The sequence below is a fragment of the Corynebacterium sp. HMSC06G04 genome (genome assembly GCF_001807365.1).
Lineage (GTDB): Bacteria > Actinomycetota > Actinomycetes > Mycobacteriales > Mycobacteriaceae > Corynebacterium > Corynebacterium simulans.
Map to the genome: position 1 here is coordinate 57,075 of NZ_KV788589.1, position 173,770 is coordinate 230,844.

General features: G+C 58.2%; 164 protein-coding genes and 3 tRNA genes (1 of these 167 running past the window's edge). 85 read left to right on the plus strand and 82 right to left on the minus strand.

Annotated features, from left to right (window positions below; genetic code table 11):
• A protein-coding gene (fdnG, locus tag HMPREF3158_RS00265; protein ID WP_246816150.1) for a formate dehydrogenase-N subunit alpha crosses the window boundary here: on the minus strand, window positions 1-1,176 show its 5' portion. It extends 2,112 nt beyond the left edge of the window; the window shows 1,176 of its 3,288 coding nt (coding positions 1-1,176); its start codon is at window positions 1,174-1,176; its stop codon lies off the left edge, out of view.
• Window positions 1,177-1,280: 104 nt separating this feature from the next.
• On the opposite strand from fdnG, the gene HMPREF3158_RS00275 reads away from it, so the two are divergent.
• On the plus strand, window positions 1,281-2,354 hold the full coding sequence (locus tag HMPREF3158_RS00275) for a lipoate-protein ligase small subunit (protein ID WP_070496819.1): 1,074 nt from the start codon (window positions 1,281-1,283) through the stop codon (window positions 2,352-2,354).
• 17 nt (window positions 2,355-2,371) lie between these two features.
• Here the strand turns inward: HMPREF3158_RS00275 and HMPREF3158_RS00280 are convergent, their stop codons facing one another.
• Both HMPREF3158_RS00280 and HMPREF3158_RS00285 read right to left on the minus strand, forming a co-directional pair.
• Window positions 2,372-3,553, minus strand: a complete 1,182-nt coding sequence (locus HMPREF3158_RS00280; protein WP_070496820.1) for a type II toxin-antitoxin system HipA family toxin — start codon at window positions 3,551-3,553, stop codon at window positions 2,372-2,374.
• Window positions 3,550-3,765, minus strand: coding sequence for a helix-turn-helix domain-containing protein (locus HMPREF3158_RS00285; RefSeq protein ID WP_062035493.1), 216 nt, complete (start codon window positions 3,763-3,765; stop codon window positions 3,550-3,552). The genes HMPREF3158_RS00280 and HMPREF3158_RS00285 overlap by 4 nt, the downstream gene beginning before the upstream one ends.
• Window positions 3,766-4,141: 376 nt before the next feature.
• Here HMPREF3158_RS00285 and HMPREF3158_RS00290 point away from each other — a divergent pair, with 376 nt between their 5' ends.
• Complete coding sequence (locus HMPREF3158_RS00290; RefSeq protein ID WP_070496823.1) at window positions 4,142-5,509, plus strand: dicarboxylate/amino acid:cation symporter; 1,368 nt, start codon at window positions 4,142-4,144, stop codon at window positions 5,507-5,509.
• Between the two features lie 119 nt (window positions 5,510-5,628).
• Here HMPREF3158_RS00290 and HMPREF3158_RS00295 read toward each other — a convergent pair whose 3' ends face one another.
• From HMPREF3158_RS00295 to HMPREF3158_RS12630, 7 genes are all read right to left on the minus strand, one after another.
• Window positions 5,629-6,270: a pentapeptide repeat-containing protein gene (locus HMPREF3158_RS00295; RefSeq protein ID WP_070496826.1), complete on the minus strand. Its 642-nt coding sequence runs from the start codon at window positions 6,268-6,270 to the stop codon at window positions 5,629-5,631.
• 173 nt (window positions 6,271-6,443) lie between these two features.
• A complete protein-coding gene (locus tag HMPREF3158_RS00300; protein WP_070496827.1) occupies window positions 6,444-6,911 on the minus strand; it encodes a hypothetical protein in 468 nt (155 codons plus the stop codon).
• Window positions 6,911-7,585 (minus strand): hypothetical protein, encoded by a 675-nt coding sequence (locus tag HMPREF3158_RS00305; protein ID WP_070433441.1) that lies wholly within the window; start codon window positions 7,583-7,585, stop codon window positions 6,911-6,913. The genes HMPREF3158_RS00300 and HMPREF3158_RS00305 overlap by 1 nt, the downstream gene beginning before the upstream one ends.
• Before the next feature lie 158 nt (window positions 7,586-7,743).
• Window positions 7,744-8,940 (minus strand): MFS transporter, encoded by a 1,197-nt coding sequence (locus HMPREF3158_RS00310; protein WP_082787611.1) that lies wholly within the window; start codon window positions 8,938-8,940, stop codon window positions 7,744-7,746.
• 67 nt (window positions 8,941-9,007) lie between these two features.
• On the minus strand, window positions 9,008-10,081 hold the full coding sequence (locus tag HMPREF3158_RS00315; protein WP_062035499.1) for a GTP-binding protein: 1,074 nt from the start codon (window positions 10,079-10,081) through the stop codon (window positions 9,008-9,010).
• Window positions 10,082-10,124: 43 nt separating this feature from the next.
• The gene (locus HMPREF3158_RS12305) at window positions 10,125-10,475 is read right to left on the minus strand and encodes a D-arabinono-1,4-lactone oxidase (RefSeq protein WP_070496830.1); all 351 of its coding nucleotides are present in this window, start codon (window positions 10,473-10,475) and stop codon (window positions 10,125-10,127) included.
• Window positions 10,476-10,479: 4 nt separating this feature from the next.
• The gene (locus HMPREF3158_RS12630) at window positions 10,480-11,007 is read right to left on the minus strand and encodes a type III PLP-dependent enzyme domain-containing protein (protein WP_246816151.1); all 528 of its coding nucleotides are present in this window, start codon (window positions 11,005-11,007) and stop codon (window positions 10,480-10,482) included.
• Between the two features lie 72 nt (window positions 11,008-11,079).
• Between HMPREF3158_RS12630 and HMPREF3158_RS00330 the strand changes: the two genes are divergently transcribed.
• Together HMPREF3158_RS00330 and HMPREF3158_RS00335 are read left to right on the plus strand one after the other, a co-directional pair.
• On the plus strand, window positions 11,080-12,627 hold the full coding sequence (locus tag HMPREF3158_RS00330; RefSeq protein WP_070496833.1) for a succinic semialdehyde dehydrogenase: 1,548 nt from the start codon (window positions 11,080-11,082) through the stop codon (window positions 12,625-12,627).
• Window positions 12,628-12,660: 33 nt separating this feature from the next.
• Window positions 12,661-13,653 carry a winged helix DNA-binding domain-containing protein gene (locus HMPREF3158_RS00335; RefSeq protein WP_070496836.1) on the plus strand — a complete coding sequence of 331 codons (993 nt, stop codon included), beginning with the start codon at window positions 12,661-12,663 and terminating at the stop codon, window positions 13,651-13,653.
• On the opposite strand, the gene HMPREF3158_RS00340 is transcribed toward HMPREF3158_RS00335, so the two are convergent.
• Window positions 13,650-14,558, minus strand: a complete 909-nt coding sequence (locus tag HMPREF3158_RS00340; protein WP_070496839.1) for a cation diffusion facilitator family transporter — start codon at window positions 14,556-14,558, stop codon at window positions 13,650-13,652. The genes HMPREF3158_RS00335 and HMPREF3158_RS00340 overlap by 4 nt on opposite strands.
• A gap of 279 nt (window positions 14,559-14,837) precedes the next feature.
• A complete protein-coding gene (gene ychF, locus HMPREF3158_RS00345; RefSeq protein ID WP_070496842.1) occupies window positions 14,838-15,923 on the minus strand; it encodes a redox-regulated ATPase YchF in 1,086 nt (361 codons plus the stop codon).
• Between the two features lie 47 nt (window positions 15,924-15,970).
• Between ychF and HMPREF3158_RS00350 the strand changes: the two genes are divergently transcribed.
• From HMPREF3158_RS00350 to HMPREF3158_RS00360, 3 genes are all read left to right on the plus strand, one after another.
• Window positions 15,971-17,500, plus strand: coding sequence for an AI-2E family transporter (locus tag HMPREF3158_RS00350; RefSeq protein WP_061921648.1), 1,530 nt, complete (start codon window positions 15,971-15,973; stop codon window positions 17,498-17,500).
• Window positions 17,501-17,546: 46 nt separating this feature from the next.
• Window positions 17,547-18,620 (plus strand): DNA recombination protein RmuC, encoded by a 1,074-nt coding sequence (locus HMPREF3158_RS00355; RefSeq protein WP_070496844.1) that lies wholly within the window; start codon window positions 17,547-17,549, stop codon window positions 18,618-18,620.
• Between the two features lie 90 nt (window positions 18,621-18,710).
• A complete protein-coding gene (locus HMPREF3158_RS00360) occupies window positions 18,711-19,673 on the plus strand; it encodes a DUF6542 domain-containing protein (RefSeq protein ID WP_070496848.1) in 963 nt (320 codons plus the stop codon).
• A 104-nt stretch (window positions 19,674-19,777) separates the two neighbouring features.
• Here the strand turns inward: HMPREF3158_RS00360 and HMPREF3158_RS00365 are convergent, their stop codons facing one another.
• Entirely contained in the window at window positions 19,778-20,749 is a 972-nt protein-coding gene (locus HMPREF3158_RS00365) for a 4-hydroxy-3-methylbut-2-enyl diphosphate reductase (protein WP_062035508.1), read from the minus strand.
• A gap of 223 nt (window positions 20,750-20,972) precedes the next feature.
• On the opposite strand from HMPREF3158_RS00365, the gene xseA reads away from it, so the two are divergent.
• The 3 genes from xseA to HMPREF3158_RS00380 all read left to right on the plus strand — a co-directional run bounded on the left by xseA (window position 20,973) and on the right by HMPREF3158_RS00380 (window position 22,953).
• A complete protein-coding gene (gene xseA, locus HMPREF3158_RS00370; RefSeq protein ID WP_070496851.1) occupies window positions 20,973-22,214 on the plus strand; it encodes an exodeoxyribonuclease VII large subunit in 1,242 nt (413 codons plus the stop codon).
• 80 nt (window positions 22,215-22,294) lie between these two features.
• Window positions 22,295-22,591: an exodeoxyribonuclease VII small subunit gene (locus HMPREF3158_RS00375; RefSeq protein ID WP_062035510.1), complete on the plus strand. Its 297-nt coding sequence runs from the start codon at window positions 22,295-22,297 to the stop codon at window positions 22,589-22,591.
• Window positions 22,591-22,953, plus strand: coding sequence for a hypothetical protein (locus HMPREF3158_RS00380; protein WP_061921631.1), 363 nt, complete (start codon window positions 22,591-22,593; stop codon window positions 22,951-22,953). Before HMPREF3158_RS00375 ends, HMPREF3158_RS00380 begins: the two co-directional genes overlap by 1 nt.
• Here HMPREF3158_RS00380 and HMPREF3158_RS00385 read toward each other — a convergent pair.
• Window positions 22,950-23,585: a DUF4245 domain-containing protein gene (locus tag HMPREF3158_RS00385; RefSeq protein ID WP_062035511.1), complete on the minus strand. Its 636-nt coding sequence runs from the start codon at window positions 23,583-23,585 to the stop codon at window positions 22,950-22,952. The genes HMPREF3158_RS00380 and HMPREF3158_RS00385 overlap by 4 nt on opposite strands.
• Before the next feature lie 222 nt (window positions 23,586-23,807).
• On the opposite strand from HMPREF3158_RS00385, the gene glpX reads away from it, so the two are divergent.
• The 4 genes from glpX to HMPREF3158_RS00405 all read left to right on the plus strand — a co-directional run bounded on the left by glpX (window position 23,808) and on the right by HMPREF3158_RS00405 (window position 28,898).
• The gene (glpX, locus tag HMPREF3158_RS00390; RefSeq protein ID WP_062041384.1) at window positions 23,808-24,821 is read left to right on the plus strand and encodes a class II fructose-bisphosphatase; all 1,014 of its coding nucleotides are present in this window, start codon (window positions 23,808-23,810) and stop codon (window positions 24,819-24,821) included.
• 250 nt (window positions 24,822-25,071) lie between these two features.
• Window positions 25,072-26,472, plus strand: coding sequence for a class II fumarate hydratase (locus HMPREF3158_RS00395; protein ID WP_062035513.1), 1,401 nt, complete (start codon window positions 25,072-25,074; stop codon window positions 26,470-26,472).
• Window positions 26,473-26,679: 207 nt separating this feature from the next.
• Entirely contained in the window at window positions 26,680-27,303 is a 624-nt protein-coding gene (locus HMPREF3158_RS00400) for a TetR family transcriptional regulator (RefSeq protein ID WP_062039043.1), read from the plus strand.
• Complete coding sequence (locus tag HMPREF3158_RS00405) at window positions 27,297-28,898, plus strand: MDR family MFS transporter (protein ID WP_070496854.1); 1,602 nt, start codon at window positions 27,297-27,299, stop codon at window positions 28,896-28,898. The genes HMPREF3158_RS00400 and HMPREF3158_RS00405 overlap by 7 nt, the downstream gene beginning before the upstream one ends.
• Window positions 28,899-29,359: 461 nt before the next feature.
• Here the strand turns inward: HMPREF3158_RS00405 and HMPREF3158_RS00410 are convergent, their stop codons facing one another.
• From HMPREF3158_RS00410 to HMPREF3158_RS00425, 4 genes are all read right to left on the minus strand, one after another.
• Window positions 29,360-29,920 carry a GNAT family N-acetyltransferase gene (locus tag HMPREF3158_RS00410; RefSeq protein ID WP_201057400.1) on the minus strand — a complete coding sequence of 187 codons (561 nt, stop codon included), beginning with the start codon at window positions 29,918-29,920 and terminating at the stop codon, window positions 29,360-29,362.
• A gap of 87 nt (window positions 29,921-30,007) precedes the next feature.
• Window positions 30,008-31,366, minus strand: a complete 1,359-nt coding sequence (locus tag HMPREF3158_RS00415; RefSeq protein ID WP_070496857.1) for a PhoH family protein — start codon at window positions 31,364-31,366, stop codon at window positions 30,008-30,010.
• 215 nt (window positions 31,367-31,581) lie between these two features.
• Window positions 31,582-32,244, minus strand: coding sequence for an LGFP repeat-containing protein (locus HMPREF3158_RS00420; RefSeq protein ID WP_070496860.1), 663 nt, complete (start codon window positions 32,242-32,244; stop codon window positions 31,582-31,584).
• Window positions 32,245-32,373: 129 nt separating this feature from the next.
• Complete coding sequence (locus tag HMPREF3158_RS00425) at window positions 32,374-33,168, minus strand: LysR family transcriptional regulator substrate-binding protein (protein WP_070496863.1); 795 nt, start codon at window positions 33,166-33,168, stop codon at window positions 32,374-32,376.
• Window positions 33,169-33,269: 101 nt separating this feature from the next.
• Here HMPREF3158_RS00425 and HMPREF3158_RS00430 point away from each other — a divergent pair, with 101 nt between their 5' ends.
• Window positions 33,270-33,656: a DUF5997 family protein gene (locus HMPREF3158_RS00430; RefSeq protein ID WP_235591292.1), complete on the plus strand. Its 387-nt coding sequence runs from the start codon at window positions 33,270-33,272 to the stop codon at window positions 33,654-33,656.
• A 46-nt stretch (window positions 33,657-33,702) separates the two neighbouring features.
• On the opposite strand, the gene HMPREF3158_RS00435 is transcribed toward HMPREF3158_RS00430, so the two are convergent.
• From HMPREF3158_RS00435 to glyA, 3 genes are read right to left on the minus strand one after another with little or no spacing between them, the layout of a single operon-like run.
• On the minus strand, window positions 33,703-34,386 hold the full coding sequence (locus HMPREF3158_RS00435) for an aminotransferase class IV (protein ID WP_062035520.1): 684 nt from the start codon (window positions 34,384-34,386) through the stop codon (window positions 33,703-33,705).
• Entirely contained in the window at window positions 34,373-36,325 is a 1,953-nt protein-coding gene (locus HMPREF3158_RS00440) for a chorismate-binding protein (RefSeq protein WP_062035521.1), read from the minus strand. Before HMPREF3158_RS00440 ends, HMPREF3158_RS00435 begins: the two co-directional genes overlap by 14 nt.
• A gap of 48 nt (window positions 36,326-36,373) precedes the next feature.
• Window positions 36,374-37,675, minus strand: a complete 1,302-nt coding sequence (gene glyA / locus HMPREF3158_RS00445; RefSeq protein WP_061921596.1) for a serine hydroxymethyltransferase — start codon at window positions 37,673-37,675, stop codon at window positions 36,374-36,376.
• 148 nt (window positions 37,676-37,823) lie between these two features.
• Between glyA and coaA the strand changes: the two genes are divergently transcribed.
• Window positions 37,824-38,750 carry a type I pantothenate kinase gene (gene coaA / locus HMPREF3158_RS00450; protein ID WP_062035522.1) on the plus strand — a complete coding sequence of 309 codons (927 nt, stop codon included), beginning with the start codon at window positions 37,824-37,826 and terminating at the stop codon, window positions 38,748-38,750.
• A gap of 32 nt (window positions 38,751-38,782) precedes the next feature.
• Here the strand turns inward: coaA and HMPREF3158_RS00455 are convergent, their stop codons facing one another.
• Genes HMPREF3158_RS00455 through mca form a run of 3 tightly spaced genes read right to left on the minus strand, consistent with a single transcriptional unit; the run spans window position 38,783 to window position 40,815 of the window.
• Window positions 38,783-39,553, minus strand: a complete 771-nt coding sequence (locus HMPREF3158_RS00455; protein ID WP_062035523.1) for an isoprenyl transferase — start codon at window positions 39,551-39,553, stop codon at window positions 38,783-38,785.
• Between the two features lie 49 nt (window positions 39,554-39,602).
• The gene (locus HMPREF3158_RS00460) at window positions 39,603-39,917 is read right to left on the minus strand and encodes a hypothetical protein (protein ID WP_061921590.1); all 315 of its coding nucleotides are present in this window, start codon (window positions 39,915-39,917) and stop codon (window positions 39,603-39,605) included.
• Window positions 39,918-39,921: 4 nt separating this feature from the next.
• Window positions 39,922-40,815 carry a mycothiol conjugate amidase Mca gene (gene mca / locus HMPREF3158_RS00465; RefSeq protein ID WP_062035525.1) on the minus strand — a complete coding sequence of 298 codons (894 nt, stop codon included), beginning with the start codon at window positions 40,813-40,815 and terminating at the stop codon, window positions 39,922-39,924.
• Between the two features lie 94 nt (window positions 40,816-40,909).
• Here mca and HMPREF3158_RS00470 point away from each other — a divergent pair, with 94 nt between their 5' ends.
• From HMPREF3158_RS00470 to HMPREF3158_RS00480, 3 genes are all read left to right on the plus strand, one after another.
• Window positions 40,910-41,395, plus strand: a complete 486-nt coding sequence (locus HMPREF3158_RS00470; protein WP_062035526.1) for a DUF4307 domain-containing protein — start codon at window positions 40,910-40,912, stop codon at window positions 41,393-41,395.
• Window positions 41,396-41,659: 264 nt separating this feature from the next.
• Window positions 41,660-42,181, plus strand: coding sequence for a transcription elongation factor GreA (greA, locus tag HMPREF3158_RS00475; protein WP_061921580.1), 522 nt, complete (start codon window positions 41,660-41,662; stop codon window positions 42,179-42,181).
• 44 nt (window positions 42,182-42,225) lie between these two features.
• The gene (locus HMPREF3158_RS00480; protein WP_062035527.1) at window positions 42,226-42,516 is read left to right on the plus strand and encodes a hypothetical protein; all 291 of its coding nucleotides are present in this window, start codon (window positions 42,226-42,228) and stop codon (window positions 42,514-42,516) included.
• A gap of 103 nt (window positions 42,517-42,619) precedes the next feature.
• On the opposite strand, the gene HMPREF3158_RS00485 is transcribed toward HMPREF3158_RS00480, so the two are convergent.
• The 4 genes from HMPREF3158_RS00485 to HMPREF3158_RS00500 form a co-directional block, all read right to left on the minus strand.
• Window positions 42,620-44,368, minus strand: coding sequence for a hypothetical protein (locus HMPREF3158_RS00485; protein WP_235591293.1), 1,749 nt, complete (start codon window positions 44,366-44,368; stop codon window positions 42,620-42,622).
• Between the two features lie 135 nt (window positions 44,369-44,503).
• Window positions 44,504-45,226: a DUF3558 family protein gene (locus HMPREF3158_RS00490; RefSeq protein ID WP_062035528.1), complete on the minus strand. Its 723-nt coding sequence runs from the start codon at window positions 45,224-45,226 to the stop codon at window positions 44,504-44,506.
• A gap of 399 nt (window positions 45,227-45,625) precedes the next feature.
• Window positions 45,626-46,453: a Bax inhibitor-1/YccA family protein gene (locus tag HMPREF3158_RS00495; protein ID WP_062035529.1), complete on the minus strand. Its 828-nt coding sequence runs from the start codon at window positions 46,451-46,453 to the stop codon at window positions 45,626-45,628.
• 232 nt (window positions 46,454-46,685) lie between these two features.
• Window positions 46,686-47,060, minus strand: coding sequence for a PH domain-containing protein (locus HMPREF3158_RS00500; protein WP_062035530.1), 375 nt, complete (start codon window positions 47,058-47,060; stop codon window positions 46,686-46,688).
• A 569-nt stretch (window positions 47,061-47,629) separates the two neighbouring features.
• On the opposite strand from HMPREF3158_RS00500, the gene HMPREF3158_RS13255 reads away from it, so the two are divergent.
• Window positions 47,630-47,752, plus strand: coding sequence for a hypothetical protein (locus tag HMPREF3158_RS13255; RefSeq protein WP_256366452.1), 123 nt, complete (start codon window positions 47,630-47,632; stop codon window positions 47,750-47,752).
• A 263-nt stretch (window positions 47,753-48,015) separates the two neighbouring features.
• Here HMPREF3158_RS13255 and HMPREF3158_RS00505 read toward each other — a convergent pair.
• The 6 genes from HMPREF3158_RS00505 to HMPREF3158_RS00530 all read right to left on the minus strand — a co-directional run bounded on the left by HMPREF3158_RS00505 (window position 48,016) and on the right by HMPREF3158_RS00530 (window position 52,781).
• Window positions 48,016-48,089 (minus strand) — tRNA-Leu (locus HMPREF3158_RS00505).
• A gap of 69 nt (window positions 48,090-48,158) precedes the next feature.
• Window positions 48,159-49,115 carry a Ppx/GppA phosphatase family protein gene (locus HMPREF3158_RS00510; RefSeq protein ID WP_062035531.1) on the minus strand — a complete coding sequence of 319 codons (957 nt, stop codon included), beginning with the start codon at window positions 49,113-49,115 and terminating at the stop codon, window positions 48,159-48,161.
• 40 nt (window positions 49,116-49,155) lie between these two features.
• Window positions 49,156-49,704, minus strand: a complete 549-nt coding sequence (locus tag HMPREF3158_RS00515; RefSeq protein WP_062035532.1) for a DUF501 domain-containing protein — start codon at window positions 49,702-49,704, stop codon at window positions 49,156-49,158.
• A 93-nt stretch (window positions 49,705-49,797) separates the two neighbouring features.
• On the minus strand, window positions 49,798-50,391 hold the full coding sequence (locus tag HMPREF3158_RS00520; RefSeq protein WP_070496865.1) for a septum formation initiator family protein: 594 nt from the start codon (window positions 50,389-50,391) through the stop codon (window positions 49,798-49,800).
• A gap of 178 nt (window positions 50,392-50,569) precedes the next feature.
• Window positions 50,570-51,847 carry a phosphopyruvate hydratase gene (gene eno / locus HMPREF3158_RS00525; RefSeq protein WP_070496868.1) on the minus strand — a complete coding sequence of 426 codons (1,278 nt, stop codon included), beginning with the start codon at window positions 51,845-51,847 and terminating at the stop codon, window positions 50,570-50,572.
• Window positions 51,848-51,989: 142 nt separating this feature from the next.
• Window positions 51,990-52,781 (minus strand): lysozyme family protein, encoded by a 792-nt coding sequence (locus tag HMPREF3158_RS00530; protein WP_062035534.1) that lies wholly within the window; start codon window positions 52,779-52,781, stop codon window positions 51,990-51,992.
• A 203-nt stretch (window positions 52,782-52,984) separates the two neighbouring features.
• Between HMPREF3158_RS00530 and HMPREF3158_RS00535 the strand changes: the two genes are divergently transcribed.
• Window positions 52,985-53,428 carry a hypothetical protein gene (locus HMPREF3158_RS00535; RefSeq protein ID WP_070496870.1) on the plus strand — a complete coding sequence of 148 codons (444 nt, stop codon included), beginning with the start codon at window positions 52,985-52,987 and terminating at the stop codon, window positions 53,426-53,428.
• A gap of 22 nt (window positions 53,429-53,450) precedes the next feature.
• Here the strand turns inward: HMPREF3158_RS00535 and HMPREF3158_RS00540 are convergent, their stop codons facing one another.
• Complete coding sequence (locus HMPREF3158_RS00540; protein ID WP_062035536.1) at window positions 53,451-54,077, minus strand: MazG nucleotide pyrophosphohydrolase domain-containing protein; 627 nt, start codon at window positions 54,075-54,077, stop codon at window positions 53,451-53,453.
• A gap of 82 nt (window positions 54,078-54,159) precedes the next feature.
• Here HMPREF3158_RS00540 and HMPREF3158_RS00545 point away from each other — a divergent pair, with 82 nt between their 5' ends.
• Window positions 54,160-55,659 carry an amino acid permease gene (locus tag HMPREF3158_RS00545; protein WP_062035537.1) on the plus strand — a complete coding sequence of 500 codons (1,500 nt, stop codon included), beginning with the start codon at window positions 54,160-54,162 and terminating at the stop codon, window positions 55,657-55,659.
• Between the two features lie 104 nt (window positions 55,660-55,763).
• Here the strand turns inward: HMPREF3158_RS00545 and mfd are convergent, their stop codons facing one another.
• Window positions 55,764-59,408: a transcription-repair coupling factor gene (mfd, locus tag HMPREF3158_RS00550; protein ID WP_070496960.1), complete on the minus strand. Its 3,645-nt coding sequence runs from the start codon at window positions 59,406-59,408 to the stop codon at window positions 55,764-55,766.
• Between the two features lie 12 nt (window positions 59,409-59,420).
• Window positions 59,421-60,029 (minus strand): TetR/AcrR family transcriptional regulator, encoded by a 609-nt coding sequence (locus tag HMPREF3158_RS00555; protein WP_061921571.1) that lies wholly within the window; start codon window positions 60,027-60,029, stop codon window positions 59,421-59,423.
• An 84-nt stretch (window positions 60,030-60,113) separates the two neighbouring features.
• On the opposite strand from HMPREF3158_RS00555, the gene HMPREF3158_RS00560 reads away from it, so the two are divergent.
• Window positions 60,114-60,188 (plus strand) — tRNA-Gln (locus HMPREF3158_RS00560).
• Window positions 60,189-60,255: 67 nt separating this feature from the next.
• On the opposite strand, the gene HMPREF3158_RS00565 is transcribed toward HMPREF3158_RS00560, so the two are convergent.
• Window positions 60,256-61,887 (minus strand): multicopper oxidase family protein, encoded by a 1,632-nt coding sequence (locus tag HMPREF3158_RS00565; protein WP_062035538.1) that lies wholly within the window; start codon window positions 61,885-61,887, stop codon window positions 60,256-60,258.
• Between the two features lie 79 nt (window positions 61,888-61,966).
• On the opposite strand from HMPREF3158_RS00565, the gene HMPREF3158_RS00570 reads away from it, so the two are divergent.
• The 10 genes from HMPREF3158_RS00570 (at window position 61,967) to ppk2 (ending at window position 71,039) form a co-directional block, all read left to right on the plus strand.
• On the plus strand, window positions 61,967-63,211 hold the full coding sequence (locus tag HMPREF3158_RS00570; RefSeq protein WP_070496872.1) for an MFS transporter: 1,245 nt from the start codon (window positions 61,967-61,969) through the stop codon (window positions 63,209-63,211).
• 120 nt (window positions 63,212-63,331) lie between these two features.
• Window positions 63,332-64,777 carry a bifunctional UDP-N-acetylglucosamine diphosphorylase/glucosamine-1-phosphate N-acetyltransferase GlmU gene (gene glmU / locus HMPREF3158_RS00575; RefSeq protein WP_062035540.1) on the plus strand — a complete coding sequence of 482 codons (1,446 nt, stop codon included), beginning with the start codon at window positions 63,332-63,334 and terminating at the stop codon, window positions 64,775-64,777.
• Window positions 64,778-64,792: 15 nt separating this feature from the next.
• Window positions 64,793-65,767 carry a ribose-phosphate diphosphokinase gene (locus tag HMPREF3158_RS00580; RefSeq protein ID WP_062035541.1) on the plus strand — a complete coding sequence of 325 codons (975 nt, stop codon included), beginning with the start codon at window positions 64,793-64,795 and terminating at the stop codon, window positions 65,765-65,767.
• 143 nt (window positions 65,768-65,910) lie between these two features.
• A complete protein-coding gene (locus tag HMPREF3158_RS00585; protein WP_061921517.1) occupies window positions 65,911-66,153 on the plus strand; it encodes a TM2 domain-containing protein in 243 nt (80 codons plus the stop codon).
• Window positions 66,154-66,250: 97 nt separating this feature from the next.
• Window positions 66,251-66,424 carry a hypothetical protein gene (locus tag HMPREF3158_RS12835; protein ID WP_168161735.1) on the plus strand — a complete coding sequence of 58 codons (174 nt, stop codon included), beginning with the start codon at window positions 66,251-66,253 and terminating at the stop codon, window positions 66,422-66,424.
• Between the two features lie 209 nt (window positions 66,425-66,633).
• Window positions 66,634-67,272 (plus strand): 50S ribosomal protein L25/general stress protein Ctc, encoded by a 639-nt coding sequence (locus HMPREF3158_RS00595; protein WP_070496877.1) that lies wholly within the window; start codon window positions 66,634-66,636, stop codon window positions 67,270-67,272.
• A 120-nt stretch (window positions 67,273-67,392) separates the two neighbouring features.
• The gene (pth, locus tag HMPREF3158_RS00600; protein WP_070496880.1) at window positions 67,393-67,932 is read left to right on the plus strand and encodes an aminoacyl-tRNA hydrolase; all 540 of its coding nucleotides are present in this window, start codon (window positions 67,393-67,395) and stop codon (window positions 67,930-67,932) included.
• Between the two features lie 102 nt (window positions 67,933-68,034).
• The gene (locus HMPREF3158_RS00605; protein WP_070496883.1) at window positions 68,035-69,105 is read left to right on the plus strand and encodes an HNH endonuclease signature motif containing protein; all 1,071 of its coding nucleotides are present in this window, start codon (window positions 68,035-68,037) and stop codon (window positions 69,103-69,105) included.
• 108 nt (window positions 69,106-69,213) lie between these two features.
• Complete coding sequence (locus HMPREF3158_RS00610) at window positions 69,214-70,080, plus strand: fumarylacetoacetate hydrolase family protein (RefSeq protein WP_070432747.1); 867 nt, start codon at window positions 69,214-69,216, stop codon at window positions 70,078-70,080.
• A 71-nt stretch (window positions 70,081-70,151) separates the two neighbouring features.
• On the plus strand, window positions 70,152-71,039 hold the full coding sequence (ppk2, locus tag HMPREF3158_RS00615; protein WP_070496886.1) for a polyphosphate kinase 2: 888 nt from the start codon (window positions 70,152-70,154) through the stop codon (window positions 71,037-71,039).
• Between the two features lie 28 nt (window positions 71,040-71,067).
• On the opposite strand, the gene HMPREF3158_RS00620 is transcribed toward ppk2, so the two are convergent.
• From HMPREF3158_RS00620 to HMPREF3158_RS00630, 3 genes are all read right to left on the minus strand, one after another.
• Window positions 71,068-72,084: a glycosyltransferase 87 family protein gene (locus HMPREF3158_RS00620; RefSeq protein WP_083291014.1), complete on the minus strand. Its 1,017-nt coding sequence runs from the start codon at window positions 72,082-72,084 to the stop codon at window positions 71,068-71,070.
• Window positions 72,085-72,502: 418 nt separating this feature from the next.
• On the minus strand, window positions 72,503-73,981 hold the full coding sequence (locus tag HMPREF3158_RS00625) for a glyceraldehyde-3-phosphate dehydrogenase (protein WP_210386613.1): 1,479 nt from the start codon (window positions 73,979-73,981) through the stop codon (window positions 72,503-72,505).
• A gap of 37 nt (window positions 73,982-74,018) precedes the next feature.
• The gene (locus tag HMPREF3158_RS00630) at window positions 74,019-75,011 is read right to left on the minus strand and encodes a nitronate monooxygenase (RefSeq protein WP_070432762.1); all 993 of its coding nucleotides are present in this window, start codon (window positions 75,009-75,011) and stop codon (window positions 74,019-74,021) included.
• Window positions 75,012-75,076: 65 nt separating this feature from the next.
• Here HMPREF3158_RS00630 and pth (HMPREF3158_RS00635) point away from each other — a divergent pair, with 65 nt between their 5' ends.
• The 9 genes from pth (HMPREF3158_RS00635) (at window position 75,077) to HMPREF3158_RS00675 (ending at window position 86,652) form a co-directional block, all read left to right on the plus strand.
• Complete coding sequence (gene pth / locus HMPREF3158_RS00635) at window positions 75,077-75,790, plus strand: aminoacyl-tRNA hydrolase (protein WP_082787612.1); 714 nt, start codon at window positions 75,077-75,079, stop codon at window positions 75,788-75,790.
• Between the two features lie 38 nt (window positions 75,791-75,828).
• Entirely contained in the window at window positions 75,829-76,659 is an 831-nt protein-coding gene (locus HMPREF3158_RS00640; RefSeq protein ID WP_061921412.1) for an SDR family NAD(P)-dependent oxidoreductase, read from the plus strand.
• A 52-nt stretch (window positions 76,660-76,711) separates the two neighbouring features.
• Window positions 76,712-78,352, plus strand: coding sequence for a peptide chain release factor 3 (locus HMPREF3158_RS00645; RefSeq protein WP_061921410.1), 1,641 nt, complete (start codon window positions 76,712-76,714; stop codon window positions 78,350-78,352).
• A gap of 159 nt (window positions 78,353-78,511) precedes the next feature.
• A complete protein-coding gene (locus HMPREF3158_RS13325) occupies window positions 78,512-78,604 on the plus strand; it encodes a potassium-transporting ATPase subunit F (RefSeq protein ID WP_061921406.1) in 93 nt (30 codons plus the stop codon).
• Complete coding sequence (kdpA, locus tag HMPREF3158_RS00655; RefSeq protein ID WP_061921404.1) at window positions 78,601-80,253, plus strand: potassium-transporting ATPase subunit KdpA; 1,653 nt, start codon at window positions 78,601-78,603, stop codon at window positions 80,251-80,253. Before HMPREF3158_RS13325 ends, kdpA begins: the two co-directional genes overlap by 4 nt.
• On the plus strand, window positions 80,250-82,382 hold the full coding sequence (gene kdpB / locus HMPREF3158_RS00660; RefSeq protein ID WP_061921401.1) for a potassium-transporting ATPase subunit KdpB: 2,133 nt from the start codon (window positions 80,250-80,252) through the stop codon (window positions 82,380-82,382). Before kdpA ends, kdpB begins: the two co-directional genes overlap by 4 nt.
• 3 nt (window positions 82,383-82,385) lie before the next feature.
• Window positions 82,386-83,123 carry a potassium-transporting ATPase subunit C gene (locus tag HMPREF3158_RS00665; protein WP_082778573.1) on the plus strand — a complete coding sequence of 246 codons (738 nt, stop codon included), beginning with the start codon at window positions 82,386-82,388 and terminating at the stop codon, window positions 83,121-83,123.
• A 104-nt stretch (window positions 83,124-83,227) separates the two neighbouring features.
• The gene (locus HMPREF3158_RS00670) at window positions 83,228-85,903 is read left to right on the plus strand and encodes a DUF4118 domain-containing protein (protein ID WP_070496891.1); all 2,676 of its coding nucleotides are present in this window, start codon (window positions 83,228-83,230) and stop codon (window positions 85,901-85,903) included.
• Window positions 85,903-86,652 (plus strand): response regulator, encoded by a 750-nt coding sequence (locus HMPREF3158_RS00675; RefSeq protein WP_062035551.1) that lies wholly within the window; start codon window positions 85,903-85,905, stop codon window positions 86,650-86,652. The genes HMPREF3158_RS00670 and HMPREF3158_RS00675 overlap by 1 nt, the downstream gene beginning before the upstream one ends.
• On the opposite strand, the gene HMPREF3158_RS13000 is transcribed toward HMPREF3158_RS00675, so the two are convergent.
• Window positions 86,630-86,800 (minus strand): hypothetical protein, encoded by a 171-nt coding sequence (locus tag HMPREF3158_RS13000; RefSeq protein ID WP_201057402.1) that lies wholly within the window; start codon window positions 86,798-86,800, stop codon window positions 86,630-86,632. The two genes, HMPREF3158_RS00675 and HMPREF3158_RS13000, sit on opposite strands and share 23 nt — an antisense overlap.
• Window positions 86,797-87,063 carry a patatin-like phospholipase domain-containing protein gene (locus HMPREF3158_RS13005; protein WP_062035552.1) on the minus strand — a complete coding sequence of 89 codons (267 nt, stop codon included), beginning with the start codon at window positions 87,061-87,063 and terminating at the stop codon, window positions 86,797-86,799. The genes HMPREF3158_RS13000 and HMPREF3158_RS13005 overlap by 4 nt, the downstream gene beginning before the upstream one ends.
• Before the next feature lie 85 nt (window positions 87,064-87,148).
• Between HMPREF3158_RS13005 and HMPREF3158_RS00685 the strand changes: the two genes are divergently transcribed.
• Window positions 87,149-87,529, plus strand: coding sequence for a hypothetical protein (locus HMPREF3158_RS00685; protein WP_062035553.1), 381 nt, complete (start codon window positions 87,149-87,151; stop codon window positions 87,527-87,529).
• A gap of 2 nt (window positions 87,530-87,531) precedes the next feature.
• On the plus strand, window positions 87,532-88,074 hold the full coding sequence (locus HMPREF3158_RS00690) for a gamma carbonic anhydrase family protein (protein ID WP_062035554.1): 543 nt from the start codon (window positions 87,532-87,534) through the stop codon (window positions 88,072-88,074).
• On the opposite strand, the gene HMPREF3158_RS00695 is transcribed toward HMPREF3158_RS00690, so the two are convergent.
• Window positions 88,071-88,724, minus strand: coding sequence for a hypothetical protein (locus HMPREF3158_RS00695; RefSeq protein ID WP_062035555.1), 654 nt, complete (start codon window positions 88,722-88,724; stop codon window positions 88,071-88,073). The genes HMPREF3158_RS00690 and HMPREF3158_RS00695 overlap by 4 nt on opposite strands.
• Before the next feature lie 136 nt (window positions 88,725-88,860).
• Here HMPREF3158_RS00695 and HMPREF3158_RS00700 point away from each other — a divergent pair, with 136 nt between their 5' ends.
• The 5 genes from HMPREF3158_RS00700 to HMPREF3158_RS00720 all read left to right on the plus strand — a co-directional run bounded on the left by HMPREF3158_RS00700 (window position 88,861) and on the right by HMPREF3158_RS00720 (window position 95,656).
• Complete coding sequence (locus HMPREF3158_RS00700; RefSeq protein ID WP_062035556.1) at window positions 88,861-91,248, plus strand: MMPL family transporter; 2,388 nt, start codon at window positions 88,861-88,863, stop codon at window positions 91,246-91,248.
• A 2-nt stretch (window positions 91,249-91,250) separates the two neighbouring features.
• Entirely contained in the window at window positions 91,251-91,850 is a 600-nt protein-coding gene (locus HMPREF3158_RS00705; RefSeq protein WP_061921380.1) for a TetR/AcrR family transcriptional regulator, read from the plus strand.
• Window positions 91,851-92,046: 196 nt separating this feature from the next.
• Complete coding sequence (locus HMPREF3158_RS00710) at window positions 92,047-93,258, plus strand: NAD-dependent epimerase/dehydratase family protein (protein ID WP_061921377.1); 1,212 nt, start codon at window positions 92,047-92,049, stop codon at window positions 93,256-93,258.
• A 15-nt stretch (window positions 93,259-93,273) separates the two neighbouring features.
• A complete protein-coding gene (locus HMPREF3158_RS00715; protein ID WP_062035557.1) occupies window positions 93,274-94,413 on the plus strand; it encodes a glycosyltransferase family 4 protein in 1,140 nt (379 codons plus the stop codon).
• Between the two features lie 16 nt (window positions 94,414-94,429).
• Entirely contained in the window at window positions 94,430-95,656 is a 1,227-nt protein-coding gene (locus tag HMPREF3158_RS00720; RefSeq protein ID WP_070496894.1) for a DUF6882 domain-containing protein, read from the plus strand.
• A gap of 17 nt (window positions 95,657-95,673) precedes the next feature.
• On the opposite strand, the gene HMPREF3158_RS00725 is transcribed toward HMPREF3158_RS00720, so the two are convergent.
• Entirely contained in the window at window positions 95,674-96,726 is a 1,053-nt protein-coding gene (locus HMPREF3158_RS00725; RefSeq protein ID WP_070496897.1) for a 3-hydroxyisobutyryl-CoA hydrolase, read from the minus strand.
• A 56-nt stretch (window positions 96,727-96,782) separates the two neighbouring features.
• Here HMPREF3158_RS00725 and HMPREF3158_RS00730 point away from each other — a divergent pair, with 56 nt between their 5' ends.
• The 3 genes from HMPREF3158_RS00730 to HMPREF3158_RS00740 all read left to right on the plus strand — a co-directional run bounded on the left by HMPREF3158_RS00730 (window position 96,783) and on the right by HMPREF3158_RS00740 (window position 102,300).
• The gene (locus HMPREF3158_RS00730) at window positions 96,783-97,607 is read left to right on the plus strand and encodes an HAD family hydrolase (protein WP_246816152.1); all 825 of its coding nucleotides are present in this window, start codon (window positions 96,783-96,785) and stop codon (window positions 97,605-97,607) included.
• Between the two features lie 185 nt (window positions 97,608-97,792).
• The gene (locus HMPREF3158_RS12315) at window positions 97,793-101,446 is read left to right on the plus strand and encodes an acyltransferase family protein (RefSeq protein ID WP_246816153.1); all 3,654 of its coding nucleotides are present in this window, start codon (window positions 97,793-97,795) and stop codon (window positions 101,444-101,446) included.
• A gap of 152 nt (window positions 101,447-101,598) precedes the next feature.
• Window positions 101,599-102,300 carry a DUF1648 domain-containing protein gene (locus HMPREF3158_RS00740; RefSeq protein WP_168161736.1) on the plus strand — a complete coding sequence of 234 codons (702 nt, stop codon included), beginning with the start codon at window positions 101,599-101,601 and terminating at the stop codon, window positions 102,298-102,300.
• Window positions 102,301-102,385: 85 nt separating this feature from the next.
• On the opposite strand, the gene HMPREF3158_RS00745 is transcribed toward HMPREF3158_RS00740, so the two are convergent.
• Window positions 102,386-102,712, minus strand: a complete 327-nt coding sequence (locus tag HMPREF3158_RS00745; RefSeq protein ID WP_061921364.1) for a putative quinol monooxygenase — start codon at window positions 102,710-102,712, stop codon at window positions 102,386-102,388.
• A gap of 167 nt (window positions 102,713-102,879) precedes the next feature.
• Between HMPREF3158_RS00745 and HMPREF3158_RS00750 the strand changes: the two genes are divergently transcribed.
• Complete coding sequence (locus tag HMPREF3158_RS00750; protein WP_070496900.1) at window positions 102,880-103,314, plus strand: hypothetical protein; 435 nt, start codon at window positions 102,880-102,882, stop codon at window positions 103,312-103,314.
• A 158-nt stretch (window positions 103,315-103,472) separates the two neighbouring features.
• On the opposite strand, the gene HMPREF3158_RS00755 is transcribed toward HMPREF3158_RS00750, so the two are convergent.
• Window positions 103,473-104,054: a hypothetical protein gene (locus HMPREF3158_RS00755; protein ID WP_201054694.1), complete on the minus strand. Its 582-nt coding sequence runs from the start codon at window positions 104,052-104,054 to the stop codon at window positions 103,473-103,475.
• Between the two features lie 90 nt (window positions 104,055-104,144).
• Entirely contained in the window at window positions 104,145-105,995 is a 1,851-nt protein-coding gene (locus HMPREF3158_RS00760) for an ABC-F family ATP-binding cassette domain-containing protein (protein ID WP_070496902.1), read from the minus strand.
• Between the two features lie 86 nt (window positions 105,996-106,081).
• On the opposite strand from HMPREF3158_RS00760, the gene HMPREF3158_RS00765 reads away from it, so the two are divergent.
• Entirely contained in the window at window positions 106,082-107,416 is a 1,335-nt protein-coding gene (locus HMPREF3158_RS00765) for an NHL repeat-containing protein (protein ID WP_246816154.1), read from the plus strand.
• A gap of 62 nt (window positions 107,417-107,478) precedes the next feature.
• On the opposite strand, the gene HMPREF3158_RS00770 is transcribed toward HMPREF3158_RS00765, so the two are convergent.
• The 4 genes from HMPREF3158_RS00770 to HMPREF3158_RS00785 all read right to left on the minus strand — a co-directional run bounded on the left by HMPREF3158_RS00770 (window position 107,479) and on the right by HMPREF3158_RS00785 (window position 111,553).
• A complete protein-coding gene (locus tag HMPREF3158_RS00770) occupies window positions 107,479-108,432 on the minus strand; it encodes a 4-(cytidine 5'-diphospho)-2-C-methyl-D-erythritol kinase (protein ID WP_083291015.1) in 954 nt (317 codons plus the stop codon).
• Window positions 108,426-109,283 carry a 16S rRNA (adenine(1518)-N(6)/adenine(1519)-N(6))-dimethyltransferase RsmA gene (gene rsmA, locus HMPREF3158_RS00775; protein WP_061921344.1) on the minus strand — a complete coding sequence of 286 codons (858 nt, stop codon included), beginning with the start codon at window positions 109,281-109,283 and terminating at the stop codon, window positions 108,426-108,428. The genes HMPREF3158_RS00770 and rsmA overlap by 7 nt, the downstream gene beginning before the upstream one ends.
• Window positions 109,284-109,378: 95 nt before the next feature.
• Window positions 109,379-110,530 carry a resuscitation-promoting factor gene (locus tag HMPREF3158_RS00780; protein ID WP_062035567.1) on the minus strand — a complete coding sequence of 384 codons (1,152 nt, stop codon included), beginning with the start codon at window positions 110,528-110,530 and terminating at the stop codon, window positions 109,379-109,381.
• A 204-nt stretch (window positions 110,531-110,734) separates the two neighbouring features.
• The gene (locus tag HMPREF3158_RS00785; RefSeq protein WP_070496970.1) at window positions 110,735-111,553 is read right to left on the minus strand and encodes a TatD family hydrolase; all 819 of its coding nucleotides are present in this window, start codon (window positions 111,551-111,553) and stop codon (window positions 110,735-110,737) included.
• Between the two features lie 69 nt (window positions 111,554-111,622).
• On the opposite strand from HMPREF3158_RS00785, the gene HMPREF3158_RS12320 reads away from it, so the two are divergent.
• Together HMPREF3158_RS12320 and HMPREF3158_RS00790 are read left to right on the plus strand one after the other, a co-directional pair.
• Entirely contained in the window at window positions 111,623-111,751 is a 129-nt protein-coding gene (locus tag HMPREF3158_RS12320; protein WP_246816155.1) for a GNAT family N-acetyltransferase, read from the plus strand.
• A 42-nt stretch (window positions 111,752-111,793) separates the two neighbouring features.
• Window positions 111,794-112,309, plus strand: a complete 516-nt coding sequence (locus HMPREF3158_RS00790) for a GNAT family N-acetyltransferase (protein WP_070496911.1) — start codon at window positions 111,794-111,796, stop codon at window positions 112,307-112,309.
• Here HMPREF3158_RS00790 and HMPREF3158_RS00795 read toward each other — a convergent pair.
• The 4 genes from HMPREF3158_RS00795 to rsmI all read right to left on the minus strand — a co-directional run bounded on the left by HMPREF3158_RS00795 (window position 112,279) and on the right by rsmI (window position 118,354).
• The gene (locus tag HMPREF3158_RS00795) at window positions 112,279-113,457 is read right to left on the minus strand and encodes an MFS transporter (protein ID WP_070496914.1); all 1,179 of its coding nucleotides are present in this window, start codon (window positions 113,455-113,457) and stop codon (window positions 112,279-112,281) included. The two genes, HMPREF3158_RS00790 and HMPREF3158_RS00795, sit on opposite strands and share 31 nt — an antisense overlap.
• Before the next feature lies 1 nt (window position 113,458).
• Window positions 113,459-115,291, minus strand: a complete 1,833-nt coding sequence (gene metG / locus HMPREF3158_RS00800; RefSeq protein WP_070496973.1) for a methionine--tRNA ligase — start codon at window positions 115,289-115,291, stop codon at window positions 113,459-113,461.
• Window positions 115,292-115,479: 188 nt separating this feature from the next.
• Window positions 115,480-117,294 carry a BCCT family transporter gene (locus HMPREF3158_RS00805; protein ID WP_070496916.1) on the minus strand — a complete coding sequence of 605 codons (1,815 nt, stop codon included), beginning with the start codon at window positions 117,292-117,294 and terminating at the stop codon, window positions 115,480-115,482.
• Window positions 117,295-117,490: 196 nt separating this feature from the next.
• On the minus strand, window positions 117,491-118,354 hold the full coding sequence (gene rsmI, locus HMPREF3158_RS00810) for a 16S rRNA (cytidine(1402)-2'-O)-methyltransferase (protein ID WP_061921326.1): 864 nt from the start codon (window positions 118,352-118,354) through the stop codon (window positions 117,491-117,493).
• A gap of 78 nt (window positions 118,355-118,432) precedes the next feature.
• On the opposite strand from rsmI, the gene HMPREF3158_RS00815 reads away from it, so the two are divergent.
• The gene (locus tag HMPREF3158_RS00815) at window positions 118,433-120,043 is read left to right on the plus strand and encodes a dolichyl-phosphate-mannose--protein mannosyltransferase (RefSeq protein ID WP_210386616.1); all 1,611 of its coding nucleotides are present in this window, start codon (window positions 118,433-118,435) and stop codon (window positions 120,041-120,043) included.
• Window positions 120,044-120,075: 32 nt separating this feature from the next.
• Here the strand turns inward: HMPREF3158_RS00815 and HMPREF3158_RS00820 are convergent, their stop codons facing one another.
• Window positions 120,076-120,771, minus strand: coding sequence for a zf-HC2 domain-containing protein (locus tag HMPREF3158_RS00820; protein ID WP_061921319.1), 696 nt, complete (start codon window positions 120,769-120,771; stop codon window positions 120,076-120,078).
• On the minus strand, window positions 120,758-121,171 hold the full coding sequence (locus HMPREF3158_RS00825; RefSeq protein WP_061921314.1) for a DoxX family protein: 414 nt from the start codon (window positions 121,169-121,171) through the stop codon (window positions 120,758-120,760). The genes HMPREF3158_RS00820 and HMPREF3158_RS00825 overlap by 14 nt, the downstream gene beginning before the upstream one ends.
• A gap of 158 nt (window positions 121,172-121,329) precedes the next feature.
• On the opposite strand from HMPREF3158_RS00825, the gene HMPREF3158_RS00830 reads away from it, so the two are divergent.
• A complete protein-coding gene (locus tag HMPREF3158_RS00830) occupies window positions 121,330-122,082 on the plus strand; it encodes a DNA-3-methyladenine glycosylase I (RefSeq protein WP_235591019.1) in 753 nt (250 codons plus the stop codon).
• A gap of 13 nt (window positions 122,083-122,095) precedes the next feature.
• Here HMPREF3158_RS00830 and glpR read toward each other — a convergent pair whose 3' ends face one another.
• The 4 genes from glpR to HMPREF3158_RS00850 all read right to left on the minus strand — a co-directional run bounded on the left by glpR (window position 122,096) and on the right by HMPREF3158_RS00850 (window position 126,519).
• Complete coding sequence (gene glpR / locus HMPREF3158_RS00835; RefSeq protein WP_061921311.1) at window positions 122,096-123,406, minus strand: divisome protein SepX/GlpR; 1,311 nt, start codon at window positions 123,404-123,406, stop codon at window positions 122,096-122,098.
• Between the two features lie 147 nt (window positions 123,407-123,553).
• A complete protein-coding gene (locus HMPREF3158_RS00840; protein ID WP_061921308.1) occupies window positions 123,554-124,264 on the minus strand; it encodes a GNAT family N-acetyltransferase in 711 nt (236 codons plus the stop codon).
• Between the two features lie 2 nt (window positions 124,265-124,266).
• Entirely contained in the window at window positions 124,267-125,556 is a 1,290-nt protein-coding gene (glp, locus tag HMPREF3158_RS00845) for a molybdotransferase-like divisome protein Glp (RefSeq protein WP_070496922.1), read from the minus strand.
• A gap of 36 nt (window positions 125,557-125,592) precedes the next feature.
• Complete coding sequence (locus HMPREF3158_RS00850; RefSeq protein ID WP_062035577.1) at window positions 125,593-126,519, minus strand: UTP--glucose-1-phosphate uridylyltransferase; 927 nt, start codon at window positions 126,517-126,519, stop codon at window positions 125,593-125,595.
• Between the two features lie 67 nt (window positions 126,520-126,586).
• Here HMPREF3158_RS00850 and HMPREF3158_RS00855 point away from each other — a divergent pair, with 67 nt between their 5' ends.
• The 3 genes from HMPREF3158_RS00855 (at window position 126,587) to mscL (ending at window position 128,572) form a co-directional block, all read left to right on the plus strand.
• On the plus strand, window positions 126,587-127,171 hold the full coding sequence (locus tag HMPREF3158_RS00855) for a 5-formyltetrahydrofolate cyclo-ligase (protein WP_062035578.1): 585 nt from the start codon (window positions 126,587-126,589) through the stop codon (window positions 127,169-127,171).
• Between the two features lie 68 nt (window positions 127,172-127,239).
• Window positions 127,240-127,926 carry an SAF domain-containing protein gene (locus HMPREF3158_RS00860; protein ID WP_070432757.1) on the plus strand — a complete coding sequence of 229 codons (687 nt, stop codon included), beginning with the start codon at window positions 127,240-127,242 and terminating at the stop codon, window positions 127,924-127,926.
• 184 nt (window positions 127,927-128,110) lie between these two features.
• Window positions 128,111-128,572, plus strand: coding sequence for a large-conductance mechanosensitive channel protein MscL (gene mscL / locus HMPREF3158_RS00865; RefSeq protein ID WP_062035580.1), 462 nt, complete (start codon window positions 128,111-128,113; stop codon window positions 128,570-128,572).
• A gap of 108 nt (window positions 128,573-128,680) precedes the next feature.
• On the opposite strand, the gene HMPREF3158_RS12325 is transcribed toward mscL, so the two are convergent.
• The 7 genes from HMPREF3158_RS12325 to HMPREF3158_RS00895 all read right to left on the minus strand — a co-directional run bounded on the left by HMPREF3158_RS12325 (window position 128,681) and on the right by HMPREF3158_RS00895 (window position 134,088).
• A complete protein-coding gene (locus HMPREF3158_RS12325) occupies window positions 128,681-128,902 on the minus strand; it encodes a hypothetical protein (protein ID WP_082787616.1) in 222 nt (73 codons plus the stop codon).
• Between the two features lie 30 nt (window positions 128,903-128,932).
• A complete protein-coding gene (locus HMPREF3158_RS00870) occupies window positions 128,933-129,505 on the minus strand; it encodes a MogA/MoaB family molybdenum cofactor biosynthesis protein (protein WP_061921496.1) in 573 nt (190 codons plus the stop codon).
• A 102-nt stretch (window positions 129,506-129,607) separates the two neighbouring features.
• Window positions 129,608-131,008 (minus strand): S1C family serine protease, encoded by a 1,401-nt coding sequence (locus HMPREF3158_RS00875; protein ID WP_235591298.1) that lies wholly within the window; start codon window positions 131,006-131,008, stop codon window positions 129,608-129,610.
• A 156-nt stretch (window positions 131,009-131,164) separates the two neighbouring features.
• Window positions 131,165-132,718 carry a HAMP domain-containing sensor histidine kinase gene (locus HMPREF3158_RS00880; protein ID WP_062035582.1) on the minus strand — a complete coding sequence of 518 codons (1,554 nt, stop codon included), beginning with the start codon at window positions 132,716-132,718 and terminating at the stop codon, window positions 131,165-131,167.
• Complete coding sequence (locus tag HMPREF3158_RS00885) at window positions 132,715-133,413, minus strand: response regulator transcription factor (protein ID WP_062039076.1); 699 nt, start codon at window positions 133,411-133,413, stop codon at window positions 132,715-132,717. The genes HMPREF3158_RS00880 and HMPREF3158_RS00885 overlap by 4 nt, the downstream gene beginning before the upstream one ends.
• 216 nt (window positions 133,414-133,629) lie before the next feature.
• Complete coding sequence (rpmF, locus tag HMPREF3158_RS00890) at window positions 133,630-133,803, minus strand: 50S ribosomal protein L32 (protein WP_062035583.1); 174 nt, start codon at window positions 133,801-133,803, stop codon at window positions 133,630-133,632.
• 15 nt (window positions 133,804-133,818) lie between these two features.
• Window positions 133,819-134,088 carry a type B 50S ribosomal protein L31 gene (locus HMPREF3158_RS00895; protein WP_061921281.1) on the minus strand — a complete coding sequence of 90 codons (270 nt, stop codon included), beginning with the start codon at window positions 134,086-134,088 and terminating at the stop codon, window positions 133,819-133,821.
• 578 nt (window positions 134,089-134,666) lie between these two features.
• On the opposite strand from HMPREF3158_RS00895, the gene rpmB reads away from it, so the two are divergent.
• The 6 genes from rpmB to HMPREF3158_RS00925 all read left to right on the plus strand — a co-directional run bounded on the left by rpmB (window position 134,667) and on the right by HMPREF3158_RS00925 (window position 137,487).
• Window positions 134,667-134,903, plus strand: coding sequence for a 50S ribosomal protein L28 (gene rpmB, locus HMPREF3158_RS00900; protein ID WP_005279911.1), 237 nt, complete (start codon window positions 134,667-134,669; stop codon window positions 134,901-134,903).
• A 2-nt stretch (window positions 134,904-134,905) separates the two neighbouring features.
• Window positions 134,906-135,070: a 50S ribosomal protein L33 gene (rpmG, locus tag HMPREF3158_RS00905; RefSeq protein ID WP_042530058.1), complete on the plus strand. Its 165-nt coding sequence runs from the start codon at window positions 134,906-134,908 to the stop codon at window positions 135,068-135,070.
• A gap of 3 nt (window positions 135,071-135,073) precedes the next feature.
• Window positions 135,074-135,379, plus strand: a complete 306-nt coding sequence (rpsN, locus tag HMPREF3158_RS00910) for a 30S ribosomal protein S14 (protein WP_061921278.1) — start codon at window positions 135,074-135,076, stop codon at window positions 135,377-135,379.
• A 21-nt stretch (window positions 135,380-135,400) separates the two neighbouring features.
• Window positions 135,401-135,649 carry a 30S ribosomal protein S18 gene (rpsR, locus tag HMPREF3158_RS00915; protein WP_034657238.1) on the plus strand — a complete coding sequence of 83 codons (249 nt, stop codon included), beginning with the start codon at window positions 135,401-135,403 and terminating at the stop codon, window positions 135,647-135,649.
• A 244-nt stretch (window positions 135,650-135,893) separates the two neighbouring features.
• On the plus strand, window positions 135,894-136,685 hold the full coding sequence (locus tag HMPREF3158_RS00920) for a hypothetical protein (protein ID WP_062035584.1): 792 nt from the start codon (window positions 135,894-135,896) through the stop codon (window positions 136,683-136,685).
• Between the two features lie 82 nt (window positions 136,686-136,767).
• Window positions 136,768-137,487, plus strand: coding sequence for a TetR/AcrR family transcriptional regulator (locus HMPREF3158_RS00925; RefSeq protein WP_062035585.1), 720 nt, complete (start codon window positions 136,768-136,770; stop codon window positions 137,485-137,487).
• A gap of 35 nt (window positions 137,488-137,522) precedes the next feature.
• Here HMPREF3158_RS00925 and HMPREF3158_RS00930 read toward each other — a convergent pair whose 3' ends face one another.
• The 3 genes from HMPREF3158_RS00930 to HMPREF3158_RS00940 form a co-directional block, all read right to left on the minus strand.
• Window positions 137,523-138,134 carry a hypothetical protein gene (locus HMPREF3158_RS00930; RefSeq protein ID WP_062035586.1) on the minus strand — a complete coding sequence of 204 codons (612 nt, stop codon included), beginning with the start codon at window positions 138,132-138,134 and terminating at the stop codon, window positions 137,523-137,525.
• Between the two features lie 72 nt (window positions 138,135-138,206).
• Window positions 138,207-138,878, minus strand: coding sequence for a hypothetical protein (locus HMPREF3158_RS00935; protein WP_062035587.1), 672 nt, complete (start codon window positions 138,876-138,878; stop codon window positions 138,207-138,209).
• A 79-nt stretch (window positions 138,879-138,957) separates the two neighbouring features.
• Window positions 138,958-140,238: a serine/threonine-protein kinase gene (locus HMPREF3158_RS00940; RefSeq protein ID WP_062035588.1), complete on the minus strand. Its 1,281-nt coding sequence runs from the start codon at window positions 140,236-140,238 to the stop codon at window positions 138,958-138,960.
• 176 nt (window positions 140,239-140,414) lie between these two features.
• On the opposite strand from HMPREF3158_RS00940, the gene HMPREF3158_RS00945 reads away from it, so the two are divergent.
• Complete coding sequence (locus HMPREF3158_RS00945; RefSeq protein ID WP_070496927.1) at window positions 140,415-141,206, plus strand: hypothetical protein; 792 nt, start codon at window positions 140,415-140,417, stop codon at window positions 141,204-141,206.
• On the opposite strand, the gene HMPREF3158_RS00950 is transcribed toward HMPREF3158_RS00945, so the two are convergent.
• Window positions 141,203-142,033, minus strand: a complete 831-nt coding sequence (locus HMPREF3158_RS00950; protein WP_246816156.1) for a serine hydrolase — start codon at window positions 142,031-142,033, stop codon at window positions 141,203-141,205. The genes HMPREF3158_RS00945 and HMPREF3158_RS00950 overlap by 4 nt on opposite strands.
• 131 nt (window positions 142,034-142,164) lie before the next feature.
• A complete protein-coding gene (locus HMPREF3158_RS13060; protein WP_246816157.1) occupies window positions 142,165-142,944 on the minus strand; it encodes a hypothetical protein in 780 nt (259 codons plus the stop codon).
• Between the two features lie 420 nt (window positions 142,945-143,364).
• On the opposite strand from HMPREF3158_RS13060, the gene HMPREF3158_RS12635 reads away from it, so the two are divergent.
• Window positions 143,365-143,580, plus strand: coding sequence for a hypothetical protein (locus tag HMPREF3158_RS12635; RefSeq protein ID WP_062041578.1), 216 nt, complete (start codon window positions 143,365-143,367; stop codon window positions 143,578-143,580).
• A 90-nt stretch (window positions 143,581-143,670) separates the two neighbouring features.
• On the opposite strand, the gene purH is transcribed toward HMPREF3158_RS12635, so the two are convergent.
• The 3 genes from purH to HMPREF3158_RS00975 are packed head-to-tail and all read right to left on the minus strand — an operon-like array spanning window position 143,671 to window position 147,566.
• The gene (purH, locus tag HMPREF3158_RS00965) at window positions 143,671-145,206 is read right to left on the minus strand and encodes a bifunctional phosphoribosylaminoimidazolecarboxamide formyltransferase/IMP cyclohydrolase (RefSeq protein WP_062035593.1); all 1,536 of its coding nucleotides are present in this window, start codon (window positions 145,204-145,206) and stop codon (window positions 143,671-143,673) included.
• Window positions 145,207-145,233: 27 nt separating this feature from the next.
• Window positions 145,234-145,863: a phosphoribosylglycinamide formyltransferase gene (gene purN, locus HMPREF3158_RS00970; protein WP_061921242.1), complete on the minus strand. Its 630-nt coding sequence runs from the start codon at window positions 145,861-145,863 to the stop codon at window positions 145,234-145,236.
• 11 nt (window positions 145,864-145,874) lie between these two features.
• Complete coding sequence (locus tag HMPREF3158_RS00975; protein WP_210386614.1) at window positions 145,875-147,566, minus strand: cell division protein PerM; 1,692 nt, start codon at window positions 147,564-147,566, stop codon at window positions 145,875-145,877.
• Window positions 147,567-148,023: 457 nt separating this feature from the next.
• Between HMPREF3158_RS00975 and HMPREF3158_RS00980 the strand changes: the two genes are divergently transcribed.
• The 5 genes from HMPREF3158_RS00980 (at window position 148,024) to HMPREF3158_RS01000 (ending at window position 154,139) form a co-directional block, all read left to right on the plus strand.
• Window positions 148,024-148,794, plus strand: coding sequence for a M23 family metallopeptidase (locus HMPREF3158_RS00980; protein WP_070496982.1), 771 nt, complete (start codon window positions 148,024-148,026; stop codon window positions 148,792-148,794).
• A gap of 244 nt (window positions 148,795-149,038) precedes the next feature.
• Window positions 149,039-149,569, plus strand: coding sequence for a PadR family transcriptional regulator (locus tag HMPREF3158_RS00985; RefSeq protein WP_371326190.1), 531 nt, complete (start codon window positions 149,039-149,041; stop codon window positions 149,567-149,569).
• A gap of 3 nt (window positions 149,570-149,572) precedes the next feature.
• Window positions 149,573-150,277 carry an ABC transporter ATP-binding protein gene (locus HMPREF3158_RS00990; RefSeq protein ID WP_070432576.1) on the plus strand — a complete coding sequence of 235 codons (705 nt, stop codon included), beginning with the start codon at window positions 149,573-149,575 and terminating at the stop codon, window positions 150,275-150,277.
• 3 nt (window positions 150,278-150,280) lie between these two features.
• Window positions 150,281-152,959 (plus strand): ABC transporter permease, encoded by a 2,679-nt coding sequence (locus HMPREF3158_RS00995; RefSeq protein WP_070455962.1) that lies wholly within the window; start codon window positions 150,281-150,283, stop codon window positions 152,957-152,959.
• 415 nt (window positions 152,960-153,374) lie between these two features.
• A complete protein-coding gene (locus tag HMPREF3158_RS01000) occupies window positions 153,375-154,139 on the plus strand; it encodes a M23 family metallopeptidase (protein WP_070432578.1) in 765 nt (254 codons plus the stop codon).
• Window positions 154,140-154,158: 19 nt separating this feature from the next.
• On the opposite strand, the gene pcrA is transcribed toward HMPREF3158_RS01000, so the two are convergent.
• On the minus strand, window positions 154,159-156,774 hold the full coding sequence (gene pcrA / locus HMPREF3158_RS01005; protein WP_083291016.1) for a DNA helicase PcrA: 2,616 nt from the start codon (window positions 156,772-156,774) through the stop codon (window positions 154,159-154,161).
• Window positions 156,775-156,893: 119 nt separating this feature from the next.
• Here pcrA and HMPREF3158_RS01010 point away from each other — a divergent pair, with 119 nt between their 5' ends.
• The 3 genes from HMPREF3158_RS01010 (at window position 156,894) to pgi (ending at window position 160,364) form a co-directional block, all read left to right on the plus strand.
• Complete coding sequence (locus tag HMPREF3158_RS01010; protein WP_070496937.1) at window positions 156,894-157,253, plus strand: chorismate mutase; 360 nt, start codon at window positions 156,894-156,896, stop codon at window positions 157,251-157,253.
• A 51-nt stretch (window positions 157,254-157,304) separates the two neighbouring features.
• A complete protein-coding gene (locus HMPREF3158_RS01015) occupies window positions 157,305-158,651 on the plus strand; it encodes a Na+/H+ antiporter family protein (RefSeq protein WP_070496939.1) in 1,347 nt (448 codons plus the stop codon).
• A gap of 81 nt (window positions 158,652-158,732) precedes the next feature.
• The gene (pgi, locus tag HMPREF3158_RS01020) at window positions 158,733-160,364 is read left to right on the plus strand and encodes a glucose-6-phosphate isomerase (RefSeq protein ID WP_062035597.1); all 1,632 of its coding nucleotides are present in this window, start codon (window positions 158,733-158,735) and stop codon (window positions 160,362-160,364) included.
• A 33-nt stretch (window positions 160,365-160,397) separates the two neighbouring features.
• On the opposite strand, the gene HMPREF3158_RS01025 is transcribed toward pgi, so the two are convergent.
• Together HMPREF3158_RS01025 and HMPREF3158_RS01030 are read right to left on the minus strand one after the other, a co-directional pair.
• Window positions 160,398-161,243, minus strand: coding sequence for a DNA-formamidopyrimidine glycosylase family protein (locus tag HMPREF3158_RS01025; protein WP_070496942.1), 846 nt, complete (start codon window positions 161,241-161,243; stop codon window positions 160,398-160,400).
• 129 nt (window positions 161,244-161,372) lie between these two features.
• Window positions 161,373-166,265 (minus strand): ATP-dependent helicase, encoded by a 4,893-nt coding sequence (locus HMPREF3158_RS01030; protein WP_070496945.1) that lies wholly within the window; start codon window positions 166,263-166,265, stop codon window positions 161,373-161,375.
• A 34-nt stretch (window positions 166,266-166,299) separates the two neighbouring features.
• Here HMPREF3158_RS01030 and HMPREF3158_RS01035 point away from each other — a divergent pair, with 34 nt between their 5' ends.
• The 5 genes from HMPREF3158_RS01035 (at window position 166,300) to HMPREF3158_RS01055 (ending at window position 168,930) form a co-directional block, all read left to right on the plus strand.
• Window positions 166,300-167,058 carry a 3'(2'),5'-bisphosphate nucleotidase CysQ gene (locus HMPREF3158_RS01035; RefSeq protein ID WP_070432605.1) on the plus strand — a complete coding sequence of 253 codons (759 nt, stop codon included), beginning with the start codon at window positions 166,300-166,302 and terminating at the stop codon, window positions 167,056-167,058.
• A gap of 45 nt (window positions 167,059-167,103) precedes the next feature.
• Window positions 167,104-167,910: a thymidylate synthase gene (locus tag HMPREF3158_RS01040; RefSeq protein WP_179294266.1), complete on the plus strand. Its 807-nt coding sequence runs from the start codon at window positions 167,104-167,106 to the stop codon at window positions 167,908-167,910.
• Window positions 167,910-168,452, plus strand: coding sequence for a dihydrofolate reductase (locus HMPREF3158_RS01045; RefSeq protein ID WP_061921204.1), 543 nt, complete (start codon window positions 167,910-167,912; stop codon window positions 168,450-168,452). The genes HMPREF3158_RS01040 and HMPREF3158_RS01045 overlap by 1 nt, the downstream gene beginning before the upstream one ends.
• Window positions 168,453-168,740 (plus strand): glutaredoxin domain-containing protein, encoded by a 288-nt coding sequence (locus HMPREF3158_RS01050; RefSeq protein ID WP_062035601.1) that lies wholly within the window; start codon window positions 168,453-168,455, stop codon window positions 168,738-168,740.
• A 117-nt stretch (window positions 168,741-168,857) separates the two neighbouring features.
• Window positions 168,858-168,930: transfer RNA gene (locus HMPREF3158_RS01055), tRNA-Arg, on the plus strand.
• 83 nt (window positions 168,931-169,013) lie between these two features.
• On the opposite strand, the gene HMPREF3158_RS01060 is transcribed toward HMPREF3158_RS01055, so the two are convergent.
• Both HMPREF3158_RS01060 and HMPREF3158_RS13330 read right to left on the minus strand, forming a co-directional pair.
• Window positions 169,014-169,247, minus strand: coding sequence for a hypothetical protein (locus HMPREF3158_RS01060; RefSeq protein ID WP_061921174.1), 234 nt, complete (start codon window positions 169,245-169,247; stop codon window positions 169,014-169,016).
• Window positions 169,235-169,420 (minus strand): helix-turn-helix domain-containing protein, encoded by a 186-nt coding sequence (locus HMPREF3158_RS13330; RefSeq protein WP_201040668.1) that lies wholly within the window; start codon window positions 169,418-169,420, stop codon window positions 169,235-169,237. The genes HMPREF3158_RS01060 and HMPREF3158_RS13330 overlap by 13 nt, the downstream gene beginning before the upstream one ends.
• A gap of 347 nt (window positions 169,421-169,767) precedes the next feature.
• Between HMPREF3158_RS13330 and HMPREF3158_RS01065 the strand changes: the two genes are divergently transcribed.
• The 3 genes from HMPREF3158_RS01065 to HMPREF3158_RS01075 are packed head-to-tail and all read left to right on the plus strand — an operon-like array spanning window position 169,768 to window position 173,453.
• The gene (locus HMPREF3158_RS01065) at window positions 169,768-170,799 is read left to right on the plus strand and encodes an ABC transporter substrate-binding protein (RefSeq protein WP_061921171.1); all 1,032 of its coding nucleotides are present in this window, start codon (window positions 169,768-169,770) and stop codon (window positions 170,797-170,799) included.
• A gap of 6 nt (window positions 170,800-170,805) precedes the next feature.
• Window positions 170,806-172,422 carry an ABC transporter permease gene (locus HMPREF3158_RS01070; protein ID WP_371326191.1) on the plus strand — a complete coding sequence of 539 codons (1,617 nt, stop codon included), beginning with the start codon at window positions 170,806-170,808 and terminating at the stop codon, window positions 172,420-172,422.
• Between the two features lie 2 nt (window positions 172,423-172,424).
• A complete protein-coding gene (locus tag HMPREF3158_RS01075; RefSeq protein ID WP_061921169.1) occupies window positions 172,425-173,453 on the plus strand; it encodes an ABC transporter ATP-binding protein in 1,029 nt (342 codons plus the stop codon).
• The last annotated feature ends 317 nt before the right edge of the window (window positions 173,454-173,770 follow it).

Consider the following 173,770-nt stretch of genomic DNA (forward strand, 5'->3'; position numbering starts at 1 on the left):
GATGGAATTAGCCAAGTAGTAGAAGTCTTCCTGCGAAATACCACAGGTCTCTTCCACCAGCTCCGGGGTGTAACGGGAGTAGTGCCGCTTGAGAATCTGGAACACCGAATTCGGGTGCTGCAGAGTCTCGTCCTTCTCCACGTTCCACGAGGAGCCTTCCGGCTTACGGACGTACTGCCACGAGTCGGTAACGTACTTGCCGGTCTCTGGGTCATAGCCAGAGAACAGGCCATCCAAGTCCTCGGTGTCCTGGTAATCAGGCGAAATGATCGAGGAAGCGTTGGTGTACGAGACCACGTAGTCGTGGAAATAAAGCTCGTTGTCGAGCATGTACTTGATGATGGCGCCAAGCAGCACCACGTCAGTACCACCGCGAATGCCGATGTGGCGGTTCGCGAAAGCCGAAGTACGGGTATAGCGCGGATCCACGTGGATGATGCGCGCGCCGCGCTTCTTGGCCTCAACTACCCACTGGAAGCCCACTGGGTGGCATTCAGCCATGTTAGAACCCTCAATGACAATGCAGTCCGCATTTGCCATATCCTGCAGCGGTTGGGTTGCGCCGCCACGGCCAAACGAAGTTCCCAAACTGGGAACGGTGGCAGAGTGTCAAATACGAGCCTGATTTTCGACCTGTATCGCGCCGGTGGCGGTAAACAGCTTCTTAATCAGGTAGTTCTCTTCGTTGTCCAAGGTCGCACCGCCCAGACCGGCGATACCCATGGTGCGGTTGAGGGTTCGGCCCTCTTCGTCGGTGTCCTGCCAGTGCGCCTTGCGGGATGCCACAAAGCGATCGGCAATCATGTCCATGGCGGTCTCGGTATCGAGGTACTCCCACTCGGTGGAGTAAGGCGCACGGTACTTGATCTTAGTCAGACGCGTAGCAGAATTAATAAGCTGCTCGGAGGCAGAGCCCTTCGGGCAAAGGCGGCCGCGCGAGATCGGAGAATCTGGATCGCCTTCAACCTGAATGACTTTGTTGTCCTTGACATAAACGCGCTGGGCACAGCCCACCGCACAATAAGGACAGACAGACTGCACTACGCGGTCCGCTTCAACGGTCCTGCCGTGGAGCTCTTTGCTCTTCTTCGACTGGGTGCTGAGATCCCTGCCGAAGGCGTCCTTGGAACGCACCTGGCGCACTACTGGCCAGTTGAGAGGACTAAATTTAGACATACAGTCAAAAGTAGTGTGCCCCATTGCCTAAATCTAGAAAGGCGTGCCTAACTTAGGACCTTCAGTTCTGGAACAATCAGCCGCCCTACAACGTTGACCAAGATATGGCTAACCCAACACATTTCGAACTCAAAGTCCCAGGCGGCAAGCTCCTTGTCGTAGACATCGAGGTCACCGACGGCACTATCTCCTCCGTGCAGGTCTCGGGTGATTTCTTCCTTGAGCCGGAAGAGGCCTTCGAGGCTCTCGGCCCCACGCTGGAGGGCTCCAAGGTTTCTGATTCCACGCAAGAGATCACCGCGCGGCTCGATGCAGCACTCGCCAAGATTGAGGCGGAGCATCCTGTAGCCCTCCACGGCTTTTCCACCCACGATCTGGCCGTGGCCGTCAAACGCGCAACGTCGGGCGGCACCGACTTTACGGACCACCAATGGGAGATCCTCCAGCCCGGCGTGCTGCCTACCCCGGTGAACGTGGCGCTCGACGAGGTCATCCTCAACGAGGTAGCTGAGGGCAAACGTGGTCCGACGCTGCGTTTCTGGGAGTGGGACGACAAAGCGGTCGTGTTCGGCTCCTACCAGTCCTATGCCAACGAGCTGGACCAGGAGGGCGTCGACAAGCATGGCATCACCCCGGTCCGCCGCATGTCCGGTGGTGGCGCGATGTTCATGGAAGGCGGCAACTGCATTACCTATTCCATCTATGCGCCTGAGTCCCTGGTAGCCGGTTACTCCTACGAGGCTTCTTATGCCTACCTCGACCAGTGGGTGCTTGCTGCACTGGCCAAGCATGGTGTGAACGCCTGGTACGTGCCGATCAACGACATCACCTCCGATGGAGGAAAGATCGGCGGTGCCGCACAGAAGCGTCGCGCGGGCGCGGTGCTCCACCACACCACGATGAGCTACAACATCGACGCGGACAAGATGATGAAAGTCCTTCGCATCGGCAAGGTGAAGGTCTCCTCGAAGGGGCTTTCCTCCGCCAAAAAGCGCGTGGACCCGCTGCGCCGCCAGACCGGCGTGGCGCGCGAGGAGATCATCGAGACCATGGCCCGCGAGTTCGCCACTCGCTACGGCGCCAAGGACGCCGCGCTTTCCGACGCCACCCTTGCCGAGGCCGAGCGTCTCGTTTCCGAAAAGTACTCCACCGAGGAGTGGACGAAGCGAATTCCGTAATTCTTTCGCTACTCAACTCAGAGCTCTAGAGCAGCCCGGCGAAATCGCAGTTCCCGCTCAGCAGCATAGAGCGGGGAACCTGCGACCCCTAGAGCTGATAGATCGACCCGCTGGGCAGCCTCCAGCACTTTTCCATTGAGCCTATCTATCACCACAGAGTTAAGCCCCAGAAAAGCGGCAAAACTATCCCAATGCGTACGCTTAAGTCCCTTGGACTTCCCGTCCACGGCCAGCGCCATTGTCTTGTCGCCATAGAGTATCGTGCACGGCACGTCGTAAGCGGGGGCTACCACCCACTGACCAGAAGGCCGTTGCAATAGGGAAATATTTTTGGCGTGCAGATCTCCGTTTCCTGTAAGCCACGCATACAGAAACTGGATATAGATGGCGCGCGCTGCAGCAAGCGGCGACGACACTTTTTCGATGAGCGCTTCAGCCACCTCTTCTGCCGAGATTCGATATTTATCTGCTGGAGGTATGCCAACGATCTGCGCTGCATCTTCCAGCGCTAAGCGCCGAACCTCCCCGGCACTATCCACGTAACGATCGAACCTTGTCACCCATAACCCCTGGGTACCTTTGCAATCGTAAACAATTGATGCTTGGGCAACCGGAATTTTCAGATTCCTCATGGCATCTAAATGCGCCCATTCGTTTTTTACGAGCCCTGGGTAAGCATCCGGATTCAGCTTCAAAAGCCCGCCACCTGTGGCGCTATTTAGTGGATTAGTAATCATTGCGTCAGATGCTTTGATTTGAACACCCGGAAGTGAATGCGGGTCTACGCGGTCAATAAGTTCATCGAAGTCCATCTCGTCAAAGTTCCGCACTTCGGCTTTTGTCGACGGCTCTAGTTTCTTTCCATGCGCTACTATCTGCACATCTCCCGGAGTATCAATACCTACAGCCAGTAAAAGTGTTAGTTCGTCATCGAGGGAGGTCTTTGCTGCTCTTTGCAACACGATCAATCGATGCCCCTCAGGTAACAAACCGGAAAAGAATGGCGGAAGCGCTCCGCTCCCTTCGCCCCTGACTTCCCCGCGATCCGGCAGCCCTAGCGAGACAGAAGGCCCAGCGTATTCATCGCGGTAGCGAAATTCGACGCCTCCGCCGGTACGTGAAAGCTGTCCTACAAGCACTCCGGACTTATAGACGTCAGCGCTAACAACATTCTTAAAGTCCTCCGCATTAGTCGTCATGCGTTCACAACCTCAACACGCAGCCCCACCGCGCTGAGCAGTTCTAACACGGTGGAAAAGCTTGCTTTTCCGGTCCCCAGCTCCACATCTCGGACCGTTCTGTCGCTCACTCCCACCAACTCGCCCAATTCTTCCTGAGTCAATTGATACGACTTTCGGTTTTCCCGCAGTGCGGTCCCGAGCTCAGTCAACCAGCCATCGATGCGATTCATATCGGAAATATCCTTCCCTTTTACGCTTTTCAAACTCTAGAATAGCCTCGAAATCACAAAACAGGAAGCATTTTTCCGATTTATCCATTTCCCCCGACACCCTCTTCATCCCGGCAAGTTTTCGGAAGGATATTTCCCTTTCAAATAGCCCAAACCACCACGCGGCCCGAAGGCCGACGGAACGCCCTTGCGTACCCCGGGCGCCCCAACTATGAGTCCGGGCCCACAATAGTTGCACGGGAATTTATAAACGTCGTACAGTGTTGATGTCATTAGTGAACCGATCAGTCCATAGTCGATGGACTAGACAGTTCAAATACATACAAAGTTGTCTACAACGCCGAACTCTCACGAGTTCGAAGTAAAAGGAATTTTCGTGTCTCAACCACAAACGCAATCACGGAAACTGCCCAGCTGGGTAACCGGCTTCGGCGCGCAGGTTATCGCGGGCCTTATCATCGGCCTGATCCTGGGATTTATCGCTTCCAAAATGGACGCTAGCCTGCCGGCCGACGATGAGAAGGGCTCCTGGCTCACCCAGACCCTCACCGGCGTGGGCAGCGCTTATGTCCAGCTGCTCAAGGTGATGGTCCCGCCGCTGATCTTCGCGGCCGTTGTTACCTCCGTGGCTAACCTGCGCAAGGTGGCCAACGCCGCCTCGCTCGCGATTTCCACCTTGGTGTGGTTCGCAATTACCGCCTTCTTCTCCGTCATCAGCGGCATCGTCGTTGCCCTCGTGCTGCGCCCTGGCGTTGGCACCACTGTCGATGCAGCGAGCGCAGCGGAGCCGTCCCACGTCGGTTCGTGGACGGCCTTCCTGCAGCAGCTCATCCCCTCGAACTTCATTGGTATGAAGGCTTCCTTCGACGAGGGCGAGGTTTCCCTGGGCTTCGGAGCCCTTCAGCTGCTGGTTATCTCCCTGGCGCTGGGCATTGCCGCCGTGAAGGCCGGCAAGGCAGCCGACCCATTCCTGCGCTTTACCGAGTCCTTCCTCAAGGTCATCCAGGTTGTCCTGTGGTGGATCATCCGCTTGGCGCCGGTTGGCACCGCAGCCCTCATCGGTAAGGCAGTGGCCACCTACGGCTGGGACGCACTGGGTTCCCTGGGCAAGTTCGTGCTCGCGATGTACGTAGGCCTGGCAATCGTCATCGGCGTGGTTTACCCGGCAGTTCTTGCCTTCAACAAGATTCCGGTCATGGGCTTTTACAAGCGCGTCTGGCCAGTGTTCTCCTTGGGTTTTGTCACTCGTTCCTCCATGGGCGTGATGCCGGTGACCGAGCGCTACACTGAGCAGGCAATGGGCGTTCCGCGCGAATACGCTTCCTTCGCCATCCCGCTGGGCGCTACCACCAAGATGGACGGCTGCGCTTCGGTCTACCCTGCTATCGCCGCCATCTTCATCGCTCAGTTCTACAACATTGACTTGACGTTGACGCAGTACCTACTCATCATCTTCGTGTCCGTCATCGGCTCTGCTGCTACCGCGGGCACCACGGGCGCAACCGTCATGTTGACCCTGACCCTATCCACCCTGGGCCTGCCTTTGGCCGGCGTTGGTCTGCTGCTGGCAATCGAGCCAATCATCGATATGGGTCGCACCGCCGTGAACGTTACCGGCCAGGCACTGTGCGCCACCATCGTCGCCAAGCGCGCCGGCATCCAGAACCAAGAGGTGTGGGACGCAGCCGAGCACGGCGTATCCGGCTTGATGGAGTCCGAAGAGCGCGAATCCGTCAACGCCTAAGAAACTTAAGTATTAACGCAGGAAGGCACCTCACTGAGTGGGGTGCCTTCTTCGTTTTGCTTCGGTTACTCTCGATGCCGGTCAGACTCGGTCAGTGCCGGTCGGCGGTGGGTTGTGTGCTAGTCGACGATCGCCCCAAGAAAGGCCGCCATGGCAGGTGCCAGGTGGACGGCCTGTTCGTTAGTGAGTACCGCGCCTTTGAGGGAACCCACACCAGAGATAGCGTCGAAGTCGAGGCCGCGGAAGTCCACGTCTTTCATCTGCGCCGCATCCACCCGCAGGGTCCGAGCACGGCAGCCCCGGAAGGCCACGCGTTGGGCCTGCACCTGGGACAAATCGACTTCGTCGAATACGCAGTCTTCAAAGAGGACATCCCGCAATGTTCCACCAGAATGGTTAGTCCAGGCGAACTTGCACCCGCTGAACTTCACCGAAAAGAAGTCCGCTTCACCGAAGTCTGCAGCGCCAAAGCGGGAATCAGCCACCTCGACGTCGCGAAGCACGGTGCGCGCCATCCTCCATCCTGGCGCATCGAGGCCGGTCAGCTCGCACTCGGTGAAAGTGGATGAGGAAAGGTCGATTCCATCGAGTGAGGAATCAGCAACCATGCACCCAGTCAGTGACATCCCTTGAAGGTTGCGCTCAAACTCGCCGGAGAACCACTCGTTTTCAAACACTCCCCTCGCGTCCAGCCCCAGGCCTTCCCGCACTTCCAGGTGCAATGAAGATAGTTGGGGCGCTTGGACGATCCGGCGAGTCACTGCTTACTTCCTTGTTGGTCGTGTTTTATTCATTTACGCGTTGCGTTCTATAGGTGCAAGCTTACGCAGCACCAACTCCGGCATCCACAAACGTGTCCCGATTGTGCGGGCAAGCATCCAGACAAGAACAAGAAGGGCTGCAACTGCCGCGAAGACAGCAGCAACGCGGAGGCTCACAAAGTCGCGGGATCGACTGGGACGCTGATCGATTGTGCAGGAAGATAAGGGCGCAACAAGGCTAGGAGGCCAAAGTGGCGCTTGTTGAGCAGTGGATTGAACAGGCTTCGTGCGCTGATCTGAAGGTCCGGCTCAGCAGTCAGCAACGCTTGGTACACCGGCCACTGCTCCTCATCCGACGCTACGGAGTGAACCAAATGAACCCATACGGTTTCGCCAAAGCGATTGACAGCGTTGGGATCGGCGCCTGCAGCGATGAGCTTTTCGATGACTGGGGCGTCCTGCGCGCAGAGCTCTGGGTTGTCCGCCAGCTCCGGCAGCAGCTTGGTTGGCGGTGCCCAACCGAACTCAAGCATCGCCGTGAGAGCCTCAACTCTTTCGGCAGTATCACGGACACGCGATGCATCGAAAAATACGGCTTCCGGGTCATGGCTCGCCCAGTCGATAGTGTCAACGAAAGTCATTACTGTGCCTCCTGGAGTTGAATCACGAGCCAATCGGGAATCCATTCCGCGGTGCGCGGGAAAGTCTCTATGTCGGCCGCCCACTGCTGCGGGCTAGGTTGTACCGACCATGCCGGGCGGTAAGCAAAGTTAGGTCTGAGGACAAAACCGTTAGGTCCTGGCTTACCGTGCAGCGAGAGCCACGCTCCACGGGGATCGTCTTTGCAATAGCGGGCATCCAAGAATTCGGCACGCTTGCCTGCTGGCAGTTCCCCACTGACCTCGTAGATTTCGCCGCATGCACGAAGTACGAACTCTGGCAGGTCGGCGTCGATGGTGCCGTAGTAAGGCTCCTCTTGGCTGTTAACAGGCGTGGCAGGAGCAACGCCGTATTTTTCTTCGGCCCACTGACGCGCGGATTCGAGTTGAGTGCGGGCCTGGAGACGCAGCTCATCCACCTCTTGCGCGGAAAGGCTCTTGCCATCGATGATGATGCCATGTTCGGCAGGAGCGAAGTCGATGAGCTCTCTCATCGTCATCTGCAACTGTGCTCCCCTGAAAGGCGCGATGTCTAGGGTATGCGCCTCCAGATGCGGTAGCTTTTTGCGGCTGCGAATCTTGAGCTGGAGCGGACGCGGCTTTGCTAGCGCCACTCCGACCAACGGGGCAAAATTGAAAGTATCGGGCTTTTTCATGGCAGTCTCCTGTCGCGTATAACTACAAAGCCGTTGACCATGTGCCGCCTAGTGTAAATAACTACTGTGACGTCCGCCTCAGGAGTTTCCGCACTGAAGTTTCACGCTGCGCAAAGCGCTAAGAAACGGCTGTGTTGCATCAGCCGCAGACCGAGGAGCTAAGCAGTGGCAGCCGTAACGTGCACTGTTTCGCCGTATGCGCGCCGACCATGCACGAAGTAGTACAGCACCGTCGCCAAGGCCACGGTTGCGGCGAGCACCCAATACATAGCGGAGTAGCCCAGCGCAGAAATCAGCATGCCCAAGACCACGGGGCCAAAGCCGATTCCGATGTCGAGGAGTAAGAAGAGCGTCGAAATACCCGCGCCCATCTCGTGCGGAGCCACGAGGCGCACGGCCACCGCTTGCGCCGCCGGCATGATGGAGCCATAGCCCAAGCCAACCAAAGCACCCGCGATGACGACCTCCCAGTCAGCTACTGCGATAGCAAGCACCACGAGACCAATCATGAACGAAGCGAGCGCACCGTAGAAGATGACGTTATCGCCGTGGCGGTCCTGGACACGGCCCAAGACAAAGCGCATCGCGAGGCTGACAATCGCATAAGCAATGAAGAAGAAGCTGGCGCCCGTCGCCAGGTCGGACGCGTCAGCATAAGCGTTGAGGTACGTGATGATGCCTGCATAAGCAACGCCGATGAGAAGCATGAAGAAGCCAAAGGGTGCGACCGCCGGGTGGACGATGTTGGCCAGGCTAAAGGTCACGCTGGGGCGCTCCTGCGTAGGAATCTTGAGTGCCAGTGCCAAAGCCACGGCACATACCGTGAGGCTGAGCACCACAACGAAGATGGTGTTGTAGCCACTCGCACCGACGATAGCCAGTCCTGCCGCCGGGCCAAAAGCGGTGGCAAGGGTAGTTCCCAAGGCAAAGTAGCCCGTACCCTCAGCACGGCGATGTTCAGGAATGACGGACTGCGCCACGGCCATGACGGCAGTCGACGCCACCGCATACCCCAGGCCATGAATGATGCGCACGACGATAAGCAGTGCCAACGAGTGCGCAACAAAATACGCGGCACATGCCACGGTCACGAGAACCAACGAGACCAAGAGGGACTTTTTACGTCCTGCCGCATCAACCAGATATCCCGAGAACAGTCGCGCAATGGTCGCACCGACCACGAAGGAGCTGGAGGCAAAGCCGCCCGCCGTGTCTGATGCACCAAACTGTTGCACCGCATACAAAGCCATGATCGTCACCAACAGGTAAAAGACCATGAATTGGGCAAAATTAACCAGCCATGCAAAGACGAATGTTGGGGTGATGAGTTTCTGCTCAGCGGACGTAGGAAACACCTTCTTGAAGCATATGGAGTTAAAATCAACCCTAAAACGGTATCAGACCCTTAATCGGCACATGGCACTAGCTGGGCAGCAGAGCGGCTACCTCGGCGTCGGAAAGCACTGCGTCCTCGAAGTTGCGCAGCGTCTCCTCCGCATTGAACTCCACACCGATGAGCACGACCTCAGAGCCCGGCGTCACTCCGTTGGAGGCCCACAGTGAGGCCGGCTGGATCTGGAGGTTGGGGCCTGCCTGCTGCCAAGCGTGGGCAACGCGCAGATCCGTGTCGATCCAGCAATACCCCTTGGAGCGAACCAGCCCGGTACTCGCGCGCAGCGCCTTGAGCAGTCGCTCACGATTGAACGGCCTATCGGAGCGAAAGACCACGGAAGAAATCCCGTACTCCTCAGTCTCCGGTGTGTGCGGATTGGCCAGTTCCTCGGCATAGCCGTGATAGGTCGCGGCGGTAGCGGGGTTATAAAGGGCGGCATCGAGGATGAGCTCGGTGGCGATGACGCCGTTGGTCACCGGCACCACCTTGGCGCGGCGGTTCATAGCCTTGACGGTAGCGATGACCCGCTCGGTCTCCTCCGCGTCGACGAGATCGGTCTTGGTAATCAAGATAAGGTCGGCGAACTCAACCTGGTCCACTAAAAGGTCCGCGATGGTCCGGTCATCTTCCGGAGTCGCTTCGATTCCCTGTGAGACAAGGCTGCGGCCCCGCCGGAGCTGGTCCATGAACGTGGAAGCATCGACCAAAGAAACCATGGTATCAATGTTCGCGTAGTCCTGCAGCTTGAAGCCGTCTTCAAATTCCCACTCAAAAGTGGCGGCAACCGGCATCGGCTCGGAGATGCCGGTCGACTCAATGATGATCTGGTCATATTTGCCTGACCTTGCAAGGCGCGCAACCGAGTCGATGAGGTCCTCACGCAGGGTGCAACAGATGCAGCCGTTGGACAGCTCCACGAAACGGTCTTCGCCGCGTTCGAGGTGGCCCTCCCCTGCAACGAGCGCCGCGTCGATATTGACCTCGGAGAAGTCGTTGACGATGACGGCGAGCTTGCGGCCTTCACGGTTAGCCAGCAGGTGATTGAGCACGGTGGTCTTGCCGCTGCCCAGGAATCCAGAAAGAACAGTCACGGGTGTAGTCATTCCGCAAATGATAATGGTTTTCAATTACGGAGACAACTACGCCCTAACCGAAGACCCTCCGCGTGTAATCAGAACCAAAGCGCCACTGCGGGTCCAGTTCCTCACGCAGGGCACAGAACTCGTCGAAGCGTGGATACAGCGCGGAGAAGTCTGCCCGCGTCAAGGTGTTCATCTTGCCCCAGTGCGGGCGGCCGCCGGCAGCCTTCAGAATGGGCTCCACCTTTGGCAAGTATTCATATGGGTTTTTGAAACGCGGGACATGGAACGCGATGTACATCGACTCGCGGCCGTTGGCGGTAGACAGCGCGACGTCGTCAGGTGCCGTGGTGCGTAGCTCCAGCGGGAAAGCAATCTGCCAGCCCTGTGCATCAATAAAACGTCGGATTTCTCGCACCGCTTCAGGCCCGTCCGCCAGTGGTCGACTTCGCAGGAGTGCGGATGGGTGAGCGCCGCGGACCGATGACCACGCCGGGAAGGTGCAAGGTGCAGTCAATGTCGATGGCCACTCGCATGCCCGGCGCGAGGAGGTCGAGCAGCTCCACGGAGTCCACCATGACCGTAATCGCTTCCCGTGCACCAGCGTCGGCACCTAACCACGCCAAGGCCGGACGGTGAACGCTGGGATAAGCCACGACGATATCGCGAAACCCTTCCTCGTAGAGGTGCAATGCCTCGGGAACGCTAAACCCCAGGATCCCTTGGTAGCCGTCGTGCTCGAAAGCCCGGCGCAACGCGGCGACGCTGCGCAACGACTTTGACGCCACGCGGATGGGAAGCCCACCCGCACGCGTCACCATTTGTTCCGCGTTGAAGTCGAAAGCGGCAATGTCAATGACACCAAGAGGGGCAGCCGCCTCGCCGGCCCTGACGAGTGGCGCGATAGTTTCCCGGAGCTGCGGGCTCGGAATTTTTGAAAGCGTTGCCATAAAGTAATGCTACTCACACTCGCACCATGATTGCGATACATATCACAATCAATTTCTGGCACTATAGACTCCATGAAAACCTTCACTAGTGCTCATCTCCCGCCGCGCGTCTCTGATTTCCTGGCCACCAACCCGGTAGGCGACGTGCGCGGTTCCGGCGCTCAACACACAGCACTCATGCCGTTTACAGGCGAAGAGCTTTTCTCCTTCCCCACGGCCACGCCCAAGGACGTCGCCGCTGCCGTTACCACCGCACGGGCCGGGGTAGGCCAGGGCAATCGCGGGCGCATACTGCTCAAGCTCCACGACCTAATCCGGAAACATGAAGAGCTCATCCTCGACCTCATTCAGGCTGAGAACGGCAAGTCCCGCTCGCACGCCTACGACGAGGTGATGGATCTCTATAACTGCGCGCGCTTTTATGGCGTGAACATACGCAAGGCCTTTGGTCCGGAGCGACATCCCGGCGCGTTGCCGGTGCTCACCAAGACGCGCACCCAGCACTACCCACTGGGCGTCGTGGGGCTCATCTCCCCGTGGAACTATCCGCTTTCCTTGGGCGTGGGCGACGTTCTGGCGGCGCTTTCTGCTGGCAACTCTGTGGTTCACAAGCCTGATTCCCAGACCACGCTGACGGCAATCTTGGTCCGCCGGCTGGCGATTGAAGCCGGCCTTCCGGAGGCTGCCTGGCAGCTAGTACCAGGCAACGGCGCGGAGGTGGGCGACGCCTTGATCCCCCTCGTCGACGGTCTTTCCTTTACCGGTTCCACCAAGGTGGGCAAGTCCATTGCTGCCCAGGCGGCCGGACGTCTCATCCCCACAATGTTGGAGCTCGGAGGTAAGAATCCAATGCTGGTGCTTGACGACGCCCCCCTTGAGCCCACCGCTCGCGGCGCCGTGCGCACGGCCTTCTCGTCCTCGGGCCAACTGTGCATGTCCGCCGAACGCGCCTACGTGCACACGGACATTTATGAGGATTTCCTCGTTGCGCTTGAAAAGGCCCTCGATGAACAGACTCTGGGCGCAGCGTTCTCCGATGCCGCAACTATCGGCTCCCTGACTTCGCAAAAGCAACTCGACGCCGTCCAAGCTCATGTGCGCGACGCTGTGGACAAGGGCGCAACGATTGTCTACGGCGGAAAGCATCGCCCGGAACTCGGTCCGTTTTTCTTTGAGCCCACGGTGCTCACTGGGGTAACGCAGGAAATGGAGCTCTTCGCTAACGAGACCTTCGGCCCAGTGTTGGCTGTGTACGAGGTCGATTCTGATGCTGCTGCCATCCACGCAGCAAATGACACGAACTACGGCCTATGCGCCTCAGTGCGGTCGGGCAGCTCCCGCCACGGCTGGAAGGTTGCTTCCCAGCTGGAAGCCGGCATGGTCAATATCAACGAGGGCTTTGCCGCAGCATATGGTTCTATTGCCGCCCCGGGTGGCGGCGTAAAGGAGTCCGGCCTCAATCACCGCCACGGTATTACCGGCATGCGCTTGTGGGCAAATGAGCGCACCGTAGCCGAGCAAAAGCTGCACCCGCTGGCGCCCTCGGAGCTACTGCCGCCGCAGCGCTTCCAGAAGCTCATCACCACGGGCATGGCGGCCATGAAGACGCTGCGCTTGTAGCAGCATCAAGAAAGTCCGAATAAAGTTTAAGCAATGCTCCATCTAACGCTGCCTGAACTTCGCGCCCGCCGCCTCATCGCCCAGGGCCTGGCCCCTTCGGCGGCGCGCCCAGCCACCACTTCACCGCTGGCTGCGGCCGAACACCTCATGGCAGTCCAAGGGCAGAACTATGCCGCGGGCGTGCGCGCGCTGGCCCTGCGCAGCACCCAAGGATCCGCAGCGCCAGACGATGCCGCAGTGCTCAACGCCATCGATGAGTTCCAGGTCGTGCGCTGTTGGCCGCAGCGCGGCACGGTCCACTTCATGCCTGCTGCCGACGTGCGTTGGATGTCCCGCCTGCTCTATCCCCGTGTCGCGCGCAGCCAGCAAGCCCGACGCCCAGGGTTGGGCCTCGACGAAGACCTGTTTAACCGCGCACACGCCGCACTTCACGACGCCGCCCTAAAAAGCACGACGCCGACTCTGACCCGCGCCGAGGCCTACGAGATCTTCCGGTCAGTTGGCATCGCTCCGGATGGCGGCCGTGGATCGCACCTGCTGCGCGCATTCGGTGGCGCGGGCGACCTCGTCCAAGGACCGAAGCACGGCAAGCAGGAAACGTTCATGCACGTCGATGTCCTCCCCGTCGAGCAACGTCAACCGGAGGAGCCGCTCCGCGAGCTAGCACTGCGCTACGTCAATGGACATGGTCCGGTGAGTGCCGCCGACCTAGCTTGGTGGACCATGCTCGCCAAAGGCCAAGCAGCCAAGGCCCTCGAAAACTCCGGATTGGTGCGGGCTGAGCACGAGGGCGAAACCTTCTGGCTCAGCCCATGGCAGCAGGACGTGACCGCAGAGGAAATCTCGGTCGCATTGGCGCTGCGGCTCGAGCTTCCCGCCTTCGACGAATACTTGTTGGGCTACGCCAACAAGGAGTGGATTCTGCCCGATGAATTACGCCCAGATATTCTCACCAAGAACGGGCTTAGCTGGCCGTGGGTGATGGAAAACGGTATGGCCGTGGCTAGCCTGCGTGAACCCGCTTAAGGCATGCGCAAGATGCGGCGATGCACCGTGCCGGCGGGCTCGACGTGGATGAACACTTCGGCGCCTGAGAAAAGCTCGTCGATGTTGTCCTCGATGCGATCCGCGATGTCGTGGGCCGCAAGAACTGTCCACTCGCCAGGCACGTCCATGGTGAGATAGACCAAGCGCTGGCGGCCCGATGCGATGGTACGACGGGACGTGAACAACACGTCGAATTCATCCTCAAGCTCAGCAAGTCGCACATCAAGCTCAGCGTGCTCTTCCTTGGGCAAGGACTCGGAAAGCAGGCTGCTCAAGGATTCTTTGAGCAGCTTGTAACCGGTCCACAGGATGTTGATGCCCACTGCAAAAGCGACCATCGGATCGAGCCACAGCCAGTCCGTCAGGGCAACCAGCGCGATGCCCACGAGGACGCCAACAGAAGTCCACACGTCAGTCAGCAAGTGATGGCCGTCAGCTTGAAGCGTTGCCGAACGATATTTCTTGCCCGCTTTCAGCAACGCCAGACCGACAGCCAGATTAAGGACCGAAGCTAGCGTCGAAAGCGCCAAACCAATGCCTGGCTGTTCCAAAGGCTGGGGGTTGAGCAAGCGCAATGCAGAGGTATAAATGATGAGTGCTGCGGCGACGAAGATCATCGCGCCCTCTACCAACGCGGAAACATATTCGGCCTTGCCGTGGCCGAATTGGTGGTTCGCGTCAGCCGGCTTCGCAGCAATGCGAAGGGCGATGAAGCCCACTACTGCAGCAACGAGGTTGACTCCGGATTCCAAAGCGTCAGACAGGAAGCCGACGGAGCCAGTAAGCATGGCCGCAAGGACCTTTAAGACAATGGTGAGAACAGCCGTCGCGATGGACAGCTTCATGAAACGCTCAAGCAGGAGCTGCTCGGAAGGAAGTGCCATACAGATACCTTCGGTTAGTTTGGCGCCAACCGAGCATCCAACAACGGGGACAATCGGTCGACGTAGGAACTACGGACCGAAGGTCTCGCTCACTCACGAATTTCGCAAGCTGGGTGGCCGGGCGCAAAGGCACCAGTATGTCGACCATCCATCCGCAGCCATGGGGGCCGCGGAGGAGCTACTCCCCTTCAGGAGGTTTTAGGTTAGCAAGCCGCCAAGTTGCCAACAACTCGGCGGCTCAAGCAATGCTGAGACTACAGCTTTAATCTCAGGCGAGCGCTAGCCGCCAATCTTGAAGTCGCAGACGTCGCCGTCCTGCATGATGTATTCCTTGCCTTCTTGACGGACCTTGCCCTCAGCACGGGCAGTGGCCATATCGCCGACGGCATCCAGGTCATCGAAGGAGACGATCTCAGCCTTAATGAACTTCTTTTCGAAGTCGGTGTGGATGACGCCTGCTGCGGCAGGAGCTGCCGCGCCCTGCTTGATGGTCCAGGCACGCGCTTCCTTCGGGCCTGCGGTCAGGTAGGTCTGCAGGCCGAGGGTGGCAAAACCTGCTTTAGCCAGAGTTGCCAGGCCAGGCTCGGTCTGGCCGACGGACTCGAGCAGTTCCATTGCCTCTTCCTCGTCGAGCTCAAGCAGCTCGGTCTCAGTCTGTGCATCGAGGAAGACGCACTCTGCCGGGGCGACGAGCTCGGCGAGCTCGGCCTTCTTCGCGTCGTCGGTAAGCACTGCTTCATCGGAGTTGAACACGTACAGGAACGGCTTCGCCGTCATCAAGTGCAGCTCGCGAACCAGTGCGAGGTCGATCTCGCCATTCTTGGAAGCGGCGAAGAGCGTGCGGTCATCCTCCAGGATTTCCTGTGCCTTCTTGGTGGCCTCGACGGTCTCAGCCAGCTCCTTGTTCTTGCGCGCTTCCTTCTCCAGTCGCGGCAGGGCTTTTTCAATGGTCTGCAGATCCGCCAGGATGAGCTCGGTGTTAATTACGGAAATATCGTGGGCAGGATCGACCTTGCCATCGACGTGGATGACGTTGTCATCGGCAAAGGCGCGCACGACCTGGCAGATAGCATCTGCCTCACGGATGTTGGCAAGGAAGGCGTTACCCATGCCCTCACCTTTGGATGCGCCTTCGACGATTCCGGCGATGTCCACGAAGGACACGGTCGCCGGCAAGATACGCTCGGAGCTAAAGATCTCCGCCAAGCGGTTAAGACGGTGATCTGGTAACTCAACGAGGCCGACGTTCGGCTCGATGGTGGCGAACGGGTAGTTCGCTGCCAGAATGTCAGAACGGGTCAGGGCATTAAACAGCGTGGACTTGCCAACGTTAGGCAGGCCGACGATTCCAAGTGTAAGACTCACAGGGGCAATCCTAACGCACCCAAGGTTTTTTAAGGCAAGATGGTGGGGTGAGTTCTCATTCGCCTTCCTCATCATCCACGCCGCCATCCGGTCACCACTCGGATCCGGACCACGCTGGGCTCGGCGATCGTTTTGACGAGTCTGTTGATGCCGCAGCGCTTGACGACGTCTCCCCTCACCCACCCGGAGACCAAGTCGACCGTTCCGTTGTAGTCGGCGAGGTAATTAAGTCTGCTTCCCTATGGGCACTGCGCCTGTTCGTCATGTGCCTTTTCCTTTATGCACTCTTCCGCATCGCAGGCAACCTCTGGCGCGGCATCCTGCCTATCCTGTTGGCTCTCATCATCTGCACAGTTTTGGCTCCGATCACGCGATGGCTGCGCCGCCACCATGTGCCAAGTTCGCTAGCAGCGGCGTTGACGATCTTGGTTTCCTTCAGCGCACTGGGCGCGCTGTTTCTTTTCATCGCGCCGAATTTCGTGCGGCAATCCCAAACGCTTTATTTGCAAACAGCCAACGGCATTCAGGCACTGCGCCTATGGGTCCAGCAGCCGCCGCTGAATCTCAATGAGGATCAGATCGGCACCTACATCGATGAGATCGCCGCCTGGGCACAAAAGCAGGCCGGCACCATTGCAGGATCCGTGTTCAACGGTATTGGGCAGGCAACCAACATCATCGTGACCTTGATGGTGGTTTTGGTCTTGACCTTCTTCTTCCTGAAGGACGGTCACCGCTTCCTGCCATGGCTGCGCGAAGCCACGGGCCGGCGCACCGGTTGGCATTTGACGGAACTGCTCACCCGAGGCTGGAACACACTGGGCGGTTTCGTGCGTGCCCAGGCGCTCGTATCGCTAGTCGACGCCATCTTCATCGGCATTGGCCTGGCCATCATCGGGGTCCCGCTGGCACTAACGCTGGCCATCATCACCTTCGTTGCGGGCTTTATCCCCTTTGTTGGCGCTATCGTCGCCGGCGCGCTTTCGGTGACCATCGCCTTGGTCTCCTTGGGAATCACCAAAGCACTGTTGGTCTTGGCGCTCGTGCTCTTGGTCCAGCAGCTTGAGGGCAACGTGCTCTCCCCCTGGCTGCAATCCAAGGCGATGAACCTGCACCCCGTCGTTGTGCTGACTTCCGTCACTGTGGGCTCTGCTCTCTTTAACCTCGTGGGTGCGTTCTTGGCTGTGCCAGCGGCCGCAATGTTCGCTGTGGCGTATCGCTACTTCCAGGACATGATGATGCTGCAGTCTGGCGAGAAAACCGCAGAGGATATGCATTTTGCCACGGTGGCAGGCTTCCTCATTGGCCGGTATACCCAAGAGCAGGGCGATCATAAGCGGGAGGCCTGGTTGGCGATGCCGGACCACGCCGCCCCGGAGGCCGTACCTGCCGATGTTGCTAATCACGGCAATAGTCCGCACCTCGACGCCGCGGTCGATATGGATGCCCGCCCTACTGGTAAGGGCGAGGGAGAAGCACCTGCTTCCCGCGGCACGCAGATGCGCGTTGTTCGAGGTGGCGTGCAAAAGGCTATGTCGCGCGTCGAACATCTGTTGCATCCACGCCGCGAAGATTAGGCCAAGACAAACGGCAATGTCCGGAGCACGTGCTTAGGTGGTGGCTATGTCTACCACCTTGCCCGTGCTTTTGTTATTTCTAGGTCTTTTCATCGGCGCCATTTTGGGCTGGCTGCTGCGCGAATACCGCAGTAATTCCGCGCGCCCCAGCGATGAGCATCGCGCGCTACAGGAATCGCAACGCCGGCAAGCGGAGCTTGCGCCTTTAGAGAAAGCTATGGACCGCTTGGGATTCAAACTGCAGGAATTAGAGGAAGACCGCGCCACTGCCATAGCAGCATTATCAAGTCAAGTCCAGGCTGTTACCCGGACTTCATCCAGGCTGACAGATCGCACTGACAAGCTCGTGGGCGCTCTGCGTTCCCCAAACGTCCGCGGCCGCTGGGGCGAGATGCAACTAGAACGCGTCGTGGAAATCGGCGGCATGACCAAACACGTGGATTTCGATTCCCAGGTAACAGCAACACTCAACGGAAAATCCGTACGCCCCGACCTCGTAGTGCATCTAGCAGGTGGGCGCAACATCGCTGTCGATGCCAAAGTGCCGTTTTCTTCTTATTTGGACGCAATGGACACCGAAGATCCAGAGGAGCACGCAGGTTACCTCCGCCGGCACGCACACCTGTTACGCAACCATGTTCAAGCGCTCTCCCATCGCGATTACATTGAGGCCTTCTCTCCCACTCCTGAGTTCGTAGTGCTCTTCGTCCCGGCGGATCCGTTCCTAGACGCCGCATTGAGCATCGATCCTGAGCTGCTCGAGTTCGCCTTCGGGCGCAACATCGTCATCGCCACGCCAAGCACACTTTTTGCGCTCCTGCGCACTGTGGCGCTGGGATGGCGGCACGAAGACATTTCAGAGAAGGCACGCGAGGTGCAACGTCTTGGCCGCGAGCTCTATGCGCGGCTAGGCACTCTCAACGAGCACTATGAGAAAGTCGGCCGCAGCCTTGAAAAAGCAGTCGAAGCATTCAACTCCAGTCTCGGCTCCTTGGATTTACGAGTGGGGGTTACTGCACGCAGGCTCTACGAGCTAGAGATCCCAGCACGCACCGATAAAAAGCCAGTCTCCCCGCGCCCCATCGAGGCAGAACCGCGGCACCTACGCTTTGGGGAATAGCTGCATTTACCTCCTTCACGGAAATAAATTTCGCCACATTCGGGCGAAGATAAAACGATAACCCCAGCCAACGCTGTAGAATCTTCCGGCGTGTCACTTGCCAAAAATCGAAACCACCGAGCCGCGCGTGAAACCTCCGCCGCTGCGCATGAGCTGCCGCTAGCCAAGGGTCTCCTTGGCCTAGTAGCCACGTTCGTCGTAGCCGCACTGATCACGATTGCCGTGGGTTCGATTGGTTGGCCATTCTTCATCATCTCCGCGGCCGGTGCGCTGGCAGTCACCTACTTCGCCCGCCTGCGCAGCTTGTACCTCCTGGTTGTCAGCATTCCAGTTGTGTTTACGGTCGCTATTGTGTTGACCTCCTGGGCGCTGACTATTCAAGCCGCGCCAAAAGGCGCATCGCCGTTTTCGACCACGTCCCTGCTATCCGCAGCGTTCCCTTTCATCGAGCGTTTCCCCTGGTTGCTCATCATATTTTTATTGTGCGCTACCCTTGCCGTGGTCCGTCTATGGCGACACAAGAACGTGGCTCGAACCCGCGACGCCAAGGCACAGGTTGCCCGTCGCGCGGAGCAAGAAACCAATGAGCGCACTACCAACGAGCGTCTTTCCGTTGCCGAGCTTATAGCTCGTGACCGCCGTGATACAGAAGGCTCGGGTGAAGCACTTCCCCAGAGTTCGCAGCGCCGCCGTACCCGTGCCCGCGAGTTGGACCGCGAGGTTCGTCGCCGCCGCCAGGCAGAAGAACGCGAGCAGCAAGCCCGAGAGCGCGTGGAAAAGAGCCGCTCAAGCAGTGAGGAGCTCAAGCGCGCACACGAAGAGCGCGTGGCTCAAGCACGCTCCTACCGCGAGGCACGTGAGGCCCGCGAGCGGGGTACCACAGCTAGCTCCGCGGAGTACGACGATTCCGACTTCGCACCGCGCCGCCCCGACCCCGCACGCCGTGCTGGCGATGCAGGTGAATCCCGCGAAACCGAAACCACCAAGCCTAAGGCGTCCAAGGCAAAGCCAAAGTCCTCGTTCTTGGAAGACAATCTCTACGGCGAAGACTAGTTCACCGCGCAAACCAGCTCGAGTATTAGCTATCAATAAAACACCCAGGGCAGCCATTTCCTGCTCTGAGTGCTTTTCTTTTGCTGTGGCTTAGGAGGGCACCCTTAAGCCTTTGGGGCCTGCGACGTGCGCGCCGGACGCAGCTCTCGTGGCAGGGAGAACTGGATAGTCTCGGTGGAAGTGGTAACTTGCTCAACGTTGCTGTAACCACGCTCGTCGAGGAATTCGAGCACCTCGCGCACGAGCAGCTCAGGTACAGAAGCGCCACAGGTAACGCCGACGGTCTCGACGCCTTCGAGCCACGCCTCATCGATCTCACGGGCGAAGTCGACGAGGTGGGAAGCCTTGGCCCCTGCCTCTAGCGCCACCTCAACTAGGCGCACGGAGTTCGAGGAATTCTTCGAGCCCACCACAATCATCAAATCGCATTTCGGAGCAATATTCTTCACCGACTCCTGGCGGTTCTGGGTGGCGTAGCAGATGTCGTCTGAAGGCGGATTCTCGAGGTGCGGGAAGCGCTCGCGCAGCTTATTCACAATAGTGATGGTCTCATCCACCGAGAGGGTGGTCTGGGATAGCCAGATGAGCTTTTCATCTTGCAGGGACTCAGGCAGCTTGTCGACGCCCTCGATGCCATCCACCAAGTGCGTGACCTCAGGAGCCTCGCCGGCGGTGCCTTCGACCTCTTCGTGACCTTCGTGGCCCACCAACAAGATGTGGTAGCCATCTCGCTGGAAACGGCGCGCCTCGTTATGCACCTTGGTCACCAGCGGGCAAGTTGCATCAAGGGTCAGCTGCTTGCGGCCTTCAGCCTCCTCACGCACCGCCGGGGCGATACCGTGTGCGGAGAAGACAAGGTGCGCGCCCTCGGGCGCTTCGGATGCTTCCTCGACGAAGATGACGCCGCGCTCAGCTAGCGATTCCACGACGTAGCGGTTGTGGACAATCTGCTTGCGCACATAAATCGGTGCGCCGTACTTTTCAAGTGCCTTCTCCACGGTCTCAACTGCGCGATCGACACCGGCACAATAACCGCGCGGTGCTGCCAGGAGAACATTCTTGCCAGTCTCAGTCATGCGTTCCAGCGTATCTAAAACTGCTTTGAAACAGTAGATTGGGTCGCTTTGCAAAGGCAATAGGTGGCCTATTTCTGACGTGGACAGCAATGTGACTTCGCTCGAACTTTCCCTGGCCCGCTGACCTTTAAATTTGCCCAAGCTGGCTGCCCCCGAAGACCACATGTCCGGGCTGGACAATAGACTTAAGTGGCAATCCACTGCTGCATAGAAAGGCTGCTTTGTGAATCAACCAGCAAACTCTGCGGAGACGCCCTGGCCCGTAGGCCGGGTCAATGACCAGGTCAAGGGTTGGATCGAGCGTCTCGGGTTCTTGTGGGTCGAAGGCCAATTAACCCAGATCAACGTCAAGCGCTCATGGAGACTTTCCTACCTCACTTTGCGCGACGTCGAGCAGGAAAAGTCCGTGCAGCTAACGTGCCCAACTGACATGGTCTTGAAAATGCCCACGCCATTAAAAGACGGCGATCGCGTGGTGGTCTACGGCAAGCCCGCCTTTTATGCCGGCCGCGGTTCCTTTTCATTGTGGACCACTGAGATTCGCCACGTCGGCGTCGGTGATTTGCTAGCACGCATTGAGATGCTGCGCCAACAGCTTGCTGCTGAAGGGCTCTTCGATCCTTCGCGCAAGTTGGCGCTGCCCTACCTACCTAACAAGGTAGGGCTTATCACCGGCCGCGGCTCTGCTGCTGAACGTGACGTGTTAGCCGTGGCAAAGGACCGCTGGCCGGCAGTGCAATTCCGCGTCATTAATACCGCGGTGCAGGGAGCGAACACCGTTCCAGAGGTTATCAACGCGTTGGAAACCCTCGATGAGGATCCAGAAGTAGACGTCATCATCATCGCCCGTGGCGGCGGTTCTGTCGAAGACCTTCTTCCTTTCTCCGAAGAGGCTCTACAGCGCGCAGTTGCCAGCGCACGCACTCCGGTGGTCTCTGCTATTGGCCATGAGCCAGACAATCCAGTGCTCGACAATATTGCAGACCTCCGCGCCGCCACTCCTACTGACGCCGCCAAACGAGTAGTGCCATCGGTTGCTGAGGAATACGCATTGGTGGATGAAGCGCGTTCCCGCATGGCAGCAGCACTGCGTGGTTGGGTCGAAAGGGAAAGGCGCGGGCTGGAAAATATTCGTTCACGCCCCGTGCTTGCGGATCCAATGACGCCGATCAACGCACGCCGTGATGAGCTTGAGCGCTCCCGCGCGTTGATGAAGCGCGAGGTCACTTACTTGCTCGAGCGAGAAAAGAACAAGGTCACTGCCCTGCGCGCACAGGTCTCGGCTCTCGGCCCGTCGGCCACCTTGGAACGCGGCTATGCCATCGTCCAAGTCGTGCCGCGTGATGGTTCGGGCCCAGAGGTTGTGACTTCCTACAAGCAATCACCACCCGGCTCGCAGTTGCGTATCCGCGTCGGTGATGGCTCGATTACCGCAGCGGCAATGGCTGCCAAACCGGCTGACTAACAAACTTCAGTAATCATTCAGCGCTAAAGCGCTTAAGAAGATATAGACCCGAAGCCAAAGACTTAACTAAAGGAGCAGACATGAACGAGACAATCGGTACCGGTACTCCCGGCCAGGACGCATTCCCGCCAGTAGAGGAACTTACCTACGAGCAGGCTCGCGATGAGCTCATTGAAACCGTCAAAATTCTTGAGCTCGGCCAGATGGGCCTCGACGAGTCTCTGAAGTACTGGGAGCGCGGTGAAGCGCTGGCAAAGGCCTGTGAGGCCCACCTTGACGGCGCTGCGCGTCGTGTCGAAAAGGCACTAGATAGTGCCGATAACTCTGAAGATGCCACAGACGCAGAAAGCGCATCATCCAACGAAGGAGAGTACTAATGCAGATTTACGGCTACCCAGGTGAGCGCGTGGACTTCGTATCAAAGTCCGGTTCTGCCGGTTCCCTGCTCTTTGGAGATCCACGCCATCTTGCAGAGGAGTTTTTCGGCACGCCGCATACGGCAAGCACGGATGAAATCTCCTATTACTCTGGCTCCATCGTGCTGTGCTTTAAAGAAGGCCGTCTCCGCGAGGTAAAAATCTACCCGCAGAACTCCAAGCGCGAACGAGTCGACGTCTACGTTGCTAAGCAGCGCCTGAGCGGCCTAGACGAAGAAACCCTCGCCCAAACGGTAGAAACCGCGGGCGAGGGTGTCCAGGTCGAGTTTGCAGACGGCCTTTACTCAGCCACCTTCAGCTAAGGCTGCTGCGAGGTCGGTGCTGAAGCACCGTCCTCCTGCGCACCAGCTTCGGCTGCCCCGTCCTCATTCACGTGCAGAACCGGTGCCTTGGCGAATGCCTCGATGGTGGTCTCGTAATCCGCTTCAGAGGCGGAGCCGGACAATACCAGGCGGGAGTCGCCTAAATCCGTGATCCATAGTGGACGAACATTAGCGTCGTCGCTTTCTAGGATCTTGACCTTCTTGCCAGCAACCTCACGCTCGGATTCGTTGGCACGGTAGTTGGAGTCATAGCCTTTCTCCGCCTCTTCAATAGAGACTTGGGTCTGCGTAGACTCCACATAGCCTTCATCAGCAGTCAGCCAGCTCACCACGGAGGCGTTCTCCCCCGCCACAGCGGAGCGACGCGCGGCAGTAGGCGCCCAGCCTTCGGGCATCTGTGGGTTACGGATTACTGCCTCCGTAGCGCGTGCTTCCATCTCTAGGAACGTCGTGGCATCGACATCCTGGACAGGCCCCTTCTTTGTCTCCGGGTTCACGCTACACAAGCCGGTAGCTCCTACAACAAGGAGCATGGCGATGACGGTCACGCCGAGAGACAAAATAATGTCCCGGGCGCCCTCAAAAATCTTGGGTTTCTCTTCTGCTGCCACGCGACCAGTATTCCACGTACCCAAGCGCACAACGAAAAGCCGGGGCGAACTCAAATTCTTGTGCTGCGAATTTTCTACTTCACTGCCCCCGGGATCGGGCAAAGCCCTCAATCGGGGGCACCAACCTGCCTAAAAATCCATTCAAAAGTGCAAGAATAGGAAACAGTGCCCTGGAAGGTTCCAGCGGCGAGACAGAAAGAGAATGGAAGGCAGCCTAAACACATGTCCGAAAACACTTCTTACATGCCAGATCGCAACCTCGCTATGGAGCTGGTTCGCGTCACTGAGGCCGCAGCTTTGGCCTCCGGCCGCTGGGTAGGCCGTGGCAAGAAGAATGAGGGCGATGGCGCAGCTGTGGATGCAATGCGCAAGCTCATCAACTCCGTCGCAATGAACGGCGTTGTGGTCATCGGCGAGGGCGAAAAGGACGAAGCCCCGATGCTGTTCAATGGCGAAGAAGTGGGCACCGGCGAGGGCGCTGCAATGGACATCGCAGTTGACCCGGTCGACGGAACCCGCCTGATGGCAGAGGGCCGTCCGAACGCTATTTCCGTCATCGCTGCCGCAGAGCGTGGCACCATGTATGACCCGTCCGCCGTCTTCTACATGAACAAGATTGCTGTCGGCCCAGCTGGCGTCGGCGCAATCGACATCAACCAGTCCGTTGAGTGGAACATCAACTCCGTCGCTAAGAAGCTCGGCATCAAGGCTGCCGACCTCACCGTCGTTGTACTGGACCGCCCGCGCCACCAGGACCTTATCGATCAGATCCGCGCTGCCGGCGCAAAGGTTCGCCTCATCATGGACGGCGACGTCGCAGGCGCAATCGCTACCTGCCAAGATTCCAACTCCATCGACATGATGATGGGCATCGGCGGCACCCCTGAGGGCATCATCACCGCTTGCGCTATGAAGTGCATGGGCGGCGAAATCCAAGGCAAGCTATGGCCGAAGGATGAGGAAGAAGCCGAAAAGGCTCGTCAGGCTGGCCACGACTTGGACCGCGTTCTGAGCACTGACGATCTGGTTTCCTCCGATAACTGCTACTTCGCTGCTACCGGCGTTACCAACGGTGACATGCTGCGCGGTGTTTCCTACCGTGCAAACGGCGCCACTACCCGTTCCCTGGTTATGCGCTCCAAGTCCGGCACCATCCGCTACATCGATTCCGTACACAAGCTGGCCAAGCTGCAGGAGTACTCCGTTATTGATTACTCCAACGCAGCGGATGCCTAAAGGTTTTTAAAGCCCCGCTTTTGCATTTGGTGCACGCCCTTTTCAGCATGGACGTGCACCTTGCACATTCGCACGCCATTTAGTCCATACTGGTTTTAGTGAGGCGTGACTTCCAGCACCATTATGGTGCCGGTTGATACAAATCTTATTATTGCGTTTACTGCCGGAAGGGACACGTTAGTCCGACTCCCTCCCGACACAATCGCTAAATGAACATCTTTATTCAACACATAATTTTGAGGTGGATTTCATGACTGAGTACCGCATTGAACACGACACCATGGGTGAAGTGAAGGTTCCTGTTGATGCTCTGTGGCGCGCACAGACCCAGCGTGCTGTAGAAAACTTCCCGATTTCCGGCCGCGGGCTTGAGGCCGCTCAGATTCGCGCTTTGGGCCTGCTGAAGGCAGCTTGCGCACAGGTCAACAAGGATTCCGGCACACTCGATGCGGACAAGGCTGACGCAATCATCGCTGCAGCGAAGGAAATCGCTGAGGGCAAGCACGACGCTGCTTTCCCAATCGATGTCTTCCAGACCGGCTCCGGCACCTCCTCCAACATGAACACCAACGAGGTCATTGCCTCCATCGCCCACAACAACGGCGTAGAGATTCACCCCAATGACCACGTAAACATGGGCCAGTCCTCCAACGACACCTTCCCTACCGCAACCCACGTTGCGGCTACCGAGGCAGCTGTCAACGACCTCATCCCAGGGCTGAAGGTGCTACACGAGTCCCTGAGCGCCAAGGCCAAGGAATTCGCGGACGTCGTTAAGCCCGGCCGCACCCACCTGATGGACGCAACCCCGATCACCCTGGGCCAGGAGTTCGGTGGCTACGCACGCCAGATCGAGCTCGGTATCGAGCGCATCGAAGCCACCCTGCCACGCCTGGGCGAGCTGGCTATCGGCGGCACCGCAACCGGCACCGGCCTGAACACCTCCGCTGACTTCGGCGCAAAGGTCACCGAAGAGCTCAAGCAGCTCACCGGCGTTGAGCAGCTCAAGGAAGCAGAGAACCACTTCGAAGCTCAGGCGGCGCGCGACGGACTCGTTGAGTTCTCCGGCGCAATGCGCACCGTTGCGGTATCTCTGAACAAGATTGCCAACGATATCCGCATGATGGGCTCCGGCCCACTGACCGGCCTGGCAGAAATCCACCTGAAGGATCTGCAGCCAGGTTCCTCCATCATGCCGGGCAAGGTTAACCCGGTTCTGTGCGAGGCAGCCACCATGGTTTCCGCCCAGGTCATCGGCAACGACGCTGCCGTTGCATTCGGCGGCGCCAACGGCCACTTCGAGCTGAACGTGTTCATCCCGGTCATGGCACGCAATGTCCTTGAGTCCGCTCGCCTGCTGGCTAACGTCTCCCGCGTCTTCGCTGAGAAGTGCGTCGACGGCATCGAGGCTAACGAGGAGCGTATGAAGAAGTTCGCTGAGTCCTCTACCTCCATCGTTACCCCGCTGAACTCCAAGATCGGCTACGAGAATGCAGCGAAGGCTGCTAAGCACGCACTGCACGAGAAGATCACCGTCCGCGAGGCCGTCATTGACCTGGGCTTCGTCGACGGCGAGAACCTCACCGAGGAAGAGCTGGACGAGCGCCTCGACGTCTTGTCCATGACCAACCGCGAGCGTGATAGCTTCTAAGTTTTCCACCTAACGGTACTTTCAAGCAGTACTTTTTAGCCTCCCACTGCCTTGCCGCTCGGGTACCCACCCAAGTGCATGACAGCGGGAGGCTTTTTGCTACCCCAAAAGCATTTGTGACCAAGCGCACTGAAAGCGCGCCAGGGACTCAAAAATCACGAAGTTTGCACTTGGTGCAAACTTGCACCGGGTGTAATGTTACACAGCGTGCAAGAAGAAATGTCACTACGCGAGCAGAAGCGACTCAAGACGCGACTGCGTATCGAAGACGCCGCCACTTCCCTGGTGGACAAGCGAGGCTTCGCCGCAGTCACCATTGAGGAGATCTGCGAAAAAGCGGGGATTTCAAGGCGCACATTCTTTAACTACTTCGATTCCAAAGACTCCGCAGTCTTGGGCGCCCCTAGCGCACTATTTTCCCAAGACCAACGAGCATATTTCCTTGATACTCCAACGGAAAACCTGCTGCGTTTGACCGTGGAACTTGTCATTTCTCATTTGGACGGGCACCACGCTGACAAGGCAATTGCAGCAAGGCGGCGCCGCATAGCAAGCGACCCAGATGCTGCCGCGGCGTCGTTTAGCCGCAAACGCGCCAAGTCAACCGAGATTGCAGAACTCATCACGCTTCGCCTCAAGCAAGAACCGCAGCTACAGCTCATGCCAGAAGTTGCGCCAGAGACAGAAGCATTACTCATCGGAGCCACCGTTAGAGAAGCGCTTTGGATTGCCACCGCTTCCCCCGAAATCAGCTGCGAACAACCATTTGAGCAAAAGTTCAATGATGCACTCGCACTCCTTATCACTTTCACGAAAGGACTGAAATGGTAGATACCGCCAAGTTGCCGACTAACAACGTCGGCGAGGCGCAGCCAGCACAAGCTGGCGGAAACGAAAAGAAAGAAAACAACGTAGCTCTCGTTTTCTCCGCCCTCGTTCTCACCATGTTGATGAGCTCCTTGGGCCAAATGATTTTCTCTTCGGCCCTGCCTACTATTGTGGGCGAGCTCGGCGGCGTCGACCACATGAGCTGGGTTATCTCCGCTTTCTTGGTCACCATGACCATCGCTATGCCAATCTCTGGCAAGCTGGGCGACATGATGGGCCGCAAGTGGCTCTATATCGGCGGCATCGCAGTCTTCGTCGTCGGCTCTGCCATCGGTGGCTTCGCAAATGACATGAACTGGCTCATTTTGGGCCGCGCTGTCCAGGGCTTCGGCGCTGGCTTCATGATGATTTCCTCCCAGTCCATCATCGCGGAGGTCACCACTGCTCGTGAGCGCGGCAAGTTCATGGGCATCATGGGCGGCGTCTTTGGCCTTTCTTCCGTTCTGGGCCCAGTCCTCGGCGGCTGGTTCACCGACGGCCCGGGCTGGCGCTGGGGTCTGTGGATTAATATTCCACTTGGTCTGCTCGCCATTACCGTGTGCACCATCGTGCTGCACCTGCGCGTTGGCGATACTGACCTGCGTAAGTTCGACGCTCTTGGCGCTACTTTCATCGCTATCACCACCGCTTCCCTCATCCTCATGACTACTTGGGGCGGCACGCAATACGAGTGGTCTGACCCAATCATCATTGGCTTGGGCATCGCCGTTGTCGTCGGCGCGATTATCACCGTGATCGTCGAGGCAAAGGCCAAGGAGCCGCTGATTCCGGTCCACCTTTTTAAGAACCGCAACATGGTTCTGACCACCGCAGCCGGTACTGTCCTCGGTCTGGCAATGTTCGGTGTGCTTGGATACATGCCAACCTACCTGCAGATGGTTCATACGTTGACCCCAACCAAGGCGGGCCTCATGATGATTCCGATGATGGTAGGCCTCATCGGCACCTCGACTGCCGTTGGCTTCATCATCGCCCGCACGGGCCACTACAAGATTTACCCAATCATCGGCCTTATCATCACCGCCGGTGCTTTGTTCTGGATGTCCAAGCTGACCGTGGATACGCCCCTGGTTCAGCTCGGTGCTGAGTTCTTCGTCTTCGGCGTGGGCCTGGGTTTTGTGCAGCAGGTTCTGGTTCTCATCGTGCAAAACTCCTTCCCTATCGCGCTGGTCGGTACCGCAACGGCTGCCAACAACTTCTTCCGCCAGATTGGTTCCGCAGTTGGTGCTTCCCTCGTTGGATCCCTGTTCATCCACAACATGAAGGATGAGATGGCAGCCAACATGCCAGCTGCAATCAAGGCCATGGGCCCTGAGGGCGCGCAGTACGCTGAGCAGTTCGCTTCCGCAACGGGCGGTTCTTCCCGCCTGACCCCGAACATGGTTGCGCACCTTCCGGATGCAATTCAGTCCGTCATCCTCAACGCCTACAACGATGGCCTGACTCCGGTCATCTTGCTCATGGTTCCTATGGCCATCGTTGCCCTTCTTTTGGTTCTTCCCATCACGGAAGAGCACCTTAAGGAAGAGATCTCTTAAATATCACTCACCAGACAAAGAATCGAAGGCTACTAGCGAGGAGCGCTGTGAGCTCCAGTCCCGCATTGCGCTAAACGACGCCACCCTAGAAAACAACCTTGGCTATCCCCCCGGGCTTGCTCAAGGAAGTCTTGGCTCTAAATGCTAGCCTGGTCGACGTATGGCACACTCGCGACTATCTGGTCGCACTCGCTGAGAAAGAAGGAATTGAAATTCCAGCTTTTATCTGCCCTTTTTACTCTATCCCTCAGGGGTTCCATCATCAATGATACCGGTGGCAACACCCTGCATAGAAAATTCCCGGTCTGAAATAGGAAGCGATTTCAGACCGGGAGTTCTCTTATATCTTCAGCAATTGCGCCAACCTCAACGCCGCGACATTGACGAGGTCATGAGGACAATAATGCGCGGTACATTCCCCGCCGCCGAGTTTTTCTAGCTCTATTGCCTAGCTAAAAGTCCTAATTATTGTTGCCTCGCTCCCGCTCATCTGGCTTCGGAAGCAGCAGCTCGTAGACGTCGGTGTCGCGCCACTGACCGGCCATCTCGCCGTAGGTCATCTTCGCCATGTGGGAGTAGGTACCGACCTTGACGAAGCCGCGAGACTTATGTAGGCCTGCGGAACCCTGGTTTTCTGGGAAGATCCACGCGTGGATTGCCCACTTGTGGAGGTCCTTGCAGGTTTCGATGAGCTTATCGAGCAGGGCACCGGCGATGCCACGGCCTTGAGCCTCCGCGCTGATGTAGATGGAATCTTCCACCACACCATGGAAGACTGAGCGGGAGGAAATCTGCGCTGCAGAAACCCAGCCCAATACCTTGGAATCATCGTCTTCCTCAACCGCAACGAAGACCGAGGACATGATCTTTGCACGGGTAAACTGCTCCAGTGTCAAAGAACGCGTTTCATACGTAGCGTGACCGGTGTTTAGGCCCTCTTCATAAATTGCCCGCATCTGGGGATAGTCGGCCGTAACAAAAGGTCGAATCTTAAAGTTCTTCGCGGGTTTGTTTTCTGCCATGTGATTCATTATTACAAGACAACTACCTGTACGGCTATATAAACCGGAAAAAGTTAGCTAGCCGCGATCAAGGAAGACGGTTTAACCTTAAGCCTCGCTTTCGAGTAAGTCCGTGACAAGCTCGGCGATTGCAGAACGCTCTGAGCGCTGGAGGGTCACGTGTGCAAATAGCTCATGCCCTTTGAGTTTTTCAATGACAGCCTGCACACCGTCATGGCGGCCCACGCGCAGATTGTCACGCTGGGCGACGTCGTGCGTCAACACCACGCGCGAGCCCTTGCCCAAGCGAGACAGGACGGTGAGCAAGACGTTGCGCTCAAGTGACTGCGCTTCATCGACGATGACGAAAGAATCATGCAAGCTCCGACCACGGATGTGGGTCAGCGGCAGAACCTCAAGGAGGCCGCGGTCATGGACTTCCTCCATGACGTTGTCAGAGACAAGCCCTTCGAGGGTATCGAAGACGGCCTGGGCCCACGGATTCATCTTCTCGGACTCGCTACCTGGAAGGTAGCCCAGCGTCTGCCCGCCCACTGCATACATGGGGCGGAAAACCACGATGCGGCGGTGCTCACCGCGCTCTAGGACTGCTTCAAGGCCGGCGCACAGCGCCAGCGCAGACTTACCAGTGCCGGCACGGCCGCCCAGGGACATGATGCCCACGGAGGGATCTGACAAAAGGTCAAGTGCCACGCGCTGCTCCGCGGAGCGGCCCTGCAGTCCAAACGCATTGACATCACCGCGTACGAGCTGGATGGTGCCCTCTGCCGTCATGCGGCCAAGCGCGGACTGCCCTGCCGCGTCCAGCTTGATGCCGCAGTGAACTGGAAGCTCTTCGATAGCAGTGCCATCTTCAGTCAGTACGCCGTCTACCATGACTTCCCCATCACGGTAGAGAGCATCGATGACTTCAGCAGAAGTATGAACCACAGCCATGCCGGTATAGCCGGTAAGAACTACGTCCTGCGCGTGGTACTCGTCGGCTTGCAAGCCAACTGCACCAGCCTTGACACGCAGTGGGACATCCTTAGTCACAAGCACGGTGTCTTTGCCCTCGTGCGCCAGGTTGAGTGCGCAAGCGAGAATGCGGTGGTCACCTTCGGGACCCCGGAAGGAGGATGGCAGCAAAGACTGATCCTGATGATTTAGCTCAACGCGTAAGGTTCCGCCCTCAACGTTGACCGGAACCGCTTGGTCTAGACCGTCGTATGCACCACGCAGGTCCTCCAAAAAGCGAAGAGCTTGGCGGGCGAACCAGCCAAGCTCAGGGTGATGACGTTTTCCTTCCAATTCGGAGATGACGACGATGGGAAGGATGACCTCGTGCTCTGCGAACTTGCGCAGGGCCCATGGGTCAGAAAGGAGGACTGAGGTATCAATAACGTAGGTCTTAGTGGCCACTGCACTGGGGCTCATAGGCTCGGTCAGAACAGAAGGATTGGACATGATTGCGGGGTTCTCCCTTTAGATCGTGTTGCTTGATCTCTTCCCAAGCTAAGCGCCAAAGGTTGAAATTACATGGGTGAAAGATGAACATTGCGAAAACGCAAGGTTCATGCCAGCCAAAAGCTCGTGAATTGGTACTGCAACCATGAGGACCACCAGTGATCACAAAAGCCGGCTAGGTAGAAACCTAGCCGGCTTTATTAAATTAGCGAGATTTACTCAACGGTAGCCTCGTACTTACCGGACTCACCCTTCATCCACTTGATGGTGCCGTTGGTGAACTCCTGAACCCAGCCGTTACCTTCAGCCTGCTCTGGAGCGGTAGGCAGGCCAACCTTGTTTGCCAGGCCGCCCTCGCCCTTCCAGGTCTCAGCGATCTTGCCGATGATTGGTTGTGCGCCGGACTCCTCGTTGAAGGCAATCAGCTTGTCCTCAGCGAAGGTAGCCAGGGAACCATTCTCGGAGTTTTCTACATCCTGAACGTCGCCCCACTCAGCGGACTTCTCATCGATTGCGGAAGCCAGAGCGGCCGGAACCTCAACCTCGCCAGCCGGGGTGTTGATCTTCTTCATCTCACCGGAAGCTGCGCCTTCCTTGGAATCATCGGAGCTCATCTTGTCGGAAGCATCAGCGGAAGTATCGCCGGCCTTGTCCTTGGCATCGTTGGCAGCGTCGCCAGCTTTGTCGGTAGCCTCGCCGGCCTTATCCTTGGCGTCCTTAGCAGCGTCACCGGCCTTGTCGGTTGCCTGGCTTGCTGCGTCCTTTGCGGCATCGCCAGCGTTGTTTGCTGCATCCTCAGCGTCGGAGCAAGCAACAACTGCCAGGGACAGGGAAGCTGCGGTCAGGCCAGCGGCGAAACGACGGGAAATCTTGTTCATGATTAGTAATCCTTTTCTAAAAATGTCAATTGCTTCTGCTGCTTCTGCCTTGCGGCAACTCAATCAACGCTATACACGGATCACTCACAGCAGCCACCCAGTTTTCAACAATTTAGGCGGAAAATATCCTTATTTGCGTCGTTTTCGCCGCTGAGAGGATTTCTTACTTTTTGGTAACGGATTGGTTTTTCGGCCTTGAACAGCCCGCTTGTTACCGGACCGTGACCTAGAACTTGTCGTTTTCTGGCCACTTTGCTGACCTTTTCCTTGGCCACCTTGGCCCTTGGCCGCGGCTTCCCGGCGCGCTTGCTTCGCTTTAGATTTCTCGCGGGCGCTAAGCTTCACGGCAGTACCGCGGGAGGAGTTTTTGGTTCGTCCTTTAGCTACCCCGACAAATGCTTGGATGTCCTCGCCATCGCGGTCCTTACGCCAGACCAAAGCAATGGCAGTGCGCGCCACTGTCGGATCGTTGAACGCCAAAGGCACTACTTGCTTTTTACTGAGCACCTTCAGCAATGGGCGCGGGGCAATGACAATACCCACGTTGGCGCCCACCACCTGAAGACCTGTACGCACTGCTTCGACGTCGACCTGGGCGTCGTCGCCAATGCGGTAGTTCAGATGCTCCTCAGAAACATCGGAGGGCTCAATCTCTTCGCCTACTTCTGCATAAACAGAATCCTTGGGAACGGCAATTCCCGGGGCTTCTTCATATAGACGCACTAGATGGAAGGAATCGTCGATGCGCGGATCCGCGCCCTCTGCGGGGATTCGGGCCAAGGCAAGGTCGGCTTCGCCTTCTAGCAAAGTTGCAAGAGCATCATCAGCGTCTAAAGTGACTAGCTCCCCATAATCCGGGTTGGAGCGGTATCGTTCAAACCATTTTCCTGGTTCGGTGCCCGTGGCAAAAACTAGTCGCAGCATGCAGCCAATAGTACTGTCTTGCTTGCTCAGTACTAGTTCCTGCACTTTATAGGCAGTGACACCTACCCTGCCGTGCTGCTACCGTAGGGAGAGTGAATGAGATGAATAAACAGCCTTCTGGCACCGCGATGCGTGCGCAAACCGCAGCGAAGAAGCTCGGCATCTACTTGCCCGCTACCCCGGAGGAATTCCAGAACTCCGCTGTCAGCCATACAGAGCTACGCGAGCTGCAAGACAACCCACCACAGTGGTTGGTCGACCTGCGCCTGAACGGCCCACACCCACGCCCCGTCGTGGCACAGAAGCTCGGTATCTCCGTTACTTCTCTAAAGAAGAACGAATTTGACCGCCCGATGACCACTCCAGAGATCAAGGAACTCTTGGTAGAAATGCCGGAGTGGCTGGCTGCTGCGCGCAAGGCACATGCCGAAAACCGTGACGGCAATGGGCAGCCTGCCTCTGAAGACTCTCCTGCTAACGAGTCTTAAATCTTAAAGGCCCTAGCGTCAACGCAGAACCAAGGGCTGAGAAAATCTAGGAATAGTCTTCTGCCAGTGGCACGGCGGACTGCCACAACTGTTCGTTGAGCTCCGCAGCGCTTTGACATTGTTTGCCCAATGCTGGGTGCTCTGCTCCGGCAAGCGTTTTACCACCGATGAGCCACTTCGTTACCGGCGTCCAACCATGCAGTGCGCTGGCACACCAGGCTGGCAGCTGAGGAGCTTCCTCCACGGTAAGTTCCGCTCGGCGCGGTTTAACAATAAGCCCCGCCTCGACGGTGGCGCGCACCGTGGTCGAGAGCAAAACAGAACCATGTGGGCCTATCACGAGACCCTTCTCATCTTTGAACACGATTGCCGCATTTGCGGCCTCATGGACAACCCCACTGGCCGAAAACAAAACCGCATCATCCGCACCATGGTCGCGGGCCTGTTGTCTTAGCTTCGCGAGCTTAGGCAAATCCGGGCCTTTAAGCAATGGATGCTCCCGCGGATCCACAGTCTCTGGAACCCACAACGTCGAGTGGGTGCGCAGCGTCGGGGCTAGACGCCATTCCACAGCATTTTCTGTAATTCGCGGAAACCATTGCCCCTCCCGCGGGATTTCGCCGAGTACTGGATAGCCATCGCCGAAGCGTTTGCGGTGGAGGTCCGGGCGGATAGCGCGCCCTTCACGGACCAGAAAAGAATCCACCAGGCGGAAATCAACGTGATTCATCTAAGGTCTCCGAGCTTTCAGCATGTGGTTCCTTCCGCGCGTGAAGATCGCTTGGAGCCATGCCCAATTGATTAAACAGCGGACGCGCTTTGACCATGGTTTCTTCCCACTCCGCGGAAGGCTCGCTTACAGCCAGCACTGCCCCGCCCACACCGTAATAAGCGCCGCGTTCGTTGCTGACCACTGAGCGAATCACCATGGAAAAATCCGCCGTACCGGTCGGCGAAAGGTAGCCAAAGGCGCCAGAGTAGACGCCGCGCCAGGTGTCCTCGATCTCATCAATTATCTGCATCGTGCGTTCTTTAGGCGCGCCGGTCATGGAACCGCCGGGAAACGCGGCCTCAATCGCATCTATGGGGCTAGACTGCTGCTTCAGTCGCCCGGTTACCTCACACATGAGTTGATGCACCGTGGAATAAGAGTGCACCTGAAAACCATGGGGCACCCGCACATCGTCGCAGGCGCGGGCTATGTCGTGGCGGACCATGTCCACCACCATGAGCAGTTCCGACGTGGTCTTTTCGCCCCGGAGACTACGCGCATTCGCCGCATCTATTTCTGGGTCCGTATCGCGCGGGCTCGTTCCTTTAATTGGCGTCGAGGAAACGTTTCGCCATGCGTCAATGCTTAAGAATTGCTCCGGCGACGTCGATAGCAGCGCGTTGCCGGCAAACCCCAGGAAGCCGGTGCGCTTGCTCGGATTAGCCGCGCGCAGTTGGAGGAAGGTCTCCAAGGGATTTGGCACAGGCTCCAACTCAATGCGATTGGTCAGACACACCTCATAAGACTCGCCGCGCACCATATAGTCCTGAGCGGCAGCGATACGTTCTAGATATTCTTGCTCGCCGTGAACCAGCCGGCCAGGACTTTGCCACGGAGCTTGCGGTGCCGAATCCATGGCAAGCTTAAGCTGCCACTTACTGTCGTCGGCGAAGCTTAAGAGATAAGTTCTGCGCTGTTCATGGTCCACCACTATCGCCCGGTCGCAGAAAATAAACTCTGCGTCTGGCCCCGGTGACCTATGCCTTTGGAACTGAGCAAAGCGCTGCTTTTCGACGCCGACTTCATAGCCAAGGTAGCCCACCCACCCTAAGGCGAAGTCGCAACCAGGAATCGGAGCGCCAACGCGCGCGGGGAGAACGTGGCGTTCATACTCGCGTTTAGCCACTTCGAAGAATTCCTGGCCCGGCTGGCAGCTATAGCTGAGATGCCGGGACCTGTGACCAGAGTCATCGCCAAGAATGCTAAAGCGGCCAAAGTCGAGCCAAAAGGCATTTCCGGTCAGCGCACGAGCTGCATCTTCGAGTGAGACTTCTATATCCACAGTGCGTACGCAGAAATACTGCTGTGCGTAATAGCGTCTGGCGAGGCCGAGGAAATTCTCGATGAGCTGCGGGCCAGAGTCAGTAAGCAGTGACTCCGGGTGGAATTGCACGCCCCACTGGGGTTTTGTGCGGTGCGCGATGGCCATTGTGAGCGTCGTGCCAAAAGTGTCGGCGCAGGTGGCGGTCACATCGAAGCATTCGGGAACACGGTGGGCCACCAGCGAGTGGTAACGCACCACACGATGTGGGCTGGCAAGGCCTTCGAAGAGCCCAGAGCCATCGTGGTCTACTTCAGTAACAATACCGTGTGCCGGGGCGGAAGCCAGGCCCACTTCCCCACCTTCAAGGTGCACCATAGCTTGCATGCCAAGGCACACGCCGAGGATTGGGCCGGTGAATTCACGCAGCACATTGGCACTAATTCCCAAGTCGGCCGGATTGGCCGGGCTACCAGGCCCGGGCGAGATGATAGCGGCGTCGTAAAGCGCCAGATCAATGCGAGCCCACGGGATGTCATTCGGGACAACCGTGGGCTCACACCCGGTTACCCGCCGAACGTAGTCCACGAGGTTGAAGGTAAAAGAATCGTGGTTATCTACGATCAGCAGGTTCATAACCGGAATTTTATAGGCAGCAGATGCGCGGGGTAGCGCTTGGCTGTCTTAAACCATCTTCCAATCCTCAAGACCGTCGTAGAGCGGGTACTGCTCAGCGATCTTGGAAACGCGACCGCGCAGGGACTCAACATCAGCGTTCTTGCCCTGTGCGAGTGCGGTACCGATGATGTCAGCGACCTCTTCGAAGGCTGCTGCATCGAGGCCACGGGTGGCCAGCGCAGGGGTTCCGATACGCAGGCCGGAGGTGACCATCGGTGGGCGTGGATCGTTTGGCACAGCGTTGCGGTTGACGGTGATGCCAACCTCGTGCAGCAGATCCTCAGCCTGCTGGCCATCGAGCTCAGAGTTGCGCAGGTCTGCCAGAACCAGGTGGACATCGGTGCCGCCGGTCAGCACGTCAACGCCGGCTGCCTTGGCATCGGATGCGGTCAGGCGCTCAGCAAGGATGCGTGCGCCCTCGAGGGTGCGCTCCTGACGGTTCTTGAACTCCTCCGAAGCTGCAATCTTCAAAGCGATTGCCTTTGCAGCGATGACGTGCATCAGAGGGCCGCCCTGCTGACCTGGGAAGACGCTGGAGTTGAGCTTCTTAGCGTAGTCCTGCTTCGCCAGGATGAGGCCGGAGCGTGGGCCGCCCAGGGTCTTGTGAACCGTGGTGGAAACGACGTCAGCGTGCGGTACCGGAGAGGGATGCAGACCAGCAGCAACCAGACCTGCAAAGTGAGCCATATCGACCCACAGCTTTGCGCCGACCTCATCCGCGATGGAGCGGAAAGCAGCGAAGTCGAGAGTACGTGGGTACGCGGACCAACCGGCGATGATGACCTTCGGCTGCTCCTTGATAGCCTGCTCACGCAGCTTATCCATGTCGATACGCATGGTCTCTGGGTCGACCTCGTAAGCTGCGACGTCGTAAAGCTTGCCGGAGAAGTTCAGCTTCATGCCGTGGGTGAGGTGGCCGCCGTGCGCCAGGGACAGGCCCAGAATTTTATCGCCCGGCTCGGCGAGGCTGGACAGTACCGCAGCGTTAGCCTGAGCGCCGGAGTGTGGCTGCACGTTGGCGAAGTCAGCACCGAAGAGGCTCTTGGCACGCTCACGTGCCAGATCTTCGATGACATCAACGTGCTCGCAACCACCGTAGTAACGGCGACCCGGGTAGCCCTCTGCGTACTTGTTGGTCAGAACGGAGCCCTGTGCCTGCAGAACGGCACGCGGAACAAAGTTCTCAGAGGCGATCATCTCGAGAGTCTCGCGCTGGCGGGCGATTTCGCCGTTGATGGCGTTAAAAACGTCCGGATCCAGCTCGCGCATCTCCTGATAGCGCACGTCTGCGGAATTATTGGCAGTCATGGAAGCGTTGATTCCCTTCTCGGTTGCTTAACTGGTCGTTTCAAACCTGCCCTACATATTAACTGCCACGCCCCCACGCGGGGGACGAAAGTACCATTTCATCCCCCAAGGTTTTCCCCAGAAAGAAATAAGGTGCGACAATGTGGCCATGGCGCGTGCAACCGATTCCAGTCCATACCTTGACTTCGACCGTGAAACCTGGCGCCAAAGGCGCTTGTCGATGCCCCAGGTTCTCACCGCTGCAGAAGTCGAGGCGCTTCGTGGTATCGGTGATCGCATCGACCTAGACGAGGTCGCTGACGTTTACTTGCCGTTATCGCGTCTTATCCATCTGCAGGTAGCAGCCCGCCAGGAGCTCACGGCTGCTACGGAGGAATTCCTGGGAAACAGCGCAAACCACGTGCCCTTCGTCATCGGTGTCGCAGGCTCCGTTGCGGTGGGTAAGTCCACCACTGCCCGCGTTCTGCAGCTGCTTCTGCAGCGCTGGGAGACCCACCCAAAAGTAGATCTAGTGACCACTGACGGATTCTTGTATCCGGCAAAGGTGCTCCATGAGCGCGGATTGATGCAGCGCAAAGGTTTTCCGGAATCCTACGACCGGCGCAAGCTCATGCGTTTTGTCACCGACGTGAAGTCAGGCAAAGCGGAAGTCAAAGCGCCGGTCTATTCGCATATTTCCTACGACATCCTGCCTGACGAACATCAGGTGGTGCAAAGGCCCGACATCCTTATCCTAGAGGGCCTAAACGTCCTCCAGACTGGGCCTACCCTAATGGTCTCTGACCTTTTCGACTTCTCGGTCTACGTCGATGCGCGCGTTGATGACATTGAGCATTGGTACATCGAGCGCTTCCTGCACCTGCGGCATACCGCCTTCCGTGAGCCGGGCGCGCACTTTGCTGCCTATGCAGAGATGAACGATACGGAAGCCCGCGCGCAGGCTCGCGAGATTTGGCAGTCCATCAACCTGCCCAACTTGGTGGAAAACATTTTGCCCACCAAGCCGCGCGCTTCCCTGGTTTTGCGCAAGGGTTCCCACCACTTGGTGGAAAAGGTACGCATGCGCAAGCTCTAGTAAACGGGGTTTCTAGGCGCGTAGATGAGGCCCTACTTGCCGAAGCGACGCGAACGCTGTGAGTAATCCCGCAGCGCGCGCAAGAAGTCCACGCGGCGGAAAGCCGGCCAATAGGTATCGGTGAACCAGATTTCGGAATACGCCGCCTGCCACAGCAAGAAGCCGGAAAGGCGCTGCTCACCGGAGGTACGGATGACAAGATCTGGGTCCGGAAGGCCCTTGGTATACAGGTGGCTCGTGATGGCCTCGGCGGTAACATTGCCCGCGATTTCCTCCGCGCTATGGCCTTTCCCGGCCTCATCACGGATAAGGTTTTGCACGGCGTCGACGATTTCCTGACGCCCGCCATAGCCGACGGCGATGTTAACGATGACGCCCTTATTACCCTCAGTTGCCTGCGCTGCAAGGCGCATGCGCTCGGTGACCTTAGCCGGTAGGAGATCCAGATGGCCGACCAAGCGAATCTGGCAGTCCAAGTCGCCCTTGGAAAGATGGGTGACAACGTCCGAGATGATGTCGAAGAGAAGCTGCACCTCTTGGGTGCTGCGCTTCAAGTTCTCCGTGGACAAAAGATAAATGGTGACGACCTCAATATCGGTGTCTTTGCACCATGAGATCATCTCGCTGATCTTCTTCGCACCTTGGCGGTGACCGTGGCTGATATCAGTGAATCCAGCCTCCCGCGCCCAGCGGCGGTTTCCGTCCGCCATGATGGCGACGTGCCGGGGCTGCGGGGTTCCCTTGATAGCGCGCGTGAGGCGAGCCTCATACAGGGGATAAAGCAACTGGCTGAGGAAGTTCACGGTTAGTCCTTAAAACACAATCCAAGACGAGGGACAGGCCGCAATTGACCTACAAGAAGGAGCGCTTGCTCTGGTCGAAGATGCCTGCTTCCTTCATCGCGGCGTCGACAGCCTGGTCATCGAAAGGGTCGATGCCGTGGTCTTGGGCGAACATGGTGCGACGACGAAAGCGCGAGTAACGACGGTGGAAATTCCACCCCGCAAACAAGACGGCTGCACCCATCAACGCCAAGATGAGAAGGCCAATTGGCGAGGCCTTGCCAAACTCAGGCCCCATCGGGCCTTCCTGGGCACCCTGGGCTAGGTAGTTAACTTGTGCGTGGACGTCACCTGCTGCAAGAATCAGCGAATCAAATGCGCTCATGCTTCTAAGACTCCCCTACTTCGGCAATTCCTGCAAATAAATCCGACTCCGGCAGCTCAGTAGCAACGCGGGTCTGCGCGAGCTCGAACTCCTCGGTGGGCCATAGGCGCTGCTGTACATCGACGTTCGTCGCCAAGAATGCTCCTGCCGGATCAATCTGGGTGGCATGCGCGCGCAGGGCATCCTCGCGATTTTGGAAGTAGTCTGCGCACTCTACCTGCGTGGTAACGCGCGCCATGATGTCCCCAAAGGCCGTATCCCAGCGCGCCAGCATCGGGCCATAGGGGCTGGTCTTTCCCTCTTCTTCCAAAAGATCATGGAAGAGCTTCATGCGCTGGTAGACAAAGCCATGCGAGTAATAGAGCTTTTGCGGCGTATAAGGTTCGCCCAGTTCTGGGTGGTAGGAAGGATCTCCGGCCTTTTCCCAGGCGATGATGGAAGCTCGATGGACCATCAGGTGGTCTGGATGCGGATAGCCGCCGATCTCGTCATAAGTGACGATGACCTGGGGGCGGAACTCACGAATGGTTTTCACGAACTCTTGCGCTACTTCATCATCTGGAATAAGTGCGAAGCAACCTTCCGGCAGCAGATTCTTTAGATCCGGATCGAATGGATCACCGCCTGGCAGGCCGGAATCGACATGCCCCAGCCAGCGGTGCTCTACGCCCAAGGCTGCGGCGGCCTTCGCCATCTCTTCGCGGCGAATCTCGCCCATGTTTTCTTTCACACCCGGCTTATCCATCGCTGGGTTGATGACGTCACCGCGCTCGCCGCCGGTACAGGTCAGCACCAGAACCTCGGCACCTTCAGCCGCATATTTCGCAGTGGTTGCAGCGCCCTTGGAAGATTCGTCATCTGGGTGCGCGTGAATGGCTAGTAGGCGCTTGTCGCTCATAGTAGGGTTCATCTCCTCTAGCGCTGAATTTCGGAACAGAGGTCCATCCTAGTGGATAGTTTGAAAATCTTGACTGTTGGTTAGACTAAGATTCATGACTTCCGCCGGTACCCCTCGTTCAGGTGCTCGCTACGGTGCCCGCCCCACGGCAGACAGCTCTGCGAATAATACCTCGAGCATTACAAACAAAGCCATCGTTTTGGTCTTCGCCGCCATGTTTATTGCCGCGATTATCTATGGCGTGCAGTACTTCCAGAAACAGGAGAAGGTCAACGCGGACATCTCCTACGTCACCCACGAAGTTCTTTCCGACGATTCCACCCGTGTGTGGGCGGATGTCACCCGCAACCACATCGATGAAGACGCATACTGCATCGTGCAGGCCTTCGATTACTCCAAGGCAGAGGTCGGACGCCGTGAGTTCGCGGTCCCTGCCGGCGGCCCGAAAACCCAGCGCATTGCTGTCGACGTCCCCACTAATCACCGCGCAGTAGCCGGTGGCGTTTATGGTTGCTCGGGAAATATTCCTTCCTACTTGGATATGGAACACCCTGACTACGTTGAGCAATCCAGCAACTAAATAGATTTATCAATCTATATTGATCAAGGTGGGCACCGTCTTCTTGCTCGATATCTTGGCGATAGCCGCCCGCCCCGCAATTCGCCTGCGGATTCACCCCTTAAGTGCGGAGCCTTACGCACTAGTCGACGCCGTGGCAGGCGCAGCGCATGTGCTAGGATTTGTAGCGCTTAGGACAGGTCGCGGCTGCAAATCGCAGTTTTGGAGCTGACCTTATCCATATAATTTTCATTTCTTCACCCCCGCTTTACGGAAGGTTGCACTATGGCTGAGCAGCAGAAGCAATACATCACCCCGGAGACCAAGGCCAAGCTTGAAGCTGAGCTGCAGGCTCTCATCGACCACCGCCCGGTCGTTGCTGCCGAGATTAACGAGCGCCGCGAAGAGGGCGACCTGAAGGAGAACGCAGGCTACGACGCAGCCCGCGAGATGCAGGACCAGGAAGAGGCCCGCATCAAGCAAATCTCTGAGGTCCTGGCTAACTCCACCACTGAGCGCACTGCCGTTCAGGAGGGCGTTGCAACCGTCGGCTCCGTTGTCCACGTTTACTACAACGGCGACAAGGAAGATAAGGAAACCTTCCTTATCGGTACCCGCGCTGCCGCTTCCGATAACAAGGACCTGGAGACCTACTCTGAGCAGTCCCCGCTGGGCGCTGCACTGATTGGCGCCCAGGAGGGTGAGACCCGCGAGTACACCGCACCAAATGGCAAGACCATTTCGGTCACGGTGGAATCCGCAGCGCCGTATGATTCAGCTAAGGCCGCAACTCCGCGCGAGTCCTAATTTTCTTTTCTTTTATTTCAATTCATTCTGGAGAAAGAGCACCCATGAAGAAGTTCTCCCGCTTCGCAACTGCTGGTTTGGTTTTCGCTGCAGGCCTGTCCCTGGCAGCTTGCCACCCACCGAACCAGCAGGATTCCACCAGCGAGAAGATCGATAACGCCTCCACCTACACTGGCAAGGCTCCAAAGCCAGCTGAGTCCAGCTCCCAGTCCGAGGCTTCCGCTACCCAGGCTCCTGAGGCTGAGGCCACTGGTGCTGAGGCCGCCGGCTCCGAGGCTCCTGCCGCTGGCGATCCGAACGTAGTTGTTGAGACCCAGGTAGTTCCGGCTCAGTAAACGTCGCGGCTGATGCTGCGCACCAAGCAGCAGCTAGCAATCACTAGCAGTAAAGCGCCTAGGCATTCCACCTGGGCGCTTTACTCATTCTTCGACAATCGACTTAACTCTCTTCACGGGCCCACGCCCCAATGACACCCGGCAATGCTGCCGGCGGCTCGCCTAGGAGATCACGACGGTTGGGATCGCGTTCGACCTTGCTGGTCACCGATTTGATACGCCGATCTTGCCCGCCGCCCTGGCCGGTTCCTGCCATCAACGGCATCATTCGGCCACCCATCGCACCGCGTGTATTACCCGCACCCCGGGCCGAATTAACGCCCGCTGCAGCGGTACCTGCAGTATTACCCGGACCGCCTACTCCACCAGCACCCAATGCGCCTGTGCGTGCACTCGGCGCCGCGGTTGACCCTGCCGAGCCTGCCAGCCCAGCGCCGCCAATGCCTCCCGTGCCGCCAACTCCACCGGCGCTAAAAGCTCCGCCCGGTCCTACAGCGCCAAGACGTCCCGCTCCATGGCCACCTGCGTTAGATACTCCAAGGCCCAGCCCTTGTCCACGACCAAGGCTTTGCCCCTTCGCTGAAGCATTACCTGCAAGAGCCGGTGCGCCGCCAAGGGCTCCCATCATCGGACCAGTGCCTGCACCAGAACCCAGACCACCGGTAGCTCCCACACCTGCGGTCATAGTCGCTGGACTTAAGGTCGCACCGCTACCGGAAGCCAGCGATGGCGCCCCGCCAAGAGCACCCGCTCCTACACCAGGGCCCATGCCCATACCGGCGCCCGCACCTCCTGGCGCAACAGGAGCAAGATTGACACTTGCTCCCCTAGTGCCGACATCACCGGCAGCGATCGGGTTGAAGCCTCCCGCGCCTAGTTCCGCAAGTGTATTCCGACCATTGGTGACCAAGTCATTATTGAACTTCTGAATGTCAGCATCGCTCATGCCTAAGCCCTCAAGGCCTTCGACCTTGCCATTTACGATCCCGAAAGAACCCGGCCCCAATTCGCCCCGTGAGATCGCTTCAGCGATATGCTTCGGCCACGCTACGTTGGCAGTGCTATAACGCTGCCCGCTCCCGCTTACTCCGCCAAAGTTGGTGCTCACGTCGCCGCCGCCTGAAGGCGGCATCGTGGTCATCAGTGGATGCTGGAACGGCATCGCGGCGACCACTTGGGTTTGGAGTGCGCTTTGCATGAAGGCCAAACCTGCCTGCTCGGCGGCCTTGCGTGCTGCTGGATCAGGAATCGCCATCGCGGACATGGCCAAGCCCATCGCCTTCGGCTGGGAAGCCATCAGATTGGCTTGGAAGCCGAAAAGTTTCTGGCTCATCACCTCAGCATTAGCAATGAAGTGATTACCTGATTCCGCCACCATCCGAATTTTCTGGGCCGCGCGTGCAGTTGCCTCACTGTCATTTTCAGATTCCAGTGAAGAGGCCACCTCGTTCAACCCATCGACAATCGCCGCGACTTCAGAAGAAAGAAACCGCCACCGCGAATTGGTCTCCGAAACACTCCAGATCTTGGTATTCAACAAATCCATCGCCAGCCCGAACAAGTCAGAACCAACATTGACCACCGGCATCACGAAGCCAAAAGGGCTATAGCCCGGGTCAGGCTGATTCATCACCGGCATCGCCTCACCCGTTACCGAGCCACCTGCATCGGCGATGTCCAAACCACGACTATTAGCCAAGTCTTGAGATTCAAACCCTCGAGCTTCAGCTACCAACGTGTTAGACAACCATTCGATCTGTTCGTCGAAGCTACGCAGTGAATTGCTCGCTGAGCCTGGGTCCGTGGCAATCACCCGTTGATGAATTGTTCCAACGTCACCAACTCCGTTCACGCTCGAGAAACTACCGTCAATCGGAGAAATCGCTGTCCCAGCCGCTGATCGTAATCGTCGAGATAGATTGCCAACCTGCTCACTCACTCTGACGAAGTTATTCAATGAAATTTTCATTTTCCCCCCAATTTCAATCTAAGACAGACTAATTAATATCGATTCTGCTGAACTGCACTTTTCAGGCATCGGAGCTTTTAAGGCTTGATCCCCAAAGCTAACGCTCAAATCACCACGCACTGTTTCAACGTGGATTGCGCAATAGAGCTCGGTACCAAACTCATTTTCAAAACCAACTACAGGTAGTTTGGCGCCACGATAGATTTCTTTTCTACCTTCCGACGCTTCTACTTCTTTGAAAGAAAGTTCGCTCGAGGCTAAAGACACAACCGCGGGTTCGTCGCCTCCGTTGAACAAAAAGGAACAATGTTTGGAGTCGGGAAAGCTAAAGTCGCCTTCCAGACGTTCACCAAGACCAGCCTCCTTTAACTTCTCCTCTGGAATTTCTGTGCAAGGATCAAATAGATCGAAATCTGGGTCGGTGCGATCGAAACTGCCGAATGGCGGCAGAACGCCGTTCCCTTCCCCCTCTGCGGTGATGCTGGAATCCGCACCAGCATCACCGCTGTCGCTCGTGTCATTGGAATCCTTGAAGCCCCCATCCCCGGTAGCCTCCACAGCATCCCCCGGATTGTCGGCGTTTTCTGCCGCCTTGTCCATACTTGTGCCGTAGGTGTCCCCAGCCTCTTTTACGGTATCTGGTTGGTTTTCCTTCGCGCTCCATGGAGCAAGGTCTATAGCGCAGCCCGTCAGCACCCCCATGCTGACAATCAGCGCTACAACAATCCCCTGCTGCTTCATGACTACCCTTCATCAGACTTCAATGACGAGCCGGAGGCCGCTGTTGTGGCTGCTAGCCGCTGGCTGCCTCCCGAAAATAGGATGCACGAATCTGCGCAGCCTGTCGCGCCAAGATATGAATTGGGTCAAATTCGGGGCGTCTTCTACGGTATAAAGATGCCTTGCCTAAACCTCAAAATGGGAAAATATTTCCTGCTCAAATCATATGAAAAGGCTGTAAAAGAGTTGGAAGAACCATAAACTCTCAACCATTTATCGATTCCCCCATTTCTACACCCGAATTACAAAAGTGTGAGTTATCAAACTTAAGCCTCCAGTTGCGCAGAAAAGAACCCCCAGCCGCCAAGGACTCACCCTGGAGGCTGAGGGCTAAGTAAAGCTGTTTAATCCAGAACGTCGTTAGCGGTTCTGGAAGTAGGACAGCAGGCGCAGAATCTCGGTGTAGAGCCAGACCAGGGTCACGGTCAGGCCAAGGGCTACACCCCAAGCGGTCTTGCTCGGTGCACCCATGCGGATCAGACGATCAGCATGGTCGAAGTCCGTCAAGAAAGACATTGCAGCCAAGACAATGCAGACCAGGGAGAAGATGATGGAGATAATGCCACCATCGCGCAGCGGGTTGAAGTCGAAGAAAATTGCGGTCAGGAAGTTGCCCAGTGCCAGAACAGCCACACCTGCAATCAGACCAAACATAATCTTGTTGAACTTCGGAGTGACCTTAACGGCGCCAGTCTTGTAGACAACGAGCATGCCGATAAACACACCAACAGTGCCCATAATTGCCTGGCCGATCAGAGCCATGCCATCGGAGCCAGCAACATTGACACCAGCAAAAAGCAGCGAGAAACCGCCGACGAACAGTCCGTCGAGAAGCGCATAGGAGATGGTCAGAGGCGCAGAGCCAAACTTCTTACTGAAAGCTGCGATTAGGGTAACGACAAAGCTACCGATGCCGCCCACGATGGTCAGAATCAGCGAAAGACCGTAGCTCACCTGAACACCGATGAAGAAGTTGACGACGGCCATGACGATCAGCACAGCAAGCGTGATGCCCGTCTTCGTAACGACGTCGTCAACAGTCATCGGACGCTCGGCAGACTGGCCACTGCCCTGCTGATCAAACGGGTTTACGTTTTGGTTGGCAGCATACGGATTGTTTCCACCGTACTGCGAAGTCGAACCCTGACTCTTGGTCAGAGTGTTCATTACCGGATTGCTAGAACGCATTAAATTCCCGATTCCTTTCACTGGATTAGTCGCTGGGGTCAACGGGCCCAGCCTAACAGCATCAACTAACTGAGGGGCTGGAGGATTATTTGAAGATTTCACTAAGTGAAACGCTTTTGATTCGAATTAAGTTCCCGAAGCAAAGCCTTTCGCTGAACTATTTAAAAATCAGCTACCTTCGAAGCCCCCAGCGGCTATCTCTCCAGATGCGGTGGAATTTAGGCTCCTCCGCTTAATACGAGCTATTTAGAACGCAATGCGCAATTAGATTATCGATACGGCGGACATCAATCTTTTTGCCCAACTTAATCTTGAGATACCCCGCTCGCGTCCACAGCTCGACTTCCGCATTGAAATCAATTCTTCCCGCATTTTCAGTGGACCACATGTTGATAGCGGAGTAAGGAATTGAGTAGATTTCTACCTTCTTGCCGGTCAACCCCTGCGCATCGCGGATAATAAGGCGCTTTGAGGTAAAGATCGCAGAGTCACGGAAAGTCTTATACGCAGCATGCGGCTGTTCACCCGCAATCAGCAATTCCGTAACATCGTTTGGGATTGGGACTTCTTCAAAGAAAGTCCACTCAGTAATAGGAGCGGTCTCCATTTTCTTCCTTGCTTTTGAAAGGACCAATAATTTGTGAATCGGCGGAGCTATCCCCATAAGAGGTCACGTAACCGCCTCGTCTAACTCTAATAGCGGTTACATGACATTTTCCGAGAAAACTAGTTCACCCACCGCAATTTCGTTTCCATAGCGGCACACTTGTCCCGACGACGACAATCAGACAGCAAAAACCTATAAACGAGTCCAGCAATGCCGCGACTGACCATCGAAATTTCGAACCAGGCGATATGCGAAATCTTCTCAAAAGAAGATGATGCGCCATATATTTTTGGCCACTACTCCTCTTTCAGTGCCGCCAAAGTTTTCAATCGTTCTTGGCTACTAATCGTGACCGCTTCTCGCGGTCTCATTCGGGTTCACTCAAGGACTTGAGACCTTGGCTTTCTTTCTCACCGCTCTCCAAAGGAGTCTTGCAATGACTACTCCAACCACTGGTCCAGAAGACACTGGATTCCAGAACAGCCCTCAGATGGCGTGGCCAGCGCAAAGCGCGGCGACGCCTGCCGAGACTCCAAAAGGCCGCAACACTCGGCATCATCGCGGTAATCATGTTCATCGCAGTGATTGGCTCCAGCATCAATGAGGCAACCGGCGGCGACACCACTGTCTCCAACAATGCGGATGGCGAGTCCGCAGATGGCCATACCGTCACGGGTTTGAGTGAACCCTAGCTTTAGGCTCGGCCTTTCAAGGCCGGGCCTTTCGCGTTCTTTCTGGGCTTCTAGATGGCAAATCCGCTTGTTATGAGCCGCGACAACTGTAAAAGTCGCTGACAGCTGAGGAATGGAGTTTGTCATCTAGTTTTACCGTCTGGGTATGTGCCGTCAGCGGCCCTTGAGCGTGTGCCTGCAGCTGCCGCAAGCCCACGACCAAGGCATAAACAAAAGCCTCAAGACACCATCCAAAAGGAATGATGCCTCGAGACCTCACACGGTGCCCCCACTGGGACTCGAACCCAGACTGAATTGATTTTAAGTCAACTGCCTCTGCCGATTGGGCTATGGGGGCTTGGTGCGGTTCTATTTTAAGCCACCCCGTCAGCACTGCTGCGCAATAGGGTGGCTTCAGTGCGAATCGCTAGAGGTCAGCGGCGATGCCGGCGACGATTCCGTCGAGGATATCCTTCTCGCTGATAAAGAATGAAGAGGCGTCGCTGTTGCGCTCAATCATCTTGATGATGCCCTCGACAGCCACCGAGCCACCGCCGATTACGTCAGCGCGGCCTGGGTGGATGACTGGGTTGAGCGCACGGGTAGCCGAAGGCTTCCCCATCAGCTGGCGCGTGAGCACTCGCAGCGCATCAAAACGCAGCTCCGAGCCATGGATTGCATCGGGGTCATAGCTTTCCAGGCCTTGTGCCAAAGCAGACAGCGTGGTGAAGGTACCCGCGCAGCCAACGAAAGTCTTGGCCGAGGAAATCGGCACAATCTTTTCAACTTCCTGCATGCGCTCTTCCACGTAATCTTCCGCGATTTCGATCTCAGAATCCGTTGGAGGATCTGTGCGCATGATGCGCTCTGTCAGGCGCACGCAGCCCATCTGCGCGGAATGCGCGCCGAGAATGTCACCGTCGATAGTTCCGACGACGAATTCCGTCGAGCCGCCGCCTAAGTCGATAACGCAGTATGGCCCGCGCTCAGAACGCAGGTCCGCCACTGCCCCCTTGAAGGACAGCAGAGCTTCTTCTTCACCGGTGATGACCTCAGCCTTGGCACCGGATTCGATCTGGCCCAGCAGCTGCGCCGTCATTTCGAAGAACTCGTCCTGGTTCTTCGCATCGCGGGTAGCAGACGTTGCCACCATGCGTACGCGCTGAACCTTCTCAAACTTCATCTGCTTTACGTAGCCCTCCAGCGCCACGCGGGTGCGCTCAAGGGCCTCTGGTGCAAACTCGCCCGTGGCATCTACGCCCTGCCCCAGACGCACGATTTCCATGGTGCGGACGATATCGCGAATCTTGCCGTCAGCTTGTACTTCACTAATGAGCAGACGAATCGAGTTGGTGCCGCAATCCACCGCAGCGACGCGAGTCATGTAATACCTGCCTTCTTGGTCTCAGCCTTACCTGGAAATACTATTCAGCGTTAGAGAAATCGAACTGGCTCAGATCAATGCCCAGGTCGTTGACGCTCGGCCAGTCCTCCGGAATTGCGGTACCGCGCAAGCGACCATGGTCCGCAGCCATCGCCACCGCTTCGGTGCCTAGACGGAAATGCTGTGGTCCTTCAGCCAGCGCATAAGCAATCAGCACGTGCAGGCACTTCACGCGATCTGGCATACCCCCACCTGAGAAAGTGGTACCTAGGTCTTCAATAGCGTTGCGCTTTTCCAAGAAGTACTCATGGGCACGCTCGTAATCTTCTGCCAGCTCTTTATCTTCAGCTAGGCGGGCCTCCATCCACTTCATCACGTGCGCAACCTCAAGGCGGGAAGCCTCAGCGGTAAGACGTGGGTCGGTCAGATAGTACAACGTAGGAAATGGAGTTCCATCCGGTAGCTTCGGCGCCGTCTTCACCACAGCCGGCTGGCCATCTGGAGTGCGGTAAGCGATGTCGAGCACTCCGCGGGGCGCGCGGCCGAGTTGCTCTTTAACGATTTCTAGGTCTGCATCATTGACGGTCATGGCAGCTATTGTCTCATGCCGCAGCGCATTTGCGGTGCATAGGATTCACCGCGCCTTCATAAAGGCTTTTAGCCGGGCTAATTACGGTACGCGTTACTGGGCAGCTGGCGGGTTTTCAGGGCCCGCGCTTGGCGACGCCGGGGTTACCGGCAGGCTGCCCGGGTTTGCGTTGGTCGAGCCCGTGGCGCTGACGTCTTCATCTTCTGCGATGGAGCCCCACAGGATTTCGTACCACGGACGCTCATCGACGTCGTCAAGCTTGTTCGTGGTGACCGTGCTGTCCGGATTCATTCGGCGATCCATGATGCGATAAGCGGTCTCGCCCTCCGCGATGACGCCGAAGCGGCGGCGCGCTTCCTGCTCGAGGTAATCCTCCGACTTGTATTTATCGATCTCGTTGAGAAGCTCTTCTTTTTGGGCCTGCTTAGCAGCGATGGAATGTTGCAGGCGCGCAGTTTCAGAGCGTACGTGGTAGTAATTACGCAGCGGCACGGCGATGGTCAGCAACACGATGAGGACCACCACGAGGATGACGCTGAGACCAACAATGTCCATACGGCCCATGCGTTCGCCGCGTGCCTTCTGTGTTTTCTTGGCTTTGGCTGCAGCCTCTCGCTGGGTAGCAGCGCGCGAGACCACGGGGACGGTGGTCCGGGATTTCTTCGAAGTGTGGTTCTCGCGTGCCATAGGGTTTCTATCCTAGCGGCGCGAGCTTATTGAAACGGGTGACGCGCGTGTGAATGAAGTAAATTCTCACAAATTAAAAGGCCGCCTTCTCAAAGCCCCCGCCACCTACGTTTGAAAACCAAGGGTAGGTAGCGAGGGACCTTGAAGAGGCGACCTAACTAAAACCAGCGCGAGGGGTTTAGCCCTGGAAACGCGGGAACGCGGAGCGGCCTGCGTAGACTGCACCGGAGCCCAACTCCTGCTCGATGCGCAGCAGCTGGTTGTACTTAGCAACGCGCTCGGAACGAGCCGGGGCGCCGGTCTTGATCTGGCCACAGTTCAGAGCAACTGCGAGGTCAGCGATGGTGGTGTCCTCGGTCTCGCCGGAGCGGTGGGACATCATGGTGCGGTAGCCGTTGCGGTGCGCGAGCTCGACTGCGTCGAAGGTCTCGGTCAAGGTGCCGATCTGGTTGACCTTAACGAGCAGTGCGTTAGCAGCCTTCTTCTCGATGCCCTCGGCCAGGCGTACCGGGTTGGTGACGAAGAAGTCGTCGCCAACAATCTGAACCTTGTCACCGATGGTCTCGGTGAGCTTGGTGTAGCCCTCCCAGTCATCTTCCTGCAGCGGATCCTCGATGGAGACGATTGGGTATTCCGAGATGAGTTCCTCGTAGACCTTGGCCATCTCCTCGGCGGTGTGCTCGCCGCCTTCGAAGTGGTACTTGCCATCCTTGAAGAACTCAGAGGAAGCAACGTCAAGAGCCAGGGCGATATCCTTGCCTGGCTCGAAGCCAGCCTTCTTGATTGCCTCGACGATAAGATCGAGTGCAGCCTTGGTGGACTCAGCCTCTGGAGCGAAGCCGCCCTCGTCGCCCAGGCCGGTGGATAGGCCCTTGGACTTAATAACGGACTTCAGGGAGTGGTAAACCTCAGCACCCATGCGCAGTGCCTCAGCGAAGGACTCGGCGCCAATAGGAGCAATCATGAACTCCTGTACGTCAACACCGGAGTCAGCATGTGCGCCGCCGTTGACAATGTTCATCATCGGAACCGGCAGGACGTGTGCGTTCGGGCCGCCGATGTAGCGGTAGAGCGGCAGGCCAGCGGACTCTGCAGCCGCCTTCGCGGTAGCGATGGAAACACCGAGGATTGCGTTTGCACCAAGGCGGGACTTGTTTTCGGTTCCATCGAGCGCAATAAGCGCCTGGTCGAGCAGGCGCTGATCGTCTGCCTCGAAGCCGGCGATCTCATCGACGATTTCCTCATTGATGTTTTCAACGGCCTTGAGAACGCCCTTGCCCAGGTAGCGGTCACCACCATCGCGAAGCTCATGAGCCTCGTGCACACCGGTGGAAGCACCGGAAGGGACGCCGGCTACGCCGCGTGCTCCGTCATCAAGGAAAACCTCGGCCTCGACGGTCGGGTTACCGCGAGAATCAAGAATCTCTCGAGCAAATACGTGGATGATGTCAGCCATGCTGCTTTCACTCCTATTGAGCCAAATTGATTTGATATGAGATTCGGGTTCCTTGCCCCAAATCACCTGAAGACAATTGTTCCAGAAAACTTCGGACGGTGTCGGGCACTATGTCACATACTTGCCTAAAAAGTTGGCTTTTCTAAGAAGAAGCAGGCTGCGGAATCGAATATGAGTTGGCAGCAGCGGCAACGCGTTCCAGATAGTCCCTGGACTGGTTGTAATTGAGGATGCCAGCCTCCCAGTCTTCAGACTTGTCCATGTTGCGCCCGCCGAAGCAAAGCAAGGCCGCCGCGCCGAGGGCGGCATCATCGATCTGATTGGGATCTGCTACTCCATCACCGTTGGCATCGCGGCCCACGTGGGACCACGAGGAAGGAATGAACTGCAACGGCCCGACGGCGCGATCAAACTCAGCGTCGCCATCGATTTGGCCATCATCCGTGTCCGGGGTATGAGCGGTACCGTTCGAGCCGTCGAGAGCAATGCCGATAATCGGCGGATCTGGGTACCCATTTTCATCCAGCTTGGAGGGGCGCAGCCAATTGCCGTTGTAGGTGCCATGGCGGGTTTCTACCCAACCCAGACCGGCCAGAGTATTCCATCGCAGGTTGCATTCAGGCCACGCATCGCGGGCGATGAGCTCGGCGTTGCCATAAGCACGTAGCGCCTGGCCGGAGATTCCTGTCTGCGATTCCAACTGGGAGGACCAATAAGAAAGCTTGTCCGCGGTGCGCCCTTCCGAATGAACGTCAATGTTAGGAACTTCCATGCCAGCAATCGGCGGCATCGCCTGCGGAACGGGCCGCAGCGGTTTCAAGGTTGCAGGCTTGCCTAGGGCAGAAAGCACCCAGCCCACGAGAGAAACCACAACGACGACAGCGAGGACTGCGGCCAGGCCGCAGCCCCCGAGTTTCCGCAGCCGCTTAGTCATGAATGCCAATCATAATGACTCCCCTAGCCACTTCCCGAACTGACACTACGGCCCCCACTCCCCTTCCAGAAATTTAACAGTAAGCAACAAGAAGTTATGTCAGGCCTTTCACTACTGCACCATCTTTAACATTTTGCGCTACAGTAACAAGGTCAGGTTTCACGCCTGCCCCTGCACCGCACACCTTAAAAAGGAGCCTTTCCATGTCCCTTCGCCGTTACGCCGCTGCCACCGCCGCAGCGCTTAGCCTTTCCCTCGCCGCCCCAGCTGCAGCACAGGCTCAAGACCTCAGCTTCTTGGGCGACCTTAACAATGTCGCCACGCAGCTCATTAGCGGCGCCGACTGCGGCACCGTTCGCACCACGCTGACTGTCATCGATCAAAACACCGAAGGCGTGCTCTTTAACGAGAACACCACCCGCAACCAGCTCGCTCACAACCTGCAGAACCTTGGCGGCAACGCGAACGCACAGGTCTCCCCGCTGACCATCGCAGCTGTGAAGTACTCCGGGCTAACCGCAGACCGCGCCCTGGCCTGCGGCATCGTCAAGCAGGACAACATCCTCACTGGCGGTACTGGATTGTCCTCCAAGATCTCGGACTATGCTCCGATGCTCTCGTCCATGCTGAACCTGCCGAAGCTCTAAGGAACTTCAGAAGAATTTCCGGCTAGTCCAAGGCCTGCGACTTTTCGCGGGCCTTTCCTTCTGCCCACAACTGCTCCTGCCGCTCAATCGCAACAAGCTCATTCGTTCCATCAAAGAGATAGGGCGCACGGGAGCGCAGCTTCGCCACGAAGGAATCCGCGACGTCGTCAAGCGTGAATGCTCCGCGCCGCGAGGCTAGCTCGGCATGAAAGAGAACTTGTAGCAGGACGTCGCCAAGCTCGCCGCGCATGTGCTCATCGCCTGCCTGGGAACGTACGGATTCGGCAAATTCCGCGGATTCTTCGGCGAGATAAGGCAACAGACTCTCGTGAGTTTGGGCACGTTCCCACTCGCCAATCCGCACTGCCTGGGCCATTGCAGTACGCGCCTGAAACATCGGATCTTTGCGCGACTCTGCTTCGATAAGACGCTCGCCAGCATCCAGCCTTGCAACGACTTCCGGTTCGTGCGCATCAGTGGAAACCAGCAGGCCAACGCCCATTGGGTCCTCTCCTTTTAGGAGATCGCTAAAGTTCCATCGCACGCGCACTGGAACCTCACCGGTGAAGCTAACAGGGCCCAAAAGCGCCCCATGTGCCTCCATCGGAATCAGCGTGGGCCAGCGTTCATCGAGCAACAGAACAGTCATGGCCACAAAGTATAGGGCAGTTTAGTAATCAGGTTTTAAATGCTGACTTCGCTCCGTGGCTTTTGCGGGGTATTTTAGTCGCATGACCTCCACTACTTCCTCCCCGGCGAACGCCGAGTCATCGGGTAATCACACGGTGACTCTGTGGACTCTCGTCGCCTTGATTATCGGCTCCACCGTGGGCAGTGGAATATTCTCGCTTCCTCAAAACATCGCCTCGGTTGCAGGTCCCGGCGCAATGCTCATCGGTTGGCTCATCGCCGGCGTGGGCATGCTCTCTGTCGCGTTCGTGTTCCAGTACTTGGCGCACCGCAAGCCGCACCTCGACTCCGGCGTGTACTCCTACGCCCGCGCGGGCCTAGGTGATTTCATCGGTTTTACCGCAGGCTGGGGCTACTGGATTGGCTCCGTAATCGCGCAGGTGGGGTATGCCACGCTCTTTTTTAACACCTTGGGCCACTATGTGCCGCTTTTCGACGCCGATCATCGCTGGGCCTCCGCCATCGCAGTGTCGGTAATGTCTTGGGCCATTTTTGCAGTTTTGGCAGGCGGCATTAAGCAGGCCGCTGTGATGAACATGGTGACCTCGATTGCCAAGATCGTCCCTATTTTGGCTTTCGTAGTCTTCATCGCGTTCCTCGGCTTTAGCTGGGACAAGTTCACTTTTGATTTCTGGGGCAAGGATTCCGGCTCAACCGTCTTTGAGCAGATTCAGGGCATCATGCTCTACACCGTGTGGGTATTCATCGGTGTCGAAGGTGCCTCCGTCTACTCCAAGCAGGCCCGCTCCCGCAAGGACGTCGGCCGTGCCACCGTCATCGGTTTCTTCTCCGTGCTGGCGCTTTTGGTTTCGGTCTCCACCTTGTCATTCGGTGTGCTCTCCCAAGCTGAACTGGCAGCATTGCCGGATAACTCCATGGCTTCCGTATTAGAAGCTGTCGTCGGCCCATGGGGCGCGGCTTTTATCTCCATCGGCCTCTGCCTTTCGGTGTTGGGCGCTTACGTGTCTTGGCAGATGCTGTGTGCTGAACCCATCGTAATGATGGCTATCGACGGCCTGCTGCCACGCAAGATCGGCACCATCAACGTGGCCGGCGCCCCATGGGTAGCGCAGCTTATCTCCACCTTTGTTATCCAGGTCTTCATCATCGTCTTCTTCTTGAATGAGACTTCATATAACGCCATGGTGCAGCTGGCCACCATCATGTACCTGCTGCCTTATATCTTCACCTCGCTCTACCTGCTTTTACTGGGTATCCGCGGCAAGGGCCTTTCGCACCCGCACGCAGGTGTGAAGTTCGATCTTTCGGGCCCGGAAATCTCGAAGCGGGAAAACCGCCGTCATATCGTCATCGGCGCCATCGCGTTCGCTTACTCGCTGTGGCTTATCTACGCCGCCGACCTGGTTTATGTCTTGCTCGGTGCGCTCGCTGTTATTCCAGGTCTTATCCCTTACGTGGGAACGCGCCTGTATAAGAAGGAGCGCGTCTTCAACTCCTTCGAGTGGTGCGTCGTGGCCATCGTCTTCATCGGCGCAATCGCCGCTCTGTGGGGATTGGCAAGCGGCAAGCTCTCGCTTTAAGCAAGACAACTGCATAGATAAGTACTCCCTACCGGCTCGGCTTCACGCTGGGCCTGTAGGGAGTACTTTTCTGCTAGGACAGTGCTCTGCAGGTGAAAAGGGCCTTACTGGCTTACAGAGATCACATTCTTCCCGCCGACCTTCGCGCCGGTGACATCGATCTTGTCCAGTTCGAACATGGCGGAAAGGAAATCCGCCATCCACTGCAGCAGCTCGATATCCCGCAACTTCGGGGAGGTGACGTTGCGGCCGGCCTTCGGGAACCCCAGCTGAATGGCCTTGGCCGCGGCGCGGTAATTGGAGCCCGGGTAAAGGCGCTTCAAGCGCACCTGCTTCGAATCCGTCAAATCCACCGGGTGGACCTTAATACGGGTTCCCTGCACCGCAATATCGCCCACGCCTGCCCGGCGCGCCTGGTGACGCAGTCGAGCGACAGCCAGCAAACGGGTAACTGGCTCCGGCAGTGGGCCGTAGCGGTCTTCCATTTCTTCTACAGCCAACTGCAGATCGTTATTGTCCTTCGAGGCCGCGAGCTTGCGGTAGACCTCCAGGCGCAGGCGCTCGGAGTTGATGTAATCCTCTGGGATATGGGCGTCGACTGGCAGGTCGATGCGGATCTCCTTCGGTCCCTCGTCGGTGGCCTTCGGAACCTCGCCACGGGCAAGGGCCTTGAAGGTCTCCACTGCCTCCCCGACCAAGCGGACATAAAGGTCGAAGCCGACACCCGCGATGTGGCCGGACTGCTGCGCGCCCAAGACGTTGCCGGCACCGCGCATCTCCAAGTCCTTCATCGCCACGGCCATGCCGGCGCCCAGATCATTGTTCTGGGCGATGGTTGCCAGGCGGTCATAGGAGGTCTCGGTCAGCGTGGCGCCCTTCGGGTACAGGAAGTAGGCATAGCCGCGCTCACGGGAACGACCCACGCGCCCGCGCAGCTGATGGAGCTGAGACAGGCCCATGTGGTGCGCGTTTTCCACGATGAGCGTATTCGCATTAGCGATGTCCAGGCCGGTTTCCACGATCGTGGTACAAACCAGGACGTCGTACTCGCGGTTCCAGAAGCCCTGCACCGTCCGTTCGAGGGCTTCCTCGTTCATCTGGCCGTGCGCCACGACGATGCGCGCCTCCGGCACGAGATCGCGGAGCTCGCGGGCCTTCTTTTCAATGTCAGAGACCTTGTTGTGGATGAAGAAGGTCTGGCCGTCTCGCAGCAGCTCGCGGCGGATCGCCGCAGCAATCTGTTTGTCCTCGTAAGCACCCACGTAAGTCAGGACCGGATGGCGGTCTTCCGGCGGGGTCAGGATGGTAGACATCTCGCGGATGCCCGCCATGGACATCTCGAGGGTGCGCGGAATTGGGGTCGCAGACATCGTCAGCACGTCAACGGAGGCTTTAAGCGCCTTGATATGTTCCTTATGCTCCACGCCGAAGCGCTGCTCCTCGTCTACAACGATTAGCCCTAGGTTCTTCCAATGCACACCTGTTTGCAGCAGGCGATGCGTTCCGATGACGATATCGACGGAACCGTCTGCCAGACCGGAGACAATCTCCTTGGCATCCTTCGTCGACGTAAAGCGGGACAGCACCTGAATGTTGACCGGGAAACCGGTCATGCGCTCGCGGAAGGTATCAGCATGCTGTTGCGCCAGCAAGGTGGTCGGCACCAAAACCGCCACCTGCATTCCGTCCTGCACCGCCTTGAAGGCTGCGCGCACCGCTACCTCGGTCTTGCCATAGCCCACATCGCCGACGACGACGCGGTCCATCGGCACGCTGGATTCCATATCCTGCTTCACAGAGTCGATGGCCATCATCTGATCTTCAGTCTCGACATATGGGAAGTTATCTTCCATCTCCGCCTGCCACGGGTTATCCGGCGCAAACTGGTGTCCCGGCGCGGCTTGGCGCTTGGCATAAAGCTCCACCAGCTCGCCCGCGATTTCGCGGACTGCGGCGCGGGCTTTCTTCTTGGTGTTCTTCCAGTCCGAGCCGCCCATCTTGGACAGAGTCGGCTTCTCGCCGCCGGTGTACTTGGAGAGCAGATCCAGCGAGTCCATCGGGACCCAGAGCTGATCGGCCGGCTGACCGCGCTTCGAGGAAGCGTACTCCAGCACGATGTACTCACGTCGGGAGGTTTCATCACCCGACTGAATCGTGCGCTCGGCCATCTTGAGGAAGCGGCCGATGCCGTGGGTTTCGTGCACCACGTGGTCGCCCTGTTTGAGCGCGAGCGGATCGACGCGGTTGCGGCGCTTTGCTGGGCGTCGCTTAGCGCCGGCGATGTCGCCCACGCGATTACCCGTCAGGTCGGTCTCCGTAATGACAACCAACGGGAGCTGTTCCTTCTGCGAGCCGCCGGCGCTGCGGGCCTTCGGGAATACCAAGCCCGCATGTGAAAGCGCCTGATACAAAGTGACCTCGCCAGGCGTCGGCTCCCAGCCAGGAGTCGCGACCTTGGTGCGGATGCCCTTTTCCGCAAAACGCTCAACCATGCGCTTGATGGCACCCTGAGCCGGCGCGATAAACGCCGCACGGCCGCCGTCGCGGGTATGCGCGAGCAGCTGCGCCATCATGGCGTCGATTTCCTTAATGTCACCACGCGGCGTCGGGCCCGGTTCATACTCGAGCGGCAAGGTCTGCGCCTCGTCGGCCATGAACATTCCAGGGGGCGCAAAGGTCCACAGCGGCAAACTCGCGTTAGCGCACGTTGCTTCCAAAGACTCGTAGGAACGGTAGCTAGCGGCCTCGGTGTCCAGGCCTTCAGCGGTCAAAGGACCATCCGCCCCCATGGCAGCGGCTTCCCAACCGGCAGCCAAGAATTCCGCGTCCGTGGACTCTAGATCCGCAATACGGGTGCGAATCTTTTCCGGCGCGACCAGCAGCACGTGGGTACCCTCCGGCATGAATTCGGGAAGGGTGACCAGCGGGGCGTCGCTAAGCACCGCCAGCAGCGCCTCCATGCCGTCGGCCGGAATATGCTCACCTACCTTGGTCAAAAGCTCCACGAGGGCAGCATTGCCCGGGTGCTGCAGGGCAAGGTCTTGGGCACGCTTGGCGACGTCGTCAGTAATCGGAAGCTCACGCGCCGGGAAGATGTCCACCGCGCCGACCTCAATCTCTGGAATCGCGCGCTGATCAGCGACGGAAAATTGCCTGATATCGGTAATTTCATCGCCCCAGAACTCCACACGCACCGGGTAATCGAGCGTCGTGGGAAAGACATCCAAGATGCCGCCGCGGACGGCATACTCGCCGCGCTTGGCCACCATGTCCACGTGCTTGTAGGCACGAAACTCCAGCTGTGAGACGATGGCCTCGAGCTCGATTTCCATGTCCTCGGCCAGGCTGATCGGACTGCGGCCTTCCACGTTTTTCAAGATCGGTTGGCTATATCCACGCGCTGCTGTGACGACGACGCGCAGCTTGCCTTCTGCAATGCGGTGCAGCACCTGCGCGCGGCGGCCCACGATATCCGCGCCGGGCGAAAGGCGTTCGTGCGGAAGGGTTTCCCACGCCGGGAACTGGGCAACCTTGTCCCCCATCATCGCGGTTAGCTCCGCGGTGAGGTCCTCGGCCTCACGGCCGGTGGCGGTGACGACAAGAACGGGCGCCTGATTCGCCAGCGTGCCGATAGCCCACGGGCGCGCTTGGTCGATGCCGGTGATGTGCAGGTGTGACTCGCCTACCTGGGTGGCAAGCCCTTTGAGTTTCGGGTCGGAAGCCGCGACCTTGAGTAGTCCGGCCAGCATCGGCGTTGCCACTTAGTTAGTTCCTCTCAATTTTGGCTTAGCTTCCATTCCAGACAGCCCATTCCAGCACAAGTTTACGATGTGCGCAGCCACCACTTCCTTTGCCGGCTGGCGGGTATCCAGCCACCATTGGGCAGTCATTGAGACCATGCCGACTAGCGCTTGGGCATAAAGTCCTGCCAGTTTCGCGTCGAGGCCGCGGCGCTCGAAGGCGGCGCCCAGGATATAGGAAACCTGCCCCACGGAGGAATTAAGCAAAGTGGAATAAGAGCGTTCGTCGCCGGGCTTGGAGTCACGTACGAGGATTAGGAATCCATCGGTTTCTTGCTCCACGTAGTTTAAAAGTGCGACAGTGGCTTTCTCGATGCGCTCGCGCCAGGTTCCTTCGCTAAGCGAATGCGTGATCACCTTCTCCAGGGCGAGCATCTCGCGGTCCACGATGACCGCGTAGAGGCCTTCTTTTCCCCCGAAGTGCTCATAGACCACGGGCTTGGACACGCCAGCCCGCGCCGCAATCTCCTCCACGCTGGCCCTGTCGAAGCCCAGCTCGGCAAATGCCGCTCGGCCAATCACGATCAATTGCTCGCGACGTTCGCGTCCAGTCATCCTCTGTCGAACCATGCGATCAAGCTTAGTGGGTGGCATTTGTAATTAAGGCATATGCGTCAGGTACTATTAGCAACGCACGCCTTGAGCGCGCGGTTATTCCCCATGGTGTAATCGGCAACACTACGGTTTTTGGTACCGTCATTCTAGGTTCGAGTCCTGGTGGGGAAGCCAAGAAAACTCCTGCTCACTTCACATTTCGAAGGAGCAGGAGTTCTTTTATTTTGAGACCTCGAAAAGCCTAGGAAGTCGCAGACGGGGTCGCGTACGGGCTACGGGATGAGTCCACTACTTGCCCAGCATGTGCGCTATGCGACGCCCCAGCAGACTTCTCGAATACAAGCGCCGCCGGCTTGACGCGAACGTCAGGTTTTTCGCCCTTGTTCACCACAACCATCTGGCCCATCATGCCCTTGTCCTCGTGTAGGAGCATGTGGCAGTGGTACATGTACGGAATGGTCTTATCTGGGAAGTAGCCCAACTCCACGAGCAGCTTGGCGGTTGCCTTGGGCGGAAGATTGACGATGTCCTTCCAGCCCATCGTCGGAACCGCGATGTCCTTGCCATCGCCATAGTCATAAGACAAGACCTTGAAACGCGAATTGTGGATGTGGAAGTTGTGCGGCCAATCGCTATTTTCGTTGGTCACAGTCCATACCTCAGGCTTGTCTTCCTCGATTACGGTGTCCACGCGGGCCATGTCCATGGACTCACCGTTAATCATGAAGGTATTGAGCACGAACTCGCGCTCGGTCAGCCCCTCGGCAGACGGGACGTCGGCAGCCGCGGGATCCAAGGTTTGCGGCAGAGCTGGCACTGCAGGCGCATCCTCCCCCGGCGCGGTGATATGCAGGATGTCAAAGCTGTCCTTGAAGCCAAAGTCCGCAGAGTACTCATCTTCGGGGATGCTGAAGTTGTCCTTGCGCGGCACCGACTGCAACACCACGTCCTTGCCGGGCTCCAAGTCCACGAGGACCTCGATGCGCTCGCCTGGTCCGATGAGAAGCTCGTCAACCTCAACGGGGGCGTCGAGAAGCCCGGAGTCAGTAGCGATGACGTTAAACGGCGTCCCATTATCCAAGGCCAGTGTGTAGAAACGCATCGAAGCGCCGTTGAGCAAGCGCAGGCGAACCCGGCGCGTGGTCGCGGCGAAAGAAGCATTCGTGATGCCGTTAACCACAGGAGTAGTGCCCATGAGACCGAGAGTGCCGTCAACCTGGTGATCGAACTGGCCGTCCTCAGTGAACTTCGCATCCATAATGACCACCGGAATGTCATCCACGCCGTACTCAGAAGGAATGTCGAGCTTATCCGATACGTCGTCGTCCAAGATAAACATGCCAGCAAGTCCGCGGTAGGCATGGGTTGCCGTGGCCATATGCGGGTGCGGGTGATACCAGACGGTGGCGGCGGGCTGGGAAACTTCCCACTGTGGCTTCCATGTCTTGCCCACCTCAATCGGCGAGTGTGGTCCACCATCGGAATAGGCCGGAAGCTTCATTCCGTGCCAGTGCACTGTGGTCATTTCCACCAGGTTGTTGGTAATTTCCGCGCGAACCTTGTCGCCCTTGTGTGCGCGCAGCGTCGGGCCAAGGAACGGGCCGTTAAAGCCCCAAGTGCGGGTGTTGTTATTGCCAGAGATAACCTCCGAATGGCCGTCTTGGGCCGTGAGCTTAAAGACCCTTGTACCGCCATCCATCTCACCTTCTAAAAGTGGCGGGATAGGAAGCGGCCGCGGCGCCGCGTCATAGCCCACCGGGGCCGGCTGATCCTTATTTTTCGTATTGGCACAAGCCGTGATGGCCGCACCCGCCGCAGCGGCAGAAGCAGTAAACAAGACACCTTTAAAAAAGACACGACGCGTAAAACCCATAAATTCCAGAGTATTTTAGTTGGCTACTAAGCCAAACCTATTTCGGCCAATTCAGGTATTTATCACATACGCTTGATTTATGCCGATCCCAGACCAAGAAGCTCGTCCCGCCCGCCTTTTCGCATCCTCAAACGCCCTACAAGGCATCGGTGACCAATTAGTCTCCGGAAAGACCGTCCTGCCCTGGCTCTTTGCGCAGCTGGGCGTCCCGCACTCTTTTACCGCACTCCTGGTGCCTATCCGAGAGTCTGGCTCCATGCTCCCACAGGCCGCACTGACCCCGTGGGTAACTTCCCGTCCGACCCGCAAGAAGCTATGGGTGTGGGGCTCGGTCGTTCAAGGCATCAGTGCCCTCGTGATTGCAGGTGCCGCAGCGGTATTTGAAGGTTGGGTTCTCGGCACGATAACCATCGCCGCGCTTGCCGTGCTTTCTGTTTTCCGCGCTTTGTGCTCGCTGACGGGAAAAGACGTCCAAGGCCGGACCATTTCTAAAGGCAGCCGCGGTGAGGTGACGGGGCTTGCTGCTCAAGCATCGGGCGCGGTAACCCTACTCGTTGGCCTTGTGCTCGCGTTCTTGGGCCAGCTTCCGCCACTGGGGCTTGCCGCAGTTCTCGGTGGCGGTGCGCTGAGTTGGTTCGTTGCGGCAGCGATATTCTCCTCCATCGATGAGCCCGTTCCGGATGAAGCAGAAACCGCGGCCGCCAAAAAGGATGCATCCGAGGGTCCCCGTTGGTGGAGCGATACTTGGAAGCTATATACCTCCGACGAAGATTTCCGCCGCTTTGTTAACGTGCGCACTCTTTTGCTGGTGACTGCGCTATCAACCACTTTCATCGTCACGCTTTCCCATCAAAGCGGCACCACGGTGCTCAGCGGACTCGCAGGCTTCGTGCTTGCTTCTGGCCTTGCCAACTTAGTGGGAGGAAAAATTTCCGGCATCTGGTCGGATCGCTCTTCCCGATTGGTGATGTCGTGGGCGTCGGTTGCGGCGTCGCTGACCCTAATCCTCGTGGTCGCTTGTGCTCATTGGGCACCAACCTGGGTTTGTGCTTGGGCTTTGCCGCTGGGGTTCTTTTTGGTCAACCTCGCGCACACAGGCATCCGCGTCGCGCGTAAGACTTACATCGTGGACATGGCAGGTGGCGATAAGCGCACCTTTTATGTCGGTGCGGCCAACACGATGATGGGCGCAATCTTGCTTGTTGTAGGCGCAATCTCCGCAGTCATTTCCCTTGCCGGGCCTACCGCTGCCCTGCTTTTCTTGGCTGCACTCGGCTTCATCGGAGCTTGGCGCGCCAGGATGCTGCGTGAGGTCTCTGCCTAGTTCATAGCAAAGCCAGCGCCGAACTGGGGTGTGCTTTATCCCCCAATAACTACGTGGGGCGTTAAGATGTGGGACATTACTCCCTAAATAAGACTCGACGACAGGAGAACGAAGAAACTCGTGGCAGATACAACTAAGTGCGCGATTGTTGTTCTAGCAGCGGGCGCTGGCACCCGAATGAAATCCGCAAAGCAAAAGACTTTGCACGAAATCGGCGGGCGCCCGCTCATCGGGCACGCGCTGCATGCTGCGGCTGGTATGCACCCGGAGCACCTCGTCGCCGTCGTCGGCCACCAGCGCGAGCAGGTCTCTCCCGCCATTGAGGCCATCGCCGCAGAACTGGGAACCGAAGTCTCCCAGGCAGTGCAGGAAGAACAAAACGGCACCGGCCACGCAGTGCAGTGCGGTCTCGAGCCACTCCCCGACTTCGATGGCACCGTCATCGTCACCAACGGTGACGTCCCCCTTCTTCGCACTGAGACCATCCGCGAGCTTTTCGACGCCCACGTTACCGCCGGCAACGCCGTGACGGTTCTGTCGATGCAGCTTGCTGACCCAACCGGTTATGGCCGCATCGTCCGCGGCGCAGATGGCAATGTCGAAGCCATCGTTGAGCAGAAGGATGCAGCAAGCGAGCAGCTTTCCATCGACGAGGTCAACTCCGGCGTATTCGCTTTCGACGGCGCAATTCTGCGCGACGCCCTAACCAAGCTCGATTCCAACAACGCCCAGGGCGAGCTCTACATCACTGACGTTTTGGAAATCGCCCGCACCGCAGGCCACAACGTCGGCGCGCACATTGCTGCCGACGCCGGCGAGCTGGCAGGCGTCAATGACCGCGTCCAGCTCGCCGCAGCTGGCCGCGAGCTCAACCGCCGCACCGTGGAAGCCGCCATGCGCGGCGGTGCCACCATCGTCGACCCTGCCACCACCTGGATTGGCGTTGACGTCACCATTGGCTGCGACGTTCTCATCCACCCGGGCACCCAGCTGTGGGGCAAGACCCACATCGCTGATGGCGCAGAAATCGGACCAGACACCACCTTGACCGATATGCAGGTCGGCGAGGGCGCCAAGGTCATCCGCACCCACGGTTCCGAGTCTGTGATTGGCGCTAACGCCAACGTCGGCCCGTTTACCTTCATCCGCCCGAAGACCGAGCTCGGCGAAGGCGGTAAGCTCGGCGGCTTCGTCGAGGCAAAGAATGCCCAGATTGGACGCGGTTCCAAGGTTCCGCACCTGACCTACATCGGCGATGCCACCGTGGGCGAGGAATCCAATATCGGCGCTTCCTCCGTATTCGTCAACTACGACGGTGTTAACAAGCATCACACCGTAATCGGCAGCCACGTGCGCACCGGATCTGACACGATGTTTATCGCACCAGTCAATGTCGGTGACGGCGCTTATTCCGGGGCGGGTACAGTTATCAAGGAAGATGTTCCTGCGGGAGCACTCGTGGTCTCCGGTGGCAAGCAGCGCAACATCGAAGGCTGGGTTCAAAAGAAGCGTCCGGGCACTCCGGCAGCAGAAGCTGCCGCCCGCGCACAGGACAACAACAAGTAAGGGGAATTACCGCCCATGACTGGCAAGGTAACCGGCAGCAGCAAGAATATGAAGCTCTTTTCTGGGCGTGCACACCCAGAATTGGCTGAGGCTGTGGCCAAGGAACTGAAGACGGACCTCGTTCCAACCACCGCTCGTGACTTTGCAAACGGTGAGATCTTCATCCGCTTCGAAGAGTCTGTCCGTGGTGCAGACTGCTTCGTAATGCAGTCCCACACCCAGCCGCTGAACAAGTGGCTGGTGGAGCAGCTCATCATGATCGATGCGCTCAAGCGTGGTTCCGCAAAGCGCATCACCGCTATCCTGCCGTTCTACCCATACGCACGTCAGGATAAGAAGCACCGCGGCCGCGAGCCGATCTCCGCTCGCCTCGTTGCTGACCTGCTGCAGGCAGCGGGCGCAGACCGCATCGTTTCTGTTGACCTGCACACTGACCAGATCCAGGGATTCTTCGACGGCCCGGTCGATCACATGCACGCAATGCCGATCCTCGTGGACTACATCAAGTCCAAGTACTCCCTGGATAACCTCGCTGTGGTTTCCCCGGATGCTGGCCGCGTCAAGGTGGCTGAGAAGTGGGCGCATGAGCTTGGCGACGCCCCACTGTCCTTCGTTCACAAGACCCGTTCCACCGAGGTTGCTAACGAGACCGTATCTAACCGCGTTGTCGGTGAGGTCGAGGGCAAGGACTGCATCCTTCTGGATGACATGATCGATACCGGCGGAACCATCGCTGGCGCAGTTCGTGTCCTGAAGGAAGCAGGCGCGAAGTCCGTCGTCATCGCTTGTACCCACGGCGTCTTCTCCGATCCGGCACGTGAGCGTCTGTCCGAGTGCGGCGCTGAGGAAGTCATCACCACTGATACCCTTCCGCAGTCCACCGAGGGCTGGTCCAACCTGACCGTTCTTTCGATTGCTCCACTGCTGGCTCGTACCATCCACGAGATCTTCGAAAACGGCTCCGTAACCACGCTCTTCGAGTCGAACTAAGCACTTAATAAGCAGCACATAAAAGACCGTCCAGCACACGGCTGGGCGGTCTTTTCCATTTCCACAAACAGAAATGAATGAACCTGTGCTACGACTTGCATGTCGGCAACGGATACCGCACCACAATGAAAGGACATAATGATATGACCTACAATGCGAACTATTTCTCCGGGGAAAGCAAATACAGCAAAGGTGTCGCAGCTGTGCTGTGCGTCCTTGGTCTCTTCCTTGTGGCTGGTCTACACCGCATATATGTGGGAAAGATCGGAACTGGTCTGCTCTGGCTCTTCACAGGGGGACTCTTCTTAGTGGGAACCATCGTGGATCTCATTATGATCGCCTCAGGGGAATTCAAAGACAAGAGCGGATACAAGCTACTCTCCTAAACAGAACACAAGGAACCTCCACCTAAATTGATCCAGGTGGAGGTTCCTTGTGTTGTTGTTCTGCTTGTTACATCTTAAGGTATTTCCGCCTGCGCAATTGGACAGCCTGCATGAGCTTATCTCCATGAAGATCTGGTGGAATAGCGTCGATAGCCTCGCTAAGGTGACAGGCAGCGCGCGTAGCGAGGCCGATGATTCCAATGACTTTTCGGCCGAGGACTACGAAGTTGACGAAGACTGGGGCGTTGTCGGCGAAGAAGAGCAGAAGTAACTTGCCTGCTCTCGGCGCTGCGTGTTAGGATTCTCGCTGTCTCGGCGAGGGCTGCCCAGAATTGGAAAGCCGTTATCGACGCGATTAGAAGTTATTTCACACGTTTTAAGCCTGCGATGACTCGACCAAGACGACCATCGGCAGGCTTTCGCCGTTTTCGAACTCGCTAAAGTCTCGCCGCACCAATCTTTGACACTAGGAGTTTTACTATGGCAAACACCCGCCCAGTATTGAAGGCAGAAGTACGTAACGAGTTCGGCAAGGGCTTCGCTCGCCGCCTGCGCGTTGCTGGCAAGGTCCCAGGCGTTGTCTACGGCCACGGCGTTGACGTTCTGCACTTCGCTGTTGACCGTCTCGAGCTGACCGCACTGGTTCGCGCACACGGCATCAACGCTGTTTTCGAGCTCGAGCTCGAGGGCGAGCAGCACCTCGTCATGGTCAAGCACGTTGACCAGAACGTTCTGACCCTAGACATCGACCACGTCGACCTGCTTTCCATCAAGCGCGGCGAGAAGGTTGAGGTTGAGGTTCCGGTTGTTCTCGAGGGCGAGAGCGCACCGGGCACCATGTCCGTTCAGGATGCTGACGTCCTCCTCGTTGAGGCAGACGTTCTGAACATCCCAGAGGAGATCTCCGTTTCCATCGAGGGCCTCGAGGACGGCACTGTCATCACCGCTGGCGACGTCACCCTGCCAGAAGGCACCACCCTGGTTGCAGATGCAGAGACCGTCATCGCTTCCATCTCCCTGCCTGAGGTTGACGAAGAGCTCGAGGCAGCCGCTGAGGCTGCTGAGGAAGGCGGCGCTGAGGCTGGCGCTGAATCCGCGGAGGAAGAATCCGCAGAGTAATTCAGAGTTTCTCGCTCTTTTACGCGCATTCGCCCGCACTGGCCATCGTGGCTGGCGCGGGCGTTTGCCCGTTTTCACGCCAAGAGCCGCTCTTTCGCACCGGCATGAGACAATGGCTTAGTGACTGATTATCTCGTCGTCGGCCTGGGCAACCCGGGCCCCAAATATGCCGGAACCCGCCACAACATCGGTTTCGATGTTGTCGATGAATTAGCTAACGACAACTTCACCAGCTTTTCAGTGCATAAGAAGACCAACACCGAAGTTGCCGAAGTTCGCTTTGGCTCGACCAAGTTATTCCTTGCCAAGCCGCGTTCTTTCATGAACCTCTCTGGTGGCCCTATCAAGGCACTCCTCCAGTACTTTTCGCTATCCCCTACAAACCTCATCGTGGTCCATGATGAGCTGGAGCTGGAATTCGGCGTCGTCAAGCACCGCGTCGATGGTGGCGACCACGGGCACAATGGCCTGCGCTCCACCACCAAGTCTCTGGGTACCAAGGATTATCAGCGGCTTTCCATAGGCATCGGACGCCCACCTGGTCGAATGGATCCCGCAAGCTTCGTGCTTAAACCGTGGGCAAAGAAAGAGCAAGCGGACATCCCCATCATCTGCGCAGACGCAGCGCAAGAAATCACCCGCATCGCGTCCGCGAGTTAGCTGCGCTTGCCGACGCCGCTCCAGTTGCGGCGTGGCATAAGCTGCTTTAGGGTCTGGGCTATGACAGTTTTGGGGGAACTGGCCAGCACGTTAAGTCGGGGCATGGATATTGTCGAAGAAGCCGTGGGCAAGACAGCGAGTGAAATCGCTAGTCTCGGGGTGCCCGATGCTCTGGCAATAGACCTTGCAGCCCTCGCTGAGTCCTTCGCGCCCAGTAACTCTTTTCAGCGCTTGCGCCGTGAAACCATGGAACGCGGGCGTGCGCACTCCCTTACTACGCTCCTTGCGGTGGAAAAGCAGGCCCGCAAGCTGCGCACGGAGACCGAACGGTGGCGCGTGCGCCATACGGCTTTGGCCACGGCCGGTGATACGAGGGTCGTCGAGAAGAAAGCCCGCGAGTTGGTTGCTGCACGCTCACCTCGCCGCGAACGCAAGCCTGGGATACGCCTTGCCCAGCATCCCGATGGCCAAGCTACCCTGACTATTTGCGGCCCCTCCGCCGACCTCACCGATATGCGCGACAGCCTTGACTGCAGCAGCGCTGAATCTGCACTCGCAGGGCTAAAGCAACGCTGGTTCGGCGAAGGAAACCCTAGTCAGCCAGCTATTTCTGTCATGTTGGTAACAAACATGGAAAACTACGCGCGGGCTTTGGAAGGCCACGAAGTCTGGTTCCAATTAAGCAATGGCGCGCTCATCTCCTCAACTGAACTGGCAACCCGGAACATCCTTGATCACGGCTTCCACGTACTCATGCATCCTGTGCATGGTCCTGTGAACCTACACCGAGTCTCGCGTTTTGCCTCCACCAAGCAGCGGCTTATGGCTACTGCGGAAAACCCGCGCTGTGCCTGGCTCGGCTGCAAAAAGGGCGCGAACGATTGCCAAGTCCACCATCTAAAGGCCTGGCGCCATGGCGGCGAAACATCCGCGGAAAACCTCACCATGGCCTGCCAGTATCACAATGCCGTCAATGAGGACGACACCGCCGGCGGGCGCGGATGGCTCGAGCGGCATGGCACAGTCTATTGGGTTCCGCCCAGCGGCTGGTACATCCCACCTTGGACAGATAAATCTCCGCCGCCGCTTAACTCGCCGCTGCCGGATTGGTTGGAAGAAGAACGCACCTACCTCGACGAAGAGCTGAGCAATTTCTCAGAACACGCTACTTAGCTCGCGAAGCAAGCTGTCTAGCCCGCCCACGGGCCAGATTCGCATGCCTTAAAGCTTCTCCCCGGCTTTTGCGCCAAGCTTCCTGCAACTCCGCGTAGACTTTCCGACATGAAACTTGCCACCTTGCGAACCCAGTTTGGCACCACTGCGATCCGCATCGACGGCCCCGGCGTGGGCGTGGAGCTCGACTTTGACGACGTCGGCCAGCTCCTGCAGGCCGAGGATTGGTGCAAGTCCGCGCAGCTTTCTGGCGAGCCGATTGCTTTCCGCGAGCAGGACTTAGCGCCCGTCATCCCGACGCCGTCGAAGATTATCTGCGTGGGCGTCAATTACGCCAAACATGCGCGTGAGATGGGGCGTGAGCTGCCTGAGCAGCCTACCTTGTTCATTAAGTTTCCGGAGGCGCTCACCGGCCCCTACGACGATATCTATGTCCCCGACTGGGCCACGAGCAAGCTCGACTATGAGGGCGAACTCGCCGTGGTTATCGGCTCTCGTGCGCACAATGTTGCGATGGCAGACGCGCTCGAACACGCCGCAGGCTACGCCGTGATGAATGATTACACGCTGCGGGATTTCCAGCGGCGTACCACTCAATTCCATGCCGGCAAATCTTTCTACCGCACTGCTGGATTCGGTCCATGGCTGACCACTTCTGATGAGTGGGCACCCGGCGGCAACGCGCGCATTACCACCACCGTCGATGGCGAGGTGCGCCAGGCAGATAACACCGATGACCTGATTTTCTCCGTCGCAGAGCTCATCGCGTTCTGCTCAAAGCTGTACCCGCTTAATCCCGGCGACGTCATCGTAACCGGCACGCCCGAGGGCGTGGGATTTGCGCGTGAGCCACAGGCTTTTATTCAGGACGGCCAAACCGTCCGCATTGAGGTCGAAGGCTTAGGAGCTATCGAAAACACCACGCACTACGGCGAAGCGCCTTCTGGCTGCGGGCCCGAGTGCACGTGTGGTTAATTACTATGCTTGTGCATAATTGCCCTGGATTTATTACCTATCTTCGCAGATAGCGGGCTAAAGTTAAATGCATGAGCAAGAAATCCAAAACCGCCCCTGCCAAGCTCGATAAGGAAGCTTACGAGGAAGAACTCAAGCGCCTGCAGGCCGAACTCGTCGAGATGCAGCAGTGGGTTGTAGAAACCGGTGCCCGCATCGTCATTATCATGGAAGGTCGCGACGCTGCGGGTAAGGGCTCTGCTATCAAGCGCATCACCCAGTACCTCAACCCCCGCACCTGCCGCATCGAAGCTCTGCCTAAACCCACCGACCGTGAGGCCGGCCAGTGGTACTTCCAGCGCTACATCGAAAAGCTTCCGACCGCGGGCGAAATAGTCATTTTTGACCGCTCCTGGTACAACCGCGCCGGCGTCGAGCGAGTCATGGGCTTTTGCTCCCAACAGGAATACGTCCGTTTCTTGCACCAGGCGCCCCAGCTCGAAAACATGCTTGTTGAAGACGGCATTATTCTGCTGAAGTACTGGTTCTCCGTCTCTGACGAGGAGCAGATCGCGCGCTTTAAGTCCCGCCGCAACGATCCGCTGCGCCGGTGGAAGCTCTCCCCTATGGATCTGCAGTCCATCACCCGCTGGGAGGACTACTCCCGTGCAAAGGACGAGATGTTCGTCCACACCGATACCCCGAACGCTCCGTGGTACACCGTTGAATCTGAAGACAAGAAACGCTCGCGTATCAACGTCATCAACCACATCCTAAAGACGGTTCCGTATCAGCACGTCGAGCAGGTGGTTCCGGAGATTCCGGAGCGCCCAGCTGAAAGCGGCGAGGAATACCAGCGCCCGCCGCGCGATGAGTTCGCCTACGTCCCCGATGTGGCCGCCGAACTTGAGCGCGACAAAGTTGCCGCTCACAAGGGCAAGAAGAAAAAGAAGGCTAAGAAGCACAAGTCAGACAAGTAGTCATCCCCGGCAACCGCTATCCCGCCCGCTAAGAATTAACCCGCGGCCGCGGGGCGCGCACGGCAAGCACAAGGTATGCCACTGCGATGAGGACGAAGTCTGCTGCGCATATCGCCGCCCACCACTGCGTGGTATCCAAACCGTCAACGAACCAGTGTGGTCCAATGAAGGTAAGCAGCATCGTCGCGATCGCCACGGGCGTAGCGCCCGGCACCCCACCACGGGTCCAACGCACGAGCTGCGGGAGAAGCAGCACCGGCAACCAAACCCAGTGATGCGACCAGCTCACCGGGGAGATAAGAAGTGCTACAAGCGAGTTGAGTCCTAGCAGCACCACCATGTCACCGCGGTGTCGCCACATGGTCACCGCGATGACGCAGAAGGCCACCAGCGACGCGCCAACCCACAGGCCGTGGCCCTCCCCTGGCCCGAGGGCACGCTCAACGACGCCGCGGAGAGATTGATTGCCCACGTAATCGATTCCACCGATCCGGGTCGGATCGCCCAAGGTATGCGTCCAGTATTCGCGGGAGTCGGCCGGCAAGACGAGTGCTGCCAACAGCGTCGCTGCAATTCCGGTCGCTACGGACATCGCCGCAGCCTTAAATTGCCGGGTGATAAGGAAATACAGGCCAAAGACCGCAGGAGTAAGCTTGATGGCCGCCGCAAGTCCCACGCCCCACCCACGGAGACTGCGGCGACCAAAGACATCGGCGAGCACGAGAAACATCAGCACGATGTTGATCTGGCCAAACATGAGGGTCTGCCGCACGGGTTCTGTCACCAAGGCCAACGCAAGCAGCCCGGTGCTCAGCCACCCTTTGCTGCCACCGAGATACTCAGCAAGCCCCAGCATGTCCACGATACGGTGAATGCACCACCAGAGCGCCGCGGTTGATACTGCGAGCATGATAACCGCTGCGACCGAGTGCGGCAGAAGCGACAACGGGGCAAAAAGCATTGCGGCCAACGGCGGATATGTAAAAGGCAAATGCGCCCCACGCACATCGAAGCCGTCGTCGTAGAGCGACTGGCCTGTCAGCACCGCGCGACCGCCTGCAGCGTAGACATCAAGATCGATGTAATACCGGAGGTGAAAACCTCGTAATACTGATGGTGCCAGCGCCGCGCACAACGCAGTAATAATGACAAGCCTTCCCCAAGGCGTACCGATCAGCCATTGCCCGGCGTTTATCCACCGAGACGCAGGAGATTGATTGCTACCAGCATTTTCAGCTATTTCAGCGCTTTGGGCACGGTGTGGTTGCGAATGCCTGGGTTTAGATTTCACATCGAAACATCCTAAAACTCAGCCGTGGATACACGTAGTCGAACAACCCACTCAGGGGTACGTGCGCCCTAGCACTACAACCCGATCCCATGCCTGCCTAAACAAAGACCCCTGGAGCCACACCGAAAATGTGGCCCCAGGGGTGGGTAGCGCTTAAGCTGCGCGAAAAGGCTTAGAGCTCGTGTGCCTCAACGCGAGCCGGGAATACGCGAGGACGTGCGCCTGCGATGTCCTCGACGATGCGAATTACCTGGTTGGAGTAGCCGAACTCGTTGTCGTACCAGACATAGAGAACCAGGTGCTTGCCGGAAGCGATGGTTGCCAGGCCGTCGACAATGCCGGCGTGGGTGGAGCCGACGAAGTCAGAGGAGACAACCTCCGGAGAAGCAATGTAGGAAATCTGCTGGCGCAGGTCAGAGTGCAGGGAAACGTTGCGCAGGAAGTTGTTGACCTCGTCGCGCTCGACTTCCTTCTCCAGCTCCAGGTTCAGCACTGCCATGGAAACGTCCGGGGTAGGAACGCGGATAGCGTTACCGGTCAGCTTGCCCTCAAACTCCGGAACAGCCTTGGAGACTGCCTTCGCAGCACCGGTCTCGGTGAGAACCATGTTGAGACCAGCTGCGCGGCCACGACGGTCACCCTTGTGGAAGTTATCAATCAGGTTCTGGTCATTGGTAAAGGAGTGAGCGGTCTCCACGTGGCCGTGGACAACGCCGTAACGATCATTGATGACCTTAAGAACAGGGGTGATGCCGTTGGTGGTGCAGGATGCGGCAGACAGGATCTTGTCAGAATCCTCGATGGTGTCATCGTTGATGCCGTAGACGATGTTCTTCAGATCGCCCTTGCCCGGTGCGGTCAGCAGCACGCGGTCGATGCCCTTGGACTGCAGGTGCTGCTCCAGGCCAGCGCGGTCACGCCATACGCCGGTGTTATCAACCAGGATGGCATTGTTGATGCCGTAAGCGGTGTAGTCGATATCAGCCGGGTCGTTGGCGTAGATCATCTGAATCTTGGTGCCGTTTGCCCAGATAACATCGTTTTCTTCATCCACAGCGATGGTGCCGTTGAAAGCACCATGAACGGAGTCGCGGCGCAGCAAGGAGGCACGCTTGAAGATATCGCCGTCGCCCTTCTTGCGGGCAACGATGGCACGCAGACGGACGCCGCCGTATGCAGCCTCACGAGCGATCAGGATGCGGGCCAGCAGACGGCCGATGCGGCCAAAGCCGTAGAGCACAACGTCGGTGCATTCCTTATCAACAGCAGCGCCAACCAGGTCGCAGAGTTCCTGCTCCAGGTAGTCGCGCAGGTTGTTGGCGTCAGACTCAGAGTAGCCAGCAGCCAGGCGGCCCAGGTCGATGGAAGCAGAGCCCAGGTTCATGTCGCACAGTTCCTTCAGGATAGGAAGGGTCTCTGCGGTGGAAAGTTCGCGCTTTGCAATACGGCGTGCGTAGCGGTGCGCCTTCATGATGTCGATGTCCGTCACGCCATTCAAGTTGCGGCCGTAGATGGTGGCAACAACGTTGTTGGTGCGGTGCAGTTGGTGGATCAGCGGGATCATTTCCTGAGCAAGCTCAAGGCGCTCGTTCCAGTCAGCATGTCCAACCTGTGCGTTCGCAGTCACGTGTTCTTTTCCTTTACTCGTCATGGGGGGTAAACCAACATTCAACCGTAAATATTAACGCCTAGTGTTGCCCGTTTTGGCATAGACGCCACAGGATTTCCGCCACACTACCCCCGTTTATTTTCTCCACCTGCTCCCCCACCAGGCAATAGGCCACTGCAGCATCCTGTTCTTGGCGGCGTGGTTTCAAAATCGGATTCAAGAAGGGGTACATCGGGGGCATTTTTGGGTGGGCCCGAGTGAACTCAGTTTCCAGCCCGCGGGCAAAGCGGCCGGAAAACGCACGAGTGGATACACTCTTGCCGCCGCTTGCAAGAAGCTCGCGATTAAAGGCGCTGGTTCCAGCCTCCTCAGCCAGCAAGAAGGCCGAACCACAGCTGACCGCTTCAACGCCTGGCCATGAAAGGGCTCGGGCGACGTCTTCGGATGTACGCAGTCCACCTGCGGCAATCAGAGGTAAAGGGGCGTCGCCAAGCGCGGCGTAAACTGCCGCCACCAGCTCCGGCAGCGGGCGCCAATCCGGCTCCGCTTCAGCATCCCAGACCCCGCGGTGCCCGCCGGCCTCAGGCCCCTGCACACACAACGCGTCTACCCCAACTTTGGCAGCAGCGATAGCTTCTTCCGGCGAGGTAACCGTGGTCCAAGCCTCCGCTCCCGCAGCGTGGATACGGTCAATCTCGCCAAGACTAAAGGTACCGAACATGGACCACAGCACCGCCGCGCCGCCATCTAGCGCTAGCTGGAGCTTGTCCTCCCATCCGTTGGAATAGTCGACGCTAGGAACCTCCACGCCTTCTGATTCCGCCATAGCGCGCACCGCCGCCATCGAGTCTTCACCCAGCGGCTTCTGCGGGCAGAAAAGATTTACCCCAAAATGCTCACCCTCGCAGGCCGCAATCTGTTCCCGCGCCGCTTCGAGGGAAGCAGTGCCCAGTGCCAAAGCACCAAAGGAGCCGGCTGCCGATGCCGCCAGAACGCTGCGCGGGGTCGTGGGTCCCCCGGCCATGGGGGCGGGAAGTATTCTGGCTTCTAAGCTTTCAAGTAGTGTGCTCATCTCGCCCACACTAGGCAAAGGATGCGCGTAAGCTATTTTTTACTCCCCACATTAAGGTGTGTTTTATGTCTTCCCTCGGCGCAACCATCAAGGAATGTTTGCAGCAGCTTCGCTCTTCGGCGGGTTCTAAAGCAAGTACGGTGAAAGAGGGGCTTCACCGGAACACAGCACGCCAGAAGCAGGCTCCCCTGCTGGAAGTTTCCGACCTTTCTGGCCAATGGCTCGTGGTGGGCCTTGGCAACCCCGGCGCGCAGTACGCCGCGACGCGCCACAACGTGGGCTACATGGCAGTCGATGACCTTTTAGCCGATTCCGGAGATATCCTGCAGCCGGTTAAGGGCCATAAATTGTCCGCGGCGCAGGTAATGGTGGGCGATATTGCCGTAGTCGTTGCCCGTTGCGCAACTTTTATGAACTTGTCTGGTGACCCGATCGCTCCCTTCGCAGAGGAATTACAGATTCCAGCGGAGCGCATCATCGTGATTCATGATGAGCTCGATTTGCCAGCGCATAAGATTCGCATCAAGGTAGGCGGCAATGAAAACGGTCACAACGGGTTGAAGTCCTTGAGCGAACGCTTGGGAACCCGCGAGTACCCTCGCATACGCATCGGCATCGCCCGCCCGCCGAAGGGCACATCCATTCCGGATTATGTCCTGGGGCCGGTGGATTCCGGTACTGGTTTCGACGCCGCAATCGCCACGGCTGCCGACGCCGTGGGGCTCATCGTTTCCCGCGGCATTCAATTCGCGCAGAATGAGATTCATTCCCGCAAGTAACCCACCAGAGAAAGCTCATAACCCCTAAGCTTTAATTCATGAGCCACGACCCACAAACCATCGTCATCACTGGTGCCTCTGACGGCATCGGCGCTGCAGCAGCCCGCGTGCTCCGCGCTCAACGCCCGCAGGATCACCTGGTGCTGGTTGGCCGTAATCCCGAAAAGACCAAGGCTGTGGCAGAAAGCGTGGGGGCTTCCTTCCACCTGGCGGACTTTGAGTCTTTGGGCCAGGTGCGCCGCTTGGCAGAAGAATTAGGTGAGCTCGAGGAGATTCACGCGTTGGGAAACAATGCAGGCGGGATCTTCGATGGCCCCTTCACCACGGCAGATGGATTTGAACGCACGTGGCAGGTTAACGTGGTGGCGCCTTTCCTGCTGACTTCCTTGCTGCGGGAGAAGCTGCGCAAAACGGATGCCACCATCGTGCAAACCGCTTCGGTGGCTAACTTCTTGATGTCTGCATTCGATCCGGGCGATCCAAATACCTTCCAGAAGTTCACCGCAGAGCGTGCCTACGGCAACGCCAAGCTGGGCGATATTTTGCTTACGCAGTATCTCCACGCTCATGGGATGACTTCCGTGGCCTTCCACCCCGGCGTCTTGGCAACCAACTTTGCACGGTCATCGCAGACCCGCACGAGCAAGTTCTACACCGGCGCCATCTCCAAGTACTTTGGAAAAGCCCAGGCCGGCGGCGAGAGCCTTGCATATTACCTCACTGGCACGCCGGGCGTGCACTTTGAGTCTGGCCAGTATTTCAACAGCAAGCGCAAGCCGGGCATGCGTCGACCGATGGCCAAGAAGGCAAGCGTTGCTCGCCGCATCTTCGATGACTTGGGCGAGCAACTTGGCGTGGACTGGAATTAATTGCTGCGGCGCGATTCCAGCACTTTAGGTCAAGACCGCTAAACTTACGCGCATGAGTATTGCCTCCGAAGCCACCCGCCGTCGTACATTTGCCGTCATCGCCCACCCGGACGCCGGTAAATCCACCCTTACGGAGGCGCTGGCGTTGCATGCGCACATCATTAATGAAGCAGGTGCCGTGCACGGCAAGGGAAACCGTAAAGCCACGGTCTCTGACTGGATGGAGATGGAAAAGGACCGCGGTATCTCCGTAGCTTCTTCTGCCCTCCAGTTCGAGTACGCCCCGGAGGGCCATACGGGTGAGCCTTACATGATCAACCTGGTCGATACCCCGGGCCACGCGGACTTCTCGGAGGATACCTATCGCGTTCTTACTGCGGTTGATGCCGCAGTCATGCTTATCGACGCCGCGAAGGGCCTGGAGCCACAGACCCTCAAGCTCTTCCGTGTGTGCAAGGCCCGCGGTTTGCCGATTGTTACGGTTATCAATAAGTGGGACCGTGTCGGCCGCGAACCGCTGGAGCTCGTGGACGAGATCGTCAACGAGATTCAGCTACAGCCCACCCCGCTGTACTGGCCGGTCGGCATCGCTGGTGACTTCCGTGGCTTGGCGCACATCAATGAAGACGGCGAAGCGGATAACTACATCCACTTCATCCGTACTGCGGGTGGCTCGACCATCGCACCGGAGGAGCATTACGATCCGAGCGGCGCTGAGGCCAAGGAAGGTGATGCCTGGGAGACCGCCGTCGAGGAAGCAGAGCTACTGGCTGCCGACGGCGCGCTGCATGACCAGGAGCTATTCGAGCAGTGCGTTACTTCCCCGCTGATCTTTGCCTCCGCAATGTTGAACTTCGGCGTGCACCAGATTCTCGATACCCTCTGCGCCATCGCCCCGGCCCCGCGCTCGCGCGATTCCGATCCGAAGGCAATCGAGGCGTCCGGCGGCGCCAACGCAGCCATCGACGAGGTCCGCGAGGTCACCGATGACTTCTCCGGCGTCATCTTCAAAGTGCAGGCGGGCATGGACCGCAAGCACCGCGATAACTTGGCATTCATGCGCGTGGTCTCCGGCGAGTTCGACCGCGGCATGCAGGTCACCCACGCCCAATCCGGCCGCAGCTTCTCCACGAAGTACGCGCTGACTGTCTTCGGCCGCACGCGCGACACCATCGACACCGCCTACCCGGGCGACATCGTGGGCCTCGTCAACGCCGGTTCCCTGGCACCTGGCGATACCATCTACTCTGGCAAGAAGGTGCAGTTCAAGCCGATGCCGCAGTTCGCACCGGAGGCATTCCGCATTCTACGTGCGAAGTCTTTGGGCGATTACAAGGCCTTCCGTAAGGGCTTGGATCAGTTGGCTGCTGAGGGCGTCGTCCAGATCCTGCGCAATGAGGCCCGTGGCGACGCAGCTCCGGTGATGGCTGCGGTGGGTCCCATGCAGTTCGAGGTCATGCAGGCGCGCATGGAAGTGGAATACAACGTGGAAACCGTCACGGAGCCCATCCCGTATTCCGTTGCCCGTCGCACCGACGCCGAGTCCGCCTCTGAGCTCGGCCGCCAGCGTGGCGTGGAAATCTTTACCCGCACTGACGGCGAACTAATCGCCCTCTTCGGCGATAAGTGGAAGCTAGCTTTCATTGAGAAGGAGCACCCGGAGCTGACCATGGAGCCACTCGTCGCAGACTAGCTCTTCCCTCAGCGTAGATGTCAAAATCTCGTTAAGACCCAGATGTAGCGGTGCCGATGGGTGCTTTTATACATCCATGGCATTCGACATTATTTTGACGCTTGCCACCATTGTGCTGTTCGTTATCATTCAATGGATAGCTCAGGTGGTGGATAAGCTATGACCTGGGAACTTACTGTAGGCGCGATTCTAGGGATCGCGGCCGTCATCTATTTGCTCATCGCTCTGTTGCACCCTGAGGACTTCTCATGACCGGGGTTATCGGCGGGTATATCCCGTTCGTCGCGGTATTCACGCTCCTCGCCGTGCTGTACGTCCCACTGGGCGGGTACATGGCAAAGGTTTTCACAGGAGCCAACGATCTCAAGATAGAGAAGGCCATCTACAAGGTGTTGGGGGTAGATTCTTCCGCCCGGCAAACTTGGCGCCGCTACGCCGGTAGCCTCTTGGCCTTCTCCATGTTTTCGATCATTGTCTTGTACCTACTGCAACGCCTCCAGCAGTACTTGCCGTGGGCGCACGGCATGGGCCCAGTAGATCCGGACCAAGCGTGGAATACTGCGGTCTCGTTTACAACCAATACCAACTGGCAGTCCTACTCCGGTGAAACTGCGATGTCGCAGCTGACGCAGATGCTCGGCATGACGGTCCAAAACTTCGTCTCCGGTGCCGTAGGCATTTCCGTCGCTGCTGCGCTTATCCGAGGGTTCGCGGCCCGTAACGGCGACGGGCGCATCGGTAACTTTTGGGTGGATCTTACCCGCGTCTGTCTGCGCATCCTCCTGCCCATGGCAACCTTGGGCGCGCTGTTTCTCATGACCCAGGGAGTCATCCAAAACCTGCAACCCCCGGAGACTTTTACCACAGTTACCGGCGCTACCCAGACCATCCCCGGCGGCGCTGTGGCCTCCCAAGAAGTCATCAAGGAACTGGGTACCAACGGTGGCGGATACTTCAATGCGAACTCGGCCCACCCGTTCGAGAACCCGACCGTGTGGTCCAACGCCCTGGAAATCTTCCTCATCCTTGTCATTCCGGTGTCTCTCACTCGCACATTCGGTCTCATGGTCCGCGATACCCGCCAGGGCTACGCCATTCTTTCCGCCATGGCGGTGTTGTACTTCCTGTCACTCGCTTCCGTCACCGCCCTCGAGGCCACTGCTTCCGGCGCTATCGGCGGCGGCATGGAAGGTCGCGAAATGCGGCTTGGTACCATCCCGTCTGCGCTGTTCGCGGTGACAACGACAATGACGTCGACCGGCGCAGTTGATTCATTCCACTCGAGTTACACTCCTCTCGGCGGCGGCCTTCTCATCTTAAATATGCTGCTCGGCGAAGTCTCTCCAGGCGGTGTCGGCACTGGGTTGTACGGCATGCTGGTCATGGCCATTCTGTCGGTGTTCATCGCCGGCCTTATTGTCGGGCGCACACCGGAATACCTGGGAAAGCGCATTGGCGTCGGCGAAATGATCAAGGTCTGCCTGTACGTCCTCGTGATGCCAACCCTCGTGCTGGGCGGAGTGGCACTATCCGTCCTTCTGCCAAGCACCCCAGACTCTCTATCCGCGGCGGGACCGCACGGTTTTAGCGACCTGGTCTACGCATTCACCTCCGCATCCAACAACAACGGTTCGGCATTCGCCGGATTCGGAGCAGACACCTGGTGGTTCAACATCTCCCTCGGTATGTGCATGCTGTTGGGGCGTTTTCTGCCCATCGTTATGGTCCTGGCAATTGCCGGCGCCATGGCCAAGCAACGCATCATCCCGACGACTTCGGGCACTCTGCCGACGCACAGCGGGCTATTCGTCGGCCTGCTGATAGGCGTCGTTCTCATCGTCGGTGCACTAACATTCCTTCCCACTCTCGTCCTAGGACCGATTTTGGAGGCGACTCTATGAGCTCGACCACATCTACTTTTTCCGCAGAGCAGCTCAAGGCCACGGTGCCTTTGGCTCTGCGCAAGATGAGCCCGAAAGAGCTCGTTAAAACGCCGGTGATGTTCTTAGTAGAGGTGGGCGCTGTGTTCACCTTCATCATCGCCTGTACCCAACCGACTTTGTTTAGTTTCTCCATTTCTCTCTGGCTCTGGGCCACGGTGTTCTTCGCAACCTTTGCTGAAGCCTTCGCAGAAGGTCGTGGCAAGGCTCAGGCGGACGCCCTACGTCGATCACGGACGACCACCACTGCCCGTCGCATCACCTCCACGGTCCTCGTCACCGCCGGGTCCGGCTCCGGCCGCACCAACGTTGAGCTCAGCCCGGCCAACTACGAGACCGAAGAAGTCCCCTCAACCGAGCTGGCCAAAGAGGATGTCGTCCTCGTAGAAGCCGGTCAGACCATTCCAGCCGACGGCGACGTCATCGTTGGGGCGGCCTCCGTGGACGAGTCAGCCGTCACCGGCGAATCCGCCCCGGTCATCCGAGAATCTGGAGGCGACCGGTGCGCCGTCACCGGTGGTACCCGCGTGTTGTCTGACTGGGTCGTAATCAAGGTCACCAACGAGCCCGGTCAGTCCTTCATGGACCGTATGATCGGTTTAGTCGAAGGCGCCAATCGCCAGAAGACCCCGAACGAGCTTGCCTTGTCCACGCTCCTCAACGTATTGACCCTGATATTCCTGCTCGTTGTCATGGCGCTAGCCCCGACCGCGGCATTTAATGGTGCGGCGCAGGATCCCCTGGTTCTTGTCGCCTTGTTGGTCTGCCTGATCCCAACCACCATCGGCGCGCTGTTATCCGCCATCGGCATCGCCGGCATGGACCGTCTGGTGCAGCACAATGTGCTGGCCATGTCCGGGCGTGCCGTCGAGGCTGCCGGTGACGTCTCCACTCTGTTGCTTGACAAGACGGGCACGATTACGGTCGGCGACCGCCAGGCCGTGAACGTAATTCCTGTGGGCGGGTACGACCAAGACGAGCTTATATACAAGGTGCAGCTTTCCTCCATGGCCGACGAGACCCCGGAGGGACGTTCCATTGTCAAGCTGGCGGAAGCCGCCCGAGGTGAAATGCCAGAGGAACACTTTCGCAACCTCGAATTCATCGCATTTACTGCGCAGACCCGCATGTCGGGGGTGAAACTCAGCGATTCCGAAATGATCGTCAAGGGCGCGGCCAAGCAGATCATGACAACTGTCCGCGAGCTCGGCGGCACTGTTCCGGCAGAGACCGAGGACGTGGTCAACTCAATTAGTCAAGACGGCGGCACCGCACTCGTGGTCGCCGAGCTCATTAACGCCCCGGAGCCCGGATCCGATCCTCGTGAAGCGACCGCCAATTCCTCCTTGTCACGCGTCCTCGGTGTTATCCATCTCAAGGACATTGTGAAAGACGGCATGGTCGAGCGCTTCAAGACGCTGCGCGAGATGGGCATTCGTACCGTCATGATCACCGGTGACAACGAGCTGACCGCTCAAGCCATCGCCAAGGAAGCCGGCGTCGACGACGTTCTCGCCGAGGCTACTCCGGACCAAAAACTCGCGCTCATAAAAAAAGAGCAGGCCGGTGGTCACATGGTGGCCATGACCGGTGACGGCACCAACGATGCTCCGGCGTTGGCGCAGGCTGACGTGGGAGTGGCGATGAACACCGGTACGACCGCCGCCAAGGAAGCCGGCAACATGGTCGACTTGGACTCAGACCCGACGAAGCTCATCGACATCGTGGGAATCGGCAAGCAGCTGCTCATCACGCGTGGCTCCCTGACGACCTTTTCCATCGCGAACGACGTAGCAAAATACTTCGCCATCTTACCGGCGATGTTTATCACCGCATTCCCGGGGCTGCAAGCCCTCAACATCATGCACCTGCATTCTCCGACCTCGGCCATCTTGTCCGCTGTCATCTTCAACGCGCTCATTATCGTGGCGCTCATTCCGTTGGCGCTCAAGGGCGTGTCCTACCGCCCGGCCAGTGCTTCCGCACTGCTGCGCCGCAACCTACTCATTTTCGGCCTCGGTGGCTTCGTAGCCCCGTTCATTGGCATCAAGATCATCGACCTCATCATTGGTAATGGGTTAGGAATTTAAACCATGCACACTCCTCAGACTCCACAATCCGCGAGGGCACACTCAACAGCAACGGATGAGCCCATCAGCCACGACCTGACGCGCTCGGATGAATTCGGGAACAACCCGGATCTGTACCACGCTGCCGGCGCAAGTCCTTTTAGCACGGGATTCAACGTCCGCGCGCAATGGACTGCGTTGCGAACACTGTTGGTGATGATGCTCATACTGGGCTTCATCTATCCCATGGTCCTCATCGGCGTGGGCAAGCTATCCCCGGATAAGTCCAACGGTGGCCTCCTACGCGACGCCAACAACGAGATCGTCGGCTCCCGCCTCATCGCCAACCCCGTCGAGGGAGACCAGTGGTTCCAGCCGCGGCCGTCCGCCGCAGGCGACAATGGCTGGGACGCTATGTCTTCGTCCGCATCCAACGCCGCCGTGGTCTCGCAGGAATATCAGGACGAGATTGCAAAGCGCCGCGCAGAGGTCGCTGCCCGCGAGGGCGTGAGTGAAGACCGCGTGCCTGTCGATGCCGTCACGGCTTCCGGCTCCGGTCTTGACCCGCACATCTCCACCGCGTACGCCGAGATCCAGGTGCCACGCATAGCCAAGGCCACCGGCCTAGGCGAGGACGATCTCCGTCAGCTTATCAAGGACAACCAGGTAGGGTTCATGAACTCCTTTACTGGAAGCCCGAATGGTGTGGCCGTCAACGTAGTCACACTCAACTACGACCTCGCTAAGCTTGTCGCCGAGTAATCCTCTTTTCGCCCCGTGCCCGCCCGCGCGGGGTCTGTCTCCGTCTTTCTCCCCTCGACACACGCCGCCCAGAATAAACACTCCCAAGGATATAATTGGTAACTATGTCTGCCTCTGAGTCTCCTCGAGCGACTACCGACTCTGCGCCCTTCGAGCCATCCCACAGCCACCGTGGAAAACTCAAAGTCTACCTTGGCTTTGCCCCCGGCGTGGGCAAGACCTGCGCCATGCTCAACGAAGCACATGAATTGCAGCGGCAGGGGCTTAACGTCATGGTCGGCGTCGTAGAAACGCACGGCCGGAAACGCACCGCGGAACTGGTCGAGGGTTTAACCGTCATCCCGCGAAAGAAAACCACCTATCGCGGGCGGGTCTTCGAAGAGCTAGATGTCGACGCCTGCTTGGCACTTGCTCCAGACGTGCTTCTCGTCGACGAGCTCGCGCACACCGTCGTCACCGGTGATGCCGAGTTCGCAGCCACAGAAGTCTCGCAAAAGCGTTGGCAGGACGTCTACACGCTGCTTGACGCCGGGATCGACGTCATCTCAACGCTCAACATCCAGCACCTCGAATCGCTCAACGACGTCGTAGCGGCGGTCACAAACACCCGGCAGCGTGAAACCATCCCCGATCAGGTGCTCCGCGATACCGACCACATCGAGCTGGTCGACTTATCCCCCGACTCGCTGCGTATCAGGCTCGCGCGGGGCGAGATCTACCACGGAGCCATGGCGGCCAAGGCCCTGGAGAACTACTTCCGCTTGGGAAACCTGACTGCCCTGCGCGAATTGGCGCTGCTGTGGTTGGCTGACAAGGTCGAAGAAGGTCTCGCGGCCTACCGCGAGAACCACGAGATCGACTCGACATGGCCGACCCGCGAGCGCCTCATCGTAGCGGTGTCGGGCAGCGACGGGTCCGAAGCACTCATTCGGCGCGCCGCCCGTATCGCAGGAAGAGTTTCGGGCAGAGAAATGGTGGCGGTCTACGTCGCCAGCAACGAGGGTTTGACCTCCAACCAAACCCCTTCCGCGCTGCGCCGTCTGCAAGAGCTGGTGGAAGATCTCAATGGCCAGTGGCGCGTGCTCATCGGCGACGACGTCGCCGGCACGCTGTTGGAATACGCACGCTCTATCAACGCGTCGCAATTGGTTATCGGCCGCCGGCCACGCTGGGGGCACACTCTTGCCAATGGAGTTGCCGAGCGTGTGATCGATGGCTCGGGCACGATTGATGTCCACATCGTCTCCCTGTCCTCGTCAGATGACCCCCAGCCAAAACGGCCGCGGCGAGGCACGATTTTCGGCCGAGTCCGCCTACTGACCGGTTGGTTTGCGGCGTTGCTCTTCCCCCCGGGGTTTACGGTGCTCATGTTGCTCTTTAATCCGGAGGAAAAGTTCTTGAGCCCCATCCTGCTGGGATTTCTCACCATCGTGGTCTTTAGCGCCATCGCGGCCGGCGTGTGGCCGGCGCTGCTCGCGGTCATCAGTGGTTCGCTGTTGGCCAACTGGTTCTTTACCGCTCCCACCCACACGTTGAGTATTACCGAGCCGGAGTCGATAACCTCGGTGGGCTTCTTCATCATCATCGCTCTGACCGTGGCGTATATCGTGGACTACGCTGAACGGCGCGCAGACGAAGCGAAACGACGTCAAACACAGGCCGTCATCATGGCAGACCTTGCGCGCGGCGTCATTTACGAGGGGGCGGATCTCAAATCACTATTGCGGCGACTTGGCGAGACTTTTTCGTTGGACAAGGTCCTCCTTCAGCGCTATTCCAGTGAAGACAAGAAGTGGTGGACCATCGAGTCCAACGCGGAGTCCTCGGATGTAGTTGTGGCACAGCAAAAAAGTCGTGCCGGTGAATCCGCCAACCACGTGGGGATCGGTGACTCACTGCGCCTAGTCATCGGCAACCGGGAACTCAGCCCGTCTGAGATCGATATGATCGAAGCCCACGGTGCTCGCATTACCGCCATTCTCGACCGGCAGGAAATGGAAGCGATGCGACGGGCGACCTCAGCCCTGGAATCCTCCAACCGAGTCGGTTCCACGCTGCTCACCGCGGTCTCGCACGACCTACGAACGCCGCTAGCCGGCATCACCACGGCAGTCTCCGGACTCACGCTCGGCGACGTCGAAATCTCTGAGGCAGACCGTCAGGCCCTCATCAACACCATCGAGTCCTCGGCGCACCGTCTCGAGATAGTTATCAATCATCTGCTTGACATGTCTCGCCTCAATACGGGGATGCTTCGACCAAACTCGCAGGCTATTGATGTCGCGGACATCGTCGACGCTGCGCTCGATGAGCACAGCGTCTCTGCAGGAGGCGTGCGTGTGGACATCCCTGTCACGCTGCCCCCGATCCTCGCGGATTACGGCCTCGTCCAGCGCGTACTAGCAAACGTCATCGCCAACGCGGTCAACCACGGCGCGGGCACCCACATCGATATCACGGCGCGCGAGGCACACCTGGCCAGCGTGGCCGACGATGCCGCTTCAATCGGGCCTTCTGGCCTTCGCGACGACCATAACATCGTACAGATTAGGATTGCTGATCACGGCCCTGGCATTCCTCGAGACCAGTGGGATAGCTTGTTTCTGCCTTTCCAACGGCTATCAGATGACGCCTTGGGGCTCGGCCTGGGTCTGGCCGTGGCCCGTGGTTTCACTGAAGCCATGGGCGGACACATCTACCCCGCCGAGACCCCCGGTGGCGGCGCGACCATCGTCATCGAAATGCCTTGTACCTCTACACCCGAAGGTGGAAAGCAGTAGTGTCCCAACTCCATTCATCCTCTGCGGCACCCGAAGCCGACCAAGGGCCCCGCATCCTCATCGTTGAAGACGACCATACGCTAGCCCTTGCGGTTTCAATCAACCTCAAGGCGCGGGGTTATCAAGTTCGCGTTGCAAAGACAGCAGCCTCCGCCCTGAAAATCTCTGGGCAGTGGCAACCCCAGGCAGTTCTGTTGGACCTCGGCCTTCCGGACACGTCTGGTCTAGAAGTCCTGCGCTCGCTGCGCACATGGTCGACTGTGCCCGTCATCGTGGTCTCCGCCCGCCATGAACAAGAGGGCAAGATCAACGCCCTCGACGAGGGCGCCGACGACTACGTCACCAAACCGTTTTCCACTGGTGAGCTGCTCGCCCGGCTCCGATCCGCCCTACGCCGCGCCGCCACCGCCTTCGCCACCGAACGAGTGAACCCCGTACTCGTCTCCTCGGATAACCGGTTGCGCCTCGACCTTGCCCAATCAAGTGTCTACGTGGATGACTCACGCATCCACCTCACACCCATTCAATGGAAAATCGTCGAATACATGGCCCGCAACTACGAGTCTCTCGTCAAAAGCACCGATTTGCTACAGGCAGTGTGGGGCAAAAACTATGAGCGAGAGACCAATTATCTGCGCGTGTACATGTCGCAACTGCGCCACAAGCTCGAGCCGGATCCGTCACGTCCGCGCTATTTCCTCACTGAGCCGGGCTTGGGCTATCGCCTTAATGGCTTCGCCCCCGCATGATGGCCAAAGTCGCGAGCGGGATGATGATCGTCACGACGGCAACGTCGAGGGCGCGCACGTACATGTTCATGTCGGCCTGCTCGTGGATATCGTCGCGCGTGATGTAGACGGACTTGCCCGTATCTGCGCGCGTCGTCGCCAGGTTCATCTCCGCCGGGTTCGCCTGAAATGCTTCGAAGTCGAAGGCAGTTCCTTGTCCGAGGAGCGCTCGTAGATATACTCCGCGTTGAAATACCCCGTGCCGCGCAGCACCGAGGCCACCCCGCCGAAGCTCGGGTTATGGGCGAAGTCCACGAAGGAATCCTTCGCCCGCCACGCGTCGCGCGAAAGGTAATTCACGGTGTGCGAGGACCCCGCGGACACGCCGCCCACCCAGCCAAACTGCACGTCTTCCTCGATGAGCTTGACCACGCAGGCCGCCGCCTTCAAAAATCAGGGCGGTATCTTTTGCATCAATCACGTTGTTTTACCGTACGCGGCTGCTTACGATGTTCACATGGGATTACTTGACGCGCTCCGCTCGCTCACCGGCCCCAAGGCCCCGCGCCTCGCCACGCCCGAGGCTGGCGCGCCCGTCGTCGAGGTCGACCATCTCGCGGTCCACACCGCCGGAACCTTGCTCATCGTCGTCACCGACTCTTCCGGCGCCGCAGCCCTCCGCGAGGTCGCCCGCGCCGCCGAGCCCGCCTGGCTTGCCGATGCCCCCACCCGCGTCTTCTTCTCCCCCTCCCCGCGCCCCGAGGTTCCGGTCCGCGATCCCAAGAAAGGCTGGGCCATCCCGCTCGACCCGGACACGCGCGCCACACTCCTAGAGACCCTGCGCGCCGAGCCGGGCGACTACGAGCTGTCCAAAACCCTTGCCATCTCCGTGGAGTAATCATGCTCATTCTTCCCTTCAACGGCCTCCGTCCCCGCATCCACCGCAGCGCGTTTATCGCGCCGAACGCCACGATTATCGGCGACGTAGAAATCGGCCCCGACGCTTCCGTCTTTTACGGCACGGTCCTGCGTGCCGACGTCGGCGCCATCCGCATTGGCGCACGCACGAATATCCAGGACAATTGCGTACTCCACGTCGACTGCGACGCAGACTGCATCCTCGAAGACGACGTGACTGTAGGTCACATGGCGATGGTCCACGGCGCACACGTCGAATCCGGAACGCTCGTGGGTATGCAGGCCACTGTGCTCTCGCGCTCGCATGTCGGTACCGGCTCGCTCATCGCCGGCGGCGCCGTGGTCCTCGAAGGCCAGCAGATCCCGGCGCGCTCGCTCGCTGCTGGCGTGCCCGCCAAGGTCCGCCGCGAGCTGAGCCCCGAGGAATCCGCCGCGTTTATCCCGCACGCCGCGCGATACGTCGAGACCGCCCGCGGCCAGGCGCCCGAGTCCGAGTCCCTGCGTCTCGAGGACGTCTCGTTCTAGAGCGAGACCACACCCATGATGATGAGGAAAACCGCAACCGCGTAGCCCGAGTACAGCGCGACCTGGGTCGAGTTGCGGCGCGCAGCCGCGAAGACGCGCCCGGCTGGGCTGTCCGGGTAGTGGCGCACCATCGCGAGTCCCAGGCCACAGAGCGTGGGCAGGCTCAACGCCAGGCAGGCGTAGAGCAGGCCTGCGCTCACCCGCGAGCTCACCGAAAGATCGCCTGCGGCCAAGTGCATGAGGCCGTAGTAGAACGGCACCGAGGTGAGCGATTGGATAATGCCCATCGCGAAGCCGACAAGCGCCGTAAGCAACGACGGGGTGCGCAGCGGGCCTAGGAGTTTCTCCACGAGCGGGTTCGACTCGCCTTTGGAGCGCCACGCGCCGAGCGCGAGGAGGACGCCGACCACGATGAGCACGATGCCCGCGATGGGCGAGTCGAGCACCGAGATGATCTGGTCCTTGATGCCAAGGAAGATAGAGAACACGAGCGCCGTCGCGGCAAGCACGCCCAGCCAGTCTCCCACAACCACGAGCGTAGCGATCTTGCGATACATCCCGCGCGGCAGCATGATGCCAATCGCGACGAGGATGCCGATGAGCAGCGCATTCACGGAGTCAAGGAGAGCATAAAGGACGGCATGGAGCATGCGCGCAAGTCTACAGCGCTTATGCAGCGCCTCCCCAAACCGATCCCAAATCGAAAACTTGCATAGCAACTGCAAGTTTGCGTAAGATGTGCAATATTGCAGAAGTAACGCAAACTTAATCAAAGGAAGTCTGTACATGTCGAAATTCCTCTACCGGCTCGGTAGTTGGTCATACCGAAAAGTGTGGCCATTTCTCGCGTTCTGGCTCGTAGTCCTCGTGGGCTTCGGTGGCCTCGCGGGCGCTTTTGCCAAGTCCCCTACCCCAACCTTTTCCATGCCTGACATGGATTCCACCGTCACTCAGGAAAAGATGATGGAGCGCTTCGGTAATGAAACCGATGCCATGAGCGCGCCTAGCGCCACCATCACCATTCAAGCTCCAGAAGGCGAAAAGCTCAGTGACAAAGAAGTCATGGGCGAGGTCGATTCCATGATCGAGGAGTTGCAAGGCACGGACGCGCTGCGCGATTCCGACAAGATTGTCAATCCCGTCATGGCCGCGATGGGCATGGAAAAGCAGCTGACTGAAAAGATGTCGGCGCAGGGCATGCCTGAAGAGCAGATCCAAGAAAACCTGGCTGCCTTATCCCCGCTCAGCGAGGATAAGCGCACAGGCACCATCTCCATCGAATTCGATGCAGATACCGTCACCGACATCCCGCAAGAAGAGATGGCTGCGGTCACGGATATTCTGCGCGACTACGACGAGGGCGACCTCACTGTGAAATACGGCGGCAACGCCTTCAACGGCGCCACCGAGATGAACATGGTCTCCGAGGTCATCGGCCTCATCGTCGCGGCCGTCGTGCTGCTTATTACCTTCGGCTCGTTCGTAGCCGCAGGCATGCCGCTTATCTCCGCCGTCATTGGCGTGGGCGTCGGCCTGCTGGGCGTCCAGCTCGCCACCATCTTCACGGACTCTGTCTCCGATCAGACCCCGATGCTGGCCTCCATGATCGGTCTCGCAGTGGGCATCGACTATGCCCTGTTCATCGTCGCTCGCTTCCGCAACGAGCTGATTACCTCCTCTGGTCTCAATGACTTGAACCCCAAGGAGCTGGCCGCAGAGCTTAAGAAGATGGACAAGGCTACCCGCGCACATGCAATGGGCATGGCGCTCGGCACCGCCGGTTCCTCCGTCATTTTCGCCGGCATCACCGTGGTCATCGCCCTCGCCGCGCTGACCATCATTGGCATTCCGTTCCTTTCCACCATGGCCATCGCAGCCGCAGCCACCGTGGTCATCGCGGTCTGCGTAGCACTTTCCTTCCTACCGTCCCTCCTCGGCCTGTTGGGCACCAAGATCTTCGCAGGTCGCGTTCCCGGTCCTAAGGTTCCGGATCCAGAAGATGAAAAGCCAACGATGGGCCTAAAGTGGGTACGCCGCGTGCGTGCGCATCCATTCCTGCACCTAGTTGCCGGCGTGCTGTTGCTGGGCATCCTCGCACTTCCGGCTGCCAACTTGCGCCTTGCGATGCCGACAGATGGCACCTCCAAGCTAGGCACCCCCCAGCGCGATGCCTACGAGATGACCGAGGAGGCATTCGGCCCGGGACGCAATGCTCCGATGATCGCTTTCGTCGACGTCGCGAACGTCGCCGAGCAAGACCGCCTGCCTGCATTCCAGCAGATTCTGCAGGAATTCAATGACACCGAAGGCGTCGTCAATGCCCAGATCGTGGCAACCACCGACTCCCAAGATGCCGCGCAGATCATGATCACCCCGTCCACCGGCGCGACCGATGAGGAAACCACCCAGACCTTGGAGCGTCTGCGTGATTACCAGGGCGAGTTCAGCGAAAATACCGGCGGTAGCTACGGCATCACCGGCATTACCCCAATCTTCGATGACATTTCGCAGAAGCTTTCCGACGTCCTGGTCCCCTACATCGCCATCGTCCTGGGCCTCGCCTTCCTGGTGCTGCTATTGGTATTCCGCTCCATCTGGGTACCGCTGATTGCCGCGGCCGGCTTCGGCCTATCAATGGCCGCCACGTTCGGCATCACCGTCGCTATCTTCCAGGAAGGCATGTTCGGCATCATCGATGACCCACAGCCACTGCTTTCCTTCCTGCCGATCATGCTCATCGGCCTGACCTTTGGCCTGGCGATGGACTACCAGGTCTTCCTGGTTACCCGCATGCGTGAAGGATTTGTCCACGGCAAGACGGCAGGCAACGCCACCTCCAACGGATTCAAGCATGGCGCCCGCACCGTGACCGCGGCGGCGCTGATCATGATCTCCGTGTTCGCGGCCTTCATGCTCATCGACCTCCCCTTCATCAAGACCATGGGCTTCGCACTCGCAGTCGGCGTCTTCATGGACGCGTTCGTCGTACGCATGATGCTGATTCCGGCCACCATGTTCCTACTCGATGACAAGGCGTGGTGGATGCCAAAGTGGCTGGCGAAGATTCTGCCCAACCTCGATGTAGAAGGAGAAGCCCTGAGCGCGCAGCGGGAAGAACTCCAACAATTCCAGCGCGATAAGGTAGAAGCAAAGTCCACCGGAAAAGGAGCATAAAAATGGCGAGCTTGCGGGAAGCAAAAAAGCGGGCCACGCGCCACGCCATCGCAGATTCTGCCGCACGCCTGGTGCTCGCTGAAGGAGCGGAAAAACTCACCGTGGCGCGCATTGCGGAGGTCGCCGGGGTCTCCCCACGTACCTTCCACAACTACTTCACCTCTGCTTCCGATGCGCTTTTGTTTTTCACCGCAAGCGTCCTTGAGTCCTTCTCGGAAAATATCGACGAGCTCTATCCCGAGGCTGACATCAACGAGTTCTTTGAGCACCTAGTCTCGGATATTCTGGAATCCGAGGACGAAAACCTGCATTCGATTGCTACCTTGGTGGCCATCGGCGAGAGTCTCGAAGGGCTTAGCCACACTGCCGAAGAGCGTCAACGCTACGAGTCTTGTGCCGAAGACATCCTGAAGTCCTTCAGCACGCGAATGGCCGACTTTTCCGAAAGAGAAATGCGCGTCATTTTGACTGCCCATGGCGCGGCCGCACGCCTTGCCCTGATGGAAATCAATGCCGCAGAAAAGGAAGGCCATGCTTTGAGCATTGAAGAAAAGAAGCAAATCGTCAGCGAATGCCTTGCAGCGCTGAAAAAGATTTCCTAATCGATTTCTCAAGCACTGCGCTTTCCTGCAGTTCACTGAAAATTCACCCCGGACCGGCGGCGACACCTGCCGGTACCGGGGTACTGTCGTATAAGTCGTATTTTCCGCCCACAGGCCTCGCTCCTCCGGGCAAAGATAGACCTTCCTGTCAGCGCATGTTCGCATGCATCCCTCGAGTAAGTTTGGAGTGTTCACAGTGAAGATTGCGATTCTGGGCGGCGACGGTTTCTGTGGATGGCCAGCATCCCTCTATCTGTCCGACCAGAGCCATGACGTCATCATCGTGGATAATCTCTCACGCCGCGCTATCGACGAGGAACTCGGCGCGAGTTCGTTAACCCCCATCGTCTCGATTGAGGAACGCATCGCGGCATGGCATGAGGTCTCCGGCAAGACCATCGCTTTCCACAACTTGGACGTTGCTCAGGACTACGACGCTTTGCTCGACTTCCTGGTAACTGAACAACCGGATGCAGTAGTGCACTTTGCTGAGCAGCGCGCTGCTCCTTATTCCATGAAGAATTCGCGTACCAAGCGTTACACGGTGGATAACAACATCAACGCCACCCATAACCTGCTGGCCGCCATCGTGGAATCCGGCCTCGACATCCACGTGGCTCACCTCGGCACCATGGGCGTCTACGGCTACGGCACCGCGGGCATGGAAATCCCGGAAGGCTACCTCGACGTACAGGTCAAGGTGGAGGGCCAGGAGCCAATCGAGCAGTCCATCCTCTACCCTTCCAACCCAGGCTCGGTCTACCACATGACCAAGGTGCTGGATCAGCACCTTTTTGCCTACTACGTCAAAAACGATGAGCTGCGCGTCACCGACCTACACCAGGGCATCATCTGGGGTACTCACACCGAGCAAACACTTAAAGACGAGCGCCTCATCAACCGCTTCGACTACGACGGCGACTATGGCACGGTGCTCAACCGCTTCCTCATCCAGGCAGGTATCGGTTACCCGCTGACTGTCCACGGCACCGGTGGCCAGACCCGCGCTTTCATCCACATCCGCGACATGGTCCGCTGCATCGAATTGGCTCTGGAGAATCCACCGGCCAAGGGCGAACGCGTAAAGATCATCAACCAGATGACAGAAACCCATCGCGTGCGCGACCTTGCAGAACTCGTCGCCGAGCTTTCCGGTGCGAAGCTCGCCATGGTGCCGAACCCGCGCAAGGAATCGGCAGAAAACGAGCTGCACGTTTCCAACAACACCTTCTTGGAACTTGGCCTTGAGCCAACTACCTTGAGCGAGGGGCTCCTCCACGAGATCGAGGAGGTAGCAAGGCGCTACGCGGACCGCGTGGATCGCTCCAAGATTCCAGCGCAGTCGCTGTGGACGAAGCAGCAACAGGTTGGAATTCCGGAGGAATTCCTCGACAAGGCCGCTCACTAACCCCACTTTTAAACCGTGCGCATCGCAATCGTTACCGAGGTCTTTCTCCCGAAGATCGACGGAGTAGTCACCCGCCTGACCAAGACCCTAGAGCAGCTTGCTCTTCTAGGCCACGAGGTAAAAATTTTCGCCCCGGGCAATCCTCCGAAAAGTTTTGCAGGCTTTGAGGTTTCCCCGATCCCCAGCCTTTCCTTACCGGTCTACCCGGAGATCAAATTCGGTCTTCCAACTTGGGGATTCTTCAGGGAAATCCGCGAATGGGACCCAGACGTAATTCATGCCGTCAACCCCATTTGGACTGCCGCACTAGGCGTCTTCGCTGCCCGGCGCGATGCGGTCCCGCTGGTGGCAAGCTTTCACACCAACGTCCCGGAATATGTTGACGCTCTCGGCATCGGGTGGACACGCCCGCTGACAGAGCATGCGATCACCTACCTACACAACCAGGCCGCGGTGAACCTGTGCACGTCTGCTCCCATGGTGGATAAGGCCCGCATGATTGGGATGCACAACGTGAAGTTGTGGCCAAAGGCCGTAGACACTCAGACCTACCACCCGAAAAAATCCACACTAGTCATGCGTGAGCGCCTCAGCGCAGGTAATCCCGACGCACCGCTTCTTACCTATATCGGCCGCATTTCCAAAGAAAAGGACCTGGAGCGGCTCGCCAACGTAACAAAACTCGTGCGCCAGGAAGTACCCGCGGCACGCTTGGCCATCGTGGGCGCTGGTCCCTATCTGGAGCAGCTCAAGAAGTCCTTCGACCCCGAAGTCACTGTCTTTACCGGCTATTTGTCCGGCGAAAAGCTCGCGCAAGCATTCGCTTCCGGTGACGTTTTCCTCTTCCCCTCAGCGACGGAGACTTTAGGCTTGGTTGCCCTTGAATCCTTTGCTGCCGGAGTGCCTGTCATCGGTACAAACGCCGGCGGCATCCCTTTCGTCATCGACGAAGGCGAAACCGGTCACCTCATCGATCGCGATGCTTCCGACGCCGAATGGGCCGCAGCTGCGATTAGCCTATTGACAGATCCCGCGCGACGCGCCCGCATGGGTCAGGCCGCGCGTACCGAAGCAGAGCGCTATTCATGGTTAGAATCCACAAAGGCACTCGTTGCCGCTTATGAAGAAGCGATAGATAATCCCTACCGACGCTGAGGAAGTTTCACGCCCCATGCCATTGCCACCGTTGCCACTGCCTGAAAACCAGGAAGAAATTTACTCCGCCGGCGCCTTCGTGCAAGCAGGTATCGATGCGGAATTTACAAGGCAGCTAGGCGAGGTTGAAGCGACGGAGTTCAACTTCCAGCCTTCCCCGAGCGCTGATGGCACTACCGAATTGGACCAAAAGGTCCAGGTTCGCTTCAACACTGCGCAGGGAATACGCGATTTTCCAGGCATGCGCCTTGCCACCATCAAGGATGGCATTCTCACCTGGTGCGCGGAAGGTGCGCGTCAAGCGCCCATCGCGGAGTTCCACGAACCGCAACCTTTCGAGTTCTCACTGCTTAATATCGCGCGCTTTCTCGTGGGCAACGCCCCGGTCGCCCGGGTACCGCAGGGCGATCACGACGCCGTGGTGGCCATTGCGTTCAACAGGCTTCCGCACGATACAGCCAGCACTATCTCCTTAGGACTTGAGCGTTTCAGCGGCGGCATCGACGAGCGCTTGGCCTTGCTAAACCTCGCGCAAGCGCGCCGGCTCGAAGCTGAATCCGCGCCGGGTAACGCCAAGGGCGGCGCCACAGCGGAGACAATCACGCTCAGCGATGGCACCAGCGTGCATTTGAGCGCTAAGGATGCACCGGGTGGCCAGCGCATCGTTGGCATCCGCACGGCCCATTCGGGTGTGCTGCCAGAGCAAGTGCTTGCCGACGCCCATTTCACCGCCGTTGAGCACCAGTTCTACCTGGAGTCGCGCTTTCCTGATGCCGCCGTGCAATTTGATGCCGCGACGGCCACCGCGATGCTTTCCACCTCGACCGGTTCGACGCCCGTCGATGCTCATCTCATCGCAACGGTCGACTCCGATGAGTTCACGTGGGCGTGGGCTGATCCGGACTATGCGGGCACGCATTCCGCACGCGCTTCCTTCAACTTGCAGCGCTTCGGGCGCGATAACTGCGTCCCAGATCTTGTCCGGCCTTGCCTACCAATGGAGTGGGCGAAGGACGCCTTTCTTCCGCAGATTGCGATGCCCATCCTCGGCGCATGGACTTTGCTGACCGTACAGCTGGGGGAAAAGACCGGTATCCTCCTAGCGAGCTCGCCTACGCTGACGTTGCCTGCCCCTACTCCGGAAGTTACCGAGGCAGTGCTGGCCGTCGACCTTCCTGCAGGCTGCGACGCCGAACGCGCCCGTGCCGCTTACGCTGCTAACCGCGGCGTCGCCAGTTGGTAAAGCATCAGTGCCAGCATCTAGGCGTTAGCGATAACCTCGCGGAATTCGGCGGCCTCTCCCGCTGCGGGGAACGCGGCATCATGCGTTTTATCTACTAAGACCGCACGCACGCCTTCGACAAAATCTGGCCGGCGCAACATGTGCTTGCCCAAAGCCAGCTCCATGCGCAGGGCCTCACGGACGTCTTTCGCGTTGGCTTCCGCAACGAAAAGTTCAGTAGCCGCAACCAAAGATGAAGGGCTAGCCTTTTCGGTAAGTTTTGCAAAGACCTCTGCCAGCTGCGGATGGGCCGGAAGCGCTTGCTTGATTTCGGCCCATGCATCCAGGGCAAAGACTTCATCGATGTCATCAATGAGCTCTGCTAGCTCTGGTTTACCTTCCGGTTTAATCGCGTGCTTTTCTGCAGCGGTATCGACGCCTTCGGCAATAACATCATCGATGAATGCTTGGGGGCTTTCGATGACGTGCGTCGCCAAGCCAGCCCAGAGCATATCTGCGGCATACATGCGGTAGCCGCTAAGCCCCCAAAACTTTGCCAGTGCGGGATCGGATTTTCCACGCGTGCCAATCATGCGTTGGGCCATGTAGGCGACACCGACGTCAGTGATATAGCCAATTGCCATCTCTGGCATCGAAGCAAATGCTTTGTCGGTGACGATTCGGTGCGAACCGTGGGCGGAAATTCCTAGTCCGCCTCCCATGACGACGCCGTCGATAACGGAGATATAGGGCTTGGGATACTCGGCGATATCACCATTCAGTTTGTACTCTTTTTCAAAGAATTCATCCACTTGTCCCCAACGTTCCTCCAAGACTCCGTCGCGGGCGGCACGCACGTCACCTCCAGCACAAAAGGCCTTGGGGATTCGCGAGTGAACCAGCACTTGCTGGACATTTTCGTCTTCGCGCCACTGGGAAAGGGCTTGGCGAATAATGTCAAGCATCTCAGGATTTAAACTATTGAGCGCGCGCGGCCGATCCAGCTCGATAACTCCGGTATGGTTGCGAACTGATACTTTCACTGGCTCGGCGTGAGAACTTGTTTCTACAGCATTGTTATTCTCAGACATGCCCTCCAGTGTGGCATATCACATTAGATACGGCTACCCCGATAAATCACAGATTGGTGGACGATTTGGCCCCGCAGCTCATTGCACTAGACATGGACGGCACTCTCTTAACCCCGGAGGGGCAACTTCCACATGACTTTGCGGAACTTAAGGCACTCGCTGCCGAAAATGAGTCCGTTCTAATCCCGGCGTCGGGCCGCCAGCTTGCCACCTTGCAGAAGATGTTCCCCGACTTTGACGCCTTCATTGCCGAAAACGGTGCGGTGGTCATGCGCGACAATGAGATCATTGCGTCCTTTCCCCTACCCCCTGAAGCTGTACGTCGCGTTCTAGCGGCATCGTCTGAGTTCCCTGCTGAGCACACGTTGGTTCTGTGCACCCCGGAGTGCGCTTTTATCAAGCGCGATATCCCAGAGCATGCGATTCAGGAAATCGCCAAGTATTACAGTGCGGTTAAGTGGGTGGAGTCCCTCGATGAGGTGCCGCTCGATAACGTCATTAAAATTGCGGCCTACTGTAAGGACGGCTCAGAGGCCAACCTCGCCCCTACGGTCCGCAAGGTCGTGCCGGAACACACCGTGGCCATCTCCGGCAAGGTCTGGCTCGATGTCATGGCAGACGGCGTCGACAAGGGCAAGGCTTTGACTGCTATGGCCAAGCTTAGCGACGTCGCGCTTTCCGAGACCGCCGCCTTCGGTGACTTCTTAAACGACTACGAGCTTTTGCGTGCCGCGGGCCTAGCGGTAGCAATGGAAAACGCGCATCCACAGTTGAAGGAGATCGCAGATATTATCGCCCCGTCCAATGCAGACAACGGTGTGTCCACAGTTCTGCGCAAGCTGTTCGCGGAGTCTGCTACCAGCAATTTAGGCACAAGTTAGGTTGCCCAAATAAGGGTGAGTACTCCTCCCCATTTTTTAGAATTCTTTTACCGACGCGGGCTAGAATAGCCCAGTTGCTAGCCACTATTTCCCTGGAGAATGTTTTGAAACAGTTTTTGAGGTCCCTCCTCGGCCGACCAGCGCAACAGGCTCAGGAGGCCCCGCAGAAACCGGTATATCAACCAGTGGCGGATAACAAGGATCACAACAACGATCCAAAGAAGGCAGAGCCACAAGTCAAGGGTTCGCAGGACAAGTCTGCGAACATGCCTTCCCAGGCTAAGTCTGCCAAGGCAAACTCCTCTAAGCCAGCACAGCAGAAGCAGTCCGAACAGAAGCAGCCTGAGCAAAAGAAGTCGACTTCTGCCCCTAAGAAGCCGGAGAACTCTAAGCCTGCCGCTGCCCCTAACAAGCCGGCCGCACAAAACAAGCCTTCCGCACAAAACAAGCCTTCCGCAGCATCGGGCAAGCCTGACACTTCCAACGCCAAGCCAGGCAATACGGTACCGAAGCCAAGTGCACCAGCCCCTAAGCAAGGTTCTGCTGAATCTAAGCCGCAGCCAGATCCTCAGAAGAAGCAGGCTGATTCCAAGGCTCCAGCAAAGCCAGCTCCGAAGAGCACCAAGAATGCTCGTCTGGTCTACCCATCTCAGGAGAAGGGCGCTGCAAACAAGCCAGCATCAGCTTCCCAACAGAAGACCGAGGCAAAGCAATCTCCTGCCGCCCCCAAGGGCGTAGCGCCGAAGGACTCTGCGCCTAAGAATTCTGCAGATTCCGCAGCCTCCTCATCCAAGGATGCGAAGGCCAACAAGCCAGCTGCAGAAAAACCAAAGCAGTCTGCACAAAAGGCACAACCGACGCAGACCCCAAAGCAAGCACCTCAGAAGTCTCAGCCTGCCCAGCAACTAAAGCCAAAGACTTCTCAAGCTCCTCAGCAGAAGACTGTCGCTGCGAAGCCTCAGCCCGCTCAACAGCAGAAGCCACAAACTGCGCAGCAACAGAAGCCGGCGCAAAAGCCGGCCAACCAACCCCAAAAGACTCCTGCTCAAAAGCCGATAAGCCCAAAGTCTCTGCCTGCCAAGAATGTGCAGCCAGGCGCCAAGGCTCAGCCAAGCAATAAGCCTCAGCAGCCTGCACAGCAGATGCCCCAACCTGCTCAACAGCAAAAGCCCCAGCCCCAGCCACAGCCACAAAACCAGAACCAGAACCAGTCTGGTTCTGCTCAAAAGCAACAGCCAAAGTCAGCTCCGCTACCAAAGAATGCTGCACAAAAGCCACAGCAGCAGGCTCAGCCAGCTCCGAAGGCTTCTGTTCAGAAGCCAATTCAGTCGAAGCCGTCGGCACCGCAGTCTAAGTCTGCTGAGAAGCCAGCCGAGAATCCTAAGCCTGCTGCGAAGTCTGCACCACAGACCGAGCAGAAGTCGGGCAAGAAGCCACAGCTGTCTCAGCCGAAGAAGAAAGCTGACCGCGCTGGCGGTGCTGGTCGCGCTGCTGGCGCTGCTGCAGCGGCAGGCGCAGCTGGTGCCGCAGGCGCAGCAGGTGCTTCCGCAGCAAAGTCTCCGTCGGCGAAGGCACCAGCGGCCGATCAAGAAATCAAACGTGCGCTCGCACGCCGTTCCCAGCCGGTTGGCACTCCTACCCCGCAGCAGATGAAGGCGCCGAAGCCATCACGCGAGGCGCGCAGAAACTCTGATCAGCACGACGATGCTGGCAAGGGTTCGGCAACTGCTAAGACAGCCGCCGCTGGTGCTGTGGCTGGTGCGGCAGCAGGCGCGGCTGGTGCTTCCACGGCGTCGGCAAGCGAGGCTCCAAAGAAGACCTACTACGTGCAGCCGCCGCAGAAAGCATCGCAGCCAAAGCAAGACTCCAAACCGGCAAAGCCGGTGATGGTGGACCACTTCCCGCACGAACCGGAAGCGTTGAAGACGCCGCACGATAGCAAGGAAGTAAAACGCACCAAGCGCGCACGCCTGCGCCAGGTTAAGGGCCTTGATGGTCTGCGCGGCTTGGCCGTTCTTGCTGTGGTTATCTACCACTTCTTCGGCGACGTGCTGCCTGGTGGTTACCTTGGCGTGGACATGTTCTTTGTCCTCTCCGGCTTCCTCATCACCTCCCTGCTGGTGCGTGAGTTCCGTGTGAGCGGTCGAATCAGCCTGAAGGACTTCTGGGTACGTCGATTCCGCCGCATCCTGCCCGCAGCGCTGACCGTTTTGATTATCTGCACGGCGATCGTTGCTCTCATCGGCGGCGATATCGCAGTCGGTATCCGTGAGCAGTTCCTGGGCACGTTCTTCTTCGTCAACAACTGGACGCAGATTGCCACCTCCCAGTCCTACTTCGCGGACAATGAGATCCAGGTCTTTGCCCACTACTGGTCCTTGGCCGTAGAAGAGCAGTTCTACGTCATCTGGCCGCTGCTTATCTTTGGTATCTTTGCCATCTCCCGCCGTCAGCCGCGCCGTCTGCCAATCGCAGTCTCGCTGCTGCTGGCTATCGCCTCCGGCGTAGCAATGTGGCTGATTTACACCCCGGGCCAAGACCCAACCCGCGTGTACTACGGCACCGATACCCACGCCTTCGGCCTGCTCATCGGTGCTATTCTGTCCCTGATTGTTACCAGCACCAAGTCCCACCCGAAGGCAGATTCTTGGCCAAGCCCTGGTAAGTCTGAACAGGTAATGGCCGGCGTCATCGGCACCTTCGCCTTGGCCGGCTACATCGCGCAGCTGTTCCTCATGCCGGACGATGCTGAGTTCACCTACCGCGGCGGCCTCATCCTCACCAGCGTTCTCGGCGCACTGATGATCTGGGGCGTTATCCGTGAGTTCGGTCCGCTCAAGTGGATCTTCAGCACCGCCGTCATGCGTTGGCTCGGCCAACGCTCCTTCTCGCTGTACCTGTGGCACTGGCCGGTCGTGATGATTTTGCGCGCGATTTTCGACGGAAACCACTCCTCCGACAAGCCGTGGATTCTGGGCCTTGTCGCGGTACCGATCTCTTTCTTGCTGGCAGAGCTTTCCTACCAGTTCGTGGAGAATCCTTTCCGCCGCGGCGGTTACAAGAAGACGTGGACTGGCTACTGGGCGGCCCGCCCATCCATGTCCGAGATGAAGGACGGATTTGCCAAGGCCTTTTGGCCGCTCGTGCCGTTGATCGTCGTCGCTTCCCTAGTGGGCGTGGGCTATGCGCTGGCGACCTCCAGCGATAAGTCTGAGCTGGAGCAGCAGCTCGAGCAACTGCAGAAGCAGAATAAGTCCACGCAAAACGGCGGCCCAGCGCCTGCTGCCGCACCAAGCACGCAGACGGAAAAGACGCGTCGCCCGATGCCAACCGGCAATGAAATTACCGCCATCGGTGACTCGGTGATGTTGGCTGCCTCCGAGGCACTGCAGCAGCGCTACCCAGGCATCTACATCGACGCTGAGGTCTCCCGCCACTACAGCGCTGCCCCACCAATCATCGAGCAGCTGAAGGCAGCCGGCGACCTGCGCTCCACGGTCTTCCTTGGCTTCGGCACCAATGGCCCGGCATTCCCCGACCAGATTCAGGAAGTCGTTGACCTCATCGGCCCAGACCACACCATCGTGATGGCCGTTCCTTACGGCGACCGCGAATGGATGGCACAGTCTCAAAGCGACGTCATCGACGCTGCGAAAAAGTACGACAACGTCTACCTCGCTGACTGGTGCACCCACGCACAGAACAACCCGAACTTGCTCTATTCCGACGGCATTCACCCGCTTCCGGAAGGCGCCTCGGAATACGCCCTGGCGTTCCACTACGCCTTGTTGCAGTACTCCAACTACGACAAGAACTTGGATTCCAAGTGCCAGATCTAGTAGTTCTTTAGCCAAAGCTCCTAGAACGCAAAAGGCGGACGGTCCCTTACAACGGACTGTCCGCCTTTTCGTTTGTCTAACGCTTGAGCCGATATCTTCGTTATCATGTTTTTGGATTTATGTAGGAAACTGAACACACGAGGAACTTCCTGTTGACAGCTCTACGCAAGGAATGGATTTGGTTGGCCGCCACGGCAGCGCTTGCGCTAGTCGCCGCAATAGTTGTAATTCTCGGCTGGGACAGCCTCCCAGACCCGCTACCCAAGCATTTCAATGGTCGAGGCGAACCTGATGCATGGATGCCAAAGACCTATCGAAATGCAATTGGTTTTGCGTTACTTGTACCTCTCGTTCTCACGATTACATCAGCAGTAACTATCGGAATAACGCAACAAAGCACCAAGACAACCACAAGCAGCTATTCGCAGGCTTCTGCGGTTGATATCGAGCGTAGCCGTGCTCACTCCGCTGCTATCCTTCCCACGTTAAGCTTTTGGTTCTTCGCCCTAACGGCGATCTGCACGGCGTTCGCGCTCACTGGAATCTTTCTCAGCGGCCCTAGACCGCTAATTTTCCCCTGCTTAGTCGTTGCCATCCTTGTGGTTTGCGTCTGGCTCGTGTTCAGGTTGAATAGCATAAATAAAAAGCTGGATGAACAATTTCCTGACTCCTCTACAGCGGGCAAGCTTCGTTACGGATTGTTCTACTACGACCCCACAGATACCCGCGCGATGGTGCCCCTTCCCAGCGGTTCTTCCCAATTCAACTTTGGGCAGAAAAACTCCTGGTTTATCCTCGCTGGGCTCTTAGTACCTGCGGCCCTATTGATTATCCTTCTTAGCGTCGCGGCCTAGATTGCCCAAATAAAAAAGTCCGCCTCCCTGCGCTGCGTGGTTGTATACACGGTGCAGGGAGGCAGATTACTTTTAAGCCAGTGCCTTAGGACTCGACCTTGTATTCGGCCATGCGGTCCCACTCAGTCTTGCCGTCGATGTGGACGTTGATGATTTCTGGGGTCTCAAGCAGGTACTTCGGGAACTCCTCGCAGGAGCGCTTGAAGTGCTCGCCCTCGACGTGCTCGACGTCCTTGCCATCGGCATAAGCCTCAACGAGGAGGAAGCGCTGACGGTCCTCCGGATCACGGTACCAATCAAAGTTCAGGCAACCCGGCTCCGCATTACAAGCCTGGGTGTACCAGTCGATCTCCTCGAGGAAGGTTTCTGCGTATTCAGGCTTTACGTGGAATTTTACGTTAATCAAAATCATGAGCCCCATCGTACGTATGTGTATTTTCGTCCGCCACGATGCAGCACAAAAGCATGGTTCGGGCAGATTTTGACAGCGAAAGCCGGCACCACCCGGAACGCTTTCAGCCAGATGAGCCGATTAATATATTGTGTAGGAAGCCTCTTTAGAAAGGCTCCTATCCTCCTGTGACTACGCAAATCTCTTTGGACGAAGGCCGCGCGCTGTGGCGTCGGAGGCTTCGCCGATGGATTGCACTCGCGGTTTTTATCGTTGTCTGTGGGGTCGTTTTGGGTATCAGTACGATTCTGCTCAAAGAAGCAGCCCGCAACTGGGCCGATTACCACGCCGCCCGCCCATTGTGCGAGCGCGAGGTGCTAAAGCAGGCAAAGATTCCGGAGCGCGCCACGTTCCTTACTGAGACCATCCCTGAGACCGATTCAAAGATCAGCGCACCCATGCGCGTTTACACCGCCCACGGTGATGTCATCTTCATCAACGATGAGGGCGTTGAGGATGAAGGCACCTATGATTGCTTGGTGAGTTTCCGTACCCATAGCTTTGTCACGAGCCGCGCCGAAGTCTCTGGCATTGCCCCTGCTGCCCTAGTGGAGGCTCCATGAGTTCGCTGGCGAATGAACTAAGCGCTAGGCGACGCCGTCAAAAACTCGGCGTCGCTCTTCTTGTGGTGGGAGCGATCGTAGTGACTGCATTGTCGCTAACCCGCTCAATTTCGTTGATTCGAGCGCCACGCTAGCAGGCGTAGAGCCGGCCGCATTAGCTAGTTGAAAAAGTACTCGGCGAGGTAAACAAAGTTGCCATCGAAGCTGGTGGCTACGCCGAAGTGCTTGCCTGGTGCCGGGGTAACTGGAACGTCACGGTTGAGCCAGTTGAGGCGGTCGTGAGCTTCCTGAATGGTCAGGCGGTAGACGTTGCCGCTGCCTTCGTTCAAGTGAGTACGGCCGTCACCGACGTTACTGCGGTAGCTAAGAGCACCAGCCGCGCCCTGGTCAGCCCATTCCTGAGCGATGTTGCGAGCGTTCGGATCCTCAACGTGGCCCTGCTTGCGCAGGTGCTCAGTGGTGGCGCCAACGAGGTGGTGAGCTACCTCCGGAGCTGGCTGCTTGACAAACGGCGGAAGCTGAATGTTGTACTGCTTTGCAAGGTCATAAGCCTGCGGTGGCAGTTCGACCTGTGGTACGCCAGCTGGAATGAACTGGGAGCTGCCAGCGGTGACATCTGCCGGGATGCCCGCAGGTAGCTGGGAGGAGAAATCCGGAAGCTGAGCTTGAGCAGGAGCCAAGCTGCCGGCTGCGAGAGTAAGGGCGATGGAAACGGGGAGAATACGGCGCGTCAGTTTCATATCCTCCACCGTGCCACACACTGGGGCGAGCTGAATAGCATTAGGCAGTGCTGAAAGCGAGATCGCAATAGCATTGTTATCTACGCTTTCTTAGCCTTCGAGCTTCTCGCCAAGCTCTAGCCACTCCATCTCGAGCTCCTCGCGCTGAGAGGTTACTTCCTTCAGCTTGCTGTCTAACTCGGTTAGCTTCGCGGTGTCGATGTCGCCCGCGCCTGCCACCTCGGCCATCTCGGCGTTGAGCTTGGTGGCTTGCTCGTCGAGCTTGCCCATTTTGCGCTCCAAGGCATTCATCTTCTTGGTCAGCTCGCGTTCCTCTTGGGAGGACAGGCGCTTGGTAGATTCCTTCTTGGCGTTTCCTGCGCCATTGCCGCTGCCGTCGGGAGCAGAATCCTGTTTCGCGCTTTCGCCGAGGTTGACCACGCCTGCGGGCTGAGCCGCGTCGAGGGCGGCGCGGCGGCGCAGGTATTCGTCAATGCCGCCTGGCAAGTTGGTGAGTTTTCCGTCGCCAAAAAGCGCATACGTATTATCCGCAATGCGCTCAATGAGGTAGCGGTCGTGTGAGATGACCACCATCGTGCCCGGCCAAGAATCGAGCAAGGACTCCAGTTCCTGGAGAGTGTCGATGTCGAGGTCGTTAGTTGGCTCGTCGAGCAGCAGCACGTTTGGTTCTGCCATCAACACGCGCGTTAGCTGGAGGCGGCGACGCTCACCACCGGACAAGTCCCCCACCGGGGTGCGCTGGCGCTTAGCGGAAAAGCCCAGGCGTTCTGCAAGCTGCGAGGCAGACAATTCTTTCTTGCCCAGTTGGACGTAGGTGGCCACGTCCTCCACGGCGTCGATTAGCCGGCGCTGCGGATCAAGGTCATCGAGTTCCTGGCGCAACCAGCCCAGACGTACCGTCTGCCCCTCAATGCGCTTGCCCGCAGCGAGTGGATGTTCGCCAGCCAGGGCGCGCAGCAGCGTGGTCTTGCCTGAACCGTTCACGCCGACCAGTCCGATGCGCTCACCCGGGGCCAAGCGCCACGTGAGGTGGTCAACGAGTTCGCGGCCATCCGGCGTCGCAATCGTGGCATCCTCAAGTTCAATGACCACGCGACCTTGGCGCTGCTTGGAAAAGGCCATGAGCTCAACCTTGTTGCGCGGTGCTGGGACATCAGCGATAAGTGCCTCTGCCGCTTCCACGCGGTAGCGCGGCTTCGAGGTACGCGCCGGCGCGCCGCGGCGCAGCCATGCTAGCTCCTTACGCGCCAGGTTCTGGCGGCGCTGCTCCATCGCATCGGCCTGACGGGCACGCTCGGCGCGGGCATAAATCCAGTCGTTGTATCCGCCCTCATAAGGATCGACCACGCCGTCGTGCACCTCCCACGTGGTGGTTGCCACGGTATCGAGGAACCAGCGGTCGTGGGTGACTACGACCGCTGCGAGCTTGCGCGCCAGGAGATGCTGTGCCAGCCACTGCACTCCTTCCACGTCCAGGTGGTTGGTCGGTTCGTCGAGCACGATCAAGTCAAGCTCCTGGACCAATGCAGCGGCCAGGTTAACGCGGCGGCGCTCGCCACCAGACAGAGAACCTACCGGCGTATCTAGGCCCAGTTCCACGATTCCGAGGCCGCCCAAAACGTCGCGCACCTTGGCATTCGAGGCCCATTCGAAGGTCTCGAGGCTGAGCGGTTCGATGATGACCTGGGCGATGGTCAGGGCGTCATCAAGCTCAAAGCGCTGGGTCACCACGGCCATGCGCAGGTCAGAATTGTGGGACACACGCCCCTCATCCGGCGGCTCGATACCGGTGAGCACCTCCAGCAGCGTGGTCTTGCCGCCGCCATTTACGCCAACGATTCCAATGCGGTCCCCGCTTTGAACACCCAACGACACCCCGTTGAGCAGCGTCTGCAGACCGAAAGATTTGGAAACTTTTTCCAGGTTAATAAGGTTCGCCATAACGTTTAACCATCTTAGTGCCTAGCGCGCGGTTCCCCCTCACCACTTCAGACTATTGCAAATGAAAATTACTCTAAATAGGCTAAATGGCTATGAAGAAATCTGCGCTATCTATTCTTGCCGCTGTCTCCGCAACAACGCTCCTTGCCACTTCCTGCTCCAAGCCCGCTGATGAGCAGGCCCCGGCCAACGATGCCGCGACTGAGTCGCACGAACACGAGGGCCACGATCACGAGGGCCACGATCATGAGCACGATCATGAAGGCCACCATCATGAACACGATGGAATGGAGGCCGACGAGGGCGAGACCGAAGTTGCTCAGTTACCCAATCGCGTGGTCATCTCCCACGAAGGCGGCTTGAAGACCTACGACGCCAAAACCGGCGAGGTCATCGAGGAAGAGGAAATGCCTGCATTCCTGCGCCTGTCCAATGCTGGCGATAACCGCCACGTCATGGTCACCAAAGGTGATAAGTTCCTTAGCTTCGACTCCGGCCTCATCACCAAGCCGCACGGCGATCACAACCACTACTACACCGCCGAGCCTAAGCTTTCCGACGCCGAGATCGAGGCGCCGCACGCCGGCCATGTGGTCCACCACGACGGCTTCACCGCCCTCTTCTCTGACGGCGAAGGCACCGCACAGGTCTTCCCAACCGACCAGGCTGGCGATCCGAAAGACGTCAAGACCTTCGAATCCGGCGCAGCACATCACGGTGTTGCCGTTCCGCTCAAGGACGGCTCCATCGTCATGACCAAGGGCACCGAGGACGAGCGCCACACCATCCAGCATCTATCCAAAGACGGCAAGGTCCTGACCGAGACCACCAAGTGCCCAGGCGTTCACGGTGAGGCTACCGCCGGAAACGGCAAGCTCTTCTTCGGCTGCGAGGACGGCCCAGTTGTCTTCGACGGCAAGGAGTTCCACAAGATCGACGTTTCCGCCTACGCGGGCAAAGACGGCTACCAGCGCTCCGGCAACTCCGCCGGCTCTGAGGAATCCGACGTCATCTTGGCTGACAACAAGACCGAAAAGGACGCCGAGTTCGAGCGCCCAACCTCTGTCTCCCTCATCAACACCAAGGACTACTCCGCCAAAAAGGTTGACCTCGGTTCCTCCTACTGGTTCCGTTCCCTGGCCCGCGGCCCGCTGGGAGAGGCCCTCGTGCTGACTTACGACGGCAAGCTCAACGTCATCGACCCAGAGACCGGCGAGATTACCAAAAAGATCGACGCCATCTCCGAGTGGCGCGAGAACGAAGAATGGCAGCTGCCTGGACCGATCCTCAAGGCGGAAGACGGCTACGCATTCGTCACCGATGCCAACAAGAAGGAACTCGTTGTCATCGACCTCTTCGAGGGCAAGGAAGTAAACCGCTTCAAGCTGGACATCAAGCCAACCGAGATGGCTGTGCTCTAGATAAACAAAAGCTGCAGTGAGGGGACTTTGCCCTACTGCAGCTTTTACTTTTTAATAACACCCTAAATTACTTCGATTCCTGGTGCCGGCGAGGTGGTCACAATGCCACGGGTGCCCTTGTTATCGAACATCACTTGGGCCACGACTTCACCAGCGGTCTCCTCGTCCTCGCACAGGAAGGCACAGGTAGGACCAGAGCCAGAGACGATTCCAGTCAGCGCACCAGCGGCCATTCCGGTGTCCAGAATCTTGCGCAGATCTGGGCGCAAAGAAAGAGTTGCCGCTTGCAGGTCATTGCGCAGCACCTTTGCGAGAGCCTCGGGACGCCCGCTCATCAGCGCCTGCGCCACCGCGGAAGTGTCCATGGTGGGGTTGCTGCCCTTCCCCGCTGCGCGAAGCTCATCAATCTTGGCAAAGACGGCCGGAGTGGACAGCCCTTCCGCATTGGTGATGATGGCCCACGTATACGTTCCGCAGCTAAGCATCGGCGCCAACTTCTCGCCGCGACCCGTGCCCAACGCCGTGCCGCCGATTAGCGTGAAGGGCACATCAGAGCCTAGGCGCGCTGCCAGTGTTAGAAGTTCTTCTTCACTTACAGCGCCGAAGTCAGCAAATGCGTGAGCGGCCAGGCGCAATGCCGCGGCCGCATCCGCAGAACCGCCCGCCATGCCGCCAGCGGCGGGAATCCCCTTTTCTAGCTGCAACCTGACCTTGGGCAAGGCAAGCTCGCGCTCGCCGCGTACTGCATCCGCTACCGCTTCGACGGCTCGCCATGCTAAATTCTTGTCATTTTCCGGCACGCCTGCGGCATAGGTACCGCTCGCGCGCAGTTCCTGCACGACTGGGCCCGTGGTCATCGCTGCAGGAGTGCTATCCTCAAGCGTTTCGAGGCTAACCACATCAGAAATATTCAGCGATTGAAAGACGGTGGCGAGTTCATGGAAGCCGTCGGGACGCGCTGCCTCGACTCCTAAGTGCAGGTTGACCTTCGCATGGGTGCGAGCACGAATTAACAATTCACACCTGCCAATCGGACAAAGTCTTCGGTGGCCAGCTTCTCACCACGCTGGCGCGGGTCGATGCCGGCTGCCACTAGAGCCTCTTCCGCGGCAGGGCCGCCGCCGAAGTGACCAGAGAGTGCCGCGCGCAGGGTCTTGCGGCGCTGTGCAAAGGCGGCGTCGACAAGTGGGAAAACCGCCTTGCGCGTCTCATCGTTGATAGGCCACGGCGCATTCTCGAAGCAGTCGATGCGCACTAGGCCAGACTCGATGTTCGGCGCCGGCCAAAAGACGTTCTTGCCGATGGTTCCGGCCTGCCGGACGTTGCCGTAGAAGGAAGCCTTCACCGAAGGAACGCCATAGACCTTGCTGCCAGGCTTGGCGGCGAGACGCTCTGCCACCTCAAGCTGAACCATGACGAGTACGCGGCGGATGGAGGGATAAAGTTCCAGAATGTGCAAAAGAACCGGCACCGCGACGTTGTACGGCAGATTTGCCACCAGCGCAGTCGGCTCGCCCAACTCGCCTGCCGTAATACGCAGCGCATCTTTTTCCACGAGCCGCAGGTTGCCTGCTTGCTCCGGTGCGCGCTGCGCGATGGTATCCGGCAGCTGCGCTGCAAGGCGTGGATCAATTTCTATCGCCGTAAGGTCATCGACTGCCTCAAGCAGGCCCAAAGTCAGAGATCCCAGGCCGGGGCCTACCTCAACGACGCGGTCTTCCCGCTGCAACTGCGCCGCACTAACGATGCGGCGGATGGTGTTGGGATCGTGCAGGAAGTTCTGTCCCAGCTTCTTCGTCGGGGTCACGTCCAGCTTCTCGGCCAATTGGCGGATTTCCACGGGCCCGAGCAGTTTGGGTTCAGTCATGCAATTTAGAGTAGTCGAGGTTTTCCGGATACAAAGAAAGCCCGCTTCCGCGGGCTTTAAAATGGCGCTTCGAGGCGCCTAAAAAGTCTGCGTGCTTAGCGCAGCCCCAGCTTCGCGGTACAAGCAGGCCATGCGCCCCAGCCCTGCGCGGCTTGAACCTTTTCAGCTACAGCGATCTGCTGCTCACGGGTTGCCTGCCATGCTTCCGGCGCATATGCGGTGCCGCCGAAGCCAGCCCAAGTGGATGGGGTGAACTGCAGGCCGCCGGAGAAGCCGTTGCCAGTGTTAATCGCCCAGTTACCAGTTGCCTCGCACTGTGCGATGGAGTCCCAGACGGAGCCATCGGCTACGGCGGGTGCAGCTGCGCCACCAGCCTCAGGCTTCTTCGTGCCACGAGCGATGGTCGCAGCAACCGGCTCGGTAACGACCTTTTCCTTGACGACGTCCTCGGATTCCTTGGCACCATCCTTCATCACCAGCTTGCGGGTGACCTTGCGCTCACCCTTGACGGCTTCCTCGCGGATTTCCTCGGTGCCCTCTTCGAGCTCTGGGTCATCGACGTAGTTTGGCTCTGCCTCGAACTCTTCGGTGGCGTCGTAGAAGGTGGTAGAAACTTGGTCAACCTTGATGGACATGCCGTTGGTCACCGGGGTGTCCATGGCGGGGAAGACGCGGTCATCTTCATCCACACCAATGCCGCGCTCCTCGATGACGTCCTTGACGGTCTTGGCAGCAATGTTGGTGTAGGTAATCTTGCCGCCGTCGTTGATCTTGACGATCTTCGGCGACGTAACCTCCAACTCCATACCATCTTCCAGAGCGTCATCCTTTTCCACCTTCTTGTCACCGGAGGTAACAGAAGCACCGGGCTTCACGCCGCCTAGCTCACCCAAGAGATCAGAAACGGTGAGGTTGGTGGAAGAAAGCTGCTTTTCGACGCCGTCGATAGTAACGGCAACTGGCTTAGAGGTGCGCACGGTGATGTTGTCACCGTCGGCAACCTTTTCAGAAGGAGCCGGGTAAACGAGATCCTCGCCGCCGACGTTGACGCCCGCAGCTTGCAGCGCCTCATCGACGTTACCCGCGAAGGTGGCCAGCTCGACCTTGTCGCCGTTGACGTCAAGGGTGATGTCCTTCTGCGCAGAAACAGCGACGACTCCGCCCACTGCCAAAGTACCGAGCACACCACCGGTGGCAAGGCGCAGAGGCAGGGAACGGGAAGAATTGATGCGCTTAATCTGGTTCATGAAACTCTCTCATCGAAAACGGGGGGAAGCAGAGTAAATCTTTGAATAACGATACGATAACAGCAGGATGCAGTCGAAAACGATTTTTCTACCTACACCACTTCCAACACTGCTTTCACATTTGGCACGTCCATCACCGCTGAGCAGGAAAAACTCCGAATATGAAGATCGTCACAGATTTAAGCATGAATGCTTAAATCTAACCTAGGAGAGGCCGAATACCGAAGTGAACGTCTGGTTAACCTCTTCGATCAGTGCCTCGACGCGCATGCCTCGCACCTCAGCAATGCAGTTATACGTATGCCCGATGAAGGTCGGCTCGTTGCGTGCGCCGCGGAATGGCTCCGGAGTCATATACGGAGCGTCGGTTTCCACCAGCAGCTGACCAGCCGGCGCTGCGGCTGCTGCCGCGCGCATCTCTTCGTTACGCTTGAAGGTCACGTTGCCGGCAAAAGAGAGAACCCAACCGCGCTCGAGTGCTTCCTTCGCCACCTCAAACGGCGAGGAGAAACAGTGCAACATGACATTCTCGGCGTCGCCAAGCACCCGCAACAGGTCCGCATCCGCCTCGCGGTTGTGGATCATCAAGACCTTACCGGTTTCCTTGGCCAGATCCATGTGCCAGCGCAGCGCCTCTTCTTGCACCTCAAGTGGTGCGGTGGATTCCGGCTCATGTTTAATCCAATAGGTATCAAGGCCGGTCTCCCCGATTGCCACGCAGCGTGGGTCCGCAGCCATCTGCGCCAGCCGCGTACGTGCCTGCTCGTCCAATTCCTGCGCCTTGGTGGGATGGATGGCGCACGCTGCCCACACATTGGAAAATTCGTGCGCGGCCTGCAACGCCCGCTCGGCCTCTTCCAAGCCATCGCCTACCGTAACCATGCGCGACACCCCTGCAGCACCGGCGCGGGACACGATGTCGGCGGCTGGGTCCTTGCAGGAGGCTAGGTGTGTATGGGCGTCGACAAGCTGTGACAAGCCTTCTGCTGGAACAGGGACTGGGCGTGGCTTCTTTTTAGACATGGACGCAATTGTAATCTGGAACGCATACGAAACCACCATTTTTTGGATCCGGCAGCCCAAGGCCAAGGCATGGGCACCAACGTCGCATCCATCAAGTTGCATGAGAAGCTCGGTTTTGCCAATGTAGGAACGTTCAAAGAGGTGTCCTACAAGAGGGGACACTGGCTAAATCTCGCCCATTTGCAGCTGCTCGTCTAGCCTCCTCGCAACTGCTTAATTCTGTAAGGATCCCTGACACCTATGCACGTCCGTCCCGCCGCGCTTTCCGACGCCGCCGCAATCGCCTCCATCTACAACGCCGCCTCCGCCGCTACCCCAGCGGCAAACTTGGTAACCTGGCAGGAATCCGTCGAGGATCGTGCCGAGTGGCTCGAACAAATGGAAAAGGACGGCTACCCCGTCTTCGTTGCCGTAGAAGATGACGAGATCATCGGTTGGGCTGCCTATTTCCAATTCGTAACGCCAGCCATCTACTACGGCACCGTAGAAAACTCCGTCTACGTCGCTCCTTCGGCGCGCGGCAAGGGCGTGGGCAACGAGCTCATGTGCGCCGTGGTCGACGATGCCAAGGACAACGACTACGTGCAGACGATGATCACCTACATCGTCGATACCAATGAGGCTTCCATCCGCCTCCACAAGAAATTCCACTTCGAAGAGACCGGCCGCATGCCCAATATCCACACCAAGGACGGAGTGCGTCTGGGCCTAGTACACCTGCAACGTCACTTCGACAGGAGCTCGTCGTCGATGTAGACCGAGCGGGCGGCGGCAACGCCTGCCACCGCCATCGCTAGGGTAAGTGCGATGAGCACACCCAACGGAACTTCCCAGCCGCCCGTTGCTTGCGCGAGAACGCCGAAGAGGAACGGGAATGCGCCAGCCAAAATATAGCCACCCGGCTGCACGAAGCCGGAAAGGCGTGCTGTTACCTCCGGCTGCCGGGTGCGCGCGGCAATCAGGGCGAGGGCCAGCGGGAAGCACATTCCGCCGATGCCCATCAGAGTGGCCCAGGTAAGCGGCGCTGCGCTCGCGTTGACGAGCACCCCCAGCCAGCCGGCCAAGGTAGTAGCCGACAAAACCAGTGGAACGGGACGGAGATCTCGCAGCCGCTCAATGAGAACCGGCATGATAAGCCCGCCGACGACGTTGATGGCGCCGATGAGCGCGAGCGCCAGGCTAGCCCGGGAGGCGGAGACCCCACGGCTTTCAAGCATCGTGGGCAGCCACCCCATCTGTGCATAAGCCATGGTGGATTGCAGGCCAAAGAAGAAAAGAAGTGCAACAGCGGTGCGCGAACGGCGCATCGGAATCGCCGCGGTATCCGGGCTTTGCACTGGATCGACGCCGGTGTGCTTACAGGCAATCAGCCACCCCACTACCTGCAGGGCGACAGGGATTGCCCACGCAAACAACGACATCCGCCAGCCACCCAGGTGGGTAGACATTGGACCAAGGGCACTCGATACGCCAAGCACAGTGGTGTAAGTCGTCATCAACGCCACCACGGTGCGCGCAGTTCCGTAGGTCTTGATCCATGCAGGCAACAAGATGTTGGTGACAGCGATGCCGCCGACTACGAGCAGCGTGAGCGCAACGAAGGGTACGAAACTACTTACCCATGGGCGCGCGGCAAGCCCCACCACGAGTGCCACTGCGCCGCCGAGAAGAGTCGTGGTCAGGCCACAACGCCGCGCGATAGGAACGGCGGCCCAGCCCATCAGTGCGAAACACAGACCAGGAAGGGCTGTCAGGGTCCCGGCGATGGCAGGGCCAACGCCAAAAGCTGCGCTGATGTCCCCCAGCACCGGCGCCACGGAGGCGATTCCGGCGCGCAGGTTCAGCGCAGTTAAGGTAACGACCGCAAAAGCGAGAGCGGCCGCGATGCTTCGGCGAGCCACCATCTTACTTCTGGACGGGTGCCCACTCAGGGCCGGTCTCACCAAGCTCTGGGTCAAGCTTTGCCACGAGCGGCTTCGGCTTGGAAAGCGCAGTGCCAGGCTCGACGTCTACGCGCTTCCACGCTGCCAGCTGGGCGGTGTAATCACCGGTGATGATTGGGTACGGGTGATTCTCCGGCGGCAGGCCAACGCCTACGAGCTCAACCGGGATATCATCCACGACGTCGCGTACCTCAGGCTGTGCCGCCCAAATGCCATCGCGGCCCAAGGTCTCGTGGACCTTCTGCGCGGTAAACGGCAGGAACGGGGTGAGCATGACGTTGCAGTCAGAGACCACCTGGAGTGCGGTCCACAGGACGGTGGCCAGACGCTCGCGTTGGGTCTCATCCTTGGCCAGCTTCCATGGCTCCATCGCTGCAATATAAGCATTCGCCTCACCAACGACGTGCATGACGGCGGTAATAGCCTGCTTGAATTTCGACTGCTCGAGGTAGCCTGCGGCAGTCTCGAAGGTCTCCTCCGCCAGCTGCAGGATGGCCTTGTCAGCTTCTTCCAGTGCGGCGGGAGCTGGGACTTCGCCGAAGTTCTTGTAGGCCATCGAGACGGTGCGGTTGACCAGGTTGCCCCAGCCATTGGCCAGTTCGTTGTTGATACGGCGCACGAACTCGTCCCACGTAAAGTCCGTGTCATTGTTTTCTGGACCGGCCACGGAGATGAAGTAACGCAGCGCATCCGGGCCGAACTCCGCCAAGAAGTCCTTGACGTAGATGACAACGCCCTTCGAAGAAGAGAACTTCGAGCCGGACATCGTCAGGTATTCGGAGGAAACAATCTCGGTAGGTAGATTCAGCTCGCCGAACTTGTGCAGCTCGCCGCCCTTCGCGCCCTTACCGGCGTAACCCAGGAGCTGCGCAGGCCAAATCTGCGAGTGGAAGGTGATGTTGTCCTTGCCCTGGAAGTAGTAATGGCGAGCCTCATCGTTCTGCCAGAAATCCTTCCATGCATCCGGGTTTCCGGTGCGATGCGCCCACTCGATGGAAGAAGACAAGTAACCGATGACAGCGTCAAACCAGACGTAGAGCTTCTTTGCGGAGTTTTCCTCCCAGCCCTCTACCGGAATTGGGATGCCCCAGTCGATGTCGCGGGTCATGGTGCGCGGACGCATGTCTTCGAGCAAATTCAGGGAGAACTTCAGGACGTTCGGACGCCAATCTTCGCGCGTCTTCAGCCATTCCTCCAGTGCGTCCTTCACGGAAGGCAGGTCGAGGAGGAAGTGCTCGGTCTCGATGAACTCCGGGGTCTCACCGTTGATCTTGGAAACTGGGTCGATCAGATCTACTGGGTCCAGCTGGTTACCGCAGTTATCGCACTGATCGCCGCGCGCCCCCTCAGCACCACAAATTGGGCAAGTTCCCTCGATGTAGCGGTCAGGCAAGGTACGGCCAGTCGACGGCGAGATGGCGCCCTTGGTGGTTTCCTTGAGCATGTAGCCGTTTTCATAAAGGCCCTTGAACAGCTCCTGCACTACCGCGTAGTGGTTGCGCGTGGTGGTGCGGGTGAAAAGGTCATAGGACAGGCCCAAGCCGGCGAGGTCGGTGACAATTTGGCGGTTATAACGGTCCGCGAGTTCGCGAACGGTCACGCCTTCTTTGTCGGCCTGCACCAGCAACGGAGTGCCGTGCTCATCGGTGCCAGAAACCATGAGAACGTTGCGGCCACGCATTCGCTGGAAACGTGCGAATACGTCAGAAGGAACACCAAAGCCTGCCACGTGTCCGATGTGGCGGGGGCCGTTGGCATACGGCCAGGCAACATTTACTACTACCGACTCAGTCATGCCCACCACTTTATCGAAGCCTTGGTCAACAGCGCGCGTTGAGGGGGTCACATCGACAATGGCGAAAGATCCACGCACAAGGATATTTGCGCGCATAAAGACGCATAAAGAAACGCACCCTCTTGCACGATTGTGCAGGAGGGTGCGTAGAGAAGCTTTAGGAAGCGACTAAATCGCTTGCTTTAGCTTTACTTGTGCTGAGCGCGCTTGCGCTGACGACGCTTCTTGAGCTCCTCAGCGCGCTGGTACTCGCGGTGCAGACGGCGCTCGCGGGCAAGCTTGCGCTGGAATGCCTGGGACTCACGGTATTCCAAGTAGATGACGTCGTTGCTGAGCGCCTTGTAGATGGCGCACATCAGGCCCACAACGATGAACAGGAATGGCAGCGCAGCCACAATGGTGACGTTCTGCAGGTTGGTCAGGGAATCCTCATCAGCCAGCAGCAGGGTCAGACCAACAGCCGCGGTGGCAACGCCCCATGCTGCGGACAGCCATGGCTTAGCGTTGGATGCACCGTTCTGAGACATCGAGCCCATAACGGTAGAAGCCGAGTCAGCGGAGGTGATGAAGAAGGTTGCCAGCAAGATAACTGCGATGATGCCGGCGATGAAGCCGCCAGGCAGGTTGTGCAGCAGGTTGAACAGCTCAACCTCAGAGGACTCGCCGGAGATGGAGTTACCGTTCTGCTCCATGTGGATTGCGGTGCCACCAAAGATGGCGAACCACACGGTGGAAAGACCAGCCGGGATCAGCATGACGCCGATGCAGAATTCGCGGACGGAACGGCCACGGGAAATACGTGCCAGGAACATACCGACGAATGGGGACCAAGAGACCCACCATGCCCAGTAGAAGATGGTCCAAGTGGACAGCCACTCGCCTGCTTCGCCGTTGTTGGACTCAGCGGTACGGGAGATCATCTCGGTGAACGCATCCAGGTAGCTACCGATGGAGCCCGGAATCTGGTTCAGGATGGAAACGGTTGGGCCAAGGATGAATACGAAGATGGCAAGCAGTGCGGCCATAACCATGTTCGCGTTGGAGACATACTGAATGCCCTTGCCCACGCCGGACATTGCGGAAAGCAGGAAGGCCAGGGTCAGCACGAGGACGATGCCAACGACGACCTTCTGGGATGGGTTGTCGATGAGGCCAGAAGCCTGGATACCAGCCTGGATCTGGGTTGCACCGATACCCAGGGAACATGCGGTACCGAAGACGGTTGCAAAAATGGACAGGATGTCGATGATTTTGCCGACCCAGCCATCGGCAGCACGCTGGCCAATGAGCGGCACGAACGCCTGGCTCAACAGCTGCTTGCGGCCGATGCGGAAGGTCGAGTACGCAATTGCGAGACCAACGATGGCATAAACAGCCCATGGGTGCAGGGTCCAGTGGAACATCGCCGTAGCCATCGACGTGCCCACTTCCTTAGCATCATGGCCAGGAACTCCGTTGAGGTAGTAGTTCAGCGGCTCAGATGCGCCGTAGAACATCAGGCCGATGCCCATGCCGGCCGCGAACATCATCGCAATCCAAGAGGGCGTAGAAAATTCAGGCTCTTCATCGATGTGGCCCAAGCGGATGGTGCCGAACTTGGAGGCGGCGATGAAGATAACAAATACAACGAAAATCGTGCCGAAGAGGACGTAGGCCCAACCAAAGTCGTTAACAACGAAGCTCAGTGCATCGCTAGCGAAGTTCGCAAAGTTGGTCGGAGCAGCCAAGCCCCATGCAACGATGGCGGCAATGAGCACGCCAGCGATGCCGACGATGGTCCAGTCGATTGGAGCGTTGTCATCGGCTGCCATTTCAATTTCAGGCTCGGTCATCTCATGGGGAGCGAAGTCCTCATTGCCGAGCATGTCTTGTAGCTGACTCGTCGCAGATGCTGATTCCAGCTTCTCATCAACGGTCTGGTACTCCTCAGACGAAACCGGCGCCGCACTGGACGCCGGATCCGTACCCTTTGCCGTATTCGAATCTGTTTCTGGATTAGTCATGCACTCCAGAATGAGGGCGGCTAATGCCAGGCGTCAAACTTATATGTGCAGTACAGCCGCCTAAATCCAGCATTTTTGCAGGATAATCTTACTTTACAATCAGCCACGCAAATGAAAATTAACCAGCATATGCAGGTCTTTTATCCTCCCGTGAGCTTTTGGCTATAACAATCCTGCAACAATTGGGCATTTAACACTATTTTTCGCTGTCACGGGCACTCAAGAAGGCGTCATAAAGTTCGCGATTAGACACCTGAGTACCGGCAGCGACTTCCTTGCAAGCATCCTTCGCGCGCACTCCATCTGCCACACGGCGCTGGACCTTATCCACCAGTTCCTCAAGCGATGAGGGGACCTCTTCCCCACCCTCGATAACAACCGTGATTTCACCGCGAGCATTGTCCTCAGCCCACTTTGCCAACTCACCCAAGCTTCCGCGCTTTACTTCTTCATAGGTCTTTGTCAGTTCGCGACACACGGCAGCGGGGCGGTCTTCACCCAGAACCGCCGCGGCGTCGGCAAGCGTCTGCGCCAAACGGTGGGGCGATTCAAAGAAGACAATGGCGCGCTTTTCACCGCGCAGCGATTCCAGCCACGCTTTGCGCGGTCCGGCCTTGCGTGGAGCAAAGGCGTCGAAGAGGAAGTGACCGACGCCGAGACCGGACAGAGCCAAAGCGGTGGGCACCGCAGATGGCCCGGGGAAGCACGTCACCGGCACCCCAGCTTCGACTGCTGCAGCAACGATGGAGTGCCCTGGATCAGAAACCAGAGGCATACCCGCGTCGGAGACAACCAAAACGGTGCCGGAACGAGCGGCCTCGACAAGTTGGGCTGCGCGTCCTTCTTCGTTGTGATCAAAGTTGGAGACCACCTTGCCGCGGATTTCGATCCCCAGAGCCTGCGCCAGGTTACGGACGCGGCGCGTATCTTCCGCCGCCACGATGTCGGCATGCTGCAGCGCCTGCATGAGTCGTGCCGAAGCATCTGCGATATTACCCAGAGGGGTGGCTGCCACAATTACTCCGCGTGGAAGGGGATCTAGACGAAACGAAGTATTCATGTCCCCTAGCTTTCCACACCTTTGCACAAGCAGAATCCCCAGGGGTCCGCCGCGTAGCCTAAACTCATCTAAGTGACTATTGCTACTGACTCTTCGCAGCCCGCAGGCACCCCACAGGCCAAGCTAGCAGGAAAGCCGCGTGGCAAGCATGCCTTCGCCGCCCCTGCTGCTCCTACCTCCTATGCTTGGGGCAAAGCAGATTGGGTCAGCACCGGCGTCATTGCAGTTTTAGCTTTCATCACCCGTTTCATCGGACTTTCCGCGCCCGTCTCGCAGGGCACGCCAGTCTTCGACGAGAAGCATTACGTTCCGCAGGCCTTCGACATGGTGCGTAGCTGGGACAACCTCTTTATCGGCGGCATCGAGTCCAATCCAGGCTATGGCCTGGTGGTTCACCCGCCGCTGGCTAAGCAAATCATTGCTGTTTCCGAGTCTGTTTTTGGCTATAGCCCGCTTGGCTGGCGCCTGATGGCAGCGCTTTTTGGTGTAGGTACCGTGCTGCTGACAATGGCGCTCGCCCGCCGCGTCGCTGGTTCCTGGCAGGTTGCCACGATGGCCGGCTTGATTGCGGTATGCGATGGCGTGCTTTTGGTTTCTTCAAAGTTCGGAATGCTGGATATCTTCCAGGTCTTTTTCATCGTCGCGGCCGCATGGGCACTGGCCCGCGACCATAACCAGATGCGTTTACGCCTGCACACGGCTTTTATCACGGGCAATATGGGCTCGTCCGATTTTGGCCCGCGTTTTGGCTTCCGCTGGTGGCGTTTCACCGCAGGCGTCTTCCTCGGCCTAGCCCTTGGCGTGAAGTGGTCTGGCCTGTACTACATCATGTTCTTTGGCCTGCTTTCGGTCTTTAGCGATCTTGCTTTGCGACGCCGCTATCACGTACGCCGCTACGTACTGGGCACGCTCATCCGCGATACCCCGGCAGCTCTGGCTTCCCTAGTGCTGGTTCCGCTAGCTATTTACGTATGGACTTGGCGCGCATGGTTTGCCTCCGAAACCTCCGTGTTCCGCCATGCCAAGGTGGATGGAACTATTGCTGAAGAATCCCCGCTGCAGGCCCTGCCCGATGCACTCGCTGGTTGGTTCTACTACCACTCTTCGGTCTTGGAATTTCATGCTTCCCTGACTACCTCCAGCGGGCACTCGCACCCATGGGATTCAAAGCCTTGGGCTTGGCTCGTGGCGGCCCGCCCCATCCTCTACTACTCCTCTACTGATCTGCAGTGCAGCGGCGCCGGCACCTGCCGCGAGATGCTCTATCTCTTTGGCACGCCTGCCATTTGGTGGCTGGTCATTCCAGCCGTGTTGTGGGGTCTATGGTCACTGCTGGTGCGCCGCAACCGCGCATTCCTCATCCCGTTGGTTGGATTCGCAGCAGGTTTCCTGCCTTGGTTGGCTGCGTTCGACCGCCAAATGTATTTCTTCTACGCCACGGCTTTCATCCCGTTTGTCATCGTGCTCATCTCCCTCGCGCTGGGCCAGATGATTGGACACGGCAAGAGGATTTCTTGGGACTGGCTGACTTCGCTTGCTGGCGGGGAAATCCGGACTGGCACATTCGTAGCAATTTGCTACTTGTGCTTGGTAGTAACGATGTTCATCTACTTCTCGCCAATTCTTTATGGCTTCATGATTCCGGACAAGTGGTACGAGTCGATGATGTGGCTGAACTCTTGGACCTAGATTCCTGTAATCCGGTTTCTCAGCGCGATCTCTTAATGCGGATTCGCGCTCAAAGAACGCCAGAAATCGGCGGCTGAATAACCTTTATGGGCTACCCAAGCCCAAGCCAGGACAATCGCGCTGATACCGGTGGCCAGGAGAATGTATATCTGGCTCATCATGATTGTGCCCAGCGCAATATCGCGCATGGTAAAGCCAAAAAGGAAGGCAAACATGGTTGCTGCAACCGGCAGCATGCCGGGAACGGATGCTGGCCGCCAGGCAGCAAAGAACAAACCGATGGCCAGGCCGAAGCGCAAGGCCGCGCCCTCGATGAGAAGGCGTGCACGTTCAGGATCAGCGGTAGGGTCGAGTGTTCCCTCGGCGCCGGTGACGGCGAGCCCGGAAGCACTAACCACCACGAAGATAGCCCAGATAGAAAAGAGCAATCCGAGTACCACGAGTGCAACGCGCGCTACCGTCAGCGTGGTCTGACGTGCGCTGGAGGCACGGCGCCACTCTGGCTCAACGCCGGCGATGATGACCTCAGAAAGATCTTGTGGGGGTGCCATTCCTTCGGCCGATTCGACGAAGCTCAATGAGCGGGAAAGCGCCGCGGCCTTGTCGCGGTAAGCACGGCACTGCTCGCAGCTTTCCACGTGAGTTTCAATGACATCGCTAGAAACGTCGGTGGGTTCACCGTCGAGCTGCGCGGAGATTGCAGCTTGGATTTCCTCATGCGTCAACACGGCTCAACACTCCATCCAAGCTGACGCGGCCGGAACCGAAGACGACAATCATCACCAGCGAGGCAATCAGCACCGCTGGGTATTCAAAGCCGCCGTCCGCAGCGAAAAGCCCATGGCCTAGGTGCACAAAATACAATGCACACGCCATAAACAGCGCCAGGGCACCAGCGACAAAGGTGGTCAGAAGCCCGACAACGAGCAGGGAGCCGCCGATCATCTCCCCCAATGCTGCGATATACGCAGAAACATGGGGCTGAGGGATGCCCATCGCAGAGAACTGCCCTGTGGTCTCATCGATTCCGGCGAAGAACATTTTGTCAACACCGTGCGCGACGAAAACGAGGCCTAGTACTGCTCGCAAAAGCAGCAGCGCGGTATCGCGAACGGCGGGTCTATTCATGAGAAATACACTACCCTGGAACCCCTAGGTGCTGGCGAATCAACTGTATATGCCCCTAACGCACAGCTCATCGACAGCCGCTGGGAACCGATACGGGCAAAAGGCAGTCAAATAGTGCAAGAGCCAAATGCGCTTACACATTCAACGAAGGAAAAGACATGACCATGACGAATCCTTTCGCCGAGCCGCAGCAGGCGGAAAGCGATAAGGCCACCACAGGTATCGCACCCACCATAGGCACCCCAAACGCCTCCGCCCCCGAGTACACGGCTAACTCGGAGCGAACCGGGCTGGTCTACGACGCCGAGGGAGTTGGCCGTCCGCCTTGGGCGATGGCCTCTCCCCTGTTGCGCGAGTACTACGACACCGAGTGGGGAATGCCGGTCCGCGATGAAGCGGGACTTTTTGAACGCTTAACTTTGGAAGGCTTCCAGTCAGGGCTGTCTTGGGCCACTGTCCTGCGCAAGCGCGAAGCCTTCCGCGCTGCGTTCGCTGGCTTCGACCCGGATATCGTTTCGGCTTTTGGTGCAGCTGAAGTAGAGCGTCTACTCAATAACCCGGAGATTATTCGGAATCGCCGCAAGATTGAGGCTGCCATTAACAATGCAGATGCCACGGTGAAATTGCGTGAAAAGGGCGGCTTGAGCGAATTCATCTGGTCCTTCAGGCCGGAGGAAAATCTCTACCCGCGTTATATGGAAGACATCCCTAAAACGACCGACAAGGCCAAGGAATTATCCAAGGCCTTGAAGAAGGAGGGCTTTACTTTCGTAGGCCCCGTTACCTGTTTCGCGCTAATGGAAGCCATCGGCATGGTAGATGCCCATCTCATTGGCTCTCATCGCCGCGGAACGTCCGGGGTCTGGGAAAGTGAACTGGATGCTTTCAAGCATCCAGTTCAGAATATCTAGTTCACGAAGGCATCTAGCTCACGCGGCGTGATGCGAGGTCGTCGCGGCGCTGGCGATTGCTCACGTGCGGTCCGTCGAAGCCGTCGAATTCATCGTCATCATAATGGACCGGCAGATGGTCGAAGTCCGGGCTGTCATCGTCAACTTCCAGTACTACAGCGCCTGGGCGGCGCAGGCTACGCGGGATGGCCAGTTCATCATCTTCTGCACTGCGGACGCCGAGACGGGCGCGGCGCAGGTGGTACACGCGGCGACGCAGCAATGCCTGCTCCTGACGGACCTGGGTACGCAGAGCAATCAAATAGATCATGGTGACGATGCCGGCGATTCCCGCAAACCACCAGGTCCAGCTACCTACTACGATGCCCAAGCACACGGTGAGAACAACCGCCAAGGAAAGACCCAACAGCGTACGCTGACGGCGCTGGTAGCGGGTTGCGGAAGCAGCCTTTTCTGCTACCGGATCCCAGCCGCCGCGCCCAAGGCGACGCTGCGCAAAAGCAACCTCATCCTCAGATAGATCAGTATCCTCATCCATCTCAGTTTCGGATTCCTCGACAGACTCGATGGCCTGTGGAATCTGGCTCACCTGTTCCTCGGTGTCGACCGCGCCGGGATACATCAAGTCCACAGGCGAGGTATATGCCGAATCAAGGTCGTAAGCATCGTCTGCGACCTCGGCCACTGCTGGCGCGCTGAAGACCTCTGCCGCCTCCGCGTCATCCGCCAGCTTGGATTTCAGATCCGCAGGCTTATCCTTTTCGGTTTCATCCTCAATGAGGAGCTCATCTTCTTCGGATTCGCTCGCTGTGTCCTCCGACTCTTCGTTTTTATCCTGCTGCGCCGAAACTGGGACAGCGGAGCCGGCTGGGGTTGTTTCCTTCGCCGGAGTCTCGGCCTTGGCCTTACCGGACTCTTCGACAATTTCACCCTCAACGGTCTCCGGTGCGTCCGCCTTTACTGCGTCATCGCCATCAGGCTCATCAGACAGCTGCGCGCCCGGCTGGCGCGGATTCGCCTTAGCCTTTGCTGCGGCACCGGCGATGGTCACGGCAGGGGTTTCTTCCTCGTCAACCACGGAGATATCGCTAGCGTCGACGACTTCGTAATCTTCGGTATCGTCTTCAAAACGGCGCACGTCACGCTTGTTAACTCGCGGGCGGCGACGCGCGGCGACGTTTCCGGAGTCGCCTTCGAACAACACGCGAGTGTCATCAAAGGCTTCGCCTGTGTGGCTCATCGGACGCTGCGAACGCAGCAGCCAAGGTGCCAAGATAAAAGCCCAGACCACGATGATGGCGATAATGGGCACAGCAGTGGACACGGTATGGGTGGCCTTCCGTAGGGTGCAGAGTTTGACTCAACGTTAGCGCCTTATCCGCCCCTATAAGGACTCAAAATCGGGGAAATTACAATGTTGTGACTTGTGTGAAAACAGTGGCGAAATCTACCCGCCAACTGGGGCACCCAGCTAAAGAAGTCGCCCCTCCGCCCGTAACCGCGCGACAGCGGTGTTCGGATAGTCGTCGCGGTTGAGCGCCACAAAGTAGTGATCGCGCCAGGCGCCATTGATATGCAGGTTGCGACGCAGATATCCCTCTTCGCGGAAACCACAGGACTTCAGGATCTTGCCTGAGGCAGGGTTCTCCGGCAAATAGGTCGCTGTCACGCGGTGCATACCTACGCGGCGGAAGGCGTGGTCAACGCCCAGTGCGCACGCGGCCGTAGCAACGCCGGCGCGGTGGACTGCGGAATGAACCCAGTAACCAATCCAGCATTCCCCGATGCTGCCGTGCTGAATATTGCCCAGCGTCACCTGGCCCATAAACTGACCATCCAGCTCGATCACCAGGGGGATGATACTGCCCATCCGCGCGTTGTCACGCAGGAACATCAGATGGTTCCACCAAGAATTTCCCGAATGCGCGTTTTCCCACGTCGTTGGGATGGTGGGTTCCACCGGGCGTAAGTATTGCTCATCGATGACGCGCTGACGGCGCCAGTCACGGCCATCGCCGCGCATCAGCGGACGCAGGCGGAGGACTCCGCCCTCCGGTAGAACTCTGGAAGGCGCCAAACTAATACTCGGGGTGGATTCCGGCCACCCTGGATGTTCTTCTCGCGGTGGCCCACTCGCAGGTACACGTAGGCGCCCCGCCGCAGTCCCGAAAGGATCCAGCATGCCTAGCTGCGCTGCGTCAAAAAGAGCACATCCACGACGTCACCCGGGCGGATCTCGGTGGCGCTTTCAGGAATCCTAATCATCGCATTCGCTTCCGATAGTCCCGCCAATAAGTGGGCCGGCGCACCGCTCGCACCGCCCAAGCCTTCAACCAAATAATCGGCAGTCTCAGCATCGCGCATCAAGCGAGCACGGATAAATCCGCGGCGTCCTGGCCGCGAATCCATGTGATTGAGTGCACGTGCACGAACTACGCGGCGATTTGCATTGCGCTTGCCCAGAGAAAGGCGAATCAGCGGGCGTACGAATACTTCAAAAATGACCAATGCCGAGACCGGGTTCGAAGGCAACAGGAACGTTGGAACACGCTCCTCCCCCAGCAAGCCAAAGCCTTGCACAGACCCCGGATGGATGGCCACGCGGGAGGTATCGATATCGCCGAGCTCGCGCAGTACCTCACGCACTGCCTCAGAACCGGCGCCGCCGACCGCACCGGAAACCACCAGGACCTCGCTGCGGGCGATGTGTGTTTCCAGCGCCTCGCGGATTCGTCGCGGCTCGCCTTCCGCGATGCCGACGCGTTGTACGTCAGCGCCTGCTTCCCGCGCCGCAGCGGCCAAGGAATAGGAGTTAACGTCAAATACTTGCCCCAGGCCCGGTTCGCGATCGATGTCCACGAGTTCCTTACCAAAGGACAAGATGGTCACGCGCGGGCGCGGATAGACCAAAACCTTTGAGCGACCGACAGCGGCCAAAAGGCCAATCTGCGCAGGTCCCAGGATAGTTCCCGAAGAAACTGCGACATCGCCCGGCTGGATATCGTCGCCAACTCGGCGCACAAAGTCACCCGAGCGCACAGGGCGATGCGCCGTCACGCGCTTGCGGCCGCGGTCTGTCCACTCGAGGGGAAGGACGGCGTCGGCAAGCGTGGGCAAAGGCGCACCGGTGTAAACGCGCACCGCCTGTTTCGGCTGCAAGCGCAGTGGCTGGCGCGAACCCGCCGGAACCTCACCCACCACGGGGATGGAACGCTCAATCTCAGGGCCCTTTTGCTCCCCTTCTGCGTCCTCTTCAGTAGCGCGCCGCGCCTTCAAAGCACGCTCGCCTCCCACGTCAACGGCGCGCACCGCGTAGCCATCGATTGCCGCCTGCGGAAATCCGGGCAGCGGCTGATTGGCTTGCACTTCCTCAGCGCACATCAGTCCCAGCGAGTTCGCAATCGCGATACGCACTGGTTCCGGTGTCACCGCCGCATCAGTAATCATCGCAAGCTGATCATCTACTGAACGCATAGATTGCCGCCTTCCCTGTTTGTCTTCTGACCTAGATTAGTTGATGCCCTTTTCAGCCTCATACTCGGCAATGATCTGCTTGATTGCCTTGTACAAAGCCGGGCCATACTTCTCATGGTGCAGGCCGAAGTCCACATTTGCCGGAATATATCCGCCGGGATTGCCCAGGTCATGACGCTTTCCGCGGTGAACCACCACGTGGACCGGGTGGCCTTCCTGGATGAGCAGCTCGATGGCGTCGGTTAGCTGCAGCTCACCACCCTTACCTGGGGAAATGCGGCGCAGCGCATCGAAGATCTTGCGGTCTAGCAGGTAGCGACCGGTGGCCACTAGGTTCGAAGGCGCATCTTCAGGCTCTGGCTTTTCTACCATGCCGACGACCTTCTTCACGCCAGGAGCGTTAGTATCTTCCACGTCGAAGACACCGTAGTTGAAGGTCTCTTCACGCTCGACTTCGAATGCGCACAGAACGGAGCCACCGACGGCGGCGCGAACGCGTGCCATCTCCTCCATGACAGTCGCCGGCAAGACAATGTCATCCGGGAGCATGACGGCGAAGCAGTCCTCGTCATCGTCCAATGCGGATTCCGCAAGACCAACCGCATGCCCCAAGCCGAGCGGCTTTTCCTGCGGCACAGAGATTGGGTGAATAAGGTCGCCAGCGCGGCGCACCTTAGCCACCTGCTCGTCCTTGCCACGTGCGTCCAAGGTCTCAACAAGCTCCGGGAAGGCATCGAAGTGGCGCATCACCTCTTGCTTGTTGGGGGCAGTAATAACTGCTAAACGCTGCGCACCAACCGAAGCGGCTTCCTCTGCGATGAGTTCGATACCTGGGGTATCAACCACAGGGAGCAGTTCTTTCGGAACAGTTTTAGTGGCCGGCAAAAAGCGGGTACCCAGGCCCGCTGCCGGCACGACAACTGTCTTAATCCCGTGCAGGGATCCCTCGTTGTTATTAGCCATAAGTTTGAGCTTACAGGCCGAACTTTTTCTTTCGTGCAGCGATACACCAGCAATTACTATTAGTTCTATGACTGAGATAGCCAAGCAAAAGCAGGCGTTGCGCATTGAGCTTCTCGACGCCCGCCGCACCCGCAGCCCCGAGGAGAAGGCCACTGCCGACGCCGCCTGGTGCAACGCGGCCGCCCAACTTCTAAGCCCCGATATGCAGGTCGCAGCCTATAACCCTCTGGGTTCAGAGCCTGGCGGCAGCGAGTTTGTCCACACCCTGGCACAGGCATGTAAAGCGGTATATCTGCCTATCTCTGGCGACGATGGACAACTTTACTGGGCGCTTTACGAAGGCCCCGAGAGCCTCCAACCCGGTGCGCTCGGCATCGCAGAACCAACCGGCGAGCGCTTCCCCAGCTCCATCTTGGCTGAGCTCGACTTCATCTTTGCGCCAGCGATGGCAGTGGACAAGAGCGGCTACCGCCTCGGAAAAGGCGCTGGCTACTACGACCGCGCGCTTACTCCCCTTGTTCCCGGCAAGCCCAAGGTCATTGCCATGGTCCACTCCAGCGAGGTCCGGGATGTGCCAAAAGAAGAACACGACCGCCCAGTTGATGTCATTCTGACTGAGCGTGGGCTCGTCGACATTGAGCCAGACGTTTAGCTAGACGGTTTAGCCATAAGAAACAGCAAAAGCGGAACCATAGTCCTGCAACCGCAGTCTAAAAGAGCATGACTGCGGATAAATTGCTGAAAATGCTGCGCACCCCAGGACATCGGCGAGCGTTGATGTTAAGACGCTTTGTTGCATTGGTACTGGTTGCTGCAGCAGGTTTCAGCATGCTTTCCGCTCGCAAAGAACACCCTCTGGCGGTGGTCTTTGCCCGCGATGTTCCTGCGGGCCATGCTCTTTCACTTGACGACGTCACCCTAGCACCCATCCCGGCCAGCGCACTGCCGGAGACGAAAGTCGATACCAACCTCGAGGAGCTTGAAGGCCGCGTGGTCGTATCGGCGGGTTCGGCTGGAGAAATTCTTACCGAGACGAGACTGCTTGGCCCGCAGCTCGTGGACGATTTAGTGAATAACTCCACAGGAAAAAACTCGGGCGAGGAATCCCACATGATTCCACTCAAGCCAGCAGAACCTGACATCCTTCCCCACCTCCACCATGGGGATACGGTCAATGTCATCGCTGGCGCTAGCGAAGAAGAGATAGAAGAAGGCCAAACAACTGATGGCTCAGTCATCGCAGCAGGTGGGCGCGTAATTACGACGACCAGCGGCGAAGAAGAAAGCCGCGCCACCACCGTGCTTTTAGCTCTTCCGGCTTCCCAAGCTGATGCCGTGGCAGCCGCCTCGCTGAGCCAACCGCTCACCGTTGTCATTGTGGGACAACGAGCCACCGGCATGAATTAGCGTAGAGCCGCTTCCAGAAGCCTTCCGATTGAGCCAGAAACGTTGTCACATCCCCTAAAACTCGCTAGGGTGAGTCTTCACGAGCCCCTGCTTTTAATTTTAATAACATTTGACTCATGACTAACTTGGAAAAGTCACTCGGGGGCGAGGGTCACAATGTGTTTTAGGAAAGGAAACCCTCCCAATGCTGAAGGGCTTTAAGGACTTCATCCTCCGCGGCAATGTCATCGAGTTGGCAGTCGCAGTCATCATTGGTAGCGCATTCACCGCTATCGTCACCGCCGTCACCAACAATCTCATCCAGCCTCTGATCAACTCCTTCGGCTCCGCAGAAGTCAAGGGCCTGGGCTTCCAGATCACCGACAATGAGTCCACCTTCATGGACTTCGGTGCTGTTATTACCGCTGCCCTCAACTTCCTCATCATCGCTGCGGTTGTTTACTTCCTCATCGTGATGCCGATCAACAAGCTCTCCGAAGCTGCTAAGCGCCGCCACGGCGTTGACCCAGAAGAGCCAGCTCCGACCACCGAGCAGCTCCTGACCGAGATCCGCGACCTAATGGAAGCACAGAACGCTTCCGGTGCAGGCCACAACATTGCGGGGACCTCCTACAACCAGGAGAGCACCGGCCGCCACCAGGCATAAGGTTTTACATCCTGCATAAAGACCGAACTCCGGTTGTCTTTTAGATAAAAGACAACCGGAGTTCGTCGTTATTAATGGGCAATAATTAGAGGTGGGAAACGCTCGCGCCTATTGGCCATAATGCGGCGGCATTTGCTCCCTGTAGAACGCTTCATCGTGCTGGCGTTCAGCCGGGGCATCCTCATCGAGCTGGACTACGCGATGAGCGTCCCCACCGCTTTCCCGACCTGAGTTATCAAAAGCAGATACAAAGTCCGGTTGGTCGGCAGTGCGGTCATAGTCCACGGCGGAGCGACGAACGGTCCGGCGGCGTTTACGAGGTTCAGACATGAATACTAGAAGGGAACTTACCTGCTACTACTAGACGCTGTACTTCTGCAGCTGGTCGATGAGATAATGAACTAACGGGGCCAGCGTGGCCATGCCGTCGCGCACTGCGGCGCGGGAGGAAGCCAAGTTAACGATGACGGTCGAGCCCGAAACACCGGAGATACCCCGCGAGGTGCAGGCATCGACTGCGCCACAGGCTTGGCCGGAAGAGCGCAGTGCTTGCGCGATGCCGGGAACCATCTGATCCAGGACCGCGCGTGTGGCTTCAGGCGCCTTGTCGCGCGGGCCAACACCAGTACCGCCGACGGTAAGGACCAAGTCAACGCCACCGACAACTGCGGTTTCAATGGCCTGACGAATCTTCGACTTCTTGGAACGAACAGTCACGGAGCCATCGACCTGGAATTCAGCCTCAGAAAGGAGCTCGCCGACCAAACGGGACGTATCATCCGAGTTCTCGTCTGGGTGGTCAGTGATGACAACCACCAGTGCGCGGCGCGGCGCGTTGAAGTTTTGTTCCTGCTCGCTGGCGATCAGGAAGGCGTCATCAGGCTCAGCGACGTCCAACAAAGACCCTGTGGATTCCTCAGAGACCTCGAAAATGCCGTTGTTGGTCTCGTTGTCAGCATGGTCTGCCAATGTAGCTCCTTTATAGGACCAAAAATTCTTCTTCAAAGATTCGGGCGATTTTTGTTAATGGATAATTTACTCGTCCGAAAGAGTTACCTCTACCTGGCGAGGATCTTTTCCTTCCCCATTGCTGACTTCGAGCGTGACCTTGGCTCCGAAGTCTTGCGAGCGAGCTGCGGCAATCAAGGAATCGGAGTTCTCGATGCGGCGGTCATTGACGCGGGTGACGAGGTCGCCTGCATTCAGCCCTGCTTCTTCTGCTGGGCTGCCTGGCTCAACCTCGACGATGCGTGCGCCGTCGCCACTGTCGCGCGCGTCTACCTTGACGCCCAAGGTTGGGTGCTTAACCTCGCCCTTGTTGATGAGCTGGTCAGCCATGCGCTTGGCAAAGTTGGACGGGATTGCAAAACCCAAGCCGATGGAGCCTGCCTCGCTCGAGCCGGAGCTCGACAAGGAAGCGATCATGGAGTTCATACCGATCAGGTTGCCGTTGATATCGACCAATGGGCCACCGGAGTTGCCGGGGTTGACCGCGGCATCGGTCTGGATGGCGTCGATAAGCGAGCTCTCGCCGCCCTCCTGGGAAGCCCGAACCGGGCGATTCTTCGCGGAGACAATACCCGAGGTAACCGTGGCATTTAGCCCCAGCGGGGAGCCCACAGCAACGACCTCTTGGCCAACGGCCACGGCGTCAGAATCACCGAATTGCAGGAACGGCAGGTCATTGACGTCCTTGATCTTGATGATCGCGACGTCGGTGTTTGCGTCGGAAGAAATAAATTCAGCTTCGTGCTTGCTGCCGTCGTTCATGCTGACGCGCAACTGGCCGCCACGCTCAGCGCCGGCAACCACGTGGTGATTAGTCAGCACATAGCCATCCGGCGAGATGATGGAACCAGAGCCCTCAGCAGCGCTGGTAAGGCCCAAAGCCTCAATGGAAACAACAGCGGGCAGCACCTTAGCCGCGGTCGCCTCAACCGAGCCCTCAGCTGGTTCCTCACCGGTGCTATTAGCCACCGGCTCATTCTGCAGAACCTGGTTTACGGTGCTCGTATCGTTCTTATCCTTCGCTCCTAGAGCTAGACCAGTAATGCTGCCCACAGCGACAGCGCCGGCGAGCATCATGGCCAAAGCCGTGCCCAGGCCCACCTTCTTCTTTTCTGGCGGGTTCGGTTGCGCCCCTACGTAAGTTATGGCCTGATTAGGCTGGCCCGGTTGGCCAAACTGCCCTGCCTGGCCGGGCTGGCCCGCGCCGAAGCTTTGGGTATGCGGATTTGCTTGGCCGCCGACGAATTGGGGATTGCCCGCGCCTTGGTTGAAATTTGCGCCCTGCATCCCAAAGGAACCAGCCTGGCCACTGGAGCTAGGCTGCGCCCCGGAGTTCTGGCGCGGTTCATTCCAACCGGCAGAATTGCTAAGATTGGGTTGATTCTCGGACGCTGGCCTCTCGCCGCGTGGATCCGCAGGCTCGTTCATGTTTGAGTTCCTCGTATTCATGTAGGCAATTGTGCCGCAGTGGGCTGGGGTGCATCTGTAACGATTCTGCTAGCCATATAAGAATAACTGTTAGAATTCTGTATGTCTTGACCTGCAGCGCAACTCCTTTTTATGCCGCAATAAGGTCGGCGCAGATTAACCCTGATTAAACCAGCGCTCGGCGAAAATGGTGCCGCGATCAACTGCCGCCTCATCTTCTTCGTTTGCGGAAGGATCGAAAAGGCCATCAACGAAGGTCTCGCCTTCCCCACGGTACCCCGGCAAGATAACCTCCATGCGCGTGCCGCCGTCGTTCGAATCCTTAATTTCAATAGAGCCCTCGTGGCGCTCAATCACGGATTTGACGATGGCCAGACCCAAACCAGAGCCCGGCATCGAGCGGGCTTCTGCGGAACGATAGAAACGTTCGAATACCTTCTCCCGCTCATCCGGCGGAATGCCCGGGCCAGAGTCGTCGACCCGGAGACGGACCTCGTGCTCGCTGATCTGCTGCATGAACACACGCACGGTGCCGGTCGCAGGCGACCATTTCGCCGCATTGTCCATCAGATTAAGCGTTGCACGGCCCAGGGCGAATGGATCGCCTTCTAGGACCCACGGAATAAAGCGCACACGGAACTCGACGTCGGGGCGGCGTCGCCTAGCGCGCGCTAGCGAAGACTCGAGCACCTCCATAAGGTCAACCGGCTCCGGAGCCTTCTCCGTGGCGTCCTCACGAGCCAAGTCGACCAAGTCACCGATGAGCGTAGAAAGCTCCGTCATCTGTGACATGACGTCATCTTCCAAGTCGCGGCGATCTTCTTCGCTGATACCAAACCCACCGCCGGACTTGTTCATCATCATCAGCAACTCAATGTTGGTACGCATCGAGGTCAACGGAGTCTTCAACTCGTGACCTGCGTCCGCCACAAACTGAGCCTGCTGCACACGCGATTGCTGCAGCGCTTCCAACATCTGATTAAAGGAAACCGTAAGCTGCGCCATCTCGTCATTGTTGACAACCTCGATAGGTCGCAGATCGTTGGTCTGCGTGACGTAATCGGCCGCACGCTTCAGGCGCGAAATCGGCTGCATACCAGTCTTGGAAACGAGCATGCCGGCAAAGATCGCCAGCAGAACGCCCAGCGCAACGATAACGACCAGCATTGCGCCAATGGCCGCGATGAGCTCATTCGTCTCGCTCAAGTCCCGGGCCAAGACCACAGTGGTGCCTAAGTCATGGCGTTTTGCGAGGATGCGCTCGCCACCGACGGTGCGCACCGAGATCTCGGTGTAATCATCATCCTTCTGAAACTTATCCCCCACCGGGATGGCATCACCAAAGGTAAAGCTCCAGGAAGGCGGGGAAATCGCGATACGAGTCGATGGATTATAGAGCTTAAACTTCGCGATTTCGGAATCGATAGATTCAACAAAACGCGGGTCCAGGCTTTCCTGAATCAACACGTCGGCTTTTTGCTCAAGCTGCTTGTCGACGGCCGCGGTCAAAGACTCAGACACGATCCAATAGGTTGCCAGGGTCATAAGCGCCACGGCGATGGCCACGACCAGACCCGTAACAAGCGAAAGACGCCACCGCAGTGGCGCCCGAGAAGCCCAACTCCCCCTTCCGCCGGCAATCTCGTTAACAGGGGTGGGTTGTACCTGTTCGGAAGCCTCGGCGTTGGGCGCTGGCTTCCTCAAAATCACGGTGTCGACTTCCGCAGAACATAACCGACGCCGCGCACGGTGTGGATGAGACGCGATTCGCCCTCACCTTCCGTCTTCTTCCGCAGGTAGCCGATGTAGACCTCTAGTGCGTTGCCGGAAGTTGGGAAATCGTAGCCCCATACCTCTTCCAGAATCACGTTGCGCGGCATGACCTTGAGCGGGTTTTCCATCAGCAGCTGCAGCAAAGCAAACTCAGTACGAGTCAAAGAGATCTGCCGGTCGCCGCGCTTTACCTCACGGGTTTCCGCATTGAGCTGCAAATCCTCAAAGGAAAGCTCGGTCTCCGCGCTGTGCGGTGCTCCAATGGAGTCTGCAGCGGCGCGGCGCAGCAAAGAACGCACGCGTGCCAAAAGCTCCTCCAGCGCAAATGGCTTCGGTAGATAGTCATCTGCTCCGGCATCGAGACCAGCCACGCGGTCGGAGACACTATCGCGGGCAGTTAGCACCAGGATCGGGCGCTCCCAGCCCTCGCTGCGAAGAGTACGGCAGACTTCGAGGCCGTCCATGTTGGGCATCATGACGTCGAGGATCAACAGCTCCGGATTTTCATTGCGGACAGCCTCCACCGCCTCAAGGCCGTCACTGGCAATCATGACTTCATAACCATTGAACCGGAGAGAACGACGCAGCGATTCGCGTACCGCTTGCTCGTCGTCGACGACAAGAATCTTCATAAACATAATTATGACCTATTCATGGTGGATTTTCGAGGCCACCATGCAATCCAATCCCCTTTCCATCCCCCCAAAGCCACAAGCTAACGATTCTCGCGGCGCCTTTTAGACAATGTATCTGTTTAGAATATCTGTCCAAAAGAAAGAGCCTGCGAAGAAGATGCCTTGTTTAAGGCGTTTCTTCGTAGGCTCTTTTAAAAAGTAGGGCGTTCTAGATTAGAACTGCTCCACGTCTACCAGGCCGAGCTTTGCAGCCTTGACCAGACGGCGCGGGATGCGCACGGTCTGACCGTCGATGGTGACTTCCTGAAGGGCGACGTTGTCTGCCTTCCACTGGGAGCGACGTGCGCGAGTGTTCGCGCGGGACTTCTTGAACTTAGGAGTTGCCATTTTCTTCTATCCTCCTTACGCGTTCTTCTTCTTGCGGCGAGCCATTGCACCGAAGCGCTGGTTGAAGCGCTCGACGCGGCCTGCGGTATCCATAACGCGCTGTGCACCGGTCCAGAACGGGTGGGACTCAGCGGTCACGTCAACGACGATCAGTGGGTACTCGTTGCCATCTTCCCACTCAACGGTGCGATCGGAAGTAGCAGTGGACTTGGTCAAGAACGAGTGGCCAGTGCCAGCGTCCTTGAAGACCACCGGGTGGTAATCCGGGTGGATATCCTTCTTCATAATTATTCCCTCAGGGTTGAAACTACGGGTCGGTTCTTCACTCTTCTACCTGGCTTAAGCCTTAAAGAACGGCGAACTTTTTACAAAGCAGCCCTCTATCGGTGTCGAAGATCGTGCCCGAGTTGGGACGTACAGATTAAAAATGGCGTTAACCTCATCGCTCCGGGATATTGCTTGCGCTCCCCGTGGGCGGAGATGTCAACAACTTAAAGCATGTTACACCTTTGCCACCAGTTCCCCAAACCCACATACACGCTATTACGCTCCGTATATAGAGGAACCGGCCCGCATGATTAACAGCAGCCACAGGCGTTAACAAGACCAAATGGCGCAGGTAGTTCGCACGAGCCCACTGCATCAGCTTGCAGCACTGGGACAAGGAAGGCGATTAGGTAATTTGGGCCGCGGGCTGTAAGATTTTCCCTTGCTGTTGTCAAAGTATACGTTTTACGCCCCGTCTACTGGTGTTTGACGGTCTTGCCATCCATGCTCAACCTCACTTTTCGAGCGCTGCGCCTCACCGCAGAAGGCATAACCGTCAGTAGCCATGATGTGGGCGGCTAGGAGAAAGAAGACCCATGTCGGCTATTTGCCAGGTAACGGGCCGCAAGCCGGAATTCGGCAAGCAGGTCTCGCACTCGCACCGCCGCACTTCGCGCCGTTGGAACCCCAACGTGCAGCGTCGTCGCTACTACCTGCCCTCCGAGGGCCGTACCATCACCCTGAATGTCTCTACCAAGGGCATGAAGATTATTGACCGCGACGGCATCGAGTCCGTCGTCGCCAAGATTCGCGCACGTGGGGAGAAGATCTAAAGATGGCACGTAATGACATCCGTCCAATCATCAAGCTGAAGTCCACTGCGGGCACCGGTTACACCTACGTGACCCGTAAGAACAAGCGCAACAACCCGGATCGCATCACCCTGAAGAAGTTCGATCCGGTCGTCCGCAAGCACGTCGAATTCCGCGAGGAGCGATAATCTATGGCTAAGAAGTCCAAGATCGCCAAGAACGAGCAGCGCAAGGAAATCGTCGCCCGCTACGCGGAGCGTCGCGCTGAGCTCAAGGCCATCATCAAGAACCCGAACACCTCGGACGAGGATCGTCTGGACGCACAGTTCGAGCTGAACCGTCAGCCACGTGATGCATCCCGTTCCCGCATCCGTAACCGCGACGCAGCCGACGGCCGTCCGCGCGGTTACCTCCGTAAGTTCGGTCTGTCCCGTGTCCGTATGCGCGGCATGGCTCACCGTGGTGAGCTGCCGGGCGTTCGCAAGTCCAGCTGGTAAAGGGGTAATTGCACAATGGCTATCAAGCGCAATAACCAAAAGAAGTTCCGCATGGAACAAACCCGTCGCCCGAAGAAGAACCCGCTGAAGGCTGAGGGTATCGAGACGGTTGACTACAAGGATGTAAAGACCCTGCGTCTGTTCATCTCCGACCGTGGCAAGATCCGTTCCCGTCGCGTGACCGGTCTTACCCCACAGCAGCAGCGCCAGGTCGCTACCGCTGTGAAGAACGCACGCGAAATGGCTCTCCTGCCGTTCACCGCCCGCTAAATCAGTAGCTGGGTTTCTCAACAGCGCACTTTTGCCGCTGGCAAGTGTGACACGGTAAAAGAACCTTCGAAAGTCGCTTTCTTTCAATCACTTCGATTGGATGCAAAGCGGCTTTTGTGCGTTTTGTTCTTGGCCACGAAATAACTATCTGCTACTTAACCCACAACTTCCCTATGCGGGATTCGAGCTGGTGATAGATTAGTGATATTCACTTCCTCTCTCCTCGAAAGGGCTTTTAAGGCGCATGCCATTGCATCAATCCTTAGCGGAACTCAGTGAGCTCGCAGCACATTGCCAGTCCCCCGCTACTGCCCGCGGCTTACTCGCGGAAGCGCAGGATCTCCTGCACAATTCCCTGGACCACCGCGCGAACGAGCTAGAACTTGCCACGTGGTTTTCTCGCATTATCACTGACATCGTGCGCTCGCCCGGCGTCGCCAGCCCCGTGCGCCTTTCCGGCCCCGTCGCCCGCGGTGACGCACTTCCTTCCATGACCATCACTTGGCTGGGCGAGGACCCGCAGCTGGAATCTATTTTTAGGGACGTGGGCCTTGTTGGCCGTTCTGCAGAAGAGAGCATGGCCAGCCGTGCCGACGCTGGCCTGCCGCTGGGTGTAGGCAGCGAAGACGCACTGCTGAAGGAAGCACTGGATTTGCGCCCGCCAGCACTCAAGGTGGTCGATGGCCTACCGGATCGCAATACGACTGTCGACGTCCAGAGTGACCTGCTCGCCCCCATCGCCGCCATCGCGCGCTGGGCCGCCCCGGCGCCGCGTCCCACCCCGGATCGCCTCGCTATCGGCGTTGAGCGTGAGCTTCTCGACGCCGCCGAAGCCGAGGCTTTATCCATTGCCTGGGGCACTGGCATAGCGTTGGAGTTGCGCCTGTGGCACGCCGGCGTGAACGGACGCGATGGTGTCCTTGCTACTCTCCCACCGCTCGACCGCACCGCTTATGGCTCCGCCTGCCGCACGGTATCCGCAAACTTTGAGTCCATTGATAAACGTCAGCAAGACTGCTCCACGCAGGACAATTAATTAGTTGCTGCGAATATAAACGAGTACACTTAACTGGCTTAATGAATTAAAATTCATTCACACGAAAGGAGGCGTCCTGCCCATGGCTGGAACTGTTGGTAGGCCGCGCAAGAACAGCCCGCGCCGCCGTGGAACTACCGCCCGTGAAGAGATTCTCGACGCTTCATCAGAGCTTTTCACCACGCAGGGTTTTGCCACCACTTCGACGCACCAGATTGCGGATGCCGTGGGCATTCGCCAGGCGTCTCTGTATTATCATTTCCCCTCCAAGACAGAAATCTTTCTAACCCTCCTTAATTCCACCATCGAGCCTTCCCTCGAGCTTGCTGAGGAGCTGGCGGCCTCCGCTGCCGCCGCCGAGCAACGTCTGTGGTCTCTCGTTGCGGCGGAGTCCCGCCTGTTGCTCACCAGCGGCTGGAACGTCGGCCGCCTGTACCAGTTGCCTGTGGCTAACTCTCCTGAGTTCTCCGAGTACCACGAACAGCGTACTGCTTTGCAGTCTCGTTTCCGCGAAATTGCCGCCTCAATCGTCGGCGAGGATGACCCTCGCATCGAGCTTCCGTTCCACATCGCACTTTCGGTCATTGAGATGCGCCCGAACGATGGCACCCCGCCTTTCGACGCTTCCCAGCGCGTTCCGGAAACTGCCGCCATGCTTGCCGACGCCGCGCTAGCCGTTCTCGGCGCAAAGGTTCCGGACAACGCGGAAGAGACCACTCTTGAGCTGCTCAAGAACCGCCACGACTCCATCTCCTCTGCCGCCGCTGCTGCCGCGGATCGTAAGAAGAAGTCCGGCAATTAATTAGTGTGTGCAGCGTGGTGCTGCCAAGCAAACACCTATCGCTGCCAGTAGTCGTTCCAGGTGACGCTTTCTACGGCCGTGTTGTCTTGGTAGACGCGCAGACCGTCGGCGTTGACCACGATGTACGAAGGATCGGCATCAACCTGGTAGGTGCCTTCGTGACCTTCGGCGGGCAGCTCCAAGGTGCCACCGAACATATCGGAACGGTAGGTAGCACCGCCGGCGTTGCCGCAGACGACAACCTTGCCATCATCGCTGGTGCCAGCGAGGATGAGGTCCTCGCCCGCGGTGCACGATGCATAGCTGCCGGACCAACCGCGGTCGCTCAAAATACCACCGCTGACGGTGGACTTATCGCGCCCGTGGTCGTAATGCTCTTCCGGGTTAGGCGCTGTTTCCGTCACGGTTACTACGGACTGGCTTGGGCTTTCTTTAGTGCTAGGCGCTACGGAAGTCGTCTCTGCCGGAGCGGAAGTTGATTCCACCGGCTTGAATTCCTGCTGCGCAGTCTGCTCGGTTTTGTCGTCGCCACGGCTGAGCAAGAAAAATGCTGCAGCAGCCGCCACGATTGCGACGAGAATTACGATTCCGACGACGATAGGCACCACGCCAGACTTATCTTTTTGCTGCGGATACGGATAAGTCATAATGTGCGCCTTCTTTTCTGTGTCGATACGAGAAATGCTCTATGTGCTAGGTGCGCTAGGTCTTCCTAGACCTTAACGATAGCGCTGAACGGCATAGTGAGCCAAGCAGTTTTTATGAGGCTTATACACCGCTTCGCCGTCTTCTTTAAGGCTTTCAATCAGGCGATCGATCTTCTGGTTGGTCTTCTTCTCGGTCCAGCCAAGTGCCTGCGCCAGCTCTCGAATCGCCGGGATATTAGCATCCGTGGCACCCGGCGCGCGGAGGTAGCTAGCCAGTTGGCGCAGCAGTAGCTCCTGCTCGTCATTCGGGACGTGGCGAGTGCGCGTGCGGTCCCCCTCCTCATCCAGCGGGCGCGGGGTGCGGCGAATCATGTCGTTGTTTTGAACGTCGATGTGAATCTCGTACACGCAATCAGGCGTGGTGAAAGTGATGGCGGTCGGCCCCGGTGGGATGGGTGCCAAGCCGCGCGGCCCTACCTCGATGCGCGAATGGGAGCGCACATTGCGCTGGCTGATATAAAGCGGAATATGGCGGCCCACGTTGGCGAGCATCCAGCCTTGGCCGGAGTACCACAGCTGGAATAGCTGACGGTGCAGGTCCAAGTCCTCTGCGCCTACTACAAAGTCACCAGCACGGCCTACTATGAGCTCGTCGCCCGGGCCCATCCGGTGTACCTGCCCGACCAAGTCATTGATCTGAAGCCATGGTCCAGAGTTTGCCGGCGAGCTGGCGTGAGACTGCATAGATTAGGCGCTTTCGAAGTCGAGGATAGATGGACAGGTTTATTCCGAAAGTCCATACTAATACCCAAAAGCGTGAAAGTTAGCCGGTTACTAGCGCAATTGTGGTGATCGCAATCGTGATGATGATAAGAATCGTCGCCGCAATCATCAACGCGTTGTTGTTATCCTTCTGCGGCCGCGCAGGCTGCGCCGGCCGAGCAGACCGTACCTGCTGCGGCGATTGCTGCATTGGCCTTGCTGAAGGCATGGACGCCCCCGGATTGATTCCTGGGTTGAAGGGCGCATTGATAGGCCCGCCATAAGAAGGCACCGAGCCCATCGCGGGGTTACCCCAATTCTGCGCACCTCCGGCGAGGTTTTGGGCGCTGCCCATACTAAAGCCCATGGCGGGAAGCTGACCGCTTGCCGGATAGTTCGTGGCTTGGTTCTCCGGGATTGCGGATCGCGTATTAAGTTCGGCTCCACCGTTTCCGCATGCCTCCAGTGCATCGATGAACTTGCTGGCTTCTGGAAAACGCTTATAAGGAGTGTTATCCAATGCTCGTTCCATCACTGCGTCAATCTGCTGAGTGGCCATTGCCGCCTGTGGATCAAGCCGTGCCACGATAGCCGGGGTGCCCATCGCCGGGACTATACGTTTGGTGCGCCAGGCAGACTCCGGCATCATCTCTTTGAGGTGATACATGGTCAGCATCTCAAACGCGATGAGTGCTAGCGCATAGTTATCACCTGAAAAGGATGCTTCCTGGCCGCTGTAATCACGCGAATTGCTCTCTGGTGAAGAGTAGTTTTCAGTTCCGATTACGTTGCCTACGGCGGTCAAACGCGACTGTCCCTCCGAGATAGCGATTCCGAAGTCGCTCAGAACGCTATAGCCGCTATCGGTGGGCCGGCGGCGTAGCAAGATATTGGCCGGTTTTACATCCCTGTGAATCCACCCATCCGGGCGCATCGAATGCATCTGGTCCAGTGCTTTGGCCACGGGGCGCAAGTACTTGACGACGTCGCTGATGCTAAAACCCGGCTCGTTACTATGGCGACGTTCACGGATGAGCTCTTCCAACGTGCCGCCTTCGAAAAGCTCCATCTCAAAGCCGAGATTGCCCTCGGTGTCGGCCAGCTTCTTATTTATGTGCGTGACATAGGAGCTATGGATGGCCGCCAGCGCCTTCATTTCATTATGGAAGCGCTTGAGCCCTTCTTCGTTGTGTAGCTCCGGCAACACCGTCTTGATTGCAACGTTGCGCCCTAGATCGACATCGGTGGCCGCGAAGACGGTTCCCATGCCGCCGCCACCGATGCGCCGGACGTTTGCATATCCTTGGCGCTCCAGCCACATAACTACACGGGAATCATTCACGCGTATATTTCACCACACCCGATGTAGATGCATGTTCTAAGAATCGCCCTATCTACCCCGCTTGTGGGGTAGCATAACCGCTCGTAGAAGGCAGCTACTATTTGTAACTACTCGGAAACTTTTAAGTTGCTGCCTGTATTTATTTCCTATCGCCGATTTCTTTGCCGAAGGATGCAATGACCAACCCTAACCAAGGCCCAAATCACTACCCTTCGCTGTCCACGAATATGTACTCGGGCGCGCAGTCGCAATCCCCATTTGGCGAGCAGAATCCCTATACCGACCCAAATGGCCGCTACCAGTCGACGCAGCCGATGGGATTTACAGCGCCCACCGCGCGGCCCTCGCGAAACTGGGTTCCGATCCTGTGCATCTTGGCAGTCATCCTGGCCATGCTGATTGGCGGCGGCGTGGTCTGGGCGGATAAGAAGAGCGACGAGGCTCAGCAGCCACCTGTCGCTCCGGCACCGCCATCGACGGAGGTTTCGGAAAACCCCGTCACGACCACGGAAGAAACCGAGTCTGATCCAACGCCTACCCAGGATTCTTCTTCCCCGGCGCAGAATAATTCGCCGCGCTATCAGCAAAGGCAGCAGCCGCGCCAGCAAACCCACACCACTACGCAGCGCAAGGATTATCCGGCAGGGCTTAGCGCCAATGGCTGGGACGGAATCTCCGGCGCGCAGTGCAACGGCGGCGAAGCCGTGTACGCGGCCAAGAAGTCCGCGCCACAGGCGCACATCGTCATCTGTGACGAAAGCTCCGGCTTGGTCTACCGCGGCAATTGGTCCAGCGGCCCGGCCGTTGGCACTGCCTCAGGTAGCGGCACTTCGTACACCGCTACCTTCAACGATGTCAGCCAGCTACTGATTAATGGCGGCGAGTTCACAATCATCCCAGATAGCACCTCTTATGACTCGAGCAAGTTAGACACCGGCCAGTTCAGCACCGTCTGGAGCGCCAACTAGCAAGCGGCCTTGGGCCACTGGACCTTCGCACCCGCGAGTTCGGTGGCCAAGGCGCTGAGCATTTGTTGCGCCGAGCCATAGGCACCGCTTGGCGACGTCGCGTAAATAGCCACCGCAACCTTCTTACCGTTGAGCTCTACCGTGCCCATCTGCCGTGCTTCATAGGCGCCGTTTGTATCTGGGCCCCAACCGCCCTTAAAAGATGAATTATCGAGGCTGCCTAAGCCATAGCTTTGGGCAGGATCAGAGGCAGCCATAGCAGTGAGCACTCCGCTGCCCTGTGCGATACAACCCAACTGCCCTATAAAGCGCGCTTGATCAGCGACTGTCCATTGGGTCTGCCCGAAGGCGGAAAAGCCCGGACGGGTAACCGTGGGCTGTACTTGCACGTCTAAGCCTGCTTCCGCTAGAACTGCGCTGGCGGCGCTAGCTGCAGACTGCCCGCCGCCTAGGGATTGCCAGAGATTTTCTGCGGCCGCATTATCTGAAAAAGTAATGGCCTGAGAAATCATCGAAGGATCTGCCGAACCAGCGCGTTCCGCGGCAATTGCCACCGCCACCTTCGATGTAGACCATGCGGCTCGCGGCTCAGAAATACCGGCACTATATACCTCATCCTGACCTGCAACGGCGATTCCGGCTTTCCCGCCGTACTTGCTCTGAACGTCTTCGACGATCTTCTGCAGTGCTTCCTGGACGTTCCCCCTCGCTGCAGCAGGAGCCGGGTCCTTGTCAGACTTTCCACCATCGCCTTTAGCATCCGCATCGGGCACCATCGTCTGCCCGCTCAAAGTGGGGCGCGGGTCCACATCCGTGCTGGTGGTCATGCTAACTTCCGCTCTTTCCTCCACATCACCGATAGTGCAGGCACTTGCGGCCAAAGCCACGCATAGTAGGCCCAGACCGCACAGGTTCTTTTTCTTCATCTAGTTGGGTCCTCTCTCGCTGCCGGAGCCGATTAAACGATGTAAACAATGGCGTTGTTGCCGCCAGTGCAGGTGACATATTCGCCGTTGTCACGGCAATCCATCGTGTAGTTGATGCCAGTAACCGGGCTATATGCGGTGATGACCGCGTTATATTCCTTGGTATCTAGGTAATGCTGTACGTATGCATCGCGGACGGCGCGGGCGAACTCAGGAGAGGTCATCGTGGAATCACGGTAGACGTTGTTCAGGTCTCCGCCCGCAGCACCAGACATAGCTGCGTCGTTTGCGGCCACCGCACCGGCCGGAAGCGAGGGATACGCTGGGCGTTCCGGAGCCTTGGTCGTTTCTTCGGTTGTTGGCGCCTCGGTGGTTGCTTCTGCAGAGGTTGTCAGCATCGGGCTGGCGTTCTTCTCATCGCTGCCGCCCTTGAGAAGGAAAAATGCCAAAGCAGCGCAGAGCGCGATGACGGCAAGCACAATAAGAGCAATGATTGCCCACTTCGTACCGCTCGAGCGCTTTTCTTGGTACACCGGCGCCGCCTGGCTGTAATCCGCAGGACCATACTGCTGACCGTATCCGTCTTGCGCATAGTACGGCGCGGAGTCACCAGCAAATGGTGAACCCATGTTGGACTGCTCGTATTGCCCATAGTCCTGCGGCGGGTACCCCTGCTGTGAGTAGCCTTGCGGGAATTGCTGTTGTGGTTGATCCGCCGCGTTCTGCCCGCCTGACTGTTTTGCCCAAGGGTTGGTATTGGGTGCTTCGTTTGCGCCTTGGTAGGGGCCAAAGCCGTTGTTTTCGCCAGACAAAACGTCTCCTATATGCAGGGATATGGTAATTACTTAGATTTCTGATTATGGCACACGCGTGCCCTTCGACCAGCTAATTTTTGTGCAGAACTCACCCGAAGTAGGCGGATCTGGGGAAATTTCCTTGGTAGTGGGCGAAGTAGCCAAAACTTCGGTTACATTGTCACTATTGCTATCACTGCTTATGTGATTCGCCACTGTCTTTGTTGAGGAAAGGCCGTTTTAGAAATCCCTATGACGAACTATCCAGGTTTTGGCTCGCAGCCTAATAACTCGCGCCCTAATTCATCGCCCCAGTTTGGCTCCCCGCAGTTTTCTGCGCCAAAATCATCGCCGCAATTTGGTTCCGGATCTTTTGCCCCCGGTACGAACCCCGCGCCCCCGGCATCGGCTACGCAACCTAATAACTTCGGCGCGCAAATGCCAGCGCACAACGGCAAAGGATTGATTAGCGGCGCAATCATCGGTCTGATTGCCGCCTTCCTCTTCCTCGCCATTGTCTTAGGGGCCGCGGCATATTTCCTGCTGCCAAAAGACATTCCAAACGCCCCAGCAGACACGGTGCCAACACCAACCTCGACGCCAGCCTCAACTGCGCCAACGACCATGAGCGACGTTCCATCCGAAAACGTCTAAAGGGGCCCAGCAACCATAAGTTGCCAGGCCCCTCAGCCAACTAGCGCTGCGCCTAATTAGCGGCGCAACGTACTAATTCGCGATAGCGAATTAGTGGAAGAAGTGGCGAGTGCCGGTGAAGTACATGGTCACGCCGGCCTGCTTGGCGGCCTCGATGACCTCTTCGTCACGAATGGAGCCGCCCGGCTGGACGACGGCCTTGACGCCAGCGTCGAGCAGAACCTCCAGGCCATCAGCGAATGGGAAGAAGGCATCCGAAGCAGCGAAAGCACCCGCGGTGCGGTTCGCGCCGTCGGCAAGCGTGTTAGCGCGCTCGACCGCCAGCTTCGCGGAGTCAACGCGGTTAACCTGGCCCATGCCCACGCCCACAGCGGCATTGTCCTTGGTCAGCAGGATGGCGTTGGACTTAACTGAGCGCACTGCGCGCCATGCGAACTCGAGCTCAGCTAGGTCAGCATCGGACAGCGACTCGCCCGACACCAGCTGCCAGTTCTCCGGCTTATCGCCCTCGGCCTGGTAAGTATCCGGCTCCTGGCGCAGGACGCCACCGGAGATGTGCTTGATTTCCTCTGCCGGAGCCTCGTGCTCGGCAACGAGGATGCGGAGGTTCTTCTTCTCCTTGAGGATATCCACCGCGCCATCCTCGTAAGACGGAGCGACGATGACCTCGGTGAAGATGTCCTTGACCTGCTTGGCCATCTCGACGCTGACCTCGCGGTTGACGGCGATGACGCCGCCGAATGCGGAGAGCGGGTCGCACGCATGCGCGGCGCGGTGTGCCGCAGCGATGGACTCATCAGACACGGCGATACCGCACGGGTTGGCGTGCTTGATGATGGCAACGCACGGACGCTCGTGATCCCATGCAGCACGCCACGCGGCGTCAGCGTCCTGGTAGTTGTTGTAGGACATCTCCTTGCCGTTCAGCTGCTGCGCGTTAGCCAGGCCCTTGCCGGAGCCATCGCGGGTAACGGTGGCCTTTTGGTGTGAGTTCTCGCCGTAGCGCAGCGTCGTGGTGGCGCCGCCCTCGGTGAGCTGGTCCACGAACCATGCGGAGACAGCCGCGTCGTAGTCAGCAGTGTGCAGGAATGCATCGCGTGCCAGGCCGCGACGCTCCTCCAAGGTGAAGCCGCCCTTCTTTGCAGCCTCTGCGACGTCGCCGTAACGCGCCGGATCAACGACGATGGCAACGGATGGGTGGTTCTTAGCCGCAGCGCGGACCATGGATGGACCTCCGATATCGATCTGCTCAACACAGCCATCGAAGTCAGCGCCGGAAGCAACGGTCTCACGGAATGGGTACAGGTTCACCACGACCAGCTGGAATGCCTCCACACCGAGCTCTTCTAGCTGAGAGAGGTGATCCGACTTGCGGGTATCCGCCAAGATGCCAGCGTGAACCTTCGGGTGCAGGGTCTTCACGCGGCCTTCGAGGCACTCCGGGAAGCCAGTGAGCTTTTCCACTGGGGTGACGTTGATGCCAAGGTCTGCAATCTTGGCGGCGGTGGAACCGGTGGACACAATCTCAACGCCGGCAGCGTCGAGGGAGCGGGCGAGATCCTCGAGCCCAGTCTTGTCATAGACGCTAATCAGCGCGCGCTTGATCTGCTTACGGTCATCGCTCATGGTGCGGAGAAAGCCTTCCTAAAAGTCTTAGAGCTGAATCGAAATGGTTGCGTTGGCATCCTGCGCTACCTGAACGGCGCGCAAGACTTTAACGATGAGTTGGCGCTCGACCACCTTGATGCGCTCGTGCAGCGAAGCCTCATCATCATCCTGCCGAACCAAGACTGGCTCCTGGGCAATGATGCGACCGGTATCTACACCGGCATCAACAAAGTGGACGGTTGAACCTGTGACCTTCACTCCGTACTCGAGCGCGTCACGTACACCGTGTGCGCCCTTGAAGGACGGAAGCAAAGCCGGGTGGGTATTGATGGTGCGGCCTTCGAAGCGGGCGAGGAAATCTGCGCCCAGAATCTTCATGAAACCAGCCGAAACAACAACGTCTGGTTGCGCAGCTTCTACTGCGGCAACCAGACGTTTATTCCATTCGGCGCGGTCTGCACCCATCTCTACTACTTCTGCTTCAATACCAGCAGCTTTCGCGCGCTCTACCCCCTGACAAGGAACGTCAGCGACGACCTTGACCACACGATAGTTCTCATCCTGCGCATCGATGATGGCTTGCAGGAGTGAGCCGGTTCCGGAGACCAGAACGACGATTTCAATCGGACGGGAGGTGCGGACGGTTTCGCCTTGTGGCTGATGCTGTGAAGTCACGGGACATAAGCCTAGTCCTTGTGAGGCTCCTGCGGGAATTCTTCGACAATTTCGCCGTCGATGACTTCCGCTTCTACCCCAGAATCGGCGGACTTTGCCGTTTCTTCCGCTGCTTCTTCGGCCGATTCGTTTGCCTTTTCTACAGCTGTTTCATCAGCCTCATCATCTTCTGGAGCGTCTGCAACCGACTCCTCTTCAGGGGCACCCATTGGTTCTTCCGGCACAGACTCCTCTTCGGCCGATTCCTCACCCGTGGCATTTTCACTTGCAGCATCCGGTTTAACCGATTCCGCCACGGCGTCGTTGGAAGAGTTTGGCGCAGTTTCTTCCACTTCAGCGTCTTCCACTTCGGCTTCTTCTGCTTCGGCGTCTGCAAATGCAGCGTCCGCCGCAGCTTCCTCAGCCTTGTCGGATTCCGCGGCGGCTGCTGCCGAGGCGTTGCGGGATGCATGCCAGGCGCCGATTGCGAAGGCACAGGCAAAGCCCAATGCGATTGCCGCAAACCATAACGCCACGAGACCCGTTGCGGTCCACACGTTTAGGCCCGTTGTGCCATAGATGCCAAGCACGCCGGAAACGAAGTAGCTCAAAAGCAGGGTAAAGAAAACAACAAAGGCACTCGCAGCGACCGCAAAGAAAAAGTTCACGTGGCGGCGTGCGCGCCAGACCACATAGATGGCCGAGGCGATCGGAACAACGAGAAGGCCCACCGCCCAAGGCGCAATGGAAGAAGGAACTACGCCCACGATTGGCAGCGGCGGCAAGGAAACCATGTGGATGCTAAACAGGCTGATGCTGCTTTCCGGGCCGAACTGGAATTCAGAACCAGACAGAATGCCGCCTGTGCCGATAACTGCGTTTGGGATATACAGAGCGCTAATCAGGTAGAGCAGGAATCCACCCAAGCCATCGATGCTCGGGTACGCATTCATCATCTCGCTCTGACGGGACCAGCCCACAATGGCGACGATGAGGCACACTACTGCCGAGGCAGCAAAAAGCACACCGAGGTAACGCAGCGCTACTTGCGCGGCGTCGACAAGCATGCGCGGCATACCGAAACGTTTGGCCAATGCCTTCCACAAGCGCGAACCCATGCCACCGGCCAGCGCCGACAGATGTAGCAGAAGCATGCGCGGCAAGACCACGAAGAAATTAGGCGGCGAGACGTCAAATACCTTGCCGGCGTCCCACAACATCAGCCACGCGATGATCGTGAGAAGCAACGGCACACCGACAACACAGCCTAAGAGGACCAAAAGATCTTTGATGCTGACCTTATGCTTGATCGCCTGACGGATCCGGCGCCCGACAATTAAGGATAAGATTCCTGCGGGCAGCAGCGGTAAAACGGAAAGCTCAATTCCGCCTGCCGAAATCGGCGCGAGGTTAAACACCATCCACGCTTCGGCAACGATCGTGGGCAGCCATGCCAAAGGCGAGCTTGTTAAAAGCAGCGCCGCCAATGCCACTGCAAGCACTACCAACACCACGACGGCGTTAGGGATTGCCACCGTCCACAGCATTCGGCGGATGCGCCCGGCCAAAGTGGTAGGCGCGGTAGCTCGACGGGCGCGCGCCTGGGAGCCAACCTTGTTGGCCACGCGTGCAGCTGGTTTGGATGAGCCGGCGCCACCGCGCCCGCGCACTTGCGCGCGCGAACGGGAAGCCGACCGCGTTTGAGGGCTGGTGTTTTTGTTCATCGCGTCCACTTTGCCATGGCCCATCGTCCATTTTGGGTTGGCGCGACGATAACAAGCTGAATTGGCGGCACTTCGCACTAACCTTAAGGTGCTAGCTCAGGCGCACAACAGCGCAATATATACTGTATGGAACGGAAAGCAACCATTAACGCTACCGTGATGACCGTGCACTCTGAGCAAACATACACCGTCTATACTGGCCAATTACGATTATCGCTAGCTCTACCTAAAGTGTGACACAAACCCTTTCAGGCCCCTGTCCAGCTAATTTCACCGAAAAGGTCGAAAAATTTCCATAACGGCTTGCTGTTATTATTTCGAGACGCTACTGTTACATCTCGTTGGTAACAGGAAGGTCACAATCCAGTAACCAACCGCCCAAAGACGTAACGCTTAATTTTTTGGTTTCTAGTGCAGGTGCGGTTGGCGGATTGTGAAGACAATGGAAGAAGAAATCATGCGAAGCAAGACTCAGCGGAACGCCGGCCGTCACCGCCAGATCGCCACCTCGCAGACTGCGAAAGGTCGTCTAGCACTGGTGACCGTCGCTGCAGGAGCTGTGTCCACCGCAGGTGTCGGTGGCGCAGCAGCTGCCAACCTTCAAGCAGACAATGCCGGCATGAAGGCGCAGACCGTCGACTACAACCTTGCTACCGAGTCTAACGCCCTGCAGGACGTTCAGAATGGCGCCCAGGCTGCCGCCGAGGAAGCTGCCTCCGCTACCCCACAGATCCTGAACGTTGCCGAGGCAAAGCCGGTAGCAGATCTTTCCGCTCAGCTGGATAAGGCAGTTCAGGCATCTGAGGCACGTGCTGCTGCCGATGAAGCATCCCGCGCACCATCCGTCGTCCGCCCAGCCGAGGGCACTTTCACCTCCGGATTCGGACCACGATGGGGTTCCTTCCACTCTGGCATCGACATCGCTAACGCTGTCGGTACCCCAATCCTCGCCGCTATGGACGGCACCGTCATCGATTCCGGCCCAGCTTCCGGTTTCGGCCAGTGGATCCGCATCAAGCACGATGACGGCTCCATGACCGTCTACGGCCACATGCAGACCCTGGACGTTGCAGTTGGCGAGCGCGTGCATGCCGGCCAGAAGATTGCCGGCATGGGTTCAATGGGCTTTTCCACCGGTTCCCACCTGCACTTCGAGATTCACCCAGCAGGCCAGGGCGCAGTTGACCCAATCTCTTGGTTCGCAGCCCGCGGAATCAACATCTCCTAAAGCTTTAGCTTTTTAAATTCCTTCTTCCCACCCTCCTTCTCACCTGGTTTAAGCGGTAACAGGACTTCGCTTCCTGTTGCCGCTTTCGTGGTTTTGGCCACCCACCCTTGCCGCCGCATTACTTACCCAGTAAGCTACGCTATAGGTTACCCGGTAATCAATGATTACTATCGGCTTGACCGGCAACTTTCCAAGATCTATATCCATCCCCCTGGCAGGAAATATGTCCATTAAACATTCTCTCTTGTCGCTCCTTAGCGCTGAGCCAGCTACCGCCAGCATGCTGCAAAGCCACTTCGCGGAAGCGCTGGATGGACTATGGCCACTCAACATCGGCCAAGTTGCACAAACGCTAAAACGACTCGAAAGAGACAACTTCATCGAGGAGCACGGCACAGCCGTAGGCCCCACGGGCAGGCATGCCACGACCTATCGCATCACTACACAAGGCCGTGCGGAGCTTGCGGACTGGTGGACGCGGGGCGTCGCCAAGCATGCGCTCGAAAGAGATGAACTCGTCCTCAAGGTAGCGCTCGCTGCCCAACGCAGCGACGTCGATGCCATTGAAATTCTGGATGCCCAGCGCTTTGCCACCCTGAAGCAGCTTCGGCTTCTAAACCAGCAGGCCGCCGAATTACCTGAAACCCGCAGCGCCACGCAGCTGGCCCTCGAACGCGAAATCTTTGACCTTGAAGCACTGCTGCGGTGGCTCGACCGGGCTGAGGCTCTAAATCCCCACACCTCCGCTTCTACTTCCAATCAACCAGAGGAATAGACCATGCATAACAGCGAAGAAACCACCCACCCTTTACCACTTGAGCTTCATAATGTCTCCCGCGAGTTCGGCTCTGGTGCGCGCCAAGTTACCGCACTTAAGGAGGCAAACCTGCAGCTTCATCCCGGCAAGCTCATCGCCATCATGGGCCCTTCTGGTTCCGGCAAGTCCACGTTGCTCAACGTCGCTGGGCTCCTGCTGCCACCGACCTCTGGACGCGTGCTTGTCAACGGCGAGGATGCTGCGGGGCTGTCCAAATCTGCTGCCGCTCAGTTGCGCCGCCGGAACCTAGGTTTCGTCTTCCAGGACTTCAGCTTGGTGCCCACCCTCAGCATCGGTGAGAACGTCACCCTACCCCTTGAATTAGATGGCGTTAGCCCTAAGAAGTGCCGCGAGGCCGCTGAAATTGCGCTTGCGGAAGTAGGCCTGGAAAATGTCGCTGACCGCTTCCCTGAGGAAATCTCAGGCGGTCAGGCGCAAAGGGCCGCAATCGCCCGTGCACTCATTGGCCCGCGCCAGGTATTGCTCGCGGATGAGCCGACCGGCGCGCTCGATACCGCCACCAGCGAAGAAGTCATGAAGGTGCTGCGCTCTCGCATCGACGCTGGCGCCGCCGGGCTTCTCGTTACCCATGAGCCACGTTTCGCCGCATGGGCCGACTCCGTTGTAATGATGCGCGATGGCGTCCTCAGCGGAAAGGAGCATTAGTCAATGTCTGCTCTTTTAGCCGCCGCCCGCCCCACCTATCGCGACATGTTGGCCCATCGCTGGCGCAGCCTAGCCGGGGTGGCATTGGTTGCACTTCCCGTCGCCGTTTTGGTGTGCCTGGGCATACTGGGCGTCAATGGCGATAGGTTCCACAACGTATTTTCAAGCAATCCGCGCACGATTGGCGTGGCGGCTTCAGAAGATACAAAAGCGGTGCACCTGGAACCTGCAGCGGGTTTTGCTTCCCGCGCAGAAGAAATCTTGCCTGGTGACCTGCGCCCCTCCCCGATTTTTGGGCCCGTCACCGTGGGAGTTCAGCACGATTCAAAGCACTCCAATATCCAGATCACCCAATTCGACAGTGCTTTACCGCCCACTAAAGCTCAACCCCTCATCGATTCCGCGCACCCCGACGAGGGAACGCTCATCTTGTCCTATGCAGATGCGCGTTCATTAGGAGTACACAAAGGTGATGTTGTCAGCATAAGTTCCCCTACCCCTGGCGGCTTATCGGAGGCAAAGGTCGCGGGCATCATCCCCGGCGGTAGGAGCTATGCCACGGCACCAGTCCTTACGAACACGGAGTTCTTGGCCCAGCACCCGGAGCAAGCTACGTGGGCCATCGTGGGCGATACCGTGCTCAACCAAAATGACATCGCACGGGTGCAGTCGGCAGGCTTTAGCATTTACGACAAATCTTTATCTGAAGCAACGATAATCGATAGCGGCGTCCACCTAAATTTTGAAGCCTTCTTAAGCTTCATCGCCATCGCCAGTTCTTTTGCTTTTGCGGTTACGCTGCTCCTTGCACTTATCGCGCCAGTGTTTAGCTTCGCTTTGCGCCGGAATACACGCATGTACGCACTCATGGCAGCACAGGGCGCACAACCAAAGCACATCGCTACAGCCGTATTAGCCTATGGCTTCTTCACAGGCCTGCTCGGCGCCACGAGCGGCGCAGTGCTCGGACTCGCAGGCAGCTATGCCATCGGGGCACTGCGTTTTCCTGGAGTAAAGCTCGATGTTCCACTGCTTTATCCACTTGCACTCTGGGCTATCGCAATTGTTGCTTCCACGGCCGCCGCTCTGGTGCCCGCGTGGCTCGCCGCCCGCCAGGCGCTTGCACCCTCCCTCCACGGCGGCATGCCGGATCGCATCCTCAACTGGCGCAAGGAAATGGCATACGGCCCTGTCGCATTGCCCGTTATCCTCATCGCGCTGCTTACCCCATTCGGTAAGTCAATCTATTCACTGCTCATCCTGCTGGCTTTCCTCGCCACAGCCGCAAGCGTTCCCGCGCTGGTATATGCCACCGCACGCGTATGCAGTCACCACGGCCTCGCTTTGCGGATTGCCAGCCGCGATCTCATGCGACGTGGATTCCATACGGTCCCAACCGCTATCGCGCTCATCGCCGTAACCTTAGCTGCGGCCGCGGGTTCCGTAGGCGTTCGCAGTGACGAAGCATGGTGGGACAAGGTGGACACGGTAGTAAATCCCTCCACCTCAGCAATAGTCAGAAGCACGGATTATCAAAAGAACTTGGGCGCACCGGCCAACAAGGTGGAACAGCGAGCCATCGATAGTGCGCTTGCACTGCAGCCTGGCAAGCCCCTTGAGACTTTTGGATATACCGATTGGAATTCCACCTCTATTCCTGGTTCTTCCATTCCAAATATTGCTCTCGAGATGGAATATGACTACACCTGCGAGCAGACTTCCTACAACGACTCTGTCGAGCAGGCTACCTTCATCGACAAAGATGGCCGCAGGACCGATGAGTCTGGAGAAGCACGGCAGAATTGTCTGCATGACATGATGACGTGGTTCCCGTCTAGCGCCTTCACTCGCTATGGCCGCACGCTAGAAGCAACGCCCGAAACGCTCGACCTCTGGAACTTCGACAGCGATGCTGACCGCCAAGCGGCGGCAGATACACTCCGTAAGGGCGGAGTTGTCTTGACCCATAACAGCCACCTCGATGGGCGCGACCATGCCGAGTTCACCGCTGTTCGGACCCCACAGGGCCAAACCGAACCGCGCGAAGAGGTTAGCGCTACGCTGCCTGCGGTCGAGGCGCTTCCCGCGTTGGGCCGCGATCTCAGGTTGGTTAGCCCTGCGGCGGCAAAGAAGCTAAAGATCTCCTCCTCCCGAATCGGCACGGCGATTGTCTTCGATAAGACTTTGGAGCGCAGCCAACAGAAGGAAATTGAAGAAGCCGTAGAAAACGCTACCGGCGGCGAATACGAGATTTCCTTCACAAAGACCACGAGCAAGGCAAAGGAATACGCCCCTGCCATTGCCCTATGGGGCATCGGCTTCATCTTGTTAGTGCTCATCATCGCCAACTCCGCGGCAGCGCTACGCCGCAGCGGAAAGCTCTTTGAGTCTTTGGGTGCAGAACCTTCCCTCATGCCGAAGGTCGCCGCTTGGCGCACGTGGTTGGTTGGCACGATCGGCATGACGCTCGGTTTCATCGTCGGCGAGATTATTGGAATCATCATGATTCGTGTGCCGCGTCCAGGCAGGCCCGAAGCAAACGAGCTGTTCTATCAGGGAGATCTCTACAGCATGGACTGGTGGCAACTTGCGGGCGTGTTCATAGTGCCTTTGCTTGGTGCGGGCGGTTCCTGGTTGGTGCACCGGCGCTTAAGTGCAGTCGAGGCTGAACAAAACGATTAGCCCAAGAGCCACAACAGCAAATTGACCCGAACGCAAGACCTGTACCAAGTCTAGGTACAGGCCTTGTCGCAGCTCAGGAGGGGCTTTTACTGAATGAATCCTGGCAGCCCCATAACGTCACCCCCAATATCCACCCCCACAACCTAAACCCATACTTCACAGTCGTAACTATTTTCACATTAGTAACATGTGTAACATGCTGGCATGTTCGAATAATTTTCGAACATTTCCTGTCTTTACCTGCAATTTTCACAATTGCAACAGTACGAAAAGCTCGATAACTTTATCTCGTTGCCATAAACGGCCTCGATATTCCGGATTGAACTTTTTCGGCGTGTCGAAACGCGTCCGTTTGGCACCACAGGCTTAACCGAGCCACCCCGACCATGCTCCGTCATGAAAAGGACTTGAAGTTATGAAGCGCAATTCCCGCGCACGCAAGACTGTGGCGCTTACTGCCTTGACAGTTTGCGCCACCCTTGCCACCACCATGGGCGCTACCGCCTCTGCCGCGCAGCCGGCAGCTAGCGTAGACGTCTCTGATGGCTCGTCACAGCCAGAAGTATCTACAAATGCAGATAACGCAACGCTTATCGACGCCTTCGTTGGGCTGACCAAGTCCACGGCCGGCGTACTCGCGGGCGCTGCTACCCCAGAGGTATCGAATGAGGGCGGCGCGCTGAACATCGTTCTCGACCCTTCGAGTGTTCCGGGGCTTGCCCAGGCTTTCGCACCTTCCGGCAACCACTCCGGCCTAAAACCGACGAAGAGCCAGGACTCCGCGGGCAACACCGTGGTGTTCCCTACTTCCGGCACTCTTACTTCCGGCTTCGGCCCGCGCTGGGGCGCCTTCCACAACGGTATCGATATTGCCAACCCGATTGGCACGCCGATTTACTCCATCATGGACGGTGAAGTTATCTCCTCTGGTCCGGCTCAAGGCTTTGGCCACTGGATCCGCATCCAGCACGACGATGGAACCATCTCCGTCTATGGCCACATGCCAGGTGACCAGCTCCTCGTAAACGTCGGCGACCGAGTCTCTGCTGGACAGCAGATCTCCGTGATCGGCAACGAGGGTCAGTCCACCGGCCCGCACCTCCACTTCGAGGTGCACCCGGGCGGCGGCGCAGCCGTGGACCCGGTCGACTGGTTCGCTCAGCGTGGCATCAACATCTAAGCGAACCGCCTAAAAGCGCTTAAAGCTTTTCCATCGGCACGCCGCCGATGAGCATCAAGCGCACTTTGCCGGCGCTTCCGAAGTCCACCGTCACCGTGGCGCGTGGACCGGAACCGGAGGCATCGATGACCGTTCCTAGGCCGTACTTGGCGTGGTTGACGCGGTCTCCCACAACTAAATTCAGCTGGTTGTTCTTAGGCATCGAGCTGGTAGGAGCAGGCTTACGCGTGCGTTGCGAAGGGGAAGACGTAGCGCGCGGTGAGGTTCTGCCCCAGCCGGACCAATCGGAGCCATAGGAGCGGCCATATTGGTAGGAATCATCTCCGCCCCATGCACTAGACAGCGAGCTGTCTGGTTCTTCACGGCGCCAGTCGATGAGGTCTTCAGGGACCTCGGCGAGGAAGCGACTGGCCGGATTCGTCATCGGGTTACCCCAGGACGAACGAAGAATCGCGCGGGTGAGATAGAGCTGCTCGCGGGCGCGTGTGATGCCCACATAAGCCAAGCGGCGTTCCTCACTGAGCTCTTTCGGGTCCCCTAAAGAGCGCATGTGCGGGAATTGGCCATCTTCCCAACCGGTGAGGAAGACGACTGGGAACTCCAAGCCCTTGGCAGTGTGCAAGGTCATCAGCGTGACCACGCCAGTTTTGTTGTCAGGGATTTGGTCTGCGTCAGCTACCAAAGACACCTTCTCTAGGAAAGCCTGGAGCGAGCCGGGTAGGGCCTCCCCCTCGGCGAGCTCTGGGCTTAAATCTTCTACAGCGTCGGCTCCGGTAAACGCCATCTGATTAGCCGCCTCGGAGCTAAATTCTCGGGCTACGGAAACCAACTCGTTGAGGTTATCCAGCCGCGCGCCATCCTGTGGATCATTCGAGTTCTCCAACTCCGCACGGTATCCAGTGGCATCGAGCACTGCACTGAGCAGATCACCAAGATCCGGCTGATGAATAACCTCGTTAGTCATGCCCGGAATCTGAGCGCGGATGCCTTCCATCATCTCGTTGAACTTCGACACTGCATTAACGGCTCGTGTGCCCAGGCCGGCAATGTTGCCCGCGGCGGCATCGTACAGGGCCTTTCCAAAGCTCACTCCCAGGTTCTCTGCATGCAGCGCGATCTGGGATTGCGCCTTATCACCGATGGCGCGCTTGGGAACGTTGATAATGCGGCGCAGGCTCACTGTGTCATCCGGATTATCAATGATGCGCAGATAAGCCACCATGTCACGGATTTCGCGGCGTTCATAGAAGCGAGTGCCGCCCACAACCTTGTACGGGATTCCGGAGCGAACAAAGATATCTTCCAACGCACGCGAGGCATTGTTCGTGCGGTACATGATCGCCATATCGGAATAGGCGCGGCCCTTATCTGCCAGAGAGTCGATCTCAGAAGCAATAAAACGGGCCTCATCATGCTCGTTATCGGCGACATAGCCGACGATCTTCGCGCCTTCGCCGTGCGCAGTCCACAGGTTCTTCTCACGGCGGCCCTCGTTCTTCGCGATGAGAGCGTTCGCCGCGTTCAGAATGGTCTGAGTGGAGCGATAGTTCTGCTCCAACAAAATGGTGTGCGCCTGCGGATAGTCACGCTCGAATTCCTGAATGTTGCGGATCGTAGCGCCACGGAAGGCATAAATGGACTGATCTGAGTCACCCACCACGCACAATTCTGGTGCATCGGGGCCTAGCTCTCCCCTACCCACCAATGCAGAAACCAGCGCATACTGCGCATGGTTGGTGTCTTGATACTCATCGATAAGAACGTGCTTGAAGCGGCGACTATAGAAATCCACCACCTGTGGGTGCTGATGGAAGATACGCACTACCTCACCGATGAGGTCATCGAAGTCCACGGAATTGGCTGCACGTAAGCGGCGCTGATATTCATCGAAGACGCGTGCAACCGTAATCTCGAAAGGATTCTTGGTCTTTTCTGCTTCTGCCAAAGCGTCAGCCGGCGAGACCAGCTCATTTTTGTGATTCGAAATCTGATTGGCCAGCACACGGGCGGTGTACTTCTTTAGATCCAACTGCATGTCTTTGGCGATCATGGTCAAAAGGCGGCGTGCATCGTCACCGTCATAAATAGTGAAGTTGGTGTTCAGTCCCTGCACCAGCTGCGCATTTTGACGCAAGATCCGCACGCAGATGGAGTGGAAGGTAGAAACCCACATCCGCTCGGCCACTGGCCCCACCAGCTGGCCCACGCGCTCTTTCATCTCCGTGGCGGCCTTGTTGGTAAAGGTAATAGCCAAAATCTCCCACGGAGCCACCCCACGATTGCGCATAAGATAAGCAATGCGGCGGGTAAGCACAGCAGTCTTACCAGAGCCCGCACCCGCCACAATCAGCAGCGGCGAACCAGCGTGCGTAACCGCCTCAAGCTGCTGCGGGTTAAGGCCCTCAGTAAGCGGATCGGGGTCCACAGCACCAGGCGCGCCAGCTGGGTTCGATGCAGCACCAGCAGCAGGCCCCCTCGAAGTAGGAGCCCCAAAGCCACCCGACTGTGACTGCGGCGCGGCAGGCCGGGCTGGGCCACCGAAACCGCCAAAGCCGCCAAAAAGATCCGGCTGGCTGTTGGCAGAATTTTTTCCATCTGGGTGTGGGGCTGGGGTAAATTCAGACGCATTACTCATAGTGCCTACCAACCTACTAGCACCACCGGACATCCCCTCATAACACGCCTTATGCAGGGGAATTCGAATTTATCTGCTGCAGTTTCCTTTTTGGTTTTTAAGTGGCAGAATCTTGGGCTATGTCCTCTGCGAACAACCCGACTGAAAACTCCGCACACGCCAATAACCTCGATACCAACGTTGTGGACAACGGCATGGAGATCCGCATGCCCTCCGGCACCGATGATCCCTTGAGCGATGCGGAGATTCAGAACTATCGCAAGGAAATCAACCGCTTGGATCGCGTTATCCTCGACGCTGCAAAGCGCCGCACGGAAATCTCCCAAACCATTGGGCGCACGCGCATGAACGCCGGCGGCACCAAGCTGGTGCACACCCGCGAGATTGCCATTCTCAACCAATTTCGCGACGAGCTCGGTGAGGAAGGCCCAGCCATCGCCTCTGCGCTGCTGCGCATGGGCCGCGGAAAACTCGGCTAAATCTTTCAATAAATTTCATCTTTCTGGAAAAAATACAGTATCCTCTTCGCCATGAATGCAGTTCTTGTCGCGGTCATCGTCATGCTCGTCCTCGCACTTTTGCGCGTGCATGTCGTCGTCGCGCTATTCCTCGGCGCGCTGACGGGCGGCCTGCTTTCCGGCATGGGGCTCGATGGCACCATGGTCGCTTTCCAGGATGGCCTCGGTGGCGGTGCCAAAATTGCCCTGAGCTATGCATTACTGGGCGCCTTTGCCATGGCGGTCGCCGCGGCAGGCGTGCCGCAGCTGCTCGCCAACGCCCTGATCCGCAAGATCGGGGGAGACGGGGCGTCGCCAAGCGCAGCACAAGCCACCAAGTGGATCTTGGTCGCCGGCCTCATCGCCATGGCTGTGATGAGCCAGAACGTCATCCCCGTGCACATCGCGTTCATCCCGCTTATCGTGCCGCCACTACTCAAGGTCATGAATGCCCTGCGCATCGACCGACGTCTGATTACCTGCTGCCTGACCTTCGGCCTGGTCACCACCTACATGTTCCTACCGGTGGGCTTCGGCTCCATCTTCTTGAACGACATCTTGCTGTTCAATATCTCCGAAGCGGGACTTAACACTGACGGCATCTCGATCATGAAGGTGATGGGCATTCCTGCCCTTGGTATGCTCTCTGGCCTGCTGATTGCCATCTTCTTCAGCTACCGCAAGCCACGTGATTACACCGATGCCCCGCTCAGCAATGAAGAGCCAACCGAAGAAGCCCCGTCGCGTTACAAGATTTGGGTCTGCGTTGTGGCTATCATTGCCACCTTTGGCGTGCAGATTGCGATGCAGGCGATGGATTTCGAATCCGATGGCCTCATGGTTGGTGCCCTGACAGGACTTGGCATCATGTTGGTCACCGGCGCCATCGATTGGCGCAAGGCAGACGATGTCTTCTCCGATGGCATGCGCATGATGGCGCTCATCGGTTTCATCATGATTACTGCCCAGGGCTTTGCCTCTGTCATGACGGCGACAGGTCAGGTCGAGGAACTGGTGAATGCAACCAGCGATATCTTCGGCAGCAACAAGATGATGGCCGCCGCGGTCATGCTCATCGTGGGACTTATCGTGACGATGGGCATCGGTTCTTCCTTCTCCACACTCCCCATCATCTCCGTCATCTATGTTCCGCTGTGCATGTCACTGGGCTTTAGCCCCGCCGCGACGGTGGCCATCGTCGGCACTGCAGGCGCGCTTGGCGACGCCGGCTCCCCCGCCTCCGATTCCACCCTCGGCCCCACAGCGGGTCTGGGCGCCGACGGCCAGCACGATCACATCCGCGATTCGGTCATCCCGACCTTCCTGCACTTTAATATCCCGCTTCTCATCGCCGGCTGGATTGGAGCAATGGTCCTGTAGCTAACGGCAAAATGCTCCCGCGTGGACTACGGTGGTATCCGTAATTTTTAGTGTCTGACTAAAGCCAGAAAGGCCCTTGTAATGGACATCACCACCCAGCCCCAGTGGAACGCACTTGTGCAGCTCTTTGCGGAGAAGAAAGACCTCAATCTACGTGAGCTCTTCGCCGCTGACCCGCAACGTGCGGCTCGCTTAACTTTCGACGCTGCGGGGCTGCATGTCGATCTTTCCAAGAACCTGGTTGATGACGATGTCCTAGCGGCTTTGGTAGAACTTGCCCGCGCTGCAGATGTAGAAGGTCGCCGCGATGCCATGTTCGCCGGCGAACACATCAACAACACTGAGGACCGCGCAGTCCTGCACACCGCCCTGCGCCAGCCGGCAGATGCGCAGCTTAGTGTGGATGGACAAGACGCAGTGGCTGATGTTCACGAAGTTTTGGGCCGCATGCGCGACTTTTCAGATTCCCTGCGCGATGGCAGCTGGCTGGGGCATACGGGTAAGAAGATTCGCACCGTGGTCAACATCGGTATCGGCGGCTCCGACTTGGGCCCGGCCATGGCCTCGAAGGCGCTGCGCAGCTACGAAGACGCCGGCATCAAGGCACTTTTTGTCTCCAACGTTGACCCGGCTGACATGGCTGCGGCGCTGGACCAGGTAGAAGCTGAGGAGACTCTGTTCATCATTGCTTCTAAGACCTTTACCACCCAAGAGACCCTGACCAATGCGCACGCGGCGCGCGCGTGGCTCATCAATAAGTTGGGTGATGAGGCGGCAGTGGCCAAGCACTTCGTTGCTGTATCGACCAACGCCGAGAAGGTCTCCGAGTTCGGCATCGACACTGCGAACATGTTCGGCTTCTGGAACTGGGTGGGCGGCCGCTACTCCATGGATTCCGCCATCGGCCTGTCCCTGATGTGCACCATCGGCGCGGATAACTTCATGGACATGCTTGCCGGTTTCCATGCGATGGACGAGCACTTCCGCACCGCGGAGCTGGCGCAGAACCTGCCGGTCCTGATGGGCATGCTCGGCGTGTGGTACTCCGACTTCCACGGCGCACAGACCCATGCGGTCCTGCCTTATTCTGAGGACCTAGGCCGCTTCCCTGCTTATCTGCAGCAGCTGACCATGGAGTCCAACGGCAAGTCCGTTCGCCGCGACGGCACCGCAGTTTCCACGGGCACTGGGGAAATCTACTGGGGCGAGCCGGGCACCAACGGCCAACACGCTTTCTTCCAGCTCATCCACCAGGGCACTCGCCTTATCCCGGCGGACTTCATCGGTTTTGCTCGCCCGCAGCAGGACTTCCCTACTGCCGACGGCACCGGCTCCATGCACGATCTGCTGATGGGTAACTTCTTTGCTCAGACCAAGGTTCTGGCATTCGGCAAGACTGCCGAGGAAATCACGGCGGAAGGCGTTGCCCCTGAGCTGGTTCCTCACAAGGTCATGCCGGGCAACCGTCCGACCACTACCATCATGGCGGAGCAGCTGACCCCGGCTGTGTTGGGCGCGCTCATCGCACTCTACGAGCACATCGTGTTCACTCAGGGCGTTATCTGGGATATCAACTCCTTTGACCAATGGGGCGTGGAGCTGGGCAAGCAGCAGGCGAACGACCTCGCGCCAGCAGTCTCCGGCAAGGAGGAAGCAAACTCTGGCGACCAATCCACCGATGAGCTCATCGGCTGGTACCGCTCCACCCGTTAAGCTCCTAGCGCTTAACGGGTGGCTCGAAGCCTATTAAGCCCTGGCCCGGAAATAGGGCTGGCAATGCGGGCACCACCAGATGATGCGCTCCAGCTCGCCTTCTTCCCCGCCGGCGTCAACGCCGCCGAGCGTCGACTTGGCAATTGGCGTGCCACACCGCCTGCACTTGGCGTTATTTCTGCCGAAGACGTAGGTGGTCTCCCCGGCGCGCCGCACGCCCGTGGTCACGCGCACTGGGGAGTTGCGGTTGGCCCACATGATGCGCCGCGATATCTCCAGAATCCGCGGCACATCCACTTGGGCCACGCGAAGGGCCGGGTGCACGCCCGCGATGAAGCAGGCCTCCGCCCTGTATTCGTTGCCGATTCCGGCCACGTTTTTCTGATCCAGCAGCGCCGCCCCAATGGTACGGGTGGGCTGGCTTAAGATTCGCCGCGCGGCTTCGTCCGCGCCCTCAGACTCCCACTGCTCGCTCAAGATATCTGGGCCCAAATGCGAAATCCGCTCGTTGTACAAGGAGGCAGGATAGGCCTCGACCATGCCCAGCCAGTGGCCCACCAGCTCAATATCGCGCGGGCTACTAGCGAGCTGCAGCACCACCCGCGCGCTATGGCCCGGCTTGCGCCACCTATCGCCCTTGTAGTGAATGGCCCACTGGCCTTCCATCTTCAAGTGAGTATGTAGCACCAAGCTTTCAGCATCGGGCCGCGCGAACTGCATGAAAAGATGCTTTCCATAAGGCCACACACGAGAAACTGTGCTGCCCTCCAAATGCACGGTGGCATACCGGGGCACCCTAAGCGACGCCCCGGTGACCTCGCGGCCGGTCATAAACTGCAGCTTATTGGACAACTGCAGGACGGAATCACCTTCTGGCATGCAACCAGTCTAACTAGATGGCAAAACCAGCTCGTTAAAGATGAAGTACCCGGTAGCCGCTGAGGCACATGGCACATGGATTTACCATCTCGGATTTGCCATCCTGGTTTTAGCGTTTGAGTTCGGTTTCTAGCGGCGGCTGCCCCGCGGACGAAATCCACCCGGCGCGCCACGGCCTGGTTCGGGAGGATCGTCAAAGCTTAAATCCGGTAGCTCCGCCAGAGCTTCCGAAACGCTTCGGCCGCGGCGTGGCTCCATGGGCTTTTGCCAGGGGTCGCTGCGGTTGTCTTCGATGCGGCGGGACGTGCGCGGCGGCGCAGCCTTGGCCGAGATCCGCACGCCACGGGGACTGATACCTGCGCCAAGGCCTCGCAAACGAGTGGCGATTGCCGATTCGAATGCGGGCGCTCCGTTGATTTTCTCAATCACCAGCGGGCTCAAGCGCCCTGCGGCGATGAGCTCCGTGAGACCTTCAAGCACTTTGCCAAGCACTTCATCAGCATCGATGCCCTCAGGCAGGGCGTCCAAGAAAGTTGTCAGCGTCTTTCCACCGCGGGTTAGATGCGCCACGCAGAGGCCGTCCATCAGCACCACTAGGGCACCGGCGCTACGGGTGGGGCCGTGGCCGCTGTCCGCGCCATCGCGCTGCGGCCAAGCAAGGGCTGCACCATATGGGTTGGCGGGATCCGTCGCGGCGAGCACGTAGGTATTAATTTCCGCAGTGCTCGCAGTGCCAGATGGCCAGCCCGTCACGTCGGGAGAATCGTTCATGCCACGCAAGCGATCGATGACCGCGGGAGTAGAAAACTGCGCCGCGCCAAGCCCTTCAATCACATAGCCGCGCATCGCCTTGCCAGATTCCTCAAAGCCAGAGAGCACTTTATAGGCCAGCGCGAAGCCGCCGAGCACGTCCTCGGCCACCACGGAACCCCGAGTGAGCACGCCATAGCGGTCAAGCCAAGCCTCACCGTGTGCTACGGAGCGGCTCGTCGCGTCGACGCCTTGGCCTGACACGGAAGCAGCCCAACGGCCGGCCACGTCGGGGGCGGTTGCGGCCCCGCCGAGGCCCTGCGTTTGGGCAAAGGACGTGCGTCCCATGCGCAGCCGGGAACGGGTGGGGCGTCGCTTAGCGCGGTGCGCAGTTGCTCCCGAGCGCGAACCGGCCGCGGCAATGTGTGTGCGGATTGGCGCAAAGGAATCGGGACTAACCAGGCCCATTTCTACCAGCTGCCACAGCGCTTCCCGCAGCTCCTCGGCAGTGCCAGGCACCTGCGCCGCGATATCGTTAAACAGGTAACTGCCGCCACCGCGCAGGACCTCCAGCGCCGCTAATTGCAGCATGCTCAACCCTTGCTCGTCAGGGTCAACCTGCGGCGCCAACTGCGCCGCGTAGTCCACCGGCAGCAACATGATCCACGGGTCATTCGTGCCAGCCTTGCCAGCGCCCACGATGAGCACCTCGCCGTTAGAGGTCAGCTCATCGAGCATGATCGGTGAGTAATCGCCCACGCGCGTCGGCAGAATCAGCGACTCCCACGCAGAGGCTGGCAGACGCACGCCGGCGAGCTGTTCAATCACGCTGTAGACGCCATCCGCCCCGCGTAGCGCAGGACGCTTGCCCACGGGCGCTACCTGCTGCCAATCGGGCAAGAAGCGTCCGAAAGCGGCGGCGCTAACAGGCTCCGTTGCAGCGCGTGCCGCTGCCAGCGAGCGCGAGCGAATGGTGCGCAAGACCTCCGCAGCGCAGTACTCGGTCTCCTCGATTCCTTGGCGGTAGCGGCCTTCCACCACGCTATCGAGACTCGCCAGCGCGGTGTGTGCTGCCGAGGCCGAAAGGCCAAAGGCCGCCTGCAAGTCCCCCAGCACGAAAGGACCGCGGGTGCGTGCCCAACGCGAGACCAGCTGTTGCAAGGCATCGGTGATGGTGGACTGTTGCGCGGCAACACCAGGCGGGACGGGCACGCCGAGTCCGTCGCGAAGCAGCGGCGCATCAAGAGGTTGCGCGAAGTGCTCGCGTCCGGCAATGCGCACCCGCATCACGCGGGCGCCCAGAGAATCGATTGCGCTCAGCGGCACCGAGGCATGCTCCGCCATCTCTTCCACCGGAATCGGCCCCAGCACCCGCAGCAGGTCCGCGACTTCCTCCGTCGTACGCGCCCGACGCTCCGCGGAGGTGCGCTGCAGCTGGGCGTGCACCTGCTCGATGACCTCCGGATCTAAAAGCTCCCGCAGCTCCACCGTGCCCAAAAGCTTGGCCAGAAGCGCCGGATCAAGCGCCAGCGCCGCCGCCCGCTTTTCCGCCAGCGGAGAATCGCCCTCGTACATGAAAGCGCCGGTGTAATTAAACAGCAGCGTCGAAGCAAAAGGCGAAGGCTGCTCAGTGGTCACCTCCACGACGCGGATGCGACGCAAAGCCAGCTCGCGCATGGTTTCCGTCAACGCCGGCAGATCATAGACATCCTGCAGGACCTCGCGGACCGTCTCCAGGATGATGGGAAAGGAAGGGTACTTCCGCGCGACGTCGAGAAGCTGTTCCGCCCGCTGACGCTGCTGCCACAGCGGCGCGCGCTTGCCGGGATTGCGGCGCGGCAGCAACAGCGCACGCGCGGCACACTCACGAAAACGTGAGGCAAAGAGCGCGGAACCGCCCACCTGCTCGGCCACGATGTCCGAAATTTCATCGGCGTCGAAAAGAAAAAGCGCAGCATCCGGCCCCTTTTCCCCCTCGGGCAAGCGCAGGACGATACCGTCGTCACCAGCCACTGCCTGCGCGTCCATGCCGGTCAGCTCCGCCACCCGCTGCCCCACCGCAAGCGCCCAGGCGGCATTCATGCCCCGGCCGAACGGCGTGTGCAACACCACGCGCCAATCCCCGAGTTCGTCCTTAAAGCGCTCGAGAACCAAGGTCTTCTCATCCGGAATAACACCCGTGGCCTCATGCTGTTCCTGCAGATAGGCCACGATGTTATCCACCGCATGCCCATCTGCGTCCTGGATGATCTCTGGAGAAAGGTGCACCTGCCGGCGATAAGCACCCAAGGCCTTGCCTAGCTCATAGGGACGTCCTGCCTGGTCACCATTCCAGAAAGGCAACCGGCCAGTGTGCCCCGGCGCAGGGGTGACAATCACCTGATCGCGCGTGATTTCCTCAATGCGCCAGCTAGTAGCACCCAAGGTAAAGATATCGCCCACGCGGGATTCATAGACCATCTCCTCCTCGAGCTCACCCACGCGCCGGGGCGCGGCATTTTCTGCCCCCGCAGGCAGAAAGACGCCAAACATTCCGCGGTCCGGAATCGTGCCGCCGTTGGTAACAGCCACGCGCTGCGCACCGGGGCGCGGGCTCAGCCGGCCAGTGATGCGGTCGAAGACCACGCGGGGTTTGAGCTCCGCGAAGTCCGTGGAGGGATAGACGCCGGAGACCAGGTCGATGACGGAATCGAATACCTCCCTGGCCAAATCGCGATAGGGCCACGCGCGGCGCACCATGGCGTACCAGGCATCCACGTCTAGGCCACCCGCGTTATCTGGGGAGGTAACCGGAGCAACCTCGGCGGCGGCGACGGCTGCCACGGTCTGCTGTGCCAACACATCTAACGGGTTCTGCGGGGAGTGCATCTCCTCGATGAGGCCCTCGCGCATACGCGCCACGGTAAGAGTGGATTGCACAAGGTCAGCACGGTGCTTCGGATAGAAAGAACCCTGCGATACCGCGCCCACGGAGTGCCCGGCGCGGCCCACACGCTGCAGACCAGAGGCTACCGAAGGCGGTGATTCCACCTGCACCACTAGATCTACTGCGCCCATGTCGATGCCCAGCTCTAGCGAGCTGGTGGCCACCACTGCTCGCAGTGTGCCTTCCTTGAGCATCGTTTCAGTCAATGTGCGCTCATCCTTCGACACCGAGCCGTGGTGTGCGCGAGCGATGACGGCAGGTGCCTTGCCGGCGACGTCGACTTGCTTCATCAGCTGCGCTGGGTCCCGGCGCGTAGCAGGCGACAAGCTTTCCGGATCATGCTCCATGGCATAAAGCTCATTGAGCCGGGAGGTCAGGCGCTCCGCGGTACGCCGCGAGTTCACGAACACGAGCGTGGAGCGATGCTCCATGATTTCGCCGTAGAGGTCTTCTTCAATAAACGGCCAAATGGATTTCGCGGTGGGCAATGCCGAATCAGCCACCGCCGCGGGGCCAGTAATGCCCAGTGGATCATCCACTGTCATCTCACCGATAGTGGAGCCTTGCTCTGGGGTGGGCAGATCCGACATGTCTTCCACAGGCACGTGGACATCAAGCTGCCAGCGTTTTTCAACCGGCGGTGCCACGATTTCCACGGGCCTGTCGCCGCCCAAAAAATTCGACACTGCAGAAAGCGGGCGCACCGTTGCCGATAGCCCGATGCGCTGGAACTCCCCCGCCACGGCCGCCAGCCGCTCGAGCGTGAGCGCCAGGTGTACGCCACGCTTGGTGCCAGCCAGGGCGTGGATTTCATCAATGATGACGGTATCGACGGTAGATAGGATGCCCGCGGCCTTCGAGGTCAGCATCAAATAAGCCGACTCCGGAGTGGTGATGAGGATATCCGGCGGGCGGCGTACCTGCCGGGAGCGTTCTGCAGAAGGTGTATCCCCGGAGCGTACGCCGACGGTGATGTCGGGGGCGTCAAGTCCTAATCGTTCTGCCGCACGAGCGATGCCGTTCAGCGGAGCACGCAGGTTATTTTCCACGTCCACACCAAGCGCCTTCAGCGGGGAGATATACAAAACCTTGACGCCTGAGTTGCCGCCCTTTACCGGCTGTCCTACGGGCAGTGCAGTTTGGCCTTCCTTTTCCACGAGGGAATTTAAGGCCCATAAAAACGCCGCCAGGGTTTTACCGGAGCCGGTGGGGGCGACCACGAGCGCATGGTTGCCGGATGAGATCTGCTCCCATGCCTCGCGCTGTACGGGCGTAGGCGCTGCGAAAACGTCCTCGAACCATTGCCGGACTTGGGGCCGGAAGCGGGTTAGGACGTTTTTGTTCATGCCTTACTTTATCGCGCGCGGTAATCTAGCATGCATGACCGTCGAGATTTCTGATTCCCGCCTGACCAATTCACTAGCCAACGGCTGCGGTGAGATCCTCAAAGGTGTGCGCAACGGTGGCCTGCTGCGCGGCCTCGCGCTTGGCGACGCCGGCGATGAAGCCGCACAAGAATGGATCACCCGGGTAATTTCGCAACACCGCCCCGAAGACGGCCTGCTTTCCGAGGAAGCAGCAGACGATCTCAGCCGTTTGAAGAAGGAACGCGTGTGGATCGTCGATCCCCTCGATGGCACCAAGGAGTTTGCCACCGGCCGCCAAGACTGGGCTGTCCACATCGCACTCGTGGTAAACGGCATGCCACAGCATGCGGCCGTGGCCATGCCAGATTTGGGCGTGACCTTCCGCTCCTCCGATGCCCGGGCCGTTACCGGCCCGCTTTCTAAGAAGTTTGTAGTCTCCCGCAACCGTCCGCCCCAGGTGGCTTCCCATATTGGGGAGAAGATGGGATTTGAAACCGTCGGCATCGGTTCTGCCGGCGCCAAGGCAATGCACGTTCTGCTCGGTGACTTTGACGGCTACATCCACTCTGGCGGCCAGTACGAATGGGACCAGGCTGCGCCGGTGGGCGTTGCCATGGCAGCGGGCCTGCACTGTTCCCGCTTGGATGGCTCCCCAATTCGTTTCAACAACGAGGACACCTTCATCCCAGACCTGCTCATCTGCCGGCCGGAACTCGCCGATGAAATCCTGGAGCACGCTGCTGCCTATGCCGAAGAAAACGGCGGCTTTTAGGCGTTCCATAACCTTTTAGGCGTTTCAGCAAAAAGGCTTCTAAACTTGAAAACCATGATCCAGACCCCATATGAGGACCTCCTCCGCAAAGTTTTGGAAGAAGGCGCGGACAAAGGTGACCGCACCGGCACCGGCACGCGCTCAATTTTCGGTGCACAGTTGCGCTATAACTTGGCGGAGTCTTTCCCGCTGCTGACCACCAAGAAGGTCTACTTCCACGGCGTCATCGGCGAGCTGCTGTGGTTCCTCAAGGGCGATTCCAACGTGAAGTGGCTGCAGGACAACAACGTCCGCATCTGGAATGAGTGGGCTGACGCCGATGGCGAGCTGGGCCCTGTCTACGGCGTCCAGTGGCGCTCGTGGCCTACCCCGGATGGCACGCATGTAGACCAGATCCAGCAGGCTCTGGATACACTGCAGAATAATCCGGATTCTCGTCGCAACCTGGTCTCGGCCTGGAACGTGGCAGAACTAGACAAGATGGCGCTTATGCCCTGCCACCTGCTATTTCAACTTTATGTGGCAGACGGCAAGCTCTCCCTGCAGGTCTATCAGCGTTCGGCGGACATGTTCCTGGGCGTGCCTTTCAACCTGGCTTCCTATGCTGCGCTGGCCCACATGTTTGCGCAACAGGCCGGCCTGGAGGTCGGCGAGCTCATCTGGACCGGCGGCGATTGCCATATCTACAACGACCACATTGAGCAGGTCAAGGAGCAGCTCTCCCGCGAGCCACGCCCCTATCCGCAGCTCAAGCTCCACAAGGCTGACTCGTTGTTCGACTACACCTTCGACGATTTCGAGGTCGTAGGCTACGACCCACACCCCACCATCAAAGCGCAGGTTTCCGTCTAATGCTGGGTGCTATTTGGGCGCAGTCCCTGGACGGCATCATCGGCGATGGCTCCGTCATGCCGTGGCACGTACCAGAGGACCTCAAGCACTTTAAGGAGGTCACGCTGGGCTCGCCCGTAGTGATGGGCCGACGCACGTGGGAATCGCTAAACCCGAAGTTTCGCCCGCTGCCAGGCCGCGATAACTATGTTCTCTCCCGCAAGGAGCCGGGCCAATGGTCCGCTGGGGCGAGCACAACCAGCAACCTCAACGACGTAACTTCCACGCTTTCCGACGCCTGGATCATCGGCGGCGGCCAGCTATACGCCTCAACCTTGGATGAGGTCGACGTCATCGAAATTACGTTGATGGGCGTTAACATCGGGGATGTCTACGGTGATGACGCAGTCTATGCCCCCGCAGTTCCGGAGACTTTCGGCCTAGCGGCTAGCACTGATTGGCTCACTTCTGAAAAGGGCCACCTGACCATTCCGGGGCAGCCCCCGAGTGAGCTGCCGATTAAATACCGCTTTTTAACTTATGAACGAAAGGACGCCGCTTAAATGACCGTCGCAACTCCCGAAACCACCGAGCACGTCACGATCTTCTACGCCGACTGGTGCCCGTTTTGCGCGAAGCTGCTCAAGGCACTGAACCGCACGGAGACGCCATACGCGCTTGTCGACGTCGAGGCCGAAGGCACTGAGGACATAAACGAGTGGATCAAGTCCGTCAATGACGGCAACCGCATCGTGCCAACCGTGCTCTACTCCGACGGCACCTCCGTTACCAACCCGGCTGCCTCCGCCGTGCGCAAGAAGCTCGCTGAGCTCGACGGCTCCGCCGAATAGTGCGAATAGCTCAAGTAGCTGCCGCCTCCAGCACACAAACGCCGAAGTTAAACATCCGATTTAACGCAGCCACATACCGTGCTGGTAACCTAATTGCGTTGCTTTAAAGCAACCCCCGCCCCAGTAGCTCAGGGGATAGAGCACGGCTCTCCTAAAGCCGGTGTCGGTGGTTCGAATCCACTCTGGGGCACAAAATCTTTCACAAAACTTCCCCGTTGACCAGCGCAGACAGGGGGTTTCAGCAGTACGCCCGCTTTCGGGCCACCCCGGCTCCTACTGTTCCTCATTCTCGCGCGCTATAGGAATCGTGAGCGCCACATAAACGGTGAGGCTAACCAGCAAAACGAGGTGTAAAGGCTCGGCGAACATCGCCCGCGAACCGTTCTTTATCCATTCGTTGACCAACACGACAATAATGCCTAGGGTCTGGATGACAAACGCAATTCTGATATTGCGCAGATTCTTTGCGAGTAAACGTTCGTCAGAGATCTTGTTTAGGATTGGCAATTCTGTTCCTCCCAAAATAGTTGGTCGAGCGAGCTATCCAACCTGTGACAGATCGCAAGGCAAAACTTGAGGGTCGGGTTATACCGGCCGTTTTCAAGCAGATTGATTGTTTGGCGCGTAACCCCGCCATGGAAAACGCTGGATGAATGTGGCCATCGGAAAGCGCCTAGCACACTGCACAAAGCTAGTATTCCAGCGGGTCTGCCAGCATCTGCACCGATATCTCTAGGCGCTCTCAATAACGGCCACCGGTGTACGCCTCACCGTGGTCTCCAGCCACGGCCGAATATGACGATAACGCGCCGAGCCATCCGCCATAATCGCTCGCGTTGGTGGGATCAAAGAAGCGGATACCGTTTAATGCAGTCTTGAAAGGGCGACTTAACCACCTCACCCTCCAAGCACCCGATCAAGGGTGCTAAAAATTTACTGCACGTTTACATCGATCCCAAGTTGTCTTAACTTCAGTGCAGTTAGATTGATGTTCCTGATCACTATTCTCTCTGGAGGAACTCCCACGATGAAGTCGAAGCACACTTCTCTCTCTGCCATAGCCCTTGCTTCAACCGTCCTTCTTACTTCGTGCGGTGAGCCTGCGTCCAACCAAGAAGATTCACAGGCGACCAGCGACTCAACCTCAATAACCGTCTATACCTCCGAACCAGAGGAAAAGGTCGATGAGATCAATGCGGCCTTCAACGAGGAATACCCCGATATCGAGGTCAATGTATACCGCGCTGGCACCGGTGATTTGAACGCCCGCATCTCTTCAGAGAAGCAATCTGGCGACATTGAAGCGGATGTTTTCTGGGCAGCCGATGGACCTACCTTTGAAAATTACGCTGAGGATGGTGACCTCATCGAGCTTGCCGATGTCGATTCCGATGACATCATCGACGAGGCCAAGGACGACAAGAATTTTTATGTCGGCACGCGCATAATCCCTACGATAATTGCTTATAACACCGACGAGATCGCAGAAGACGATGCCCCGACCTCCTGGGCGGATCTCACCGATCCGAAGTACAAAGACAAACTCGTCTTACCTAACCCAGCGGTCTCCGGTGCAGCGGCATTCAACGCCTCAGCGTGGAAGAATAATTCAGACCTCGGAGAAGCGTGGATCGAAGATCTGGGCAAGAATGCCCCGATGATCGCAGACTCCAATGGCCCTACCTCCCAAGAAATCGCCTCCGGTTCCAAGCCCGTGGGCGTGGTCGTCGATTACTTAGTCCGCGACCTGGCGGATAAGGGGTCCCCAATTGCCCTCGCCTACCCCACCGAAGGATCACCATATATTTCTGAGCCTGCGGGCGTATTCAAAGACTCCCAGGAACAGGAAGCAGCCCAGAAATACATCAACTTCCTGCTTTCAAAGAAGGCACAAGAAATCGCCGTCGAGCAGTCGTACCTCCCGGTGCGTGAGGACGTGGGAACCCCAGCAGGCACCCCTGAACTCACAGACATTGAGCTCATGGACCAGGACTTGGGGAAAATCACCAAGGATAAAGACGCCGCCGTCGAGGTATTCCAAAAGGCAGTGTCTTCCTAGTTCTTGGTGGCCCACTTGTTGAAAAATCCCTCCGTATCCGCGCTACGCGTTGGCGTGTGGCTGATTGCCATTGGCCTGTTCATCGCGCCTTTGACCCTTGTTGTCTCCCTTGCACTGGGCGGAAACCAAATTCCCATCTTGCTAGAGCAAGGGCTCGGCATCGCCACATGGAATTCGCTATTTACCACGGCGCTTTCAGCTCTCGCTGCCGTCATCATCGGCACCGTTATTGCCATCGCGCTAGACCGCACAGATATCTACGGCTCTTCGGTACTGCGCCTATTCTTGCTTTCGCCTCTCTTGGTTCCGCCATTTATCGGAGCGATCGCCTGGATTCAACTCTTCGGCCCGAATCAGGGCTTGAATAAGCTTTTTGAGTTCGAAATATGGAATATCTACGGCGCAGACGGGGTCATTGCGCTGATGACTATCCATTCTTTTCCCACGGCATATGTCATCATTTCTTCAAGCTTGCGCTCCATCTCCCCCGATTTTGAGCTAGCCGCCCGAGTATCTGGGGCTTCCGTGGTGACAGTTCTGCGCACGGTCACCCTTCCACTCCTGCGCCCCGCACTATTGTCCGCGTTCACTCTCACAGCAATTGCTAATCTGGCTGATTTCGGCATTCCCGCTATTATCGGATCGCCGGCTCGGTTCGAAACGCTCGCGACGATGATTTACCGGTTCATTGATTCCGGCACCGTATCCAACCCCTTACAAGTGGTATCGACCATCGGCGTTGTCCTCTTATTTTTGGGAATCGGCACAGTAATCATGGACTATCTCACCTCCCTGAAAAACTCGTCTTCTACACATGACTCCGGAAGTCCGGCGCGTTTCGCACTGCATTCGGCGCGCTGGCCGGTCACGATCATCATGTGGGTGTGCGGGCTCGCCATTTCCATTGGCCCAATTCTCGGTTTGGCCTACCGCGCATTGCTGCCAGCTCCTGGGGTTCCATTTACCTTAGAAACCATCTCGCTGGCGAACTTTAGCAGCGCTTTATCCAACCCGCGCGTCATCGACGGACTCAGTAATTCCGCATTTCTGTCAATAACCGCCGCGATAATCTGCGGGGTTCTTGGTTGGGTCATCGGAATTCTAGTGACCCGGACTCAGGCTCGAGGAAATACGCTTTTAACCCTTTCTGCACTGCTACCGAGCGCGCTGCCTGGGCTTATCATCGGTGTCGCCTGGCTGATTGCCGGGCGCTATACTGGGCTGTATAACACCATTTGGATAATCCTTATCGCCTACGTCTGTGCTTTTACCGCACTCGTTGTCCAGGCCGTGCGTGCCCCGCTAATAAGCACCCCGGTCACCGTGGAAGAAGCAGCGCGCATTTCCGGCGCCACGCCGCTTAAGGCGCTATTTACTACCACCGGCGCGATGACCATTCCAGCGGCGATATCCGGTGCGGTGCTCGTAGCGGTGACCGCGATTCGAGAACTTACTATTTCCGTACTCCTCGTCGCACCCGGAACGACAACACTGGGTGTCCAAGTCTTCAACCTGCAACAGGCAGGAAATTATAACCAGGCATCGGCACTCGCCCTGCTCTTTGCGCTACTTGGCATCATTGCCGTCGCACTGACTATCCGTGCTCCCAAGGTAAGGACTTAATAATGGCGAAAATTGCAGCTTCCCACCTCACGGTCACTTTTCCGGACGGAACCACCGGCTTGCGCGATATCAACCTCTCCATCGAACCTGGGGAACTCATTGCACTCGTTGGCCCGTCAGGCTCCGGTAAAACCACGCTCTTACGCACCATCGCTGGTTTTATTTCTCCATCGTCAGGTGAGCTTTACATAGATGGCCGGAAGATGACTGCTATTCCTCCCGAGAAACGCAGCATCGGCATGGTCTTCCAACAGCACGCGATCTGGCCGCACATGTCTGTTAAAGACAATGTTGGCTACCCGTTGCGCCAGGCGAAAGTAGCAAAGCCCGAGCGCGAAGAGCGCATTTCTGAGACTTTAGCTCTCGTGGGCCTGCCAGGATTCGAGAACCGTACTCCGGACAGCCTTTCTGGTGGGCAGCGCCAGCGCGTTGCGCTGGCCCGGGCGATCGTTGCTAATCCCACGGTTTTATTACTGGATGAAGCTCTTTCAGCCCTCGATGAACCATTGCGCGATAATTTGCGCCGCGAGCTGGTAACCCTGACGCAAAAGCAGCGCTTAACCACGGTGCACGTCACCCACGATCGCGCCGAGGCGCTGGCAATCGCAGATAGAGTCGTGGTTCTAGATGGCGGCGAAATCCAGCAGATTGCTACCCCACAACAGCTGCTGGAAAGTCCCGGAAGCCCGCTGGTCGCGGGATTTATTGCGGATGCCACAATAGTCCAGGCCGCTATCTCAGGAGGCCGCGTCGAGTGCCCAACCCTTGGCATTTCTTGGCCATTGAGTGAAGTCTCCGTGCGGGGCGAAGGCACTAAGGCCGCCATCCTACCGCACCACGCAACAATCGTGGAGGAAAACCATCCAGGTGCCACGGTTCCAGCAGTAGTTGACTCTGCCATTTACGAAGCCGGCCACTACTCCGTTACCGCCACCCATGGATCGGGAACCACATTCCGCACCACCGCGGACGATAAGCCAGCGATGGGACAAACGGTGCGCATCCGCTTCGCGCCGCCCTTGGTTTTTTAGATCACCACCCCGCAAGAACCATGACCAGCTCAGCGATGGCACGGTGCCGCCGTTTTGCAGCGGTTACACCCGCCGTCTTAAGCATAAAATTTTAGGCTAATACCGATCACAGCCGACACGGAACGCTGGTTATCACACCCATCTTCATCACCATGCTCTCAGAAGGCAGTGTCGTATATAGTCTGAACCCGCTTGAACTCTAAGCCATAAGTGAGAGCACTAAGCAATCCTGCATTGACCTTAACGGCGTGGAAATTTCGGTATACCGCGCCATCAATCCGGATGTGCTGAGAGCGGCTTGTTGGTAGGGGTGTTGC

Coding starts and splice junctions, on each gene's coding strand:
- kdpB (WP_061921401.1), top strand. CDS start 80,250: ATGAGCTCGACCACATCTACTTTTTCCGCAGAGCAGCTCAAGGCCACG.
- glpX (WP_062041384.1), top strand. CDS start 23,808: ATGTCCGAAAACACTTCTTACATGCCAGATCGCAACCTCGCTATGGAG.
- HMPREF3158_RS00640 (WP_061921412.1), top strand. CDS start 75,829: ATGAGCCACGACCCACAAACCATCGTCATCACTGGTGCCTCTGACGGC.
- HMPREF3158_RS00420 (WP_070496860.1), bottom strand. CDS start 32,244: ATGAACAAGATTTCCCGTCGTTTCGCCGCTGGCCTGACCGCAGCTTCC.
- HMPREF3158_RS00340 (WP_070496839.1), bottom strand. CDS start 14,558: ATGGCACTTCCTTCCGAGCAGCTCCTGCTTGAGCGTTTCATGAAGCTG.
- HMPREF3158_RS00945 (WP_070496927.1), top strand. CDS start 140,415: ATGACCAACCCTAACCAAGGCCCAAATCACTACCCTTCGCTGTCCACG.
- HMPREF3158_RS01065 (WP_061921171.1), top strand. CDS start 169,768: ATGAAGTCGAAGCACACTTCTCTCTCTGCCATAGCCCTTGCTTCAACC.
- HMPREF3158_RS00530 (WP_062035534.1), bottom strand. CDS start 52,781: ATGACTAAGCGGCTGCGGAAACTCGGGGGCTGCGGCCTGGCCGCAGTC.
- ppk2 (WP_070496886.1), top strand. CDS start 70,152: ATGAGCAAGAAATCCAAAACCGCCCCTGCCAAGCTCGATAAGGAAGCT.
- pgi (WP_062035597.1), top strand. CDS start 158,733: ATGGACATCACCACCCAGCCCCAGTGGAACGCACTTGTGCAGCTCTTT.
- HMPREF3158_RS00500 (WP_062035530.1), bottom strand. CDS start 47,060: ATGGAGACCGCTCCTATTACTGAGTGGACTTTCTTTGAAGAAGTCCCA.
- HMPREF3158_RS00555 (WP_061921571.1), bottom strand. CDS start 60,029: ATGGTTCGACAGAGGATGACTGGACGCGAACGTCGCGAGCAATTGATC.
- rpsN (WP_061921278.1), top strand. CDS start 135,074: ATGGCTAAGAAGTCCAAGATCGCCAAGAACGAGCAGCGCAAGGAAATC.
- HMPREF3158_RS00830 (WP_235591019.1), top strand. CDS start 121,330: ATGACCATGACGAATCCTTTCGCCGAGCCGCAGCAGGCGGAAAGCGAT.
- HMPREF3158_RS00510 (WP_062035531.1), bottom strand. CDS start 49,115: ATGACTCGCGTCGCTGCGGTGGATTGCGGCACCAACTCGATTCGTCTG.
- HMPREF3158_RS00470 (WP_062035526.1), top strand. CDS start 40,910: ATGACTTCCGCCGGTACCCCTCGTTCAGGTGCTCGCTACGGTGCCCGC.
- mfd (WP_070496960.1), bottom strand. CDS start 59,408: ATGCTGGCCGGACTACTCAAGGTCGCGGCTTCCGACCCGAAACTCAAA.
- HMPREF3158_RS00425 (WP_070496863.1), bottom strand. CDS start 33,168: ATGCTGCGACTAGTTTTTGCCACGGGCACCGAACCAGGAAAATGGTTT.
- HMPREF3158_RS00790 (WP_070496911.1), top strand. CDS start 111,794: ATGCACGTCCGTCCCGCCGCGCTTTCCGACGCCGCCGCAATCGCCTCC.
- HMPREF3158_RS13325 (WP_061921406.1), top strand. CDS start 78,512: ATGACCTGGGAACTTACTGTAGGCGCGATTCTAGGGATCGCGGCCGTC.
- HMPREF3158_RS00980 (WP_070496982.1), top strand. CDS start 148,024: ATGCGAAGCAAGACTCAGCGGAACGCCGGCCGTCACCGCCAGATCGCC.
- HMPREF3158_RS12635 (WP_062041578.1), top strand. CDS start 143,365: ATGCCAGCGCACAACGGCAAAGGATTGATTAGCGGCGCAATCATCGGT.
- purH (WP_062035593.1), bottom strand. CDS start 145,206: ATGAGCGATGACCGTAAGCAGATCAAGCGCGCGCTGATTAGCGTCTAT.
- HMPREF3158_RS00495 (WP_062035529.1), bottom strand. CDS start 46,453: ATGCGTTCTAGCAATCCGGTAATGAACACTCTGACCAAGAGTCAGGGT.
- HMPREF3158_RS00435 (WP_062035520.1), bottom strand. CDS start 34,386: ATGAATCACGTTGATTTCCGCCTGGTGGATTCTTTTCTGGTCCGTGAA.
- HMPREF3158_RS01010 (WP_070496937.1), top strand. CDS start 156,894: ATGTCCTCTGCGAACAACCCGACTGAAAACTCCGCACACGCCAATAAC.
- HMPREF3158_RS00375 (WP_062035510.1), top strand. CDS start 22,295: ATGAACGAGACAATCGGTACCGGTACTCCCGGCCAGGACGCATTCCCG.
- glyA (WP_061921596.1), bottom strand. CDS start 37,675: ATGACTGCCAATAATTCCGCAGACGTGCGCTATCAGGAGATGCGCGAG.
- HMPREF3158_RS00885 (WP_062039076.1), bottom strand. CDS start 133,413: ATGAAGATTCTTGTCGTCGACGACGAGCAAGCGGTACGCGAATCGCTG.
- HMPREF3158_RS00595 (WP_070496877.1), top strand. CDS start 66,634: ATGGCAAACACCCGCCCAGTATTGAAGGCAGAAGTACGTAACGAGTTC.
- HMPREF3158_RS00795 (WP_070496914.1), bottom strand. CDS start 113,457: ATGGTGGCTCGCCGAAGCATCGCGGCCGCTCTCGCTTTTGCGGTCGTT.
- HMPREF3158_RS01050 (WP_062035601.1), top strand. CDS start 168,453: ATGACCGTCGCAACTCCCGAAACCACCGAGCACGTCACGATCTTCTAC.
- HMPREF3158_RS00755 (WP_201054694.1), bottom strand. CDS start 104,054: ATGAAACTGACGCGCCGTATTCTCCCCGTTTCCATCGCCCTTACTCTC.
- HMPREF3158_RS00480 (WP_062035527.1), top strand. CDS start 42,226: ATGAAGAAGTTCTCCCGCTTCGCAACTGCTGGTTTGGTTTTCGCTGCA.
- HMPREF3158_RS00840 (WP_061921308.1), bottom strand. CDS start 124,264: ATGCTGGATCCTTTCGGGACTGCGGCGGGGCGCCTACGTGTACCTGCG.
- rsmA (WP_061921344.1), bottom strand. CDS start 109,283: ATGACTGAACCCAAACTGCTCGGGCCCGTGGAAATCCGCCAATTGGCC.
- HMPREF3158_RS00975 (WP_210386614.1), bottom strand. CDS start 147,566: ATGAACAAAAACACCAGCCCTCAAACGCGGTCGGCTTCCCGTTCGCGC.
- HMPREF3158_RS00535 (WP_070496870.1), top strand. CDS start 52,985: ATGTCCCTTCGCCGTTACGCCGCTGCCACCGCCGCAGCGCTTAGCCTT.
- HMPREF3158_RS00410 (WP_201057400.1), bottom strand. CDS start 29,920: ATGGCAGAAAACAAACCCGCGAAGAACTTTAAGATTCGACCTTTTGTT.
- HMPREF3158_RS01025 (WP_070496942.1), bottom strand. CDS start 161,243: ATGCCAGAAGGTGATTCCGTCCTGCAGTTGTCCAATAAGCTGCAGTTT.
- HMPREF3158_RS00570 (WP_070496872.1), top strand. CDS start 61,967: ATGCCGATCCCAGACCAAGAAGCTCGTCCCGCCCGCCTTTTCGCATCC.
- HMPREF3158_RS00440 (WP_062035521.1), bottom strand. CDS start 36,325: ATGAACCTGCTGATCGTAGATAACCACGATTCTTTTACCTTCAACCTC.
- HMPREF3158_RS00380 (WP_061921631.1), top strand. CDS start 22,591: ATGCAGATTTACGGCTACCCAGGTGAGCGCGTGGACTTCGTATCAAAG.
- HMPREF3158_RS00515 (WP_062035532.1), bottom strand. CDS start 49,704: ATGACCGTCAATGATGCAGACCTAGAAATCGTTAAAGAGCAACTCGGC.
- pth (WP_082787612.1), top strand. CDS start 75,077: ATGTCTTCCCTCGGCGCAACCATCAAGGAATGTTTGCAGCAGCTTCGC.
- HMPREF3158_RS00545 (WP_062035537.1), top strand. CDS start 54,160: ATGACCTCCACTACTTCCTCCCCGGCGAACGCCGAGTCATCGGGTAAT.
- HMPREF3158_RS00990 (WP_070432576.1), top strand. CDS start 149,573: ATGCATAACAGCGAAGAAACCACCCACCCTTTACCACTTGAGCTTCAT.
- HMPREF3158_RS00300 (WP_070496827.1), bottom strand. CDS start 6,911: ATGACTTTCGTTGACACTATCGACTGGGCGAGCCATGACCCGGAAGCC.
- HMPREF3158_RS00720 (WP_070496894.1), top strand. CDS start 94,430: ATGCCATTGCCACCGTTGCCACTGCCTGAAAACCAGGAAGAAATTTAC.
- HMPREF3158_RS00825 (WP_061921314.1), bottom strand. CDS start 121,171: ATGAATAGACCCGCCGTTCGCGATACCGCGCTGCTGCTTTTGCGAGCA.
- HMPREF3158_RS12630 (WP_246816151.1), bottom strand. CDS start 11,007: ATGGCAACGCTTTCAAAAATTCCGAGCCCGCAGCTCCGGGAAACTATC.
- HMPREF3158_RS00700 (WP_062035556.1), top strand. CDS start 88,861: ATGTCGAAATTCCTCTACCGGCTCGGTAGTTGGTCATACCGAAAAGTG.
- mca (WP_062035525.1), bottom strand. CDS start 40,815: ATGAGCGACAAGCGCCTACTAGCCATTCACGCGCACCCAGATGACGAA.
- rpmB (WP_005279911.1), top strand. CDS start 134,667: ATGTCGGCTATTTGCCAGGTAACGGGCCGCAAGCCGGAATTCGGCAAG.
- HMPREF3158_RS13000 (WP_201057402.1), bottom strand. CDS start 86,800: ATGAACCTGGCGACGACGCGCGCAGATACGGGCAAGTCCGTCTACATC.
- HMPREF3158_RS00585 (WP_061921517.1), top strand. CDS start 65,911: ATGACCTACAATGCGAACTATTTCTCCGGGGAAAGCAAATACAGCAAA.
- HMPREF3158_RS00665 (WP_082778573.1), top strand. CDS start 82,386: ATGCACACTCCTCAGACTCCACAATCCGCGAGGGCACACTCAACAGCA.
- HMPREF3158_RS00695 (WP_062035555.1), bottom strand. CDS start 88,724: ATGCTCCATGCCGTCCTTTATGCTCTCCTTGACTCCGTGAATGCGCTG.
- HMPREF3158_RS01000 (WP_070432578.1), top strand. CDS start 153,375: ATGAAGCGCAATTCCCGCGCACGCAAGACTGTGGCGCTTACTGCCTTG.
- HMPREF3158_RS01015 (WP_070496939.1), top strand. CDS start 157,305: ATGAATGCAGTTCTTGTCGCGGTCATCGTCATGCTCGTCCTCGCACTT.
- HMPREF3158_RS00365 (WP_062035508.1), bottom strand. CDS start 20,749: ATGACTGAGACTGGCAAGAATGTTCTCCTGGCAGCACCGCGCGGTTAT.
- HMPREF3158_RS00610 (WP_070432747.1), top strand. CDS start 69,214: ATGAAACTTGCCACCTTGCGAACCCAGTTTGGCACCACTGCGATCCGC.
- HMPREF3158_RS00855 (WP_062035578.1), top strand. CDS start 126,587: ATGACTGAGATAGCCAAGCAAAAGCAGGCGTTGCGCATTGAGCTTCTC.
- HMPREF3158_RS00490 (WP_062035528.1), bottom strand. CDS start 45,226: ATGAAGCAGCAGGGGATTGTTGTAGCGCTGATTGTCAGCATGGGGGTG.
- greA (WP_061921580.1), top strand. CDS start 41,660: ATGGCTGAGCAGCAGAAGCAATACATCACCCCGGAGACCAAGGCCAAG.
- HMPREF3158_RS01030 (WP_070496945.1), bottom strand. CDS start 166,265: ATGAACAAAAACGTCCTAACCCGCTTCCGGCCCCAAGTCCGGCAATGG.
- rpmF (WP_062035583.1), bottom strand. CDS start 133,803: ATGGCAACTCCTAAGTTCAAGAAGTCCCGCGCGAACACTCGCGCACGT.
- HMPREF3158_RS00995 (WP_070455962.1), top strand. CDS start 150,281: ATGTCTGCTCTTTTAGCCGCCGCCCGCCCCACCTATCGCGACATGTTG.
- HMPREF3158_RS00285 (WP_062035493.1), bottom strand. CDS start 3,765: ATGAATCGCATCGATGGCTGGTTGACTGAGCTCGGGACCGCACTGCGG.
- HMPREF3158_RS01075 (WP_061921169.1), top strand. CDS start 172,425: ATGGCGAAAATTGCAGCTTCCCACCTCACGGTCACTTTTCCGGACGGA.
- HMPREF3158_RS01045 (WP_061921204.1), top strand. CDS start 167,910: ATGCTGGGTGCTATTTGGGCGCAGTCCCTGGACGGCATCATCGGCGAT.
- HMPREF3158_RS00540 (WP_062035536.1), bottom strand. CDS start 54,077: ATGACTGTTCTGTTGCTCGATGAACGCTGGCCCACGCTGATTCCGATG.
- HMPREF3158_RS00355 (WP_070496844.1), top strand. CDS start 17,547: ATGTCTACCACCTTGCCCGTGCTTTTGTTATTTCTAGGTCTTTTCATC.
- HMPREF3158_RS00725 (WP_070496897.1), bottom strand. CDS start 96,726: ATGTCTGAGAATAACAATGCTGTAGAAACAAGTTCTCACGCCGAGCCA.
- HMPREF3158_RS12320 (WP_246816155.1), top strand. CDS start 111,623: ATGGGCACCAACGTCGCATCCATCAAGTTGCATGAGAAGCTCGGTTTT.
- HMPREF3158_RS00275 (WP_070496819.1), top strand. CDS start 1,281: ATGGCTAACCCAACACATTTCGAACTCAAAGTCCCAGGCGGCAAGCTC.
- HMPREF3158_RS00925 (WP_062035585.1), top strand. CDS start 136,768: ATGGCTGGAACTGTTGGTAGGCCGCGCAAGAACAGCCCGCGCCGCCGT.
- HMPREF3158_RS00645 (WP_061921410.1), top strand. CDS start 76,712: ATGAGTATTGCCTCCGAAGCCACCCGCCGTCGTACATTTGCCGTCATC.
- HMPREF3158_RS00460 (WP_061921590.1), bottom strand. CDS start 39,917: ATGAGCGCATTTGATTCGCTGATTCTTGCAGCAGGTGACGTCCACGCA.
- HMPREF3158_RS00315 (WP_062035499.1), bottom strand. CDS start 10,081: ATGACTACACCCGTGACTGTTCTTTCTGGATTCCTGGGCAGCGGCAAG.
- HMPREF3158_RS00565 (WP_062035538.1), bottom strand. CDS start 61,887: ATGGGTTTTACGCGTCGTGTCTTTTTTAAAGGTGTCTTGTTTACTGCT.
- HMPREF3158_RS13255 (WP_256366452.1), top strand. CDS start 47,630: ATGTTCATCGCAGTGATTGGCTCCAGCATCAATGAGGCAACCGGCGGC.
- HMPREF3158_RS00625 (WP_210386613.1), bottom strand. CDS start 73,981: ATGACGAGTAAAGGAAAAGAACACGTGACTGCGAACGCACAGGTTGGA.
- HMPREF3158_RS00920 (WP_062035584.1), top strand. CDS start 135,894: ATGCCATTGCATCAATCCTTAGCGGAACTCAGTGAGCTCGCAGCACAT.
- HMPREF3158_RS00335 (WP_070496836.1), top strand. CDS start 12,661: ATGCTCCATCTAACGCTGCCTGAACTTCGCGCCCGCCGCCTCATCGCC.
- HMPREF3158_RS00760 (WP_070496902.1), bottom strand. CDS start 105,995: ATGGCGAACCTTATTAACCTGGAAAAAGTTTCCAAATCTTTCGGTCTG.
- HMPREF3158_RS00605 (WP_070496883.1), top strand. CDS start 68,035: ATGGATATTGTCGAAGAAGCCGTGGGCAAGACAGCGAGTGAAATCGCT.
- HMPREF3158_RS00415 (WP_070496857.1), bottom strand. CDS start 31,366: ATGTCCAATCCTTCTGTTCTGACCGAGCCTATGAGCCCCAGTGCAGTG.
- HMPREF3158_RS00745 (WP_061921364.1), bottom strand. CDS start 102,712: ATGATTTTGATTAACGTAAAATTCCACGTAAAGCCTGAATACGCAGAA.
- HMPREF3158_RS00670 (WP_070496891.1), top strand. CDS start 83,228: ATGTCTGCCTCTGAGTCTCCTCGAGCGACTACCGACTCTGCGCCCTTC.
- HMPREF3158_RS00705 (WP_061921380.1), top strand. CDS start 91,251: ATGGCGAGCTTGCGGGAAGCAAAAAAGCGGGCCACGCGCCACGCCATC.
- HMPREF3158_RS00860 (WP_070432757.1), top strand. CDS start 127,240: ATGACTGCGGATAAATTGCTGAAAATGCTGCGCACCCCAGGACATCGG.
- glp (WP_070496922.1), bottom strand. CDS start 125,556: ATGCGTTCAGTAGATGATCAGCTTGCGATGATTACTGATGCGGCGGTG.
- HMPREF3158_RS00875 (WP_235591298.1), bottom strand. CDS start 131,008: ATGAACGAGCCTGCGGATCCACGCGGCGAGAGGCCAGCGTCCGAGAAT.
- HMPREF3158_RS00685 (WP_062035553.1), top strand. CDS start 87,149: ATGGGATTACTTGACGCGCTCCGCTCGCTCACCGGCCCCAAGGCCCCG.
- HMPREF3158_RS00780 (WP_062035567.1), bottom strand. CDS start 110,530: ATGAACCAGATTAAGCGCATCAATTCTTCCCGTTCCCTGCCTCTGCGC.
- HMPREF3158_RS00930 (WP_062035586.1), bottom strand. CDS start 138,134: ATGACTTATCCGTATCCGCAGCAAAAAGATAAGTCTGGCGTGGTGCCT.
- HMPREF3158_RS00520 (WP_070496865.1), bottom strand. CDS start 50,391: ATGGCACGCGAGAACCACACTTCGAAGAAATCCCGGACCACCGTCCCC.
- HMPREF3158_RS01035 (WP_070432605.1), top strand. CDS start 166,300: ATGACCGTCGAGATTTCTGATTCCCGCCTGACCAATTCACTAGCCAAC.
- HMPREF3158_RS12325 (WP_082787616.1), bottom strand. CDS start 128,902: ATGTCTGAACCTCGTAAACGCCGCCGGACCGTTCGTCGCTCCGCCGTG.
- metG (WP_070496973.1), bottom strand. CDS start 115,291: ATGACTGAGTCGGTAGTAGTAAATGTTGCCTGGCCGTATGCCAACGGC.
- HMPREF3158_RS00785 (WP_070496970.1), bottom strand. CDS start 111,553: ATGTCTAAAAAGAAGCCACGCCCAGTCCCTGTTCCAGCAGAAGGCTTG.
- HMPREF3158_RS00935 (WP_062035587.1), bottom strand. CDS start 138,878: ATGCAGTCTCACGCCAGCTCGCCGGCAAACTCTGGACCATGGCTTCAG.
- HMPREF3158_RS00850 (WP_062035577.1), bottom strand. CDS start 126,519: ATGGCTAATAACAACGAGGGATCCCTGCACGGGATTAAGACAGTTGTC.
- HMPREF3158_RS00430 (WP_235591292.1), top strand. CDS start 33,270: ATGAATAAACAGCCTTCTGGCACCGCGATGCGTGCGCAAACCGCAGCG.
- HMPREF3158_RS00805 (WP_070496916.1), bottom strand. CDS start 117,294: ATGACTAATCCAGAAACAGATTCGAATACGGCAAAGGGTACGGATCCG.
- rpmG (WP_042530058.1), top strand. CDS start 134,906: ATGGCACGTAATGACATCCGTCCAATCATCAAGCTGAAGTCCACTGCG.
- HMPREF3158_RS00690 (WP_062035554.1), top strand. CDS start 87,532: ATGCTCATTCTTCCCTTCAACGGCCTCCGTCCCCGCATCCACCGCAGC.
- eno (WP_070496868.1), bottom strand. CDS start 51,847: ATGGCTGACATCATCCACGTATTTGCTCGAGAGATTCTTGATTCTCGC.
- rsmI (WP_061921326.1), bottom strand. CDS start 118,354: ATGAATACTTCGTTTCGTCTAGATCCCCTTCCACGCGGAGTAATTGTG.
- pcrA (WP_083291016.1), bottom strand. CDS start 156,774: ATGAGTAATGCGTCTGAATTTACCCCAGCCCCACACCCAGATGGAAAA.
- coaA (WP_062035522.1), top strand. CDS start 37,824: ATGGCGCGTGCAACCGATTCCAGTCCATACCTTGACTTCGACCGTGAA.
- mscL (WP_062035580.1), top strand. CDS start 128,111: ATGCTGAAGGGCTTTAAGGACTTCATCCTCCGCGGCAATGTCATCGAG.
- kdpA (WP_061921404.1), top strand. CDS start 78,601: ATGACCGGGGTTATCGGCGGGTATATCCCGTTCGTCGCGGTATTCACG.
- HMPREF3158_RS00330 (WP_070496833.1), top strand. CDS start 11,080: ATGAAAACCTTCACTAGTGCTCATCTCCCGCCGCGCGTCTCTGATTTC.
- HMPREF3158_RS00280 (WP_070496820.1), bottom strand. CDS start 3,553: ATGACGACTAATGCGGAGGACTTTAAGAATGTTGTTAGCGCTGACGTC.
- HMPREF3158_RS00395 (WP_062035513.1), top strand. CDS start 25,072: ATGACTGAGTACCGCATTGAACACGACACCATGGGTGAAGTGAAGGTT.
- HMPREF3158_RS00630 (WP_070432762.1), bottom strand. CDS start 75,011: ATGAGCACACTACTTGAAAGCTTAGAAGCCAGAATACTTCCCGCCCCC.
- HMPREF3158_RS00765 (WP_246816154.1), top strand. CDS start 106,082: ATGGCTATGAAGAAATCTGCGCTATCTATTCTTGCCGCTGTCTCCGCA.
- HMPREF3158_RS00405 (WP_070496854.1), top strand. CDS start 27,297: ATGGTAGATACCGCCAAGTTGCCGACTAACAACGTCGGCGAGGCGCAG.
- HMPREF3158_RS00580 (WP_062035541.1), top strand. CDS start 64,793: ATGACTGGCAAGGTAACCGGCAGCAGCAAGAATATGAAGCTCTTTTCT.
- HMPREF3158_RS00305 (WP_070433441.1), bottom strand. CDS start 7,585: ATGAAAAAGCCCGATACTTTCAATTTTGCCCCGTTGGTCGGAGTGGCG.
- HMPREF3158_RS00895 (WP_061921281.1), bottom strand. CDS start 134,088: ATGAAGAAGGATATCCACCCGGATTACCACCCGGTGGTCTTCAAGGAC.
- HMPREF3158_RS00950 (WP_246816156.1), bottom strand. CDS start 142,033: ATGACCACCAGCACGGATGTGGACCCGCGCCCCACTTTGAGCGGGCAG.